This is a genomic window from Mucilaginibacter sp. GW821-FHT07H05 (assembly GCF_059418485.1).
Window position 1 is genome coordinate 1 of record NZ_JBWKPY010000003.1, and the last position, 230,686, is coordinate 230,686.

General features: G+C 43.8%; 188 protein-coding genes and 2 riboswitches (1 of these 190 cut by a window edge). Of the genes, 121 read left to right on the forward strand and 67 right to left on the reverse strand.

Annotation, left to right across the window (positions count from 1 at the left end; translation table 11 throughout):
• Nucleotides 1-76 precede the first annotated feature (76 nt).
• Complete coding sequence (locus tag AC07M6_RS07875) at nucleotides 77-1,003, reverse strand: DUF6263 family protein (RefSeq protein ID WP_494888455.1); 927 nt, start codon at nucleotides 1,001-1,003, stop codon at nucleotides 77-79.
• 387 nt (nucleotides 1,004-1,390) lie between these two features.
• On the opposite strand from AC07M6_RS07875, the gene AC07M6_RS07880 reads away from it, so the two are divergent.
• A complete protein-coding gene (locus AC07M6_RS07880; RefSeq protein ID WP_494888456.1) occupies nucleotides 1,391-3,241 on the forward strand; it encodes an SPFH domain-containing protein in 1,851 nt (616 codons plus the stop codon).
• 464 nt (nucleotides 3,242-3,705) lie between these two features.
• On the opposite strand, the gene AC07M6_RS07885 is transcribed toward AC07M6_RS07880, so the two are convergent.
• Nucleotides 3,706-3,996 (reverse strand): hypothetical protein, encoded by a 291-nt coding sequence (locus tag AC07M6_RS07885; RefSeq protein ID WP_494888457.1) that lies wholly within the window; start codon nucleotides 3,994-3,996, stop codon nucleotides 3,706-3,708.
• Between the two features lie 260 nt (nucleotides 3,997-4,256).
• Here AC07M6_RS07885 and AC07M6_RS07890 point away from each other — a divergent pair, with 260 nt between their 5' ends.
• A complete protein-coding gene (locus AC07M6_RS07890) occupies nucleotides 4,257-5,510 on the forward strand; it encodes a DUF2130 domain-containing protein (RefSeq protein WP_494888458.1) in 1,254 nt (417 codons plus the stop codon).
• Between the two features lie 82 nt (nucleotides 5,511-5,592).
• Here AC07M6_RS07890 and AC07M6_RS07895 read toward each other — a convergent pair whose 3' ends face one another.
• Nucleotides 5,593-6,732, reverse strand: coding sequence for a putative sensor domain DACNV-containing protein (locus tag AC07M6_RS07895; RefSeq protein WP_494888459.1), 1,140 nt, complete (start codon nucleotides 6,730-6,732; stop codon nucleotides 5,593-5,595).
• A gap of 315 nt (nucleotides 6,733-7,047) precedes the next feature.
• Between AC07M6_RS07895 and AC07M6_RS07900 the strand changes: the two genes are divergently transcribed.
• From AC07M6_RS07900 to AC07M6_RS07970, 15 genes are all read left to right on the forward strand, one after another.
• On the forward strand, nucleotides 7,048-7,446 hold the full coding sequence (locus AC07M6_RS07900) for a ribosomal maturation YjgA family protein (RefSeq protein ID WP_494888460.1): 399 nt from the start codon (nucleotides 7,048-7,050) through the stop codon (nucleotides 7,444-7,446).
• 11 nt (nucleotides 7,447-7,457) lie between these two features.
• Nucleotides 7,458-8,219: an oxygenase MpaB family protein gene (locus AC07M6_RS07905; RefSeq protein WP_494888461.1), complete on the forward strand. Its 762-nt coding sequence runs from the start codon at nucleotides 7,458-7,460 to the stop codon at nucleotides 8,217-8,219.
• Between the two features lie 778 nt (nucleotides 8,220-8,997).
• The gene (locus AC07M6_RS07910) at nucleotides 8,998-11,154 is read left to right on the forward strand and encodes a fasciclin domain-containing protein (RefSeq protein ID WP_494888462.1); all 2,157 of its coding nucleotides are present in this window, start codon (nucleotides 8,998-9,000) and stop codon (nucleotides 11,152-11,154) included.
• 77 nt (nucleotides 11,155-11,231) lie between these two features.
• Nucleotides 11,232-14,465, forward strand: a complete 3,234-nt coding sequence (locus AC07M6_RS07915) for a SusC/RagA family TonB-linked outer membrane protein (RefSeq protein ID WP_494888463.1) — start codon at nucleotides 11,232-11,234, stop codon at nucleotides 14,463-14,465.
• Nucleotides 14,466-14,483: 18 nt separating this feature from the next.
• Nucleotides 14,484-15,986 carry a RagB/SusD family nutrient uptake outer membrane protein gene (locus AC07M6_RS07920; RefSeq protein ID WP_494888464.1) on the forward strand — a complete coding sequence of 501 codons (1,503 nt, stop codon included), beginning with the start codon at nucleotides 14,484-14,486 and terminating at the stop codon, nucleotides 15,984-15,986.
• Between the two features lie 6 nt (nucleotides 15,987-15,992).
• The gene (locus AC07M6_RS07925; RefSeq protein ID WP_494888465.1) at nucleotides 15,993-17,741 is read left to right on the forward strand and encodes a fasciclin domain-containing protein; all 1,749 of its coding nucleotides are present in this window, start codon (nucleotides 15,993-15,995) and stop codon (nucleotides 17,739-17,741) included.
• Nucleotides 17,742-17,787: 46 nt separating this feature from the next.
• Complete coding sequence (locus tag AC07M6_RS07930) at nucleotides 17,788-19,356, forward strand: fasciclin domain-containing protein (RefSeq protein ID WP_494888466.1); 1,569 nt, start codon at nucleotides 17,788-17,790, stop codon at nucleotides 19,354-19,356.
• Nucleotides 19,357-19,373: 17 nt separating this feature from the next.
• Complete coding sequence (locus AC07M6_RS07935) at nucleotides 19,374-22,598, forward strand: SusC/RagA family TonB-linked outer membrane protein (protein WP_494888467.1); 3,225 nt, start codon at nucleotides 19,374-19,376, stop codon at nucleotides 22,596-22,598.
• A 22-nt stretch (nucleotides 22,599-22,620) separates the two neighbouring features.
• The gene (locus AC07M6_RS07940) at nucleotides 22,621-24,405 is read left to right on the forward strand and encodes a RagB/SusD family nutrient uptake outer membrane protein (protein WP_494888468.1); all 1,785 of its coding nucleotides are present in this window, start codon (nucleotides 22,621-22,623) and stop codon (nucleotides 24,403-24,405) included.
• Between the two features lie 297 nt (nucleotides 24,406-24,702).
• Complete coding sequence (locus AC07M6_RS07945) at nucleotides 24,703-27,393, forward strand: glycoside hydrolase family 2 protein (protein WP_494888469.1); 2,691 nt, start codon at nucleotides 24,703-24,705, stop codon at nucleotides 27,391-27,393.
• Between the two features lie 117 nt (nucleotides 27,394-27,510).
• Nucleotides 27,511-29,466 carry a rhamnogalacturonan lyase gene (locus AC07M6_RS07950; protein WP_494888470.1) on the forward strand — a complete coding sequence of 652 codons (1,956 nt, stop codon included), beginning with the start codon at nucleotides 27,511-27,513 and terminating at the stop codon, nucleotides 29,464-29,466.
• The gene (locus AC07M6_RS07955; protein ID WP_494888471.1) at nucleotides 29,466-31,373 is read left to right on the forward strand and encodes a rhamnogalacturonan lyase; all 1,908 of its coding nucleotides are present in this window, start codon (nucleotides 29,466-29,468) and stop codon (nucleotides 31,371-31,373) included. Before AC07M6_RS07950 ends, AC07M6_RS07955 begins: the two co-directional genes overlap by 1 nt.
• A 30-nt stretch (nucleotides 31,374-31,403) precedes the next feature.
• Nucleotides 31,404-32,468, forward strand: a complete 1,065-nt coding sequence (locus AC07M6_RS07960) for an arabinan endo-1,5-alpha-L-arabinosidase (RefSeq protein ID WP_494888472.1) — start codon at nucleotides 31,404-31,406, stop codon at nucleotides 32,466-32,468.
• A 173-nt stretch (nucleotides 32,469-32,641) separates the two neighbouring features.
• A complete protein-coding gene (locus tag AC07M6_RS07965) occupies nucleotides 32,642-33,124 on the forward strand; it encodes a hypothetical protein (protein ID WP_494888473.1) in 483 nt (160 codons plus the stop codon).
• Between the two features lie 26 nt (nucleotides 33,125-33,150).
• A complete protein-coding gene (locus tag AC07M6_RS07970; protein WP_494888474.1) occupies nucleotides 33,151-33,561 on the forward strand; it encodes a VOC family protein in 411 nt (136 codons plus the stop codon).
• 209 nt (nucleotides 33,562-33,770) lie between these two features.
• Here AC07M6_RS07970 and AC07M6_RS07975 read toward each other — a convergent pair whose 3' ends face one another.
• Nucleotides 33,771-35,672: an OmpA family protein gene (locus AC07M6_RS07975; RefSeq protein WP_494888475.1), complete on the reverse strand. Its 1,902-nt coding sequence runs from the start codon at nucleotides 35,670-35,672 to the stop codon at nucleotides 33,771-33,773.
• Nucleotides 35,673-35,714: 42 nt separating this feature from the next.
• Entirely contained in the window at nucleotides 35,715-36,338 is a 624-nt protein-coding gene (locus tag AC07M6_RS07980; RefSeq protein ID WP_494888476.1) for a 7-carboxy-7-deazaguanine synthase QueE, read from the reverse strand.
• Between the two features lie 136 nt (nucleotides 36,339-36,474).
• Between AC07M6_RS07980 and AC07M6_RS07985 the strand changes: the two genes are divergently transcribed.
• From AC07M6_RS07985 to AC07M6_RS08005, 5 genes are all read left to right on the forward strand, one after another.
• Nucleotides 36,475-36,735, forward strand: coding sequence for a hypothetical protein (locus AC07M6_RS07985; RefSeq protein WP_494888477.1), 261 nt, complete (start codon nucleotides 36,475-36,477; stop codon nucleotides 36,733-36,735).
• Nucleotides 36,736-36,985: 250 nt separating this feature from the next.
• The gene (locus AC07M6_RS07990; protein ID WP_494888478.1) at nucleotides 36,986-37,750 is read left to right on the forward strand and encodes a hypothetical protein; all 765 of its coding nucleotides are present in this window, start codon (nucleotides 36,986-36,988) and stop codon (nucleotides 37,748-37,750) included.
• Nucleotides 37,751-37,758: 8 nt separating this feature from the next.
• The gene (locus tag AC07M6_RS07995) at nucleotides 37,759-38,097 is read left to right on the forward strand and encodes a Rieske (2Fe-2S) protein (RefSeq protein ID WP_494888479.1); all 339 of its coding nucleotides are present in this window, start codon (nucleotides 37,759-37,761) and stop codon (nucleotides 38,095-38,097) included.
• Between the two features lie 123 nt (nucleotides 38,098-38,220).
• Nucleotides 38,221-39,759 carry an alpha-L-fucosidase gene (locus AC07M6_RS08000; RefSeq protein WP_494888480.1) on the forward strand — a complete coding sequence of 513 codons (1,539 nt, stop codon included), beginning with the start codon at nucleotides 38,221-38,223 and terminating at the stop codon, nucleotides 39,757-39,759.
• A gap of 4 nt (nucleotides 39,760-39,763) precedes the next feature.
• Nucleotides 39,764-40,660: an SMP-30/gluconolactonase/LRE family protein gene (locus tag AC07M6_RS08005; protein ID WP_494889365.1), complete on the forward strand. Its 897-nt coding sequence runs from the start codon at nucleotides 39,764-39,766 to the stop codon at nucleotides 40,658-40,660.
• Nucleotides 40,661-40,703: 43 nt separating this feature from the next.
• Here AC07M6_RS08005 and AC07M6_RS08010 read toward each other — a convergent pair whose 3' ends face one another.
• A complete protein-coding gene (locus AC07M6_RS08010; RefSeq protein ID WP_494888481.1) occupies nucleotides 40,704-42,680 on the reverse strand; it encodes a M1 family metallopeptidase in 1,977 nt (658 codons plus the stop codon).
• Between the two features lie 133 nt (nucleotides 42,681-42,813).
• Here AC07M6_RS08010 and AC07M6_RS08015 point away from each other — a divergent pair, with 133 nt between their 5' ends.
• From AC07M6_RS08015 to AC07M6_RS08035, 5 genes are all read left to right on the forward strand, one after another.
• Nucleotides 42,814-44,820 carry a thioredoxin domain-containing protein gene (locus tag AC07M6_RS08015; RefSeq protein ID WP_494888482.1) on the forward strand — a complete coding sequence of 669 codons (2,007 nt, stop codon included), beginning with the start codon at nucleotides 42,814-42,816 and terminating at the stop codon, nucleotides 44,818-44,820.
• A gap of 33 nt (nucleotides 44,821-44,853) precedes the next feature.
• Nucleotides 44,854-45,354, forward strand: coding sequence for an FKBP-type peptidyl-prolyl cis-trans isomerase (locus AC07M6_RS08020; protein ID WP_494888483.1), 501 nt, complete (start codon nucleotides 44,854-44,856; stop codon nucleotides 45,352-45,354).
• 585 nt (nucleotides 45,355-45,939) lie between these two features.
• Entirely contained in the window at nucleotides 45,940-46,692 is a 753-nt protein-coding gene (modA, locus tag AC07M6_RS08025) for a molybdate ABC transporter substrate-binding protein (protein WP_494888484.1), read from the forward strand.
• A 6-nt stretch (nucleotides 46,693-46,698) separates the two neighbouring features.
• Complete coding sequence (gene modB, locus AC07M6_RS08030; RefSeq protein WP_494888485.1) at nucleotides 46,699-47,370, forward strand: molybdate ABC transporter permease subunit; 672 nt, start codon at nucleotides 46,699-46,701, stop codon at nucleotides 47,368-47,370.
• Nucleotides 47,367-47,987 (forward strand): ATP-binding cassette domain-containing protein, encoded by a 621-nt coding sequence (locus tag AC07M6_RS08035; protein ID WP_494888486.1) that lies wholly within the window; start codon nucleotides 47,367-47,369, stop codon nucleotides 47,985-47,987. Before modB ends, AC07M6_RS08035 begins: the two co-directional genes overlap by 4 nt.
• Here AC07M6_RS08035 and AC07M6_RS08040 read toward each other — a convergent pair whose 3' ends face one another.
• Both AC07M6_RS08040 and htpG read right to left on the reverse strand, forming a co-directional pair.
• Nucleotides 47,988-48,497, reverse strand: coding sequence for a DUF4251 domain-containing protein (locus AC07M6_RS08040; RefSeq protein WP_494888487.1), 510 nt, complete (start codon nucleotides 48,495-48,497; stop codon nucleotides 47,988-47,990).
• A gap of 181 nt (nucleotides 48,498-48,678) precedes the next feature.
• Nucleotides 48,679-50,565 (reverse strand): molecular chaperone HtpG, encoded by a 1,887-nt coding sequence (gene htpG / locus AC07M6_RS08045; protein WP_494888488.1) that lies wholly within the window; start codon nucleotides 50,563-50,565, stop codon nucleotides 48,679-48,681.
• Between the two features lie 231 nt (nucleotides 50,566-50,796).
• On the opposite strand from htpG, the gene AC07M6_RS08050 reads away from it, so the two are divergent.
• Nucleotides 50,797-51,753, forward strand: coding sequence for a hypothetical protein (locus AC07M6_RS08050; protein ID WP_494888489.1), 957 nt, complete (start codon nucleotides 50,797-50,799; stop codon nucleotides 51,751-51,753).
• Between the two features lie 50 nt (nucleotides 51,754-51,803).
• Complete coding sequence (locus tag AC07M6_RS08055; RefSeq protein WP_494888490.1) at nucleotides 51,804-52,292, forward strand: hypothetical protein; 489 nt, start codon at nucleotides 51,804-51,806, stop codon at nucleotides 52,290-52,292.
• 29 nt (nucleotides 52,293-52,321) lie between these two features.
• Here the strand turns inward: AC07M6_RS08055 and AC07M6_RS08060 are convergent, their stop codons facing one another.
• Both AC07M6_RS08060 and AC07M6_RS08065 read right to left on the reverse strand, forming a co-directional pair.
• Nucleotides 52,322-52,537 carry a VF530 family protein gene (locus AC07M6_RS08060; protein WP_494888491.1) on the reverse strand — a complete coding sequence of 72 codons (216 nt, stop codon included), beginning with the start codon at nucleotides 52,535-52,537 and terminating at the stop codon, nucleotides 52,322-52,324.
• A gap of 9 nt (nucleotides 52,538-52,546) precedes the next feature.
• Nucleotides 52,547-53,077 carry an NADPH-dependent FMN reductase gene (locus AC07M6_RS08065; RefSeq protein ID WP_494888492.1) on the reverse strand — a complete coding sequence of 177 codons (531 nt, stop codon included), beginning with the start codon at nucleotides 53,075-53,077 and terminating at the stop codon, nucleotides 52,547-52,549.
• 188 nt (nucleotides 53,078-53,265) lie between these two features.
• On the opposite strand from AC07M6_RS08065, the gene mutS reads away from it, so the two are divergent.
• A complete protein-coding gene (gene mutS / locus AC07M6_RS08070; RefSeq protein ID WP_494888493.1) occupies nucleotides 53,266-55,875 on the forward strand; it encodes a DNA mismatch repair protein MutS in 2,610 nt (869 codons plus the stop codon).
• A 179-nt stretch (nucleotides 55,876-56,054) separates the two neighbouring features.
• Here mutS and AC07M6_RS08075 read toward each other — a convergent pair whose 3' ends face one another.
• The 4 genes from AC07M6_RS08075 to AC07M6_RS08090 all read right to left on the reverse strand — a co-directional run bounded on the left by AC07M6_RS08075 (nucleotide 56,055) and on the right by AC07M6_RS08090 (nucleotide 59,622).
• Complete coding sequence (locus AC07M6_RS08075; RefSeq protein ID WP_494888494.1) at nucleotides 56,055-56,861, reverse strand: helix-turn-helix domain-containing protein; 807 nt, start codon at nucleotides 56,859-56,861, stop codon at nucleotides 56,055-56,057.
• Between the two features lie 75 nt (nucleotides 56,862-56,936).
• Nucleotides 56,937-57,959, reverse strand: coding sequence for an SDR family NAD(P)-dependent oxidoreductase (locus AC07M6_RS08080; protein ID WP_494888495.1), 1,023 nt, complete (start codon nucleotides 57,957-57,959; stop codon nucleotides 56,937-56,939).
• A gap of 120 nt (nucleotides 57,960-58,079) precedes the next feature.
• Nucleotides 58,080-59,264 carry a DUF418 domain-containing protein gene (locus tag AC07M6_RS08085; protein WP_494888496.1) on the reverse strand — a complete coding sequence of 395 codons (1,185 nt, stop codon included), beginning with the start codon at nucleotides 59,262-59,264 and terminating at the stop codon, nucleotides 58,080-58,082.
• Nucleotides 59,265-59,406: 142 nt separating this feature from the next.
• Complete coding sequence (locus AC07M6_RS08090) at nucleotides 59,407-59,622, reverse strand: hypothetical protein (RefSeq protein WP_494888497.1); 216 nt, start codon at nucleotides 59,620-59,622, stop codon at nucleotides 59,407-59,409.
• Between the two features lie 358 nt (nucleotides 59,623-59,980).
• Here AC07M6_RS08090 and AC07M6_RS08095 point away from each other — a divergent pair, with 358 nt between their 5' ends.
• Nucleotides 59,981-60,190 (forward strand): hypothetical protein, encoded by a 210-nt coding sequence (locus AC07M6_RS08095; RefSeq protein ID WP_494888498.1) that lies wholly within the window; start codon nucleotides 59,981-59,983, stop codon nucleotides 60,188-60,190.
• A gap of 274 nt (nucleotides 60,191-60,464) precedes the next feature.
• Nucleotides 60,465-61,688: a multidrug effflux MFS transporter gene (locus AC07M6_RS08100; protein WP_494888499.1), complete on the forward strand. Its 1,224-nt coding sequence runs from the start codon at nucleotides 60,465-60,467 to the stop codon at nucleotides 61,686-61,688.
• Between the two features lie 82 nt (nucleotides 61,689-61,770).
• Here AC07M6_RS08100 and AC07M6_RS08105 read toward each other — a convergent pair whose 3' ends face one another.
• The 3 genes from AC07M6_RS08105 to AC07M6_RS08115 form a co-directional block, all read right to left on the reverse strand.
• Nucleotides 61,771-62,382, reverse strand: a complete 612-nt coding sequence (locus AC07M6_RS08105) for a thioredoxin family protein (RefSeq protein WP_494888500.1) — start codon at nucleotides 62,380-62,382, stop codon at nucleotides 61,771-61,773.
• Between the two features lie 8 nt (nucleotides 62,383-62,390).
• Entirely contained in the window at nucleotides 62,391-62,861 is a 471-nt protein-coding gene (locus tag AC07M6_RS08110) for a TlpA disulfide reductase family protein (RefSeq protein ID WP_494888501.1), read from the reverse strand.
• A gap of 72 nt (nucleotides 62,862-62,933) precedes the next feature.
• Entirely contained in the window at nucleotides 62,934-63,491 is a 558-nt protein-coding gene (locus AC07M6_RS08115; RefSeq protein WP_494888502.1) for a C40 family peptidase, read from the reverse strand.
• Between the two features lie 123 nt (nucleotides 63,492-63,614).
• On the opposite strand from AC07M6_RS08115, the gene AC07M6_RS08120 reads away from it, so the two are divergent.
• Both AC07M6_RS08120 and AC07M6_RS08125 read left to right on the forward strand, forming a co-directional pair.
• Entirely contained in the window at nucleotides 63,615-64,592 is a 978-nt protein-coding gene (locus AC07M6_RS08120; protein ID WP_494888503.1) for a TonB family protein, read from the forward strand.
• A gap of 19 nt (nucleotides 64,593-64,611) precedes the next feature.
• A complete protein-coding gene (locus AC07M6_RS08125; protein WP_494888504.1) occupies nucleotides 64,612-65,580 on the forward strand; it encodes a TonB family protein in 969 nt (322 codons plus the stop codon).
• Between the two features lie 10 nt (nucleotides 65,581-65,590).
• On the opposite strand, the gene AC07M6_RS08130 is transcribed toward AC07M6_RS08125, so the two are convergent.
• Nucleotides 65,591-67,084, reverse strand: coding sequence for a malate:quinone oxidoreductase (locus AC07M6_RS08130; RefSeq protein WP_494888505.1), 1,494 nt, complete (start codon nucleotides 67,082-67,084; stop codon nucleotides 65,591-65,593).
• 192 nt (nucleotides 67,085-67,276) lie between these two features.
• Nucleotides 67,277-68,326 (reverse strand): LacI family DNA-binding transcriptional regulator, encoded by a 1,050-nt coding sequence (locus tag AC07M6_RS08135; RefSeq protein ID WP_494888506.1) that lies wholly within the window; start codon nucleotides 68,324-68,326, stop codon nucleotides 67,277-67,279.
• Between the two features lie 288 nt (nucleotides 68,327-68,614).
• Between AC07M6_RS08135 and AC07M6_RS08140 the strand changes: the two genes are divergently transcribed.
• The 13 genes from AC07M6_RS08140 (at nucleotide 68,615) to AC07M6_RS08200 (ending at nucleotide 88,395) form a co-directional block, all read left to right on the forward strand.
• Nucleotides 68,615-71,890 (forward strand): SusC/RagA family TonB-linked outer membrane protein, encoded by a 3,276-nt coding sequence (locus AC07M6_RS08140; RefSeq protein ID WP_494888507.1) that lies wholly within the window; start codon nucleotides 68,615-68,617, stop codon nucleotides 71,888-71,890.
• A gap of 17 nt (nucleotides 71,891-71,907) precedes the next feature.
• A complete protein-coding gene (locus AC07M6_RS08145; RefSeq protein ID WP_494888508.1) occupies nucleotides 71,908-73,761 on the forward strand; it encodes a RagB/SusD family nutrient uptake outer membrane protein in 1,854 nt (617 codons plus the stop codon).
• A gap of 298 nt (nucleotides 73,762-74,059) precedes the next feature.
• Nucleotides 74,060-74,857: a rhamnogalacturonan acetylesterase gene (locus tag AC07M6_RS08150; RefSeq protein WP_494888509.1), complete on the forward strand. Its 798-nt coding sequence runs from the start codon at nucleotides 74,060-74,062 to the stop codon at nucleotides 74,855-74,857.
• Nucleotides 74,854-75,822 (forward strand): pectinesterase family protein, encoded by a 969-nt coding sequence (locus tag AC07M6_RS08155; protein ID WP_494888510.1) that lies wholly within the window; start codon nucleotides 74,854-74,856, stop codon nucleotides 75,820-75,822. The genes AC07M6_RS08150 and AC07M6_RS08155 overlap by 4 nt, the downstream gene beginning before the upstream one ends.
• 5 nt (nucleotides 75,823-75,827) lie before the next feature.
• On the forward strand, nucleotides 75,828-76,778 hold the full coding sequence (locus AC07M6_RS08160) for an alpha/beta hydrolase (RefSeq protein ID WP_494888511.1): 951 nt from the start codon (nucleotides 75,828-75,830) through the stop codon (nucleotides 76,776-76,778).
• Between the two features lie 15 nt (nucleotides 76,779-76,793).
• Entirely contained in the window at nucleotides 76,794-78,458 is a 1,665-nt protein-coding gene (locus AC07M6_RS08165) for a glycoside hydrolase family 28 protein (RefSeq protein WP_494888512.1), read from the forward strand.
• 4 nt (nucleotides 78,459-78,462) lie between these two features.
• On the forward strand, nucleotides 78,463-79,470 hold the full coding sequence (locus AC07M6_RS08170) for a pectinesterase family protein (RefSeq protein ID WP_494888513.1): 1,008 nt from the start codon (nucleotides 78,463-78,465) through the stop codon (nucleotides 79,468-79,470).
• Nucleotides 79,471-79,767: 297 nt separating this feature from the next.
• The gene (locus tag AC07M6_RS08175) at nucleotides 79,768-81,672 is read left to right on the forward strand and encodes a glycoside hydrolase family 88 protein (RefSeq protein WP_494888514.1); all 1,905 of its coding nucleotides are present in this window, start codon (nucleotides 79,768-79,770) and stop codon (nucleotides 81,670-81,672) included.
• Between the two features lies 1 nt (nucleotide 81,673).
• A complete protein-coding gene (locus AC07M6_RS08180) occupies nucleotides 81,674-82,711 on the forward strand; it encodes a pectinesterase family protein (protein ID WP_494888515.1) in 1,038 nt (345 codons plus the stop codon).
• Between the two features lie 5 nt (nucleotides 82,712-82,716).
• Nucleotides 82,717-83,760 (forward strand): pectate lyase, encoded by a 1,044-nt coding sequence (pelA, locus tag AC07M6_RS08185; protein WP_494888516.1) that lies wholly within the window; start codon nucleotides 82,717-82,719, stop codon nucleotides 83,758-83,760.
• Nucleotides 83,761-83,773: 13 nt separating this feature from the next.
• Nucleotides 83,774-85,288: a tagaturonate reductase gene (locus tag AC07M6_RS08190; RefSeq protein ID WP_494888517.1), complete on the forward strand. Its 1,515-nt coding sequence runs from the start codon at nucleotides 83,774-83,776 to the stop codon at nucleotides 85,286-85,288.
• Between the two features lie 3 nt (nucleotides 85,289-85,291).
• Nucleotides 85,292-86,944: a UxaA family hydrolase gene (locus AC07M6_RS08195; RefSeq protein ID WP_494888518.1), complete on the forward strand. Its 1,653-nt coding sequence runs from the start codon at nucleotides 85,292-85,294 to the stop codon at nucleotides 86,942-86,944.
• 443 nt (nucleotides 86,945-87,387) lie between these two features.
• Nucleotides 87,388-88,395: a glutamine synthetase beta-grasp domain-containing protein gene (locus AC07M6_RS08200; protein WP_494888519.1), complete on the forward strand. Its 1,008-nt coding sequence runs from the start codon at nucleotides 87,388-87,390 to the stop codon at nucleotides 88,393-88,395.
• Nucleotides 88,396-88,537: 142 nt separating this feature from the next.
• Here the strand turns inward: AC07M6_RS08200 and AC07M6_RS08205 are convergent, their stop codons facing one another.
• Nucleotides 88,538-88,954 (reverse strand): gamma-glutamylcyclotransferase family protein, encoded by a 417-nt coding sequence (locus tag AC07M6_RS08205; protein WP_494888520.1) that lies wholly within the window; start codon nucleotides 88,952-88,954, stop codon nucleotides 88,538-88,540.
• A gap of 99 nt (nucleotides 88,955-89,053) precedes the next feature.
• Here AC07M6_RS08205 and AC07M6_RS08210 point away from each other — a divergent pair, with 99 nt between their 5' ends.
• The 11 genes from AC07M6_RS08210 to AC07M6_RS08260 all read left to right on the forward strand — a co-directional run bounded on the left by AC07M6_RS08210 (nucleotide 89,054) and on the right by AC07M6_RS08260 (nucleotide 103,012).
• A complete protein-coding gene (locus AC07M6_RS08210) occupies nucleotides 89,054-90,412 on the forward strand; it encodes a glutamine synthetase family protein (RefSeq protein ID WP_494888521.1) in 1,359 nt (452 codons plus the stop codon).
• A 69-nt stretch (nucleotides 90,413-90,481) separates the two neighbouring features.
• On the forward strand, nucleotides 90,482-90,862 hold the full coding sequence (locus AC07M6_RS08215; RefSeq protein ID WP_494888522.1) for a GxxExxY protein: 381 nt from the start codon (nucleotides 90,482-90,484) through the stop codon (nucleotides 90,860-90,862).
• Between the two features lie 324 nt (nucleotides 90,863-91,186).
• Nucleotides 91,187-92,236, forward strand: a complete 1,050-nt coding sequence (locus AC07M6_RS08220; protein WP_494888523.1) for an IS110 family RNA-guided transposase — start codon at nucleotides 91,187-91,189, stop codon at nucleotides 92,234-92,236.
• A 146-nt stretch (nucleotides 92,237-92,382) separates the two neighbouring features.
• Entirely contained in the window at nucleotides 92,383-93,420 is a 1,038-nt protein-coding gene (locus AC07M6_RS08225) for a hypothetical protein (protein WP_494888524.1), read from the forward strand.
• 3 nt (nucleotides 93,421-93,423) lie between these two features.
• Nucleotides 93,424-94,269: a TIGR01459 family HAD-type hydrolase gene (locus AC07M6_RS08230; RefSeq protein ID WP_494888525.1), complete on the forward strand. Its 846-nt coding sequence runs from the start codon at nucleotides 93,424-93,426 to the stop codon at nucleotides 94,267-94,269.
• 354 nt (nucleotides 94,270-94,623) lie between these two features.
• Nucleotides 94,624-95,613, forward strand: a complete 990-nt coding sequence (locus AC07M6_RS08235; protein WP_494888526.1) for a fatty acid desaturase — start codon at nucleotides 94,624-94,626, stop codon at nucleotides 95,611-95,613.
• 36 nt (nucleotides 95,614-95,649) lie between these two features.
• Complete coding sequence (locus AC07M6_RS08240; protein WP_494888527.1) at nucleotides 95,650-96,069, forward strand: hypothetical protein; 420 nt, start codon at nucleotides 95,650-95,652, stop codon at nucleotides 96,067-96,069.
• 93 nt (nucleotides 96,070-96,162) lie between these two features.
• Nucleotides 96,163-99,600, forward strand: a complete 3,438-nt coding sequence (locus tag AC07M6_RS08245) for a response regulator (protein ID WP_494888528.1) — start codon at nucleotides 96,163-96,165, stop codon at nucleotides 99,598-99,600.
• A 1-nt stretch (nucleotide 99,601) separates the two neighbouring features.
• On the forward strand, nucleotides 99,602-100,438 hold the full coding sequence (locus AC07M6_RS08250) for a CheR family methyltransferase (RefSeq protein ID WP_494888529.1): 837 nt from the start codon (nucleotides 99,602-99,604) through the stop codon (nucleotides 100,436-100,438).
• Nucleotides 100,428-101,015 carry a chemotaxis protein CheB gene (locus AC07M6_RS08255; RefSeq protein WP_494888530.1) on the forward strand — a complete coding sequence of 196 codons (588 nt, stop codon included), beginning with the start codon at nucleotides 100,428-100,430 and terminating at the stop codon, nucleotides 101,013-101,015. The genes AC07M6_RS08250 and AC07M6_RS08255 overlap by 11 nt, the downstream gene beginning before the upstream one ends.
• 50 nt (nucleotides 101,016-101,065) lie before the next feature.
• Nucleotides 101,066-103,012, forward strand: a complete 1,947-nt coding sequence (locus AC07M6_RS08260) for a response regulator (RefSeq protein WP_494888531.1) — start codon at nucleotides 101,066-101,068, stop codon at nucleotides 103,010-103,012.
• A gap of 127 nt (nucleotides 103,013-103,139) precedes the next feature.
• Here the strand turns inward: AC07M6_RS08260 and AC07M6_RS08265 are convergent, their stop codons facing one another.
• Nucleotides 103,140-103,622 (reverse strand): methylated-DNA--[protein]-cysteine S-methyltransferase, encoded by a 483-nt coding sequence (locus AC07M6_RS08265; RefSeq protein WP_494888532.1) that lies wholly within the window; start codon nucleotides 103,620-103,622, stop codon nucleotides 103,140-103,142.
• 163 nt (nucleotides 103,623-103,785) lie between these two features.
• Between AC07M6_RS08265 and AC07M6_RS08270 the strand changes: the two genes are divergently transcribed.
• The 9 genes from AC07M6_RS08270 (at nucleotide 103,786) to AC07M6_RS08310 (ending at nucleotide 111,071) form a co-directional block, all read left to right on the forward strand.
• A complete protein-coding gene (locus tag AC07M6_RS08270; protein WP_494888533.1) occupies nucleotides 103,786-104,469 on the forward strand; it encodes a heme exporter protein CcmB in 684 nt (227 codons plus the stop codon).
• Nucleotides 104,470-104,551: 82 nt separating this feature from the next.
• A complete protein-coding gene (locus tag AC07M6_RS08275; RefSeq protein ID WP_494888534.1) occupies nucleotides 104,552-105,760 on the forward strand; it encodes a carboxypeptidase-like regulatory domain-containing protein in 1,209 nt (402 codons plus the stop codon).
• 104 nt (nucleotides 105,761-105,864) lie between these two features.
• Nucleotides 105,865-106,536, forward strand: coding sequence for a cytochrome c biogenesis protein CcsA (ccsA, locus tag AC07M6_RS08280; RefSeq protein ID WP_494888535.1), 672 nt, complete (start codon nucleotides 105,865-105,867; stop codon nucleotides 106,534-106,536).
• 4 nt (nucleotides 106,537-106,540) lie between these two features.
• Nucleotides 106,541-106,753, forward strand: coding sequence for a CcmD family protein (locus AC07M6_RS08285; RefSeq protein WP_494888536.1), 213 nt, complete (start codon nucleotides 106,541-106,543; stop codon nucleotides 106,751-106,753).
• A gap of 154 nt (nucleotides 106,754-106,907) precedes the next feature.
• Nucleotides 106,908-108,341: a Glu/Leu/Phe/Val family dehydrogenase gene (locus tag AC07M6_RS08290; RefSeq protein WP_494888537.1), complete on the forward strand. Its 1,434-nt coding sequence runs from the start codon at nucleotides 106,908-106,910 to the stop codon at nucleotides 108,339-108,341.
• Between the two features lie 190 nt (nucleotides 108,342-108,531).
• Entirely contained in the window at nucleotides 108,532-109,050 is a 519-nt protein-coding gene (locus AC07M6_RS08295; RefSeq protein WP_494888538.1) for a hypothetical protein, read from the forward strand.
• 202 nt (nucleotides 109,051-109,252) lie between these two features.
• Nucleotides 109,253-110,332, forward strand: coding sequence for a ligand-binding sensor domain-containing protein (locus AC07M6_RS08300; RefSeq protein ID WP_494888539.1), 1,080 nt, complete (start codon nucleotides 109,253-109,255; stop codon nucleotides 110,330-110,332).
• A gap of 160 nt (nucleotides 110,333-110,492) precedes the next feature.
• Nucleotides 110,493-110,741 (forward strand): hypothetical protein, encoded by a 249-nt coding sequence (locus AC07M6_RS08305; RefSeq protein ID WP_494888540.1) that lies wholly within the window; start codon nucleotides 110,493-110,495, stop codon nucleotides 110,739-110,741.
• 102 nt (nucleotides 110,742-110,843) lie between these two features.
• Nucleotides 110,844-111,071, forward strand: a complete 228-nt coding sequence (locus AC07M6_RS08310) for a hypothetical protein (RefSeq protein WP_494888541.1) — start codon at nucleotides 110,844-110,846, stop codon at nucleotides 111,069-111,071.
• A gap of 53 nt (nucleotides 111,072-111,124) precedes the next feature.
• Here the strand turns inward: AC07M6_RS08310 and AC07M6_RS08315 are convergent, their stop codons facing one another.
• Together AC07M6_RS08315 and AC07M6_RS08320 are read right to left on the reverse strand one after the other, a co-directional pair.
• A complete protein-coding gene (locus AC07M6_RS08315; RefSeq protein ID WP_494888542.1) occupies nucleotides 111,125-111,322 on the reverse strand; it encodes a hypothetical protein in 198 nt (65 codons plus the stop codon).
• 89 nt (nucleotides 111,323-111,411) lie between these two features.
• Complete coding sequence (locus tag AC07M6_RS08320; RefSeq protein ID WP_494888543.1) at nucleotides 111,412-111,804, reverse strand: hypothetical protein; 393 nt, start codon at nucleotides 111,802-111,804, stop codon at nucleotides 111,412-111,414.
• Nucleotides 111,805-111,941: 137 nt separating this feature from the next.
• Here AC07M6_RS08320 and AC07M6_RS08325 point away from each other — a divergent pair, with 137 nt between their 5' ends.
• Genes AC07M6_RS08325 through AC07M6_RS08335 form a run of 3 tightly spaced genes read left to right on the forward strand, consistent with a single transcriptional unit; the run spans nucleotide 111,942 to nucleotide 115,545 of the window.
• Nucleotides 111,942-112,352, forward strand: coding sequence for a cytochrome c maturation protein CcmE domain-containing protein (locus AC07M6_RS08325; protein ID WP_494888544.1), 411 nt, complete (start codon nucleotides 111,942-111,944; stop codon nucleotides 112,350-112,352).
• A gap of 7 nt (nucleotides 112,353-112,359) precedes the next feature.
• Entirely contained in the window at nucleotides 112,360-114,819 is a 2,460-nt protein-coding gene (gene ccsA, locus AC07M6_RS08330) for a cytochrome c biogenesis protein CcsA (RefSeq protein WP_494888545.1), read from the forward strand.
• A gap of 21 nt (nucleotides 114,820-114,840) precedes the next feature.
• The gene (locus AC07M6_RS08335) at nucleotides 114,841-115,545 is read left to right on the forward strand and encodes a phytanoyl-CoA dioxygenase family protein (protein ID WP_494888546.1); all 705 of its coding nucleotides are present in this window, start codon (nucleotides 114,841-114,843) and stop codon (nucleotides 115,543-115,545) included.
• A gap of 153 nt (nucleotides 115,546-115,698) precedes the next feature.
• Here the strand turns inward: AC07M6_RS08335 and AC07M6_RS08340 are convergent, their stop codons facing one another.
• A complete protein-coding gene (locus AC07M6_RS08340; protein WP_494888547.1) occupies nucleotides 115,699-116,619 on the reverse strand; it encodes an alpha/beta fold hydrolase in 921 nt (306 codons plus the stop codon).
• 87 nt (nucleotides 116,620-116,706) lie between these two features.
• Between AC07M6_RS08340 and AC07M6_RS08345 the strand changes: the two genes are divergently transcribed.
• From AC07M6_RS08345 to AC07M6_RS08365, 5 genes are all read left to right on the forward strand, one after another.
• Entirely contained in the window at nucleotides 116,707-117,489 is a 783-nt protein-coding gene (locus AC07M6_RS08345; protein ID WP_494888548.1) for a Rossmann-like and DUF2520 domain-containing protein, read from the forward strand.
• 19 nt (nucleotides 117,490-117,508) lie between these two features.
• The gene (locus tag AC07M6_RS08350) at nucleotides 117,509-117,841 is read left to right on the forward strand and encodes a 2Fe-2S iron-sulfur cluster-binding protein (protein ID WP_494889367.1); all 333 of its coding nucleotides are present in this window, start codon (nucleotides 117,509-117,511) and stop codon (nucleotides 117,839-117,841) included.
• A 39-nt stretch (nucleotides 117,842-117,880) separates the two neighbouring features.
• Nucleotides 117,881-118,123, forward strand: a complete 243-nt coding sequence (iscX, locus tag AC07M6_RS08355; RefSeq protein ID WP_494888549.1) for a Fe-S cluster assembly protein IscX — start codon at nucleotides 117,881-117,883, stop codon at nucleotides 118,121-118,123.
• 23 nt (nucleotides 118,124-118,146) lie between these two features.
• Entirely contained in the window at nucleotides 118,147-118,665 is a 519-nt protein-coding gene (locus AC07M6_RS08360; RefSeq protein ID WP_494888550.1) for a KdsC family phosphatase, read from the forward strand.
• Nucleotides 118,666-118,731: 66 nt separating this feature from the next.
• Nucleotides 118,732-119,298, forward strand: coding sequence for a Maf family nucleotide pyrophosphatase (locus tag AC07M6_RS08365; RefSeq protein ID WP_494888551.1), 567 nt, complete (start codon nucleotides 118,732-118,734; stop codon nucleotides 119,296-119,298).
• A 5-nt stretch (nucleotides 119,299-119,303) separates the two neighbouring features.
• Here AC07M6_RS08365 and AC07M6_RS08370 read toward each other — a convergent pair whose 3' ends face one another.
• Nucleotides 119,304-121,727 (reverse strand): TonB-dependent receptor, encoded by a 2,424-nt coding sequence (locus AC07M6_RS08370; RefSeq protein WP_494888552.1) that lies wholly within the window; start codon nucleotides 121,725-121,727, stop codon nucleotides 119,304-119,306.
• A 153-nt stretch (nucleotides 121,728-121,880) separates the two neighbouring features.
• Here AC07M6_RS08370 and AC07M6_RS08375 point away from each other — a divergent pair, with 153 nt between their 5' ends.
• From AC07M6_RS08375 to AC07M6_RS08390, 4 genes are read left to right on the forward strand one after another with little or no spacing between them, the layout of a single operon-like run.
• The gene (locus AC07M6_RS08375; RefSeq protein ID WP_494888553.1) at nucleotides 121,881-123,929 is read left to right on the forward strand and encodes a BatA domain-containing protein; all 2,049 of its coding nucleotides are present in this window, start codon (nucleotides 121,881-121,883) and stop codon (nucleotides 123,927-123,929) included.
• Between the two features lie 32 nt (nucleotides 123,930-123,961).
• Nucleotides 123,962-125,212, forward strand: coding sequence for a dihydroorotase (locus AC07M6_RS08380; RefSeq protein ID WP_494888554.1), 1,251 nt, complete (start codon nucleotides 123,962-123,964; stop codon nucleotides 125,210-125,212).
• Between the two features lie 5 nt (nucleotides 125,213-125,217).
• Nucleotides 125,218-125,886: a hypothetical protein gene (locus AC07M6_RS08385; RefSeq protein ID WP_494888555.1), complete on the forward strand. Its 669-nt coding sequence runs from the start codon at nucleotides 125,218-125,220 to the stop codon at nucleotides 125,884-125,886.
• Between the two features lie 29 nt (nucleotides 125,887-125,915).
• Nucleotides 125,916-126,509, forward strand: a complete 594-nt coding sequence (locus AC07M6_RS08390) for a DUF4199 domain-containing protein (RefSeq protein WP_494888556.1) — start codon at nucleotides 125,916-125,918, stop codon at nucleotides 126,507-126,509.
• A gap of 13 nt (nucleotides 126,510-126,522) precedes the next feature.
• Here the strand turns inward: AC07M6_RS08390 and AC07M6_RS08395 are convergent, their stop codons facing one another.
• Nucleotides 126,523-127,311 (reverse strand): TMEM175 family protein, encoded by a 789-nt coding sequence (locus AC07M6_RS08395; protein WP_494888557.1) that lies wholly within the window; start codon nucleotides 127,309-127,311, stop codon nucleotides 126,523-126,525.
• A 26-nt stretch (nucleotides 127,312-127,337) separates the two neighbouring features.
• Between AC07M6_RS08395 and AC07M6_RS08400 the strand changes: the two genes are divergently transcribed.
• Nucleotides 127,338-127,466: a hypothetical protein gene (locus AC07M6_RS08400; protein WP_494888558.1), complete on the forward strand. Its 129-nt coding sequence runs from the start codon at nucleotides 127,338-127,340 to the stop codon at nucleotides 127,464-127,466.
• On the opposite strand, the gene AC07M6_RS08405 is transcribed toward AC07M6_RS08400, so the two are convergent.
• On the reverse strand, nucleotides 127,453-129,363 hold the full coding sequence (locus tag AC07M6_RS08405) for a DUF3857 domain-containing protein (protein WP_494888559.1): 1,911 nt from the start codon (nucleotides 129,361-129,363) through the stop codon (nucleotides 127,453-127,455). The genes AC07M6_RS08400 and AC07M6_RS08405 overlap by 14 nt on opposite strands.
• The gene (locus AC07M6_RS08410; protein WP_494888560.1) at nucleotides 129,364-131,337 is read right to left on the reverse strand and encodes a DUF3858 domain-containing protein; all 1,974 of its coding nucleotides are present in this window, start codon (nucleotides 131,335-131,337) and stop codon (nucleotides 129,364-129,366) included.
• A 113-nt stretch (nucleotides 131,338-131,450) separates the two neighbouring features.
• Between AC07M6_RS08410 and AC07M6_RS08415 the strand changes: the two genes are divergently transcribed.
• Both AC07M6_RS08415 and AC07M6_RS08420 read left to right on the forward strand, forming a co-directional pair.
• On the forward strand, nucleotides 131,451-132,464 hold the full coding sequence (locus AC07M6_RS08415) for an exonuclease domain-containing protein (RefSeq protein WP_494888561.1): 1,014 nt from the start codon (nucleotides 131,451-131,453) through the stop codon (nucleotides 132,462-132,464).
• A 484-nt stretch (nucleotides 132,465-132,948) separates the two neighbouring features.
• On the forward strand, nucleotides 132,949-133,758 hold the full coding sequence (locus AC07M6_RS08420; RefSeq protein WP_494888562.1) for a hypothetical protein: 810 nt from the start codon (nucleotides 132,949-132,951) through the stop codon (nucleotides 133,756-133,758).
• 80 nt (nucleotides 133,759-133,838) lie between these two features.
• Here AC07M6_RS08420 and AC07M6_RS08425 read toward each other — a convergent pair whose 3' ends face one another.
• Together AC07M6_RS08425 and AC07M6_RS08430 are read right to left on the reverse strand one after the other, a co-directional pair.
• Nucleotides 133,839-134,789 carry an aldo/keto reductase gene (locus AC07M6_RS08425; protein ID WP_494888563.1) on the reverse strand — a complete coding sequence of 317 codons (951 nt, stop codon included), beginning with the start codon at nucleotides 134,787-134,789 and terminating at the stop codon, nucleotides 133,839-133,841.
• A gap of 18 nt (nucleotides 134,790-134,807) precedes the next feature.
• The gene (locus AC07M6_RS08430; protein WP_494888564.1) at nucleotides 134,808-135,044 is read right to left on the reverse strand and encodes a hypothetical protein; all 237 of its coding nucleotides are present in this window, start codon (nucleotides 135,042-135,044) and stop codon (nucleotides 134,808-134,810) included.
• A 176-nt stretch (nucleotides 135,045-135,220) separates the two neighbouring features.
• Between AC07M6_RS08430 and AC07M6_RS08435 the strand changes: the two genes are divergently transcribed.
• Both AC07M6_RS08435 and AC07M6_RS08440 read left to right on the forward strand, forming a co-directional pair.
• Complete coding sequence (locus AC07M6_RS08435; protein ID WP_494888565.1) at nucleotides 135,221-136,141, forward strand: MBL fold metallo-hydrolase; 921 nt, start codon at nucleotides 135,221-135,223, stop codon at nucleotides 136,139-136,141.
• Between the two features lie 62 nt (nucleotides 136,142-136,203).
• Nucleotides 136,204-137,463, forward strand: coding sequence for a cation:proton antiporter (locus AC07M6_RS08440; protein WP_494888566.1), 1,260 nt, complete (start codon nucleotides 136,204-136,206; stop codon nucleotides 137,461-137,463).
• A 15-nt stretch (nucleotides 137,464-137,478) separates the two neighbouring features.
• Here AC07M6_RS08440 and AC07M6_RS08445 read toward each other — a convergent pair whose 3' ends face one another.
• Together AC07M6_RS08445 and AC07M6_RS08450 are read right to left on the reverse strand one after the other, a co-directional pair.
• Nucleotides 137,479-138,087 carry an FMN-binding negative transcriptional regulator gene (locus tag AC07M6_RS08445; protein ID WP_494888567.1) on the reverse strand — a complete coding sequence of 203 codons (609 nt, stop codon included), beginning with the start codon at nucleotides 138,085-138,087 and terminating at the stop codon, nucleotides 137,479-137,481.
• Between the two features lie 13 nt (nucleotides 138,088-138,100).
• Nucleotides 138,101-139,768: an ArnT family glycosyltransferase gene (locus AC07M6_RS08450; protein ID WP_494888568.1), complete on the reverse strand. Its 1,668-nt coding sequence runs from the start codon at nucleotides 139,766-139,768 to the stop codon at nucleotides 138,101-138,103.
• A 150-nt stretch (nucleotides 139,769-139,918) separates the two neighbouring features.
• On the opposite strand from AC07M6_RS08450, the gene AC07M6_RS08455 reads away from it, so the two are divergent.
• Entirely contained in the window at nucleotides 139,919-140,437 is a 519-nt protein-coding gene (locus AC07M6_RS08455; RefSeq protein ID WP_494888569.1) for a GNAT family N-acetyltransferase, read from the forward strand.
• 57 nt (nucleotides 140,438-140,494) lie between these two features.
• A complete protein-coding gene (locus tag AC07M6_RS08460) occupies nucleotides 140,495-141,769 on the forward strand; it encodes an alkaline phosphatase family protein (RefSeq protein WP_494888570.1) in 1,275 nt (424 codons plus the stop codon).
• Between the two features lie 262 nt (nucleotides 141,770-142,031).
• Here AC07M6_RS08460 and AC07M6_RS08465 read toward each other — a convergent pair whose 3' ends face one another.
• Nucleotides 142,032-142,739: an SRPBCC family protein gene (locus AC07M6_RS08465; RefSeq protein ID WP_494888571.1), complete on the reverse strand. Its 708-nt coding sequence runs from the start codon at nucleotides 142,737-142,739 to the stop codon at nucleotides 142,032-142,034.
• Nucleotides 142,740-143,040: 301 nt separating this feature from the next.
• A riboswitch (cobalamin riboswitch) is annotated at nucleotides 143,041-143,244 on the forward strand.
• Between the two features lie 102 nt (nucleotides 143,245-143,346).
• Here AC07M6_RS08465 and AC07M6_RS08470 point away from each other — a divergent pair.
• From AC07M6_RS08470 to AC07M6_RS08490, 5 genes are all read left to right on the forward strand, one after another.
• Nucleotides 143,347-145,257 carry a TonB-dependent receptor plug domain-containing protein gene (locus AC07M6_RS08470; RefSeq protein ID WP_494888572.1) on the forward strand — a complete coding sequence of 637 codons (1,911 nt, stop codon included), beginning with the start codon at nucleotides 143,347-143,349 and terminating at the stop codon, nucleotides 145,255-145,257.
• Between the two features lie 32 nt (nucleotides 145,258-145,289).
• Entirely contained in the window at nucleotides 145,290-145,856 is a 567-nt protein-coding gene (locus AC07M6_RS08475; RefSeq protein ID WP_494888573.1) for a DUF6580 family putative transport protein, read from the forward strand.
• 78 nt (nucleotides 145,857-145,934) lie between these two features.
• A complete protein-coding gene (locus AC07M6_RS08480) occupies nucleotides 145,935-146,618 on the forward strand; it encodes an SIR2 family NAD-dependent protein deacylase (protein ID WP_494888574.1) in 684 nt (227 codons plus the stop codon).
• Between the two features lie 55 nt (nucleotides 146,619-146,673).
• On the forward strand, nucleotides 146,674-147,738 hold the full coding sequence (locus AC07M6_RS08485; RefSeq protein ID WP_494888575.1) for a hypothetical protein: 1,065 nt from the start codon (nucleotides 146,674-146,676) through the stop codon (nucleotides 147,736-147,738).
• A gap of 12 nt (nucleotides 147,739-147,750) precedes the next feature.
• On the forward strand, nucleotides 147,751-148,470 hold the full coding sequence (locus AC07M6_RS08490) for a Dph6-related ATP pyrophosphatase (protein WP_494888576.1): 720 nt from the start codon (nucleotides 147,751-147,753) through the stop codon (nucleotides 148,468-148,470).
• A gap of 487 nt (nucleotides 148,471-148,957) precedes the next feature.
• Here the strand turns inward: AC07M6_RS08490 and AC07M6_RS08495 are convergent, their stop codons facing one another.
• Nucleotides 148,958-149,206, reverse strand: a complete 249-nt coding sequence (locus tag AC07M6_RS08495; protein ID WP_494888577.1) for a hypothetical protein — start codon at nucleotides 149,204-149,206, stop codon at nucleotides 148,958-148,960.
• Between the two features lie 86 nt (nucleotides 149,207-149,292).
• Between AC07M6_RS08495 and AC07M6_RS08500 the strand changes: the two genes are divergently transcribed.
• From AC07M6_RS08500 to AC07M6_RS08520, 5 genes are all read left to right on the forward strand, one after another.
• Nucleotides 149,293-149,769, forward strand: a complete 477-nt coding sequence (locus AC07M6_RS08500; RefSeq protein WP_494888578.1) for a GAF domain-containing protein — start codon at nucleotides 149,293-149,295, stop codon at nucleotides 149,767-149,769.
• Nucleotides 149,769-150,416, forward strand: coding sequence for an alpha/beta hydrolase (locus tag AC07M6_RS08505; RefSeq protein ID WP_494888579.1), 648 nt, complete (start codon nucleotides 149,769-149,771; stop codon nucleotides 150,414-150,416). The genes AC07M6_RS08500 and AC07M6_RS08505 overlap by 1 nt, the downstream gene beginning before the upstream one ends.
• The gene (locus tag AC07M6_RS08510) at nucleotides 150,413-151,015 is read left to right on the forward strand and encodes a DNA-3-methyladenine glycosylase (protein WP_494888580.1); all 603 of its coding nucleotides are present in this window, start codon (nucleotides 150,413-150,415) and stop codon (nucleotides 151,013-151,015) included. Before AC07M6_RS08505 ends, AC07M6_RS08510 begins: the two co-directional genes overlap by 4 nt.
• 98 nt (nucleotides 151,016-151,113) lie before the next feature.
• Nucleotides 151,114-152,412, forward strand: coding sequence for a kynureninase (kynU, locus tag AC07M6_RS08515; RefSeq protein WP_494888581.1), 1,299 nt, complete (start codon nucleotides 151,114-151,116; stop codon nucleotides 152,410-152,412).
• Nucleotides 152,406-153,308 (forward strand): histone deacetylase family protein, encoded by a 903-nt coding sequence (locus tag AC07M6_RS08520; protein WP_494888582.1) that lies wholly within the window; start codon nucleotides 152,406-152,408, stop codon nucleotides 153,306-153,308. The genes kynU and AC07M6_RS08520 overlap by 7 nt, the downstream gene beginning before the upstream one ends.
• Before the next feature lie 120 nt (nucleotides 153,309-153,428).
• On the opposite strand, the gene AC07M6_RS08525 is transcribed toward AC07M6_RS08520, so the two are convergent.
• Nucleotides 153,429-154,808, reverse strand: coding sequence for an MATE family efflux transporter (locus tag AC07M6_RS08525; RefSeq protein WP_494888583.1), 1,380 nt, complete (start codon nucleotides 154,806-154,808; stop codon nucleotides 153,429-153,431).
• Between the two features lie 469 nt (nucleotides 154,809-155,277).
• Between AC07M6_RS08525 and purL the strand changes: the two genes are divergently transcribed.
• Entirely contained in the window at nucleotides 155,278-157,503 is a 2,226-nt protein-coding gene (gene purL / locus AC07M6_RS08530; protein ID WP_494888584.1) for a phosphoribosylformylglycinamidine synthase subunit PurL, read from the forward strand.
• A gap of 111 nt (nucleotides 157,504-157,614) precedes the next feature.
• Entirely contained in the window at nucleotides 157,615-158,001 is a 387-nt protein-coding gene (gloA2, locus tag AC07M6_RS08535) for an SMU1112c/YaeR family gloxylase I-like metalloprotein (RefSeq protein ID WP_494888585.1), read from the forward strand.
• A gap of 154 nt (nucleotides 158,002-158,155) precedes the next feature.
• Here gloA2 and AC07M6_RS08540 read toward each other — a convergent pair whose 3' ends face one another.
• The 12 genes from AC07M6_RS08540 to AC07M6_RS08595 form a co-directional block, all read right to left on the reverse strand.
• Entirely contained in the window at nucleotides 158,156-159,436 is a 1,281-nt protein-coding gene (locus AC07M6_RS08540; protein WP_494888586.1) for a hypothetical protein, read from the reverse strand.
• Between the two features lie 6 nt (nucleotides 159,437-159,442).
• Complete coding sequence (locus AC07M6_RS08545) at nucleotides 159,443-160,564, reverse strand: tetratricopeptide repeat protein (protein WP_494888587.1); 1,122 nt, start codon at nucleotides 160,562-160,564, stop codon at nucleotides 159,443-159,445.
• Nucleotides 160,565-160,570: 6 nt separating this feature from the next.
• Nucleotides 160,571-163,174, reverse strand: coding sequence for a DNA gyrase subunit A (gyrA, locus tag AC07M6_RS08550; RefSeq protein WP_494888588.1), 2,604 nt, complete (start codon nucleotides 163,172-163,174; stop codon nucleotides 160,571-160,573).
• Nucleotides 163,175-163,338: 164 nt separating this feature from the next.
• Nucleotides 163,339-163,740: a hypothetical protein gene (locus AC07M6_RS08555; protein ID WP_494888589.1), complete on the reverse strand. Its 402-nt coding sequence runs from the start codon at nucleotides 163,738-163,740 to the stop codon at nucleotides 163,339-163,341.
• A gap of 4 nt (nucleotides 163,741-163,744) precedes the next feature.
• On the reverse strand, nucleotides 163,745-164,656 hold the full coding sequence (gene hemF, locus AC07M6_RS08560) for an oxygen-dependent coproporphyrinogen oxidase (RefSeq protein WP_494888590.1): 912 nt from the start codon (nucleotides 164,654-164,656) through the stop codon (nucleotides 163,745-163,747).
• Nucleotides 164,657-164,788: 132 nt separating this feature from the next.
• Nucleotides 164,789-166,036: an MFS transporter gene (locus AC07M6_RS08565; RefSeq protein ID WP_494888591.1), complete on the reverse strand. Its 1,248-nt coding sequence runs from the start codon at nucleotides 166,034-166,036 to the stop codon at nucleotides 164,789-164,791.
• A gap of 126 nt (nucleotides 166,037-166,162) precedes the next feature.
• A complete protein-coding gene (locus AC07M6_RS08570; RefSeq protein ID WP_194105848.1) occupies nucleotides 166,163-166,360 on the reverse strand; it encodes a cold-shock protein in 198 nt (65 codons plus the stop codon).
• Between the two features lie 253 nt (nucleotides 166,361-166,613).
• The gene (locus AC07M6_RS08575) at nucleotides 166,614-167,120 is read right to left on the reverse strand and encodes a hypothetical protein (RefSeq protein WP_494888592.1); all 507 of its coding nucleotides are present in this window, start codon (nucleotides 167,118-167,120) and stop codon (nucleotides 166,614-166,616) included.
• Between the two features lie 225 nt (nucleotides 167,121-167,345).
• On the reverse strand, nucleotides 167,346-168,098 hold the full coding sequence (locus AC07M6_RS08580; RefSeq protein ID WP_494888593.1) for a menaquinone biosynthetic enzyme MqnA/MqnD family protein: 753 nt from the start codon (nucleotides 168,096-168,098) through the stop codon (nucleotides 167,346-167,348).
• 7 nt (nucleotides 168,099-168,105) lie between these two features.
• A complete protein-coding gene (locus AC07M6_RS08585; protein WP_494888594.1) occupies nucleotides 168,106-168,726 on the reverse strand; it encodes a histidine phosphatase family protein in 621 nt (206 codons plus the stop codon).
• A 117-nt stretch (nucleotides 168,727-168,843) separates the two neighbouring features.
• Entirely contained in the window at nucleotides 168,844-170,037 is a 1,194-nt protein-coding gene (mqnE, locus tag AC07M6_RS08590) for an aminofutalosine synthase MqnE (RefSeq protein ID WP_494888595.1), read from the reverse strand.
• Between the two features lie 168 nt (nucleotides 170,038-170,205).
• A complete protein-coding gene (locus AC07M6_RS08595) occupies nucleotides 170,206-170,715 on the reverse strand; it encodes a hypothetical protein (RefSeq protein WP_494888596.1) in 510 nt (169 codons plus the stop codon).
• 60 nt (nucleotides 170,716-170,775) lie between these two features.
• Here AC07M6_RS08595 and AC07M6_RS08600 point away from each other — a divergent pair, with 60 nt between their 5' ends.
• The 6 genes from AC07M6_RS08600 to AC07M6_RS08625 all read left to right on the forward strand — a co-directional run bounded on the left by AC07M6_RS08600 (nucleotide 170,776) and on the right by AC07M6_RS08625 (nucleotide 178,031).
• A complete protein-coding gene (locus AC07M6_RS08600; protein ID WP_494888597.1) occupies nucleotides 170,776-171,897 on the forward strand; it encodes a trans-sulfuration enzyme family protein in 1,122 nt (373 codons plus the stop codon).
• 184 nt (nucleotides 171,898-172,081) lie between these two features.
• Nucleotides 172,082-172,193, forward strand: a riboswitch (SAM riboswitch).
• Between the two features lie 382 nt (nucleotides 172,194-172,575).
• The gene (locus AC07M6_RS08605; RefSeq protein ID WP_494888598.1) at nucleotides 172,576-173,628 is read left to right on the forward strand and encodes a homoserine O-acetyltransferase family protein; all 1,053 of its coding nucleotides are present in this window, start codon (nucleotides 172,576-172,578) and stop codon (nucleotides 173,626-173,628) included.
• A 5-nt stretch (nucleotides 173,629-173,633) separates the two neighbouring features.
• Nucleotides 173,634-174,869 carry a homoserine dehydrogenase gene (locus tag AC07M6_RS08610; protein ID WP_494888599.1) on the forward strand — a complete coding sequence of 412 codons (1,236 nt, stop codon included), beginning with the start codon at nucleotides 173,634-173,636 and terminating at the stop codon, nucleotides 174,867-174,869.
• Nucleotides 174,870-175,129: 260 nt separating this feature from the next.
• Nucleotides 175,130-176,308, forward strand: a complete 1,179-nt coding sequence (locus tag AC07M6_RS08615) for a glycosyltransferase family 87 protein (protein WP_494888600.1) — start codon at nucleotides 175,130-175,132, stop codon at nucleotides 176,306-176,308.
• Nucleotides 176,305-177,243, forward strand: a complete 939-nt coding sequence (locus AC07M6_RS08620; protein WP_494888601.1) for a glycosyltransferase family 2 protein — start codon at nucleotides 176,305-176,307, stop codon at nucleotides 177,241-177,243. Before AC07M6_RS08615 ends, AC07M6_RS08620 begins: the two co-directional genes overlap by 4 nt.
• On the forward strand, nucleotides 177,240-178,031 hold the full coding sequence (locus tag AC07M6_RS08625) for a polysaccharide deacetylase family protein (RefSeq protein ID WP_494888602.1): 792 nt from the start codon (nucleotides 177,240-177,242) through the stop codon (nucleotides 178,029-178,031). The genes AC07M6_RS08620 and AC07M6_RS08625 overlap by 4 nt, the downstream gene beginning before the upstream one ends.
• Before the next feature lie 132 nt (nucleotides 178,032-178,163).
• Here the strand turns inward: AC07M6_RS08625 and AC07M6_RS08630 are convergent, their stop codons facing one another.
• The 4 genes from AC07M6_RS08630 to AC07M6_RS08645 all read right to left on the reverse strand — a co-directional run bounded on the left by AC07M6_RS08630 (nucleotide 178,164) and on the right by AC07M6_RS08645 (nucleotide 185,030).
• Entirely contained in the window at nucleotides 178,164-179,246 is a 1,083-nt protein-coding gene (locus AC07M6_RS08630; RefSeq protein WP_494888603.1) for an alpha/beta hydrolase family protein, read from the reverse strand.
• Between the two features lie 215 nt (nucleotides 179,247-179,461).
• Nucleotides 179,462-181,009, reverse strand: a complete 1,548-nt coding sequence (locus tag AC07M6_RS08635) for a dihydrolipoamide acetyltransferase family protein (RefSeq protein WP_494888604.1) — start codon at nucleotides 181,007-181,009, stop codon at nucleotides 179,462-179,464.
• Nucleotides 181,010-181,053: 44 nt separating this feature from the next.
• Entirely contained in the window at nucleotides 181,054-182,301 is a 1,248-nt protein-coding gene (locus AC07M6_RS08640) for a competence/damage-inducible protein A (protein ID WP_494888605.1), read from the reverse strand.
• Nucleotides 182,301-185,030, reverse strand: a complete 2,730-nt coding sequence (locus tag AC07M6_RS08645; RefSeq protein WP_494888606.1) for a putative LPS assembly protein LptD — start codon at nucleotides 185,028-185,030, stop codon at nucleotides 182,301-182,303. Before AC07M6_RS08645 ends, AC07M6_RS08640 begins: the two co-directional genes overlap by 1 nt.
• 52 nt (nucleotides 185,031-185,082) lie before the next feature.
• On the opposite strand from AC07M6_RS08645, the gene AC07M6_RS08650 reads away from it, so the two are divergent.
• On the forward strand, nucleotides 185,083-185,955 hold the full coding sequence (locus AC07M6_RS08650; protein ID WP_494888607.1) for an N-acetylmuramoyl-L-alanine amidase family protein: 873 nt from the start codon (nucleotides 185,083-185,085) through the stop codon (nucleotides 185,953-185,955).
• A 22-nt stretch (nucleotides 185,956-185,977) separates the two neighbouring features.
• Complete coding sequence (locus tag AC07M6_RS08655; RefSeq protein ID WP_494888608.1) at nucleotides 185,978-186,925, forward strand: MlaD family protein; 948 nt, start codon at nucleotides 185,978-185,980, stop codon at nucleotides 186,923-186,925.
• A 94-nt stretch (nucleotides 186,926-187,019) separates the two neighbouring features.
• Here AC07M6_RS08655 and AC07M6_RS08660 read toward each other — a convergent pair whose 3' ends face one another.
• From AC07M6_RS08660 to AC07M6_RS08675, 4 genes are all read right to left on the reverse strand, one after another.
• Nucleotides 187,020-187,931 carry a ribonuclease Z gene (locus AC07M6_RS08660; protein WP_494888609.1) on the reverse strand — a complete coding sequence of 304 codons (912 nt, stop codon included), beginning with the start codon at nucleotides 187,929-187,931 and terminating at the stop codon, nucleotides 187,020-187,022.
• A gap of 21 nt (nucleotides 187,932-187,952) precedes the next feature.
• Nucleotides 187,953-188,330, reverse strand: a complete 378-nt coding sequence (locus AC07M6_RS08665) for an STAS domain-containing protein (RefSeq protein WP_494888610.1) — start codon at nucleotides 188,328-188,330, stop codon at nucleotides 187,953-187,955.
• A 54-nt stretch (nucleotides 188,331-188,384) separates the two neighbouring features.
• Nucleotides 188,385-189,329, reverse strand: a complete 945-nt coding sequence (locus AC07M6_RS08670) for a phosphoribosylaminoimidazolesuccinocarboxamide synthase (protein ID WP_494888611.1) — start codon at nucleotides 189,327-189,329, stop codon at nucleotides 188,385-188,387.
• A gap of 97 nt (nucleotides 189,330-189,426) precedes the next feature.
• On the reverse strand, nucleotides 189,427-190,389 hold the full coding sequence (locus tag AC07M6_RS08675) for a PhoH family protein (protein WP_494888612.1): 963 nt from the start codon (nucleotides 190,387-190,389) through the stop codon (nucleotides 189,427-189,429).
• Nucleotides 190,390-190,491: 102 nt separating this feature from the next.
• Between AC07M6_RS08675 and AC07M6_RS08680 the strand changes: the two genes are divergently transcribed.
• The 4 genes from AC07M6_RS08680 to AC07M6_RS08695 all read left to right on the forward strand — a co-directional run bounded on the left by AC07M6_RS08680 (nucleotide 190,492) and on the right by AC07M6_RS08695 (nucleotide 195,172).
• Complete coding sequence (locus AC07M6_RS08680) at nucleotides 190,492-191,268, forward strand: SAM hydrolase/SAM-dependent halogenase family protein (protein WP_494888613.1); 777 nt, start codon at nucleotides 190,492-190,494, stop codon at nucleotides 191,266-191,268.
• Between the two features lie 10 nt (nucleotides 191,269-191,278).
• Nucleotides 191,279-191,803 carry a hypothetical protein gene (locus AC07M6_RS08685; RefSeq protein WP_494888614.1) on the forward strand — a complete coding sequence of 175 codons (525 nt, stop codon included), beginning with the start codon at nucleotides 191,279-191,281 and terminating at the stop codon, nucleotides 191,801-191,803.
• 36 nt (nucleotides 191,804-191,839) lie between these two features.
• The gene (locus AC07M6_RS08690; protein ID WP_494888615.1) at nucleotides 191,840-193,702 is read left to right on the forward strand and encodes an ABC transporter ATP-binding protein; all 1,863 of its coding nucleotides are present in this window, start codon (nucleotides 191,840-191,842) and stop codon (nucleotides 193,700-193,702) included.
• Between the two features lie 78 nt (nucleotides 193,703-193,780).
• A complete protein-coding gene (locus AC07M6_RS08695) occupies nucleotides 193,781-195,172 on the forward strand; it encodes an MBL fold metallo-hydrolase (RefSeq protein WP_494888616.1) in 1,392 nt (463 codons plus the stop codon).
• 75 nt (nucleotides 195,173-195,247) lie between these two features.
• Here the strand turns inward: AC07M6_RS08695 and AC07M6_RS08700 are convergent, their stop codons facing one another.
• A complete protein-coding gene (locus tag AC07M6_RS08700) occupies nucleotides 195,248-196,714 on the reverse strand; it encodes a RagB/SusD family nutrient uptake outer membrane protein (protein WP_494888617.1) in 1,467 nt (488 codons plus the stop codon).
• A 20-nt stretch (nucleotides 196,715-196,734) separates the two neighbouring features.
• Entirely contained in the window at nucleotides 196,735-199,833 is a 3,099-nt protein-coding gene (locus AC07M6_RS08705; protein ID WP_494888618.1) for a SusC/RagA family TonB-linked outer membrane protein, read from the reverse strand.
• Nucleotides 199,834-200,161: 328 nt separating this feature from the next.
• On the opposite strand from AC07M6_RS08705, the gene AC07M6_RS08710 reads away from it, so the two are divergent.
• The 3 genes from AC07M6_RS08710 to AC07M6_RS08720 all read left to right on the forward strand — a co-directional run bounded on the left by AC07M6_RS08710 (nucleotide 200,162) and on the right by AC07M6_RS08720 (nucleotide 202,924).
• Nucleotides 200,162-201,058, forward strand: a complete 897-nt coding sequence (locus tag AC07M6_RS08710; RefSeq protein ID WP_494888619.1) for a helix-turn-helix domain-containing protein — start codon at nucleotides 200,162-200,164, stop codon at nucleotides 201,056-201,058.
• 143 nt (nucleotides 201,059-201,201) lie between these two features.
• Nucleotides 201,202-202,044, forward strand: a complete 843-nt coding sequence (locus AC07M6_RS08715) for an SDR family NAD(P)-dependent oxidoreductase (RefSeq protein ID WP_494888620.1) — start codon at nucleotides 201,202-201,204, stop codon at nucleotides 202,042-202,044.
• Nucleotides 202,045-202,084: 40 nt separating this feature from the next.
• Nucleotides 202,085-202,924 (forward strand): oxidoreductase, encoded by an 840-nt coding sequence (locus AC07M6_RS08720; protein WP_494888621.1) that lies wholly within the window; start codon nucleotides 202,085-202,087, stop codon nucleotides 202,922-202,924.
• Nucleotides 202,925-203,041: 117 nt separating this feature from the next.
• On the opposite strand, the gene AC07M6_RS08725 is transcribed toward AC07M6_RS08720, so the two are convergent.
• Nucleotides 203,042-203,314, reverse strand: coding sequence for a hypothetical protein (locus AC07M6_RS08725; RefSeq protein ID WP_494888622.1), 273 nt, complete (start codon nucleotides 203,312-203,314; stop codon nucleotides 203,042-203,044).
• Between the two features lie 294 nt (nucleotides 203,315-203,608).
• On the opposite strand from AC07M6_RS08725, the gene AC07M6_RS08730 reads away from it, so the two are divergent.
• On the forward strand, nucleotides 203,609-205,711 hold the full coding sequence (locus AC07M6_RS08730; protein ID WP_494888623.1) for a glycoside hydrolase family 97 protein: 2,103 nt from the start codon (nucleotides 203,609-203,611) through the stop codon (nucleotides 205,709-205,711).
• 74 nt (nucleotides 205,712-205,785) lie between these two features.
• On the opposite strand, the gene AC07M6_RS08735 is transcribed toward AC07M6_RS08730, so the two are convergent.
• The 4 genes from AC07M6_RS08735 to AC07M6_RS08750 are packed head-to-tail and all read right to left on the reverse strand — an operon-like array spanning nucleotide 205,786 to nucleotide 213,707.
• A complete protein-coding gene (locus AC07M6_RS08735; RefSeq protein ID WP_494888624.1) occupies nucleotides 205,786-208,140 on the reverse strand; it encodes a GH92 family glycosyl hydrolase in 2,355 nt (784 codons plus the stop codon).
• 4 nt (nucleotides 208,141-208,144) lie between these two features.
• Nucleotides 208,145-209,548, reverse strand: a complete 1,404-nt coding sequence (locus tag AC07M6_RS08740; RefSeq protein ID WP_494888625.1) for a sugar porter family MFS transporter — start codon at nucleotides 209,546-209,548, stop codon at nucleotides 208,145-208,147.
• Between the two features lie 23 nt (nucleotides 209,549-209,571).
• Complete coding sequence (locus tag AC07M6_RS08745) at nucleotides 209,572-211,905, reverse strand: GH92 family glycosyl hydrolase (RefSeq protein WP_494888626.1); 2,334 nt, start codon at nucleotides 211,903-211,905, stop codon at nucleotides 209,572-209,574.
• Between the two features lie 5 nt (nucleotides 211,906-211,910).
• Nucleotides 211,911-213,707, reverse strand: coding sequence for a class I mannose-6-phosphate isomerase (locus AC07M6_RS08750; RefSeq protein WP_494888627.1), 1,797 nt, complete (start codon nucleotides 213,705-213,707; stop codon nucleotides 211,911-211,913).
• A 340-nt stretch (nucleotides 213,708-214,047) separates the two neighbouring features.
• On the opposite strand from AC07M6_RS08750, the gene AC07M6_RS08755 reads away from it, so the two are divergent.
• On the forward strand, nucleotides 214,048-214,779 hold the full coding sequence (locus AC07M6_RS08755; RefSeq protein ID WP_494888628.1) for a GntR family transcriptional regulator: 732 nt from the start codon (nucleotides 214,048-214,050) through the stop codon (nucleotides 214,777-214,779).
• A 43-nt stretch (nucleotides 214,780-214,822) separates the two neighbouring features.
• Here AC07M6_RS08755 and AC07M6_RS08760 read toward each other — a convergent pair whose 3' ends face one another.
• A complete protein-coding gene (locus tag AC07M6_RS08760) occupies nucleotides 214,823-216,382 on the reverse strand; it encodes a sulfatase family protein (RefSeq protein ID WP_494888629.1) in 1,560 nt (519 codons plus the stop codon).
• Between the two features lie 821 nt (nucleotides 216,383-217,203).
• On the opposite strand from AC07M6_RS08760, the gene AC07M6_RS08765 reads away from it, so the two are divergent.
• From AC07M6_RS08765 to AC07M6_RS08775, 3 genes are read left to right on the forward strand one after another with little or no spacing between them, the layout of a single operon-like run.
• Nucleotides 217,204-220,320: a SusC/RagA family TonB-linked outer membrane protein gene (locus AC07M6_RS08765; RefSeq protein ID WP_494888630.1), complete on the forward strand. Its 3,117-nt coding sequence runs from the start codon at nucleotides 217,204-217,206 to the stop codon at nucleotides 220,318-220,320.
• A gap of 11 nt (nucleotides 220,321-220,331) precedes the next feature.
• Nucleotides 220,332-222,251, forward strand: coding sequence for a RagB/SusD family nutrient uptake outer membrane protein (locus AC07M6_RS08770; RefSeq protein WP_494888631.1), 1,920 nt, complete (start codon nucleotides 220,332-220,334; stop codon nucleotides 222,249-222,251).
• Nucleotides 222,252-222,262: 11 nt separating this feature from the next.
• Nucleotides 222,263-223,018 (forward strand): DUF3823 domain-containing protein, encoded by a 756-nt coding sequence (locus AC07M6_RS08775; protein WP_494888632.1) that lies wholly within the window; start codon nucleotides 222,263-222,265, stop codon nucleotides 223,016-223,018.
• Nucleotides 223,019-223,094: 76 nt separating this feature from the next.
• Here AC07M6_RS08775 and AC07M6_RS08780 read toward each other — a convergent pair whose 3' ends face one another.
• On the reverse strand, nucleotides 223,095-223,355 hold the full coding sequence (locus AC07M6_RS08780; protein WP_494888633.1) for a hypothetical protein: 261 nt from the start codon (nucleotides 223,353-223,355) through the stop codon (nucleotides 223,095-223,097).
• A gap of 107 nt (nucleotides 223,356-223,462) precedes the next feature.
• On the opposite strand from AC07M6_RS08780, the gene queG reads away from it, so the two are divergent.
• Nucleotides 223,463-224,392 carry a tRNA epoxyqueuosine(34) reductase QueG gene (gene queG / locus AC07M6_RS08785; RefSeq protein WP_494888634.1) on the forward strand — a complete coding sequence of 310 codons (930 nt, stop codon included), beginning with the start codon at nucleotides 223,463-223,465 and terminating at the stop codon, nucleotides 224,390-224,392.
• Between the two features lie 75 nt (nucleotides 224,393-224,467).
• On the opposite strand, the gene AC07M6_RS08790 is transcribed toward queG, so the two are convergent.
• From AC07M6_RS08790 to AC07M6_RS08800, 3 genes are all read right to left on the reverse strand, one after another.
• Nucleotides 224,468-225,466, reverse strand: coding sequence for a Hint domain-containing protein (locus AC07M6_RS08790; RefSeq protein WP_494888635.1), 999 nt, complete (start codon nucleotides 225,464-225,466; stop codon nucleotides 224,468-224,470).
• An 88-nt stretch (nucleotides 225,467-225,554) separates the two neighbouring features.
• A complete protein-coding gene (locus AC07M6_RS08795) occupies nucleotides 225,555-226,736 on the reverse strand; it encodes a pyridoxal phosphate-dependent aminotransferase (protein WP_494888636.1) in 1,182 nt (393 codons plus the stop codon).
• 29 nt (nucleotides 226,737-226,765) lie between these two features.
• Entirely contained in the window at nucleotides 226,766-228,358 is a 1,593-nt protein-coding gene (locus AC07M6_RS08800) for a flavin monoamine oxidase family protein (protein ID WP_494888637.1), read from the reverse strand.
• A 216-nt stretch (nucleotides 228,359-228,574) separates the two neighbouring features.
• Here AC07M6_RS08800 and AC07M6_RS08805 point away from each other — a divergent pair, with 216 nt between their 5' ends.
• Both AC07M6_RS08805 and AC07M6_RS08810 read left to right on the forward strand, forming a co-directional pair.
• Nucleotides 228,575-228,937, forward strand: coding sequence for a BlaI/MecI/CopY family transcriptional regulator (locus AC07M6_RS08805; protein ID WP_494888638.1), 363 nt, complete (start codon nucleotides 228,575-228,577; stop codon nucleotides 228,935-228,937).
• A gap of 5 nt (nucleotides 228,938-228,942) precedes the next feature.
• Nucleotides 228,943-230,686 carry the 5' portion of a M56 family metallopeptidase gene (locus AC07M6_RS08810; protein ID WP_494888639.1) on the forward strand. It continues 77 nt past the right edge of the window, so only the first 1,744 of its 1,821 coding nucleotides appear in the window; it begins with the start codon at nucleotides 228,943-228,945; its stop codon lies off the right edge, out of view.

The following is a 230,686-nucleotide window of genomic DNA, read 5'->3' on the forward strand; positions in this document are numbered from 1 at the left end:
CCAATGACCCAATGACCCAATGACCCAATGACCCAATGACCCAATGACCCAATGACCCAATGACCCAATGACCCAATTAATGCACATCCGTAATTACCACATCACTTTTCATTACCGTTGGGATAATTAATCCGCCGGGCGTTTTGGGGTTATCTTTTATTTCGGTAGTGCCGCCAATGCTTTGTAAAATGCTGGCCTGTTTAACCCAGCCGGTTATGTTATCTACCACAATATCGGCCGATCGTGTACCTTCTAAATTGTATTTTAAGGGCACGCCATTGGTTACTATAAAATCATACCGGTTTAAATAAGTAATGGTGGAGTTTACATGGATCTGGTAAAAGGTTTCGGTAATGTCCCGCAGTTCGTAAATCGAATGTACATTGGCCGGCCTGGCGCTTTCCAGTTGGGTATTGCTGATCCAAAAAGCATTTTTCTTTACCGGTACTGATGGGAAAATAGCCGTCCCCATTTCAAAATTACTGCGGAACGCCCGCCCGCCGAACGACTGCTCCATCAGGCTTTTGATCTGTGCTTTTTGATCGGCGGGTAGTTTGGGGAAATTAACAAGTATCCTGTCGAAAACAGAACTGATGTTTCCTAACGCCTGTAAATTGCCGGTTTTGGTAAGTACTAAAGCTACAGGCTGATTTTTAAAGGCGGCAAATACGGCAGAAACCGGGTCGGCCGGGTTCACATTTTCCGAACTGTATTGCGTAGTACCGGTAGGTAATTCCATTTTAAGCGAGAGGCTTTGGTAACGCATCTCCATATCGTACAAACTATCGCGTATGTTAGTTACCTTAAAAGCTATGCGGCAGGTAATGGTAGTATTAAGGGTAGTTTTTTGATTTTTAACTGTTTGCATTACCGAGGCATTGGCCGTTGTAATATTATAATAGGTAACTCCCTTAACCAGGTTCAGGGCCAGTTTAACATATTGCGCCCGGCAGGCTATGGTTGATAGCAGTAGAAATAAGATTAACCCAATGCTTTTCTTCATGCGCAATTTTAACAATAATGTTTTGATGGTAAAACGCCGGGAATTGATTTAACGTACAAATTGTTTGGCTAAAGCTACTTGCCCGGTTTAGCATCCCGTCCCATAAATGGGACGGCAATGAATTAGGATGGGTATGTAGTTAATATAGCTCGTAATTATTCATTGCCGTTGGCTTCAGCCAACGGATAGCTGCCCACCAACCAGTGGGCTTTAGCCCAACAAATCCCGCAAAAAATAATTTCTGAAATTCTTGTAACATTCCTGTAACGCCATTATCATAATATCGATTTTATAGCCGAGGTACTCAAAATGCTATAATTCTCGTTCCCGATCCGCACCTTAAGGATCACGCATAAAAAAAATATCTAACAAAATTTCTTAAACAAAATGAATGATTTAATTATCCACCTGTGGTGGGCTGTGCCCGTTGTGGCCGCTGTGTTGCTTTACAAATCTGTATTGCGCGTATTTTTTGGTATGATCATCGTACCTGATGACCGTATTGGTTTGGTTGTTAAAAAGTTTACCCTTTATGGGGATAACCGTATGCCCGATGGCCGTATTATTGCCACCCATGGCGAGGCCGGTATGCAGGCTAAACCGCTGGCCCCGGGCCTGTACTGGCGTATGTGGCCATGGCAGTATAGTATTACCATGGAGGCTTTTACCATTATAGAACAAGGCAAGCTTGGACTGGTAAAAGCAAAGGACGGCGCGCCAATGGATACCGGCCGTGTGCTGGGTAAACCGGTTGATTGCGATAAGTTTCAGGATGCGCAGGCATTCCTCGAAAATAATGGACAAAGGGGCCCTCAGGCTGCTTTCTTAACCCCGGGTAGTTACCGTATCAACACCTTCCTGTTCGAGATTGTGATGGTGCCCATTACCCAGGTGCACGAAAACAAGGTAGGTATTATTACCACCCTTGATGGCGAACCTTTGGAAAAAGGCGAGATTGCCGGCGGACCGGTTGTTGGTCACCGTAACTACCAGGACCCGATGGCCTTTATACAGGCCGGCGGTAAAAAGGGTTTGCAGGAGGATGTGATCCTGGCCGGTACTTATTACCTTAACCCCTGGTTTGTACTGGTTGAACAGGTGGAGATGATGCACATCCCTATTGGCTTTGTGGGCGTGGTCAACTCGTTCGTTGGGCCGGAAGGTAAGGATACCAGCGGTATGGGTTTTAAACACGGTAACATTGTTGCCCGTAACGAAAAGGGTGTTTGGAACGATCCATTGGATCCGGGTAAACATCCGGTGAACATTTATACCCACACGGTGGAGATCGTCCCTACAACCAACATTGTGCTGAACTGGGCTAATAGTCGCACCGAATCGCACGAGTTGGATAAAAACCTGTGTACCATAAGCGTACGTTCGTCAGATGGTTTTACTTTCAATCTCGACGTATCGCAGATCATCCACATCCCGCATAACGAGGCGCCAAAGGTTATCGCCCGTTTTGGTAACATGAAGAACCTGGTATCGCAGGTATTGGAACCTACTATTGCCAACTACTTTCGTAACTCGGCCCAAAAAAGTGGTGTGATTGAGTTTTTAACCAACCGTTCGCAAAGGCAGGAGGATGCCAAGAACCAGATAGCTGCGGTATTGAGCGCTTATAACGTGGAAGGTGTGGATACGCTGATAGGTGACATTGTGCCGCCCGAAGCATTGATGAAAACGCTTACCGACCGTAAAATAGCCGAGGAGGAAAAGACAACCTACGAGATACAGCGTAACGCGCAGATAGAACGTAAGGAGTTTGAAAGCGCCAAAGCTGGTGCCGATATGCAGCCCGAGGTGGTAAAATCAACCCGCCAGGTTGAGATCAACACCCAGATGGCCGCTGCAAAGGTAGCCAGTGCAAAAGGTGATGCCGAATCCAAAACCATTAACGCCAAGGCCGATGCCGAAGTGCAAACCATTAACTCAAAGGCCAATGCCTTAGCCACCGAAGTTAACGGTAATGCCGATGCCGGTAAAATTAAAGCCATCGGTTTGGCCGAAGCCGAGGTAACCAAACAAAAGACCGAAGCCATGGGTACCGAACAATACGCTATAGTGCGTGTAGCTGAAGCCCTTGCCCAAAACGGCGTGAAACTGGTGCCCGAGATATTGGTAAGCGGTCAAAACGGCGGCGGCAACGGCCTGATAGATGCCCTGATAGGCAGCGAAATGCTGAAGAAGCTGAAGGAGGAGAATGGGAAGCGGGTAGCTGATAGGACTGAATAAACAGAAAGATGAGTAAGACTTACGAAGTTTTAAAACTTCGTAAGCCTGAAATTCCTACCCCCAACGTCATCTAAGGCCGTTGTTGGAGTTGTCTCCAACAACACAGGTGGTGGCCTCGTCGTTGAGGGTTGCCAAAAGTATAGTTGTTGGAGACAACTCCAACAACGGCGGAGGAGGGGTTTCATCAAGCGTAATAAACCCCTCCCTGCCATCGCACAATCAGCCGCACCCCTCCCCGTGGGAGGGAACTGAAAATCTTCCGAACACTTGTCGGCCAGAGCCGAGCGACTGCAAAGTTGCCTGTGGGGTGCTGAAACAAGTTCAGCATGACGATAATATAAAAGCGAAGCTTTTAAAGAACCCTCTCCTTTGGAGAGGGCAGGGTGAGGCCCTCTAAATAAAACGGTCCCCGGTTACCCCGGGGCCGTTTTCCATTAAACTAAACTAAAAATAACTATTTTTTATTAACTGATTAGTGCAGATCCTTTTGATGTGGGTTTATGCGAGCCCCAAAGTATGGTCAGTTGTACGGTACTGCAATACCTTTTGGCGGCTTCGATAAAGTTTTTGGTGGCAATTTCGCGGCAATCCTTTTCCAGCATCTGGCGGTTAAAGGTGCCATACCAAACGTTGTTTAACTCATCGTCAGAGCCAATTACGCGCGTCCAGTTGCGCTGGTTTAGTATAGCGTATATTTCGCTGGCCTGTTCTTCAGTAGTCCCCGGGAATTCGGCGCATACCATAATGTGGTTCATATTCTTGTTTTTATAGGTTAGATGCATTGCTTTTATTTAATCTTTTTTGCTCTGTTTTAATAAGGGCGTGCACATGGCACGCCTTATTATTTTCCAAAGGTTGATGCAGGGTCGGTAATTAATTCCAAATGTCGCTATCCGAATATTAACACCTTTTTATTATTTTGTAAAGTAAAAGCCTTTTGCATGCAAATTCCACCGTGTTTTAACGGTATTTTTGGGGAGTTTAGCGGTGCTGATTAAAACAGGATAACAACCAAATGGCAACAGAAGTAAAATGTCCATCGTGCGGTACGGCATTTCCTTTAGAGGAAGTAATGGCCGAGGAATATAAAAAAGACCTGCGCATAAAAATGCAGGAATATACCATTAAAAAGGAACAGGAATACAGTAACAAACTGCAGGAGTTTACCATAAAGGAACAGCAGCAGCAACAAGCCTTTGAGCAGCGCCTGCATAACGAAAAGAAAGCTTTGCAGCTTACCCTGGAAGAAAACCTGCGCAGATCCATCGCATCTGACTTTGAGAACCAGTTGCTGATGCTGCAAAAAAGTAAGGAAGAAACGGATGAAAAGCTGAAATTATCCCGCCAAAAAGAACTGGAGTTTCTGCAAAAAGAGCAGGCGCTGAAGCAAAAGGAAGAAGAACTGCAACTGGAAATGCAGCGTAAGCTGCAGGAACAGCGCGGCGAACTGGTAGAACAGATCCGTAAGCAGGAAGCCGAAAAATCGCAGCTGAAAGATACTGAACACCTGCTGCGCCAGCGCGAACTGGAAAAACAACTGGAAGACCAGAAAAAACTGGTGGATGAAATGAAACGCAAAGCCGAGCAAGGCTCCATGCAATTACAGGGCGAGGTGCAGGAACTGATACTGGAAGAACACCTGCGCAACTTTTTCCCTTTTGATTTGATAGGTGAGGTGGGCAAAGGTGTACGTGGTGCCGATTGTGTGCAAACCGTACGCAACCAGTTTGGGCAGGAGTGCGGTAAGATCATTTACGAAAGCAAGCGCACCAAAACGTTCAGCATGGAGTGGATAGAGAAGCTGAAGCGCGATATGCGCAGCATGGGTGTGGATGTAGCCGTAATAGTTACCCAATGTTATCCTAACGGTATGGATTGCTTCGGTCAGATGGACGGGGTTTGGATCTGCTCGTTTGATGAGGTGAAGGCGGTAGCCTATGTGTTGCGCGATGGGATCATCAAGCTATCTAACCAAAGTAAATCGCAGGAAAACAAGGGCGACAAAATGCACCTGCTGTACGATTACCTGACCGGTTCTGAATTTTCGGAACAATGGAAAGCCATCCGCGAAGGTTACCTCAGCATGAAAATGTCCATCCAGCGCGAACGCGATGCTATGGAAAAAATGTGGAAAGCCCGCGAAAAGCAACTGGAAAAGGTGTTGTTAAACGCCGCGCATATTAAAGGATCGATAGAAGGCATTGCCGGCAGTGATTCGATACAGTTGAGCTTGACTGATGATGCTGATGATGCGTTGTTGTTGGAGTAGACCGCTGATTTTAAATGATGGCGTTGATTTCGCTGATTTGATGATCATCAACGTCATCAGCGAAATCAAAAAATCAACGGTATTACATCAACAATATATCAATCCTGTGCGCGTGCACCATATTTAATTGCTGCGACCAGGCGAATAGCGTAAAATGCCCGTCCTGCGATGCTACCATGGCCTGGGCGCCGCGCTGATCGTACACAAACTGGGCAGCCGCTAAATGCCGGGTACCGCCGTTTTGGGCCGGGTGCATATATTGCGGGGTAGCGTCTGTAACGGGTTCGGTAACAATCATCCGGTCAACCGGCAAGCTTACTTCCGCCCGGGCCACTTTAGCGCCAAAGGCCAGCAATTCATTATCACGGTTAATAATAGTAGCGCCATCAACCGCCGTAAAGCCGCCAATAATATCTATCGCGTTACGCAAACTCTGTTTCCATTCAATTGTGCGTTTTTGTTTACTCTCTTTCAACAGATCGGCAATCACTGTATACGGCGGCCTAACCGGGTAGGAGATAGGGTGGATCACCGAGTTATGCCATTCGGTCGATCCGGTAGGGACGATCAATACCAGGCCGCCGCGGTTATGCGCGCGCATAGTGGTAGCCAGTTCAACCAATATATTAAACGATCCGCCAGGGGCCGATGGTAGCGGCATATCCAGCAATGATTCAATTAATTCGGGGCAATTATCCAGGCTGATGTTTTGCTCATCAATCATTTTTATTTCATCGCCACGCAAAACACAAATATTAACAAACTTGCCAAAGCCATCCGTGCGGCGGTGTTTGATGACCAACAGGCCCGGTTCAACCACTTCCAGCACAAAGCAGATACCGGGGATCTGATGGGTGGTGCCCCAAACATGCAAAGCATCGTTATCATACCAAACGCCCAGGTGTATGCCGGGTTGCTCAACAGCAGGCGCCAGTTTGGTAAGGTAATGCGGGGTAAGGCGTAGCTTATTCTCAAATATCAGGGGCTTAGCGGCTTGTTCGGGCGGTAAAAAAGCAAGGGATATTTTAGGCGGGTGGCCTTCCTCGCGGCGCAGGCTGGCCCAAAAAGCAATATCTATAACAGATTCGATAACTGAAACAGAAGGCACACAAGCCAGTTCCTCTTCGCCCAGTTGGCGGGCTACTTCCAGGTGCCTTAACAGGTGGGCCTCAATTTTAGTAGCCACCATTCGGGCGGCCAGGTACGATGGTTCAGATAACATGCCGGCAGAATTATACGTGCAAATTACTTATCCTGTTTGATATTAGAACAAGGCGTTTGCAAATTTGACAAAAGACTGTAGCGTCAAATGATGAGCTGTCTCCTAATACTGGCTTCAGTCTGCGACTGGAGCCTACAGATGAAAACAAGTCTGTGACTTGTTTAACTGAGTATAAATACTGTAAATCACCATGAAGTTGCAGACTTCATTCATCCAAAGCCTCAGTCGCAGACTGAAGCCAGTATATGTTGTAAAAAAATGGCTTGACAATCTCAATTCTTTAACTAACTTTGTAACTCAAAGTACTTTTAAAATATGTTTAAATTTTCAACGCGATATTTTATCCTTACCATCCTGCTATTACTTACAGAAATATTTATCGGCTTTTGCCTGCATGATGCTTTTGTGAGGCCTTATGTTGGCGATTATTTGGTGGTGATGCTGATCTATTGCTTTGTTAAAAGTTTTATGGATACACCGGTTATCCAAACAGCAATCGGTATGCTGCTTTTCTCGTATGTAGTAGAGATATCGCAGTATTTTCACCTGGTAGATTTGATAGGGCTGGGCAGTTCCCGGCTGGCGGTAACGCTGATGGGCAACTACTTTGCCTGGGCCGATTTATTTGCGTACACCTTAGGAATAGCCACAGTGATTTTGCTGGAAAGGATCAGGATTAAACGGAGTATTGAAAAAGTATATCAGGAAGCATAAAGGATTAAATTATGGCAACGTTTGTAGATCAGGATCATATAGTACGCAAGATATGGGGCAAGGCCGATACCATACTTTTTATATTTGCGGGTTCGGCGGCTGAGTTTGCCTTAAATAAGGCGGTAGACTGGCTGTACTTTACCGGTAAACTCCCTGCCGATCCGCTGGGCCGGTTGTTTTCGACCGTGGCTTATGCCCGGCAGATTATATTCTCGGACAATGACGATGCTATTCGTGCTATTGATAAAATTACCGCCATACACCAGGGGGTAGAGCAGGCGAGGGGCGCCCAAATACCCGATTGGGCTTACCGCGATGTGCTGTTTATGCTGATAGATTATTCCATACGCTCGTTCGAATTACTGGAACGCAAACTTACTATACAGGAAAAAGCTGATATTTTTGATGTTTTTAACCGCGTTGGCCTGCAAATGAAACTAAGTGGTTTGCCCGCCGGCTACCTGCAATGGCAGCAAATGCGCGAGCAGCATATGCTGCAAGATATGATCAGCAGTGAATTTACGGTTGATCTGTACCGGCAATATAAAAAGCATTTGGGCGTAATCCGCTATTTACTTTTAAAACAAGTGCAGATAATGGTTACACCGCGCAGGGTAAGCCGGTTACTTAACTTAGGCAGGATACCTTTTATGCTGCCTGTATTGGCTGTATACAAAGTTTTCAGGATGATAAAGCTGGAGGGCTTATTAAAGGACGCGTTGCTGCCGCTAAAATATAAATCGCAAATAAAGGCGCTTGATTTAGTCCTGTAATTCATTAAGCCAGGCTAATGATGTTTTTTAAACAGCTGTGATTAATATTAATGAACAGATAATAAGGCGATTCGGAAACTAATCATAAGGCGGTTATCCTGCATAACAGGATGGCCGGTTATCATGATACAATTTGATACAGCTACTGTATTATTTGATATAGGAAAGCTAAAAAAGGAAAAAAATAAGTGTTTTACACCAACAGAATTTAAATAAAATAAGCTAAATGGAAGGCTTTAACGTATAACGCCAACAATTTGTTTGTAAAAATTCGCGCTTTTTTTTGAGTATAAAATATCGCAGGGCATTATTTATTGCAAATTTCAAAATGATTAGAACACTAACTACCATGTTTTGAAATTCAGGATAGCACAGGATAGTTAATTAAGATACTTGTACCTATCTTTAGTTACATAAATCAGATAGGTATACCAATTACCAATTAATACACTATCTGATATTTTAAACCAATTAAAACCAAGACTAAATGAAGCAAATTTTACAAAACCAATTATTGGGATGCAATTCGCATATCCCCGGATGTACTTGTCAAAAATACATTTATTAACGCGTTTAATTTAGCAGTTAAAAACTCATATTGATCTGTAATGCCTGCCTGAGGCTTTATTGGTCTGACTGTATATTGTAAACCCATTTCTCTAAATATTTTAATATGTATAAATTTTTAAAAAATTTATCCTGTTTGCTTTGCCTTATAATAATTTTTGGTGGATGCCGTAAAAAAGCATTTGACGATTATTATGGACGCCCGTCAAATTTGCAGCCACCTATATACCAGGTACTGCAGGCGCGTAATAATTTTAGCACCTTATTAGCAGTTATAGACAAATCGGGATATAAGCAAACATTAAGTGCTGCCGGTTACTGGACGTTTTTTGCTCCGAATGACGCTGCTTTCCAAAAGTACTTTACCGCCAACAATACCAGTCTTGATAAAATAGACTCGGTAACTGCAGGCAAAATTGTAAGGTACTGCTTAGTATTTAACGCGTTTCAAACCAATCACCTGGCCGATTATCAATCATCCGCAGGTTATGTCCCTAATCAGGCATTTAAGCGGCGCACAGCTTATTATGATGGTTTTCAGTTTGGCCTGGGCCCTGATGGTGCTTCGGGTGTTTATGTTTCAGAAAACCGCAATGGCGGCAATTATCTATATGGGGATAATAATAATAAATACATACCCTATTTCTACTCTACCTTTATGACAGCCGCGGGCTTAACCGCAACCGATTATAACTACTTTTTCCCTTCATCTACTTACTCAGGCTTCAATGTAGCCAATGCATCGGTTGTTAATAAAGATATACTGGCCGAAAATGGCGTCATCCACGAAATAGACCAGGTAGTGCTTCCATTGCCAAGCGTGGAGCAAAAAATGAACTCCGGTTCGCAATACAGCGTATTTAAAAGCATCTACGATCAGTATTTGATTAGTTATGCGGCTGATGCTAACTATACCCGTCAATACAATACGGTAACCAATAAAACAAATACCGTTTATGTAAAAAAATATTCGCCTTTACTGATCTACGCTCCCGGTAATGAAAGCTACCTGAAGGTTGAAGATAACGACGGGCAGAGGGACGGCTATACCTTATTTGCACCTACCAACGCGGTGCTGACCACCTACTTAAATAACGTAATACTGGAATATTACGGATCGCTTGCAAACTTGCCAAGTAATATCATAGCCGATTTGATGAATGCGCACATGTTTCAAACTACAGTTTGGCCAAGTAAATTCGCTACTTCAAGCAACTCAACCGGCGAGCCGCCTCGTTTTGATCCGGCTACAAATGTTATCGACAAGCAGTTTTGCAGTAATGGTATATTTTATGGCGTAAACCAGGTACAGCAGGCCAATGTATTTAGCACAGTGTATGCCAGGGCTTATTTAGATCCGGCTTACTCTATCATGACCAGGTTGCTCGACCTTGTTGCAAAAGCACAGATAACCAGTCCCGGTTTAAAATATACCGTATTTATGTTATCAGATGCTACCCTGCGCTCATTAGGTTACGATTTTAACACCGCATCAGGGGCCTATACCTATACCGTTAATGGCTCTACCATCAGCGGAGGTACCCCACTATCCTTATTAACAAGGATCATCAATTTAAATATCGTACCTACACCTAACGGCGAATTAAACAACCTGTCGGGCAATGGGATAGCCGAAACGCTTGGCGGCGAATATATCAGGTGGCGTAACAATACGGTATCATCTGCCGCTACTGTTGAAACCAACCAAACACTTACCGTTACAGGTTCAAGGGATTACAGCAATGGCCGTATCTATTACCTGAGCGGCGGTATACTGGACGGCGCAACAAAAACCTTAGCCGCTGATATACAGGCTAATGCCGGTACAGCCACCGCGCAAGGCCCTTACTACGATTTTTATCAATATTTGATTAATTCGGCGGCGTATAACCCGGGCGCTGCAGAGATACTTGGCGCACAGTTAGGCGCTAACTACACCATATTTATACCAACCCAGGCTGCCATGAAACAGGCCGTTGTTGACGGCTACCTGCCGGGCACAACCACCGGTACCGGTGCTGCAAAAGTATGGGCGTCGTTTACCTACAACCCTTCGGCGCCTACAGATAAGGATTTGGTGAGCAGGTTTATACAATACCATATTTTAAACGGCATAGCAATAGCGCCCGATGGTAAAAAAGGTGTAAACGGTGTAAGCTTCCCTACCATGCTTAAAAATGTAACGGGTGATGCGTTAAATCTGATCACATTTAATCAGATAGGCAATTTAAGGATACAGGACAGCCAGGCACGTACGGCTAACCTGACCCCGCCTAATAATACCAGCTATTTTCCGGCAACCAGCAATTACCTGGGTAACCGTGCATTGCTGCACCAGATTGATAATTATTTAAGATACACATTCTAAACGCTTATATCTTACACATGAGAAGAATTTTTACTTCTGTTTTTTACACAGTTATTTGCTTATGCATGTGTGCTGTTATGCACGCACAAGCGCAAACTGCTGAAAAAATACTAATCAAAGGCAGGGTCGTTGATTCTAAAGACAAACTTCCGGTTATAGGTGCTACTATTACAGAGCAGGATAAGGATAAGCGTACTGTTAGCGCCCAGGCGGCTGATATTGACGGTAATTTTGCCCTAAAGATCAGCGATCCGGCTAACAAGCTGGTGATATCTATTATCGGTTACAAAACTGTTATACTGGATATTGGTACCCGCAGGCAATTTAATGTGAATATGGTAAGCAGTACTAACGATCTGTCTGAAGTAACCATTACCGCCCGTGCACAAACCAATAACGGTACCGGTTTAAATATTGATAAGCGCGACCAAACCACATCAACAGTTACTTTAAACGCCAGGGATGTGGAAACACTGCAGGCTACAACTATTGATCAGGCTATACAAGGCCGTTTACCAGGGGTAGATATCGTATCAAACTCCGGCGATCCGGGTGCGGGTATGTCTATCAAAATCAGGGGTACTTCATCAATCAATGGTATATCAAACCCGCTTATTGTGGTTGATGGTGTTCCGTTTGATACCCAGGTGCCCAGTGATTTTAACTTTGCGACGGCTAATAACACCCAGTATGCCGATCTGTTATCTATCGCGCCTTCAGATATTGAGGATATTTCTATCCTTAAGGATGCCGCCGCCACAGCAGTATGGGGAGCCCGTGCTGCAAATGGTGTACTGATCATTAAAACCAAAAGGGGTAAAAAAGGCCCGGCAAGTATCAGCTATACGTTTAAAGGCACAAGTACCCAGCAACCAACAGGTATCCCGCTTTTAACCGGCGATCAATACTCATCGTTTATACCTGAAGAGTATATGAACGTTAATGGTACACCATTAAATACTTTTAATAATAAAGAGTTTGCTTACGACCCGCTGGATAAGTATTACTATAACAACTATAGCCAAAATACCGACTGGATCAAAGCGATATCGCGCCGCGGTAGTGTTTATGATAATAACCTTTCAATATCGGGCGGTGGCGAGAAAGCGCGTTATTTTGCTTCGGTAGGTTATAATAACCAAACCGGGACAACCATAGGTACCGGGTTAACCCGTTTAAATACCAGGTTGAATTTGGATTATATCGTATCAGATAAAATACGCTTTACTACTTTCTTTGCTTACTCGCACACCAATACCGCGTTTAACTATGCAAACAGTAACAATGGTACCGGCTCCGACGGTGTGCGCGCCATTGCTTCTATCAAAATGCCTAACAGCAGCATATATGAGTATAACGAGTATGGCTTGTTAACGCCAAGTTATTTTTCACCGGCACAAAACGTACAGGGTGTATATAGTGTAACAAGCGGTACTAATTATAACCCTGTTGCCATGGCTAATGCAGCGCAAAACAACTTAGTTACCGACCGTATTACACCACACTTTAACCTGGTATATAATATATCAACCGTGTTTTCGGCAACCGGCGACGTAGTGTTTGATATTAATAACAACAGGCAATCGCGTTTTTTACCGCAAATTGCAACAGGAAGGCCATTTACAGAGAGTACGGTAAACCGTGCATCCAATTCGGATTACGATACCTATAGCGTATCTACAAAGGTGAATTTGCTGTATAACCCAAGAACAAGTGATAAGCATTCTTTCCAGGGTTTATTCTCTATTCAAACAGAAGATGATAAGACATTAAGCCAGGGACAACTGATCACTAATACGGCAACAAGCGAGTTAACCGATGCATCGTCGCCAGGCCGTACCAATACCGATCCTGGTATTACTTCCGGGATTGGCCAAACACGCTCGGTTGCCGCGTTATTAAACGGACAGTATAAATACCTTGATCGTTATATCATTAACGTAGCGCTTCGTGGTGATGGCAGCTCGCGTTTTGGTTCAAATAACCGTTACGGCTTATATCCATCAGTTTCTGCACGTTATCGCCTGTCTGCCGAGCCTTTTATGAAGAAATTCTCTGGCTGGTTAGATGAATTTAGTTTCCGTGGCGGTTATGGCGAGTCTGGTAATTCACCTGATAAGGATTATCTTTTTTATAGCATTTATACCAACACTGCTAATAACTACTTAGGCCTTTCGGGCTTATATCCTTCTAACATTCAATTAAATAACCTGAAATGGGAAACCCTGAAAGGTATTGACGCGGGTGTTAACATCATTTTGTTTAAAAACAAACTGAATATCGATTTAGGTTTTTATAAAAACCGTACCGAAAACCTGTTAAACAAAGATTTGTCGATAGCTTCCTATAACGGCTATAGTTCACTGGCCTATCTTAACGTAGGTACATTAGATAACCAGGGTTTTGAATTAAGCATTTTCAGCACGCCGTACAAATCAAAAAAACTGCAGGTTGATTTTAATTTTAATATCTCTAATAACATTAACACGCTGCGGTCAATATCTCCTTATTATGCAACCTCAAGCGGTAATGTTACCCAAAACGGCCAATATCTTTCGGTATTGCAACTTAACAATCCGTTAGGGTCTATTTACGGATACAAATTTAAGGGTGTTTACAAAGATGCCGATGCCACTATTGCACGTGATGCCAATGGCAACAAAATTGTGAGCCCCGATGGCTCGCCGGTACAAACCCGTTTTAATTATCCGCAATCGGTTTACGTATTCCAGGCAGGTGATTCCCAATACGAGGATATCAATCATGACGGTAATATTAATTATCAGGATGTAGTATACCTGGGCAACGGCAACCCTAAATTTACAGGTGGTTTTGGCCCAACGTTTACCTATAAAGGGCAGTTTACATTACAGGCCTTTTTTAATTACCGTTTAGGCGGCGATATTGTAAACGGTACCAAAATGACCACTACTAACATGTACAGCTTTAACAATCAAAGTACTGCTGTATTACGCAGGTGGCGTAACCCGGGTGATATAACCGATATACCACGCGCGGTTTACAATACCGGTTTTAACTGGTTAGGCTCAAGCCGCTATGTTGAATCGGGCACATTCCTGCGTTTCCGTTCGGTTACTGCCCGTTACAACTTTACTAAAGATATGGCCAGGAAGATCCGTGCTAAAAACGTAAGTATGTATGTTACGGCTGAAAACCTGTTAACACTTACGCACTATACCGGTCAGGATCCGGAAGTTGCCAACAGGGGTGGTATATACCAGCAGGTTATAGATAATTCAACTACACCGCCGTTACAACAATATACATTAGGTTTATCCATAGCATTTTAACATTTAATACAGATAACAATGTTTAAAAATATAATTTATAAAACAACATTCCTGGCCATCATAGCCATATCTGCGTGTTCGTGCAATAAGTTTTTAGAGCTTCGTCCGCAAAATGGTATTACTGCTGATAAATTTTGGCAAACAAAAGAGCAGCTGCAATCGGCCGTAATAGGTGTTTACAGTTCGTTACTTACAGGCAGCGGTGGTAAAGCGCCGGCCGAAGTGTTTTTCCTGTGGGGAGAACTGAGGGCCGATTTTATTAAACCAGGCCCCGGTATTACAAACGATGAGGTAAACATGATTAATACCAGTATCCTGCCTACCAGTTCGATAGTGAGCTGGCAGCCAATATACCGGGTTATTAACTTATGTAATACCGTACTTGATTTTGGCCCTGATGTAATTAATAAGGACAATACGCTCACTCAAACACAGTTGAACAATTACCTTGGCGAAGTACTGGCCATCCGCGCCCTGATGTATTTCTACATTGTCCGCTCGTTTGGAGATGCGCCGTTGAAGATAAAATCAACAGCTACGGATGATGACCTGACCCAGTTGGCCAAAACAAGCCAAAAAGATATTTTGGCACAAATAGTTGCCGATTTAAAATTAGCCGAAAGCTATGCACCGGCAAGCTATAACAACAACGCGTCCGACAGAGGGCGTATCACCAAATTTACGGTGAACGCCATACAGGCCGATGTTTATTTATGGATGGATAACTATGCTGATTGTTATGCTGCCTGTGATAAAATAATGACATCGGGTAAGTATGCTTTAGTACCGGGTGACGCCAGTTGGTTTAACAGGGTATTTGCAACAGGTAACTCGGTTGAGGGGATATTTGAACTTCAATATGATACCCAGGTGCTGAACCCATTTTTTATCATGTTTTCGCCTACTGCCGGCAGATATCGCTTTTTAGCCAATCCTAATATTATTGATAATGTTTACACCGTAGATTTGCTGGTGCCTACCAATTTTGATGTGCGGGGTTTAGATGTAGCTATCCACGCTGCCGATCAATCGATATACAAATTTGTTGCCCTTAACGCTAACACTTTACGTACAACAGATATTTCATATGCGCACTGGATAGTTTACCGCTATGCCGATGTTTTACTGATGAGGGCCGAAGCAGCTGCAAATATGCCGGGCAAGGGGCAGGAAGCTCTTGATCTGATCAACCAGATCCGTACACGGGCCAACGCCTTACCTGCAACTATACAAACTCCATCAATAACTGATGTGCAGGGGCTTACCACTTATATATTGGCCGAACGTGCCCGCGAATTTGCTTTTGAAGGCAAACGCTGGTATGATTTGTTAAGGGTTGCAAAAAGAAACAATTTTGCCCGCTTAGATGTACTTACAGCGGCCGCTATAGAAAGCGTGCCGGCCTTGTATCAGCAATCGGCTATCAGTAAACTAAAAGACCCTAACAGCCTTTATTTTCCTATACCGCAGGCAGATATTCAGAATGATCCGAACCTTATTCAAAATCCATTCTACAAATAATCAATAATGAAAATTGTATACGATATGAAAAAATTAATGAATAGGATTAAACCCGTTATGCTGATGATCGTATCAGGCATAATGTTAATGGCCGGTTTAAACAGTTGTAAGCAAGATCATCTTACCCTGACTACAACCAGCACTGTAAATATGTACAGCTATTTGCAGCAAAATCCCGATACGTATTCACTTTTTCAGCAAATTGTTGATAAGGCGGGATATGCCAGTTTTTTAAACACATACGGTACCTATACGCTGTTTGCGCCAACTAACGATGGTGTGAAAGCCTATCTGAAAACCACTGGTAAAGCGAGTGTAGATGCAATTGACGCGGCTACTGCCAAAGGCCTGGTTAGTATTGCGCTAATTGCCGATACCTTAAGTTCACAGTATTTTACCGATGGTAAACTGCGTACGCCAACCACTATCGGTCAGTATCTGATTACCGGTAATACCACAGTAGGGGGCGTATCAAGTACGGTTATTAATAAACAGGCTAACCTGGTAAAAGCTAATATAAAAGTAGGTAACGGGCTCATCCATTCTATTGACAATGTATTGGTGCCAGCTGTTTTAACCGTGGCACAAACTATCGAGGCTAATCCTAAGTTCAGCATATTTACAGCGGCATTAAAGGCTACCGGTTTTTATGATACATTAAATATAGCTGTAGCCAATAATCCAAATGTAAGCAGGAAATACCTAACCGTTATTGCCCAAACAGACAGCGTGTTTAAAGCGGCGGGCATTAATGATTATAATGCTTTAAAAACCAGGTATTCAACCAAAGGCGATCCAAAAAACCACGCCGATAGTTTATGGCTTTTTATGGGCTACCATATCTGGCCCGAATTGTCGTACCTGTCCGATATTGCTATTTTACCATCGCACAGCAGCCTTGCACCGCTTGAAATAACTACCAGCCAGTTAGTAGGGCAAAATGTATTGTTAAATAACGACACCTTTAATGGTGTTTTAGAACCAGGGCAACAAATATACAGGCCTACCAGTGATGTATCGGCGACTAACGGTGTTATCCATAACGTGTTAAAAAATTACACCATCAAAATCCGTTTCCCGGCGCCTGTTTACTTTGATGTATGTGTACAGCCCGAGATTTTAAAAACTCCCGGCTTGTACAGGGGCAGTGCCAAAAACCAACAGTTTAACCCAGGTACATTAGCTGGTGTTACCACAACAGGATCGGCAAATTACTATGTAAACTATATATCGCAAACCCTGCCGCTTAGTACAAGCACCAGTGATTATTTTTATAATGGAGACTATATGAACATTGGTGTTAGGTGGAGAACCGGCAGCAACGGCGCTAACACTCTTGAATATGTAACACCGGTTATTGTAAAAGGTACCTATAAAATATGGGTCGATTATAAAAGACAGGGTTCTGGCCAGGTTACCCCGGTATTCTTTGACGGCGTTTCGCTACCAAACACATTTAATAATGTGGATCCGTTAAACGGAAATGAAACAGACGCGCAGGCCGAATCGAGAGGTTTCAAAAGCTATTCAGATTCGCCGGTTACCACCAATCTTGGTAGTGCTTATAACGGGCATGTGGGCCGCTTATTGGGTATCGTGAATATTAAAACCACCGATCGTCACAAAATTAAATTTGTCGCAACCGCCGGATCAGGCGATGCCAGGGTTTTATTTTTAGATGTGATAGAATTTAGGCCGGTTGATATGGACCAGATCCATCCAAGGCTTGGGCGCGATGGTAGTTTGGTACCATAAATAATATAAGCACATATAAATTATTTAATAAACAAACCGATTTGAAATGACTCATTATAGAAATAAATATTTTTTAATGGTACTGCTGGCAACGCTGATTTTGGCGGCCTGTAAAAAACAGTGGGACCAACGCACCGCGGTAACCGATCAGCAACTGAACGTTAACCTGATGCAACAGATACAAGCTAACAGCAACCTGAGCGTGTTTGCCGGCTACCTAACCAAAATTGGTTTTGATAAGGTGCTTGCCGCATCAAAAACCTATACGGTTTGGGCGCCAACAAATGCTGCGCTGGCAGCAATAGACCCGGCTGTAGTGGCCGATACAGCTAAACTGCATGTATTTGTGGCAAACCATATTGCTAACCAGGTATACCTTACAACAGGTATACAGGGAGGCTCGGTACGCATTCGTAACCTTAATGGTAAAAACTTAACGTTTACGCCTACAACTGTTGAGGATGCAAATATTACCAGCGCTAATCAGTATGTAAGCAATGGCGTATTAAATGTTATTGATAAACAGCTTACACCACGATTAAATATATCGCAGTATATACGCAGTTTAACAACAGTTGGTTTATTGCATCAAGCGTACATCGTACGTAATGACAGTACTTATGTTGATACCAGTAAAGCCACGGTAGCCAGTATTAACCCAACAACAGGCAAGCCTGTATTGGTGCCAAATACAGGTGTTGTAACCATTAATAAATATTTTAACAGGGTTGCTGCATTAGCTAACGAGGATAGTACCTATACCTACATTGTATTAACCGATGCGGCCTACAACGCCGAGCGGGCTAAAGTAAATAAGTACTTTGTAACCAGTTCAACCGATACTACCCAAAATATCCTGTCGGCATTTAATGTGTTAAAGGATGTAGCTATCAGGGGTATTGTATTGCCTGCCAACTTGCCGTCCAGTCTTACTTCGGTTAACGGGGTACCCGTACCTATTGATAAAACTGCCATTGTGCAAACCTACAATGCCAGTAACGGCATAGTTTACGTAATGAGTGCCGTTAACTTTGATGTTGCCACTAAAATAACGCCTATCACTATCCAGGGCGAACAGCCGTCTTTTTACGCACGTACCGATAAGCAGGGAAATACCCAGCTACGTTCAAGGCTTGATAATAATGGTGTACCATATAAAGATCTGTTTATAACAGGTACCGGCCTTGCCAGTTACTTTGCAGCCTATAAGATCAGTAATTTGTACACCTGCCAATATAAAGTGGTGTTACGCGCTGTTAACGATACGGCAGTTACGCACATTCCCGGCGCATCGCCAACATTTGGTAATATCTCAGAAAAAATAACTTTTGGACAAATAACAGCTGTTACAAACCCTGCCGGAACAGTTATTCCGGTAACAGCGGTAAATTATCCATACCAAAACGTATCGCCATATTTTTATGGTGAGATAACGCAAACACCGGCAACAGCAGGTACAATAGCTGCAAATGCAACTATTAACGTGGCAAGCGGGAATCTGAATGTGGTGAAGTATAACTCGATAAACATGTATGTGACGGGAGCGAACGTAACAACCGGGAACCTGAACAATGTTTTAGTAGATTACATTAAACTGATACCTATATTACAATAACCTATTTAACCTAAAATATGCAAAATTTTACTAAATCAATTGGTTTGCTGCTTTTTTTATGCCTGTTTGGCGGCATAAAAGCTATGGCACAAACAGATGGTATATCGGTTCGGTTAGCTGATAGTATTGCCCGCTATAAACAAGATTCGGTTGCTAAAGCTAAAGGCGACAAGATAAGTGGTGTTGTAAAGGACGCGTCTACCGGCAAGCCAGTTTCAGGTATCAGCGTAGGTATACCACTATACTCAAATGCCATTACCGACGATCGTGGCCGTTTTACAGTTACCGTACCTAACTACGATGTAGTGCTTATGGTAACAGGGCAAGGTTATCAGCAAAAAGAAGTTCCGGTAAAGGGCCGAAAGGTGCTTCCTGATGTATTGCTTTTTGAAGAATCTTTCAATTCGATATACGATGAGGCAAAGATGCCGTTTAATAAAGTTGCTGTTACACGGCAATCAGGCTCTGTTTCTAATATCAATACCTTAGGGGCATGGGATGCAACCAGCCTGGAAACTCCCGATTCATATTTGCAGGGCAAAGTTGCCGGTTTAAAAGTTGTACGCCGCTCGGGTACCCCTAATATTGGCGCAAACTTGTTTTTACGCGGATATAATTCATTGTATGGCAGCAACGCGCCTTTACTGGTAGTTGATGGTATGATATATGATACTTATCACTACGGCAACTCCATTATTGCCGGGCATATCCATAACCCATACGGAAGCCTTGATATGCACGATGTTGATAATTACACCATCCTGAAAGATGCATCGGCTGGTATTTATGGTACTAAAGGTGCCAATGGCGTAATTTTAATAACAACCAATAATCACCCGGATCTGGCTACAAAAATTGACCTGGGCGTATATGGCGGCTATAATTATATGCCTCAAAGTAACCTGCTGCCCATGATGCAGTCGGCTGATTATCGTACCTATTTATCAGATGTATTGCGCACCAGCGGACAAACGTCCGATCAGATTGCCGCGCAACCTTATATGAACGATAATGTAAGTAACCCAACTTATTACAGCTACCACAACAATACAGACTGGCAAAAACAAACCTTTAAAAACGGATACAACAAAAATATCAATATGCGTGTATCTGGTGGTGATGATATTGCAACTTACGTATTGGCACTGGATTACGGCGGTAATAAAGGAATTACCCAGTTAACCGATTTAACTAAATACAGTACAAGGTTTAACGGTAACCTAAACGTAAGCAAGAACTTTACAATTAACACCAGCCTCTCTTTTGCTTATAACGAGCAGAATTTGAAAGACCAGGGTTTATCAAGCAAAACAAACCCTATTTATTTAGGATTGATCAAATCTCCGCTATTGCGTGTTCAGCAAGTTAACGCGCAGGGCATCGAATCGCCTAACCAGGCCGATGTGGATGTGTTTGGTTATAGTAACCCCGCTGTTGTTTCGCTTAAATCTCAGGAGTTTAATCAAAACTACCGTTTCTTTGGTAATTTCAATTTCAAATACCAGATCAACAAGTACCTGGCAGCCCAAACACTTATCGGTGTAACTGCTGATAAAATTCGCGAAAGCACATTTATCCCACGAACCGGTGTAACAGATGATACCTTATCTACAGGCGCTATTGCCGATAGCCGCTTAGGTAGCCAGGTGCAGCGTTTATTTAGTATATACAGCGATACCTATCTGTCATATAACCGTACTTTTAACCGTATACATACGCTAAGCGCATTTTTAGGGACCAGGTTTACACAATCAAACACCAACTACAATGTTAACTTAGGCTACAACTCGGCCATTGACCAGTTAGTGAGCGTTAACACCGGTAACCCGGCACTGCGTGTAACAGGCGGTGATGTTGGCTCGTCGCGATGGCTGAATAACTACTTTAATACCAGTTACCAATTATACAATAAATACATTTTTGGATTTAATTTAGCGGTTGATGCTTCGTCCCGCTTTGGTACTAATATTCCGGGCGCCTTAAAAGTAGGTGGTGTTAACTATGCGGTACTGCCTTCGGGATCAGCCGCGTGGGTAGTATCATCCGAAAAGTTTATGGCTAACGTTAAATTTATTGAGTTGCTGAAAGTAAGGGCAAGCTATGGCCTTACCGGAAACGATGATATTGGTAATTATACAGCCCGCCAGTACTATATCTCGCAAAACCTGCTTGGTTTACAAGGCTTGGTTAGGGCCAACTTTGGTAACCCTGCCCTGCAATGGGAAGTTAGCAAAAAACTGGATATTGGTATAGACGCGTCTTTCTTCCAGGAAAGGTTAAACATTACAGCTGATTATTATAAAAACAAAACCGACCATATGATCACGCAGTCGGCTGCACCAAGTTATTCAGGTATAGTTTATGCGATAACCAATAGCGGCGCCATGCAAACAAACGGTGTTGAATTAAGCATCAGCGGCCGTGTGATCAGTACGCCTAAGTTTAAATGGGATCTTGGTTTTAATATCGCATCGTACCATAATAAAATTACAACTTTGCCAGGCAGTCCGTTGTTAAACCAGTACGCCGGCGCAACCATCAGGACAGCCGAAGGCCGGCCGGCCGGTATATTTTATGGCTACCGTACAAACGGAGTGTATAGTTCAAATGCCGAAGCTGCATCAGCAGGGATAAGCGTAAGGAACGCCAGCGGTAACTTAGTTGCCCAGCAAGGCGGCGATATGCGCTTTGTAGATGTTAACGGCGATAAAATTATTGATGCAAATGACCGCCAGGAAATAGGCGACCCCAATCCTGATTATACAGGTGGCATAACAACAGGCTTTACCTATAAAAGGTTAAACCTGAATGCGTTGTTTACCTTTTCTAAAGGTAATAAAGTGTATAACTACACCCGCCGTCAGTTAGAGGCCGAAAATAGCCCGTACAACCAAACCCTGGCGATTAACAACAGGTGGCGTGCAGATGGGCAGATCACCAACATACCAAGGGCATCATACGGCGACCCAACGGGCAACTCCAGTTTCTCTGACCGCTGGATAGAAGACGGATCGTACATGCGCCTGCGCACCCTAACCATTAGTTATGATGTGCCTATGAAATACAAATACTTTAAATACATAAAAGTATATGCCACCGGTAATAACCTGTTAACCTTTACACGTTATTTAGGCTACGATCCGGAATTTGCTGCTAACGAGAACGTATTGTTACAAGGAATTGATAATACACTTGAGCCGCAGTTTAAAACAGTGCAGTTAGGGTTACGCATTGGTATATAATTATAAATTTGACTGATAGATTATGAAAAGAGTTTCATTTAAATTGATTTATAGAACTTGCCTGGTATGTTGCCTGGTAACCACTTTTTCGTGCAAAAAAGTGTTTGATATGCCTGCTAAAAACCAGGTTGATGCCGAGAATGCTTATCAGAACGTATTTGATGCCAATGCCGCTGTGGTAGGTATTTACGGGCAATTTTTAAGCCTGGCAGACCGATATATTGTATTGAATGAGTTGCGTGCTGATTTAATGAGCCCAACGGCCAATGCTGATATATATCTTAAACAGCTAAATACACATACCGAAACGGTAGATAACCCATGGGCCGATCCAAAACCATGGTACAAACTTATCCTGAATTGTAATGATGCTTTATATCATTTTGATGATATGCTGAAAACAGGTAAGCTTAAACCTATTGATTACCAACAGCGCTACTCGGATATCGGCGCATTGCGTTGCTGGTTATACTTGCAGGTTGGTATTCAGTACGGATCAGTACCATATGTAACCGACCCGATATCAAATATTACCGATTTGAATGATGCTACTAAGTTCCCCAAAATAACCTTTGATCAGCTTCTTGATAAACTGGCTGCTTTTATGAACGATCCGGTTCGTTATCTGAATACTTATTCTGCTACCGACCCTATTACCGGTTCTGCAAGTTCATCATTAAACGTAACTGTTGATGGTCAGGGTTCCAGCTTGTTCTTCATCAATAAATACGCGCTTAAAGGCGATATCAACTTATGGAAAGGAAACTATAATATAGCATCTACCGCTTATCGTACAATATCTGATATAGGGCCTATTACATCAAATAATAATCCCGCCGATTTTACCACGTACGAGCAGTTTAAAGCTTGTTATGATAACATGAACGTAAGTTATGGCAATCCAAGCGGTACGCCAAACCCCAATCAAACAGAAAGCCCGTTAAACGATAATAACGTTACCGGCTGGAGGCAAATGTTTGCCGATCCTACTGTAAGTACAAACTCACGGTCCGAATTAATATGGCGTTTACCTTTCAGCACAGCATTTGCACCGGTTAATCCATTTATTAGCCTGTTTTCAAACCAGGGTGGTAATTATCAGTTAACGGTATCACAAACCATGTTAGATAGCTGGAATTCACAAGTGCAAAATAACGGCTTCCCTTATGATGCCCGCGGCCGCATTGCTGTACGTACTGTTGCCGGTCAGCCTGTTATCATGAAGCAGCTTTACTACTATCTTGATAATAGCTCGTTTTTGCCGGTGAACGTATTGCAAAAGCCGGGTTACTGGTTGCTATACCGTACCGGTGTTCTGTCAAATCGCTTTGCCGAATCTGCTTGTAACGATAATCAGTTAAAACTGGGTTATGCCTTGCTTAACATAGGTGTAGGTAACGTGTTTGCCCCAAATCCATTACCTTCCGATCGTACTAATACCATGCAAACATTCCTGCCCGCGCCGTACGATATGGATGGCCGTTCAGGTGGCCCGCAAAACTATCATGGTATATGGTATCGCCAGGTGGGTACCCGTAGCAGGGCTAATTTGGTGCCACTGCCGGCTTCGACATATAATGATAAAATAACTTTAGAAAATGCTATTATTGATGAAGCCGCCCGCGAAACCTCTTTCGAAGGTTTCCGCTGGGGTGATCTGGTACGTATAGCACGCCGCCGTGGCGATCCAGCTTACCTGGCCGATAAAGTTTATAATAAATTACTAAAAGAAGGTAATCCTGCAGCTTCAAGCGTACGCGCTAAACTGATGGATCCTAATGGCTGGTATATGCCATTTAAGTTGTAATCATATCAATATTGCTAACAAAAAGCGGCCCCTGTTTAACATGGGCCGCTTTTTTGTTGATGGTGTATGATGAAACAACATTAACCTTGCAACACTATGTAACATGTGTATTACTTTTAATAGATAAAATAACCAAAAAGGCCCTTTAAATACTATTTTTGGCTGTTTTTTTAATACGGCAGCTCAAAATTGCGGGATGGTACGGGATAGTTTCCCCGCTTAGTTTTCTCATTTTTAATTCACCAATTAAAGCCATCATTTTTGGTTTTTCTTATATCCAAAACATCGATCATCAAAATGAAAAGATATCTTTTTGCCTTATTATTAATCATCACATCGGCTGTGTATCAAAATGCGGCCGCTCAAACTGTTGCTAAGCCGGCTGCATTTCAGCCACCCGCTTCGCCGCGTGCTACCTATAATTTCAATTCGGGCTGGCGCTTTACTTTTGGCGATGCAACCGGGGCCGACCAATCCGGTTTTGACGATGCCGCGTGGACTGGTGTCAGCCTGCCGCATACATGGAACGAGACCGATACTTACCGTGCCTATATCAGTCATGGTGGGGGCGACCAAAGCGAAAAAATGCTGGGCATTGGCTGGTATCGCAAACACTTTAAATTACCCAAAAGCGCCGACGGGCAAAAAATATTCCTGCAGTTTGATGGCATGCGCCAGGCAGGCCGTTTCTTTTTAAATGGTAAACCAATTGGTAAATACGAAAATGGCGTTACCGCTGTTGGCCTGGATATTACCGCGGCTGTAAACTTTGGCGGGCAGGATAACGTGATTGCTGTAAAAGTAGATAACAGTACCAATTATAAAGAGGAAGAAACAGGTACTGCTTTTCAATGGAATTCAAAAGATTTTAACCCCAATTTTGGCGGCCTTAACCGCGATGCATTCCTGATAGTTACCGGCAAGGTATATCAAACTTTGCCATTATTTAATAACCTGAAAACTACCGGCGTATACGTTTATCCCGAAGATATCGACCTGAAGAAAAAAACAGCCACCATAAAAGTAGAAGCCGAAGTATCAAACGAAATGGTAGGCGATTATGCCTCTATCACCTTATCGGCTATTGTGGTTGATGCCGATGGGGTAGTCCGCGCCAAACTGGAAGGTAATACATCCGATCTGGTAGCCGGGCAAAAAGAAGTATTTACCGCTGAAGGTACCCTTACCGATGCCCGTTTTTGGGATGTAAAAGATCCTTACCTGTACAACGTATATTCCATATTAAGCGTAAATGGCAAGGTGGTAGATGTTTGCAACACCAAAACAGGTTTCCGTAAAGTGGAATTTAAGGGTGGTGTAGGCACAGGGGGCGTATGGTTAAATGGCCGTTTTGTTTGGCTTACAGGTTATGCGCAGCGTTCGGCTGATGATTGGGCTGGTCTCGGCGGCGGATATCCCGACTGGATGCACGATTATACCATATCCATGATGCGCGAAAGTAATGCAAATTATCTGCGCTGGATGCACGTTGCACCCCAAAGGGCCGATGTTTCGGCATGCGACCGTTTTGGCATTGTGCAGGTTTGCCCTGCCGGGGATAAAGAGCGCATGGTAACCGGCCGCCAATGGGAGCAGCGGGTAGAAGTAATGCGTGCCACTATGATATTTTATCGCAATAGCCCAAGTATATTTTTCTGGGAAGCAGGCAATACCATTGTAGCGCCCGAACAAATGGTGCAGATGGTAGCCCTGCGTAAAGAGCTTGACCCGCACGGCGACCGTGTAATGGGTACCCGTGACAATGATTTATCCGAAGCCAACAAAGCTTTAACACCGATGTCCGAGTTTTATGGAGTAATGATAGGGCAGGCCCCGCAAACCGATAGGGTGTCTGGCGATGATATCTTCAGGGGTTATAGTATATCGCGCCGCGATAAGGCCCCGCTAATAGAAACCGAGGATTTCCGAGACGAGGCTGGTCGTAACGTTTGGGACGATTACTCGCCGCCTCATTTTGGGTTTAAACCCAAAGCGGGTACAGGTTCAGATGGGCGTGCTGTGGATACCTGGCACTGGAATTCGGAAACATTTGCATTGGCTGGCGCTACACGGTACAATAGCTATATCACTAATAAGATCAGTAATACCGATCCGGCGCATTCCAAATGGGCTGCTTACTGCTCTATCTATTTCTCCGATTCAAACGCCGATGGGCGTCAGCAGGGCAGTTATGTGCTGCGTGTAAGCGGTAAGGTTGATGGGGTACGTATCCCAAAATCCATGTACTACGTATCGCGGGTAATGCAAAACGAGCAGCCTGACCTGCATATTATCGGCCATTGGAACTATCCGGCCGGTACTAAAAAAGCCATGTATGTGGCCGCGTCAAATTGTGATAAGGTAGAGTTGTTTGTCAACGGCAAATCGTTAGGCGTACAAACCAAACCAACCGTGTTTAAAGATACCATTAACCGTACAGGTGCACCTGTGATGGAGCGCCCGTCTGACGATAACACGGGTTGCATTTATGCTTTCCCTAATGTGGCATTTGTACCGGGCACCATTAAAGCTGTAGCTACTAAAGCCGGGAAAGTGGTTGCACAGCAGGAAATACAAACAGCAGGCGAGGCTAAATCCATTAAGTTAACACTGCACACCGGGCCGCAAGGCTTAATGGCCGACGGCAGCGATGTAGCCCTGATAGATTTTGAAGTGGTTGATGCCAAAGGCCGCCGTTGCCCAACCGATGAAGCTAAAGTGGATTTTACCGTAAACGGACCGGTTATATGGCGCGGCGGGTTTAATGCTGGTAAACTAAATACCACCAATAACCTTTACCTGGATACCGAATGCGGCATTAACCGTGTGGCTATCCGTTCAACGCAAAAAGCGGGTACAATTACCATAACCGCTTCAAGGCCGGGGCTTGCCAGCGCTACGCTTAAAGTTGATTCGAAAGCGGTGAACATTAGTGATGGCTTATCGCTTACGCAAGCGCAGCAGTTAGCGGGCCCTGTAAGTAAATAATTAGCACAGGCTGAAAAGTCCTGTGGTATATCGTACTTAAAATTAAACTCTTGCCTTTAATTAGGCAGGAGTTATACCGATATAAACCAATCCCGCGCCCTGCGCGATAAGAAACTTATGAGAAAATTTTACTTTTTACCATCGAAAGTAATGAAAGCCGGTGTGCTTTCATTTATCGGCCTCTCTGCTTGTTTTGCAGCTTATGCACAAGGGCCCGGGCCAGCGGTGCTTAATCTGCCGGCAAAAAAGGTAACAAAAGTAACCGCCCCCCGCCAGATGGAAAACCTTGGTCGCGGAATGATAGCTGTACATAAAGGTGCCGATTCTGTTTACGTTGGCTGGCGTATGCTGGGTACCGAACCGCAGAATATCGCCTTCAATCTTTATCGTAAAACCGGAAGCTCCACACCGGTAAAGCTGAATAAAAAACCAATTACCGAAAGCACCAACTATGTAGATACCAAGGTTGATTTTACTCAGCCGAACGCTTATTTTGTAAAAGTGGTTGCCGGTGGTGTTGAGCAGGCGGCCAGCAAACCATTTACACTTGCCGCAAATGCACCGGTACAACAATACCTCAATATACCCTTAAAAACACCGACTGGTTACACACCTAATGATGTATCGGTAGGGGATTTGGATGGTGACGGCGAATATGATATTGTATTGCATCAAACAGGCCGCGGCCGCGATACGCCATCGCCGGGCTTAACAGATGCCCCCATCTTCCAGGCCTATAAAATGGATGGCACATTGTTATGGCAGATTAACCTGGGCCAAAATATCCGCGAAGGCGCGCATTATACGCAGTTTATTGTTTTTGACCAGGATGGCGACGGCATAGCCGAATTTGCCTGTAAAACCGCTGATGGCACAATAGATGGCAAGGGTAAAGTAATTGGCGATTCGACCAAACACTGGCGCCGTACCAATGTTGAACCCCGGAATACTTTTTACGGTAAAATACTGGACGGCCCCGAGTACTTCACCATCTTCAGCGGCAAAACCGGCGAGGCTTTGGCTACTACCGATTATATCCCTAACCGTTACCCAACCGATGGCTGGAGCGGGCATGGCGGCAATGGCGGTAGCGATAATACCGGTAACCGTGTAGATCGTTTCAACGCCTGTGTAGCTTATTTGGATGGTATCCACCCAAGTGTGGTGATGTGCCGCGGCTATTATGGCCGTAGTGTGTTGGCCGCCTGGGATTGGCGTGGTGGTAAGCTTACCTCGCGCTGGGTATTTGACAGTAAGGATAGCGAGAACCCGTACTCGGGCCAGGGCTATCATACGGTAAGCGTTGCTGATGTAGACGGAGACGGCAAGGATGAAATTGTATATGGATCGATGGTGGTGGATGATGATGGAAAGGGCTTATTTGCAACCGGCTATCGCCATGGCGATGCCCTGCATGTATCCGATCTTGATCCCAATCATCCCGGGCTGGAGGTGTTTGGTATCCACGAGATAGAAGATAATACCAAAGGCCCCGGCGCTACTGTTTATGCCGCCCAAACCGGTGAAACACTGTTTAAAGGGCACATGGACGAAGATTTGGGCAGGGGAGTTGCTGAAAATATTGACACTACCCGCGTAGGCGCACAAATGTGGTGGAATGGTTCCGATCTGATGGATCTGCAGGGCAATAAGATAGGCGGCAGACCGGCCTCTGTCAATTTTCTTTGTTGGTGGGATGCCGACCTGAGCCGTGAACTGCTGGATGGTAACCATATTGATAAATACGGCAAAGGCCGCATTTTCACCGCTACGGGCGCTGTATCTAACAATGGTTCAAAATCAACCCCGGCTTTAAGCGCCGACCTGTTTGGCGACTGGCGCGAAGAAGTGATACTGCGCAGCGCCGATAACCAAAGTCTGCGCATTTATACTACCGTTATCCCAACCACACATAAGATCTATACCCTCATGCACGATCCGCAATACCGCGATGCCATAGCCTGGCAAAATTCGGGCTATAACCAGCCGCCGCATGTGGGTTTTTATTTGGGATTCGGCATGAAAACTTTGCCCAAACCAAACATTGTTTTAGTAAAACCAACTAAAAAGTAATGAAGCCGATTAGCCGTTTGATGATTGTGATTGCCCTGTTGATAACAGGCAAATCACTTATGGCCCAGCGCCAGATGGAATACCTGGGCAGGGGTGTGGTAGCTATTCATCAGCCCGGTGATAGTGTATTTGTCAGTTGGCGGGTACTGGGCACCGACCCAGATGATATGGCCTTTAACCTTTACCGTAAAACAGGGAGCGCAGCGCCGGTAAAGCTCAATAAAACACCGGTAACAGGCGCAACCATTTTTTCGGATGCTAAGGTTGATTTTACCCAGGCAAACGCCTATTACGTAAAACCGGTGCTAAAAGGCAAGGAGCAGGCTCAAAGCGAGGCATTTACCTTAGCTGCAAATGCACCTGTGCAACCTTATTTGTCGGTACCGCTGCAAACACCGGCGGGCTACGCGCCAAACGATATTTCGGTGGCCGACCTGGATGGTGATGGCGAATACGAAATTATACTGCACCAGGTGGGCCGGGCGCACGATAACTCGCAGGCTGGCTTTACAGATAAACCCATATTGCAGGCTTATAAGTTAGACGGCACACTACTATGGACGATCAATTTGGGCATTAATATCCGTGAAGGGGCGCATTATACCCAGTTTATGGTATACGATTTTGATGGCGACGGCCGGGCCGAACTGGCCTGCAAAACTGCCGACGGTACCGTTGACGGTCTTGGTAAAGTAATTGGCGACAGCACCAAAGATTGGCGTAACAGCCAGGGCTATATCCTTTCGGGCCCTGAGTACCTGACTATATTTAATGGTATGACAGGTGCTGCAATGTCTACTATCGATTTTGTGCCGCAACGCTATCCTGATAATCTGAACCCCACCACCCAACAATTGAAAGATATGTGGGGCGATGGTTATGGTAATCGTATGGACAGGTTTTTGGCCGCGGTAGCCTATTTAGATGGTGTGCATCCCAGCCTGATCATGAGTCGTGGGTATTATACCCGCACCTTTATAACCGCCTTCGATTGGAAAGGCGGCAAACTGACCAAACGCTGGGCCTTTGATAGTAAGGACCGGTCGAACCCATACTCGGGCCAGGGAAACCATAACCTGAGTATTGCCGATGTGGATGGTGATGGCAAGGATGAGATTATTTTTGGCGCCATGACACTGGACGATAATGGCGAAGGATTATATTCAACCCGTATTGGCCATGCTGATGCGCTGCACGTTGGCGACCTTGACCCCGACAGGCCCGGTCTGGAAGTTTTTGATACGCAGGAACGTTTTTCGGACGCGGGAGCCAATTTCAGAGATGCACGTACCGGCGAGGTGCTTTGGAAAAAGGCATCTATAAAAGCAGGCGGAGATGGGGAAGGCCCGGGCCGGGCATTAGCTTTGAACGTTGATCCAAGATACCGTGGATCGGAATGCTGGGTTGCCGGCGCGGGATTAACAGGTATGTGGGATGCCAAAGGCAATAAAATATCCGAAAGGAACCCATCTGTAAACTTTGGAATTTTTTGGGATGGCGATTTGCAAAGTGAACTGTTGAACGGCACCAGTATTGATAAATGGGATTTTCTGAACGAACGACCGGTTAACCTGATCAATACGAGGCAATACAATTGCTTGTCCAATAACGGAACAAAATCTACACCCGGTTTATCAGCCGATATTTTGGGTGACTGGCGTGAAGAAGCTATTTACCGCACCGCCGACGGCAAGGAATTACGCATATTTACCACAACTATACCCACTACCCACAGGCTATATACCTTTATGCACGACCCGCAATACCGTTTAAGCATAGCCTGGCAAAACGTAGCTTACAACCAACCGCCGCATACCGGTTTTTACATGGGCGATGATATGCAACCACCGCCAAAACCAAATATCACATTGATAAAATATAAAGGCAAACAAACCGCTAAGAAATAAATCACTGAAAGCATAACAAGGAATGCAGCGATGAAAAGATATTTTAAGATACAGTTGGTTATGGCGCTTTCAGCGATGGTTACTATGGCGCAAACCACGCCGCCTGCTGCTGCGCCGCAAAACCGGGGCCCCCGACCGGACAGGATCATCACCAATAATGGCTTAACCGGTAACCTTGCCGCGCATGATCCGGGGATGATAAAGGCCGGTGATACCTATTATGTGTTAACCACCGGCATGAGCATGAAAACATCGAAAGATATGATCAATTGGACAAGCGCCGGCAGCGTGTTCGATCGGGATGCTAAGTTTAGCTGGTGGAATAATGATATCCCCGGTAAGGTAGGCCTGTGGGCACCGGATATTCATTATGCCAATGGCAAGTATCATTTATACTATTCCGTATCTGCCTGGATGAATTTTAATTCGAGTGTGGGTTATGCAACCAACGTTACATTAGACCGTAATAACCCCAACTATAAATGGGTAGATGAAGGTAAAGTAGTAGATTTTAGAAACGGCGGCGACAGCGTAAATGTGATAGACCCAAATTTTTTCGCTGATAAGGATGGCAAGGAGTACCTGGCCTATGGATCGTACAAAGGGGGATTGCGCTTGCTGGAGCTTAACCCTAAAACCGGTAAACCATTTACCGATAAACCCGAATTAACCATTCTCACCACCAAATTGGGCGAGGGTACTTTTATTATTAAAGGTCCGGACTACTATTACATTTTCGCTTCGCGCGGGAAATGTTGCGCCGGTTTGCAAAGCACTTACCAAATTGTTGTAGGCCGCGCAAAAACGATTAAAGGCCCTTACCTGACAAAAGAAGGTAAAAAGTGGACAGATAACGATTACACCGTATTTTTAGCCGGCGATTATGACGAACCGGGCCGTGGCCATAACGGTTTTTTTGCACAGGGCGATACCACTTATTTGGTTTATCATGCCTATACCCGCACCTTCGAGGGGCAATCGCTTTTAAACATTAAGCCGCTGTATATGGATAAAGATGGCTGGCCAAGTTTAAACCCCAATGATGCCCTGTTTAAAATGCCGGCTTTCGAAAAGAAATTGTTTATTGGTAAGTAATTGCAGAAAAACTGCTCGTTTTTTCATGATGCTTATTCTTGCGCATCTGCGCTAAGTGTAAACAGGCTTAATTAAAATTATTAATCTGATAGTGGAGGTGGCACAAACTAAATAACAGTAAATGAAGTAATTAATTATTACATTTATTTATTATTCATCTAAACGCCTTCGTCATGCTAAAAAGATTTTTGTTCTTCATGTTCATTGTAGTTGCGGTTAATGCCGCCGCGCAAACTTCAAAACGGATCCTTGTAGTTCCGGCAAACGGCGGCACGGTGGAGCCAAACGAGCGAATGATATTTAACTGGAAGCCGCCCATTACAGCCACAAGCGGGCAAACCTATAAAATCAAAATAGTGGAAATCATTGGCGATCAGTCGCCTGAACAGGCGCTCAGATCAAATAAACCCTTCTTCGAAAAGGACAGTGCCAGCTTTGTCCGTACCAATAAACCCTTTTTTGAGAAAGACAGTACAATATATCTAACCGTAAATACTCCGTTCGCCGCCGGAAAAAAATATGCCTGGAGCGTACAGGTGCTGAACCGGGATGGAAAACCGGTTACCGGTAATAACGGTACAAATGAAGTCCTTACTTTCCGGACTGCAAACCCTGTTCGCCCGGTGCGTAATGCTGTACCAACGCGACAAAAGTAGTATTTGGTTGCTGTTTAAATAAAGCTATGCCCAAAACAGACATTACCGGTATTGCGCCATTCTTTATAGTAAAGGATGTTCCCGTAGCGCTGTCGTTTTACCGTGACCGTTTTGGTTTCGACATTACGTTTCAGGGGCCAGGTGAGGACGATATCTTCTTCGGTATTGTTCAGCGTGGTGCAGCGATGATCATGCTGAAGTCCATTGGTGTCGATCCTGTGCCGAATTACACACGGGATATCAAAAAAGGGATTGCCCGCTGGGATGCCTACCTGCATGTTCCCGATCCTGACGCGCTGGCGGCCGAATTCGCGTCACGCGATGTCGAGTTTTTCCTACCGCTTAAAGAGGGATATGATGAAGATGGCCTGCGGGGATTTGAGGTAAAGGACGCGGATGGATACCTGTTGTTTTTTGGACGTACTGAGAATGAGTGATACTCATAATGGCAAGTCAGAGTACGCCTCCCTCTGCTGGTTAGGTGGCTAATTCAATCTGCTGGCGCAAGTTTAAGGGTGGGGATGAGTTGTGGATTAACTTGTGCCTGGAATGTCTGAAGTCTGAGACTTCAGTTTAATGCAAACCACAAGTTACGCTACGCTAAACTTGCGGTAGCTGGGGCCCGCAGCAACTAAGCACCAAAGCTTTACTTCGCAATAATCTTAAACTCCGTCCTTCTGTTCTGCGCACGGCTTTCATCGTTAGTATTAGGGATCATGGGTTGGGTTTTACCATATCCTTTAAACACTAACCGGCCCGCGGTAACGCCATGATCTACCAGGTATTGGTAAACAGATTTAGCCCGGTTTTCGGATAGGGTTTGGTTAATCTGGTCGTTACCTACATCATCGGTATGGCCCGATATTTCAATTTTCACGGTTGGGTTAATAGCTAAAAAGTCGATCAGTTTTTTTAACTCGGCCATTGATTCTGGTTGCAGGTCGAAGCGGTTGGTATCAAAGAAGATATTTTTTAGCACCACCTTACTGCCAACGGCTATCGGTTCAAGAAATACAGTAATGTTAAAAGGATTTTTAGCCTGGTGCCCCACCAGCGAAAAATTATCCGAATAAAACAGGTATCCGTTTTTAGAGATATTCAATCCGTAATTTTTGCCCGATGTAAGGGTAGCTAAAAAATCGCCCGCCGTTACCGAACTATAATCCTGGTAAACCGGCAGGTCTTTTTCCAGGTCGATGATCTCTACGGCGGCTTCCAGCGGCTGTTTGCTTACCGCATCTTTAATAATGCCTTTTACATAAGTTACCATGTGCGGGCGCACAGCTACCGGCAATTCAAACGTATAAATATCATATCCGCCAAAGCCGTTGAGGTTATTGGAGGCAAAGAACGCGTAGCTGCCGCTTGCGGTGATGGTCAAGCCGTTTTCGTCGCCGTTTGAGTTGATAGGATAGCCCAGGTTTTGCGGTTTATCCCAGTCGCCATTTTTTTTAAGCCGGCTGATAAACAAGTCTTTATTGCCCATACCCGGCCAGCCGTTCGAGCAAAAGTAGAGCGTACTATCATCCGGATGGATAAAGGGCGATTGCTCATCAAACGTAGTGTTAATGTTTGGCCCCATATTAACCGGTTCGCCCCAGCCCTTCGGCGTAAGGGTCGATTTCCAGATATCATAGCCACCATAGCCACCCTTCCGGTTACTTACAAAATACAGCGTACGCCCGTCGGCACTGATGGATGGCTGCGATTCCCAGCCTGGCGTATTGATGGGGGGGCTCAGGTCAAAAGGTTTGGCCCAATCGTTCCCTTTTTTTTGCGCGATGTAAATATCGCAACGGCCTAAACCATCCGGGCGGTTACAGCCTGTAAAAAACAGGTATTTGCCATCCTGCGATATAGATTGCGCCCCCTCGTTAAAATTAGGCGTATTGATTTGGGAGCTGAGATAGGTAGCTGTTTGCCATTTGGCATCCTGTTTCATGCTTTTATAAAAATCCTCGTTATTGTCTATTTTGCGGGTAAATATCAGCATGCTTTCATCGGCGGTGGCTACAGGCAGGTATTCATCGCCGGCGGTGTTGATCTCGGGACCCATATTAACCGGTTTAAAAGGTACGGCGTGTTGCATCGCGTTGATGCTGAACTCGCAATCGGCAATTAGCTTGCGGGCGTAAAAACGGTTGGTTTCGGTAATATAAGGGTAGGACAAGTACTTATCCAGATCGGGCTTGGCCGCGCTGTATTCGGCATTGTTTACTTCAGCTTCACCCAATCTCAGGTAAACAGCCCGGTTATATTCGGGGTTAAGTTTAATCACGGTACGGTAGTGGGGGATAGCCTCCTTGTATTGCCGCTTTAAACGTAATACATCTGCCAATTGCGAGTAGGCTTCAATAAACTTAGCATCTTTTTTTACAGCCAGGTATAATTGTTGTATGGCCACATCATAATCATTTTCATCAATAGCCTGATTGGCTAAGGAAAAGAATTTTATGGCTTCTTTATCAGTAGTGGAATATTGTCTTTGCTGGGCAAGTATCAGTACCGGTAAAAAGAATAGCAATATCAGAGTAATTGAAATTCTCATTTAGAATTATAACGGTGTGTATATAATTCTAAGTTACACTTTTTAAGGAATATTCAAATATTTATGCGTTTGCAGCGATATTTCCCATTTGGGGTTGTTCATTACGTAATCAACAATCAGCGGGATCATTTCCTTTGATTTAGACCACTCGGGCTGCAAATACAGCTTGCAATCGGGGCCTACCATACCGGCATGTTCTTCGGCCCACAAAAAATCCGATTTGTTAAACACGATCACTTTTAACTCGTGCGCCTGCTCGGCAACATTTTTTACGGGTGCCTTAAACTTTTTAGGCGACAGGCAGATCCAGTCCCACGTACCCGAAAGCGGGTAGGCGCCTGATGTTTCGATAAACGTTTTGATCCCTTTTTGCTGTAATTGCGCGGTCAGGTAATCCAGGTTATAGATTAGCGGTTCGCCGCCGGTTACCACTACGGCTTTGGCGGGGTGTGCCGAGGCATGCGTAACAATCTGGTCGGCAGCGGTAAGCGCGTGTAGTTCTGCGTCCCAGCTCTCCTTTACATCGCACCAATGGCAACCCACATCACAGCCACCCAGGCGAATAAAGTATGCGGCCTTTCCGGTATTAAATCCCTCGCCCTGTATGGTATAAAACTCTTCCATTAATGGAAGCAATGTGCCGTCTTCCGGAATTACGTGTGCCATAATATTTTGCAAAGGTAGTTTTTTGAGGGGAAAGCTGAAAGGCTAAGGGCGAAAGTGAGATTGGGGTGAAGATTGAACCAGATGCAATACTGGAATTCCTGTTACTTTTGTTTACACTACATCTGATTATTCCTGTATGAAAAAAGATAAGCTGATTGATGAGTTAACCTTATTAGGGGTAAACCCGGAATATTACTCGTTGGATGGTAAAGTAATTGAAGGCACAATACTGGAACATTATGACAACTATTATAATAATAGTAATCGTTATACTGAATGGCGTGTATTTGAACAAGAGCGCGGTAGCCGGTATAACGAAAATATTTTTTATACTGAAGAAGAGGCATACCAGGAAATATATGAACGGTTTAAAAGCTATAAGCGTTCAGGCTTATGAAGCTTTTAAACTTAGTAAGTCTTGTAAGGCAACGTTCATCCATAAACCCGATTGCAGCGTAAACCCCGCAGCCTGTGTGAGGTGAGGGTATGAGTAAGGGAAGGCGAGGAGTTGCAGCGGAAAGCGGGAGCAAACTTTAATAGTAGCACAGCTTTTGCTTTTAAAAACTTCAAAATTTTAACTGTTTTTTTAGTTGATCATATCCGCATTTAATTATTATTTAGTATTATTACTTTAAATTAAAGGGGATATGAAAAAGCTTTACTTCCCAATCATATTACTGCTGGTATTTTGCCTCTCATCCTGCGTGGATATCGAGGAGCATTATGATTTTAAGGCAGACGGATCATGCAGCGTTGTGTACGATTTTGATATGAGTAAAGCCGTATCGGTGCTGATGAACCTGATGACCGATTCGGTACAGTCAACCCCTGAATTTAAGATGGTGAAAGACACCTCACTCAATTTTTACAGCGCCCTGCCCGATAGTACCGTAGCTAAAATGTCCGCTGAAGAGATCAATATGGCGCGGTCGAGCAAGCTGAATGTGCAAATGAACCTGAACAACAGCCTGATGAAGGTAAGCCTTAATCACGATGCTAAAAACATTGCCGACCTGCAATACTACCTGGAACATATCTCTAAACTGAGCGGTATTGGCGGCGTTAACGCTATTACTAAAAATACTAAGAAAAGCAAAGCCTTCGATCCGCAGCAATTGATATCGGGCGAGGATTATTATATCTACGAGATCACCGATAAAAAATTCTATCGCATCATCGACCTGTCTAAGTTTAACGCTTTCCTGAAACGCACTTCTTCTACATTTGCCATGGCTAAGGCTATGCTGATTGAAACTCCCTATAAACTGGTGCTTAACTTTGCCAGGCCGGTAAAAAAGATAGACAATCCCAAAGCTGTATTATCTGCCGACAGGCGCCGCGTTATCCTGCAAACCAATATGGATGATATCATTAAAAACCCATCATCCATGAACCTTAAAATTGATTTTTAGGCCTGTAAATGAAGTGGTATAAAGTTCCCGGGCTTCCTTATACAAATCAGCCTTTTATTAAAAGAATAGCCATAGGCGGGCACACCCTTTGCCTTGTGGGTTACGAGGGGAAGGTCTATGCTTTAGCCAATAAATGCCCTCATGCCGGCGAAGACCTGTCGCGCGGCTGGTGCGATGATGGTAAAGTAGTTTGCCCGTATCATCGTTTTTCGTACAATTTAGCAACCGGCCGGGGTAGTCCGGGCCAAAACGACTACGTAAATACTTACGCGGTTAAAATAGAAGGCAGTGATATCTATGTGGGCTTTGAGACTTTTAAAGAGAAGTTTAAAAACTTGTTTAAGTGATCTTTACGCTACGGCCTAAAAGCCGGCGATGTCCCGGATTAACCTGTGTCTTGGATATTTAAAAGTTGCGACTTTAGTAAATAACACCGACAACAACTAAATTAGCCTGATATTAACCCAAAAATGAGAAGATCGATCCTATCCCTTTTGTTTGCTGTTTTATGCATGCAAGGTTTTACCCAGGCACCGCCTAAACCTTACGGCCCTTTACCAACTAAAGCGCAGCTAAACTGGCACGAAACCGAAATGTACTGCCTCATCCATTTTGGCCCTGATACCTTTACCGATAAGGAGTGGGGTTATGGCGATGAGGATCCAGCTATTTTTAACCCCAGCAATTTTAACGCCATGCAAATTGTAGGGGCTGCCAAAGCAGGCGGTTTTAAGGGAATTATAGTAGTGGCCAAGCACCACGATGGCTTTTGCCTGTGGCCAACCAAAACTACCGAACACAATATTAGCAAAAGCCCTTATAAAAACGGCAAGGGCGATATCTTAAAAGAATACCGCCAGGCTTGCGATAAACTGGGCATGAAGATGGGCGTATACTGCTCGCCGTGGGACAGAAACAGTCCGCTTTACGGCAAACCTGAGTATGTAAATGATGTGTACCGCAAGCAACTGGAAGAGCTTTATACCAATTATGGGAAACTATTTATGGTTTGGCACGATGGCGCCAACGGTGGCGATGGCTATTATGGCGGTGCAAAGGAAGTGCGTAAAATAGACCGGTCTACCTATTACGGTTGGGATATTACCTGGGGGATTGCCCGTAAATTACAGCCCGGCGCTACCATATTTGGCGATGTTGGCCCCGATGTGCGCTGGGTAGGTAACGAGCGGGGCGAAGCAGGCGAAACCAGCTGGGCCACTTACACGCCACACGCGCCCGAGGCAGGTAAAAAGCCCGGTAATGGCTTTGTGTTGGATAAGGAAGGCACAGAAGGCCATCGTGACGGGCAATTTTGGATGCCTGCCGAATGTGACGTACCGCTAAGACCGGGTTGGTTTTATCATTTATATAAGAAAGACAATGGAGTTGCTATGTCTCCAATAACCGAAACTTACGTGCCAAAATCAGCAAGTACTTTATTCGATCTGTATTTTAAAAGTGTAGGCCGGGGGGCCGACCTTGATCTGGGCTTAGCGCCTGATAAACGCGGGATGATCTGTGATGAGGATGTAGCTGCTTTGCAGGAGTTTGGTTTATTGTTAAAATCAACCTTTGTGGTTAATTTAGCTAAAGGGGCTACATTAACTGCAAGCAATGTGCGCGGAAATAACAAAGTAAAGTTTGGCCCGGCGTTTTTGCTGGATAATGACCGCTACAGTTATTGGGCTACCGATGATGGTGTTAAAAACCCATCATTAGTTGTTGATCTGCACCAAAAAAGGACCTTTAATATTATCCGGCTTAGGGAAAACATAAAGCTTGGCCAGCGGATAGACAGCGTGGCTGTGGATATGATGGTAGGTAAACAATGGCAACAGATTGCTACTGCGACAAGCATTGGCGCAAACAGGTTGATCCGTTTAGATAAATTTGTGAGCACAAGTAAAGTAAGATTAAGAGTCACCGGTGCTGCTGCTTGCATTGCTTTAAGCGATTTTGGTTTATATAAAGAAATACGTTTCCCGCCGCCCATAGTAAAGCCCAACTAACGTGATGCTATTCAAAACAACAATAATAAGCTGCCTTATCTCTGCCTGTGCAGTTACGGTTGGATACGCCCAGGGTAAGCCTTTGTTTGATACCCTGCAAAAACCGCAGCTCATTTCCAAACAGTTTAAGTTTACCGAAGGCCCGGCGGTTGATAAAAAAGGCAACATCTTTTTTACCGATCAGCCTAATAATAAGATCTGGAAGTATGATACTGATGGACAATTATCAGTATTTATGGATAATGCCGGCCGCAGTAACGGGATGTTCTTTGATAAAAAAGGAAACCTGATCAGTTGCGCGGATGAGAATGATCAGCTATGGTCGATTGATAAAAAAGGTAAAGTAACCGTACTGGTGAAAGACCTTGACGGGCGCCTGTTAAACGGGCCTAACGATGTTTGGGTAAACAATAAAACAGGCGGCATCTACTTTACAGATCCCTATTACCAGCGTACTTATTGGACACGTAAAAAAAGCGACCTGGACGGGCAAAAAGTATATTACCTGCCAAAAAACGGTTTGCCTGTAGCGGTGGAAGATCAGCTGAAAAGGCCTAATGGCATAGTTGGTACACCCGATGGGAAGGTTTTATATGTGGCAGATATACAGGACAATAAGATATATAAGTATAGTATTGATATAGGTGGTAGCCTGAGAGATAAGCAATTGTTTATTAACCAGGGAGCGGATGGAATGACGCTGGATGAACAGGGAAATATCTACCTCTGTGGCAAAGGGGTAACCATTTATAATCCGGCCGGAAAGAAATTAGCCCACATTGATATCCCCGAACCATGGACAGCCAATATCTGTTTTGGTGGTAAGGACATGAAGCTGTTATTTATGACGGCTTCTACCGCGGTTTATACTTTAAAAATGAACGTAAAAGGGGTAAAATAAGAAAGCCCGGACATTGCCCGGGCTTTCTTATAGCTAATTTCAATTACTTCTTCCAAACACTATTATTCCTGTTCAGATCAGGTAATTGGTGATCAGGGTCCAATTCTACGCTCTTAATATCCGAAGAGGCGGTATATTTAAACGTCCATACGCCGCCGCCACGCTGCCAGATGTTAACCGGCAGGTGTACTATTTCGGTTTTACCGTTAGTCTGCACAATTTTCAAATCGACCGGCATGGCCATTTTATCCTTGTTAACCAGTGTGATCCGGAAAACATTTTCAGGATCTTTTTTATTGTGTTCAACCGAGCGGATAGACTGATCTAAACTCCAGGTGGTGAAGAACCATTCTTTAAAAAACCAGTTCAGGTCCTCGCCGGATGCATCATTCATAGCGCGGAAGAAATCGTAGGGGGTAGGGTGCTTCATGGCCCAGTTTTTAATATACTGGTGAAATGCGTAATCAAAAATATCATGCCCTAATACTACATTACGCAGGATATCCAACCCTAAGGATGTTTTTACATAATACATGCCGTAATCCGCATCAATGCCCATCGCTTCCGATGGTGTCATCAACGGGTCTTTCATCGCCGCCATTGGGCGGGTTAAGCCCATTGCCGGGCGTGCAGTGCTATCGTTATACTCGCCATGATTAAAGTATTTGGTAGAGTACTGGTTAATAAAGGTATTAAAACCCTCATCCTGCCACATGTATTTACGCTCGTTAGATCCTACGATCATGGGGAACCAGTTGTGGCCTATCTCGTGCGTAACATCGCCCCACAGGCCGCCATTTTTTAAGTTATCCAGGCAAAATATAATACCTGGATACTCCATACCCAAAGCAACGCCGGCTACGTTAACTGCCGAATTCCATGGATATTCATAATACAAACGGGAGTAGATCTCCATGCTGCCTTTCAGGTATTCGGTTGAGCGGCCCCACGAATTGTTGCCCGAACTTTCAACCGGGTAAGCCGACATGGCGATACCCTTGCGGCCTGATGGGAAATTCACCCTTGCGCCATCCCATATAAACGCCTTAGAGGCCGCCCATGATACATCGCGCGTGTTCAGCATTTTAAAGTGCCATGTTAACGCATTTTTAGCTAAATGGGCTGATGCCAGTCCAACTTCCTCCGGCTTGATAATGCTCACCGTTTTATCACTGGTACGCATCTGTGCTATGCGGGCTTGCTGGGTTGCGGTTAATACTTCGGCCGGGTTCTGCAAGTCGCCCGAGCCAACCACGGTCATATTACCCGGCGCGGTGATGTAGTAATCAAAATCGCCATATTCGCAGTAAAACTCGCCTAAACCCATGTAGGGCAGCGTATTCCAGCCTTCCACATCGTCGTAAACGCACATGCGCGGGTACCATTGGGCAATTTCATAAACCATGCCCTGTTTAAACTGCTTGCGGCCCATACGGTCGGCGCCATAATGGGGGATCGAGAAATCGTAATTTACTTTAACCTGTATCTTATCGCCTTTGGCGCCAAGCGGCGCTTTTAAGCGCACCAGCATACGGGCATCGCTGATAACGGGCTTAACCGTATAGCTTTGTCCTTTATAGATAATAGTTACCGAACCAATGTGGTAGCCACCGCGGTTAAATCCCTTCACATCAAACCTGTCGCCACTGATAGGTGTGGTTGCCGCTCCGCGCGAATCGGGCCTAAACAGGTTCTGATCCAGCTGCAGCCAAAGGTAGTCCAGGTTATCGGGACTGTTGTTGGTATAGCTGATACTTACCTGCCCGCTAATGGTGGTGTCTTTAGCTAATTCGTTTAGGGTAACGTGGATATTGTAATCGGCACGGTTTTGCCAGTATTTGGGGCCGGGCTTGCCGCTGGCCGAACGTACCTCCGAACCGGTAATAGGCCAGGTAATCGGGCTAAAAAGTTCAAGGTGATCGTATTTAATAGAGTCGGTTGTGGTTTGAGCCTGTATATTTGTTGCAGATAACAACAAACAACAAGCACCAATTAAAGTGTTTAGTTGATAGAAACGCATGTCAGTTAATTTTGCTGGGCAAGTTAATGAATAAATATTATCATTTTAATAACCCCTGCGCTTTGCTAATTGTTTAATTATCATACAAAACATTTCTTATACTCCTTTTTTTATTAATAGCTAAATTTCGTATATGAACCGCCTCGCAAATTCTTCTTCGCCATATTTACTACAACATGCCAATAACCCGGTCGACTGGTATCCCTGGGGCGCCGAAGCCCTGCAAAGGGCAAAGGACGAGAACAAACTGATATTGGTCAGCATTGGTTACTCGGCTTGCCACTGGTGCCATGTAATGGAGCATGAAAGCTTTGAAGATGCCAGCGTAGCCGCCGTAATGAACGAATATTTTGTTTGTATTAAGGTAGACAGAGAGGAACGCCCCGATGTTGACCAGATCTATATGAGCGCGGTGCAACTGATGACCGGTCGAGGCGGCTGGCCTTTAAACTGTATCTGCCTGCCTGACCAGCGGCCGATTTATGGCGGTACGTATTTCCGTAAAAACGACTGGACAAGCCTGCTGTTTAACCTGGCAGATTTTTATAAAACCAAACCCGATGAAGCCGCTGAGTATGCCGATAAACTGACCGCCGGCATTAAACAATATGAATCGGTAACGTTTGTAAAAGAGCAGGCAGCCTATAATAAACTCGATTTGGAGAAAATCGTGGGTAACTGGACCCGGTATTTTGATCAGGAAGAGGGCGGTATGGGCGATTCACCAAAATTCCCGCTCCCCAACAACTGGCAATTTTTAATGCGATATGCCTATTTAATGCAGGATGAGTCTATTGCAAACACCGTAAAGCTTACGCTTAAAAAAATGGCTTACGGTGGTATATACGATCATATAGGCGGTGGGTTTGCACGCTACTCGGTAGACAAACGCTGGCACATTCCGCACTTTGAAAAGATGCTGTATGATAACGCGCAATTAGTAAGCATTTATTCCGAAGCCTATACCTGGCAGCCGGATAAATTGTATCAAAACGTGGTTGACGAAACCATTACCTTTGTACAGCGCGAGCTCATGTCGCCCGATTATGGCTTTTACTCGGCTTTAGATGCCGATAGTGAAGGGGTAGAGGGAAAGTTTTACAGCTTTACCAGGGCCGAAGTAGAGGAGGTTTTAGGCGATGATGCGCAACTGTTCTGCATTTATTATAATGTAGTTGACGAGGGTAACTGGGAGGAGGAGCACACTAATGTTTTCTTCCGTTGGGATGATGATGCATCACTTGCAGCCCAGATTGGTATCAGTGTGGATGAATTGCGCTCGGTCATCCACAAATCAAAAGCTAAGATCTTAGCCGAAAGGGCCAAACGCATCCGCCCGGGGTTAGACAATAAAATACTGGCATCGTGGAACGGATTGATGTTGAAAGGATTATGCGAGGCTTACAGGTCTTTTGATAAACCGGGATATTTAGAACTGGCATTGAAGAACGCGGCATTCATCACACAAAACCTGATTACTCCCAATGGCAAGCTTAACAGGATCTTTAAGTCTGCGCCTCCGGTCGAGGCAATTGCTTTTTTAGATGACTATGCCAATGTGATTGATGCTTTCATTGCACTTTACGAAGTTACCTTCGATGTGGACTGGCTAAACCATGCGAAAAAGCTGACCAATATTACCATCGAACATTATTATGATCCGGCTAACGGGATCTTTTTTTATACCGGCGATGATGATGAACAATTGATCGCTCGTAAATCAGAAATTATGGACGGGGTGATCCCCTCATCTAATTCGGTTATGGCGCGTAATTTAAAAAAACTGGGTTTATTGTTTGATGATGAGGGGTATACCGAAATATCCGCGCAATTGCTGCGCAACATATTCCCGATGATAGCCAGGTACGGTTCATCATATTCTAATTGGGCTACCTTATTGCAGGAAGAGGTATTTGGTGTGAATGAGATTGCTATAACCGGTGCCAATGCATCACTACTGCGTAAAGAATTGGCGCAAAAGTATATTCCCAATAAAATAATGTTGGGCGGTATTACAGAAAACTTACCTTTGCTGCAAGGCAGGGTAGGTACGCAAACACGTATCTATATCTGTAAGGATAAAACTTGCGGGCTACCGGTTGATAATGTGGAAGATGCCTTAAAACAAATCGGCATATAAATTAGTATATCATAAAAAACGAAGTATAAAATAATGAAGATTGAACCACAACACGTAGTGTCATTAACCTACGATCTGTATGTTAATAATGCCGAAGGTAACGAGGAACTGGTAGAAAGTGCCACGCTTGAACAGCCGCTTACCTTTTTATTTGGCGCCGGGCAAATGCTGCCAAAATTTGAAGAAAACCTGGATACCCTTTCAACAGGCGATGCTTACGATTTTAAATTAACCGCCGCCGACGCTTATGGCGAATACAATGAAGAAGCTGTAGCTAACCTGCCAAAAGAAATGTTTCAGGGACAAGACCTGCCCGAAATTGGCAGCGTATTACCTTTGCAGGATAACCAGGGCAACCATTTTCAGGGCCAGGTAGTATCTATAGCCGAAGACGCGGTTTTAGTTGACCTAAACCATCCGATGGCCGGCCAGGCACTGCATTTTAAAGGCAATATTGTAAATGTACGCCCCGCAACCCCCGAAGAATTATCGCATGGCCATGCACACGGGCCGGATGGTCATCACCATCATTAATAAAATAAGGTGACCGGTGTGTGTTAGGTTTAACCACAGCGTTCGCAGAGATTTTTACAGAGACACAGAGCGTTAATTAGCCCTGTGTTTTTTGTGCCCGGCCCCCGTCGTTTGTGCCCTACACAAACAACCTTAGGAAGATAGTTCCCTCCCACTGGGAGGAGTGCGGCTGACTGTGTGGTGGCAGGGAGGAGTTTCTTACGTTTGATGAAACGGGGCTACTGTGTATGCACAAATCGTAACGCGATTCATACCCCGTCAGGGGTTCAAGGTTTGTAGTAGCGATAAATGCCCCCTTATCAGCTCCCCGTAGGGGCGCAAGGTTTTATTTCGGGCATTTAACAAACCTTAAACCCCTGACGGGGTTGTTAATACACTTGTTTCATAGCTACAAACCTTGAACCCCTGACGGGGTATACAAATAAGAAAAGATGTATACACACAGTAGCCCGGTGGGAAGGAATCGCACAATCCGCGCTTTCACTCATCTTCAAAACACATGTGGCCTGGGCACAAACAAAAGACAACCTTATTTTAATTCTCCTGTTTTAAACCTACCTTAGTTCCAATATCTGCATGCAAATAATGAACTACAAAAAACCACTGATCTTAATACTCGGCACACTATTTATCAGTATAAATACATTTGCCCAAACCATTAAAGTAGCGGTGGCCGCCAATCTGCAATCGGTGATCAAAGTATTGGGTAATGATTTTAAAAAGCGGACAGGTATCACTATCCAGCCTATTGTAGGCTCATCTGGCAAACTGGTTGCGCAGATCAGCAATGGGGCGCCTTACGATGTATTTCTGTCGGCCGATATGGAGTTTCCTCAAAAACTGGCAAAAGATGGTTTTGTGGAAGGGCAACCCGCAGTTTACGCTTTAGGCAGCCTGATTATCTGCACCACACAAAACGTTAATTTGAAAAACTGGACACAATATATCTTATCCGATAAGGTTGAAAAAATAGCTATTGCCAATTCCGCCATTGCGCCCTACGGGCGCGCTGCCGAAGAAAGCCTGGCCAAACTAAACCTGCTGGACAAAGTAAAACCAAAGCTGGTTTACGGCGAAAGCATATCGCAGGTAAATACTTATATTACAACTGGCGTGGCTTCAGTTGGCTTTACTACGCAATCTTTAGTGATGGATCCGGCTAATACTACCAAGCTATACTGGCAAGCCATCGATCGTAAAACTTATGCGCCGATAGAGCAGGGGATGGTGGTGTTAAAGCAATCGGCTAATATGGCCGATGCTAAAAAATTCTATGCTTATATGAGCACCACATCCGCCAAGAATATCCTGAAAAAATATGGTTATATCATACCTTAAACATTAATGGACTGGTCGCCAATCTGGTTATCTGTAAAACTGGCAACAATTACTACGTTGCTTTTATTGCTGATCGGTTTGCCCTTAGCCTACTGGTTAAGCAGGGGCCGGTCGGTGCTAAGGGTGATACTGGAGGCATTGATTACCATGCCATTGGTACTGCCGCCATCGGTATTAGGTTTTTATTTACTGATAGCCTTTAGTCCGCAGCATGGGATAGGCCATTGGCTGCGCGATACCTTTAATGTACAGTTTGTTTTTTCGTTCCCGGGATTGATTTTAGCCTCGGTGATTTATAGTTTGCCGTTTATGATTGGGCCTATTAAATCGGCCTTGCAGCAGTTACCGGCTTCGCTGGCACAGGCATCATACACACTCGGTAAATCCGAAAGGGAAACTTTTACACATGTTTTACTGCCTAATATCAAATCATCCGTATTAACTGCCATGGTGATGACGTTTGCCCATACCCTTGGCGAGTTTGGCGTGGTGCTGATGATTGGCGGTAATATCCCGGGCGTAACTAAAGTAGCGTCTATCGCTATTTACGATTCGGTTGAAAGTATGGATTACCGCACCGCCAATAATTACTCGTTGCTGCTATTCGCGTTCACCTTTATTATGGTAACGGCTGTATTTATTTTTAACCGCCATAAAGCCAAAAGTCCGCTGGAATGATAGTTATCGATATCCATAAAAAGCTAAGGGCAGGGCATGGGCAAACTAATTTGCAGGTGAAATTACAGGCAGATAAAGGCAGTATTACGGTTATCCACGGTCCATCAGGTGCAGGGAAAACCACCCTGTTAAAGATCATTGCAGGATTAACTACGCCCGAACAGGGACAGGTAATGGTTGACGGACAACTTTGGCTGGATACCGCGACGGGCATTAGTTTAACACCCCAAAAACGCAAAGCCGGCTTTGTGTTTCAAAACTACGCTTTGTTTCCAAATATGACCGTTCGGCAGCATTTAGCGTATGCTACCAATGATATTCCCTGGATAAATCGGCTACTGAAACTGGGTGGATTAGATGGCTTAGCCGATCGCAAGCCTGACTATCTTTCCGGCGGGCAACAGCAACGTTTGGCTATATTAAGGGCCATGGCCAATAAACCGGCCGTACTGTTGATGGATGAACCCTTTTCGGCACTGGATCAAAAAACAAAGGCCGGACTTATTGCCGGCCTGAAAAGCTTATGGGATGAGTTGCAAACCACGGTAATTATGGTAAGCCATTACCCGCAGGAATTGGCGGAGATAGCTACGCGGGAATTATATATCGAAAGCTAATTACTTCTGCTTCGGCTTTTTGTTCTCCTCCACGTAACCGTAAAACGATATCGGGTCGCGGTTGGTATTGCTTACGTTCAGTGTGCCGTAGCCACTAAGCGATACGGTTAAGGTCATTTGTCTAACATCCTTGGTGTCGGTTGGTTTGATAACGATCTGATACCCGAATTTTTTTGGCGTACTTACATAACTAAACTTGGTCGATGTAAATTTCATACCATCCTCGTTAGGGTTCATGGGCGCAACAAAGGCACGGCCAAAATACGGCAGGTAAGATATAATACTATCCTGAACCACCCGTACATCATACTCCGAAGTTAAGTTGATAGTGCCGCCCCGCATCGGACTTACAGATTGCGCCGTGAAGGTGAAGTTTTTACTTTCCAGTATTTTCTTCATCTCGGCCTCCTTAGCTGCATTTTTATCCTTCCTGGTATTTTGTGCCTGGCCCATAAAAGCGGTGGTTATTACCATAATCAACGCTAATAATGTTTTAGTTAATATTTTCATGATGATGATCTGTTTTTATTGTATGATGGATATGATCCCGGTTTTCCATAAACAGAAAACAAATATTTTCAGATATATATGATCTAATTTACCTGTAAAAGTTTAAACAAACAAAAAGCCACCCGGTTTACACAGGTGGCTTTTTGAAAGCCCTCCCTTTAGGGAGGGTTGGGGAGGGCTCTTATATCATACTTACACTACGGTTCACAAACTCGGTCAGTTCGGCACCGGTTAATAAACCTTGCGATAACAAGGCCAAATCAAATGCCTGCTTAGCCAGTCTGCTTTGCTCTGTAGCGTCTTCGGTTTGCAATATGCGGGTAATTAGCTTGTGATTACCGTTAACCACTACCTTGTAATTATCGGGCATGTTTCCGTAAAAACCCATACCGCCGCCCATGGCCGCCATATCTTTCATGCGGCGCATAAACTCGTCCATGGTTACGGTTACAGGCAGTTCTTCGGGGTTCAGGCTTTCTAATTCTACTTTAAAGGCAGGTTTGTTAATAGCGCTGTCGAAAATGGTTTTCACCTGTCCGCTTTGTTCTTCAGTCAGGATATGTGCCGGGGCATCGTCTTTTTTGATCAGTTTATCGGCTACATCGGCATCCACGCGTTTCAGCGATGTTTTTTCTAATTTCTGCTCCAGGTGACTGATAAAATGGTTATCAATCGGCGAGTTCATCAGCAATACATCATAACCCTTTTTATTAGCCGATTGGATAAAGGCATCCTGCTTGGCCGGGTCGTTAGTGTAAATGTAAACCAGCTGACCGTCTTTATCGGTTTGCTCTGCCGTTACCTTCTCTTTATACTCGTTAAGGGTATAGTTCTTTTTATCTTCGGTGCTGGTCAGCAAAACAAAATCTTTGGCCTTATCATAAAATTTATCTTCGCTGATAATGCCATATTTTACAAACAGGCCGATATCGCTCCATTTTTCTTCGTAGCCGGTGCGGTCGGTTTTAAATAAATCAGCCAGCTTGTCAGCTACTTTTTTGGTGATATAGCTGTTGATCTTCTTCACATTGCTATCGGCCTGCAGGAAACTGCGCGATACGTTCAACGGGATATCCGGCGAATCGATCACCCCATGCAGTAACATCAGGAATTCAGGAACGATATCTTTTACTTCATCGGTGATAAATACCTGGCGCGAGAACAGCTTGATCTTGTTTTTGGTTATCTCAAAATCGTTCTTCACCTTAGGGAAGTACAATACGCCGGTCAGGTTAAACGGATAATCCACATTCAGGTGGATCCAGAACAGCGGATCTTCCGAGAAAGGGTATAGTTCTCTATAAAAGTTCAGGTAATCCTCGTCCTTTAATTCCGAAGGCTGTTTTGTCCAGATAGGGTTAGTGGTATTGATGATGTTATCCACCTCAACCGCTTTGGTTTTTGGTTTACCTTCCTCATCCTCGCCATCGGGCTCCTGCTCGGTAGTGGTGCCAAACTTAATAGGCACAGGCAAAAACTTAGCATACTTATCCAGGATGCCCTGCAGCTTGTATTTATCCAGAAACTCTTCGCTTTCGGCATTAATATGCAGGATAATATCGGTACCGCGTGTAGTACGGGTGCCTTCGCCAATCTCAAATTCGGTACTGCCATCGCAGGTCCAGTAAGCCGGCTCGGCGCCCTCCTGGTACGACAGTGTTTGGATCTCTACCTGGTCGGCAACCATAAAGGCCGAGTAAAAACCTAAACCAAAGCGGCCGATGATCTCGTTTGCATCTTTGGCTTCCTTAAATTTCTCCATAAACTCGGTAGCGCCCGAGAAGGCGATCTGGTTGATGTACTTCTTGATCTCGTCGGCCGTCATGCCCAAACCGTTGTCGGATATGGTGATGGTTTTGGCATCCTTGTCAAAAGCAACCTCCACCTGCAGGGTGCCTAGCTCGCCGTTGTACTGGCCTAATGAAGCCAGGCGCTTTACCTTTTGGGTAGCGTCTACAGCGTTTGATACCAGTTCGCGCAGAAAGATCTCGTTATCAGAATACAGGAATTTTTTAATGATAGGGAAGATGTTTTCGGTGTGGATCGAAATGGTGCCTTTTTCTTGCATAGTATTAATGTTTTATTTGGGTTGTACAATTTATACAGGCGGTATATCAATGCCCGTTCCAAAGGGTGGTGGGTTGTCAAATTGGCAGATGGGAGTTGTCGAAAGCTTCTAAAATTAAAATTAGCATTTTATATAGTGTTATTATGACTACGACAGGATTTTAATATATTTGGTATCAAACTAAATATATCACAAAACTTCCATTTTTATAATTAGGAATTTAAACTTATTATGGAACAATCTCCAGATAAACTAAGATGCGGTATTATTATGCCGATTTCTAAAACAGAAAATTATCCTGAAACACACTGGGAAGATGTTAGATCCATGCTTGAAGAAATTATTACGGATACAGGGTTTAAACCAAACCTTGTTAGCGATTCAAACGATGTTGGTGTTATTCATGCTCGAATTGTTCAAAATATTTTTAGTAATCCAATAATTATATGTGACGTGAGTTCTAAAAATCCCAACGTTATGTTTGAGTTGGGATTAAGATTAGCGTTTGATAAACCAACAATATTAATTAAAGATGACATAACTCCATTCATTTTTGATATTGGTAATATTGAGCATTTGACATATCCCCAAAATTTGTTTTATGGTTCGGTGCTAAAGGATTTTAAAATTAAATTAAAGGAAAAAATGCTTGCATCTCAACGTGTTATTAATGATTTTAATTACTCCCCTTTTCTAAAGAACTTTTTAGGTAATTCATATAATCAATATGAATCGCAAATTATGTCTTTGGAAAAGGAAAAACGAGGAATCGAACAAAAAATTGATGAGTTGGAAAACAAATTAGAAATTGAAAGAAAGCATTTCTCGGTAGCAACACAAAACTTTGAGTCAGTAACAATACAGCAACGGAGTATTATTGTTAATCGTTTTACCGATCTCTTTATCGCTCGAAATATAGAAAGTGAAATAGTTCAATCTAACTATAGAATGTATAAAGAATTAACATCTAATTTCATTGAATATTTTTTATATAATCCCGAAAACATAAACTTCGATTTATTGGATTCAAAAGCAATATCCAAAAAATATCAGGATTATCTTAAAAATAAAAAAATAATACTTTATTCAGAACACAGTTTAGAAACATATTATCGAATTTGTGATGAAATCGTCTATAGTGGCATTCCAGCATTAGGGCCTTCAAAGGTCAATGAAATTACATCTTAAAATATAAGTTGACCCTTGGATATTTAAAACTAATTATTTAGTTTTAAATCGTGAAAAACGCACTATACCTTTTAGCCATTGCAGGTTTATTCTTTGTAAGCTGTAACCAGGGCCAACAGGCCACCACTAAGATAAATATGAGCAACTTCAAACCCGGTAAGCATTGCTATGCAGCCATATTTGAAGGGGATAGCGCCAGCTTAAGCTTTGATGTGGCAACAAACGGCAAGATCAGTGGGGATTTAGCTATTAATTATCATCATACCGACACGGTAATAGCCTCGCGCCAACCGACCACAGGTAACTTTACGGGTGAATTTAGAGGGGATACCCTATTTGCAGATTATCATTTTATAAGCGGTACAAATGGTAAAGAACAGTATATCAATCCAATTGCATTATTGCATAAAAGCGATACCCTGATTATGGGTAAAGGGAGGATCTATAGCTATCTGGGCCGGACGTATTTTGATGACAAAACGCCGATTGAGTTTTATAAAAGCAAATTTCGATTTGTGCCGGTTAATTGCGGAAAATAAGCAAAGCCCCACGCAATGACGGTGGGTTTTCATATACTCTCCAAATACAATTCTTCCACCTTTTTCCTTGCCCAATCCGTCTTCCGTAAAAATTTAAGGCTCGATTTAATGCTGGGGTCGCTCAAAAAACAATTGATGCGGATACGGTAACCCAGTTCGGCCCAGCCATATTTTTCTACCAGGTGGGTGAGTATGGCTTCCAGTGTTTTGCCGTGGAGCGGGTTATTGGCTTGTTGTTCGGGCATGGGGCAAATTTACGTAATTGATTGTAACAGGTTACCAAAAACCGCGCGTAATTCTCTTTCGGTTGTTTCGTCGGTGATATTACCATCTTTATCCATCTTTGCACGGATAAATGGAATGAGCAAGGTGCCGCCCTCAATTATTTTAGCCGATAAGGCGCCAAGCGTGGTCAGCAACGATGCGTGCGCGTAGCTTCCCGATGATGAGGCGGTAATAACTGCCACCGGCTTATCTACAAAATTGCCGGTAGCCACTGTCCAGTCGAGCAGGTTTTTTAAAGAACCGGGCAGGCCGAAGGCGTATTCTGGCGTGCAGATGATCACGGCATCGGCTTTATCAAGCTGCTGGTGCAACTTAATCACAAGTTGGGGGAAAGGTTCATCCTCCCCAGGCGGACTAAAATGAGGCAATGCGCCCAGATCATGATAAATAGTATAATTAATATATCCGGGTACCCAGGCACCTATTAGCTTTAAGATTTGAGTATTGGATGAACCCTTACGCAGGCTGCCTGAAATAGCTAATATGGTTTGAGGTTGCATTGTAGCGTTTGGTGTATGTTTTTAGCAAAACTATAAATTCAATACCTGACTTTAATGCTTCTTTCCCTGCTATTATCATTTTTTAGCTCATGAAATTCGGGCAATTTCCACATCTGCTTAACTTTTCCACAATCCCGTTAATCCATCGCTAATCCATTAACTTTACGGGTTAAATAAAAGGAGCACGCTTGGCCAAGACCGATACCAAAGAAACGCCGTTAATGCAGCAGTATAACCAGATAAAGGTGAAGTACCCCGGTGCTTTGCTGCTGTTCCGCGTTGGCGATTTTTACGAGACTTTTGGCGAGGATGCCGTTAAAGCATCCGGCATTTTGGGCATTGTGCTCACCCGCCGGGCTAACGGATCGGCAACATATATTGAGTTAGCCGGTTTCCCGCACCATTCGCTGGAAACCTATCTGCCTAAACTGGTAAGGGCAGGGCAAAGGGTAGCCATCTGCGATCAGCTGGAAGACCCTAAAACCACCAAAACTATTGTTAAGCGCGGCGTTACCGAACTGGTTACGCCAGGGGTAGCTATCAGCGATAATATCCTGCAGCAAAAAAGTAACAACTACCTGGCTTCGCTGCATTTCGAAAAGAATACCATTGGCATAGCCCTGATAGATATCTCTACCGGTGAATTCCTGACTGCCCAGGGCAATAGCGATTATATCGACAAACTGCTGCAGGGCTTTAACCCCAGCGAGATTATTTATCCTAAAAGCCGCCATAAGGATTTTAAGGAGTTGTACGGCGACCGCTTTTATACCTACATGCTGGACGATTGGCCTTATAGCGGCGATTATGCCCAGGAAACCCTGCTAAAGCATTTCGAGGTAAAATCGTTAAAAGGTTTTGGTATTGATAAGCTGAATTTGGGCATTGTAGCCGCCGGTGTGGCACTGCATTACCTGAACGAGACCGAACACCGCAACCTGCAGCATATCTCGTCTATCAGCCGCTTAGAGGAAGACCGCCATCTGTGGCTCGACCGTTTTAGCATCCGTAACCTGGAACTGATCGGCTCGCACAACGAGAACGCCATGACTTTGGTGGATGTGCTTGACCATACCTGCTCGCCCATGGGGGCAAGGATGCTGCGCCGGTGGATTGTAATGCCATTGAAGGAGATTAAACCGATAAACGACCGTTTAGGTGTGGTGGAATATTTGATAGCCAATGATGATCTGCGCGAGGAATTACAGCAATATATCCGCCAGATAGGGGATTTGGAAAGGCTTATCAGTAAAATAGGCCTGCAACGCGCCAACCCACGCGAAGTTTGCCAGTTGAAAAAAGCCCTGAAAGCCATTGAGCAGATCAAGACTATTGCCGAAGGGACCGAAAGCGCGCCACTAAAATCTATCGGCAGCCAGCTAAACCCATGCAGCTTTATCAGCGACAGGATAGAACGCGAACTGAATCCCGAGCCGCCGGTAATGCTGGTAAAGGGAAGTGTAATTGCCGATGGCATTAGCGAAGAGTTAGACCGCCTGCGTAAGATTGCCTTTGGTGGTAAGGGTTATTTGCTGGAAATTCAAAAGCGCGAGGCGGAATCGACCGGTATCCCATCGCTTAAAGTGGCTTTCAATAATGTTTTTGGTTATTATCTGGAAGTAACGCATAGTCACAGGGATAAAGTACCTGCCGAATGGATCCGCAAGCAAACGCTGGTAAATGCCGAGCGTTACATCACACCCGAACTGAAGGAATACGAAGACCAGATATTGGGTGCTGAAGAAAAGATCCTGGCGCTGGAAACTAAGCTGTATAATGATCTGCTTTACTCGCTGGCCGAATATATTAAGCCGATACAGTTAAACGCCAACCTGATAGCCCGGCTGGATGTGCTGCTTAACTTCGCGCATATCGCTATTAAAAACTATTACGTTAAGCCACAGATAAACGAAAGCCGCATCATTGATATCAAGGGCGGCCGCCACCCGGTAATCGAGAAGAATTTGCCTTTGGGCGAAAGCTATATTACCAACGATGTTTTCCTTGATTCTGACAGTCAGCAGATTATCATTATTACCGGCCCCAACATGGCGGGTAAATCGGCCCTGTTAAGACAAACAGGTTTGATTGTGCTGATGGCGCAGATGGGCTGCTTTGTGCCTGCTAAAGAAGCCGCGATAGGCCTGGTAGACAAGATCTTCACCAGGGTAGGGGCATCTGACAATTTATCGTCGGGCGAATCAACCTTTATGGTGGAGATGAACGAGACGGCCAGCATCCTGAATAATTTATCCGACAGGAGCCTGATCTTGCTGGATGAGATTGGTCGCGGTACTTCTACTTACGACGGCATCTCCATTGCCTGGGCCATTGCCGAATACCTGCACAATCATCCGAACTATAAAGCCAAAACGCTGTTTGCCACCCATTATCACGAGTTAAACGAGCTAAGTAATACTTTCCCGCGGATTAAAAATTTTAATGTAACGGTAAAAGAGGTTGGCCACCAGATCATTTTCCTGCGTAAGCTGGTGCCCGGTGGCAGCGAGCACAGTTTTGGTATCCACGTGGCCAAGTTAGCCGGTATGCCAGGCAAGGTATTAAGTCGCGCAAACGAGATCCTAAAAAAGCTGGAGAACGAGCGTACCGGCGGCGAGAGCATTAAAGAAAGCATGAAAAAGGTGCAGAAGCAGGCCCTGCAACTACAAATGTTCTCGATAGATGACCCCATATTGGTGAAGATCCGCGATACGCTGAATAACCTCGATGTAAACACCCTGACCCCAGTAGAAGCCATGATGAAGCTGGACGAGATACAGCGGATGATAAAGAGTTAACCCCCCAGCCCCCTAAAGGGGGAGTTTCTGTCTTCGCAGGGTCTCTCGAAGAGGCCCCTGCATGATGATGTAGGTCTGAAATGCATATCCGTTTTGCAACCGTGCGCAGGGTCCTCTCCGAGAGACCCTGCGAGGACAAAAAGCTTTTTGCTTTGCGCTTTAAACTTTCTGCCTCTGCACTACAAAAGCAAAGTATTTGGCGGATAACCGAAATGACTTTTAAACGCGTACGAGAAATGGGAGAGGTTCTCAAAACCAACTTCCATATATACATCTGTCGGCTTCCGCTGTTTTTCGGTGATTTGATAATGTGCCAGTTGTAACCTTTTTTCGGTCAGCCATTTTTGTGGCGTGGTGTGATAAATGGTTTTAAAATCACGCCTGAAGGTAGCCAGGCTGCGGCCGGTAAGGTAGCCAAAGCGGTCTAAAGGCATGTTAAACATATAATTGCGCTCCATAAAATCGCACAGGTTTATTTTACCGGGCTCTTCAAAATTGGATAATACGCCATCTATACTCGCGTCTGTTGATCTTAATATACTAATCGCTTCCTCAATTTTGATATTGGCTATAGCCGGCGGCAGGTTTTCGCCAAGGTCAAAATAATGGATCAGCGATGCCAGGCAGCTTTCCAGTAACGGATGTTTGTTAAAATGGTATACCTTTTGCAGCGGTTTTGATTTGCCCGTAGCTTTATTCCTCGAATAAAAATCCTTCAACCGTTCCTTGGTAAGGTGCATAGCCACGGCTTTATGCGGCAGGCCATATTTTGGGTAATTAATTATAGTAGCCAGCTGGTTACGCGGGATCAGGAAAATATCGCCGGCTTTAAATATAGAGATAGCATCGGCCTGGATAATTTTGGTTTCGCCCGAGATAAACCAAACCAGGATATGATGTTCAAACATCACCTCCGTTTTAAAGCACTTCCCTGTAAACAGTGAAAGCTTTATATCGGGGTTTATATATTGGGTTTCAAACTCCATAGTAGTAATGGTAAATTTATAAAAATAAAGCAAGCTGAACCTAAAGGCACGGCTTGCTTTATTGTTTACAGCACATTATTGAGCCGGGAACGATATGCCCAGCATTTCCTCGGTCAGCGCCCACAATCGTTGCGCATTCTCAGCATTTAACGAGTATGGTTGCACACCCCTTAACGATAAAGGATCATCATAACGGTGTTCTATATTTCCCTCATTAAGTTCGGCCACGTCGGCGTTTTCGCAATATACGCCGCCTATGCCATCAAGTTGCTGGCTGGTGGCGCACCAAACCGATGTTGCTGCACCCTGCTTCACGTTTTTAAGTTTAGCGGCAACTTCGGGCTTCAGGTTGCCATCTTCATCATGCGTACCCATTTGTATAAATAAGTTCACTGGTGCAACACGCCCCAAATCTGTACCAATTACCGCCCCCGGGTGTACCGAAAATGCCCGCACGTTGGAAGTTTTCCCGCGATGGTCAAGCTCTACCGTAAACAGGTTGTTGGCTGTTTTTGATTGGCCATAAGCCTGCAAAGTTTCGTAATCCCGGTTTATGAAATTTGGATCATCAAAGTTAAAAGGGGCAATTTGGTGGCCGTATGATGATAGGTTGACCACCCGGGCATCGCCACTTGCTTTTAAAGCCGGCCAAAGCCTGGCCGTAAGCTGAAAATGCCCTAAATGATTGGTGGCAAGCTGCGATTCGAAACCACGTGCATCACGCTCAAGCGGTACCCACATAATGCCGGCATTATTAATAAGGATATCTAACCGGCTGTTATTTGACAGGAATTCATCGGCAAAGGTGTTGATAGATCCCGGGTCGGTTAATTCCATTGGCATAATAGTGATATTATTTATGCCCATTAAGTTAGATGTTGCCTTGTGCGTATTACGGGCAGGCACTATTACTCTTGCGCCTGCAGCAGCCAAAGTTTTCACCGTTTCAAGGCCGATGCCAGCATATCCGCCGGTAACAATAGCCGTTTTGCCGGTAAGGTCAATCCCTGTAATAACATCGCTTACAGTAGATGCGGGGCCGAAGCCTGATTGAATGGGTTTTTGTAAAACCCCATTATAATTATCGTTTACTTTCATGATATTTATTTTTTAATACCACAAAAGTAGCGGCAATGTAAGCCGGGCGTTTTGTTTAAAACGTCAAAAAACTTTGTTTAAAACGTCAATTTATAATTGATTAATAATCGGCCGGGGGTATTAAACCTTTTCTTCAACTTTTAACTTTTGCAAGGGCAAACGCTTGCCATAACTCAATTGCCGCCAAATCCATTCTACCAAACCGTAGTTATAGCGCGATAGCCACCATTTGCTAAAGAACACTTGAACTATATAAATAGCTAATGCCAGGGCCAAATAAAACCAATATGGCATAGTACTGCTGAGGTGCAGGCCAACACCGCCGAAAACAAAGAAAGCGATAATGTTTTGCACCATGTAATTGGTCAGTGTCATCCGGCCGATATTCTCCATCGCGCGGAAAAATGCCTTCAGTTTATTGCTGATGTACAGCCAGCATAGCGCCGATGCAATACACACCATGGTAATAATAATGTACTGGTAACGGATATTATAGTATTTGTAAAAACTCCATTTCATTTTTTGGGCAATAGGGAAAAACGCCGATAATAAAATAAAGCCGATAAGCGTACACCAAAAAATCCTTTTTACCCATTTCTTATTATCAGGCAGGTTTTCGAAAAAGTTAATGCGTTGCGCGGCGAAACCCAACATAAAACACATTAATTGCACCAGGTGCACCATGTAAAGATATCCGGGCGATATCATTTCGCGGTACCATGTACCCAGCAGGTTAAATTTTACATTATCAAAAAAGTTTTTGCTATGATAAAGGGGTATCAGTTGGCTAAAATGTTTTTCGCCATCACTTTTAATTTTATAAACCCATGGCGTTAAAGCCGGAAGTGTTAAAAATAAAACAATAAAAATAACAAAGGCCGGTTTAGGTTTTATTTTATAAAACAGCATCATCACTAAACCCATAAAGGCATAATCCTTTAAAATATCGCCCCACCAAAAGCAGCAGTTTACAAAGGCTATTACAAATAACCAAAACATCCGCACCGTGAAAAACTTTACCGGGTTGTACCCCTTATCGGCAATATTGCGAATCAGCACCGCGAAGCCATAACCAAACAGCATGCTTAACATGGTCCATGATTTTGCCGCAAAAACTATCCAGCCTGTGTATTGTAAAACTGTGGTAAGTGTATCGGGCGTATAATTTTTAGGTGCTGTCCAGCCTACATCATGGTAATCAACATAATTCATCAGGCAAACGCCCAGCAGTGCCCAGCCACGCAGCATATCTATAATGGCAGTACGTTTTGATGGGGCTATAGGTTGTATTTGTTCGGCTGTCATTAAGTAAAAGTTAAATTGTGATGATTAAAGCTACTATTAATTATTCAAAATCAAAACGTTACAAAGCCGGTACTATAAAATAAGAAACCCGTTTACGGATTAACCATAAACGGGTTTTAAACATTAAAGTAAAAAAAGCCGACTACCAGCCTGAACCTTTTTTAGCGTTACCTGCTGCAATATGTGCCTCAGCAGAAGCTTTGCCTAAGATGGCGGCCATTTTGTTGCCTGCTGCGTCCATACCGGTTGCAATGTAGCGTCCTGATTTCACATCGATAACAGGATCAATCATTGGAACATTTTTAGTTTTGGTTTTTACTGAATAAGCGGTAATGCCGCCTGATGCTGCTGTTGCCATTGAATAATTTGTTTAGTTTTTAAGTGTTAACCGATTTATAGGTGATTTTGTTTATAAGCGATTTATAATTGGCTGTAAACAGCCACAATAATAACATATTGAAAAGAAATTAGCGTTTAGTTAAGTACAATACTTATCCACATTTTTAAGTTAATACACACTTTACATTGTAACTGGCATATATTCACCATTATGTGTAAAAAAACAAGGGTGTTTAAAGGGCATTTAATTGGGTTTTTATAGCGTAAATTAAAAGTTTATGTGTGTAACAGTTGCATAATTGGATAGTCTTAATTTTCAGTAAAGCTTATTTAAGCAGTATTTATATATTTTATAAACACATTTAAACCAAAAATTTATGGGATTTTTTAGCGCGGATGAACCTAAGAGCTATGAGATTGACGGCAAAAAGCTGTCGTGCCAGTTTTGTGCTCATACCACCTTCCACACCCGTAATGAACAATTACATACCCCAACAACTACTTTTTTAAACCTGGAGTGGACTGATAAAACAGCCACATGTTTTGTTTGCAGCAGTTGTGGCTACATCCATTGGTTTTTACGGTAGCATTAAACTATAACCCCAATTCAGGCGTAGTTAGCTAACGCTAATAAACAAAGGCTAATCAGACAAAAACCGATAAATAACTTGATCATAATATTTAGTTTGATATCCATATTGTAAATGCTTGATACAAATTTAAGGTAAGGCGGGGAACAATAAAATACGTAAACCACGTATTTTACTCCGTGAAAACACCCTAAAATCAAATCTGTGCAATTAAAGACATTCAAATTTAATTGTAAGCTGCACAAAGTTATCTTTGCAGCACATCACCTTTATGACAAAACAGCGGTATTTTTTCCTTGTCCTTATCCTGGGCTCGCTTACAGCGCTTAGCCCTTTTAGCATTGATATGTACCTGCCGGCCTTTGCCCAGATAGCAGGTGCCATGCATACCACGGTTGAGCAGGTGGGCCTGTCGCTCTCCAGTTATTTTATCGGCCTGGCGGCAGGGCAATTGTTATACGGCCCCCTGCTGGACAAGTATGGGCGTAAAAAACCTTTATATATTGGTTTATCGGTATATATACTGGCTTCGTTTGGTTGTTTATCGGCACAAAGTATAGATATGTTAATTGGTTTACGGTTTGTACAGGCCGTAGGCGGTTGTGCCGCGGGTGTAGCATCGGTAGCCATGGTGCGCGATTTGTTCCCGGTTAACGAGAACGCTAAAGTGTTTTCCCTGTTAATACTGGTGCTTGGCGCATCGCCTATGCTGGCGCCAACCATTGGCGGTTTTGTAACCGACGCGTTTAGCTGGCGCATCATATTCCTGATACTGGCTGTTATAGCAACGTTGATCACTGTGACTATAATATTTGCATTGCCCAGTAATTACGTCCCCGATAAAGACCTTTCCCTTAAGCCATTGCCTATTGTGATGGGTTTTTGGGATGTTTTAAAAGAACCGCAGTTTTACACCTACGCTTTTTCGGGCGCAATATCCTTTGCGGGCCTGTTCACCTATGTATCGGGCGCACCGGTAGTGTTTATGAAGATATATCATTTAAACGCTAAAGATTTTGGTTTGATATTCGCTGGTCTTTCAATTGGTTTTATCGGCTTCAGCCAGCTCAACAGTGTGCTGCTGAAAAAATTCAGCAGTGAGCAGATCGTCCCGGTGGCATTTGTGAGCCAGTTTATTTTTGCCACTCTGTTTTTAATTGGGGCGGCCGGCAACTGGCTGGGTTTACCCGCTGTTATTGCCATGATATTTTTGCAGCTATGCTGTATCGGGTTGATCAGTCCTAACGCATCAGCTTTGTCAATCGCGCCATTCTCAAAAAACGCGGGGACAGCCTCATCTTTATTAGGTGCCACCCAGTTAGGCTTAGGGTCGGTGGCTACTATCGGTATGAGTTCGTTCAACGTGGTAAATATGATACCGCTTTCCGCGGTAATGTGCGTGTCAGGGTTTTTAGCTTGCTCGGTCTATTTTATCGCGCGCAGGAATATTAAAAAGGCGGTAAGCTCCAGCGGGGGTGTTGTTGCCGGTCACTAAAACAGAAAAGCCGCATTTTGTGCGGCTTTTCTGTTTATAAACAACTTTCTAAATTGTCATTGCTGATGATATAAATCTTGAATCAGGCACCCTTCTTTAATTTTATACCACAGCCAATAGCCTTAGTTTTTGTCAGGCCTGGTTCGGTACCGGTAAGCAAAGCGTTAACCGCGTTTTGTACATATGGCGTACGGTTGGCATTGCTGCCTTCAGTGTCATCATCAATAGCGCCGATATATTTCACCACATTCCCCTTTGCTGTTTTTTGAAGGATGTACACAGTTGGCGTTGCCATGGCGCCGTAAGCCATAGTAATATCCTGGGTTTCATCTATTACATAGGGGAAAGTATACTGCTTTTCGGCAGCACGTTTTTGCATATTGGTGTACGAGTCACGCGGTTCCACAGCCGGGTCAGTAGGGCTGATGGCGATTACCGGATAACCTTTACCGGCATACATTTTATCCAGTTCCTTAATGCGGGCCTCGTAGGCCTGTGCGTAGGGGCAATGGTTGCAGGTAAAAACCACAATAAATCCTTTGGCATCCTTATAACCCGATAATGATACCATTTTGCCGTCCACATTTTTTAGTTTAAAATCGGTTGCCACATCACCCACCTTGTAGCCGTTGTCGGCCGTCCTGAAAGCTACTCCCGCAGCAGCTATCAGCAATAATGCAATTAACTTTTTCATGTTTGCTATTATTTATTGGTTTGATATAATTTGTTTAGTTCGGCGTAAGTAAATTCCTTTTCGTAAAAATGCTTAATTCCTCTTTTAGCGTTCACTATCAACGTAGCCGGCAGCGCGCCGCTCCAATTTTTATCTATGGCATCAATCCATTCCTGGTCGTTTTTGCGGCTGGCCAGGCAGGCTTCGGCAGTATACCGGTGTTTTTTAATAAAGGGGATCACCTCTGCTTTTAGCTTCGACGGAAAATCCATGCTGATCAACAGTACTTTCAGGGGTTGGTTTTGATAGGTTTTTTGCAGCTTTTCAAAGTTGGGTAACTCGGCTACACAGGGGCCGCACCAGGTTGCCCAAAAATTAACAACATATACGGTATCCCTATTGTTTAAACGTTTTTGCAGCTGCTGCATATCCATGGTTTTTACCTGGGCAAAACCGTTGGTCATCATCAATATTAAGCATACTGAAAGGATAGTGCGCATAAAATCAAGCCTTTAGCAGGGCCTATTCAAATTTAACGCTAAATTTCCGAAAAGTGTATCACCCTAAAGGGGTTAAGGTGCAATTTGCGAACTCACCGTAGCTATAACCGAGCCCGCCCTGGAGAAGTACTTATATAACGACGGATCTTTCAGCCTCACTACAATAACCCCGCGCTTGCTGCTGGCATGTACCACATAGCCGTTTTGGAGGTATACACCAACGTGACTGAATTTTTTTCCATCGAAATCAAAAAATACAAGGTCGCCTTCCTGCAGCTCGTCCTCGTATTTGCGCTTAATGGCGTTTACCTGCTGACTGGTCATGCGGGGGATATTCACATTATACACCTCCTGCTCCAACAATTGCACCAGGCCCGAGCAATCTACACCATCCTTATCCTGCCCGCCAAATTTGTAAGGGACACCCATCCACTGATCAATAAAAGCATAAAGCCGGCCGTTTTGGATATCGCCTTTATCTACATTCATCATCACTGCATACTTGTCGGCAATAAAACCTTGTGGTTTCACCACATCGCCGGGTGAGCCTTTTAATACGGCTTTTTTAGAGTGGCAGGCGGATATAATAGTAGCGGCAGATAACAACAAGAGGAATACGCGTAGCTTCATGCCATAAAAATAATGGAAGGAGGGGATGGGTGTAGGGGGATGTTTTTAACATATTAACAATACCTGTTAATTATATCATAGATTTGTATATTAGGATTGATTATCTGACCTTATATCATATTAATGCCAAAGAAATATTACTTTTTATTACTGTTGTGCTTTATATATTTTGACAGTAATGCGCAAAAAGACACCTTATTTGTCTACTTAACCAAAAGTGGCCGGTATATTAACAGTAAGGATTCTGCAGATATTGTGCGCAAGATTGTAAGGCCAAGAGGAGGGGATTCACTGTATTCAGTTTATGATTTTTATCCCAGCGGAAAAAATAAACTCATTAGTCATGCAAGTAAACCTGATGGTTCGGTATTACAAGGTTATACTGTAGAGTTTTACGAGAATGGAAACAAAAAAGGAGATGAGTTTTTTAAAGATGATGCCCTTATTGGCCAGTTAACGGCATATTACCCTAATGGGAAACTATATATTTCAGGTAGTTTTAATAACATGGGCATGCTCATTGTTAATCAGTGCAGAGATTCAATCGGAAATGTTTTAGCTACTGATGGCAATGGGGAAACATTGGAGTATGATGATGCTTATAAAAATATTATAAGTAGGGGGCGTGTAGAAAAAGGTATAAAAACTGGCAAATGGATTTATTTCCGGGGTATGTCATTATGGTATGCTTTATATTATAACCGGGGAGTTGCAACGTCTGGTATTGGTTATGATAGTATTGGTGTTGAGCACCCTTTTGTGGAGGCTGAAGAATCTGTAGGATATAAAGGAAATTCTGAAAGTGTTTTTAGCTTTATGCAAAGGAAAGTTAAGTACACAGATGAGGCTAAAAAAGCGAATATCAGAGGAAGTGTACACGTATCAATTACTATCGAAAAGAATGGCGCCCTTTCTAATGTTAAAGTAATTGAAGGGCTTGGATATGGGCTTGATGAGGAAGCGGTACGCGTTATTATGTTAACTTCAAAGTCGTGGCAGCCAGCAAAGCAATATGGCCTGCCTATACAAAAACAATTGACTTTGCCTGTGAATTTTGGATTAACAACATCACACAGCGCGTTTAAACTCAAACCCCAATAAACATTCATTAATATAAGCCATGGCAAAAAGTATAACTTATAGTATGATGAAATTAAAAGCAGCAGCATTTGCACTATGCTTGTTTATATCATTAACATCACACGCCCAAACCGATACCTTGGTATATTATCTCGATAATAATTTGCAATATCTGAATAGTAAAGAAGGAGCAGAGATTATCCGTATGGTGATTAAACCTCAAAAACCTGAAAAGTATTATACCGTTCATGATTTCTACGCAAATGGAAAAACAAGGTTAGTTACAAAATCGAGTAAGGATGATGGCTCTGTTTTTCAAGGATCATGTATATGGTATAATATTGAGGGTAAAAGGACGTTCATAGGCAATTTTAAAGACAATGTATTTATTGGTGCATTTACCAATTATCACATTAATGGAAGTATAAAAATAATTGGAAAATTTGAAGTAGGAAAAAGGCTATACATAGAAGAGTATAGAGACTCCGCAGGAGTTGTTTTAGCTAAAAACGGAAAAGGAAAAGGAATAGAATATTACGGGGCTCCACTATTATATGTAGATAGAGGACCAATTGAAAATGGGACCCAGGAAGGTGAATGGCATAGGACAAGAAACGACACATTGAAATGCACTTTCTTCTATCACAACGGAGATATCCAATCGGGTATTGGTTATGATGACAAGGGAAATGGATATCCGTTTACTTCTGTTAATGAAATGGCACGCTATAAGGGGGACTATATGGCTTTGTACGAATATATCAGGAATAAAGTGCTTATACCCAAAGAAGCTAAAAAAAATAATATAAGGGGAACCGTACAATTAAGTTTTATGGTTAAAACTGATGGTTCAGTTTCAGATATAGAAATTGTAAAAGGACTGGGCTATGGAATTGATGAGCAGGTTTTAACCCTTTTTAAACAAGCGGATCAACAATGGATCCCTGCTAAAAACTATGGTATACCTATTAACAATATCACTCAGTTCAGTATTGGGATAGGTAGGTGATCTAATTAACCTACACCAGCCCCAACGCCTTACTTGTCCTATCCCGCGTTTCATTACTTAGCGCAGCATCCTTAGCTAAAGATTCCCCGTACGATGGGATCATTTCTTTAAGTTTAGACTGCCATTCGGGCGTTTTAGCCTGTGCTTTAAAGCAACGCTCGATGAGCTGGATCATGATAGGGACGGAGGTTGAGGCACCCGGCGATGCGCCCAACAGCGCGGCAATGCTGCCATCGGCGGCGGTAACTACTTCGGTGCCAAACTCTAACACGCCGCCGCGTTTGGCGTCTTTCTTAATCACCTGTACACGCTGACCGGCTATTTCCAGGTGCCAGTCTGCTTTATTGGCGTTAGGGTAATAATCGCGTAAAGCATTCAGGCGATCGTCAGGCGATTGCATTACCTGGCTGATGAGGTAACGGGTAAGCGGAATATTATCGATGCCGGCAGCCATCAGCGCGCGGATATTGTTCAGTTTAATAGAGCCAAATAAATCCCAAAGTGAGCCTTGTTTCAGGAAACGGGTGCTGAAGCCCGCGTATGGCCCGAATAATAGCGAACGCTTGCCATTAATAATACGTGTATCCAAATGCGGAACCGACATAGGCGGCGAACCAACCGATGCTTTGCCGTAAACCTTGGCCTGGTGCTGTTTAATAATATCGGGGTTGTTGCAAACCAGCCATTGCCCGCTTACCGGGAAACCGCCGAAGCCCTTACTTTCGGGTATACCCGATTTTTGCAGCAGGGGCAAAGCGCCGCCGCCGGCGCCGACAAATACAAATTTGGCGTTCAGTTTACGCTTGTTGCCGCTTGTTTTATCCTTTACGGTTACCCGCCAGCCTCCGTTTTTTGTACGTTTAATATCGGTTACATCATGATTAAGATGGACATTATAACCAGAGTTAGCTTTCGCTATGTTGATCAGGTCTTTAGTCAGCGCGCCAAAGTTTACATCGGTGCCGATATCCATTTTATTGGCCGATACCTTTTCGTTTGCATCACGGCCCTGCATTACCAACGGCATCCATTTGTTCAATACTGCCGGGTCTTCCGAATACTCCATGCCACTAAAAAAGTGGTTTTTACTTAATGCTTCGTACCGTTTTTTAAGGTAAGATACATTATCATCTCCCCAAACAAAACTAATGTGCGGAACGGTGGTAATAAAGGTTTTAGGATCTTTAATATATTGTTTATCAATTAAATATGCCCACAACTGTTTGGAAATTTCAAACTGGTCGGCAATTTTAATGGCCTTGCTGATGTCAACAGAACCGTCGGGCAATTGGGGGGTATAATTCAGTTCGCAAAAAGCCGAGTGCCCGGTACCCGCGTTATTCATGGCGTCGCTACTTTCGGCAGCCATTACATCAAGCCTTTCAAAAAGCTCAATCTTCAGGTCGGGCTGCAATTCTTTCAGCATAAACCCTAAGGTGGCGCTCATAATGCCCGCACCAATTAAAACAACGTCAACATCTGTATTCAGGCCGCTAGTACTCATCTTATTATTATAGTGGTAACACGTATTTAGCGTGCAATTTTTACGGTTTCAGCAAAGGTAATCATCCGGCGAATGCCGTGCGATCATATTCCGCGAATTATCGGCAAGTTTAAGGATTTTTTTTGTAAAGGCAATTTGGATATTGTCAAAACACTAAGCCCTGCATTCATCCCAGCCTATATTTTACAAAATTTAATGTGCAGGCGTCTCTTTGTTTGCTTTGCGGATGGATGCGCGGGCAATTAACTGTGTTTCCAGGGTCTCGGTCACAAATTCGGTAACAGGTCTTTTGCTTTCTATCAGATTGATCAGCATTTCTGTCGCTATCTGCCCAATCTGGAAAGCCGGCTGGCGCACCACCGTCAGCGGCGGATCAAATAACTCGGCTACGTCGCTATTCGTAAAACCGGCAATAGCGATATCATCCGGTACACGTAAGCCCAGTTTTTTAAGGATATACAGGCAATTAGTGGTTAGCCTGTCGCTGGTAATAAACAGGGCTTCGGGCTTATCGCTCAAGTTCAGCAGTTCCTGTATCGTTGCTTCCACTTCGTGCTGTATCATGCCGCCATGATTACAATGTTTCAGGTATTCGGGGTTAAATTGGATGCCATGTTTTTCTAATGCAGCTTTATAACCATTTAGCCGCTCCTTGCTGATGAGCAGGTTGTACGAATTGGTTAAATGGGCAATTTTAGTATAGCCGGTTTCAATCAGCAGTTCGGTAGCCTCAAATGCCCCCTTAAAATTATCTACGGTTACTTTGTGGGTCTCGATACCGGGCGCTACGCGGTCGAAAAACACAATAGGGAAGCCCTTATCATGCAAATACTGGTAATGGCTCAGGTCGGTAGTCTCGGCTGATAAGGAAACCAGCAAGCCATCCACATGCCTGGAGATCAGGTGCTGCACATTGGCCGTTTCGCGCGCGTAGCTTTCGTGTGTTTGGGTAATAATAACGTGATAACCGCGGTTGTAGGCGATGGATTCGATACCGTTAATAGCCTGCGAAAAGTAATTGTTGGCCACTTCGGCAACTACTACGCCAAGGGAATGGCTTTTTTGCTCCTTTAAGCTTAACGCGATAGGGTTGGGGCGGTAGTTTATTTTTTCGGCATATTCCAGCACCAGTTTTTTGGTTTCGGCGCCAATTTCATAACTGCCATTTAAAGCCCTTGATACGGTGGATGTAGATAATCCAAGCGCTTTAGCAATATCCTTTATAGTATACGATTCGAACATTTGTACCGCTAAAGTAGCATTTTAATCATAAATATCGGTCCGTAAATTTTATGCAAACGTTTCCGGGAACGATTGCATGAATTTAATCAGCGATAAACTTTTTTTATTTAGCAGGAGTCCTTAACCTTGTCTTGTAATCTATTAATATAACGCACAATCGATTACAGAGCCAATTTATAATTAACAAATAAAGTTTTTCCAGAATTATATGCTGTTTGCCCGCATGCGCTGGTTTGTGGTATGTATTAAATTTTTACAAGAGCTTAATGTTATAAACCAATTTAAATTATGAATAAATTTTTACTTCAATTATGCTTATTGCTGTTTCTATGCGGAACGGCATCGGCGCAAACCCGGCAAATTACCGGCCAGGTAACGGAGAAAGGGAGCAAGGATCCGATCCCGGCTGCTACCGTACAGATCAAAGGAACATCAGGCGGCACACAAACCGACCTGAGCGGTAATTTTAAAATGAATGTACCGGCAAGTGGTACAGTTGTGCTGGTTATCCGGTCTGTTGGTTATAAATCAATAGAGGTAGCGGTACCTGCCGGGCAAACAAGTGTATCTGCAACGCTTACTATAGAGGCACAGCAATTGAGCGAAGTTGTAGCCATTGGTTACGGTACTGTAAAAAGGGGCGACCTGGCAGGTTCAGTAACTTCAATAGGGGCTAAAGACTTAAGAGATAACCCCAGCAACTCGTTAGCTGAAGCTATGGAAGGTAAACTGGCGGGCGTACAGATCACCGTATCGCAAGGAGCGCCGGGTTCAGACGCTGATATTAACATTCGCGGGCGTAACTCTATTACCCAAAGCGGATCGCCATTATTTATTGTTGACGGTGTACAGGTTGAAAACGCCTTAAATGTTTTAGCACCGCAGGATATCGCATCTATCGACGTTTTAAAGGATGCCGCATCAACAGCAATTTATGGTGCGCGTGGTTCAAATGGTGTAGTATTAATTACTACCAAAGGCGGCAAAAATACCAACGGAAAATTCACGGTTACTTATAATGCTAACGCGGGTATTCAAAAACTGGCTAATAAATTATCGGTAATGAACCCGTATGATTTTGTTGAATACCAGTACGAGCGTTTCCGTTTAACCGGCGACTCGGCTTCGTTATCCAGGTTTACCCGCTTAGGCAGCAACTTTGATACCATTAAAAACTATCGTAACGTCCCCTTTGTCGATTGGCAACAAGTGATGTTTGGCCGTAAAGCTGTGCAGCAAACACATAACTTAAGTTTAAGCGGCGGTACCGATAAAACGCAGTATAATTTAAGCCTTACCGAGGATGCGCAACAGGGCATTTTAATCGGGTCTGATTTTAACAGGCAGGTATTAAACTTCCGTTTAGATCAAACCGTTTCTAATAAATTTAAAATAGGCTTTAACGCCCGTTATAATAACAGGGTTATCAATGGCGCCGGTACATCGGATGTTGGTGGTTCGGGTTCAAACAACCTTCGCCAGATCGTCCGTTATACCCCATTTTTACAGCCCGGCAAGGATCTGGATGATTATGATGCTTTCCAAACGCTTACGCTAAACCCGGGCAATGGTTTGGCATTAACTAATCCATTAGCCTTAATCCCAGCTATTTACCGCAGAAACGCAACCAACGTTTTAAACCTAAATGGTAACGTTACTTATAATGTGGTAAAAAACCTGTCTATCAAATCGTTAATATCGTACGATGTCAGCAATGCACAGAACAAGGCTTTTGATGACACGATTACTTCAAACGCGCGGGCTTATAATACCATGCCTGTGTTAAGTATAACAACCGGGCAAACTGTTACTATTAATAATTCTAATACGATTAGTTATAATAATGGCGCTTTCCTTAAGTCAAAAGGCGCGCTGAACGTTTTAGTAGGCCAGGAAACTTATCAAACCAATGCCAAGGCCAGTTATTTAGAATTAAGGTATTTCCCGGCAGGTATTACACAGGAGCAGGCATTTGCCAACTTAAACCTGGCAGCTGCCCCGGCGGGTGCAAGCGAACCGCCACCTACTTCATCTGAAGTACCTGTGCATAATCTTTCTGTTTTTTCGAGGCTTAACTTTACCTGGGATAACAAATACATCGTATCGGGTACTTTTCGTGCAGATGCCAGTTCGATATTTGGCCCTGCAAAAAAATGGGGTTACTTCCCATCAGGTTCATTTGCCTGGAAGGTTACCGAAGAAAGTTTCATGAAGAAACAGCAATTATTATCCGAGTTAAAACTAAGGGTAAGTTATGGTACCGCGGGTAATAACCGTATCACACCATTCTCGTACCTGCAAACGTTAACCACCGGCAAGCCATATTATTTAAATGATGTGCTGGTTGGCGGCGTGGGCCCAACAACTTTATTAGGTAACCCGCTGCTGCAATGGGAAACGTTAATTTCAAAAAACTTGGGTGTTGATATGGGCTTTTTAAATGGCCGTATCCAGGCATCTATCGATGTTTATGATAATGTAACCAGCAAACTGCTGATCAGCAATAAGATCCCGACTAATACCGGTGAAACCGACCAATTTCAAAACGTAGGTTCAACCGAAAATAAAGGTTTGGAGTTCCAGATATCTGCAGCTGTGATCAGGAGCAAGAAATTTACATGGAATGCTAACTGGAATATCTCATTTAACCGTAATACTATTAAAAGCTTAGGCCAGGTAAACTCATTTACCCAAAACTCAGGTTGGTTTAGCGCCTCAAACGCAAACCCCGACTTTTTAGTTAAAGTTGGCGAGCAGGTTGGTACCATGTACGGCTTGGTAAACGATGGCTATTACAAAACATCCGATTTTAATACAACCGCTTATAGCAATGCTGCCCTTCCGTTTGCAACAACGCAATATACTTTAAAAGCTGGCATCCCAACCAGCCTTACGCTGGCCCAGCCGGGGAGTATGAAGTTTGTTGACCAGAATGGTGATTTAAAAATTGACGCGAGCGACTACGTAGTTATCGGCCATGCATTACCTAAGTTTATTGGCGGCTTAAACCAAAGCTTTACCTACGGTAACTTTGATATGAGCGTTACCATGAACTACTCGTATGGTGGCAATGTATTTAATGATAACAAAATGGAGTTCACCAGCGGTTACTCAAACGGAGCTAACTTATTATCCATTTTTAACGATCGCTGGCACTATGCCAATCCAACAACCGGCGCACGTACACAGGCCACAGTTGGTACAGTTGTAGTAGGTGCAGCGCCCGATGTATTGAATGCGATTAACCCTGACCCCAAATACTGGTACCCCGGCACTGGTGTTGAGTATAATCAGCCACAATCATTTGCTGTTGAAAGCTCTTCATACCTGAGATTAAATACACTAACTGTAGGTTACAGCCTGCCAAAAAGTGTAACCAGTAAATTAAAAATAGCTAACTTGCGTGTATACGCCACAGGCACCAATATAGCTACCATTACAGGTTATTCAGGTTACGATCCGGAAGTTAGCGTAAGGCGCTCATCACCATTAACCCCAAATGTTGATTACTCCGCTTATCCTAAAAGTCGTACCTATTTCTTAGGTCTTAATGTTACATTTTAACAGTAAACTATATTAAAATGAAAAATATAATTTTAAAAACAAGGATCCTGATAGCTGTTATAGCAGTAGCTATTGGTTTTGTGTCCTGCAAAAAATATTTGTCGCCGGCACCACTATCCTCTTTTGATAATAGCCTGGTTTTTGGCAATAGTGTGTTTTTTGCTAAAAGCGCGGTAATGGGGGCTTATAATAACCTTGCCGGCGATTATGGATATGGTATCCGTATCAGCATGTACTATCCATACGATAGCGACGAAATGATGGGTGCCGGCGGTACTACTGATGACGGCGAACGCCGGAATATTTCACGTTATTATTTATTTCCATCCAATACACAATTAGCGCCGGTTTACAACCAATCTTATTCAGGTATCGAAAGGGCTAATATCTGCATTGATAATATCCCCAAAATGGATTTGTATACAACAGGGTCTACCCAGGTAAAAGGTCAGCTAAAACGCTTGTATGGCGAAGCTTTAACCCTGAGGGCCCAGTATTATTTTGAACTGGTACGTAACTTTGGCGATGTGCCCGAGCAGCGTGTACCATCGGCCCAGCTAACAAACTTATATTTACCTAAAACAGATCGCGACACGATTTACAATCATATCCTGGCCGATTTGCTGCAGGCCGAAAGCCTGGTGCCATGGAGAACAGAATTAGGTGCTATTGGCGATGTGGCCGATGAGCGGATCACAAAAGGAACTGTTAAAGGTTTAAGGGCGCGTATCGCGATGTTCAGAGGTGGTTATTCTTTAAGGAGAGCTACAACTACCATGGAACGCCGTGCTGATTATAAAACTTATTATCAGATAGCTTTGCAGGAATGTACCGAATTGATGGCAAGGAGAGATCAGCATACCCTAAACCCAAGCTATAAATCGGTTTGGAAAGATTACGTATGCGGGCATAACGCCAACGACCCAAGCGGCGAACTGATGTTCCAGGTAGCAATGGGCGGTTCAACTGCATCAACCGATAGTAAATTAGGTACGTATAATGGCACCAAGTTTGGTTCGGTTGGCGGTGGTGCCCTAACCATTTTGCCTACTTATTTCTACATGTTCGATTCAACCGACGTAAGGCGTGATGTAGTATCGGTACCTTATGAAACCAATACCGACCTGCTAACCCGTAAAGGCCACGCGATAAATGCGATAACTGATGGTAAATGGCGCAAGGAATGGTTAACCAACCCCACATTTACAGCCGGTTCATCCGCCGCTAACCTGGGCTTAAACTGGGTGATCCAGCGCTTTTCAGACATACTACTGATGTATGCCGAAGCTGATAATGAACTAAATAATGGCCCGTCCGCTGCAGATATTGCCGCTGTTAAAGAAGTAAGTCAGCGTGGGCATGGTGGTAACGCGGCATTGGTGCCAACCATTCCAACTGATAAAGACGGTTTCTTTAAATTTATTGTAAGGGAGCGTATGCTGGAGTTTGGCAGCGAGGCTGTACGTAAGTACGACCTGATCCGGTGGAACCTGTTAACTACAGCCATTAACGAAACAAAAGCTAACCTGGCTAATATGGGGGCAACAACTCCGGTTGCTATAACCCCGCCAAGTTATATGGCTCCGCCACCGGCATATTGCCTGGTAGCCACCCTGCCTAAGTTTATGTACTCTATCAATACATCAACAGCCGATGATTCAAAAATATTTTTGAATTCGTTATACAAGCCGGCTACAACAACGGCGCCAACCGGTACCACTAAACTCAACTGGTTAGGTTCATCGGGTATTAACTCCACATTTACAACGGTTTTCGCTTATGCTTACAAGCAAAACCACAGCGAGTTGCTGCCATTAGCTACAGCCACCTTAACAGCTAATTACGCGCTGACACAAGATTATGGCTATTAATTTAAACTAAGGATAAAAAAGGGGCTGCCGTTTGGCGGCCCCTTTTTTTATCTATGATAATATATTTAACAGGGACGGGTAATTGTTTATAAATTTAAACATGCCTTATTGAAAATATACGATGTTTATACCCTTGTTGGCGGGAACGATTGCATAGATTTTGTTGGCGATATCCTTTTTTAATCTGTTAGTAGTGCTTAATCTTGCTAAACAAACATGACGGACAAGGAGAGCGATATGCTTTACAATAGTCTAATTTGCATCGATAAACCCAAATGCTTATAAAATTTTGAATACCATGAAGAAGCTTTTAAACAGGAAATATTTGTTATGCTGTATTTTAAGTATCAGTATCATTGGCCTTTTTGCTTTTACATTACAACCACCCAACATTACTGTTTACCTGGCCGGCGATTCTACCATGGCCGATAAGGAAGTTAAAGCCTATCCCGAAACAGGTTGGGGAATGCCGTTCAAAGCTTTTTTTAATAATACAGTTACGGTAGCCAATATTGCCAAAAACGGGCGCAGCACCAAAAGCTTTATCAACGAAGGTTTGTGGCAATCCATCACCGATAAATTAAAACAGGGCGATTATGTACTGATCCAGTTTGGCCATAATGATGAGGTGCCTACCAAGGCATCGGCCACTACCGAAGTACAATTTCATGATAACCTGCTGCGCTTTGTAAATGAAACCCGTGCTAAACAAGCCGTACCCGTACTGATCACTCCCGTAGCACGCCGTAAATTTGATGCTGCGGGCAATATCGTGGGCACACATGAGGTATATTCCGAGATCATCCGCAAGCTGGCTGCCGATCAAAAGGTACCATTGATAGATTTAGATAAGGAAAGCAAGGCCTTGCTGCAAACCATGGGAGTGGAAAACTCAAAATTCCTGTATAACTATTTGCAACCCGGCGAAAACCCTAATTACCCTGACGGACGGGGAGACGATACCCACTTTAGCGAGTTTGGCGCCCGTAAAATGGCACAGATTGTATTGGCTGATATCCGGGCTTTAAAACTGGAATTAGCCGATCGTATCGTTATCGGCACCAATAAACCAAACGTACCACCTGCTGCAAAATGAAGAAGCTGCTGATATACCTGTTTGCTTTAATTAGCTGCGCAAATGTATACCCTCAAAAGCGTGTAATTGTAGCTTTAGATGGCAGCGGCGATTTTAAAACGGTGCAGGCTGCTTTCGACGCCGTAACCGCCGGGAAGAATAAACCTGTTGAGATATTTGTAAAGAAAGGGATCTATAAAGAACGCCTGGTATTAGATTCTACCAAAACCTTTGTTACACTTACTGGCGAAGATAAAGATCAAACCATATTAACTTACAATAACCATGTAGGGATGCCGCCGGTTAACGGGCAGAATACGAGTACCCCCGGTTCGGCCTCATTTTTTATTTATGCCGCTAATTTTACAGCCCGCAATATTACGTTTCAAAATGATGCGGGGTTTACTGCCGGGCAAGCCGTGGCTGTAAATGCTAATGGCGATCAGTTAATATTTGACAATTGTCGTTTTATTGGTTTCCAGGATGTTTTATTAACCTCGGGCCAAAATAGCCGGCAATACTATAACAAATGCTATATCGAGGGCACTACCGACTTTATCTTTGGCCCTGCAACCTGTGTTTTTCAGGATTGTGTTATCTACAGTAAAAAAAACTCGCACGTAACTGCCGCCAGCACTCCGCAGGACAAGCCATACGGTTATGTGTTTTTTGATTGCAGGTTAACAGGAGATACAGCCCTGCATATGGTATCATTAGGCAGGCCCTGGCGGCCTTATGCTGCTGTAGCTTATATCCGCTGTAATATAGGCAGCCATATTAAACCTGAAGGTTGGGCTAACTGGAACCAGACCGAAAGCTATAAAACCGCGCGATACAGCGAATATAAAAATACAGGCGCGGGTGCAAACCCGGCTGGCCGGGTAACCTGGGCACGTCAGTTAACCGATGAAGAAGTAAAAGCATATACATTGAAAAATATACTGGGCGGTAATGATAACTGGGACCCCAGGAAAGCGTTAAAATGAGGGAAATGATGAAAGCGGGGTTTAGTAAAATATTGCTGATGGTTTGTTTTTGCCTGTTGATTACGGCAGGTGCCCGCGCTCAGGACTTTATCCCGATATGGCCCGAAAATAATATCCCTAATTCCAATCACCTTAAATTAACGGACAGCATAGCTAACGAGCGCATTTACCGGGTAATGCTGCCGGGCATGTACGCCTTTTTTCCGGGTAAGCAAGAGAATAAAGGGGTGGCCGTGGTTATTTGCCCGGGCGGCGGGTACGAGCGGCTGGCTTATGTAGTAAGCGGCTTGCAATTAGCCAAATGGTTTAATACCATGGGCATTACGGCATTTGTGCTTAACTATCGCCTGCCAAACTCGCCTGATTTAAAACAGCGCGAGACAGGCCCATTAATGGATGCCCAGCGCGCTATCAGGTATATCAGGGCAAACGCTGCGCGGTGGGGTATAGATCCCGCTAAAATTGGCATCATGGGCTCGTCATCAGGCGGCCATCTGGCAGCATCGGCAGGTACCATCGATGATGATGTATCGGCCCTTAAAGATAGCCTTGATAAGATATCCTTTAAACCCAACTTCCTGATACTGGTATCGCCGGTAATTGATCTGAGCACAGCCTATGCCCATACCGGCAGCCGTAAAAACCTGTTGGGGCCAAATGTTACTGATAAACTGGCTAAAAAATATTCCCTGCAACTGCAGGTAACTCCCACCACACCGCCTTGCTTTATAGTGGATGCCATCAATGATAAAACGGTTAACCCGATGAATAGCCTGCTGTTTTACCAGGCCCTGCTGCAAAATAATGTACCGGTCAGCTTTCATGCTTTTCCGCAAGGGGCGCATGCCATTGCCTTGCGCAATAATCCGGGCTCAACGGGTTTGTGGACTACCCTGTGCGAGGCCTGGCTGAACGAGATGGGTTTTATAAAAGACATTGTACCTGACAAAAGATAATACTAAACACTAACCATGAAGATAAACATCAAAACACAAATTTGCCTCGGCCTTTTATTAGGTGCCTGCGGCTTAACTGCATCCGCTCAGCAAAAGGAATACTCGTGGACCAACCTGCCTAAAATTGCGCAGCCGGTATTTAAAAAAGATACTTTCAATATTTTAAAATATGGCGCTAAGCCCGATGGTATTACGCTGAACACTAAAAGCATCAACAACGCTATTAATGCCTGCAGCGCCAAAGGCGGCGGTGTGGTACTAATTCCGCAGGGATTGTGGATAACAGGGCCCATTGTATTAAAGAGCAATGTAAACCTGCATGTAAGCCGCGCTGCCATGCTGCAGTTTACCGATGATAAAAGCCAGTATCCGCTGGTAGAAGGTAATTATGAAGGCCACCCTTCGCCGCGCAACCAGTCGCCTATATCAGGTACTAACCTGGTCAATATCGGCGTTACCGGCGATGGGGTTATTGATGGGGCAGGCGAAGTATGGCGTGCTATTGGTAAAGACAGGCTAACCGAAAGCGAATGGAAGGCAAAAGTTGCATCTGGCGGCGTGGTGAGCGAGAACGGCAAAACCTGGTACCCGTCTGCAAGCTTTGTGAAAGGGATGAATGATAAGGAAGCCATTTATCTTAAACCGGGCAAATCATTGTCCGATTATCAGGATATGAAAGATTTCTTTCGCCCTAACATGGTGGTACTGACGAATTGTAAGAAAGTATTGCTGCAAAGTGTTACGGTACAAAACTCACCGGCCTGGTGCCTGCATACCTTATTATGCGAAGACCTGACCGTGCGCAATGTACGGGTACGTAATCCGTGGAACGCCCAAAATGGCGATGCGCTGGATGCAGAATCGTGCAGGAACGTACTGATAGAAGGTAATACTTTTGATGCGGGCGATGATGGCATCTGCATTAAATCTGGCCGCGACGCGGAAGGCCGTAAACGCGGCAAACCAACCGAAAATGTAATAGCGCGTAACAACATAGTTTACCGTGCGCATGGCGGCTTTGTTATTGGCAGCGAAATGAGCGGCGGGGCTAAAAATATCTTTGTAAGTGATTGTACTTTCATCGGTACCGATATCGGCCTGCGTTTTAAAACAACCCGTGGCCGTGGTGGTGTGGTAGAGAAGATCTACGTGAAAAACATCAGCATGAAAGATATTTTGGGCAGCGCCATATTGTTTGATATGTACTACGGTGGTAAATCTGTTGCCGAAGGTGAAGGTGGTAAAACGATAGCGGTTAAAACCTATGCAGCCGATGTTACCACGCCACAGTTTAAAGATTTTTATGTAAGCAACGTGGTTTGCAATGGCGCGGGTAGCGGTTTACTGATCAGGGGTTTACCCGAAATGGCCATTAAAGGGATCCATCTTGAAAATGTGGTGCTGAAAACTACCAAAGGTGCCGAAATATCTGAAGCCAGCGATATCACCCTTAAAAATGTAACTTTTGAATGTAAGGATACCAAACCGGTAATTATAGTAGAGAACAGCAGCAATGTTAAATTGGATGGCATCAGGTATACCAATAATGCCGATGTACTGTTCAGCGTTACCGGCGACCGCAACAAGGACATTATGGTAACCAATACCGATGCGTCTAAAGCGAAAAACAAAGTAGAATTTAAAGCGGGTGCCGATAGTAAAGCCATCATTATAAAATAAGCAGATGAAGAAATTGATGCTATTGTTTTCCGGATTAGTATTGGCGGCTGCAATACAGGCGCAGCCAATTACTAAGGTATTTACAAAGATCACGGTGGCACAGGATGGCAGCGGCGATTTTAAAACCATCCAGGAGGCTATTAATAACGTGCGCGATTTGGGAAAGGAGCAGGTGCCTATCTATATCAAAAATGGGATCTATCACGAAAAACTGGTTATCCCGTCATGGAAAACGCATATCTCGTTAATAGGCGAGGATAAGGATAAAACCATCATCACCAATAATGATTATTCGGGGAAGCCGGTGCCGGGTGGCAAGGATGCTTTCGGCCGCGATAAAATGTCTACCTACACTTCCTACACTGTACTGGTAGCCGGTGACAATTTTGTAGCCGAAAACCTGACCATTGAAAATACAGCCGGCAGAGTAGGCCAGGCGGTAGCATTGCACGTGGAGGGCGACCGTTGCATGATTAAAAACTGTAAACTTTTGGGTAATCAGGATACACTTTACACGGCCACGGGTAGTTCGCGCCAGTTATATCAGGATTGCTATATTGAAGGTACAACCGATTTTCTGTTTGGTGAGGCTACCGTTGTTTTTCAGCGCTGTACGATAAAAAGTTTGGCCGATTCTTACATCACAGCGGCGGCTACAACTCAATTGCAAACCTACGGATATGTACTGTTGGATTGCAAGCTGATAGCCGATGATGTAGTAAAAAAAGAGTTTTTGGGGCGTCCGTGGCGGTCGTATGCCAAAACGGTTTATATCCGTACCGAAATGGGCAGCCATATCCTGCCCGAAGGCTGGAACCCCTGGAAAGGTGATAACATGTTTCCCGATAAGGAAAAGACAGCTTACTATGCCGAGTACAAAAGCACAGGGCCGGGAGCCAACCCTAAAGCAAGGGTGGCCTGGTCGCACCAGTTGACGGCGCAGGAAGCTAAAAAATATACGGTTAAAAATATTTTAAGCGGCCAGGATCATTGGGATCCGGAGGGTAAATAGGGTAGAGGTATTGTAACAGGAAAATAACTATGTTGATGAATTTAATCAGGATACAACAGGACGGTTAGCTTATGGATAAATATAACCTTTGAAATATATTGATATAATTATTCCGGCAACGTTGCCGGGAACGATTGCACAGTTATTTACCGTCCAAACCTGATTTAAGAATAAAAAACTTATTAAAATTGCTTCAAATTAGCGTTTTAAAACAACCAATTATTTAATAAAATAAGAGCGCTCATGCCGAAAGCCAGAGTGCCGGATAAAGTTTATCGGAACAAAAAACATTTATAAATGAGAAAGATATTTTTGTTATGCCTGTTAACCAGTCTTGTTATACAAGCAGCTACAGCCCAGGAAAAACCCTACTCGCAGCGTATGGCCGCTACCGCCATGAAGTTATGGAGCGATACCTCGTCAAAAGTTAAATGGACTTATGACCAGGGGGTGATTATGAGAGGTATTGAAGGCGTTTGGAAGCAAACCGGCGACCGCATGTATTTTGCATATATTCAAAACTATTTAGATCATCTGATTGCAGCCGATGGGACTATCAAAGGCTATAAAAAAGAGGATTATAATATTGATAATGTATTGAGCGGCCGTTCGGTGCTGCTGCTTTATAATGTATTAGGATCTGAAAAGTACTATAAGGCTGTTAATATCCTGCGCGATCAGCTCAAATCGCAACCGCGTGTACCCGAAGGTGGTTTTTGGCACAAGCAAAGGTATCCAAACCAAATGTGGCTGGATGGCCTGTACATGGGCGAACCCTTTTATGCCGAATACGCCAACGCTTTTGGCGAAACCGCCGATTTTGATGATATCACCAGCCAGTTTATCCTGATGGAGAGCCGCGCGCGCGATGCCAAAACCGGCTTGCTGTACCATGCCTGGGATCAAAGCAAAAAAGAAAGATGGTCTAACCCTAAAACCGGTCTTTCGCCTCATTTTTGGGGCCGCGCTATGGGTTGGTATGCTATGGCTATTGTTGATGTGCTGGATCAGTTACCGGCTAACCATCCTAAGCGCCCTGCACTGTTGGCCATTGTTAACCGCCTGGCAGCCGCTATCCAAAAATACCAGGACCCAAAATCGGGGGTGTGGTACCAGATATTGAATATGCCTACCGGGAAGGGTAACTACCTCGAAGCATCAGCATCGTGCATGTTTGTTTACGCGTTGGCTAAAGGTGTAAGGCAGGGTTATATTCCTGCAACTTACAAGGCGGTAACTCAAAAGGCCTACCAGGGCATTATCAAACAATTTATCAGCGTTGATGCCGATGGTCAAACTAACCTGAACGGTACGGTAAGCGTAGCCGGCTTAGGCGGCAACCCATACCGCGATGGCAGCTACGAGTATTATCTGAGCGAGAAGGTAATTACCAATGATCCTAAAGGTGTCGGCGCTTTTATACAGGCTTCGGTTGAGATGGAGCGTTTGGCTAACCTGTCGGCTGCTAAAGGCAAAACGGTATTGCTGGATAGCTATTTTAATGATGAGCATCTGAAAGAAAAATTAACCGGCCGTACCGTATCCTTCCATTACAAATGGGAAGAAATGGATAATAACGGTTTCTCCCTGTTCGGTCATATTTTTAATAACTACGGCTTCAAAACACAAACACTATATACCGCGCCTACGGCTGATAATTTAAAGAAAGCATCGGTATATATCATTGTTGATCCTGATATTCCTAAAGAAAACCCCGATGCCAAATACATTGAAGCACCGCATATTAAAGCAATCAGCGATTGGGTAAAAGCGGGCGGCGTGCTGCTGGTATTTAATAACGATACCGGCAATGCCGAGTTTAAACACCTGAATAACTTGATGGCCAAATTTGGCATGCAGTTTAACCTGGATAGCCGTAACCATGTAACTACGCCGCATTTTGAAACCGGGGCTATAGCGATACAGCCCGGTAACCCTATTTTTAAAACGGCCAAAAAGATCTATATCAAAGAGATCAGCACATTTAAAATTAAACACCCGGCTGTTTCGGCATTAACGGATAACGGTGATATTATTATCACTACGGCCAAATATGGTAAGGGCACCGTGTTTGCCGTTGGCGACCCATGGTTTTACAATGAATATACCGACGGACGCAAACTACCGGCTGATTATGATAACTACAAAGCAGCCGATGACCTGGTGAAATGGGTGGCTAAACAATTGGCTGTAAAAAAATAAAGTGAAAAAACTGTTTGCCATAGCTGTAACTGTATTTTGCCTGGTTGGCGCCGCGTTAGTTTACGCGCGTGTTGTGCCGCAAAAGCAAATAGTAGTGGATGCCGGCGGTAAAGGAGATTTTAAAACCATACAGGAGGCGTTGAACAGTTTGCCGGACTCGGCATTGGCCGATAGGGTGATCTTTATAAAAAAAGGCACCTATCGCGAAAAGGTTTTTATGACTAAAAGCCACGTGGTACTGCAGGGCGAGGATGAAAAGAATACCACCATTACCCAGGCTATTGCCCGCGATATTTGGCGTTGCGATGGTAACAGTACCGACTGGGGGGGAGCCACCCTTAACCTGCGCGGCAATGATATTACGCTAAAAAACCTGAGCATTATTAATAGCTATGGTTTTGATCATATGGCCGATACTACAATTGGCTGTATGGTTGATGGCAAAATGACCCAAAAGAAAGTGGCCCGCAATGGCCATCAAATGGCTTTACGGTCGTTTGAAACTACCCGGTTAAAGGTGATTAACTGTACGCTGCGCGCTTATGGCGGGGATACGGTTAGTCCCTGGAACACCCAGGCCGGGATGTTTTATTTTAAGGATTGCACGATGGAAGGCGGCGTTGATTTTTATTGCCCCCGCGGATGGGCCTATGCCGAAGGGTGTAAGTTTATTTGCCATAATAGGGAAGCGGCCATCTGGCATGATGGATCGGGCAATAAGGAACAGAAAACAGTACTAAAGGACTGCAGTTTTAGTGGCGACGACGGCTTTAAACTGGGGCGCTATCACAAGGATTCGCAGTTTTACCTGCTCAACTGCACATTTGCAAAAAACATGGCCGATGCACCTGTTTATCAGGCGGCAAGTTCGGCAGGTGTGCAATACGGTAAGCGGGTGTATTTTTATAATTGTCACCGCCAGGGTGGTAATTATGCCTGGTTAAAAGATAATTTGAAGGAAGCAGCGGGGATGCCCACCGCTAACAGTATTGATGCTGTATGGGCCATGGATAAAAAATGGAACCCTTTAACAAATTAAAAAAGATGAGAAGTGCAGGCAGATTAATATGGATGGTAGTAATAGCAATGGCTGTAGTAAGTATAAGCTACGCACAGACCAAAACAGATTCTATTGCCGAAAATATGCTGGTTTACCAGCGTGCGGTAGGGGGCTGGCCTAAAGCAGTGAAAGAGGTAAAGGTAGATTATACTAAAAAACTATCTGCTGCAGAAAAACAGGCAACACTGGCCGACATCAATAAAATTGATGCGACCATTGATAATGAAGCTACTTTTAAAGAGATCAATTACCTGGTTAAAGCTTATAAACAAACCAGTAATAAAACCTACCTGCAATCTGCCGAAAAAGGGATCCGGTATTTATTAAAGGCCCAAAATGCCAAAGGCGGCTGGCCGCAATATTATCCTGATTCGAGCCTCTATCGTGCCGCTATTACTTTTAACGATAACGCCATGATGCATGTAATGCAAATACTGGATAATGTGGCTAACAAAAAGAACGGCTTTGATGTGGTTGACCCAACGCTGGTTGAACCATCCGCGAAAGCGATTAAAAAAGGGATTGACTGTATTTTAAAAACACAAATTGTTGTAAACGGCAAACTTACCGGCTGGAACCAGCAGTACGATAGAAATACACTGAAGCCTATCATGGCCCGAAAGTTTGAACTGGTGGGTATCACCCCGGCGGAATCAACCGAGATTGTAAAGTTTTTGATGAAGGTGCCCAATCCATCACCCGAAATAAAGCTCGCTGTTAAAAGCGCTATAGAATGGTTTGACGCGGTGAAGATTACAGGCTACCGTTTTGAACATATTAAAGACGCTAACCAGCCCGGCGGTAAAGATGCTGTGCTGGTAGCCGATCCCAATTCGACCATTTGGGCCCGTTATTATGAAATTGGTACCAATAAGCCCTTCTTTTCGGGCCGTACCAGCGAGAAGAAATATAACGTGACCGAGATAGAAGTTGAACGCCGTGCAGGTTATGCCTGGTATGGTACATGGCCAAAGCAATTACTGGATAAGGATTATCCGCTTTGGGCCAAAAAATATTTACAGAATTAATTTAAAAGAGATCATGATTTTATCCAGATATAATATAAAGAAGATCAACGTTCCGGGCTTGATCGTTCCTGACGAACAATTGTTTAACCTGCCCGAAAAAGTACTGCAGTTTGGTACCGGTGTTTTGCTGCGCGGCCTGCCCGATTACTTTATTGATAAAGCCAATCGCAACGGTATTTTTAATGGCCGTGTGGTAGTTGTAAAATCAACCGATACCGGTTCGGCTGATGAATTTGATAAACAGGATGGTTTGTATACCTTATATATTAAGGGAATTGAAGAGGGTAAAGAGGTTGACGAACAAATGGTTTGCTCGGCTATTAGCCGGGTATTATCAGCCGGTAAGGATTGGGAAGCAATACTGAAGGTAGCCCACAGTCCGCATTTGCAGGTGGTAATATCTAATACTACCGAAGTTGGGATCCAACTGGTGCAGGACGATATTCGCAAACACCCGCCGGTATCTTTCCCGGGTAAGTTATTAGCTGTATTGTACGAGCGTTACAAGGCCTTTAACGGCAGCGATAAGTGCGGATTGGTGATCGTGCCAACCGAATTGATTGTTGATAACGGCAAAAAGCTGGAGTCGATCATCCTGGAGCTGGCCCATTTAAATAAACTGGAGCCCGCCTTTATGGACTGGCTGGAAGGCTGCAATCATTTTTGCAATTCGTTGGTAGATCGTATTGTGCCGGGTAAACCCGATGCCGCTACTACTAAGGAATTGGCTGCGGAGTGTGGTTACGAAGACGACCTGCGCATCGTATCCGAAGTTTACAGCCTGTGGGCAATAGAGGGGGACGAGAAAATAGCATCGGTATTAACCTTTGCCCAAACAGATAAAGGCGTGGTGATTACGCCGGATATTGAAAAGTTTCGTGAATTGAAACTGCGTTTATTGAATGCCACACATACTTTAAGCTGCGCGGTAGCTTTCCTTTCGGGATTTAAAACCGTTAAGCTGGCTATGGATAGCGAGCCATTTTCGCAGTTTATTAAACAGTTGATGCGTAGCGATATTGCCCCGGCTATACCATACAAAGTAACTACCGAAGAAACCGACGATTTTACCTATAAGGTGCTGGACAGGTTCCGCAACCCTAATATCGAGCATCAGTGGATCAGTATATCGGCACAATATTCGTCTAAAATTAAGATGCGGGTATTGCCGTTATTGCTTAATCACTATAAAAAATCGCAAACCGTGCCCGAACTGATAGCCCTTGGTTTTGCCGCTTTTATCCGTTTTATGAAAGTGAACAAAATAGATGGTAAATTTGTGGGCGAAGTGAACGGTAACGAATATGTGGTGACCGACAGCCAGGCCGAATATTTTTACAAAGCATGGACAAACGCCGATACACAACAGGTAGTTAAAAACGTTTTAAGTAATAAAACCCTTTGGGATACCGACCTGACCGCTTTACCCGGTTTTGAAGCCGCCGTTGCAAAGCAACTGGAAGCAATTGCAAATCAGGGCGCGCTGGAGGTTTTGGAGCATATCGAATTAAAAAGTTTGGCTAAATAACAAATGAAACAAAGCATATTAAAAGTACACCCCAATGATAATGTATTGGTAGCCCTGCGCGATTTGCAGGCAGATGAACAAGTACAGTACGAGGGTGTAATCTATACCGTAACCGAATTTATCCCGGCTAAACATAAGTTTGCCATTAATACCCTGCCGCAGGGTGCCGATGTAATTATGTATGGCGTACTGGTGGGCAAAACCCAAAGCGAAATACCTGCCGGTGGTTTATTATCTACTAAAAATATTAAACACGCGGCCAATAGTTTTTTATCCGAAAGCAATCATCACCAATGGCAAAGCCCGGATGTGAGTGAATGGCAGGGTAGGACTTTCAACGGTTTTCATCGTGCCGATGGCAGCGTGGGTACAGCCAATTACTGGTTGGTCATACCAATGGTGTTTTGCGAGAACCGCAACGTGCAGGTTTTGGAAGAAGCCCTGGTTAAACCCTTAGGCTATGGCCGTAAACAGGTTTACGAGGTGAAGGCCCAGCAACTGATCAATATGGTGCAAAATGGCGTTAGTATTGATGAAGTTTTATATACCGAAATAGAAGGCGGGCAGGGCAGCGGGAAAACACCAAAAGTGTTCCCGAATGTTGATGGCATCAAATTTTTAACTCACGAGGGTGGCTGTGGCGGTATCCGTCAGGATTCGGTTACGCTGTGCGGTTTATTGGCCGGATACATTACACACCCTAACGTGGCCGGCGCTACGGTGTTAAGCTTAGGTTGCCAAAACGCGCAGGTAAGTATATTGACGGAAGAAATTGCTAAACGCGATCCTAACTTCAGCAAACCGCTGTATGTGATCGATCAGCAAAAAACAGGTAAAGAATCGGTAATGATTGAGCAGGCCCTGCGCCAAACCCTGGCCGGCCTGATACAAGCCAACCAAAACGAACGCAAACCGGCGCCATTAAACAAACTGACCATCGGGTTGGAGTGTGGTGGCTCGGACGGTTTTTCAGGACTATCGGCTAATCCGGCTATCGGTTATACCTCCGATCTGCTGGTTGCCTTAGGTGGTTCAGTAATTTTAGCTGAGTTCCCTGAACTGTGCGGTGTGGAGCAAAATATTGTAGACCGCTGTGTAGACAGCGCCAAAGCCGAGCGCTTTACCAGCCTGATCCGCACCTATGCTCAGCGTGCTGAAGAAGCAGGTTCGGGTTTTGATATGAACCCATCGCCGGGTAATATTAAGGATGGTTTAATCACCGATGCCATCAAATCGGCAGGTGCAGCCAAAAAAGGCGGTACATCGCCGGTGGTTGACGTATTGGATTATCCTGAAAAAGTAACTAAACCCGGCCTGAACTTATTGTGTACCCCGGGTAACGATGTGGAATCAACCACGGCCGAGGTAGGATCGGGCGCTAATATTGTATTGTTTACTACCGGCTTAGGTACGCCTACCGGTAACCCCATTGTACCCGTAGTTAAAATAGCTACCAACACCAGCCTTTATAACAGGATGAGTGATATTATGGACGTAAATACCGGCAGCATTATTGAAGGCGACGAAACCATACAGCAAGCAGGCGCGCGTATTTTAGATTACGTAATAAAGGTGGCCAGCGGCGAGGTAGAAGTAAGCGCGGTAACCCACGGGCAGGATGATTTTATTCCGTGGAAGCGGGGGGTGTCTTTATAAGTCGGAAGTCTCAAGTCAAAAGTTCGAAGTCTAAGCTGAAATTACTTGGCGACTTAAGACTTCGAACTTTTGACTTAAGACTCAATGGCTCTTCACACTTTCTTCATAAAGAAAGCCCATTTTTACATCGATTAGGTTTTGGTTAGTATGTTTTTGTGCAAGAAAACATGCTATGTATCCCCCGCCGCCCGGTGGGGGATTTTTTTTGTCCCGGTTTTAACGGTTTTACTTTGGTTTTTTAGGGAAATATAATTTGGTGTTTTGCTGATTTTGGCTCATTGTGTTGTTTATTTTCCACATTTTTAATAATTACTTCACATATCCTGATTTTTTTTAAAAAAAATAAGATAAATAATAAAAAATTTATAATTTAGTCGAAAATATTAGATTTGTTCATTAAATAATCTATATAAACTTAAATAACCCAAGAAATACGTTCAAAAATGGCAAAATTAGAGTACATCTGGCTGGATGGCTACAAACCGACACAAAGCCTGCGCAGCAAAACAAAAATTGAGAAAGATTTTAGCGGCAAATTAGAAGATTGCCCAAATTGGAGCTTTGACGGTTCATCAACCGAACAAGCACCGGGTGGTTCATCAGATTGTATACTAAAACCAGTGTTTATTTGCCCTGATCCGCAAAGAAAAGAAGGCTACCTGGTAATGTGTGAAGTTTTAGATTCAACAGGTAAGGCACACGAGTCTAACGGCCGTGCTTTAATTATGGACGACGATAACGATTTTTGGTTTGGTTTTGAGCAGGAGTATTTCCTGTGGGATCCTAAAACCGATAAACCTCTTGGTTTCCCGGCAGGTGGCTACCCAGGTCCGCAAGGCCCTTACTACTGTTCTGTTGGTGCTAACAACGCTTTTGGCCGCGAAATTATTGAAGAGCACTTAGACGTTTGTTTAGAGGCTGGTTTAAATGTTGAAGGTATTAACGCTGAAGTTGCTGCCGGACAATGGGAATTCCAGATCTTCTCTAAAGGCGCTAAAGATGCAGGCGACCAAATTTGGGTAGCCCGTTATTTATTAGAGCGTATTGGCGAAAGCTATGGCGTTGCCATCAACTGGCATTGTAAACCATTAGGTACATTAGACTGGAATGGTTCGGGCATGCACGCTAACTTCTCAAACACTACTTTACGTACTGCAAACAGCAAAGAAACATTCACCAAAATTTGTGAAGCTTTCCGCCCTGCGGTTGCTGAGTGCGTAGCTGTATACGGTGCCGATAACGACAAACGTTTAACCGGTAAACACGAAACTGCTTCTATCAACGATTTTAGCTATGGTGTATCTGACCGTGGTGCTTCTATCCGTATCCCGCTTTACACTGTTGAGCATAACTGGAGTGGTTACCTGGAAGATCGTCGCCCTAACTCGGCTGCCGATCCATACAAAGTTGCAGCTGTGATTATCAAAACTGTAAAATCAGCAAAATTGTAATTACATATTATAACTAATAAAAAATGCCCCTCTGATCTATCGGAGGGGCATTTTTTATTGAATTGGGTGTCATGCTGAGCTTGTCGAAGGGTGCGCGGCCGGCCCTGCCCACCATGCTTCGACAAGCTCAGCATGACACCATTTAAAGGTTTTGTTTATACTTGCCGGATCGGATTTGTTTAAATCCATCAACCGGTAAATTATACAGATACACCCAGCAATCCACAATACCTGATGTGGTATCCACAGGCACCAAAAACCTTACAAACAAGTTGGGCTGCTCTTCTTCTTCACCATAGCCTTCATACTCATCAATCGTTTGCAGTACACTCGGATTATCGTTTAATAAAACAATATCCCCATAAACCCGGTCGGTAATTTCAGCTTTGTAAACAGCGCCGGGATATTCGCCCAGATCATATAAAAGTCCGGGGAAACTGCCTTTAGTAAAAAATGAGCTATTGTTTTTTAAATACGCGCCAAACTGGTTATCGCTATCTAACAAGGATCCGTATACAAACAAATATTTACAATCGCTTTCCATTACGTACTTTTGCATCAAATTATAACCCTAAGCAAAATAAGTAATAAGGCCCGGTGGAACAATATTAAGCCTTTATTTTTATCTTGCCGGTACACATATATACGCTGATTTAATATGGATACGCAACAAATTGCCGCTTACATAAAAGATAAGGATATACAAAAAATAAAGTTTGCCTTTGCCGATATAGATGGCGTACTGAGGGGCAAGCTGATTCATCGCGATAAGTTTTTAGACGGGCTGAAAGATGGTTACGGTTTTTGCGATGTGGTTTTTGGCTGGGACAGCAGCGATGCCTGTTATGATAATGTTGAAGTTACCGGCTGGCATTCGGGTTATCCGGATAAGTATGCCCGTATAGATCTGTCTACCCTCCGCAATATCCCCTGGCAGGATGGGCAAACGTTTTTCCTGGCCGATTTTACCCAGCCCGATGGCAGCAGTGTGGCCGCATGTTCGCGTAGTTTACTGAAACGTGTTGCAGCCGAGTGTCAAAGCATGGGCTATCACCCCGAATTTGCGCAGGAGTTTGAATGGTTCAACTTTAGCGAAACGCCACAAAGCCTGCAGGATAAAGAGTTTACTAAACTTAAGCCTATTACGCCGGGTATGTTTGGGTATTCCATTTTACGCCCATCGCAGTATAGTGGTTTTTATTATGATCTGTTTAACCTGCTAACCGATTTTGGCGTACCCATTGAAGGCCTGCATACCGAAACGGGGCCGGGCGTGTATGAGGCCGCCATTATTCATGACCATGTTTTAGCTGCTGCAGATAAAGCGACGTTGTTTAAAACCGCTGTTAAGGAAATTGCTTCGAGGCATGGTATTATGGCTACTTTTATGGCTAAATGGAATGCCGAATTGCCGGGCTGCAGCGGCCACATTCACCAAAGTTTATGGAATAAAGATAAAACTGAAAACCTGTTTTACAGCGCGGCTGATGCCAACAAAATGAGCGATTTGCATAAGCATTATCTTGCAGGCCAGCTTCATTGCATGCCACATATATTGCCCATGTACGCCCCAACCATTAACAGTTATAAGCGTTTAGTTGAAGGCGCCTGGGCGCCAACCACCATAACCTGGGGCATAGATAACCGCACTACAGCTATCCGTATTATTAACGACACCGTTAAGCACACCCGGCTGGAAACCCGTATCCCGGGATCGGATACTAATCCTTATCTGGCCATGTCGGCAGCGCTGGCTTCGGGTTTGTATGGTATCAAATATAAACTGGAACTGAATATTAAACCAACCGTTGGCAATGGCTATCAGGATATTACCAACGGCAAATTACATACTAACCTGGAGGATGCTGCTAATGCCATGCAGCAATCAGCAATTGCTAAAGAACTATTCGGCGATGATTTTGTGCAGCACTTTACCAATACCCGCCTGTGGGAGTGGAGGCAGTTTAGCAAGCAAGTAACCGATTGGGAATTGAAGCGGTATTTCGAGATAATTTAGTAATTATGGGTGTTTGCGGCAATTTAACCACAAAGGACACGAAGTTTACACAAAGAGCACAAAGCTTTTATGACTGAACAAGAGATTTCTAATGTTGTTATTGGGTTAGGTATAGAGGTACACAAAGTTTTGGGGCCAGGATTGTTGGAGAGCGCTTATAAGGAATGCTTGTACTACAAAATAGTAAAATCGGGCTTATATGTTGAAAAAGAAAAACAGATGCCCTTAATTTTTGAAGAAATGAGGTTAGATGTTGGTTACCGGCTTGACCTTTTAGTGGAAAACAAATTGCTAATTGAAATTAAAAGCGTAGAAGCTTTGAACGATGTACATTCGGCGCAAACATTAACTTATATGAGATTAGGTAATTATAAGTTAGGTTTACTAATGAATTTTAATGTAATTAAACTCAAAGACGGTATTAAAAGGATTATAAATGGCTCTTTATAAACTTAGCTTTGTGTCCTAAAACAAACCAATTAAACACATAGAATATCTTTGTGAACTTTGTGAAAAAATCTTTGTGTCCTCCTATGTTTGTTATCGACCCTCAAAAGGGGTAAATTAGGTTACTTAAGTGAAAAAGGGTGAGAGCTGATTCGTGTCCAAACAACTTATAAGGCATGTTCGCACAGAGATATTGCCTCATTCTTTTTTACCTTTTAGAGTCTGAACAGAATGTAAGGAATATTGCGCAGCGATATATCCAGAATATCCAACCAGGAGACAAGACGAAGGAAGGTTATTCACTTAGGTTAATTAAACTCAATATTGATGACAAACATCTTAAAACAAGTTGCCGGTATCGACGTGGCACAAAATGAACTGGTGGTATCCCTTGGCCGGGTTAACCAGATGCTGGAGAAAGAGGTTTATGCTTTTAAGACATTCGCCAATAAACCCTCCGGGTTTGCAGCATTGTTGGTTTGGGTAAGCAAACATACAGAGAAGCAGGTACCGGCAGGTTATGTAATGGAAGCCACAGGTGTTTATCACGAAAAACTTGCTTATCACCTGTCTGACCTTGCTCATCATATCAGTATTGTCCTTCCCAACAAGATCAGTAATTACTTCAGGACACTGGAGGTAAAGACCATAACTGATAAGACCGCCTCACAGGCCATATGCAGGTTTGGGCTGGAAAGGAAACTGGATGCCTGGCAAAAGCCAAAGAAGGTATTCAGGGACCTCAGGCAGCTAACCCGTGAAAGGGATCAACTGATTGCCGACCGTACGGTATTGAAAAACCAGCTGCATGCTGAAAAAGCCGAAGCATTCCCTAATGGAAGCAGTATTCAGCGGATGACTAAACGTATGGCCCTGATCAACAAACAGGAACTGGAGATCAGGGCAGAGATAGCCGCAATAGTCAAAAAGGACACCGATCTGGTCAAAAAGATAAATACCGTCACCACTATACCCGGCGTAGGCAAACTGACAGCGGTTACCGTACTGGCAGAAACAAATGGGTTTGAACTGATCAAAAACAAAAGGCAACTGGTCAGTTACAGCGGGCTGGATATCCGGTTAAAGGATTCAGGCACATCTGTAAAAGGCAAGCCAAGAATATCCAAAAGGGGGAACAGGCATTTACGCAAAGCAATGTACATGCCTGCACTGGCCGCCATGAGGTTCAATGAACAGCATAAAGCAGTGTTTGTGCGCCTGGTATCAAAGCATGGGATAAAAATGAAGGCAGCCGTAGCTGTACAAAGAAAATTACTGGAACTGATTTATATGATTTATAAAACAGATAAACCTTTTGATAAAGACTATATAAAAAACACAGTTCAAAAAAAGATTGAAGAGGTGCAAAATAGTTAGAGCGGTAACATCACAAAGATGAACCGCCCTAAACAGGCTGGCTTAAAGCCGCCTTGAATAAAACAAATGTAAATTATATTTGGTAACTAACACAGAATCTTTGTGGTTAAATTGCCACCATTGCACAAACACCCAACAAGATCTAAATGAACTACAATTTAATTATAAAAAAAGCCTGGGAAGGTTATGATGCTTCAAAGACGATCAGTACCATTGAAGATATCAGCGCGCAGGTTTCAACCAATCATGTTTTCAAAATTACTTTTGATGACGATGATATTATTATTGCCAAGCTATCTAACTTTGGTAAGTACGAGTATTTTAAGGAAGATCACCGGATTATCCACAGTCTATCAAACAACCTGCTTTACCCGTTTGAAAACCTGCTGGCAAAGTCTCTGTTAAAAAATAACCGGGTTTATATTTACAAGTACAAACAGGGCGGCAAGGACGCCTGGGTGGTTTTTTACAATCCAACCCGTATACTGGAAAGGCTGCCACGCCGTTTGTCCGACGATCATATTAAAAAATTCGGCCAGCAGATCGGTAAATTCCATAAGGCCTGTTCCAGGCTGAGGCACGTACTGCCAAAATCATCTAAAACCCTCCGGACTGATATTAATGCCCTGTTACAGCAAATTGAGCAGAACGAAAAGAGTTTTGGCACACGCATGCAGGCCGATTTTCTGAAATACCACTGCGATCAGTTTCTGAAAAACCGGTCGAAGTACAATGTAAATACTTTCGAGATCATTCCGGTTTTTATCGATTGGAACATTGGCAATTTTTCGGTCACTGATAAGCTGGAACTGTATTCGCGCTGGGATTACGATTGGTTTAGGATGAGCTACCGCATGCTCGATTTTTACTTCTTCAGCCGGGTGGTATCAGATGTAGGCGACCGTACTGTTTTTAGCTATGGTATCAACACCATGAACGAGCCGCGGTTTATCCTGTTTTTGCAGGAATATCATAAAGTAAACCCAATAAAAGCCGATGAATTGCGGTTTTTAAAGGAAGTTTACCGCTTTTTTATCCTTAATTATGTGATAAAAGACGGCAAATACTTTTTTAACGAGCAATATGCTGCCAAACTACAGGCCGAGGCCTTTGATATTTACCTGCCATCGGTTGAGCGGGATTTTAATGCCGATATATTGATTGATGCTTTAAAACTTAAATAAACGATGCAAACCCGTGATTTTAAATCGATAATTGACCAATACGATATTATATTTTTCGACGCGTTTGGCGTTGTGAAAAACTATAAGGGTTTAGTCCCGGGCATCGAACGTACCTTTGCTTACCTGGAAGCGCAAAACAAAGAGTACTATATTGTTACCAATGATGCATCGCGCAGTCCGTTCCAGTTGGCCGAATCGTACCATAGTAAAGGGCTTACGGCTATTACCCACGATAAAATTATTTCGTCGGGTATGCTGGCTAAAGAGTACCTGGATCTGAAAGTACCCAAAGGGATTGTTGCCTACCTGGGTACGCCCGATTCGGCCCATTATATCGAAAGCTCGGGTTTGCATACCTTGCCTATCAGTCAGGTTGATGCTACCAATGTAGACGAAGTAAGCGCGCTGGTTTTTTTAGATGATGAGGGTTTCGATTGGTTTAGCGATTTGAATATGTGCGTTAATATATTACGTAAACGCAATATCCCGGCTATTGTAGCCAATACAGACAGGGCATATCCGCTTAATTTGCACGATGTATCCATAGCCATAGGTGGTTTGGCCAATATGATAGAAAGCATTGTAGGCAAAAAGTTCATCCGTTTTGGTAAACCCGATTCGCAGATGTTCATGTTTGCTTTCGACCTGATCCGCGACAGACGGCCGGTTGATAAAAAAAATATCCTGATGGTAGGGGATACCCTGCAAACCGACATTATGGGCGGTAATAAATTCGGGCTGGATACGGTGCTGGTATTATCGGGCAATACACAGCCCCTTGATGCCGAAACCCGCATAAATGCCACCGGCATAGTACCCACATATATTTGCGAATCGGCGGTGATTTGACAGATAAATAAAAAAAATTCATTGTGCAGGAAACCAAAATACAAAATACACCGTTATGTTAGTGTGATAAGGTTTAGGTTGGTTACAACTTGAGGAAGTTGTAACCGGATCCCCTGCCGCCAGGCGGGGGATTTTTTTTATATCTGTCCCTGTCCTAACTTTTTATTGATACCCCTGTATTAGGATGAAAAATAACCAACTGATAATTAGTGATTTGATAGAAAGTTTAACTGTGTTTTAATTATTTTTCTTACCTTCCAAACCAGAACCTGCAATTATTAATCATTTCGTAACGTTATATTATTAATAAATTAATAAAATTTAAGCATTGCACTGCTGCTACCAATCCTGATTATGGCAAAAAAGACAGATTTCACCTATTCACAATACTCCGAACCACACAAAATCCGTACTAAACAAATTTTAAAGGAATACCCTCATCTGCGTAACCTGATCGGGAAAAATCCATATACAATTTTTGCTATATTGGGTTTAGTGGCTTTCCAGGTTGTTGCAGCATGGTTTGTGGCAGACCAATCGTGGTGGGTGGTTTTCGCTGTGGCTTATTTTTTAGGTGCCTTTGCCGACCATTCCCTGTTTGTAATGATACACGAGTGTACGCATCAGCTATTATTTAAAAAACGGTCGTTTAACCGCTGGGCCAGTATGATAGCCAATATGCCGCAGATATTTCCAAGCGCTATATCGTTCGAGCATTTTCACCTGAAACATCATTCGTTCCAGGGTATTCACGAGTTAGATGCCGATTTACCAAGTAAATGGGAAGCCAAGTTAATCAATAACAGTTTTTTTGGCAAAGCGCTTTGGCTGCTGTTCTTTCCACTTTTTCAATTTTTCAGGTTATCGCGCTTAAAAGAAATTAAAAGCGTTGATGGCTGGGTAATCACCAACTTTTTTATACAGGTTGCGTTTACCGCGGCTATGTATTACTTTTTCGGCTGGCATGGGGTAGCTTATTTGTTGTTAAGCTTCTCGTTCTCGGTAGGGTTACATCCGCTGGGTGCGCGCTGGGTACAGGAGCATTATTTAACACATAACGAAGAGCAGGAAACTTACAGCTATTACGGTCCGTTAAATACGGTATCGTTTAACGTAGGTTATCATAACGAGCATCATGATTTTCCATCGATCCCGTGGAATAAACTACCCGAGATAAAATCAACCGCGCCAAATTATTATGATACGCTGTTGTCTCACAAATCGTGGACTAAGCTTTGGCTCCGGTTTTTGTTCGACAGGGAGATCTCATTGTTTAACCGGATACTAAGAAAAGACAGGGGGACGATATCGCCACAGGCGCCTTATAACGGTTTGCCGCAATAAGCTATTTGTTTTTATATTTGGCATATCAACTTAACTATGCCAAAAAAATCACTGCTTTCTTTTATCGGTTTTTTGCTGCTTATCGTAGCAACCTATTGTCCCTTACTTAAACCGTTTGGGATATTTCCAAATATGGATGTTTATGATATTAAACAACCCTTTGGTATCACCTTATTGCTTATTGGTGTCATTGGTATTTTAGGTGTGGTTTTACGCCAAAACGTAATTGTTAAATTTTCCGCGTGGATATCCTTACTGTTGGTCATCGCATTCTATGCCGGGGCAATGTTCCAGGTACATCACTTCTTTAACTTTATTCCATTCAAGTCTTTTGCGGGTTTCCTTACCAGGCAAATCAAGTTTAAATGGGGCTGGTATTTATTATTTGCCGGGCCGCTATTGGCTGTTATTGGTGCTTATACAACCAAAAAAACTACAATAGTTAATAGTAAATAAAACAATGCGCATTTGATAGCGTTAAGGATAATCCTTATTTTGCGTTAATGCGTTTATGCCATTTTAAAATATTATATCAACACCCCTTGTTAAATGTTTAAATTTTCTTTTCGCCAGCAGGTATTTACAGGTTTCATAGTTTCGTTAGGCTTAGTTTTCGCTGTATTTTATTTCTCATATACAAGCATAGGTAAACTAAAGGAAGACCAAAATTTGGTTGCACATACCGAAGATGTAATTGAAACTGCAAACAAGGTACAAGCCTTGTTGCTGGACGGAGAAACCGGGCAGCGCGGGTATGTAGCCACCGCTAAAGAAAATTTTCTGGAGCCCTATAACAAATCGGTTTTTCAGGTTCCAAATGTGATCCAAAAACTGGCATCGCTGACCGGCGACAATCCTGCTCAGCAGAATAATATTGATTCCCTTAATAAATACGCGTCGTTAAAAAGGGCCGAACTGGCGGCTATTATTGAAGATGCCAAGGCGTCGGGGTTTGAAAGCGCCCGTATCAGGATGCAGGATGGCCGTGGTAAATATTACATGGACCAGGTTAGGGCATTTGTGCAAAAAATAGTAAAGGAAGAGAACCGTTTACTGGTTATCCGTAAAGCTTCGACAGAAAGCGCGGCAGGCCAGGCCATATTAGCCATATTTGCAGGCGGCCTTATTGTTGTTTGTGTGGTGTTGGTATTGTTCTTCTATATTCAGAAAACATTCGCGCAGCAAAAGAAAGCCGAGGAAGAGATCAGGGTCACCAATATTGAACTGGAAAAAGTATTAGCCGAAAATGAAGCTAAAAACTGGCTGCTTACCGGCACCGGTATTCTTAACGAAAAAATGCAGGGCCAGCAAAGCGAAAAGGAACTTGCGCATAGCATATTATCCGAGGTATGTAAATACACCAACGCGGTAACAGGTACCTTGTATTTATTTAACGAGCAGGAGGAGGTACTGGAACTTTATGCGTATTACGCTTTCCATGATCTGGGTGTAATTAAAAAAACGGTAAAATTATCCGAAGGATGGCTGGGGCAGGTAGCTAAAGACAAAAAAGCCGCGATAATAAAAGGCACCCTGAATGATAAGCTGGAACTGGAAACATCCATCATCAGCCAGGAACTGGTAGAGATCATGATTGTACCTTTCTTTTTTGATAACAAACTGAAGGGGGTTATTGAAATGGCTTACCAGGATAAATTATCAGACAACGTCAACGATTACGTTTTAGCCACCGCCAACGATATCGGCATAGCTATTAATACCGCCCAGGCCCGTACTATTATGCACGATTTGTTTGAGGAAACCCAGCAGCAGGCCGAAGAACTGGAAGCACAGCAGGAAGAAATGCGTGTAACCAACGAAGAACTGGTGAACAAAACCGAAATGCTGCAGGCATCCGAAGAGGAATTGCGTGTGCAGCAGGAAGAATTGCGTACAATTAACGCCGAATTGGAAGAAAAAGCCAGTCTGCTGGAAGAAAAGAACCAGGCAATTGAAGAGGCACGGGCCAGTATCAATATCAAAGTACAGGAACTGGAAACTACCGGCAGGTACAAATCAGAGTTTTTGGCCAATATGAGCCACGAACTGCGTACCCCGCTGAATAGTATTTTAGTACTTGCACGCATACTTAAAGACAACAAAGGCGATAACCTGTCTGAAGATCAGATCAAATATGCCAGTGTGATCTTTAATGCCGGTAACGATTTGCTTACGCTGATCAATGACATTCTTGATCTATCGAAAATAGAATCGGGCAAGCTGGAAATGATGAACGAGCAGGTTAAAGTACAAAGCATTATTGGCGATATGGAAATGCTTTTTGCCGAGATGGCTGCGAGTAAAAAGATCAAATTCACCTCGGCAATAAACGATGTTCCCGAAACGATCTATACCGATAGGATGCGTGTGGAGCAGGTGATCAAGAACTTGCTGTCTAACGCGTTTAAGTTTACCCCCGAGGGTGGTTCTATAGCTATTAATGTAAATCAGGGAGATAAACCTAAAACCATCAATTTTACGATTAAGGATACCGGCATCGGTATCTCGCCCGAAAAACAAAAACTGATATTTGAAGCCTTTCAGCAAGCCGACGGCTCAACTAGCCGCAAGTATGGCGGTACAGGTTTAGGCCTATCCATCAGCCGCGAACTGGCTAATTTATTAGGCGGTAAAATATCGGTAAAGAGCGAGCAGGGGCAAGGCAGCGAGTTTACCCTGACCATCCCTTATGAAGCTGAAGTGAACCTGAACCAGGAAGAAAACATACAAACTGCCGAAACATTTACGCCTGCAAAAGAGTTTTTAAAACCAGCATCGCAATTGGTACGGAAAGACCCGGAAGAACAGCCGTTGGTAGTGATTGTGGAGGATGATAAAAACTTTGCCGATATACTGAAGGATTACGCGCGCGACCATGGCTACCGGGCATTAGTGATACACGAGGGTACATTTGCTTTTGAAACCATTAAGGAAAACCAGCCCGATGCCGTAATCCTGGATATCATGTTGCCGGGCAAGGATGGATGGGCGATATTAAAAGAGCTGAAAAAATCGGCTGAAACAAGCAGTATACCGGTACACCTGATGTCGGCCGGTGAAGCTGCGGCAAACCGGGTGCGGCGCGAAGGTGCTATTAGTTTTATGAAAAAGCCGATAGATACAGGAACGTTGGATAAACTATTTGGAGAAATGACCAAACAGAGCGGGGTTGAATTTAAGCAGATACTATTAGTGGAAGATCACCATGCGCAAAGCGAAGCCCTGAAGGAAATGATGGAGAAGCAGGGGATAACGGTTGATCAGGCTTTTGACGGTGCATCGGCATTTGATAAATTACAGGATAATGAATACCAGTGCGTGATATTGGATTTGAACCTGCCCGATATTTCAGGACTCGACCTGCTGGATAAAATAAAAGGTGTTGAGCGTTTTGCCAGTCTGCCCGTAATTGTTAATACGGCAATGGAACTGGATAAAGCATCGGTAAACCGCCTGATGCAATATGCTAACGCGATGGTTATAAAAACCAGCAAATCATCGGACAGGCTGATAGATGAGGTGAACTTGTTTCTGCATAAAATAAGCAGTACACCGCAGGCCGCGGCTAACCCGGCTGGCAAGCTTAGCCCTGTTTCGCAAGGGAAAGAGAAGCTGAAAGGTAAAAAAGTTTTGGTTGTAGATGATGATATGCGCAATATCTTCGCGCTTACCAGCGCGTTGCAATCGTATGATTTTGTGGTGGAGATTGCTAACGATGGGGAAGAGGCGATAGCCAAATTAGAGCAGCATGGCGACATTGATATTGTGCTGATGGATATCATGATGCCCAAAATGGACGGCTATGAAGCCACAAGGTATATCCGTAAACAAAACAAATGGGCAAAGTTGCCTGTAATAGCATTAACCGCCAAAGCAATGAGAGACGACCGGGAAAAATGTATAGCAGCCGGCGCCAGTGATTATATTACCAAACCTGTTGATATTGACAGGCTGATCTCGTTAATGCAGCTGTGGCTGGAAAAATAATATGGATGATGCTACTGCTTATGGGAATTTAACAACCGCGCAAGTACTCGAACTGATCGATCTGGTTAAGCGGGTTCATGGGTTTGATTTTTCTGAGTATACAAAAGCTTCGTTAAAGCGCCGTCTTATACGTATTATGCAGTTTAAAAAACTGAGTTTTTACGATTTGAAGCATGTGCTGGTAAATGATCAGGAAATTTTTCAGGAGTTTTTGGAAGAAATAACGGTGAACGTGACAGAGATGTTTCGCGACCCGGTATTTTATAAAGCCTTAAATAGCCAGGTATTACCCTATCTGTCGTCGTATCAGCACATTAAGATATGGAGTGCCGGCTGCTCATCGGGCGAGGAAGTTTACTCTTTAGCCATATTGTTAAAGGAATCAAACCTGCGGCAAAAATCTTTTATATACGGCACGGATATTAATACCGAAGTGCTGAAGGAAGCCCGTATGGGTATATACAGCCTGCGTAAAATAAAAACATACGCTGAAAACTATTCGTTTACAGGTTTGCCCGGTACAATTACCGATCATTTTACCATTATGTATGATGCAGCCACTATACATAGCGAGTACAAACAAAACACCTTGTTTTCTGTGCATAATTTAGTTTCGGATACGGTGTTTAACGAGTTTCAGCTGATCAGTTGCCGGAATGTATTTATTTACTTTGAAGCCGAATTGCAGGAAAAAATACTCGACCTGTTTTACAACAGCCTGTGCCCGCTGGGGTTTTTATGTTTAGGCAGTAAGGAAACTATCCGGTCTGATTTTTTCAGGAGAAGGTTTAAGGTGATCAATCAAAAAGAAAACATATACCAAAAAATTGGCGCTTAATAACGATATCTTACAGCGGTGGGGCACCTCAGAAATAGTATTGATTGGCGGATCGGCCGGATCCTTCAAACCTATTTTTCGTGCCGTAAAAAACTTCACAGCCGACCTGAATAAGGCTGTTATTATAGTTATCCACAGAAAAAAGAACTTTTTTAGCGAAATAGAGAAGCTATTTGCCGATAATAGCCGTATTTTTATACGGGAAATAGCAGATAAAGATGTGATTATGAATAATGCCATCTATATTGCCCCTGCAAACTACCATGTTTTGATCGAAAAGGAAAAAACATTCAGTTTAGATGTTTCTGAAGCGGTTTGGTATTCAAAACCATCCATAGACGTAACATTTGAAAGCGCTGCTGATGTATACGGGCAGTACTGCACAGCCATACTATTTTCGGGGGCCAACCAGGATGGGGCACAGGGTTTGTTAAAGTTAAAACAAGCCGGAGCGTTAACCATTGCGCAAGACCCGCAAGAGGCTGATATGGCCGAAATGCCGCTCGCGGCTGTCAACTTAGGCGCGGCAAACTACATTCTATCAAACAACGATATATCTGAACTTTTAAAAACCTGAACCAAAGGAATAAATGATTTAATTAACATCACACCATAGCGATAGTATAAATGACCCCTATTAATATTTTAATTGTAGATGACCGTGAAGAGAACATCATTGCCCTTGAGGCATTGCTGAACCGCAACGATATCCGCACATTCTCTACTACCTCACCAAACGATGCCTTAAAAATTGCCTGGGACAACCAGATCGCTATTGCCCTTGTTGATGTTCAGATGCCCGGGATGGATGGCTTTGAACTGGTGGAAATGCTGAAAGCAAATCCTAAAACAAAGGATATCCTGGTTATATTTGTTACCGCCATATCTAAAGAAACCAAATATGCTGTAAAAGGCTTTGGTGCCGGCGCTGTTGATTATTTGTACAAACCGCTGGATCCTTATATTACATCGGCTAAGGTTGATGCCTTTATACAACTGGCCCGGAGCCAGGCAGAAATCAAGGAAAAGAATATCGAATTACAAAATTATGCCGTGGTTGTAAAAAACTCGGCCGATATTATATGTGCCGTAGATGCGCAAACATTGCGCATATTAACTATTAACCCCGCTGTTGAAAAAATAATGGGCTTTAGGCCCGATGAAGTGATAGGACGGGGTGTTGTTGACTTTGCCATTGACGAAGACCGCAGCCAGTTAAGAAAAAAACTGGGCGAGATCATTAAAGATAACCTGCAGTTTGCTGTTTTTGAATACCGTTTTGAAACATTTGATAAGCGGGTGATCTGGGCCGAATGCCGTGTATCTTATCGTAATAAGATCATCTTTATGAATATCAGTGATATATCTCCTCAAAAAAGTTTTCAGGAGCAACTGATCAAATCAAAAGAAGCAGCCGAATATGGTAAAAAAGTAAAGGAAACTTTCCTGGCAAACATGAGCCACGAGTTGCGCACACCTGTAAACGGCATTATTGGTTTAACTAACCTGATGCGCAAAACCCAGATGAACGATCAGCAAAAGGGTATGCTCGACCTGCTGGAAACGTCGTCACAATCGCTATTGGCTGTTATAAACGATGTGCTGGATATATCAAAGATAGAGGCCGGTAAATTTAGCATAGTGCGCACGGTAAATAATCTGCGCAATGTTGTAAAATCTGTTTATGACCTGTTAAAGTTTAAGGCTGATGAAAAAAACATTGAGTTTTTATTAGAGATAGCCGATGATGTGCCCGAATATGTAATGATAGACTCGTTAAGGCTTAATCAAATATTGATGAACCTGCTGAGTAACGCCATTAAGTTTACCGATAGGGGGAATGTTAAATTAAAAGTGATTGCACTGAATAGGCATGCCGATAAAGTAAAGCTAAAATTTAGTGTTGAAGACACTGGAATAGGCATCCCATCGGACAGGCTAAGCACTGTATTTGATTCCTTTGAACAAGCTGAGAATGATACCACAGCCAAATATGGCGGTACGGGCTTAGGTTTAACAATAGTGAAAAAACTAATTGAATTAAAAGATGGCGAACTAACCGTAAGCAGCCAGATAGGTAAAGGAAGCGTGTTTAATTTTACCAACTGGTATGATGTGGTTGACAAACCCCAAGAGAAACCACAGCCGCGTGATTATGGCCGGGTATTGGCCCCTTTTAGTGAAAGTGTTTCAGTTTTAGTGGCCGAGGATAACCTGGTGAACCAGTTTATGTTATCAAAAATATTAAAGGAGTGGAATGTAAAGGTTGATATGGTGGATAACGGCCGCAAAGCGCTGGAAAAGCTGCAGGACAACCACTACGATATTGTTTTAATGGATACCCATATGCCCGAAATGAGCGGCTATCAAACAGCCAAAACGATCAGGGTTGATTTTGAAGAGCCTAAAAGAAGCGTACCTATTATTTCCCTGTCGGCAGCCTCTTATGATCATGAACAACAGCAAGCTATATCTGCCGGTATGAACGATGTGCTGGCAAAGCCGTTTTTACCTTACGAACTGCACGAAAAAATGCTGAAGTTGCTAAGTGGGAAAGCAGTGGTTGGAGATTAGTTAATTGGAGATTAGAGATTAGTTAATCAGAGATTAGAGGTTAAAGATTAGTTAATTGGAGATTAGAGGTTAGTCCTTGTATTCGATCACTACTAATCTCTAATTAACTAACCTCTAATCTTTAACCTCAAAACAAGCTGGTTTGTCCAACACCTTGTACGCGCGCTTCCAGTTCCAGCAGCCATTGTTTGCGCCATAAACCGCCGGCATAACCGGTAAGGCTGCCATCCGAACCGATAACCCGGTGGCAGGGAACAACTATCCACATGTTGTTTTTACCATTAGCCGATGCAATGGCCCTGATAGCCAAAGGATTTTTCATTCGTTTGGATAAGGTAGCATAGCTGATGGTTTCGGCATAATTAATCTCCGATAGGTTCTTCCAAACTTCCTGCTGAAAATCTGTGCCCTTTTGTTGAAAGGGGAAATCAAAAACTTTACGTTCGCCAGCGAAGTACTCGTCCAATTGTTTGGCTGCCAGGTTGATAACAGGAGAAAAGCCGTCGGCATCTTCACCAATATCTTCATGCACGGTCACCGAGAGGATGTGATCATCTTCATCTTCAATACGGGCAAAGCCAATGGGGGTAGGGTGGTAGATAACGGACATTTTCAAAGATAGTGATTGGATATTAGTTGATTAGAGATTAGGTTCGGAAAATAATATAGTGATTAGAGGTTCGGCCCGAAAAAAGCAGAATATATCGATCGAAACCAGTTTATTTTAAACTAATCTCTAACCTCTAATTAACTAATCACTAAATTCGCCCCGAATGGAAATGTTTAAGCAAACCCGTTACCTGCTGCAAAAGGAGATACTGATAGAATGGCGGTCTAAATACGCGTTTAATGGTGTTTTGCTTTATGTGGTTTCTACGGTGTTTGTTTGTTATATCGCGTTTCAGTTAAGTCCGGGTTTTAAGGAAAGCAAAGGTTACCCCATTGTGTGGAATGTGCTGTTTTGGATCATTATGCTGTTTGCCGCGGTTAATGCCATTGCCAAAAGCTTTTTAACCGAAAATAAAGGCCGTTTACTGTATTATTATTCCATTACCGACGCACGGGCTATTATCCTTTCTAAAACGATTTACAACGGACTACTGATGCTGATATTAAGCATCCTGACCCTTATTATTTACCTGCTTTTTTTTAACAATACTATTGGTAACCCGCTTTATTACTTTATAGCGGTATTGCTGGGCAGTATCAGTTTTTCTACCGTGTTTACGATGGTATCGGCCATTGCATCAAAGGCGGGCAGCAACAGCGGGTTGATGGCGATATTAAGCTTCCCAGTTATTATTCCGGTGATACTGGTACTGATCAAGCTCAGCAAAAATGCCATGGATGGTATTGATAACAGCTTCAGTTTTGATCACATCATTTTATTGATTGCCATTAATATCATTGTACTGGCTACATCGCTGCTATTGTTCCCATATCTGTGGCGCGACTAACCTTTAATGAAGAAATAATTAAGATTTCCCCAAAATATCTGTTACAAGTATCAGGAAGTAAAAAATACCGTTATTTTTAGCCATGCGTTTTTATTTATACCTGCTGCTGTTATGTACCCCAGTTGTATCGCTTGCCCAAAGCGGAAGCATAACCGGTAAAGTAGTGCGTATGGATAATAAAAGCGCGCTGAGTAAGGCCAGTGTGTTTTTAAGCAATTCATCATACGGCACCATTAGTAACGACGACGGCACATTTACCATCAGCGGTATAAAACCGGGGCAGTATGAACTGGTAGTAAGTAGTGTGGGTTTCGAGGATTATAATCAAACGGTTATGATACCCAAAGATGCCAAAGAGCCGGTGAGGGTAAACGCCGAAATGCTGGTTAAAGTAACCCAACTGCACGAGGTAGTGATCACCACGCCCGAAAACTGGAAAAAGAACTACGAAATGTTTTTGAAGCAATTTATGGGCGAATCGGCCAATGCTAAAAAATGCAAGATACTTAACCCGCACGATATCAGTTTTATATATCGGAAAGCTAAACAATCGCTGGAGGCCTGGTCTGATGATTTTATTGAGATAGAAAACAAGGCGCTGGGATATAAGGTAAAATTCCTGCTCAAATCTTTTAATTACGATGGTATTAACAACATTATCTCCTGGCAGGGAAAAATACTGTATACCGAGATGCCGGGCAGCGCCTCGCAAAAAAAAGCCTGGGAGGCTAAACGCAACGATATTTACTATGGATCGAGCATGCACTTTTTCAGGTCGCTGCAAAATGGTAAGCTGAGCGAGGATGGATTTGTGCCCATGATATTGCAACGCAAGCCAAATGTAGACCGCCCGCCACAGGAAATTATTGTGAGAAAGATAAACCAGTGGGATAACAAAAATATGGATTCGGCCAATCGTTGGAAACGGCTGTATAATTTGCCCAAATACAACGAGACTTTGTTGAGGCAGCCTTTAAAAGAAACCGACATAGCCAGGGCCACCGAACAGCCAGGCGTATTTATAATTACCTTTCCCGATTACCTGTATGTGGTATACACCAAAAAACGCGAGGAGGAAGAAATGAAAGATATTTACCGCCCGCTGGATATGCCCAACTACCAGGTAAGCATTATTACCCTTTATAAGCCTTATGCCGTATTTGATATGAATGGGTCTATCATATCGGCGCAAAGCACCTTGATTGAGGGTACATGGTCAAAAAGTAAAACACCCGAACTGCTACCGGTTGATTACGTACCGGGCGAACTGGTGATCAAGGATGATTTGTAGCTTAGATGTGAGTATCAAGATATGTGATTTGAGACCTGGATATGGTTATCTCAAATCTCACATCTAACATCTCAAATCTAATACATAACTTTGCCGCATAAAGTATGAAGATAATTTATAAAACGTGGTGGAAGGTGCTGGCCGTTGTGCTGGTATTATACACCCTGATAGCCGGGATATTGATAACCGTACCCGCCAAGTATATCCTGAACGAGACCATCCGTAACCTGTATTTCCACGTACCTATGTGGATGGCTATGCTATCGGTATTTGTAATTTCGGTTTTCTACAGCATTAAGTATCTCAATTCGGGCAAACAGGAAGACGATTTGGCCGCTGTTGAATGTGTAAATACCGGCATTATGTTTTATGTATTGGGTTTACTAACCGGCATGCTTTGGGCCAAGTACACCTGGGGCGAATACTGGAGCGGCGACCCTAAGCAAAACAGCGCTGCTATCGCTTTCCTGCTGTATTGCGCTTACCTGGTGTTGCGCAACTCGATAGACGAGGAGCAAAAGCGGGCTAAGATCTCGGCCATATATAACATCTTCGCTTTTCCTATTATGATTGTGCTGTTGTTTGTGCTGCCCCGTATGACGGATTCCCTGCATCCCGGAAACGGTGGAAACCCGGGCTTTAACAGCTACGACCTGGACAGGAATATGCGCTTTGTGTTGTACCCCGCCTTTATTGGCTGGAGCTTGTTAGGCGTGTGGATAGCCTCGCTGCGTTATCGCATACGTTTAATCGAATATAAAAACGAAACTATCTGATCTCATGAAGAAACTTGCATTGTTATTCGTCCTTTTGTTCAACTGCATGGCTGTGTTTGCGCAAAGCAGCACGCCCGAGATGGACAACCTGTTCCGCAGCTCGGGTAAAATATATGTGGTAATTACAATTATCGTAATAATCTTCCTTGGATTGGCTGTTTTTTTATTTTCAATGGACAGAAGACTAAGGAAAATTGAGAAATTTGAAAAAAATTAGATAGTCGAAAATATAGCCCTATTGTGTTTAAACATTGATTATGGCAGTTTGTTAAAAAGTGTAATTAAAACACCATCCCTTAAACGATTTGCAATTATGGAACAAAATACCGCACATTTGCACACTTTTTTAAACCAATTATTCATTTAATATTATGGCTAATAATAATAAAGCTGCCATGGAGGATATGCATTTCTTTGCTGATGTGTGTAAAAACTTCGACTATGCAGCTAAATTTACCAACCACGATGCCGGCCTGCTGGATCAGATCAAATCATGTAACAGCGTTTACCGTTTCCGTTTCCCTATCCGCAGGGGCAATGGTTTCGAGGTGATCGATGCATGGCGTATCGAGCACTCGCACCACCAATCGCCAACTAAAGGCGGTATCCGCTACAGCGAAATGGTGAACGAGGACGAAGTAATGGCCCTTGCCGCGCTGATGACCTACAAATGCGCTATTGTTAACGTTCCCTTTGGCGGTGCCAAGGGCGGTATCAAAATCAATCCTAAAAGCTATACGGTGCAGGAGTTGGAGAACATTACCCGCCGCTATACGGTAGAATTAACCAAGAAAAACTTTATAGGCCCCAGTATTGACGTGCCAGCACCGGACTACGGAAGCGGCGAGCGCGAAATGAGTTGGATAGCGGACACCTATGCCACCATGAACCCCGGTCAACTGGATGCTATGGGCGTGGTTACCGGCAAGCCATTGGCTTTACATGGCATTGCAGGCCGTCGCGAGGCTACCGGCCGTGGCGTGGCTATTGCTGCCCGCGAGTGTGTAAGCTTTGGCGAGGATATGCAAAAGATTGGCTTAACAGCTGGTTTGGCCGGCAAAAAGGTAATTGTGCAAGGCCTGGGTAATGTAGGCTACTATTCGGCTAAATACCTGGCCGAGTTTGGCGCTACCATAGTTGGCCTGTGCGAATATGAAGGCGCTGTTTACAATGCCGATGGTTTAGATTTTGACGCTGTTTTCCAGCACCGCAAGGCAACGGGCTCTATCCTGAATTACCCGGGTGCCAAATCATTCACCAACTCAGGCGAGGGTTTGGAGCAGCCATGCGATATCCTGGTACCGGCAGCGCTGGAAAACCAGATCACCATTGATAATATCCGTAATATTAAAGCTAAAATCATCGTAGAAGGCGCCAACGGCCCGACTACTCCCGAGGCTGAATCTGTATTTTATCAAAACGGTGGCCTGATTGTTCCGGATATGTATGCTAACGCCGGCGGTGTAACCGTATCTTATTTTGAGTGGCTGAAAAACCTCTCGCACGTGGCCTTTGGCCGTATGAACCGCAGGTTTGAAGAAAACTCTAACCTTAACCTGGTCAACATGGTAGAAGGCATTACCGGCGTATCATTAAACGCGCTGCAACGCTCAACCATTATCAAAGGTGCATCCGAACTGGAACTGGTTAATTCCGGACTGGAAGATACCATGATCCGCTCGTACCACGAGATCAGGGAAACCTTTAAAAATACCAAAGGTATCGATACCCTGCGTACCGCCGCTTTTGTTGGCGCTATCAACAAAATAGCGGTATCGTACCAAAATTTGGGTATTTGGCCGTAATTTAAGGTTAAAGCTGAAAGGCGAAAGCTAAAAGGTTTATAAAAAATGTCATCCCGGGAGGGGTGGCATTTTTTGTTTGTCCCGGATTAACTCCGGTGCTGAGTGCTATTATAATAAGTAGCCAACTTTATTGACTCTCTTTTTATGGAATAAATCTAAGTAGTATGTTTGCAATAAGCAATTTGAAGTTATGAAATTAAAGATTACTGATGATGATGGGTTTATAGCGCTTGTAAATAGCGCGAATTATCAAGGCTTTGTCGATGATGATTGGCAATTTGATCAGTTGATGCAACATTTTGCAGACCAAATGAATATCGGTAATATCATTGTTTGGCAAACCAATAATGATGGAGGCGGGAATTGGATTGTATCAATTCAACAACAGCCATCCTCAATGAGAGCCTTCAGACAATTTGAACAACTTATTAATGTAACCGAGGGAAAATTATTTTTAACCAATTATAGTGATTTAACAATGGCTGCTCAGTTTTCTGATGTGTCTATTCCGGCAGCCCATAATGCCAAACTTAAAATTAACCTTGAAAACGGTTGGTACAAGCTAACTGTACGGCAATTGTTTGATCCGAATAACTATACGGAACATTCTGATATAGGAAGTGATAATAATATTTCATTTGAAGTTATCATTACACCCCCCTCTCAACTCATCCAGCAGCCGGTAAATGGTGTTTACTGGTATGAATGACCAAAGTGTTTATGTCCTAAGCTTATTCATGTGTGACGTTTAAACCTATTTACATTCAAGCGGCACACTTGAATAGGCGAGATTTCAGCTATCACCCATAATGTCAACTTATTATTTTACAAACTTTACATTTTAATTTACAATCCTGATGCTTCAGACGAAAGCTATCAAAGTAGCTTCGCTGAATCAATTTTAAAAGGATATGAAAAATAAAAGAAACGTTTTGCAAAGTCTGCTGATGGTATTGGCAGTATTAATTTATTTCCCTGTACTCGCCCAGCAAAATGGCAGTCAGGATGCAGTTGAAACCAAAGAGGGAACCACTCCCTACGGACCCAATAGCATCGTCCGTACAGTCAGGCAAGATAAAGAGGGCAACATTTGGATGGCTTCATGGCAGGGGATTTTTAAATATGATGGAAAGTCGTTTACCAATATTACCGGTAAAGCGAGTAAGTCCCGCTTTTTTTCTGTTTTAGAAGATAGAAAAGGAAATTTTTGGTTCGCTTCTGTTGGCTCAGGTGTTTACTATTACGATGGGAAATCTATTCAGCATTTTACAACTAAGGAGGGACTTGCCAATAACCGGGTTACGGTTATTTATGAAGATAAAACCGGGAATATCTGGTTCGGTACTGAATACGGGGCAAGCCGTTACGATGGCAAGTCTTTTCAAAACATGAGAATGAAAGAAGGGCCACCCCCAAGTAGTTCTGATTCTTCCCATGTATCAGAAGTTGATTGGAAACATAACGATGTTAATGCTATTATTGAGGATAAAACAGGGAAATTTTGGTTTGCCACAAGGGGCGATGCCCGCGTTTATGATGGAAAGACATTTACAACGATAACCAGTCCGGATGGCAAACCTTTTACAAATGTGCGTTCGATCATCAAGGATAAAAAAGGCAATATTTGGCTCGGCGGCAGTGATGGCCTTTGGCGCTATGACGGCAGTACATTTACTAATTTTACCCAGAAGTTTGTTGGTTATATCTACGAAGACAAAAAGGGCAATATCTGGACCAGTTCAGAAAGTGCTAATGACCCTGGCAGGGTATTTCTCGGCAGTGCTAAAAACTCAGCCTGGGCGCTTTCACGATATGACGAAAAGTCCTTATCTGCTAAAAAACCAACGGTAACTGAAATAGCAAACAAACCAATGATCTTCGGGATTTTAGAAGATGATAAAGGAAATATTTGGTTTGGCTCTGTAGATGGCGTGTATCGTTATGACGGAAAAACTGTGACCAGCTTTAACAGTAAAGAGGGGCAGAAGTAATGTGTTGCAATTCTTGACCTCATCCAGCTTTGGGTGCCTTCGACATGATTGCGCATCCAGGAATGTCGCTTCGACACATAGAAGTTTAAGCGACACTTAGGGGCCAGGAGTGTGTCCATTGCGTATATTTGAGAACTTACTATTTTCAAAACAAAGAACAATGCAACAAAAAGAATTAGCGGAGTTAACAGACCAGGAGTTACTGCAAGAAGCAAAAAAAATTAAATCTACTAACCTTACCGATGGTGTAATTATTGGTGTATTGATTGGCATTGCAATTTACAGTACCGTTAAAAATGGTTTCGGCCTGCTAAGTTTTCTTCCCTTAATCTATGCACCAATAGCAGCTAAGAACAGGACAAAAAATAAAGCGGTAAACGATCTTTTAAAAGAAAGAAATTTGAAATAAAAGAGCGGCTAATTATCAAATAACTGTGGGTAGTTTAGATTGTTTTTTGGAAATAATAAGAACTAAAACCCGTATGGCGTGTTAAATAATAAAAGACAAGCCATGAAAAATCCATTTATAAAACACGAAAACAACGGTGCATGGATTGCTGCCCTTGCACTGGGAGTAATTACAGTTGGAACTACTACCTATCTTTATTTCAAAAGAAGAAATGAATTGGCAGATGCCGAAAATGAAAGAAAGGAACATGCAGACGATTATCTGAAAACGCCTAAAAAGAAGAAACAAAAAGCAGATGCACAGGATCTTCGGAACCTGGTAGAAAACTAAAGAATGTAAGAGATGATAAGGAATTAAGGGGCGCAATATACGCCCCTTTTTTATTATCGCTGTTTATTGAACTGGCCAATCTCTTTGGTGTTGCGCTCAGTGTCGGGTAATTCGACTTTGAGTTCTATGCTATCTTCTTTTTTGCGGGGCGGTGGGATAGGGGCGCCGCCTGCAATGCCAATGCCAAAACAGGCCAAAATTATTAAAATAGAAAGGCCAAACAGCCTCCATATCTTCCTGAAACGTTTCATTTTTTTTGAAAAGAATAAAGAGCTACCGTATAGGTAACATGATTATTATGTGAATAATGAGTAATGCCCGTAAGGCCAGCAGGAAAGAATTATCCTGCAATAGTTTCAAGAATATCCCCGTCGGTGTTTGGAGAGATTGTTTTGAGGGGTAAATAGTGCCGGCGTAATTTGCAAAGGCATTTTTGTTTTGCAATTGCTTTCAGCCTTACCTTAACTAATTTGTTATAGCTGAACAGTTGGTTTGCACTATTTTTATAAAGACTAATAGACGAAACCCAAACCTTTATCGGGTTAGGTGAAATTTTAGCAGTGGTTATTCCCCTGGTAATGGTAGAGATAACCAATTCGGTTTGTACCGGCTTTAGTTGTACCGATGAAACAGAACTGCTATAGCCCGAAAAAGTAATGATGCTTAAGAACAGGGTTGCCAGTAGCAACCATTGCCTTAACCTATTTGTGCAGGAGATAAACAGCATGTTCATTATTTCAAAGATAGTTCTTTTTAGCTAATGAGTATTTCATCAATAATGATTCTAAATAACAAACACAGCGTGTAATAAACATTATTCGCTCCACGTTTTGTATTTTTGTGAACTTTTTAATATTACAAAGAGTCAAAATGAAAAAAAGCTCGATTTTTGGTTTAGTGATTATTGCCATCGCTATCGCGGTAATTATCAGTACCTATTCAAGTTCAAGCACTTATGGTTCATTTAACGATGCCCGTAAAAGCGAAAGTACCTTACAGGTTGTTGGTCATTTAAATAAGCAAAAGGAATTGTATTACGATGCCACCAAGGATGCCAACTATTTCTCCTTTTTTATGAATGATAATAAGGGGCAGGAGTGCAAAGTAGTTTTCACCGGAACTAAACCGCAAGACTTTGAACGGTCGGAGCAGGTAGTATTAACCGGGAAAATGGTAGGTAACGAATTTCACGCATCAAAGATCCTGATGAAATGCCCGTCTAAATATACCCAGGATAAATTGGAAGTAACAGAGGTCACTGCAAAACAGGCCAGCATATAATTATTTAATGGATACAGCTTTTAAAGGTGAACACCTTCTGCCCGGTCATTTGGGCCAGTTCTTTATTATCCTGGCGTTTGGCGCCGCTTTATTATCAACCATCAGTTATTACTTTGCTGCCACCAGTACCGATAAGCTGGACAAATCATGGCTGCGCTTAGGCCGTATCGGTTACTATATCAACACCGTTTCGGTAGTGGGCATTGGTACCTGCCTGTTCTATATCATTTACAATCACCTTTTTGAATATCATTATGCCTGGGCGCATTCATCGCGCACGCTGCCGGTATATTATATCATTTCCAGTTTTTGGGAAGGGCAGGAGGGCGCGTTTTGGCTTTGGACATTCTGGCAGGCCGTATTAGGTAACATCCTGATCTGGAAGGCCAAATCGTGGGAAAAACCGGTAATGACCATCGTTGCCCTTTCTCAGCTGATCTTGTCGTCCATGCTCATCGGTGTAGAAGTATTTGGCGCCCGCATCGGCAGTTCGCCGTTTATTTTGCTGCGCGAGGCAATTGAAGGCCCGATATTTAAACGCCCCGATTACATGAGTTATGTAAAGGACGGCAACGGCTTAAATCCCTTATTACAAAACTACTGGATGGTGATCCATCCGCCAACGCTGTTTTTGGGCTTTGCATCTATGATAGTCCCTTTTGCTTACGGCATAGCTGGTTTATGGCAAAAACGTTATAAAGAATGGGTACAACCTGCTATATCATACGCCTTGTTCGCGGTAATGGTATTAGGTACAGGCGTTATCATGGGCTCGTTTTGGGCCTATGAGTCGTTAAACTTTGGGGGCTTTTGGGCCTGGGACCCGGTAGAGAACGCCGCGGTAATACCCTGGTTGACGCTGATAGGCGCGGTACACGTAATGATCGTTTATAAAAACACCGGTCACGCTTACTTTACCGCTTTGTTTTTAACGCTGATCAGCTTTGTGCTGGTGCTGTATGCTTCATTCCTTACCCGCAGCGGGATCCTGGGCGAAACATCGGTACACGCCTTTACCGATCTGGGAATGTTTTGGCATTTGGTTATTGATGTGCTCATCTTCCTGGTATTAGCCGTTGTGTTGATAGTTATCCGCTGGAAAGAATTGCCCATCAGTAAAAAAGAGGAGGAAACCTATTCGCGCGAGTTTTGGATGTTCGTTGGCTCGGTATTCCTGGCGCTGTCTTGTTTGCAATTGACGGTGGTTACCTCTATTCCGGTTTGGAACGAGATGTTCGGTACGCACATCGCACCGCCGAATGATAAGGTAACCTTGTATAATATCTTCCAGGGTGCCTTCGCGGTAGTGATCGCCTTGTTTATGGGCTTTAGCCAGTTTTTAAAATATAAAAAGACAGATACTACACGTTTCTTTATCACAGCCGTATTATACCTCATTTCGGCTGCTTTAATTAGCGGTATTGTTATTTATTTAACCGGCATTTATAAGCTGCACGTTGTTTATATGCTGGTGATGTTCACCGCTATATATTCAGTGCTCTCTAACGGAAAAGTACTGGCCGATGCCATAAAAGGCAAGTTTAAACTGGCCGGATCGGCAGTAGCGCATATTGGGTTTGGTTTGCTGCTGATAGGGGCATTAATTTCGGCCGGTACGCAAAAAGTAGTATCCGAAAACACTACCGGCGAGCAGTATAGCACCGAGTTTGCCAAAGCAAACGACCCGCGCGAGAATATTATGCTGTATAAGAACGAGCCCGTAAAAATGGGCGATTATATGGTTACCTATATCGGCGATTCTATTGCATTGCCTAACCATTATTTTAAGGTTGATTATAAAAAATACGACGCAGCCGGTAAAATAAAAGAAGAGTTTGTGCTGAAACCAAATTCGCAGGCTAACCGCAAAATGGGTTTAGTTTCATCGCCTGATACAAAGCATTACCTGTTTCATGACTTATATACCCACGTAAGCATGGCCCCCATAAAATATGACGACGAACTGCGCGGCGAAACTGCAGGGCACGAAGGGGAGACTGATGATGATAAAAACTATGATCCGCCGGTAGCGCACCAGGTAGCCGTTGGCGATACCATCCGTTTCAGGGAAGGCTTTATGGTGCTGAAAGGCCTGAATAAAAACGCCCGCGTAGCTGATATTAAACTAAGCGGCAACGATATTGCCATAGGCGCCGACCTGGAAATAACTTCGCACGGTAAAACCTATACCGCCGAACCTGTTTATATGATAAAAGGCAGCAATGGCTACGATTTTGCCCGTAAAGTAGATGATGCAGGCCTGAAGCTGCGCCTGTCGCAAATTATCCCCAAAGAGGGTAAGGTAGAAATTACCGTTTACCAGCAGCCCGAAAGCAAAAAGCCGTACATTGTAATGCGCGCCATTGTGTTCCCTTATATCAATTTCTTTTGGTCGGGTACCATTATTATGGTTATCGGCTTCCTGATGTCGATTTTCAGGAGGAACAAGGAGTTGAAGACGGTTTAAATTACAGGTTTAGTGGAAACTATGGCCAGCCGGGAAATAGCTCAAAATGGTTTTACCATTATTGATGATATTTATACCAGGCAGGAGTTGGATGGCATGATCAGGTTGATTGGAGGTGTAAACACCGATAGTCCAACTTTCCGTGTAAGTACTGATCTGTTTGCTATCAGGCAGTTTTTAAAAGAAGTGCCGGGCATTTGTACTTTGATTTTTAACGGGAAATTGAAGCAGATCATCAATAATCTTTATGGCGCCGGTTATTTCGCCGTAAAATCCATTTACTTTGATAAACCTGGCTTGTCTAATTGGTTTGTAGCCTATCACCAGGACCTGACTATTTCTGTTGATCATAAAACCGACACACCCGGTTACGGCCCGTGGACGGTTAAGCATAACCAGTTTGCCGTGCAGCCGCCTTTAGATATATTAAAGCGTAACTTCACGATCAGGATACACCTCGACGATACAAATGGAGATAATGGCGCATTAAAGGTAGTCCCCGGTTCGCATGTAAAAGGTGTTTACCGCCCCGAAAACATTGATTGGACCATAGAACAGGAGCACATCTGCGAAGTGAAAGCAGGCGGGATAATGCTTATGTCGCCTTTATTATTACATGCCTCCAATCGTACCTTAAATAATAAAAAACGCCGGGTTATTCATATTGAATTTAGCAATGCTGAACTGGCGAACGGATTAAATTGGTCTGAAAAGATTAATTTTTGATATTCTGATATAGTCTTTAATATTAGAAATTTAACCACAAAGTACACAAAGAACTTAGTAGCGAAAGAATTTTTAACACAAAGGGCACGAAGATTATCTTTGTGCCCTTTGTGTTTCTTAATCTTCGCGCCCTTTGTGGTTAAATCACCACTATCACTTCTTCAAAAACTCCAACATCCTTGCATTTACCTTATCTGCATGTTCAATATAAGGCAGGTGCCCTGCGTCGTCCACCGGGAAAAATTCAGTTTGTAATACACTTCTTATCGAATCGCTGTAGGTGAAAGGCACGGTTTTATCTTCACGGCCCCATATCAGCAAAATGGGTTTGTGTTTTGTATTAAGCAGCGTATTGCTTTTACGGCCGTTATAAGTATAGTTATATAAGGTTGATACCAGCGAATTAATGAAGCCTTTATACTGCATTTGCACTTTGTATTTGTTCACCCAGTCAGGGTAGCGTTCAGGGTATTTAAAATCCGTCAGCTGGCTTTCGGCGCGCTCACGCGGGTGAATAGCTTCATAATATCTAACAATAACTTCTGGCTTATCAGGTTGCAGGCTTTCGTATCCCGGATCTATCAATATTACTTTATTTACCAGTTCAGGATATTCTGTAGTGAAATTGGTAGCCAGCATGCCACCAAAAGAGATCCCGGCTAAATTAACGGGGGTTTTTAAATGCAATGCTGCCAATAACTGCCTCAGCTGGTTAAAATAAAAGGCGTGATTATAAACACTATCCGGTTTATCCGAATAGCCCCGGCCGTACTGATCATATCGTAAAACGCGGAAGCCATGGTTAACCAGGTATTCAAAAGTACCATCCCAAATATAATAAGGTACACTAAAACCGTGCAGTAAAACCACTACCTGGCCGGTATCTGGGCCCGCAAGCTGATAATGCGTAATGCCTGATTTTAGCTGAATAAAACTGCCAGGCGCATTTTTTCTATCGGTATCGGTTAAAGTTTTTTTCTCAGCATCACGATAAAGATACAAGCCTCCAAGTATAATGGTGGTGATGCTGACCAAAAATATAATGGCAGCGAACAGCAGCTTGAAAGGTTTCATTAGTTTATAATTTGGTGCTATAAATATATATTATATATCCCGATTATTTAATTCAATTTATCCGAAATTTGAGGACTACTAACTACTATGCGTATTACACTGATAGGATCGGGCAATGTTGCCACACATATAGGGGCCGCGTTTAAAAACGCCGGGCACTATATCGTCCAGGTTTACAGCCCTAATTTGCAGCATGCGGCTTTGCTGGCTTACCATATTAAAGCAGAAGCGATAGATGATCTGCATCAAATAAATATCGAAACAGATGTGTTTATTATTTCGGTAAAAGATGATGCCATTGAGGGTATTGCAAAAAAGTTAGCGGTGCATAATAAGCTCATCCTGCATACATCGGGCAGTACCGATATAAAGGTATTGTTGAAATATACCGGTATGGCAGGCGTATTTTATCCCTTACAAACTTTTAGCAGGAGCAAGGAGCTTAACTTCAGGAACGTGCCGCTTTGTTTGGAAGCAGCTAATAATGAGATATTATCCCAAATAAAAGAGCTGGCCCAAACGGTAAGTAACCAGGTGTACGAGGTAAACTCCCATCAGCGCCGGGTGCTGCACCTTGCCGCGGTATTTGCCTGTAATTTCCCTAATTATCTGTATCATATAGCTCAGCAGTTATTATCAGACCACCAGCTTGATTTTGATATGCTGAAGCCGCTGATCACCGAAACGGCCGACAAAGTACAACAAAGGCTGCCGGCAGATGTACAAACCGGACCGGCAGTGCGTAAGGATACGATTACGATGGATAAACACCTTGAAATGCTGCAAAATGAACCTTTAATGGCACAAATTTATAGCTTACTTAGTCAGGGTATTATCAAAATGGATAAAGGCACTAACGGCAATAAGTAATTTTGTTACTTTTGCCATGATGAATATTTTTAAAGTTAAAATAAACTTTGAGGAAAAAGGACTGGAACCAGTTGAACTGCCTGCCGCCGAAGGAGAATCTGTATTAGATATTTGCCTGGAGAATGGCATAGAACTGCAACATAACTGCGGCGGCGTATGCGGCTGCAGCACCTGCCACGTATATGTAAACAAGGGCGAAGACCATATCCAGGAGATATCAGACAAAGAAGAGGATTTTATTGACCGGGCAGTTAATCCGCGCATTAACTCAAGATTGGGTTGCCAGTGCGTGCTGATTGACGGCGATATAGAGATCACGATACCCGATCAGTCGGATTTTATGGGGCATTAATCCCCGCTTAAATTTAACCATAACACTTATACCTCAATAATGATACAAGACAAATTCTCGTTACCGATCCACTGGAATGACTATGAAGACATTGCCATGGGACTTTATGAAAAGTTTGGCGACGATTTTGGCGAATCACAAATATACCGTATCCGCTTTACCGACCTGTTGGAATGGGTATTATCCCTACCTGATTTTAAAGGTACGCGCGAAGAATCAAACGAAGGCCATCTGGAGCAGATTCAAAGCGCCTGGGTATACGAGTGGCGCGATAATCAATAGTTTTAATCGGTGAAACCCCCAAAATGAATCTATTCGATCAGTTAAAAACCATAACCACCTTCATTTTTGATGTAGATGGTGTGCTGACCGATGGCGGTGTATTTGTAACAGACAAGGGCGATCATTTCCGGCAATTTAATATTAAGGATGGGTATGCCCTGCAATTAGCTGTAAAGTGCGGCTATCATGTTTGTGCTATCTCGGGTGCCAATGCCGAGAGTATCCGCATCCGTATGAATGGGCTGGGAGTGAAGGACATCTATATTGGCTGTAAGGATAAGGTAGAAACATTTAATACTTATCTATCGGCTAACCACATCGATCCTAAAACAGTGATCTATATGGGCGATGATATTCCCGATTTAAAGGTAATGCAACTGGCCGGTTTGCCCGTTTGCCCGGCCGACGCTGTGGAAGAAATAAAAGCTATCAGCACCTATATTTCGCCTGTTGCCGGCGGTAAAGGCTGCGCCAGGGATATCATTGAGAAAGTACTGAAGATACAAGGCAAATGGCTGGACGCCGAGGCGTATAGCTGGTAGATCAGTTAATTAGAGGTTAGTGATTAGAGATTAGTAACCCAACATCCAACCAATGACCATTGACCAATGACTAAAATCATTCTCGCATCAAAATCACCACGCCGGCAGGAACTGCTGCGGCTGATGGATATGGACTTCCGTATTGTACTGAAGGAAGTAGACGAAAGCTATCCGGATGGACTAACACCGGCCGAAATAGCCGTTTACATAGCCGAAAAGAAAGCGCTGGCCTTTGATGAAGAAGCTGGCGACGAGATTATCCTTACAGCCGATACCATAGTTGAAATTAACGGCCAGATATTGGGTAAGCCCGATAATGCCGCGCACGCGGTTGAAATGCTAAAACTATTATCGGGCAATGTGCACCGTGTTGTAACAGGTGTTTGTTTGATGTACAAAGGGCATATAAACAAGTTTTATGATGTATCCGAGGTGTTCTTCCGCAAACTGACTGATGAGGAAATAACCAGCTATGTCAATAAATATCAGCCATTAGATAAAGCCGGCGCCTATGGCATACAGGAGTGGGTAGGCCTTACAGGCATTGAGCGTATTAATGGCTCATACACCAATGTGGTGGGCCTGCCAACCGAAAAGCTATATCAGCAGTTGCTGAAGATGGCGAAGCTGTAGAACTGCTACGACCCATTTCCCACCCGTTGAATCACATCTCCCGCGCTGCCATCAGACCTTTTAGCAGCTTTGTATGCCTTACCAAAACGATAGGTGAACGACAATGTAGCTACTCTGGTATCGCGTGTTAGCTTAAAGTATTCGGTAGCGTTTGGGAATTGCGTCAGGCCCTCGTAGGCTACTGTATAAAAAACATCGCGGTAGGTGAGTTTAAGTGTGCCTTTTTTGCTCAATACCTGCCGGGCTATGCCTAAGGATAATTGCCCTGATGGATAAACCAGTTCCTGCAGATCGATCCGTGAGCGGGTAGTGTACAAGCCTGATATTTCGGCCGTGTATTTTTTAGATAAGGTGAACTGGTTGCTCACATTCATGTTCAGCTGATCTATAGTTGAAGTGTAGTTATTACCATTAAACCCTCTCATCTGCTTGTGATTATAAATGGCCTGCGCAGTAAGCGACCACCAGTTTGCCGGCGAAACTATAGCCATGCTGGAGAGCCCGATATTAAAGGTATGGCCAACATTGCCCTGGGTATACAACAATATCCCTTTGCTGGCATCTTCTAAAAATATCTGCGAAAAATAGTTTTGGATGTTACTGTACGATACCGTATTGGTTAGCCAGCTTTTGTATTGATGGCTCAACTCAAAATTTAAGCTGTATTGGGGTAAAATGTAAACGTTACCCGTCATATAGGTATACTTATTAATGATGAAGTAGAACGGGTTTAATTTTTGAAATGCCGGTCTGTCAATACGCCTGCCAATAGTGAGGGTAAAACTGTTGGCGGTATCGGCCTGGTAACTGACATAACCACTGGGGAACAGATTGCCATAATTACGCGAAAATGCCGAATCCTTTTGAATGGCATTGCCTAACTGGTGGGCATGGTAGCTGGTATACTCGTACCTTAAACCTGCCTGGGCGCTAAACTTGCCAAACTTTTTATCCAGCGAACTGTAAACCGCGCTGATGGTTTCATCGTAAATAAAATGGTTGCTTTTAGTATTGTCAACCACCCAATTGCTGCCCTTCAGGTTTTCATAAAAGGCGGTATTGTCGGTACTGCTGTGTGACGACTTTATGCCCAGTTGCAACACCTCGTTGCTTTTGCTTTTCCATGTATAATCGGCCTTGCCCGATATAATGTTGATGGTTGTTGGGATATCCGAACGGGATAACTCGTTGTACCCACCGGCTGCAAGCAGGTGGTTGTTATAATCCTGGTTGGCATTAATACCGTAGTGTAACCAGTCAAAATCGGCGGACAGATCCTGCGATGCTGATAGGATATGTTTAACATTAAGGTTGATCAGCCCGTTTTTAAAATGATTATTGCTTTGATTTGCTGTAGCAACAGCCGAATCAATCCCGCCGCTGTTATTTAGCCAGGTAGCGGTAGAATTGTTATCGCCTTTGCGTGGGGTAATGGTACCGCTCAGAGCAATGCCGATGGTGGTTTTTGGACTGACATAATAATCCAGCCCTGTTTTAACGGTATTATTAAAAAGTGAACCTTTAAAGTAGGAGGGTTGATCTAATATAGCGGTGATGGCATTATTGTTATTATAGTATTTCCGGTAAGCGTAAATATCGGTGAGATATTGTATATAGCTTACGTTATAATTAAAAAAGGTGTTGATTTTGCCTACCCGGTAATTCATCACCAGGCTGTTATTACTTTTAGGATAAATGCCTTGCCCGGCCGATGTAGTGAACGAGCCATTAAAACCCACCATCTTTGTTTTCTTAGTTTTGATATTGATAATGCCTGCATTGCCGGCTGCATCATATTTAGCTGTAGGATTGGCAATCAATTCTATTTGTGCCACCTGAGACGAATTCATACTGCTTAACATGTCGTTCAGGTCCTGGCCCGACAGGTAGGTTGGTTTATCATCTATCATCACCAGCACGCCCGATTTGCCCTGCAAGCTAATGCCGCCATTCTTATCTACTATTACCCCCGGCGATTTTTCCAGTACCTCCAGCACGGTTAAACCTGTATTGGTAACAGATGCCTCCATATCCAGTATCACCTTGCCCTGCTTATGCTGAATAGGCGGGGTACGGGTTACAATGCTCACTTCCTGCAAAACAGTATTTTGGGGCTGCAGCCTTATCGTATCCCTTTCTATTGCCGATGGCAGGTTATAAACCTTAGTAGTTTGTGGTTTATAGGCGGTATAGCTAACTAAAAACTGGTAGGCTCCCGGTTGTAGCTTTTCAAACAAGGCTATTCCTTTAGCATTAGTGGCAAGCCCCTTTACCAACTGGTTAGCTTTTAGCAGCTTTACGGTAGCGCCCTCAATGGGTTGCGCTTTTTCGTTAACTACAATCAGGGAAAAATCTGCCGGGGTTTGGCCATAGCTGAGCATGGAAAACAGCAACAGGGTGATCAGGGAAAGGGATTTTATAACACGCATGGTTACTGCTAATATAATTAAATATTCAGCGCTTGCTGAGGTACTTCTTAATAAGTGGTTTTCGCATATTTTTATTCCGGATATCAATTGTAATAATTTAATACGTTATGTAAATTAAATTTTAGTCCTAAACTAATATTTACATATTTGTATATGCACTTTTTATATCCGGGTTTCCTGTTTGCGTTGGCTGCTCTGGCCATCCCTGTAATTGTGCATCTGTTCAATTTCAGGCGTTATCAAAAAGTGTATTTCAGCAATGTGCAATTCCTGAAAGAATTGCAGGAGCAGCAGGCATCGCGCCGTAATTTGAAAGAACGGTTAATACTGGCCGCGCGTTTATTGGCGGTGCTATTTTTAGTGCTGGCTTTTGCCAAGCCATTTATCCCGGCAAACCAGTCGGTAACGGTGGGTAAGCAGCAGGTGGTGAGTGTTTTTGTAGATAATTCCTATTCTATGCAAACGCTAAGTAAGGAAGGATCGCTGCTGGACGAAGCCAAGCATCACGCCAAGGAAATTGCGGCCACTTATGGTATAAACGACCGGTTTCAGCTGCTTACGCAGGATTTTGAAGGTAAGCATCAGCGATTACTAAGTCGCGATGAGTTTAACGATGCGGTAGACGCCGTAAAGATCAGTCCGCAAAGCCGTGCCTTACAACAGATCATCAACCGCCAGCAAAGTTTACTTAAAGCCCAATCGGGTACTGCCTCGATATATATATTATCTGATTTTCAGACTAACATGAGCAAGCAACGGGTGGTTAATTCTGATTCAACCATCGCGCTGAACCTGGTTCAGCTGAAAGCAAATAAATTGCCCAATGTGGCTATCGATTCGGTATGGCTATTAAGCGCCGTGCACCGCCCGGATGAGAACGAAAAACTGGTGGTACGCCTGCATAACTACGCCGATGAAAAGGTGGATAAAGTACCCCTGAAACTAAGTATCAATAAAACGCAAAAGGCCCTGGGCAGCTTTAGCTTAGGCCCCCGCGCGGTGCAGAACGATACTTTATCCTTTTCGGGATTACAGCCAGGCTGGCAATTGGGCGAACTGACTTTACAGGATAATCCGGTCACCTACGATAATCAATTCTATTTTACGTTTAATGTAAAAAACCAGATGCCGGTATTACTGATCAACGGCGGGATCAGCAACCCGTTCCTGAAAGCAGCTTTTGCTACCGATAACTTTTTTGTGGTAAGCAATGTGCAGGATGGCAATGTAGATTACGCCGGTTTAAGCACTTACCCCATGATCGTGATCAGCGATATTAAAGCGATATCAGCTGGTTTAGCTCAGCAATTAAAGGTTTACGTAGATAAGGGCGGGTCGCTGGTGGTATTCCAATCGGCAGATGAGGATGTGAAGACCTACCAGGCGCTGTTACAACCATTAAACGCTGCCTATCCGGAGAAATTAATTACCGGGGATACCAAAGTATCGGCCATTAATGTGCAGAGTAAAGTATTTAAGAATGTATTTGAGCAATTGCCGGATAATCCCGACCTGCCGGTTGTGAAAAAGTACTACCAGCTAAGCTCCGCCGCACGTAGTATCAGCGAAAACCTGATGCAGTTGCCGGGTAATCAACCCTTCTTCGCGGCTTATAAAAGCGGACGGGGACAGGTGTATGTATCTGCAGTACCTTTAGATGAAGAATTCAGCAACCTGCCGCGCCATGCCATGCTGTTGCCCATGTTGTTTAGGATTGGCCTGTTGAGCGGGCACGACCAGCCGCTGTTTTATACCTTAGGTCAGGATGAAACTATTGAAGCGCCCAGTATCCAACTGAACGAAAAACAAGTGCCCAAACTGGTAAAAGGCAGTACCAGCATTATTCCGGATGCACGCCAGCAGGAGGGAAGCACCTTGCTGTTTATATCCGACCAGTTAAAGGAAACGGGTAATTATGAGTTGAAGAAACAGGATAGTGTATTGAGCGTAATAGCGTTTAACGATAATCGGAAAGAATCGGACCTAAGCTATCTAAGCGAATCTGACTTGAAAAAACTGGCCCCTAAGGGGAACTTTATTAACGCCGCTACGCCATCTTTAAAATCAGAACTAAACAGCATTAATATAGGCCTGCAATTATGGAAACTTTGTATAATTTTGGCCTTAATATTTATCGCTGCCGAAATATTATTGGTCAGGTATTATAAAGTTGACCAGCAACGCGCCGCAGTGACGGTATAAATGATTACCTTTGTCAGCATAAAGCAACCACTATGAATTTGCTTATCACATCTGCAACTATTATCGACCCCAACTCCCCGTTCCATCAACAAAAAGCCGACATTTTAATTGAAAAAGGCGTTATCACCAAAATAGCCGCGGGCATTACCAGCGATTATGACGTGTTTGATGCCAGCGGGAAATATGTTTCGCCCGGCTTTTTTGATCTGAATTGCAACATTGGCGAGTTGGGACTGGAGACTAAGGAAGACCTGCAAACCGGTACAAAAGCGGCGGCGGCGGGAGGTTTTACCGGCTTGGCCCTGATGCCGAACTCGAACCCAGTCCATTCAAAAACCGAAGTGGAGTACCTGGTAAACAAAGCCAAAAACAATTTGGTTGATGTTTATCCGTTAGGCACCATATCGCAAAAACGCGAAGGCAAGGATCTGGCCGAGATGTACGATATGTACCTGAGCGGCGCCAAAGCTTTTACAGATGGTAACCGCCCCGTGCAGGACGCCGGGCTAATGGAACGGGCGCTGTTATACGCGCAGGGCTTCAACGGCCTGGTTTTTTCGTATCCGGAAGATACCGCTATAGCCGGCAAAGCCAAAGTGCATGAAGGGGAGGTGAGCACCATATTAGGCATGAAAGGCATCCCCTCGCTGGCCGAAGAGCTGATGATAGCCCGCGATCTTTACCTGGCAGAATACACGGGTTCGCCTATCCATTTCAGTACGGTATCTACCAAACGTTCGGTCGAACTGATCAGCGAAGCGAAAAAGAGGGGCCTTAACGTCACCTGTGATGTAGCCGCTCATCATTTAAGCCTCACTGATGAGGCCCTGATGGGGTTTGACAGCCAATACAAAGTAAAGCCACCGCTGCGCACCCAAAGCGATGTGGACGCGCTGATAGCCGGACTGAACGACAATACCATCGACGCCATTGTATCCCAGCACACGCCGCACGAAGTGGAGTTTAAGGATGTGGAATTTGAGATAGCCGAGTACGGAATGATCGCGATGCAAACCGCGCTGCCTATCGTATTAAGATCGGGCTTAACGGCTGATCAGGTGGTGCAAAAAATGGCGATCAATCCGCGTAAGATATTGAATATCGATGTACCTGTTGTTGCGGAAGGCGCCAGGGCTAATATCATTGTGTTTGATACCAAAGCCGGATGGACGTTTACTAAACAAAATAACCAGTCTAAATCGTACAACTCACCGTTTATGGGGCAAACCTTAACCGGGAAAGTGCTGTTAACTTGTAACAATAACCAGGTATTTAAATCATAACAAAAATGATCGATCCAAAGATACAGACAGCCATTGGCGAGTCGTTAAGTGCATTTTCAAAGTATGGCAGTTTTAACGCTGTGCCGATGATTGATAAGCTGATTGGCGTTTTTTCTACAGACAAGCCGTTCCTGGATAAAGTGGATGACCTTGACGCTGCATTTGACAGCGAACCGGGAATTGAAGCTTTACGCGAGATTTTCTTTGATCTGCTAATGATCAATTTTTTCAGCGCCGACGCCATTAAGCTGGAAGATGATTACCTGGAAAGCGCCGAATGGGAATCGATAGAAGAGGATACGCTTGACCGTGGCACCGAACTGCTTAACCTGCTATTGTATCTTACCGAATGTATTGACGAAGATATTGAACCCGAACTGGAAGATTACCTGAAAGAATTCCTTTTGGTTGATGATGACGAGTTTCAGGACGAATACAGCATTTATGAGCCGGTGATAGAGAACCAGATACTGATGGAAAGCCCGCTGGCCGAAATAGCCAAGGTGGCCAAAAACCTGCCTGCCGATACCGAATTGAAAGACCTGTTTTATCCCATGATGGCCTTTTTCCAAAATCCGGAAGCATTTGGCGAAACGGAGAAACTGGTTGCAGATAACGCGGTTGAAAAAGATTTTGATATGGCCGTATATAAAATATTAATTAACTTTAAATAGAATATACACACTAAACAAAAAACCTTATTATGGCAGAAGAAGAAAAAAAAGCGGTAATTAATAAACTATCGGTTAAAAATGGACTAATTGTGGGCGCTGTTTCCGTAGCGTTAACTATTGTTTTTTACCTGATAGATCCGTTAATGTATTACACCAATTTGATTGTTCAATTTGGAACCTTTGCTATTATCATCGCCCTGATTGTAGTTTTGGCTATAGACGTACGGAAAAAAGTTGGAGGCTACTGGACTTTCGGGGAGGCTTTTCGCAGTTTGATTATTAGCGCGTTGTTTATTACGCTCATTACCACTGCATGCAGTTTTGTATTATTTAAGTTTGTTGACCCATCATTGCCAACTAAAATTAAGGATGCTACAGTAGAGAAACTGAACGAGCGCCTTACCAAAATGGGCATGGAACAAAGCAAAATTGATAAGATGACCGAGCAGTTTGAAAATGGTGAATTTGAAGCTAAACTTCAACCAACATTTAAAAATGAGCTGACAGGGATTGGTTTTGGCTTATTATTTTATGCAGTTATCGACCTGATCATTGCGGCTATTATTAAAAAGAACCCGCCAATGTTTGCGCCGGTGCCTGATGAATTAGACACAACGGCTTAACACTGAAAAAATATTATTCATCTCCCGGGGGCACTTGTGCTACCCGGGATTTTTTTTGCCTTCCGGCGAACATTCTTAATAAAAAAGGCTTGTTATTTCCAACCTCATCCGGGTAAAGCCTCCTGGCCACTATACCGTTCGCAATCCCAAACAATACAATGATATAAATAAATAACTGGGCTTCAAGGTCCAAATAGTTAGCTAATATCAATACCACAAAAAAGAACGCAATGGATGCCAGCATGAATTTTGTAGACTTCCATTTTAATACCGTTTCGATGCGATCAGGCGAAAAGCATAAGGTTTCCTTGTATTTCACCAGGTAACGGATTAATAAAGATTGGGCTAAACTGCTCAGGAAAAATATAGTGATATAAATACTCATTCCCCAGGCATAAGCCCTGGAACCCTGCGGAAAGGTGCCTGTAATTAAGGTTACGCCAAAAGGGAAAATGGATACGCTAAACAAAAAGAACAGGTTTAATCCCAATAGTTTAGTGTTGTAATCTTTCAAAAAGCTGAAGATCTTTAAATGATTTAGCCAGAAACGGGCAACCAGAAAAAATGTAACCAAATAACCCGTAAACTTAAGTATCACATCCTTTAAAGCATGTTTTAATATTTCATCCTTCGCGTGTTCTGTCAATTCAGATGATTTTGAAAAAATCTCCCGGATGTTTTCCGGTAATTTTAATTCAATTACCATAATGGTAATAATGATGGCAAATACGGCATCGCTGAAAAGGATCACCCGCTCTAACTGAAACTCTTTTTTTATTTCCTGCTCTTCGTTCGCGTTCATACTGTGTAATTTAATACTTTTGTTAAATGGATAATAAGAAACAAGATTATTCCTTCTGGACCAAATACAAGCGCTACGCCCAAAACGAGCTGTTGTTATATATCGTAATGATAGTAGGCATTATATTGGGTATTGTTATATTTAGTTACGTTTAACAAGGGCCATGGTATAGCTATCCGCATCGGCCATAGCCTGGTAAAAATCTACCAGGTCCTGATAGCTATCTTTGTTATAAGTACCGTCATTCAATTGAAAACGCCTTTTGTAAACCAATTGCTGCCCGTTTAAATGCATGCTTACGGTAAACTTGCCAAATGGTTTAGCGATGGATTCATTTAATAACAGCTTATCGGGCTGGTAACCGGCCGGCAACTGGTAGCTGATCTCATCCTCCTCTACATAACCGCGGTTAATATAAACATTGGTGCTTCGGTTCCGTATTTCATCGGGTATGCGGTTACCGCGGTTGGCCAGGTTAACCTTAAAGTAATACTTATCCGAATTAAGGGAAGCAAATTCCCGGGCCCTCATTTTTATATTTTCGGTGGTTACGGCATCTGCATTTTTCGCCTTAACAAATTCCAGCTTTTCAATATCCATATTACTGATAGGGTAGGCCTCTCTAATCGATTTAAGCTGTTCGGTATAAGCCTCATCAATAAACCGGTCGCGCGTATCATAATCAGTACCGCAAAAAGCGGTGACCATGGTGCCCGATAATTCACCTTTATCATCAATAACAAAATCGGCTTTGCGGCGGGTAATATTAGTAGCGGCAGGATAATGTGGCGTATGCATTAATTTACCACCCTGAGGTGTGCAGGCCAGTACCCAGCGGTCATCCGTAAAATCGCCAAGGAAACCAAAGGGTATGGTTTGGCTGGTACACTCCAGCCAGGTAGTGTCATTTTTAAACGGCAGGCATAAAATCACATGATCGCCCTGATCCATGCTGGCAAAATCGGTCATAAAGCTTTCCTTCCGCGATCCCGATTTTACAACGGTATACCATGATTCTATCCCGGCGGTTTTTAATAAAGCGTGTGTGTAATTAACCAGGGCCTTACAATCGCCATAGCTTGATCTATCCACATCCGAAGCTAAAAAAGGCTGATACCCGCCTATGCCAACCTGTATGCTTACATAGCGGGTTTTTTGCTGCATGTATTCGTATATCTTTTTTGCCTTTAGTTTAGGATCGTTTATACCGGCGGTCAGTTCTTTAATATGTTCGGCTGTTTCGGCAGATATCGCGTCCCGGTTTAGCAATAGTTTATCGTAGATCCATTTCCCAAGCTCATTCCAATTGCTGAACGCTCCGCTGATGCCTTCGTACATAAATTTTTCGGGCGCTATTTTAACCATGGTTAAGTATTGCTCGGGGTTGGGGCTAAAGGGCTCGTATTTAACCGATTTTAGATTTTCCATGTGCCACGAATAAGTTTTCAGGCCTTTTGCATCTGTACTGATCTCGGCTTTGGCAGGTGTGTTGATCTCTTTATAATTGATCTTAAAATCGGGCTTGCTGGTGAACGAGAACAGGCTTTTTTCTACCGATACGCCTGTACCCGGGTTAGGTTCCCAATCGTAAAAATTGAGGGTTTGTTTAGAGCGCACCTCGTATTCATATTCTATCGTATAAGGATATTCAATAATGGCCGGCTGATAATGCTTAACCCTCGAATCTTCAAACAACGAAGAGTTGCTTGCCGCGCTGGCATCTTCAAAATCCTTTTCGGCAAACTTGCTCACCGGTTTACCATCGGCATTGTATACGCTGCCCTTAACATATCTGATGACATTGCTTTTATTATGCCAGATTGATATGGCGGCATGCTTATCGCCATTTTTGTTTAAGATGGTGACTGCTTCTTTAATATGATAGATGGTATTATCAAAGTCCTTTACCTCAATTTCTTCATCGCTATAACGCACTACCGCGCTGGAATAAGCCAGCAACGGTTTGGGTATCAGGGCGGCATCGTAGTTTTGCTGGGCTTTACCCATTATACTCAGCAGGCAAATACCCGCTGTTAAAATCAAGGCTTTCATCTAATTCTTCTTCAAAACAATTTCTGCACTTCCGGCCTGTATAATTTTATTAAACATTTCTTTCAGGTATGGATATTCTTCGGGCGTATAAACCGATCGGTTGAACTGTGTCATACTCGAAACGGTTAGTCCGTCTTCAATACGCGCATAAGTCACCAGGAAACGGCCCCCTTCTAAAGGCATCGCCAAAGCAACATTTTGCGGCATCGTTTCTACAGCGTACTCCTTAGGCAAGTGCAGGGTTAAAATATATTTATCATTGTACATAGCCCCCCGGTCAACCGGGTAATTGCGTTCCTGTAATTTAAATGGGTTTTCAGTTATCCTGTCCATAAAGAACGGGCTGAATGGGATGCGGTTACTGCTCATATTAGTTGGCGCATCAAATTCAATCTCATACTTCTCTGACAAGGGTTTTTCCAGGCTATCCAGGTTAAGTATGTCCGATTTTAATATTTTTATTTTTTTCAACCTGTTGTCCAGATCCTCCACATATTCATCAACCGAGTTGAATTTTTTAATGGCCTTACGTTTATCCAGTGCCGCGTACCCGAACGAGTAGTTCATTAGAGTGCCCTTTATCTTACCATTATCCTGTAAAGTAAGGTCGAGCGCAAATGTCCTCGATTTTTTTTCGGTCGCAACCATATCTATCCAGTAGGATGGTTTATCCATATTCATTACCCGGCCCTGATCGTTTATACATTGCAAAGGCAACATACCAAACGGCAGCAGCGGATCGGTGGCATCCAGTAGATAGCTTTTATCGCCAATATTAGCTTTGGCAACTACATAATTAAAATCGGTTACAATGGGATATAGCTTGTTGATCAGTCCATGCTCGCGGGTTGATAGGAGTACGGCTTCTGTACTGATACCGGCCGCGTTTAAAGCCGCCACCAGCGATAAATTGATATCGGCTATACTGCCCGAATGGTTGTCCAGCGCTTTTTTAATGCCGTCTTCGCTGTAAATGCTAAAAAAACCATTCCACTTATAGGTTTTTTGAATAAAACTGTATATGGCATTCGCTTTTGAAAGTTCGTCGGTTTTACTGGCAATTACTGTTTGGATGCGGTCTTTCATTAAGCCGCTTTTTTTAATCTGGCCACCAAAAGAGTCATCATGTTTCATGTCATAATCAATATCCTTCCATTCCTTGGTCACTTTCATTTTAGCTCCGGTATTGAGATCGGTATACTCGGACAGCTCAAAGTAAATAGCAGACATGAAGTTTTTTTGCGCCGTCATATAGTCCTCGGGAATAAACGCGGGGATATCGGCCATAATATAGCTTATTTTAGAGCAATCGCACTTGATACCACCACCTGGCGAAAAGCACTCCGGCTCTAATACAGCGGGGTTTTTAGTTAGCTTATAGGGCCCCCGAAGCGCTACATTATAGATGTATATAGCAGGTATATGCGCTTCATACTCCGAATATATTTTGGGGATATCCGATTGAAAAACCCATGTTTTGAAATTGAAGCGCAGCGGGGTTTCCAGGTGATATTTATACTCAATAACACAACCTTTATGCAGGTTTGGCAGGGTGAATTTTACGATATCCCAGTACTTATTTTTCTTTTCATGAAATATGTTTTTAGGATCAAGCTCGGCTTTTTGCACCAGGCCGTTATCATCTTTATAATAAGTAACCGCTTCAATCTGCGTTACTTCTTCATACCGGTTATTATCCAGTTTATAAATAGGGATTTCAATGGTGCCTTGCCCGAATGCCTGGTTATCGAAGATCTTTATTTTAGCATGATATTCATGTACCAGGGGGATGTTATCGCCGCTGCTAAGCCATGTTTTGCCAAACTCTTTTAACACAACCGCGTGGGCAGAGGTGTCTTTATCGTACTTCAGCATGTTCATTTCATCTAAACTGTATTGGCCAAATGCAAAATCCTGTGCCCAAAGTATTGCAGGTGAGATAGAAAGCGTGAATAATAGGAGAATTTTTTTCATTAAAAGTAAATTGTGATATTGGGCATTAAGTTATCAATTGTTAGTCAAATAAAAAAAATATCGAAAAATAACAGTCCGTATTGTGCATACTTTTGCAGACCTTTGTACTGCTGATGAAATTAAAATTAAAAAGACCTCTCGCATTTTTTGATATTGAAGCTACCGGGATCAATATCGGCGCCGACCGAATTGTTGAACTATCTGTTATTAAACTTCACCCTGATGGGAGCGAAGAGGTAAAAACATGGCGGGTACACCCCGGAATGCCGATCCCGTTCGAATCGTCGCTGATACATGGCATTTATGACGAGCATATCCAGAACGAACCTTTATTTAAAGCCATAGGAGCAGAAATAGCGGCGTTTATAGGCGAAAGCGACCTTGCCGGATATAATTCCAATAAGTTTGATATCCCTATGCTGATGGAAGAGTTTATGCGCGCCGGTGTTGACTTTAGCCTGGAAAACCGCCATTTTGTTGACGTACAGAATATCTTTCACCAGATGGAGCAGCGTACCCTTAAGGCAGCGTACCAGTTTTATTGCCAAAAAGATATTATTAACGCGCACTCTGCCGAAGCGGATACCCGGGCAACTATGGAGGTATTGCTGGCCCAGATAGCCAAATACGAACTAACCGAATGGGAAGATAAACAAGGCAAGCGCAGCATCCCTGTTGTGGGAGACGTAGAAGCCTTGCATAAATTCACTAACCTTAACCGCACGGTTGATTTTGCCGGCCGCATGGTTTATAATGACGAGGGTGAAGAACTGTTTAATTTTGGCAAGCACAAGGGTAAAAAGGTTGAGGATGTATTTAATATCGAACCCAGCTATTATTCGTGGATGATGCAGGGTGATTTTCCTTTGTATACCAAACGCCAGCTGGAAGCCATATACAACCGCTGGAATGCCAAACGTCAGGCCGAAAGGCAGGCGCGCCCTGCACAGTCAAAGCCGGCTGTTGAAGCAACTAAAAATGAGAGCCCGGTTATACCGCCGAAAAAAGATTTTAAAAACAATAATAACTACCAGCAAAAACCCTTTAAGCGCGAGGATAAAGAACCAGCCAAGCCTGTTAACGACGACATGCTGAAGCAGTTAGCCGACAAGTTTAAAAAAGGCTAAGGAAGGGTGTTGCTGAGATACCAGCAGGCGCTTCCTTAATTTAGATTACTATTGGATTACTTCTTTAATAGTAGGTTCTCCGCCATCTTTATATCATTTTGCCCTGTGGATATAACCTGCCCGGTTATTTAAGCATACAGGTGCATTGTTTTATACCACTCAGTTTACATAGCTATATGTTGATGTGATTGTTGCATAGTATGCTTTGCGGCAATTCCGTGCTTACCCTGCCGGTAATAATCAATGCAAAGAATCATCGATATATCCCCAAAAAAATTTAATTCTGCTTAGCCTGCCTTAAACCGTATTTTATAAAATATTCACGTGCGATAGTCATAAATTTAAATATATTATTTCGATTAATTTAAATAATACAGAATATAGTTTTATGAAATTTAGATGAAACAGAACTAATAGTAATAATCGATTAAACCATTAGGTACACCTGCCGTCTATTAATGTATAAAAACTAAAACTTAAAAAAATGAAAAAGTTCATATTAATGTCGGCCTTGGTGATGGGTGGTTTAGGTTTAAAAACCGCTGACGCACAACTTGGTATCCGTATAAATTTACACTTAGGTAATCCTCAGCCTGTAATAGTGAACCAACCGGTATATGATGATTACTATTATCTGCCTGAAGTAGAAGCTTATTATAGCGTAGGCGAACAATGTTATTATTATCAGGATGGCGACCGCTGGATCTCGGCTGCTTACTTACCCGGCAGGTACCATGATTTTAACTGGAGAAGTGCAAGGCGTTACGAGATACGCGGTAACCGCCCATATATGCAACACAATGTTTACCGCGGAAAATTTGGCGGATACAGCAACCGTAACGATTACTATGCAAGGGCATACCCAAACAGGGACCGTAATTATAACGACCGTGGCCAATATGGTAACCGCGACTGGAACCAAAACCGTGGAAACGACAGACGTGATGACCGTAACCAGGGTGGTTACAACCAATCAACCCCAGGCCGTAACCAGGGAGGCTATAACCAACCCGGTCAAAACCAAGGGGATCGTAACCAGCAAAACCCGGGCCGTAACCAGGGAGGCTATAACCAACCCGGTCAAAATCAAGGGGACCGTAACCAGCAAAACCCGAGCAGAAACCAGGGGGACCGTGATAACGGGCAAAACAGGGGAGGCGACAATAACAGTCAGCCCAGCAATCGCCAGGGCGGCCAGGACCGCGGTAACAATAACAGCGGCGAACGTTATACTGCCAACAAAATGGCTGTAGTGCAGGACAGGGGGAATTTTGGAAGGCCCGTACGTAACTAATATTACCAACCCAACATATATGATAAATGCCGCCTGGTTTATGGGCGGCATTTTTTGTTTATAATAAAAATGTTTATTGCTTAATAGTTGCTTGCTTCATTTAATACTCCAATCGCTTCTGCGCTCAAATTCAATTCCGTGGCACTGATCAATTCATTCAATTGATCAATATTGGTGGCACTGGCAATAGGGGCTGTAATGCCCGGTCGTGCCATTAACCAGGCTAAGGCAACGCTGGCTTGGGTGGTATGGTATTGGTCGGCTACCTGATCCAGCGCGGCCAGTATCTTAAAACCACGCTCGTTCAGGTATTTGGCTATACCACCGCCACGCTTGCTTTTGCTAAAGTCGGCTTCCGAACGGTATTTACCGGTTAAAAAGCCGCTCGCCAGGGAATAAAAGGGGACAACTCCCAAGCCGCGTTCCAGGCAAAGCGGTTCCAGGTTGGTTTCGTAATCCTGGCGCTGATACAGGTTATATTCGGGTTGCAGGGTTTGGTAAGCCGCCAAATTATTACTGGCGCTTACCTGTAATGCCTCGGCCAAGCGGCCGGCCTTATAATTGGATGCGCCGATCACCCGTACCTTGCCTTCTTTTATCAACTGGCTATAGGCTTCCATCGTTTCTATAAAAGGGGTATTCGGGTCGTCATCGTGCGATTGGTACAGATCAATATAATCCGTTTGCAATCGCTTCAGCGAATCTTCCACAGCCTGTTTAATATAAGCTGCTGCCAGGCCTTTTTTACCGTCGCCCATATCCTTGCCCACTTTTGTAGCCAATACTACCTTATCGCGCTTACCGCTTTGTTTAAACCATTTGCCGATGATCATTTCAGAATCGCCGCCATTATTGCCCGGTACCCAGCGGGAATACACATCGGCGGTATCAATAAAATTAAGACCAGCATCGGTAAACGCGTCCAATAATTTAAACGATGCGGCCTCGTCAACTGTCCAGCCAAAAACATTGCCGCCAAACATCAGCGGACTAACCCCGATCCCGGTTTTGCCTAATTCACGTTTTTCCATGGGCTAAATATAAATCTATCATCGTAAAACAGAAACCTGTTCGGCCAGTTCATCAACCCAGCCTCCCAAATAAGGCTCGGTACCGGCCACCCGGTGCCACTGCCCATCGTTATCCTGCACTATTACTAAATGCAGCGTTTCATCGGTCGATAAAAACTCATAAGCGTTACGATATCCTGTGTGATCAATAGGGGAGGCAATGCCTTCAATAGGGCTGTCCGAACCGGTTAGGGTAACATCAATAGGTGTTTTCATAATATGTTATTTGTACAGGGATAACACCATAACCCGGTTTGTGTTTAAAGCATTTACCATGTTGATGTTAATTAAATACTTATTGTTAATTGTTTTTTAAGGTGATGTTGATATTGTATTAAAACTATACTGCTGTAATCCTGTTGGTTAACAATAAGTTAAAATATAAAAGAACTATGAAATATTTTCAGGTAGCCCAGGGTGTATGGGGCATGAAATTATTTTTCGCGAATGTGTACATGATCGCCAACCGTAAAGGGATCTCAACAGGCTGGGTTTTGGTTGATACAGGGCCGCAAGGATATGGCGAGCAGATTATTGCCATGGCAGAAAGTATTTTTGGGAAAGGTGCGCAGCCAAATGCCATTATACTTACACATGGCCATTCAGATCATGCTGGATCGGTAGAAGAGTTGCTGAAACATTGGGATGTGCCCGTATACGCGCATCAGCTGGAATTGCCCTATTTGACTAAACAGTCGGCTTATCCGCCTGCCGATCCAAGCGTTGGGCATGGTTTGTTTAGCTTATTGTCTGTGTTTTTTAATAAAAGGCCAATCGATCTTGGCGACCAGGTAAAAGCCATTGATATGGAAGAAGGTATTGCCGAACTGCCCGAATGGCGGCCAATATTTACCCCGGGCCATTCGCCGGGCCATATTTCTTTGTTTTTTCCATTAAATACCACATTAATAGCCGGCGATGCCCTGGCTACTACCCATGCCGAATCGGCCATTGCGATACTGGGCGGAGTGAAGAAACTATCGGGACCACCCATGTATTCAACTACCGATTGGGAAGCCGCCGAGCAATCAGTCGGTAAACTAACTGAATTACAGCCCCGTATCATAGCGGCCGGGCATGGGCCGGTTATACGCGGATCTGAAGCTATTGAAGCGCTTAAAGACCTGAACGCTAATTTTAAAACTGTAGCAGTACCAACAACCGGCAGGTATGTAAATAAACCTGCCGCGGCAGATGAAACAGGTACCTATTATGTGCCGCCATTTGCAGTCAGCAATAAATTTAAAGCCGGAGCAGTATTGGTAGGGGCCATTGCCGGGCTGATGATAGTAAGGCAAATGAGCAAACGGTAGTTGGCACAACACGTGCTTGCTTTACTCTATATTATTTATACTTTGCAGCGATTTTTTTAAGCATGGATCTTTTTTTTATTATTGCCTTACTGGTTATTATCAGCGCTACTTATTCCTATATCAATGCGCGGTTTTTTAAGCTGCCGGGCACCATCGGCATTATTTCCCTGGCTATCGGGGTTTCAATTATTGTACTCATTGTCGACCAGCTGAACCCGCACGCCGCAAAATACCTTACGGTATTAGCTAAGAATATCAATTTTTCGCGCACGGTATTAAATATTATGCTGGGCTTTTTGCTTTTTGCCGGTTCGTTTAACCTCAATGTAAAAAGGCTGAAAAAAGAAATGCGCCCTGTGTTGTTGTTAAGTACCATAGGCGTAATTGTATCTACCGCCATATTCGGCACGCTGTTCTACTATATCGCGCCGCTATTCCATATTTACGTACCATTAATTTACTGCTTGTTATTTGGCGCCCTTGTTTCGCCGACAGACCCGGTAGCGATAGGCGCCATTATAAAAAATTCCCGCTTACCAACCCATCTGGAAACAATTATATCGGGCGAGTCTTTGTTTAACGACGGTGTGGGACTGGTGCTGTTTATCACCTTGCTGGAGATCACCGAGTCGGGGGTGAACCATATTGATTTTGGGAATGCCGTTGTATTATTTATACGCGAGGTTTTTGGGGGTATAGCCTTAGGGGTTATCTTCGGTTATCTAGCATTCAGGCTGATGCGCTCTATTAAAGATTTTCAAACCATTGTACTGGTATCCTTATCGCTGGTAATGGGTATATCATTAGTGGCTACCTATTTTCATTTATCTATCCCGCTGGCGGTTGTATCGGCGGGTTTGTTTGCCGGTAACAGATCTATTAACCTGGACGATAACGAGCACTCGCACCAGGCGCTGGAGCGCTTTTGGCAATTGGTTGATGAATTGATGAATACCATCCTGTTTGTAATGATAGGCCTGCAAATGGTAAACTTCCCCTTCCTGAATAATTACTGGATGACAGGCACCCTGGCCATCGTGTTAATACTGGCGGCACGCTGGGCCAGCATAGCTATACCGCTCAGCTTTTTAAAACGGACCTTAAACCTAAATTACAGCAACGTAAAGATCCTTACCTGGGCGGGGTTGCGTGGTGGTATTTCCATTGCACTGGCTTTATCCTTACCCCATACCAAATACCGCGAGCTGATACTGGCCGGCACTTATTTTATCGTGATATTCTCTATCATCATACAAGGCCTTACACTCAACCGCGTCATCAATTCGGCTTACAAGGCCGAGCATCCGGATGTTAAAAAGTAAGTTCGCTCAATGGGATCAACAATTGGCCTGCATATAAGCCGCAATTTCCTGTTCATTAGCATCAGGACTGTTTTTTAAACTACTGATGATATGTTCTTTCTCCTGATCGGTCCTGTTTTGGCTTAACTTCTTTTTGGCTTGCAGATCGGTTATGGTGATATCAAACGCTACAATGCCTTTAATCATTTTTAGCTTATAATCCATGGGCAGGTTTTCCCATTGTTGGATATAGGCCTGATCATAAAAGCGCACCATTTTTTCCAGCACCGCCAATTGCTGGTCTTCATTGTGCACAATTTTTGCTTTTCCGTAGGCATGTACAGCTATATAATTCCAGGTTGGTACATTTAATTCGCGTTCGTAATTGGTGGGGGAGATGTAGGCATGTGGTTCGGTAAATATCACTAACGCTGTACCGGCCTCAATATCCGCGGCCTGTGGGTTAGCCCTGGCAAAATGCGAGGAGAGGATCAGGCTATCACCTTGTTGTTCAATTAAAAAAGGCAGATGGGTAGCTTCAGGATAGTTGTTTTGCGATGTAACCAGCGTGGCAAAGCTATACCGCTGCATAAAGCTGACGATTTCTGCATGATCATTAGCCTGGAAATGTTTAGGGATATACATACTATATTACAGGTTATGGTTTGCTAATTAAATATACCATTTGCAAGGTACCGGCCCTGGTGTTACTGTTAATATAAGCCGGCAAAATATTTTCCTGCGGATAATCCAACCCATACCATACGATATTGAACGGGATCCGCTGCTGCGCGAAGTAATTAATGATCTCCTGATCGGCATAAAAAACAGCCTTTTTTTCTGATGACGTAGTCGCGAAGTTTTGAAACGGGATCAGCTTAACCGGCCGGTTGCAGTAAAACTGGAAAACGTTGTTCTGATCCCTTAACGAATACACGGCAGTATCCGGCGGGATAGTAGCGTTTACTTTTTCGGCGGCTTTTATTTGCCCTTTATCCGCAACAATAACTGGATATAGCGTACTGTTTACATAAAAACCGGTGAACAGCATTACCGCGCAGGTGAGCATAAAAATACGGACCTGTGGCGTATGGCCTGTTCTGAATATCAGCACAATTGCAATTACAAAAGCGATAGCATCTATCACTAAAAGATAGTTGATACCCGGTTGCAGAAAGTAGTGCAGGGCGATAATAACCAACGGGAACGCGATAATATAAACCCATTGCGCTATTGAACGGAAAATCTGTTCTGCTTTATTAGTCAGTTCCTGCCGGCAAAAGTTGGCTGTCACTATGGCGAACAGAGGGAATATGATATTGGTGTAAAAAGGCAGCTGGAAACCTGATACCGAGAAAAGGATCAATAAGATCAATCCCCCGCTAATGCTATAATATTCGGGCTGTTTAACGCCCTGAAAGATCTTTTTAACCGATTTAAATGCCGCGTAATAAAACAACAGGCACCAGGGGGCAAAGGCCCAAAGCAGGGTATGGATAAAAAAGAAAACATCGCCGGCCGGCCGGGTGATTGGCCCGTCATTAGCGAAACGCCCAAACTGGCTGTCCCACAAAAACCATTTAATGCCCGATACATGCTGTTTATTAAATACCACCTTTTCGGGATGCAGATCAAACTGGATATACAGCGCATACAATTCGGGCGCGGTAAAAACAATGGTGAGCAGCACCAGCGCTATCCACTTTAACTGAAATATCTCCTTATATCTTTTTTGAAGCAGTAATTGCCCGCCCAAAGCGCCGTAAATAGGGACAATAACAAATATGCCCTTAGTCATAATGGCAAATGCCGTTAACAGGGCTGCCAAAACAAACTGGACGATGCTAAATCTATCCTGCAGGTTGGCGATATGGTAAATAGCGCCGATGATAAAGGCCATTAAATAAGGCTCGGCGCGCACATCCGTGTTAGACATCATGATATGCAGCGAGGTACTCACCATTAATATGGCCATCACAGCGGTTAACTGTCCGTAATACTTCCGGGTAAACAGCCAGGTATACAACAGGCTCAGTAAAAAACAAAGCAGGGCCGGCAGTTTATACGTCCAGGTATGGATGCCGAATAGTTTAAAGCTGCCAAGGATGAACCAAAAGGGGAGATGCGGCTTATCCAGCCAATCGTGCCCGTAAGTATAAAGCCCGAAGAAACTGTGTTTATAGATTAGTTGCTTGGCTATGGATGCATAAAGCCCGGGGTCATCCGTAAAGAACGCGATATTAATAGTATACAGGTTCACAAAAACGGCCAATAAAAACAGGAACAGCAAGCCTGTTGGTGTTTTATGATTTGTGTTATTTAACATAAGCCGGTTAATGATGCGATGATCGCCTTTGCCTGCAATATTAATAAATATAATTTTAGTCCACAGATGGCATTGCCCATATCGCTGCTTTTGATTTAGATGTTTGAGTTTAGTTTTAAAACCGCTACGTTTGCGTTCATTTTATAAAGCATGCCCGTTACTAAAGCTACACTTGCAGATACTGCAGCATTAAATGTATTGGTTAATTCCGCTTATCGCGGAGAGCATTCTAAAAAAGGCTGGACAACCGAGGCCGATTTATTAGCCGGCAACCGTATAGATGAAGAAACGATTGCCGGGTACCTGAATACACCCGGCGTAGCCATATTAAAGTATACCGACGATAATGGCGAGATTAAAGGATCGGTATATTTAGAGAACAAAGGCAATAAACTGTACCTGGGCATGCTCTCTGTCGACCCTGAAATGCAGGCGGGTGGCATTGGCCGTTTACTGTTGCACGAGGCTGAAGTTTTTGCAAAAGGGCTCAATCTGCCCGTCATCAGCATTACGGTAATTTCTACCCGGGCCGAGTTGATTGCCTGGTACCAGCGCAGGGGGTATAAAGCAACCGGAGAGGTACAGCCTTTTCATGCGGAAGAGAAATTTGGTATCCCGCATAACCCAATCGAACTGATCGTGATGGAAAAAAACCTGATTGATCAATAAAAACATATCGTCTTTAACGGCTTAATTTGTAAATTGGGGCAAGTGAAAGATTTGTTTATGAAAGCTGTTGTTAGCGTACTGTTTTGTTTATTCGTCGGTACTTGTTTTGCCCAGATTGATACCGCCCAGCAAATAGATCATACCCGGAACAATAGTAAGCAACAGCAGCAAAAGCCCTACGTGATCCTGATATCGGCGGATGGTTTCAGATATGATTATGCACAAAAGTATCATACCGAACACCTGCTTCAACTCAGTAAAAAGGGCGTAAGCGCCGTATCACTAATCCCATCTTTCCCATCCATTACCTTTCCTAATCATTATACCTTGGTTACGGGTTTATACCCATCGCATCACGGCCTGGTAAGTAACCGGTTTTATGATCCCGGGCAGGGAAGAATCTATTATTCCAAAAGTAATACCAGTACCGAGGCGGTTTGGTATGGCGGCACCCCTTTATGGACTTTAGCCGGGCAGCAGCAAATGTTAACCGCCAGTTTTTATTGGGTAGGTTCTGAAGCGGGGCAGAAGGGTATTTTACCAACTTATTATTATCATTATAATGAAAAGATCAGTATCCACAATCGTATACAGGATGTTCAAAACTGGTTAAGCCTGCCTGCTGAAAAGCGCCCTCACCTGATCACCATATACTTTCCCGAAATTGATAAGGTCAGCCATAAAAAAGGCCCTGATGCCCCTGAAACGATCAAGGCTATCCGTTTTATTGATTCGGCGGTGTACGAGCTGACAAAAGCTGTTAATAAAACCGGACTGAATGTGAATTTTATTTTTCTGTCCGATCATGGGATGTCGCTGATCCCAACTACAAACCCGATCGAAACCCCGGCAGCGCTGGATACCGGCAACTTTGTAATTACATCCGGCGAGGGCATCCTGGTAAACGTATATGCCAAAAAAGGACATGAGGCCGCTATTACTACAGCTTACGGACAGTTGTTAAAGGAAGCTAAAGATTATGACGTGTATTTAAAAAGCAATGTACCGGCCAGGTGGCATTACGGCGAAAATGACGACTGGCATAAACATATCGGCGATATGGTGATGGTGCCGCATTACCCGCACATCTTCAAACTTAACAGCGCCTATGTTGATCCCGGCGCGCATGGTTATGATCCGGGTGAAATTATAGATATGCACGCCGTTTTTTATGCCTGGGGGCCAAACTTTAAAAGGAATTTAGTAATCCCATCGTTTGAGAACGTGAATGTTTATCCCATTATCACCAAAATACTGGGGTTAACGTATAACGAAAAAATAGACGGAACGCCTGCCGTGGCTGATAAGATACTGAGCCCCCCAACCCCCTGAAGGGAGTAATAGTCCCGAAATAGACAGATTCACCAGACGTTCCTATGGAACGAAAGAAATTACCCTGTTTGCTATGCTACCAACCAAACGTTCCTACGGAACGCGTTGTATTGCTCATCCCGTAGGGATGTCTGGTTGGTAGAAAGTAAAGCAAAACCGTTACGTTCCATTGGAACGTTTGGTGGAAATCTCCACCCTGTTTATTCATAAGCCATTATTCTTGAGGGGAAATGAGTTGCTAATTTGCTCTCCCTTCAGGGGGTTAGGGGGTATCTTCAATCACATTACTCAGATCCATATAGCGCTTAAAATTCTGAACATCATCGGCCACCATTTTTTGGAACAGGGGGTTTAGTACATGCGCAATCCCGGCCCCGATAACGCCTGCGGGGGGCTGGTAAGTAATGGCAACATGCAGCAATGTGGTATCGGGTTCGGGGGTATCTACAAAACGTACTTTGCCCGATGTATACAAATTAGCGCCCGGTAACGATTCCCAGGCGATCAGGTCGCCGGGCTCATCATGGGTTATTTCTGCATCCCAGGATATGGCTGCAATATCTGCCGGCAGCTTTAACGACCAGCGCGACCGGTTATAATCCAATAATTCTACACTTTTCAGGTGCGACATAAATAGCGGCAGGTTATCCAGCTTACGCCAAAACTCATAAACTTCCAGTTTGGGTTTACCTACCAGCACAGATGTCCGAATAAACACTTGTACCGGGTCGGTAGTTATACGGCCAACCTTTTCATATAATTCGCAATGCCCGGTAATACCGCGGTTAAGCAGGTAGCCGCCGGCGCCAATTTTTAAAATACTGGTAAATGGTCGCGAGAATAAATGCCTGAACCCCGACAGTCCAACTTTAACGCCGCTGATAACGGATACGTAACGTTCGGGCCATTTTAAATTGATATGATTGTTAGGCAGCGTATCGTTGTCCATATTTTGAATAAGTACTTCCATAGTAAAATAACAATGCAGTAGTGTAAAGGTTTCAATCCATCATCAGATATTAATCTGTACGTAATGTTTTTAAACCACGAAGAAAAACAGGAAGATGTATTTTATGGAGCGGTACTCATTTGCAAACCAAAAAGGGGGTTAACACAACTTAACACAATTCAAGGGTTTTTCGACATAAATAATTGATAATAAATTATTTAATTTTTTATAGTGTTAACCCAAAAAATATGATTTTTGCTCTGTTAAACGCATCTATATGCGCTTGTGCCATAGCGGCATTTGCTATTGTTGATCTCTTTGCTATTTTTGCAGCGCTTTAGGTTGGCGGTGCATTTGTACGTACCGCCATTAAAAGGGAATCCGGTGTAAATCCGGAGCTGTCCCGCAGCTGTAAACTCCAATACCAATGTCCATTCTGTTGGTCACTGTCCCCATTTTAACCGGGGGCGGGAAGACCGGGCAAAGGGGAGTGAGCCAGAAGACCTGCCCATAGCGCATATTATTCATAGCTTTCGGGGATTGAAGCTTGAGTGTGAATGCCTTCTACAGTGTATTTCCATTCCGGATTTCTCATTTCTGTATGCTGTGGGTTAAAACTCACAACAACATGAAAAAAAATTATGTTTACGTTGCTGCAGGCCTGGGGCTTGTACAACTGGCGCTGTTGAGTACAGCAGCGCGCGCTCAGGACACATCGCGTGTACTGAAGGATGTAGTGATAACCGCTACAAAAGCCGATCAGAAACAATCGCAAACGGGTAAAGTAGTCACCATTATCAGCCGGCAGGAACTGGAACGCAGTTCGGGTAAATCGGTTGCCCAATTATTGGGCGAGCAGGCCGGCATCATGATCAATGGCGGTAACAGCAATCCGGGACTTAACAAAAGCGTTTATTTGCGCGGCGCCGATACCAAACACACCCTTATTTTACTGGATGGCGTGCTGATATTTGATCCGTCGGGCGTAGGCGGCGCGTTCGATCTGCGTTTGTTATCGGTTGATCAGATAGACCATATCGAGATCCTGAAGGGCGGGCAATCTACCCTGTACGGTTCGGACGCGGTGGCCGGAGTGATCAACATTATTACCAAAAAAGACGGAACAGCTACACCGGGCATCAACGGCGTAGCAAGCGCAGGCAGCTATGGTACCGTTAAAGGCAATTTAGGCTTAACAGCACAGATTAAAGACCTGAGCTATAATATTAATTACAGTCACGAACGCAGCGACGGCGTATCTGAAGCGGCACAACCGGCAACAGCTACCAGTTTTTATGATAAGGACGGTTATAACCAGGATGCCGTTAACGCCCAATTTGGTATTAAGGTGACCGATAAGTTTAAAGTAAACCCCTTTGTGCGCTTTTTACAAGGGAAATACAATTATGATAATGGTGGTTTTGCCGATGGCGGCAGCTACTTTACCAGCAAGCATTTAAATGTGGGTACCAACGCGGCCTATAAAACAACTAAAGGCTTGTTCAATTTTAATTACAGCTATGAGAATACCGATCGTAGTTATGTATCACCGCAATATGGCGCTTCGCCGTATACAGGGCGGCTTAACTTTACCGAATTATATTATAATCATCAAATTACCGATCATATTAAAATTCTGGGTGGTATTGATGACCGTCAATCGAGCATGAATGCCAGTGGTAAAACCAAGGTAGATTCATCTGCTAATTTATTAGGTGCCTATGCTTCTGTATTTTTGAATAACATCGCTTCGGTATTTAACCTGGAGGCCGGTGGCAGGTATAGCCATCATACCAAATTTGGCAACAACTGGACCTATTCTGTAACACCATCATTTAATTTGCTTGAAGGCGACCAGTTAAAGGTTTTCGGTACTATTTCAACCTCATTTAAAGCGCCCGATCTGAATGCCCTGTATGGACAGTTTGGCCCCAATCCGGCTTTAAAGCCCGAAAAAGCGCAGGAGTACGAAGCCGGCGCAAGCACCGCTTTATTTAAACTGTTTAATTTAAGGGTTGATGTTTATCAGCGTAAAATTACCAATGCCATTATTTATCTGTATCCACAGGGATACCTCAACCAGGATAAACAAAATGCTAAGGGGATTGAGGTTGAGCCATCAGCCACTATAGGTAAATTAACGCTGAAAGGATACTATACCTATTTTAAAGCCAGCAGCATTACCAAAAATACTAACGGCAGCGACAAGCAATTAGACTATCTGTACCGCAGGCCGGCCCACACTATCGGCCTTTTTGCAGGTTTGCAGGCTACCAGTAAACTGTATGTTAGCTTAAACTATCGCCATTACGGCCAAACTTACGATCTGTTTTACAATTCGGCCACCTTCGGTAACGAGTTGCAAAGCCTTAAAGCTTACGGTTTATTAAACGGTTATGCCGAATATAGTCTTATTGGCAAGCGCCTTAAGATTTTTGCCGACGTGAAAAACATTTTGGATGCCAAATATGCCGAGCTATACGGTTACACCGCTTTGGGTACAAACTTTAATGCCGGTTTGAGTTTCAATATTCGTTAAAAATTTGATAGTTTTGCTTTATATCCATTAATATGTCATCACAACAAAAAATAAACACACGCAACGCGGTACTGATCCTGATGATCGTATTTGCTGTGGCTATGCGCCTGGTAAACACACAGTTTCTGTTTTTAAGCAATTTCACCCCGGTAGGTGCAATAGCGCTGTTTGGCGGTGCTTATTTTACCGATAAGTGGAAAGCCTTTTTAATACCTGTGCTGGCCCTTTTTGTGAGTGATATAGCCATCAACTCTATCTATCACATTAACCCTTTTGCTATTAGCTACTGGATGTACCTGTGCTTTATTTTGATGGTATTTATTGGTACGCTGATTAAAAAAGTGAATGTAGTTAATGTGTTGTTAGCTTCGGTAGCATCGGTAGCCATCCACTGGTTAATTATGGATATGCCGTTTTTATACGGTGCACAATATCCGCATACCTGGGCTGGTTATGGTCAATCGCTGGTTGCAGCTATTCCGTTTGAAAAGAATATGCTGATTGCCGATGCGATTTATGGCGCTATCTTATTCGGCGGCTTTGAATTAGCCAAAACTAAGTACACCCTGTTACGCGGCAAAGCGGAACTGGCGGTATAATATAAAAGAAACCCAAATTAAAACGCCCGTCCCGATGAACTCAGGATGGGCGTTTTAATTTCCTTATTTCAATCTACGATGAAAAAGATAGTGATACTCACCGGCGCGGGAATAAGCGCTGAGAGCGGCTTAAAAACGTTCAGGGACAGCGATGGACTGTGGGAGGGGTACAACATTGAAGATGTAGCCACACCGCAGGCCTGGGCGCGTAACCCGGCACTGGTACAGGAATTTTATAACGAGCGCCGCAAAACGGTATTGGAAGCCCGGCCCAATGCAGCCCACCTGGCTTTGGCCGAACTGGAAAAGCAATACGATGTAACCATTATCACGCAAAACATTGACGACCTGCACGAACGGGCCGGATCAACCAATGTTTTGCATCTGCACGGCATCATTACCCGTTCGCAATCCAGCATCAATCCACAATTAACTTATCCTATCGAAGGCTGGGAGATAAAAATGGGCGACCTGTGCGAATTAGGCTCGCAGTTACGCGCCCATGTGGTATGGTTTGGCGAAGATGTGCCCATGATTAGCAAAGCGGCCGAGATTTGTATGCGGGCGGATATCTTTATTCTGGTCGGCTCCTCACTGGCCGTATATCCCGCAGCCGGACTGGTTAACTATGTACGCCCCGAAGTGCCTAAATACATTATTGACCCGGTGATCCCCGAAATAGAGGGCCGGCGGGTGTATAATAAGATAGAGGCAAAGGCATCGGTGGGAGTACCGGAACTGGTAAAAGAATTATTGTTGTAACGCATTTATAATTGGTGATAATATTTGTAAATTCAAGCACCATATCATACTTGCCATGCGCCGCCTTTTGTACTTGCTTTTAACTTTCACGCTTGCGGTATCAGCCTGCAAACATGCAGACAAAAACATCCACCTCAACAAACGCAAGCCCGACGATTACCAGGTTAAAATTAAGATCCCGGCTGAGTGGATTGAAAAAGTGCGCGGTTTTGATTACAGCCGGAATACGAAACCACTGTTGCGGGAGTTTGAAAGTTTTATAAAACCAGATACACTTATCAATGAGAATGCAGACCACGTTGATTCCGATTACGGCCGTATGTTCGACCCTCTGTTTGTGGATTTGGATAGTGAACCAGGTGATGAATTGATCTGCTTATTGGGCTGGGATATTAGCTGTCCAAGCTTGGTTGTTTTTAAAGAACAGCTAGGCGATTGGTACCTGATCTATTTAGAGCAAGTAAACACATTTTATAGCGCACCGGTATTATCTGTGGCTAATAATTTCTCTCCAAATAAAACTTTCTATTACCGGCAAGTAGATGGTCATGGTTCTGACGTGTATTTTGATAGCTACAATTTTTATAAATTGATAGATGGTAAAGTTTATAAGTGTCTTAATTTGACAGGTGAAAACCATAGTTACGGGGGCGGGAGTTACAGGCTATACATGAATCAAGAAATAAGATCGCGCTTTGAATTTAGTGGCGATGATAGCGATTATATTAATGTTGGTTTTAGCTACAATTTTTTTATCGGTAAAGTAGATCCATTGATAATAAATGCAGGGAATAGCGTAGGCTACAAATGGGATGGAAAAAGCCGTACATATAAATTAGACATACTTCCTTATCAAAATAAAGCAGATGGTTTAATTGCTCAGAAAATTGACTGCTTTGCTAATTTTAGCGACAGCCTATTTGTAAAGGCTTTCAAAGGCGAGATAGATGAAGTGCTTAAAACCGGCACCCACCAGCAAAAGAAAATACTGCGCCAATATCTCGATCAGGTAAAAAAAGATAAGAAAACAAAGACAGAGATGGAATTGATAACTCTGCCCGGCGGGGCTACTTATTACGCACCAAAGAACGAAAATAAGACAGTATCATTTGCTATCTGATAATTTACTAAAATGAAAGCCATCTTCAACTGGAGCGGCGGAAAAGACAGCGCATTAGCCCTGTACTACTGCCTGCAAAACCCCGATATAGAAATTAAATACCTGCTTACTACCGTTAACGATGCTGTAAACCGTATCTCCATGCATGGTGTGCGCGAGAGCCTGCTGCTGCGGCAGGCCGAAGAAATAGGTATCCCGCTTTACCAGGTGCGCCTGCCCGAAATGCCGGGGATGAAGGAGTATGATGATATGATGCGTTATCATTTAGGCATCTTAAAAGCCGAAGGTATTACCCATTCCATTTTTGGCGATATTTTTTTAGAAGATCTGAAAGCTTATCGCGACCAACGCCTGGCCGAAGTGGGACTGACCGGCATTTACCCTTTATGGAAACGGGATACGCATGAATTGATCAATGAGTTTATGTCGCTCGGGTTTGGTACCGTCATCGCCTGTACGCAGGAACGTTTGGGCGACCTGGCAGGGCAGGAGATCACGCCTGACCTGATTGCAGCTTTGCCCGATGATGTGGATGTCTGTGGTGAAAACGGCGAGTTCCACACCTTCGCCTTTAAAGGCCCGATCTTTAAAAACGAGATAAAATATCGAACAGGAGAACGAGTTTTTAAGGCCTACAATGCACCTAAAAATGCGGATGATACTTGCGGAAGTCCGACCACCGGCAAACCGGCGATAAGCGGCTTTTGGTACTGCGATTTGCTGCCGGGATAACCACCCTGTCATTGCGAGGAGCGAGGTGGCCTTGCGTACTGGGCGACGCGGCAATCTCGTCGCTTGCAGAACCATACTACGAGATTGCCACGCTATCGCTCGCAATGACAGATTTAGCGTAGGGGGTGTCATGGTGAGCTTGTCGAACCATGGTGGGCAGGCCTACGCGCACACCCTTCGACAAGCTCAGGGTGACAGTCTTCTCCCGGTCATCAACATCTTTATAACCCCGCCAGGATTTGATAACCCGTAATGACAAAGTGGTAGCACTTTGTCAAAACCTCCCATATATTTGGCATATCCACCCACAAAATATAATTTTTTAAGTTTTCATAACTAATTATAAATCAATGCATAATAATGACAATTAGAAAAAATAACTTTAGATAGGGGATTACGAAAGGGGCCAATACAAGTCATTCTGCCAAATATAATTCTGAATCGCTATGTTTTTAATTTTAACTATCTATAATATAGGTAGTTACGATTAATAATTATACCTTCCGTAAGCATCGCGGTAGTCCCTGTGCATCTCTTTAAAACGTTCGCCAGCTTTGGCTAAAAACTGTTCGTCCAGTAATTCAAATACGCTGTTCACGCCGTCGGTGAGGTCCATTTCGGCCACTTTAAAAATCTGTTCATATACCCCCTTCTCCATCTTTACGATAAACTTTTGGTTCATGCTCATAATGGTGATCTTAAAATCGGGGTGCGGTAGTTCGGCGATAATTCTCATATACGGTATTCTTTAAAAGCTAAATAAAAGATTAAATATGATATTTCGCTTATTTAATTCAGGCCATTGTATTGTAACTTTGAACCATGGCAGAAGATTTAACCATCACCACATCAACCAACAAGGCCGAGCAATATCAATCCCTGATCCCGCAAATAGAGGCCCTGCTTTACGGCGAACCCGACCTGGTAGCTAATTTGGCTAATGTATGCGCCGCTTTAAAGGAGCAGTTTAAATGGTTTTGGGTGGGGTTTTATCTGGTAAAGAACGGCGAATTGGTTTTGGGGCCCTTCCAGGGGCCGGTAGCCTGCACACGGATTGCCAAAGGTAAAGGTGTTTGCGGCGCGGCATGGGAGCAGGCCAAAACACTGATCGTGCCCGATGTGGATGCCTTCCCCGGGCATATTGCCTGCAGTTCGTTATCTAAATCTGAAATTGTAGTGCCGCTGTTTGGCGACCTTGGCGTGATAGCCGTGCTGGATGTGGACGCCGCGGAACTGGATCAGTTTGATGAAACCGATGCCCAATACCTGGAGCAAATAGTAAAGCTGATTAACTTTTGATGGCCCGCGTTTTCCTGATCCCCGGCCTGGGCGCCGATAAGCGCATCTACAAAAATATTAAGCTGGGCGATTATGAATCTATAGGGATAGACTGGATCGAACCTAACCGAAAGGATACTTTAAGTAGCTATGCGCAAAAAATTATAGATCAATATCATATCACACCCGGGTCTATCGTTATCGGCAACTCTTTAGGCGGGATGCTGGCTGTGGAAATAGCTAACCGGATTGAACTGAAAAAGGTGATCCTGATCTCCAGTATCAAAACCATTGATGAGGCGCCGCTTTATTTTAAAGTGTTTAAATACCTGCCTGTTCATAGCCTGATCCCCGGTAATTTGTTTGCTAAAATGGGAGGATTGATCTCACCATTGTTCGGCAAAATGTATTCGGTAGATGCTTACCTGTTTAACAGTATGCTGCAAAATACATCGCCGGTATTTATCAAGTGGGCCATGGGCGCGGTGCTGCGCTGGCAAAACAAAACTATCCCGCCCAATCTTTATCATATCATTGGGGATAAGGACCTGATCTTTAATTATAAAAAGATCAAAAACGCAATCATTGTGAAAGGGGGCACGCATATTATGATCTTTGACCGTGCCCGGGAAATAAACCAAATACTGGCCAAAATACTAAACGATTGAAACTACCCGAATCATACTACACCCATAATGATGTGGTCGGCATAGCCCGAGATCTCATCGGCAAATACTTATTTACCCGTATCGATGGTTTAATTAGTGGAGGATATATTGTTGAAACAGAAGCTTATAATGGCATCATCGATAAAGCTTCCCATGCCTATGGTAACCGGCAAACCCCGCGTACCAGTACCATGTTTCAGCAAGGCGGAATTGCCTATGTTTACCTGTGCTATGGTATCCACGAGATGCTGAATGTAGTCACCTCGGTTGAAGGGCAGCCACACGCGGTATTGATACGCGCTATTAATCCTACCATCGGGTTGGATATCATGCAGGCCCGGCGCAATATGGCGGTTATAAAACCAACCATTACCATGGGACCGGGCTCGGTAGCTAAAGCTCTGGGGATCTCACGCAAAATAAACGCCATCAGTTTCCAGAGCGATACCCTGTGGATAGAAGACCAGGGCCTGACTTTCCCAGATGAAACCATTGCCGTTGTGCCGCGCGTAGGGGTAGATTACGCTAAGGAGGATGCCTTGCTGCCCTATCGCTTTTATGTAAAGGGCAACCCTTATGTGAGTAAGCCGCGTAGTTAGTGATTAGAGATTAGTTAATTAGAGATTAGTCTGCTATACCTAAAAGCTTTCCGCTTTGGTCTTTTAGCTTTCAGCTAAAAACCCGTAATATTGGCCCGATGAATTTCCAAAACACACCAGAATTTGCGCAGCAGCTTGACGGGCAGGATCCCTTAAAACACCTGCGCAATGAATTTATTATACCTCAACACAACGGCCAGGATGCGATTTACCTTTGCGGTAACTCGTTGGGATTGCAGCCGCGTAAAGCCGAAGCGGTGCTGGCAAAACAAATGCAAAGCTGGGCGGACAAAGGTGTAGAGGGCTGGTTTGATGGCGATGAACCCTGGCTGGATTATCATCAATCTTTAAAAGGTACCCTTGGCGGGATTTTGGGTGCCAATGCGCAGGAGATCACTGTGATGAATTCACTTACAGTAAACCTGCATTTGTTGTTGGTAAGTTTCTATCAGCCAGGTAGTAAAAAGTATAAGATCATCATGGAAGGGGGCGCTTTCCCATCCGATCAATACGCTTTAGAGAGCCAGGTGCGTTTCCACGGATATGATCCGGATGACGCGATTATCGAAGTTTTTCCACGGGATGGCGAGCATACTTTGCGTACAGAAGACATCATCAAAACCATCAACGATCATGCCGATGAACTGGCGCTGGTGCTGTTCGCCGGCATCAATTACTATACCGGGCAGTTTTTTGATATGCCGGCCATTACCAAAGCCGCGCATGCGGTTGGTGTATATGCCGGGTTCGATCTGGCCCATGCGGCCGGGAATGTACCCCTGCAATTACATAACTGGGAGGTAGATTTTGCCTGCTGGTGCTCATACAAATACATGAACTCGGGTCCGGGTGGTATCAGTGGCATTTTTGTGCATGAAAAACACTTTGAGAATAAAGACCTGAACCGCTTTGCCGGCTGGTGGGGTAACCGAAAGGATACCCAGTTTAAAATGGCAAAAGGCTTCGATGCGGAGCGCGGTGCGGAAGGTTGGCAGGTAAGCACCAGTCCAATTTTACTTATGGCTGTACATAAGGCCGCCTTAGGCGTTTTTGAGCAGGCGGCGGGCATAGACAGCCTCCGCGAAAAAAGCTTGCTCCTGACGGCTTATTTGGAGTTTTTGATTACAGAGATCAGCCATAGGAAGGGTGAAGAGGTATTCAGGATCATTACACCGGCCGATCCGGCTATACGCGGTTGCCAGTTATCCGTCATCTGCACTAAAAACGGCAAAGCCATGTTTAATTATCTGACCGAGCATGGCGTAATAGGCGATTGGCGCGAACCGGATGTGATCCGGTTAAGCCCGGTGCCATTGTATAATACTTTTATGGATGTTTATCAAACCGGGCAATTACTTTCTGTAGCGGTTGATCAGCTTTTTAAACCGCCATGTTGAAGATCGCATACGATCCCATTTACGCGCACCCGCTGCCGGAAGGCCACCGCTTCCCGATGCTGAAGTATGAACTAATACCCGAACAATTGTTGCACGAGGGTGTTATTGGCAGGGAAAACCTGTTTTCGCCGGATGAGGCAGATGATGAAACCATACTGCGTACCCACGATGCCAGCTACTATCAGCAATTAATTAATCTGACTTTACCGCCTAAGGAACAGCGCCGTATCGGTTTTCCGCTATCGGCCCGATTAATAGAACGTGAGCGCCGTATTGTACAGGGCACTATTGACGCTTGCAGGTATGCCCGGCAATATGGCATAGCCTTTAACGTAGCCGGCGGCACCCACCATGCCGGTACCAATTGGGGCGAAGGTTTCTGTTTACTGAATGATCAGTCTGTTGCAGCTAATTATTTGTTAAATAACAAATTAGCCTCCCTTATTTTAATCATTGATTTAGATGTGCACCAGGGGAACGGCACGGCGCAAATTTTTGAAAATGAGCCGAGGGTGTTCACCTTTTCGATGCACGGCGCCAATAACTTTCCTTACCGGAAAGAACTATCCGACCTGGATATTCCTTTAACTGATGGCACAAGGGGAGACGAATATCTAAGCATCCTGAAAGAAACCTTGCCCAAACTCATCGCACGGCATCAGCCCGATTTTATCTTCTACCTGTCGGGTGTTGATGTATTAGCCACAGATAAACTGGGCAAATTATCGTTAACGATTGAGGAATGTAAGCAACGGGACAGGCTGGTTTTTGAGGCCTGTATTAAACATCAGATCCCGGTGCAGGTAAGTATGGGTGGTGGATATTCGCCACAGATCAGGGATATTGTGGAGGCGCACTGCAATACGTTCAGGTTGGCGGATGAGATGTATTTCTAAACGCGATTGTCATTGCGAAGAGCGGCGAGGCCTGAGAAATGGGGCGACGCGGCAATCTCGTAGCTATGCGATTGTAAACATACTACGAGATTGCCACGCTATCGCTCGCAATGACATAGATTACCCCTGCCCCATAATAGCCGTCTCTGTATACTTAAATTTTTTGCTGATGATCTGAAAGCGGATAAACAGGAGCAGGGAAGCTACCATTAGTCCCAATGTAAGCCCGTACCAAATGCCGCTTGCGCCCATTTTATAGTGGATGCCTAACAAATAACCAATGGGCAAACCCAATACCCAATAGGCTAAAAAGGTAATGAAGGTGGGGATATTCACATCGCCCATGCCGCGTAGTATACCCAGGCCTATAACCTGTGTGCCATCAAATAACTGGAACGCGGCTGCAATGATAAGTAGCTGTGCTGCAATGAGTATAACTCCCTTATCTGTAGTATAAGCTAAAGGTAATATATGATTGCATACCGTGAATATCACCGCGGTTAAAGCCATAAAGGCAATAACGATATGATAGCTTGATATGGCTGATAAGCGTAAGCCAAAATAGTTTTTAGCGCCAAAGTTATTACCGGCCTTAATAGCCGCAGCAGCTGATACGCCGCTGGACATCATATAAGTCATTGAAGCCAGGTTGATGGCCACCTGGTGCGCGGCTTGCGCAACCGGACTAATCGTACCAATCAGTATCGCAGCCCCGCTAAAGGCGCTTACTTCAAAGGTGTATTGCAAGCCTACTGGTAAGCCTATCTTTAAAATCTGCATGCTGCGGATGCGATCGATCTGCATCAGGGCAAAATCTTTCAGGTACTTTTTAAAATTCGCCGATCTGAAAACATAAAAGCCCATTACTATGGCCATGGTACAGCGGTCGGCCAGCGTAGCGTAGCCTACGCCTTTAATGCCCATGGGCTGGATGCCAAACAAACCTTTTACAAAGGTGATCCCTAAAACAATATTTAAAATATTGCCCCAGATAGAGATATACATGGCCTGTTTAGTAAAACCCAATCCCTCGGCAAACTGCTTGAAGGTATTAAAGACCAGCATGGGGATAAGCGAAATGCCCAGTAGTAAAAGGAATGGCCGGGCCTGTTCAACAACCTCGGGCGATTGATCCAGATGATCTAACAGTAACTCAAACCCAAAACAAATGAGCAGGCAAAGCGCGATACCGCAAATAATGTTGATGAATAAACTATTTGATAATAGCCGGCCGCACTCGGCGTAGTTTTCGCGGCCGTTTTCCTGTGCAATCAGCGGGGTAATACCATAACTGATGCCGATACCAATAACCAATGCGATTACAAAAATACTGGTCACCAATGATACCGCCGCCAAAGCGATAGTACCCGAAAAATGCCCGATAATAATACTGTCGCTGGTTTGCACCAATACATGCCCCAATTGCGATATCACAACCGGGATAGCCAGTTTAAGGTTCTCCTGGTAGTGTGGCTTATATTTTTGGTATAGGGCTTTCATAATTTGGCAGGGGAGGACGCAAAAGTAGGCTTTTGATGTGCAAATATGCAAATGTGTTGAGAATGTGCAGATATGCAGATGTGTTGAGAATGTGCAGATATGCAGATGTGCGAATGTGCAGATAATAAATTCTGTTAATTTTTAAATCCTATAAATTCGGGTTCAGACAAACCGCACATCATAAACCCGATAGGACGGAAAGCTTTTGCGCGGGCGGCATAGCGCGCAAGAGCAAAACTTGAAGGGATAGCGGGGCTACCGGGAGCGATGAAATGCTGGCTTTCATTTTCAACATATAATTAGATATTGGCACTAAGTCGAGTTCTTACTTTTATCCTTACAAGTTGAATTGAAAAAATTCTGTAGTTTCTGTGTTTTTGGTTGAATTTTTGTGTATTATTTACACAATACTGCACAATACTACACAATTTTTCTACTTTTGCGCTGTCTTACCAAATCAACACATACATTGGACAATCAACAATTGACCACCGTCGAAACCGCTAAAGATCTGGGCCTTTTACCCGCCGAATACGACCGCATTATTGAAATATTAGGCCGTGTGCCAAACTTTACCGAACTATCTATCTTTTCGGTAATGTGGAGCGAGCACTGTTCATACAAAAACTCTATTACCTGGTTAAAAACCCTGCCTAAGGATGGCCCGCGCATGCTGGCTAAAGCAGGAGAGGAGAACGCCGGTTTAGTTGACCTGGGCGATGGCATTGGCTGCGCCTTCAAAATTGAATCACATAACCATCCATCTGCATTAGAGCCTTATCAGGGCGCTGCTACAGGCGTGGGTGGTATCAACCGCGATATTTTTACCATGGGTGCACGCCCGATTGCGCAGTTAAATTCCCTGCGTTTTGGCGATTTAAGTTTGGATAAAACCAAATGGCTGGTTAAAGGTGTGGTTAAAGGGATCAGTCATTATGGCAACGCTTTTGGGATCCCAACCGTGGGCGGCGAATTGTTTTTTGACGAATGCTATAACATCAACCCGCTGGTCAACGCGTTTTCGGCCGGGATTGTTAAGGCTGGCGAGACTGTTTCCGCTACATCTTATGGTGTGGGCAACCCGGTTTATATTGTGGGTTCGGCTACGGGTAAGGATGGTATCCATGGCGCGGCTTTCGCATCAAAGGATATTACAGAGGATTCGGTGAACGATTTGCCGGCCGTACAGGTTGGTGATCCTTTCCAGGAAAAACTACTGTTAGAGGCCACTTTAGAGGTAATTAAGACCGGCGCCGTGGTAGGTATGCAGGATATGGGCGCTGCCGGTATCATCTGCTCTAACTCCGAAATGAGCGCCAAGGGCGAACATGGTATGCGTATAGACTTGGATAAGGTACCAACCCGCCAGGAAAACATGAAACCGTTTGAGATCCTGCTGTCCGAATCGCAGGAGCGGATGCTGATTGTGGTGCATAAAGGCCGCGAAGCAGAAGTGGAAGCCGTATTTGATAAATGGGACCTGAACTGCGCTATTATTGGCGAGGTGACCGATACCCAACGCCTGCATTACTATATGAATGGCGAATTGGTGGCCGATGTGCCTGCCGATGACCTGGTATTAGGCGGCGGCGCCCCGGTTTACGAACGCGAGTATCGCGAACCGGCTTATTTTGCCGAAAATCAAAAATTCAATATTAACGATGTGCCCCAACCGAAAAACTTAGTTGACGTGGCAGAGCACCTGATATCGCACCCCAATATCGCGTCGAAACGCTGGGTGACTGATCAGTACGATTCGATGATCGGTACATCAACCATGACCACCAATCGCCCAAGCGATGCAGCCGTGGTAGCGGTTAAGGATACTAATAAAGCTATTGTAATTACAGTTGATTGTAACTCGCGCTATGTATATGCCGACCCGCAAAAAGGTACGGCGATTGCTGTTGCCGAGGCAGCCCGTAACATTACCTGCGCCGGCGGCGAGCCTGTGGCTATTACCAATTGCTTAAACTTTGGCAACCCGTACAAACCCGAGGTTTACTGGCAGTTTGTTGGCGCTATTAAAGGTATGGGCGAAGCTTGTACCAAGTTTGAAACCCCGGTAACGGGCGGTAACGTAAGTTTCTATAATCAATCGAGCGATGAGGGCCCGGTATTCCCAACGCCAACTATTGGGATGTTAGGGGTGATGGACGATATCGGTAATATCATGGGTTCGGACTTTAAACAGCCGGATGATTTGGTGTACCTGATCGGCGAATCGGTTAATGATATCGCGTCATCGCAATACCTGGCCTCGTACCATAAAATCACCAAAGCGCCTGCTCCGTATTTTGATATTGATAAAGAGTATGATACCCATCAGGTGATTAAGCAATTAATTACCAGCAAAATCATCCAGTCGGCACATGATGTGGCCGACGGCGGTTTATTTATTACACTGGTAGAATCGGCCATGCCTAACGGCTTAGGTTTTGATATCGCTACCGATAGCAGCATCCGTAAAGATGCCTTTTTGTTTGGTGAAGCGCAGGGTAGGATAGTGGTGAGTGTGGCACCCGCCGATCAGGAACGTTTTGTTGAGCTGATGGCTACCAGTGAGGTGGAATTTAGCATGTTAGGTACCGTATCGCACGAAGGTAACCTGGTAATTGACGAAGAACTGTTTGGTAATATCCAGGATGTAAAACTGGTTTACGATAACGTATTACACGTGATATTGGGTGAATAAAGTTGTAAGGTTAAAGGCGAAAGGTAAAAGGTTTTAGCTTTTTTTAAGTTAAGCTATTTTTTCATAGAACACCTTTAACCTTTCGCCTTTAACCTTTTACCTCAAGAAGAAATGAAACTCAATCGCATTCACCACATTGCCATCATCTGTTCGGACTATGCGGTATCTAAAAAGTTTTATACCGAAATATTAGGTCTTAAAATTATACAGGAAGTTTATCGCGCTGAACGCGATTCCTACAAACTCGATCTGGCTGTCGGCGGACAATACCAGATCGAACTTTTTTCGTTTCCAAATCCGCCTAAAAGAATATCGCGACCGGAAGCCGCAGGATTAAGGCATTTAGCTTTCGAGACAGATGATATTGAAGCGGCTATTAATCATTTAAGCAATCATGGCGTTACAGCCGAACCAATCCGCACAGACGAACACACCGGCAAACGTTTTACTTTTTTTGCCGACCCCGACGGTTTACCGATAGAGTTTTACGAGAAGTAGAACTATTAGTACATCAAAATCCGCTCGACAAAACAGATTTATGAAGTATTATTATCCTCATAACTTACCTGCATTTAATTATCCCATAATTAATATTATGTTAAATAGTATATTCAAAAGAGAAGGCTGCTTAGCGCAACCTTCTGCTTTAAAATTATTGCTTTGCAGGCGCCGCTCCCCCTGCTTGTATATCATCTATCTGTTTTTTAATCAGGTTGGCGTTGGTCATATCTTTTTTACCCAGGTAATAGGTTCTTAAGTTAGTTAACGCGTCAACATTTTTTGGTTGTAATTCAACCGCTTTTAATAAATATGGTTTAGCGGCATCAAACATACCATTGGCTTTAGTCATAGCCGCATCGTATTCTTTTTGTTTGTTTACGGGATAATTCCTGGCAGCGTTAAACAGATCGATAGCCGGGTTAATCATTACGTACCCTAAATTCAGGTTAGCTTCAAAGTAGTTTGGATCAATGGCCAGCGCTTTCCTGTACATGTCTTCTGCTTTTGCAAAATTTTCGTCCCTGGTTTTGGTTAACGTAGCTACAGCAGCCGCATCTTTATTTTTAGCTAATTTTTTATTCGCCTGATCTGCAACCTGGGTATAAGTTATACCGGCATAATAATACAAAGTTTTGTTTTTAGGATCGGTGGCAATAGTGCTTTCAATTTTGCTTAAAACTTCGGCTTGTTTACCTGTTTGCAGGTTCATTTCAAGCACACGTTTAGCCAAATATGCATCGTTAGGATATTTTGCCGATGCATCACTCATTATTTTAATAGCGTTGGTAGTATCCTTCTTTTGCAGATAAAAGCCAGACATATCCTGGTAAAGGCTTATCTTTTTTGAGTAATTTGTAGTTAGCAATTTGCTGTAATTTGTTAACGCTGCATCCCAGTTACCTGCATTAGCGGCTGCTAAACCTGTATAGTATATCGCATTGGTATCTTCAGGCAGTACAGAGCGGTAGTAATCAAATGATTTGTAAGCAAGATCGTATTTCTTTTCACCATACTCCTTCACTCCTTTGTTTAACTGATATTGGGCTAAAGTAAGGTCGGCGCTGGTTATCAAGGCCTTGTTTTCGCCTTTAGTATCTAATTCCTTAGCTTTTTTAATCGCTTCTTCAGCTGTTGTAAACAAAGGTGTCGATGTAGTTGCCGAGGTATCATTTAAAGCCATTGAAGCGTAAATAGATCCTTTTAAAGCATAAGTAAGCGGTAAAGCAGCCGTTTTATCGTTGGCGGCGGCTTTATCAATTGATACCCTTGCTGTTTTAAGGCTATTTAAAGCCAATGTACCCATTGATTTATTCCCCTTCAGGGATTCGTATTTTGTGTATTCTGTTTGCGCGGTGGTTAATTCACCTTTTTGCGCAAAGGCCGTTACTGTAATTAAGCCTAACAGGCCCGTCATCAAAAAACTGATTTTCATGATTTATTAGTTGGTTAACTGTTTTAATTTATTATTTACCTTATTTAACTGATCCTGGTCCCCTCTTCTGGTGTAAACTAATTGCAATAAATGTAAGCACTTTACATCATTTGGCGATATTTCATTTGCTTTTTCCAGCCATTGCGTAGCCCTTATTAAATCCTTATCAGCGTTTGCATCTTTTTTTACCGCGCTAACCTTAAAGTAAAGTAAGCCAAGGTTAAAAACCGGATCGTAAAATGTACTGTTTAATTCAATAGTTCGCAAATAAAGAGATTCGGCCTTGTCGTATTGGTCTAAATGATCGTAGCAATTTGCGGCTATAAACGCAATATCAGCATTATTTGAATTATCGTCAAGCAATTGGGGCAATAAAGGCGCTAATGCATTATAATCTTTACGATTGTTATAGATATTGGCCTCTTCCAATAAAAAGGACCTGTCGTTTGGCAACAGCTTCCTGCCCTTTTGCAGTACCTGCAATGCTTTGAGGGTATCCCCTATAGCTTTATAGGTATTGACAGCCGCGTCGATATATTCACTGCGGATGGTATCGGTATTGAGCAGTATATTATAGCATTTGGCAGCTTCCTGGATGTTGCCGGTTTTGTTGTAGGCATAAGCAATATAAGCGTTTATCTGCCTGAACGACGGCGCATAATTTTGCGCCTTTTTAAATAATTGCAGGGCATTATGATAGTTTGATAAACGCATTTGCCTGAAACCATAACGCAGGTAAGCGTTGGCCAGGCAACGCTTAGAGAAACTCATTTCGGCCGGATACTTGTAAATTTTCTTTTTTGTTAAAAGGTCATCAACAAGTTGAGTGGTTTGGGTAAAAAACGATGGCGGCTGGTTCAGTTTGTTTAACGAGTCGGTATAAACAATGCTGGTGTAAACTAATGCTTTAAAAACATTTTTCTCCAGATCGGCCGAGTCGGCTTTGGTCCTGATCAGGCTATCAACCGTTTTTTTGGCGTTACTAAGGTATTTAAGATCGTTTTGCTTTTTATAATATGCCAAACTGTTTACCACACCTTTCAGCGCTTCCGACTGGCAGAAGGCAAAAGATGAAGTAAACAGTAATAACACAACTACCGGAAAAATGACTTTACGGCTGTTCATCATATTTTTTTATTCTTGCTCATCAGCAGGTGGCTCGGTTGGCTTAGCCTCCGGGGTTTCCTCTGTGGTGCTGCTATTTTCAGGAGCCTCTCCATCTGCTATATCACCTTCCGGGCTTTCACCTTCTGGTTTTTCCTCTTCCTCCTCTTCGTGCTCAATTTTAGCTACCGATGCAATTTCATCATCACCTTTCAATGTAATCAAACGTACACCCTGGGTAGCGCGGCCCATTGTCCTTAATTCGCTTATCGCGATGCGGATAATAATGCCCGATTTATTGATGATCATCAGGTCCTCATCATCAGTAACACCTTTTATGGCAACAAGTTTGCCGGTTTTTTCGGTTACGTTGATGGTTTTAACACCTTTACCACCACGGTTAGTAACGCGGTAATCATCAATATCAGTACGTTTGCCATAACCTTTTTCTGAAACTACCAGTACGGTTGTATCGGGGTTATCAATACTGATCATACCTACAACTTCGTCCTGATCGTTCTCTAAGGTAATACCACGCACACCAGTTGCGGTACGCCCCATCGGCCTAACGGTCGATTCGTTAAAGCGAATTGCACGGCCCGATTTAAGCGCCATTACAATTTCACTTGTTCCGCTGGTTAGGTTAGCCTCCAGCAGTGTATCGCCATCGTTAATATTAATGGCGTTGATACCGTTAGTACGCGGACGGGAATATGCCTCGAGCGATGTTTTCTTGATGGTACCTTTGGTGGTACACATAATGATAAAGTTATTTTCCAGGTATTCCTGGTCTTTTAACGATGTCAGCTTGATGTACGCTTTAATTTTCTCTTCCTTAGGTACGTTAATGATATTTTGGATGGCACGGCCTTTAGATGTACGTGATCCTTCCGGAATTTCAAATACCCTTAACCAGAAACAACGGCCGGCCTCGGTAAAGAACAGCATGTAGTTATGGTTTGATGCGATGAACAAGTGCTCGATAAAGTCCTCATCGCGGCTATTACTGCCTAATGATCCTTTGCCGCCCCTGCCCTGCCTGCGGTATTCGGTTAACGAAGTACGTTTGATATAACCTTCGCGGGATATGGTAATTACTACGTTTTCGTCCTCGATAAAGTCTTCGGTATTCATTTCGGCTGATGAATGCACCATTTCGGTTTTGCGTTCATCACCGTATTTATCCCGCATTTCGGTCAGCTCGGTTTTAATGATCTGGTAACGCAGGCCTTCATCATTTAAAATTGATTTCAGGTAATTGATCGTCTCCATTAAAGCGGCATACTCATCCTTAATTTTATCACGTTCCAGTCCGGTTAAACGGCGCAGTGTCATATCAAGGATAGCGCGTGCCTGAATTTCGGATAAACCGAATTGCGTCATCAAGCCATCGCGGGCTTCCTCGGGCGTATTTGAACCGCGGATCAGTTTAATTACCTCGTCCAGATGGTCTAAAGCTATCAGTAAGCCTTCCAGTATATGCGCGCGTTTTTCGGCTTCAGCCAGTTCGTACTTGGTACGGCGTACCACAACCTCGTGCCTGTGCTCTACAAAATGGTGGATCAGATCGCGCAGGTTCAGCAACATTGGGCGGCCATGTACCAGCGCGATGTTATTGATACTGAATGATGTTTGCAGCGCGGTATATTTGTACAGGTTATTGAGTACAATCAGCGCGTTAGCATCACGTTTTATCTCGTATACCACCCGGATACCTTCCCGGTTAGATTCATCCCGGATAGAGGTGATACCTTCAATTTTCTTATCGTTCACCAGCTCAGCCGTCCGTTCAATCATGATCGACTTATTGATCTGGTACGGGATCTCGCTCACAATGATCCGCTCGCGGTCGCCGTTATATACTTCAATTTCGGCGCGGGCGCGGATGACGATACGGCCACGGCCGGTCATAAAGGCCTCCTTAGCGCCCTCATAGCCGTAAATAATACCGCCAGTTGGGAAATCGGGGCCTTTAATATGTTTCATTAGCTCGGTAACCTCAATATTGCGGTCATCAATTAAAGCTAATGTGGCATTAATTACTTCGGTTAAATTGTGGGGCGCCATGTTAGTGGCCATACCCACCGCAATACCCGATGCTCCGTTTACCAGCAGGTTAGGGATTTTTGCCGGCAGCACGGTTGGCTCCTCCAGCGAGTCGTCAAAGTTTAGCTGGAAATCAATCGTATCCTTATTAATATCGGCCAGCATGTCCTCGGCAATCTTTTGCAGCCTTGCTTCGGTATACCGCATAGCCGCCGGCTCATCACCGTCAATAGATCCGTAGTTACCCTGGCCTTCAACAAATGGATAGCGTAAGCTCCACTCCTGGGCCATACGCACCATGGCATCGTAAACCGATTTATCACCATGCGGGTGGTACTTACCCAACACCTCACCCACAATACGGGCCGATTTTTTATAAGGTTTGTTGTTGCTCAGGCCCAAATCAAGCATGCCGTAAAGCACGCGCCTGTGAACCGGTTTTAAACCGTCGCGCACATCAGGAAGCGCCCTTGATACGATAACCGACATTGAATAATCAATGTAGGCTGATCGCATTTCTTCATCAATATTTATCGGAATTATTCTGTCTTCTGTATGCGAATTTTCGTTTTCGTTATCTTCAGCCATCTTATTTAGTTAATAGAATACTGCGCCGCGAAAGGTTTATATTTTTTATTTTTCAAAGCGACCTGCGAAGATAGGAATTTTAAGCTTAGCGCCACATTTTTTTACTAACATATTACCTGTTTTACACATAAAATGCCCATTTTCAGAGCTATATTTATCCACAATTATTTTGCCCTTTTCCAATACTCTTCCACCTTCATTCCGGTAGGTAAAATACCCTGCAAAATCAGCGTGTCCCGGCGGATGGTGTAATGATATTTCATCATTTTCCCGGTCATTTTTGATGGCTGCGCGCTGTAGGTCTCCGTCTCTGCGCAAGTATCCTTTTTAAGGCTGTAATTGCCCGATTGATATTTTTGCGGCTTCTCCCCTTTCTCTAATAAAAACGCGTCGAATTTATCGGACTGGTATTTGCGCTGGAGTGTATAGTCGGTTGGCGCTCCCTCCTTTTTACCATTATAAATACCGCCTTTAAATGTCCAGGTGCCTTTAAGCGTTGGCGCGGCCTGGAATGCCGAGCAGCAGGTAATGATCAATAAGGAAGCAACGGTTAGTTTACGGATCATAGTTTTACCAGTTAATACCTTTTTTCAGGAGTGATAACGTACGGGCCTCTTCAGTATTGTCTTCGGCCTGGTAATTATACAACCATTTGGCGGTTGGCGGCAGGCTCATTAATATCGATTCGATACGGCCATTTGTTTCCAGCCCGAATTTAGTGCCGGCATCATATACCAGGTTAAACTCTGCATAGCGGCTGCGGCGCTGGTATTGCCACTCCTGCTGTTGTTCGGTATAAGTTTTGTTGCGATTCCGGTTCACCAGTTCGGTATAAACCGGGATGAACGAGCGGCCTAATGCTTTGGAAAATTCAAAGATATCCGTCCAGCTTAAATCATCAGTAGCAACCAGCTTATCGTAAAATATACCGCCTATGCCACGGGTTTCCTGGCGGTGTTTGATATAGAAGTAATCATCGGCCCAGGCTTTGAATTTGGGGTAAAAGCCTGTATTGAATTGACCGCATACATCCTTTAAATGCTGGTGGAAATATGTGGCGTCTTCATCAAAAATATAGTGTGGGGTTAAATCGATACCGCCGCCAAACCAGCGCACCGGTTGCTGGTCATCGCCAAAAGATGAAGGCATCTCAAAATAGCGGATATTCATGTGGATGATAGGCACCATGGGATGATTGGGGTGCATAACGATGGAGATCCCCGTCGCGAAGAAATCATTCTGCTCCACCTTTAAGGATTTTTTTACCACATCGGGCAAATCCCCGTAAACGGCCGAAAAGTTGACACCGCCTTTCTCCAGAATGTTACCGTTTTGGATAACCCGGGTACGGCCGCCGCCGCCGCCTTCGCGCTCCCAAATCTCTTCTTCAAACCCTGCTGTGCCGTCTAAATGCTCCAGCGCGGCACAAATTTCATCCTGTATGGTTTTATAATCGGCAGTTATTTGTTCTTTGGTGATCATCAGCGCAAAGGTGGGTATTTTTCAGTCATTTGTTATTACGCGTCAGTCATTCCGGTTTCAAATTTTATTGTAATAATCTGATTGAAGATCAAAACAAAGTATCTAAAACGAAATTTGACTAATGACTAATGACTATATCGGCGTAACGTCGCCCTCCACATAATTCAAATCTTTCCCAAATGTTTCTTTTAGCTGGCTAAGGGAGAACAAAGCGACGACGGTAAGCAAGGCCATCATGATATACCCTGCCTGCAACATACCATAATGCGCGCTAAATAGGGCAAACAGGGCGTTTATGGGAATCAGCGCGCCACGTACAAAGTTGGGGACCGTGGTTGTTACCGTAGCGCGTAAATTGGTGCCGAATTGCTCGGAGGCTATCGTTACAAATGTAGCCCAATAGCCCACGCTGCATCCCATAAAAAAGCAGATCCAGGTAAACTGGGTGGCGGTTAATCCTTTTGAGCTAAGATAAACCACTACGCTTACTACCGATAATAAAAGGAAAACCAGCATGGTTAACCTGCGCGATTTGGTAATCTGGGCCAGTAAGCCGGCAAAAAGATCGCCGACCGATATACCGATATAGGTATACAATACACCATCGCCAGCGCTTAAAACTTCTTTTGCGCCCATGGCCTTGCCAAACTCGGGAGAAAGCGTTACCAGCACCCCTACCACATACCATAGCGGCGCACCTATTAAAATGCAATACAGGTATTTAAAAAAACGTTTACGATCAGAAAACAGCATCAGAAAATTACCGCGCGATACATTTGATTTCTCCGCATCCTTAAACATGCCCGATTCAAAGGTCCCCATACGGAGTGCTAACAGGATGATCCCTAAAGCGCCCCCTACCCGGTAGGCATTTTGCCAGCCAAAATCCTTAGCTACTATGTTGGCCAATACCGCGCCAAACAAGCCAACTACGGCTATGATCATGGTGCCGTAGCCGCGCTTTTCCTTACTCATGGTTTCGCTAACAAGGGTTATGCCTGCACCTAATTCGCCCGCCAGGCCAACGCCGGCAACAAAACGGACAATAGCATATGTATTAACATCGGTAACATAGCTGTTTAAAAAATTAGCGATCGAATATAAAAGGATGGAACCAAACAGCACTTTTATGCGGCCAAGCTTATCACCTATTATTCCCCATAAAATGCCGCCCAACAACAGGCCAAACATTTGCACATTGATAATAAACGTTCCGGTTGCTTTGATATCGGCAGCGGCAACGCCAATGTCCGTAAGGCTTTTTATCCGTACTATCGAAAAAATAAGCAGGTCGTAAATATCAACAAAGTAACCAAGGGAGGCAACCAGTACTAAAAAGATCATATTAATATTGGCCCGCTGGGTGGTAATGTTAGTCATATATATGTTATGGTAATAGGGATGTAATTGGTAGCCTAAAATAAAAGATTAAAGGCACTATGGAAAATTTTTGCATAAAAAAACCTCTGGCTTATGCCAAAGGTTTAGCTCTATCAGAATTATAGATTATACCTTTTTCACTTTTACTGCCTGTAATCCTTTTCTGCCTTCTTCCACCTCATACTCAACGTTATCATTATCCTTGATAGCGTTTACTCCACCCAGTACATCTTTAAAATGTACAAAAAGGTCTTTTCCTTCTTCGGTAATGATAAATCCGAAGCCCTTTTGTGTGTTAAACCATTTTACTTTTCCAGTTTTCATAATATAATTAGCGTATTAAAATTGTTCTTTTTAGATTATTACAAAACCAGACTGAAAAATAAACCGATTAATTATCAGAAAGGAATTAAATTAAAATCCTGTTATCCAAATATATAAATTTATTGTAAAAAAAAACAAATATTTTGTTTTACTAATAATGAGGTATAAAAACCAATGTAAAACACGCAATATTCCAAATAAAAAAAGCCCCCGGTAAAAAAACCGGGGGCTTGCATTTTATAAGAGAGTTTAATTATTTTATCTGTTTGAAGAAATAAACACCACCCTGGGCAGATACTCTTACTAAGATTTCGCTATCAGCTTTTTTCAGATCAACAAAGTAGTCGATAGTTTCTGGCTGAGAGATAGCTAAGTTTACATAAAAAGATGCATCCGGCTCGGCAGATTGAAATTTGATCACCTGGCCTACAGTGTAATCTTTGTAAGTATCAGCCAATTCTTTTTTAGCTGATGATGGAATTTGTTTGAAGGCAACTTCTTCGGTTACACCAAGGTAAGTACCTACCAGGCTGTAAAAAGCGGTCTTTTTAACACCTTCAACTGTAAAATCAGCTTTTTGAGTAGTTGGGGTAATAGTCCATACCACATTTTCAGCACTGTTGAAATCGGCATTGAACTGGTTTAATACGAAGTATGATATGTTTTTAGAATCATCACCGTACTTTTTGCCACCATCTGCAGCTACTGCAGTTAGGCTAAACGTTGCTGCAAAGGCAGCTGCTAATATTAATTTTTTCATTGTCTTAAATTTTAAATCCGAAACAAAAATACATTGTAATTGATGTTTTCGCAAATAAAATTTAATTTTTATGAAAATTTCATAATATGTGTATGTTTTTGTTGGGATATTGAAATTATATCAATTTACTTAGTGTGTTTTTTACAATATCCTAATGGCTTTTTTACCTTGTTAGCTCAATGTCATTAACAATAATTTATCAAAAACAATAAATCATTAACATATTTATAACAAATTAAGCTTTTTTATGTAATCTATAAATAAATGCAATGCTTTGATCTTATCAGCAGTAAGCGAAAAATCTAACTTATGCATTAAATAATCATCCAAATCAAAATCCGTACGTGCAGGTAACTGACTGATAACTGTTTGGCGGTTATCCAGTCCGTATTTTAAAGATCTGTTAAACTCGGTTATAAACTCCTGCGGGATATTTTTGTTGGCTATCCAGGCGGCAAATACAAAAGGCAAACCGGTAAAGGCTTTCCATTCTTCGGCCAAATCATAGTTGTAGGCGTATTTACCCTTCTTTCCAAAAGTGCGGTCGCCTATTTGCACAAAGGCGGTGTTTTGCTCATCAGATTGCCCGTAATCTGTAGCGTTAACTACCATTTGCGGCGTTAATTGCCAATAATTTTGCAATAAAACACGGGCCAGGTTGTTAGACGAACGAGATTCGGGATCGAGTTGCAGGGTTGTTACCTGGTGTATTTCACAATTACTGAATATAAAAACCGAATTAACGGGGCCATCGGCACCAATGCAATAATCGGATACAATTTCCCAGTGCGGTAAATTGATTACGGCGGCTACGGGGATCAGGCCAATATCAACTTTATTATCAATTAACTTTTGGGCGCAATCTGCCGGGATATCCAGGCTCAGGTTTATTTTATTAATAATATCTGTATGGCGCAGGCCATATATAAAAGGTTGCGTGTTAGTATAACTAACCGCCGATATTTTTATTTGATCCACAGGGTGGTTAATGATTTTTTAAATGTATGGAATTATTAAAATCAACGATCTCAAACTGCTGCCCATCGTAAGCTACTTTATAAAGTACCAGGTTTTGGTGCGGAAATTCTTCCATTTTAGTTAATGGCTGCCCGGTTAATAAGCATAGAAATAAGCGCATGGCCCGTCCGTGCATGCAGATCAGCACATTCTTCTCTTCGGGGTGGTTCATTATTGTAGCCAGGGCTTCCTTTTGGCGGGCTTGTACCTCGTTAGGGCTTTCGCCATTCTCAAACTTTATATCAAGTTCACCAGCTGTCCATTTGCGCATTACCTGTAAAAAGGCGGCTTTAGTTTCGGGGGTACTCGCTTTACCCTCGTATATTCCCCAGGCCAGCTCATCCAGCCCTGATAGTTTTTGGTATGGGATGCCCGCATCAATAAACTGCTGTATACTTTGCTGGGTGCGCCTTAGTTCGGATATGTAGATCTTATCAAAAGGTATATTTTTATACATGCCGTAAAACAAATCGGCCTGTAACCTGCCTTCAGCATTTAATTCGGTATCCATACCCCTGCCCTGCACAATCCCCTGTTTGTTTAAGTCTGTTTGGCCGTGGCGTACGATGTATAGTGTCTTTTTAGTCATTTCGCTTCGCTGTCATTTACTTCGTTGTCATTGAGTCATTACGCTTCGCTGTCATTGGCGCATTGGAAATAATAATGCATAATGACCTAATGACTCAATGACCGCGCAGCAAATGACCTAATTTATTACGGGTAATTTATAAAACTGCGGCTTTGCCTGCTCGGGGAACTGGTATTCCATATAATCTGTCACCACATTATATAGGGTATCCCTTTCTACCGGGTACCGGCCCGCTTGTTTAATCAGCTCCACCAACTCGCGTGTGCTCATGCCGGGATGTTGCTCTTCGGCGCCTGCCATGCTGTATATTTTGGTGGTATCATCAAGCGTACCATCTATATCATCAACACCAAAATTTAAAGAAAGTTGCGCTGTAGTGCGACTGATCATAGCCCAATAGGCTTTAATATGATCAAAATTATCCAGGTAGATGCGTGCTATGGCATAGTTGCGCAGGTCCTCTATTACAGATACTTCGGCAATGTGCGACATCTGATTGTCCTTATTACGGAATTTCAGCGGAATAAAGGTTTGGAAACCGCCGGTTTTATCCTGCAACTGGCGCAGGCGTTCCATATGGTCAACCCGGTGCTTGTATGCCTCTATATGGCCATAAAGCATGGTAGCGTTAGACCGTTGACCCAGTTTGTGCCATTCCTCGTGAATTTGCAGCCATTGGTCGGCGGTACATTTATCCTTAGCTATCTGATCACGTATTTCCGGGTGAAAAATCTCGGCGCCACCGCCAGGCATACTTTCCAGTCCGGCTTCTTTCATCATGCGCATGCCGGTAGCGTAATCCAGCTTGGCCTTTTTAAAGATATAGTGATATTCAACCGGCGTTAAGGCCTTAACATGTAATTCGGGCCTATGTTCTTTAATCCGCCTGAACAGTTCCATATAGAAAGGCACATCATACTGCGGCAATACACCGCCAACAATATGCACTTCGGTAACCGGCTCGTTATCATATTTTTTTACGATGTTGAGCATATCGTCCATGGTATACTCCCACCCTTCAGACCGTTCTTTGATCAGGCGTGAGTATGAACAGAATTTGCAATCGTATACGCAAAGGTTGGTAGGCTCGATATGGAAGTTGCGGTTAAAAAAGGTTTTATCACCATGTTTTTGCTCGCGTATATAGTTAGCCAATACGCCTAAATAACCCAGCTCACCTTTTTCGTATAGCAAAACACCCTCATCAAATGTAACGCGTTGATTATTTAATACCTTTTCGGCTATGCTTTTTAGTTCGGCAGGTAAATGCGGATCGTGCAGTAATAGTTGTAGATTTTGCTCAGTTTGCATTCAATAGTACGTTTGATGCAAAAGTACGGATTTGCCGTTTCAGAATATCATTTTGGTGTAAGTATTTGCAACAGAACCGGCCGGCTATTGTATTTCTTTCAAGTATACTCCGGTAAAGCTTAATCTAAACAATCGTTGGGGCTGTAGCCACAGGTAAGCAGGTTTAATTTATAAACCGGTAATAGACTTAATGTGTACACCGCTAAAGCAATCGTCCATGCAGCCGTTAGGTACGTAGCCACAGCTTGATATAAGGCTCCGTGCATCGGCTTCAAATATCACATCGTTTTTGTTTTTGTCTGCCGATAGCCATTCACTTTTGCACTTTGCATAAATATCATCAAGCGTAAGTAATGGAGCCCCCTGCTGGTGAGTACCTAAAGTTGTCGCGTCCTCTGTCCAGTTGTCTTTTATATCAAGCACATGGCTGTTAGCCGCATACATGCCTACCAGGAAAGCCCTGCCGGTTACTTTGCCGTTTTGTACGGTTATTTTTGTTTCGTGATAACCGCCAAATACCGAACCATTATAGGTGACGTACGAGTAGTTATTATTTACGGAGGCCTTAAATAAGTTCCAGGCTTTCTGGCTGTTCGTAAATTCGGTAATATATGGTGTAGTATCTTTTTTACAGGCTATAAAAAACAGGGCTATAAAAATGCAAAACAGTTTTTTCATGAAATGAGGTTTTTAAATACCATTACGTAATTTTGCTGCCGAACGCTACTATATACAAATATGAAAATTGAAACCATTGCCATACACGCCGGAAACAAAATTGATGATGCTACTAAAGCGGTAATTCAACCTATCGTCATGTCTACCACATTCGAGCGGGAAGTTGACGGCAGCTATGCAAAAGGCTATATCTACAGTCGCTCGGCTAACCCTAACCGGCATTTGCTGGAAAATGTTTTGGCCCAATTAGAGGGCGGTGTTGAGGCCGCGGCCTTTTCATCAGGCAACGCGGCGGGTATGGCGGTTTTTCAATCCTTAAAACCAGGTACACATATTATCGCCCCTGATGATATGTATCATGGCCTGCGTAATCAGATTAAAACCCTGTTTGCGGGGATCCTGGAGTTTGATTTTATTGATGTGAACAACGAAGCCATTTTAAACGCGCATATTAAACCCAACACCGGCTTAATTTGGATAGAAACCCCATCAAACCCCTTATTAAAGGTAACCGATATAAAAAAGGTAATAGCCATTGCCAAACAGCATGGAGATATTAAAGTAGTGTGCGATAATACTTTTGCTACTCCTGTTTTTCAGCAGCCTTTAGCTTTAGGGGCCGATCTGGTGATGCACTCCAGCACCAAATACTTTGGCGGCCATAGCGATTTGATGGGCGGCGCACTGATCACACCAGAAAAAAGCGACTGGTGGTTAAAAATACTCGGGGTACAGGAAATGGGTGGCGCCATCCCCTCGCCTATGGACTGCTACTACTTAGTACGCAGCCTTAAAACATTGCCTTACCGTATGAAAGGGCATGCCAGCAACGCCACGTTACTGACTGCATATTTAGAAAAACATCCTAAAGTAGAAACCGTAATGTACCCCGGGCTTCAATCGCACCCGCAACATCAGATAGCAAAAGACCAAATGCTGGGCTTTGGCGCTATGTTTTCGTTTTGTGTTAAAGGCGGCGCCGATGAAGCTAAACAGGTGTTATCCAAACTCAACCTGTTCACCATAGCCACCAGCTTAGGCGGTGTAGAAAGTTTGATAGAGCATCGTGCATCTGTAGAGGGGCCGGATACTAAAACGCCGCAAAATTTACTGCGTGTATCGGTCGGGTTAGAGCATATTGATGATTTGATTGCGGATATGGAGCAGGCTTTGGCAAGCTAAAAGCACAAGGCATAAAGCTGAAAGCTACTTTTTTGTCCGGTTTTTATGGCTGCTTTATGCTTTCGCCTTTCAGCTTTATGCTTAAAATGAAATTTAATTTGGAGAGATACGTCTTTTCAACCTATATTTGGAACATTATTTGGTAGCGATACTAAAAAAAATCAATTCCCTTCAAAAAGGTTTTGGTTTATAAAGAAGTGGCGAGAGATCAGGCTCAGAGACCCACTGGCAACCCTCCAAAATGGAGAAGGTGCCAAAACCTGGCCCGGTGAATGGATCATCGGGGGTTATAAATTAACAACCATGAAAATTAAAATTTACATCCAGCAACAACCCGCTCCTACGCAAACGCGTATGCCTTCAACCTGTAATATCGCTCATGGCGATATGCCGATCTGTTGTAGCTGCTGTTGCTAACATACACGTTCCCTTTTCCAAATTTACCGAAAATACGTGTATAGCCAGGGATAGCTTATATCCTTACCTATCAATCAATTACACAATTTATTTATTAAAAAATTATACCATGTCAACCATAGTTTTAAAATGTAAAACTCAGCATAACAGCAAAGCGATAATCAGTTTAACATTTTTTAGTTTTTTATAAGTGATATAACCGGTTATAGAGGCTGCCGCCGGATTGAATGCCCGGCCGCAGCCCGAATAACCCATTTGAACATGAATACACAAATATTTAAATATCAGCAGGCATTTGAATTGGAATCGGGTAAGCAGCTGCTTAATCTCGAGATCGGTTTTCATACGTACGGCACCCTCAATAAACAACGCAATAACGTGGTATGGGTTTGCCACGCGCTTACGGCCAACTCGGATGTGCTGGACTGGTGGAAAGGCCTTTTTGGCGATGGTTTTTACTTTAACCCCGACGAGCATTTTATTGTATGCGCCAATATATTAGGATCGGCTTATGGTACTACCAATCCGTTAAGCATTAATCCGGCCACTAACCTACCCTATTATCTTACCTTCCCCGAGTTTACTATTCGCGATATTGTAAAGGCGCACCAGTTATTAGCCGCTCATTTAGGTATCGATCAGATAGAAGTATTACTTGGCGGTTCATTAGGCGGGCAACAGGCATTGGAATGGAGCATAATGGAACCCGAACGCATCAAAAATCAAATATTGATAGCTACTAACGCGCGCCATTCGCCCTGGGGCATTGCTTTTAACGAATCGCAGCGCCTGGCTTTAAGCGCTGATAGCACTTTTTACGATAATACGCCCGATGGCGGCAGCAAAGGTTTAAAAGCGGCCCGCACCATAGCCCTGCTCTCCTACCGTAATTATAAAACTTATCATATTACCCAACAGGAACAAACCGACGAACTGCATAATTACCGGGCGGCCAGTTATCAAAACTACCAGGGGCAAAAACTGGTTAACCGTTTTAATGCCTATAGTTATTGGTACCTTACCAAGGTAATGGATTCGCACAATGCCGGGCGTAACCGTGGCGGCGTTGAAAAGGCCTTAAGTACTGTTATCGCTAAAACACTGGTTATCGGTATTAAATCCGACGTGTTATTCCCTATTGAAGAACAGCAATACCTTTTCAGGCATATCCCAAAAGCGGCTTTGGCCGAGATAGATTCACTATATGGTCACGACGGATTTTTAATAGATACCGAGATCCTGACCAACGTTATTTCATCATTTTTTAAAACAGACGTAAAAGGCAAGATCATCGACTTGCAGCAAACAGCATAAACATAATGAGTAAGAAACTTAAAATTGGACTTTTTGGCTTTGGCGTGGTTGGCCAGGGCTTATATGATATCATCCGAACCAAAAACCTGAACATCGAGATTGTTAAAATAGCTATTAAAGACGCGTCAAAAAAACGCTCGCTCCCATCCGAACTATTTACTACCGATAAGGACGAACTACTGAACAACCCCGAGATCAATACGATTGTAGAACTGATTAACGATACCGAAGCGGCTTATGATATCGTTTCTACCGCTTTAAGTACAGGCAAAAATGTGGTGTCGTCCAGCAAAAAAATGGTGGCCCTTTATTTACAGGAATTAATAGACCTGCAGCATCAGTATGGCACATCTTTGCTGTATGAGGGCGCGGTTTGCGGCAGTATCCCCATTATCCGTAACCTGGAGGAGTATTATGATAACGAGTTACTGCACTCTATCAGCGGTATTTTTAACGGCTCATCTAATTATATTCTCTCTAAAGGATATAACGAAAACATGGATTATGATACCGCGCTTAAACTGGCGCAGGATTTAGGTTTTGCAGAAACCGACCCGACGATGGACGTTGGCGGATTTGATGCCAAATTTAAGCTGGTGATTGCCGCGGCCCATGCCTATGGCGTAATTATAAAACCAGAGGAAGTGCTGAACGTTGGCATCCAAAACCTGTCGGCTTATGATCTGCAATATGCCCGCGAAAAGAAATTAAAGATAAAGCTGGTACCTGTAGCAAAAGAACTGGACGACCAGCATGTTACCATGTTTGTATTACCCAAACTGGTTAACGAAAACGAGTTTTTATACAATGTAGATTACGAGTACAATTGCGTAACCGTGCAAGCGGCATTTGCCGATCAGCAATTTTTTTATGGCAAGGGGGCCGGCGGCCACCCTACCGGTTCGGCGGTATTATCGGATATCGCTGCCTTGCGTTACGATTATCAGTACGAATACAAAAAAGCGCATCAAAAAAAGGACCTGAAGTTTACGAATAATATCGAGCTGAATATTTACCTGCGTTACGAAGATGAGGACCTGGTAGAAGCGTTACAGTTTGAATATATCCACGAACGCTTTTATTCTGGCAATTATAAATTTGTTACCGGCAAGATCAATCTGCAAAACCTGATCGATAATCAATACCGTATCCTGAACAGCAAGGCATTTGTTGCTTTTGCCGATCAGTTAACGGGGGTTAATTTGGCCCTGGCAGCAAAACAATCGGCCGAAGTTTTTTAGTGGATTTCTCAGTCGAATAAGTTTAAAAGGCTTTCTTCACGGAAGGCCTTTTTTGTTTTTTTTTGATGTGCAGCCATAGATTTAACCACGGAGGTCACGGAGGGAGAAGCACAACGAACACAGAGCTTATAATCAATTCTCTGTGCCCTCTGTGAAAAACTCCGTGACCTCCGTGGTTAAATTACCCTACAAGTATAATTTTTAGGGCAAAATTTAAACATATCTTTATATTTGGTCAATATTTGACTGTCCCTGATTAAATGTCAAAACTTTATAAGCTATCAAGCAATAAAATATTTATTACTTTCCTGTGGTTTGGGCTAAGTTTTTTCGCCGCCTTTAAAATGGTTATGGGGCATGCCATTAACAATTACCTCATTTATAAATATACTTTTATCAACCTGCTGCATCAGCACAATTTATACACGCCCCAGCCCCATTTCTTTTTAGATACTAATCATTACGGCCCGCTGTTCGGCATATTGATTGCCCCCTTTGCATTGCTGCCCGATGGCATTGGCGCCATATTGTGGACCATGTTTAATGCCATGGTTTTGTACAAAGCCATCCTGCTACTGCCGCTAAAAACCGAGTATAAATACTTTATGCTTTTAATCTGCGCGCACGAATTGATGACCGCGGCTTATAGCGTACAGTTTAACCCGATAATGACGGCCATTATCATTTTTAGTTTTATTTTTATTCGGAATAAAAAAGATTTTTGGGCGGCCTTTTTCATCATAGCCGGTACCTATATTAAACTATATGGGATAGTAGGACTGGCATTTTTCTTCTTCTCTGATCATAAGATCAAGCTGATCATTTCCCTGATGTTTTGGTCGGTAGTTTTATTTGCACTGCCCATGCTGTTTTCTTCACCATCGTTTATCGTACAATCCTATCACGATTGGTATACCAGTCTGAGCGAAAAAAACCAGTATAATACGTTTTCTGATATGCAGGATATCTCGGTTATGGGAATGATCAGGCGGATATTTAATTACCCTGCCTTATCCAACACATTGGTTATTTTACCGGGTATGCTGTTGTTTGCCACCTCCTATCTGCGTATTAAAAGTTTTAAAAACCTGCATTATCAGTTATTGATCCTGGCCTCTGCCCTGTTATTTACGGTAATATTCAGCACCGGTTCAGAGTCGCCGACTTATATTATAGCTTTTGCCGGAGTAGCTACCTGGTTTATGAACTTAGACAGGCCAGTTAAGCCATTTGAGATTTTTTTACTGATATTTGCTTTGATCATAACCAGTTTGTCGCCTTCAGACCTTTTTCCGAAGTTTATCAACAAACAGTATATCAAACCATACGCATTAAAGGCGCTGCCCTGTTTTGTAATATGGCTTAAAATAATTTACGAAATCTTAACCAGGGAGTTTAAACAGCAAGTACCTGAAACAACACCCGGATTGGCCACATGAGCAAGAAAATATCGGTAGTTATTCCATCTTTTAACGAAGCCAGCAACGTCAGCGAACTGGTGATGCGCTTAACCGCGGTGCTAAAAAAATTACCTTATGCTTACGAGGTGATTTTTATTGATGACGGCAGTTCGGATAATACTTTAGCGATTTTAAAATCGCTAAACAGCATCAACAGCAACCTTTACTACCTGGAGCTTTCCCGCAATTTTGGCCACCAAAACGCGCTGAAAGCCGGGTATGATTATGCTGAAGGCGATTGCATCATCAGCATGGATGGCGATTTGCAACACCCGCCCGAACTGATCCCCCAATTCCTCGCCAAATGGGAAGAAGGCTTTGATGTGGTGTACTCCACCCGCGAATACCAGGATGACGCCACGTTTTTCAAGACCAAAACATCGGATATTTTCTACAATATGATCAACTCCTTATCGGACACCAAACTGGAAAAAGGCACTGCCGATTTCCGGCTGATAGACCGTAAGGTAGCCAATGTACTGGTACAGTTAAACGAGAATGGCCTGTTTATGCGCGGCCTGATCAAATGGCTGGGCTTTAGGCAGTTTGCCATTAATTACCAGGCCGATCCGCGTTTTTCGGGTAAAAGCAAGTATACCTTTAAACGCATGATCAGGTTTGCCGTAGAGGGGATTACCGCGTTTAGTGTGCGCCCGTTGAATATCGCCATTGGTATCGGCGCGTTCTTCTCATTTATGTCGTTATTATACATCCCTTACATAGCCTGGACTTTTAAATATGGGCATGAAGTGGCGGGCTGGGCATCGGTTTTGGCATCGGTTGTGTTTTTTGGCGGTATGCAGCTCATGGTATTAGGTATCATTGGCTTGTATTTGGGTAAAATGTTTATGCAGTCTAAAAACCGGCCTAATTATATTGTACGGTCAACCAATTTAGTAAAAGTGAACCAATGATATTGTTAAGCTTTGATATAGAAGAATTTGACATGCCCTTTGAGTATGGCAAAACGCTGGACTTTGACGAACAGTTAGCGGTATCAACCGAGGGCACGGTTACTATACTTAACCTGTTGAAGAATGCCGGAATTAAGGCTACGTTTTACTGCACAGCCAATTATGCCAAACATAAAACCGATATTATTTTGCGCATTGTTGAAGAAGGGCACGAACTGGCATCGCACGGTTATTTCCATTCGGAGTTTATACCCGAGCATTTAGCATCATCAAAACGGGTGCTCGAAACCATTGCCGATACACCGGTTAAAGGTTACCGCATGGCCCGTATGATGCCTGTTGATGAAGTAGAAATACAAAAAGCGGGCTATAAATACAATTCGTCTATTAACCCCACCTGGCTCCCCGGCCGCTATAATAATTTCAACCGGCCGCGTAAATGGTTTTGGCAGGATAGTGTTTTACAGATCCCTTCTTCGGTTTCGCCTTTTATGCGGTTCCCGTTGTTCTGGCTGAGTTTTCATAACCTGCCTATGTTTATCCTGAAATGGTTGTGCGATATTACTCACCGTAAGGATGGTTATCTGAACTTATACTTTCACCCCTGGGAGTTTACCGATTTGGATAAGCCCGAAAAGTACGGCTTCCCCGGTTATGTAACCAGGAATACCGGCGATGATTTTACCGCCCGCATGCGTTATTTTATTAAATGGGCGCAGGAAAAAGGTTACCAGTTTAAACGCACCGGCGATTTTGCTGCCGATATTATACAAAAAAGCCGGAAATAAAAACTCATAACTAAGCAAAGTATTATTATCTAATGCCCCACCGACTGATATTCCTTTATCATTGTAAATCGACAAGGTTGAATCCGGAGCTAAATATTCTTTAATATATTGATTTTAGCATTTAGTGAACTGTCATTCCAACAAATATTTTGCAAAGAACGCTATTGTTAAATCGGCATCCTTCGCGTTAAAAACATGGGCCAGGTTGGGTTGTACAACTATATCCAGTTTGTCGGTGGCGTTCCTGGCCTTGTAGGCGTCGGTTACCGTAACGAAACCGATCTGTGCGCCGGGGTATGGGTTGTTAGAGTCCTTGTCCTTACTTAATATCAGTAAAGGCCGCGGCGCGAAAAGCCGTATCATTGACGGGCAATCAAACTCGCCGGTTATGCCGGGCAGTATCTTGTCCCATACGGCTTTTACATTGACCTGATTAACGGTGCTATCGCCCAGGTCATGGGCGGCTTTTTTATGGGCGTCGCCAATAGTGCCGGCACGGCCTTGCCATTGGTTATTCTCCAGGCTCCATTTAAAGCTTTGTACGGCAATGCCCAGCACCGCCGCGTGTATCCTTGTATCTACCGATGCCGCCATCCAGGTCTCCATCCCACCCATGGATATGCCGCCCATACCAATACGGTCGGCTTTAACGTCAGGGCGGGTGACCAGGTAATCCACCAATCGCCAAAGATCATAAGCGGTATCATACAAAAAAGGATAGGCATGGTGTGTTTGGTCGTTGGTTTTAAAGGCCTGGTAAGCGGCCTCGGTATATTCTTTACTGCCGTGAGCGCCGCCGGGTATGCGCTGGCCATGGTAACGCGCGTCAATAGCCACACCCATAATGCCCAATTTGGCCAGTTTGATAAATATTGCCTTAATGTCGCCCCGATCCTTAGTGCCGCCGGTGCCGTGCAGGAATATCGCCACCGGGAACCTGGTTTGCCCGGCTATTACCGGTTTGTAAATAAGCACCGGCATGCGTTCGTTGGCTTCGGTATAGATACTCCCAGTATCTACCTGTATCGAATCCATGCTTACGTTGCCGAACCGGGGCTTCGGGTCCACCATCGGGCGGTTCAATAGATCTTTAAAATCTCGGGCTACTTTGTCCGGCAATGGGTAGTTCTCTGCCTGGCCAAATGCGACCGCGGCATTCATCATCAATAAAAATAAAAACGCAGTGAACTTTGTATCTGGTTTGGTCTTCGGCATGATGTGGGAACTAATTGATAACTAAATGTAGAAAGTCTCCATATAACGCACAACTTTTTATTCCATTTTATATCACTTTCCAATCGCACAACACGTTTTTAGCAATAAATATCTATGCCAAAACACTACATCGCTGCCGATATTATACAAAAAAGCCGGAAATAAATTTCCGGCAATTTTGCATAAGGTATTTAACTGATCTTCTTTAATCTAAACTATATTTCCCGGTTCATATCCCAGTTCTCCAGGTAATCGGCTACACGGCGTACAAATGATCCGCCTAAGGCGCCATCAACTACACGGTGATCATACGATAGCGATAAAAACATCATATGCCTGATCGCTATTACATCACCCTCTTTCGTTTCTAATACGGCCGGTTTCTTTTTGATGATACCAACAGCCAGTATAGCCACCTGCGGTTGATTAATAATTGGCGTGCCCATTACATTCCCAAACGAACCTACGTTAGTAATGGTAAAAGTGCCGTTCTTTACTTCATCTGGTTGCAGTTTATTGTTACGTGCGCGGTTAGCCAGGTCATTAACCGATTTGGTAACACCGGTCAGGTTTAGGCCATCAGCTTTATGGATAACCGGCACAATGAGGTTGCCGCTTGGCAAAGCCGTAGCCATACCTATATTGATATCCTTCTTTTTAATGATCTGGGTACCCGATATCGAACTATTGATCAGCGGGAAATCCTTGATCGCCTTTACCACCGCTTCAATAAAGATGGGTGTAAAAGTGATGCGTTCGCCTGTTCTTCCTTCAAAATCCTTTTTAATTTTTTCGCGCCATTTTACCAGGTTGGTTACATCGGCCTCAACAAATGAGGTTACGTGCGGCGATGTATGCTTGCTCATCACCATATGATCGGCAATAAGCCGGCGCATCCTGTCCATCTCAATAATCTCGTCACCGCCTGAAACCACATAAGCTGGCTTCGGCTGAGCCGGGGCTTGCGGCGCGGCTGCCGGTTTAGGCGCTTGCGCGGCTTGTGGCTGAGGTATTGGTTGTGCCGGTTTGGGCGCTTGTGCTGGCTCTTGTTGTGGCTGTGCAGGTGTTGCCTGTGGGGCCTGTTGTGCTTGAGCTGCAGGGCGTGCGGCTTGTTGTGCAACCGGTTGAGGCGCTTGCTGCGGCTGTGGCCTTGGTGCTTGTTGTGTAGCGGCAGGCGACGGCCTGTTGGCCTGGGCAGCTGTACGTTTGCTGAGATAGTTCAGTAAATCGTCTTTAGTCAGGCGGCCATCGGCGCCTGTGCCGGGGATCTTATCCAGTTCGGCTATGCTGATATTTTCCTGCGCCGCTATATTTTTAACCAGGGGCGAATAAAAACGGTCGGTATTGGTAAACGACGGAACCTGTATAATCGGTTCCTCCGGTTTAAGCTGATTAATGCCCGGTATGGGTTCTTCTTCAAATTCAACGGCATCATTTGCCGGGAATGATTCCTTATAAACAGGCGCAGATGGTGCCGCCGGTTCGGCAGCAGGTGCAGGTGTGGTTTTATCCTCTGGCGTTGCGCCGGTTTCTATTTCAGCTATCACCGCACCTACCTGTACAACATCGTTTTCATTACATAATTGCTGGGCAAGTATCCCGCTCACGGGTGAAGGTACTTCGGAGTCGACCTTGTCAGTCGCTATTTCCATTATTGCCTCGTCCGCTTCGATATGATCTCCAGGAGATTTCAGCCACCTGATGATCGTCGCTTCTGCAACACTCTCACCCATCTTTGGCAGCAACAATTGGTATTTGGCCATATTAAAATTCAGTATAGATGGGTCAAAAATAACGATTCCAACCGTTAGTTTTCCACTTCCGACAGTAAAGTATTCAACATTCCTAACGCCGATATAGCGCTCCTTTCGATGTTTTGGAGCCTTTTGCTGCCAAATGTGAATTTCTTTGCCACTGTTTTGTTAACAGAAGCTACTGCTATCCAAACAGTTCCGACGGGTTTATCCGGAGTGCCGCCTCCCGGGCCGGCAATGCCTGTAACCGCTATAGAATAGTCTGATTTAAAATTAAAAATCGCGCCTTCTGCCATTTCCCTAACTGTTTCTTCGCTAACAGCGCCATGTTGCCATAAAGTTTCGTTCTTTACGCCCAGTACGCTTTCCTTTAATTCGTACGAATAGCATACCGTCCCGCCAAAAAACACGCTTGATGAGCCCGGATGCTGTGTAAACAAATGTGAAATATAACCACCTGTGCAACTTTCGGCAACCGACAGGGTTAAACCCCTTGCTTCCATCTTATTTAAAATGGCTTTTTCAAGCGGGATATCTTCTTCGGTAACTAACACGTTAGCTACCCGGGTAGCTAATAATTTTGCGTAATGATCTACTTCTGCGGTTAAAGTGGCCTCGTTTTCTCCGTATCCGCTTAAGCGCAAACGCACCTGCCCTAATTTGGGCAAATAGGCCAGTTTAATATGCGCCGGCAGGCTGTCTTCAATATCTTCTATCCGCGTAGCCAGGAAGGATTCTCCCTCTCCCACCGTCAGCAAGGTTTTGTGTACAATGGCCTGTAGCTTAAAAGTAGCTTTTAGCTTAGGCAGCACGGTATCTTCCATCATGTACATCATTTCAAACGGCACTCCCGGCATCGACATATAGACCCGTCCATCTACATTAAACCACATACCGGGCGCTGTGCCATTGTTATTAATAACAACTTCGCAATTGGCCGGTACCTGTGCCTGCAGGCGGTTCACTTCCAGTAAGGGGCGGTTATATTTTTTAAATATCCGTTCTACATTATCCAGGGTTTCCTGGTTGTCAACCATGCCAACGTTAAAGTATTCGGCTAATGTTTTTTTGGTGATATCATCCTTGGTAGGGCCTAATCCGCCGGTAATGATGATGATCTTTGCGCGGTTATGCGCCTCGGCTAAGGCGGTCAGTATGTGTTCACGGTCGTCAGATACCGATGAGATTTGTTTTACCCTGATGCCTATTTTATTTAGTTCCTGAGCTATCCAGGCCGAATTGGTATCAACAATCTGGCCAATCAGTATTTCGTCTCCTATGGTTATAATTTCAGCAAGCATTACAGGTTGTTATAATAGTCTTTACGTTTACTTAGTTTCAGATCCTGTAAAATAGAGGCCTTAACTTTCAGCGTTACATTGTATGATTTATAATAGCCAAACGGGATCCAGCTCATAGACAGGTCCCAGCAATGGAGGTCCCTGTAAATAGAGAACGATGTAGCGTCGCTAAACTTCTGCACCTTTAAATCGTAGTTGGTTGAAAACTGCACTTTCCACTTAGGGGTGATACTTAAATCGCCGCTTATTTGCATGGTGTTTGAAATGACCGAGGTAAGCCGGTCGTTATTGTAATTAAAACTGTAATTGAGCGAGAGGTTCCATGGAACATTAAAATCTACATACGCGTTCGGATCACTGTTTAACAAAGCCAATTTATTAGCTTGTTCGGCCGACATATTTTGTATGGTATTGGGTTGCCCAACCGGTCGCTGCCTTTGTTCGGGCTTAAAAGCAGCGGGGTTTAAGCTGGCCCCCATAGATACGTTGAAGGATGTTAAAAATGGAAATGCCCCATCCTGGAAAGTATACCTGTTAACCCTTTGAGTATAACGCACCCTTGTATTATTAGCTACAGAATCGCGTACGTTTACAACATAAGGATCAAACACACCACCAAAACTGATGGATACCTTTTGGTTTAAGATAGATGTGTGCCCACTGAAATTGATCGGCGAAAGCCTAAACGAATCTGCCGCGAAATTATAAAACGTGCCGAAAGATAAGCCTTGTAATATGGGTACGTTCCTGTCTTTACCCGATGTATCGGTACTTTTTGCCCGCACCTTGGCCTCAATGGTATTATCAACAGATAAACTTAAACCTGCCGATTTCCCGCCGGATGGGCCGCCATAAATGGCCTGGTCGAAAATTGAATATCGCTGTATGGAGGCTGGATATGGCACGGTAGCGTTACTAACCGCTATCTGGTTAAAGCCATAGCTCAGGCTCGAATAATCGGGCCGGTAGCTGAAACTGATAGACGGGGTGATCACATCGCGGATCTTCCGTATTTTACTATTTTTAAAGCTGATAATACCATATATCTTGGTCGACATACCAGCGCTAAGGCTATACTCCCCTACACGTTTAAAGCCGGGGATGGTATCAACGATCATCGAATCCAGACCGCTTAAGCTGCCCCGGTTAAATCTTTTCCGGGTGGTTTGAAAATACCATTTGTCGCTATAATTTACGCTGGTATTAAACTGGAAGTATTTAAAAACATTAAGGTTAAGCCCAATAGGTATTTGATGCTGTAAGCCATTTTGCAAACGTTTTTGGAAAGTGGTGCTTTTAAACAATTCGCCTTCGGGTATGGCATTTAGCTTATTAGTCCCTTGCAGGCTATAACCTATGGTTAGTTTTTGATACCATTTCTGCTCGCCAACCCTATCCTTGGGATCAAACGGACTAATGGTTGACATGTTGAAGCTGAAACTGGGTAATTCCAGCGTTACTATTTTACGCGTAAGATCCTGGCTGTGCGAAAGGTTAGCGGTAAAGTTAAACGGCGTCCCTTCCCACGTTTTGCCATAAGCAATACTGGAGTGCAGGTTGTTTTGGGTTAATTGCTGCAAACTGTAGTTGGTTGTAGCCGGGTTATTTTGATAATAGCTGGATGTACCGGCATTTACCGATGCGCTGAAGGTAGTACCCGGATGCGCGTTGGGACTTGTACTGTGCGACCACTGCACGTTAAAATCCTTTTGCGCGGGGTCTCCTTCCAATCCATAATTATGCGACCCGTAAGCCAGGGTGAGCGATCCCTGGTATTTATACAGCTTAGTGTACCGGGCATTGGTGTTTACCTCGTACGATCCTTTTGCATAAATGGTAGCTTGGGTGGTTAAATCCACATAATCGTTTATACCCAGGTAATAACCAAAGTTACGCAGGTAAAAACCCAGTTTCTGATCTTCGCCAAAAGTAGGCAGGATAAACCCGGATGAACGGGAATCGGGCTTAGGGAAAAATCCGAATGGTAAGCCAATCGGCAATGGTACACCTTGTATTTCCAGGTAAAAAAGTGATGATATGATCCTTTTCTTTTCGGCAATACCCTTGGTTATTACAATACCAAAGTGCGTGTAGGGATACGGCAGATCGCAGGTGCTTAGCAAGGAATTTTCATAAGCCACTTCATCGCCCTTTAGCTTTTTAGCGCGGCCGCCGGAGATAAAATTTCCATCCTGCTCAATGGCGCCATTGTGTATAATGCCGCCTTTGGTATTATAATCAAATAAGAGAGAGTCGGATGTCATGGGCTTTTCTTCCTTGCCCATTTTAGAGATGGGCCTGCCTCTGTATCGTTTGGTTTTGGGATCAATCAACCCGCTCGCAAAGATCAGGTGTTTCTTTTCGTCTATCCTGATATAGTCGGCCGTAAGTTCAAACTCGCCATAGGTTACATGCGCGTCGCCATAATAATAGCTAAGCCCGCGTTCACGGTCGAAATAAGAGGAATCTTTAGATGTGGCGATAACCGTTTCGGTCAGTTGATCGGTATCCCGGGGCGCTGTATCCTTTTTTTTTCTGGTGGTATCGGTTAGTTTAGGATTGGCTTTTGGCTTCTTAATACGTAATAATTTCGCGTCACGTACCGAATCAAGCTGAATAATCGTATCTTTAGCTAAAGCATAATTGTGATATGCGCCTTTATTCGCAGCAGCAATCTCATTTAATACCAGTACAATTGCGAGCAGAAAAAAAAGTCGTATAAATTTCAAAATCGATTATGAATACTAATTTTGCATATTTGGTTAACAGCGCTCAAAAATAATGAAAAATAAAGCATTAGAAAGATTGATTTGTGGTTTATCATTATCATTAGTTTCGCTTACGCTTTTCTCTTTTAAAAGTACCCGTGATACTGTCATTGCCCCTGCCTTTAAGCTAAAAACTGTTGTTGTTGATGCTGGCCATGGCCGCATGAGCAACGGGAACTGGAGAGGTGCATCGGGTGATTATTCTCAGGAAAGTAAAGTAACGCTTGCGGTGGCATTTAAATTGCAGGCCGCCATACAAAAAGAATTACCCAGCATTAACGTAGTGATGACACGCACCGATGATAACGATGTGTTATGGCAAAAACGGGCGGATATAGCTAATCAAAACAAGGGGCAATTGTTTATTTCCCTGCACTGTAATTCGCTATCAGACAGGATAGTAAAAGGCGCCAGGGGTAGAAAAATACGGGTTCCGGACAGATCGGGCAAGGGTGTTTTGCTATTGGTGTATATTTACCGCAGGGTTGGCGAGCAGGAAGCAGCCATCAGGGAAAATGAGTTTGAAGACAAGAATTATAAAGATAATACCGAACTGAACCCCACCGATCCGGCTTCGATTATCCTTTTAAACGCGTTTAAAGATAAATATCGAAAACAAAGTTTGCGTTTTGCGAATTTAGTGAATGATGAATTTGTAAATACCGACAACCGTAAAAGTGAGGGTGTGCGCGAGCAAAGCGTACTGGTACTTGCACGCAGCGGAATGCCATCGGTGCTGGTAGAGATGGGTTATATTAACAACCCCGATGACGAACGGTACATGAACTCGGAAGAAGGGCAAAATGAAATTGTAGCAACGCTGATACGGGCGTTAAAAGCATATAAAAGGGAGGTTGAACAAACCGCGACACCCGAAGGGAATTGATTAATTATAATATACATCTATTTTGAAAATATCTAACGAAACCAAAATCGGCGCCTTAACTGCCATCAGTATAGCGATACTAATTATAGGCTATAGCTACCTGCGCGGAAACGACGTTTTTTCACGGTCGAATAAATTTTATGCTATATATAAAAGCGTTGAAGGGCTATCAATATCAAAACCGGTATTGGTAAACGGTTTCCAGATAGGCCGGGTATCGCGCATGCAATTGCAGCCCGATGGGCGCACCATAGTTGAATTTAAAATAGAACCCGATTATAACATCCCTAATAATACTTTGGCCAAGCTGGAAAGCACCGATCTTTTAGGCAGTAAGGCTATTGTGTTTGAATTGGGTAACAGTAAAGAATACGCCGAAAATAAAGACACGTTACGCGCCGATATACAAGGCAGTTTGGCCGAAAGCCTGCAGCCGATACAGCGCAAAGCCGAATTACTGATAGGTAAAGTAGATTCATCATTAGCGGCTATTAATAAGATCCTTAATCCCGAATTTCAAAGGAATGTTGACCGTAGTTTTGCCAGTATTGCCAACTCATTGCAAACACTGGAAGGCACTACCAAAAAAATTGATAACCTGGTTGGGTCGCAAACCACCCACATCAACAATATTTTGGCTAACGCCGAAACCGCATCGGGGGGCTTGAAAACTACGGTTGATAACATGAACAATGTTACCGGCGACTTAAAAAAGGTAAGTACCGACCTGTCTAATTCTAAGATCAAAGAAACGCTGGATAACGCCAACAAAGCCGTGGCCGATTTGCAAGCGGTACTGGCTAAGGTTAATAGTAACAATGGCTCGTTAGGTTTACTGTTAAATGATACCAAGCTATATGAAAACCTGAACAGCGCATCAAAAAACCTGGATGACCTGTTTATCGACCTGAAAGCGCATCCAAAACGTTATGTAAGCTTCTCGGTTTTCGGCGGTAAGAAGAAGGATTAGTGCTAAGTCCTGAGTCAGAAGTCGTGAGTTTTAAGCAAAGGAAAAGACCTTTGCAAGTTTTCGGACTGAAGACTTCCTGCTTAAAACTTTAGACTTAAACAGTGAACGTCTTCCCCTCAATAGCTAACTCGGTTTCGGGGAAAACGCTGCGGGCTTCGTCCAATAATTCGTTAAGGGTTTTATAGCGGGCCGAAAAATGGCCGATCACTAATTTCCGGGCGTTTGTTTTTGCGGCTACCTCTCCTGCTTGCAGCGCTGTGGTATGGTGAGTTTGCAGCGCGCGGTCATGCATATCATGTAAAAAAGTAGCCTCGTGGTATAACAGATCGGCACCGGCTATTTGCTTAAAATATCCTTCACCATAAAGTGTATCCGAGCAATAGGCATAAGTTTTTGGTCTGTCCGAATCGATGGTGAGTTCATCGTTTTTATACATCTTACCGGCTGCATCGGTATAATCCTCCCCTTTTTTAAGCTTAGAATAATATTCAACCGGTATGTTCATATTTTCTATCTTCTCTTTCTGCAGTTTTCGTAAGCGTTTTTTCTCCCTGAATAAGAAACCGGTGCAGGGTATCCGATGATCAAGCGGGATGCTCTCAATAATTACATCCTGGTTCTCTACCAGTTTTGCCGGTGCGCTTGCATCAATAAAAGTATACTCTATGGGATACTGAATGGTGGTTTCAGAATATTTAAACTGCAGGTCTATAATTTCCTTTAACGGTGCGGGACAAAAAATATGGAGTGTTTTAATACGGCCGTTAAGATGAAGCGAGGATAACAGGCCAACCAGGCCAAGGTAATGGTCGCCATGTAAATGGCTGATGAAGATATAATCTATACGGCTGGCTTTTACATCAAAGCGGAGCATTTGCTGTTGTGTGCCTTCGCCACAATCAACTAAGTACAGGCGCTCGTTAATGTTTAACGCCTGTGCTGTAGGGTTTCTGTTAAAAATAGGTGTTGCTGAACTGCTTCCAAGTATAGTTACTTCGAATTTCATGAACGGTTAACAATCATCAGCCTATTTTGCTTCTTTTTTTAATTCTTTTTCTATCTCTTCCATAAAAATCAGGTCGATAGCTTCGTCTACTGTTTTTACAATAGTTAATACAGAATCTAATTGTGAGATAGTAACCAGGCGGGAAACCGCTTCGTTTAAGCCTACCATTATAAAAACACCCTCGGCATTTTTGCATAAACGGTGGCCTACCAACAAGCTGCTTAAGCCCGATGAATCGGCAAACTTAACCTGCGACAAGTCAAGCACGATATTTCTTTGCCCTTCGGCATTTATCAGTATCAGTTCAGATTTTAATTGCGGTGTGATCAATGAATTTATTTTAGATTCATTAAGCTTCACCAGCACATATTTCTCGTGTTTATCAACAGCAAATTTCATGTTGTATTCGTGATAAATTAAAAAGCTAAGATATAATTAATTTATTTATAAAACCTATAGCTTCAGTAGCGCTTTGTTCACAGCTTGTTCTACCCTGTTTAGCACATTGCCCAGCTCGGGTTTTACAAAAGGCTCCCCTGTTATCTGTTCAAAAAGCTCAATATACCTTTCAGAAATTGATTCAACAATCTCCGGTGTCATTTGCGGGATCACCTGTCCATCTTTACCCTGAAAGCCGTTTTCTATCAGCCATTTCCGCACAAATTCTTTGGATAACTGTTTTTGCGGCTCGCCTTTTTGTTGTCTTTCTTCGTAACCCTCGCTGTAAAAATAACGGGATGAATCGGGCGTATGGATCTCATCTATCAGGTAAATGGTGCCGTCGGCTTTGCCAAATTCGTATTTGGTATCTACTAATATCAATCCGCGTTTGGCGGCTATTTCGGTACCACGCGCAAAAATGGCACGGGTATATTGCTCCAGCATCACATAATCGGCTTCGGATACGATGCCTTTGGCCAGTATATCCTCGCGCGAAATATCCTCATCGTGCCCTACCGAAGCTTTGGTGGTTGGGGTGATGATGGGTTCGGGCAGTTTGTCGTTCTCTTTCAAACCATCAGGTAAAGCCACACCGCAAACCTGGCGTTTACCGGCGCTATATTCGCGCCAGGCATGGCCGGCCAAATAACCACGGATCACCATCTCTACCTTAAACGGGTCGCAAATGCGGCCTATGGTTACGCTGGGATCGGGTACGGTTACTACCCAGTTAGGTACAATATCGGCAGTGGCCTTTAAAAATGTAGCGGCAATTTGGTTTAATACTTGCCCTTTATAAGGTATCGCTTCGGGCAAAACTACATCAAATGCCGAGATCCGGTCGGATACCACCATTACCAGGTATTTATCCTGTATGGTATAAACATCGCGCACCTTGCCTTTATAAAATCCGGTTTGCCCGGGAAAATTAAAGTTTGTTTCTTTTATTGAGTTCATGTTAGTTAATTAGAGATCAGTTAATTAGAGATTAGTACTTGTTGTGTTTGATCAGGTCTTAACCTAATCACTAATTAACTAATCTCTAATCACCAACCTACTGAATATCCCCGTAAGCTTCTAAAATCTTACGTACCAGTTTGTGGCGCACAACGTCCTCGCCGGTCAGGTAAATAATGTCTATTCCTTTAATATCGGTTAAAATGCGTAAGGCGGTAAATAAACCCGATTGTTGTTTTTTAGGCAAATCTATCTGGGTAACGTCGCCTGTAACAATAAACTTAGCCGACGGGCCCATACGGGTCAGGAACATTTTCAGCTGCATATCAGTGGCGTTTTGGGCCTCATCCAGTATCACAAAGCAGTTATCCAGCGTACGGCCGCGCATAAATGCCAGCGGGGCAATTTCTATAGTGCGGTTCTCCAGGTATAGCTTCAGTTTTTCAGCCGGGATCATATCATCCAGCGCGTCATATAAAGGGCGCAGGTACGGGTCAATCTTCTCCTTCAAATCGCCCGGCAAAAAGCCCAGGTTCTCCCCTGCCTCAACGGCCGGACGGGTTAATATGATGCGCTTGATCTCTTTATTTTTCAAGGCCCTTACCGCCAGGGCTACAGCAGTATAGGTTTTGCCTGTACCCGCGGGGCCAATGGCAAACAGGATATCGTTTTTGGAGATGGTATCTACCATGCGGCGTTGGTTGGCCGTGCGGGCTTTTACCATTATTCCGTTTGGCCCAAACACAATTACCTCGCCCGTTGTTGATTTGTCCAAACCGGCATCTGTTGTTGCGGATGACGGACTTGATTTTGCCCCGAATATGCGCTCCACATCAATACTGGTTAACGATTCAAACTTATCTACATGGTCAACCAGTTGTGTAAATTTGTCGTTGAACGCGTTTAGTTCCTGCTCGTCACCCAGTATTTTTACATCGCTGCCGCGGGCTACGATCTTCAGTTTGGGATATTGTTTCTTAATGATCTCGAAATGGTCATTATTTGGCCCCCACAAAACAGCGGGATTAATATGGTCTATTGATAATTTTAGTTCGTTCAAACTTAATTGATTTTTATAGTTACAGATTATTTCTGATTAAAAAATTGAATATTTGTAGCGCCTAACGCTTGTACAAGATTAGCAATAAATATTATTATATTAATGGGAATAATTACATTAACTACAGACCTTGGCGACAAAGATATTTACCAGGCTGCCCTGAAAGGGAGCATCCTGAAAGTATTGCCAACGGTTAATATAGTTGATATCACCCACAATATCACCGCATTCAATATACAACAAGCAGCCTTCATTTTAAAAAATAGTTACTACTATTTTCCCGAGCAAACCGTTCACCTGATAGGGATTGACACCGTTTATAATAAAAACGTTAAATACCTGGCTGTAAAATACCGTAACCACTACTTTGTAGGCGCCGATAACGGCATATTTTGCCTGATGTTTGGCCGCGACCCGGATGAAATGGTGGAGATAAGCCTGATGCAGGACCTCAAATTTTTACATTTCCCGCTTACCGATATATTTGTAAAAGCGGCCTGTATTTTGGCTAAGGGCGGCAAACTGACCGATATTGGCGAACCTGTTGATACGGTTGAAAAGAAAATGAACCTGCAGCCCGTGATCGAGAAAAACCTGATCAAGGGCATGGTGATCTATATCGATTCGTTCCAGAATGTGATCACCAATATCACTAAAGATCTTTTTATGAAGATACAGGAAGGCCGCCGCTTTGTGCTGTATTTTAAACGTAATGAAGTGATCACCCAACTTAGCTGGTATTATAACGAGGTTGATGAAGGCGAAAAGCTTTGCCTGTTCGGTATCAGCGATCATTTAGAGATTGCGATAAACAAAGGCAACGCCAGCGGGTTATTAGGATTGAAGATCGACGATAGCGTTATTATCGATTTTCAATAACACATCAACAATGAAACAGCTTCTTGTCTATTTGTTATTGCTGTGCTGTTTTAGCGCGGCACAAGCCCAGGCTAATTTTAAATCTGATTCGCTGGCCTACCAGGTGCAGCGCAAAAAGATTAACGCTATGCTGGATATACGCAAGCAAAAGTTTGGACAGTATGAAGAGAGCCTGAGCCAGCATAGCGGCATTTTCGGGCTGCAAACCAAAAAAGATATCCGCCGGTCAAACGATATTTTAATGGATATCATTAAAACCGATGAAGAGATCTTTGCCCAGCTAAAGATATTGCTTGATTACCGGGCCTTTGAACAAAGCCAGGTACAAACCCGCACCAAACAGGTTGAAAGCCATGCACTGGCCTATATGGGCACCATCAACAAACTGCGCAACCAACTGGATATGTTAAAAAAAGGCACCAGTGAGATGATGGATCATCAACGCACTATACAGAAAATTATGTTTGGGATCATTGTGCTCATGTTTTTGTCAATTTTATATCTCATCAGCCGTAAAAGCAGCGTAAAAGCTTAGCTTTGGGCTTGAACGATAATTTGATCATATATATAAATGGCCCGGGGACGATTAAACAGTGGTAGCAAGGCAGGTGTTGAACTGCCAAAGGCAAAATTAAATAAACAGGGGTTGCAACACATGTTGCGGCTGCTCTCCTATCTAAAACCATATCGTGGCAAATTTATGGCAGCCATGTTTTTCCTGTTCATATCCAGTTTAACAGGCTTAACATTTCCCAAGTTTTTAGGTTCGCTTATCGATGCCTCGCATGGCAAGCAGAGTTATACATTTTTACCCGCTACTATTAATGGTATAGGTATACTGGCATTCGCTATGTTGTTTGCGCAGGCCTTTGTATCTTTTTTTAGGGTGGTTTGGTTTGTGCAGGTGGCCGAGCGGTCGCTGGCTGACATACGCCGCGATACCTATTTTAAACTGATCACCCTGCCCATGAACTTCTTCTCGAACCGCAGAGTTGGGGAACTGAACAGCCGCATATCGGCCGATCTTTCGCAGATACAGGACGCTATTACCACTACCCTGGCCGAGATGATCCGCCAAATTATTTTACTAACCGGTGGGATCACTTTCCTGGTTATCGTATCACCCAAGCTAACTTTATTACTGTTAAGCATGTTGCCGTTCCTCATCGTTTTCGCGGTGGTGTTCGGGCGTTTTATCCGTAAAATATCAAGGCAGGCACAGGATAAACTCGCCGAATCGAACACAGTGGTTGAAGAAACGCTGCAAGGTATTGCCAACGTAAAGGCATTTGTAAACGAGGCTTACGAAGCCGGTCGCTATAATAAATCCCTGCGCGAAGTGGTGGCTATAGCCGTAAGGGGCGCCAAATTCCGTGGGGTATTTGCATCGTTTATTGTGTTTTGCATTTTTGGTTCAGTAATAGGTATTATATGGTTTGGTTCGGTATTGGTTAGCCATGGCGAATTATCCAGCGGGCAATTAACCGAATTTGTGATATACGGTATATTTGTAGCTGCATCAATGGGTAGCTTTCCCGAGTTATATGCCAATATGCAAAAGGCCGTAGGCGCCAGCGAACGTGTGCTGGAAATTTTAGTCGAACACGGCGAACCCATCTCCATGGTTGATACCAACAACGCGGTTGTTGAAACCATTAACGGTAACCTGGAGTTTAAAAACGTAGTATTCGCCTACCCATCCCGTCCGGAGATCACGGTTTTAAATGATATCTCGTTCGAGGCAAAAGCCGGGCAAAAGGTGGCTATTGTAGGGCCAAGCGGATCGGGAAAATCAACCATGGCCTCGCTTGTTTTGCAGTTTTACCATCCGCAGCAAGGTACTATCCAGTTTGATGGCCGCGATGCCGGCACCTATTCATTAACCGATATTCGTAACCAGGTAGCCATTGTACCACAAGATGTACTACTGTTTGGCGGATCGATATTGGAGAATATCGCCTACGGTAAACTATCTGCAACAAAAGAAGAAATTATGCAAGCCGCGCAACGCGCTAATGCCCACCAATTTATTAGTGGTTTCCCCGAAGGCTATGAAACCATTGTGGGCGAGCGCGGCGTAAAACTATCCGGCGGACAAAGGCAGCGCATTGCTATTGCAAGGGCTTTGTTAAAAAACCCATCTATCCTGATCCTGGATGAAGCCACTTCATCGCTCGATTCGGAATCAGAACGCCTGGTACAGGAAGCCTTAGAAGAATTAATGAAGAACCGTACTTCTATCATCATAGCCCACCGTTTATCTACCATTCGCGAAGCTGATGTGATTGTAGTTGTAGAGAAAGGCCTGATACTGGAAACCGGCAGTCATGATGATTTAATGAAAAATAAGGAAGGGCTGTATCGATACCTAAGTCAACTTCAATATGAAACGAAGGAGTCTATAGAACCGGTAGAACCAGGTCAACAGGCATAGTTTCATAACAATTTACTATTTTACGAAAGAAAAAATACAGACATGGTCGTTCTACCATGAACCATGAACTAACGAAGAATGAACTTAACTATACACGGCGCTGCACAGCAGGTTACAGGAAGTATGCACCTGCTGCAGGTTGGCCAATATAAAATACTGGTAGATTGCGGATTGGATTACGAAAAAGAACGCAGCCTGCAATCGAACGAAGATTTTCCATTTAACCCGGCTGATATTGATGTGGTGATACTGACCCACGCGCATATCGACCATTCGGGCAACCTGCCAACTTTAGTACGCATGGGCTATGAAGGGCAAATCCTTTGCACCCCACCTACTGCCGATCTGACCGAACTGCTGTTGTTCGACTCGGTAAATATTTTCATGAGCAAGCAGGAGAAAAGCCGTAAACACAGCAGGGGGAAACATGGTGCAAGCCGGCAGCCGCTGTACCTGCATAAGCATGTGATGGATACAGTAGAGCGCTTTGTTACTATTGGCTTTAACAAACCATTTCAACTAAATGGTGATATCCAACTCACCTTTATCCCTGTTGGTCACCTGTTGGGTGCCGCAGCGGCGGTATTAAAGATCAATGATGCGGGCGTAGAGAAAACAATTGCCTTTACAGGCGATATCGGCCGACAGGACTACCCTGTTTTGAACGATCCGGAACCGCTCCCTCCTGTCGACTATTTAGTCACCGAATCAACCTACGGCGGCCGGATGCATACCAAAGGCAAAACGGTTGAGGAAACTTTGGCAGAGGTAATTGAAAAATCCTGTATTAAAGAACCGGGGCGATTAATTATTCCCGCGTTTAGTATCGGCCGCACACAATCATTGGTTTTTACTTTAAATAAGATCTTCAGCAGCGGTTTACTGCCACCTGTACAGGTATTTGTTGATAGCCCTATGGCTACCCGGTCTACCACTATCTACCGCAAGCATCACCATTTGGTTAATGACGAGGCTAAAGATTTTTACAACCAGCAAGGTGATGAATTTGAGTTTGAAAACCTGACCTATATTGAGAATATCAAGGAAAGCAAACAGATTAGCAATTACTTTGAACCCTGCATCATCATCTCATCAGCCGGTATGCTGGAGGGCGGGCGCATCCAGGATCATTTATTCTACAATATCCAGAATTACTATTGTACTATCCTGTTCATTGGCTACTGCGCCAAAGGCACGCTCGGCCACCGCCTGTTGCGTGGCGATCCTATAGTGCATATTAAAGACCGTGAACTGGCCGTATATGCCACCATTAAACAAACAGATGTATTGAGCGCCCACGGCGATCATGATGACCTGCTAAATAATATTAAAGCTTTAGATAAAACCAAACTGAAAAACATCTTCCTGGTGCATGGCGAAACGGTTAGCATGCAAGCCATGGCCGACGCTTTAACAGCAGATGATTACCAGGTTACGATACCAGAAAAGGATATCGTGTATCAATTATAAAAAGCCTCTGTAAAAGCCTGCAATAATCATTACAGGCTTCTACAAATGTTTACCAGCATTCATGCCGGTAAGAGCTTATAGGCCATACCCCGGGTTTTGTGTGATTTTTGCCGGGTTGGCTTGTATTTGTGATAGTGGTACAGGTTGTATCAGTTGAAAATCTTTTACCTGCACCTGTACACCGCCAAGCTTAATGCCGTATTTAATAAAATAAGCATTCATTACCGTTATGGCCCTGCCTGTGCGGAGCAGATCAAACCAGCGATGGCCTTCAAAGCAAAGTTCTACGCGACGCTCCTGTTCAATAGCTAACCGCATATCGGCCTGGGTTAAACTGACTCTTGCGCTTAGGTTTGCCCTTACGCGTACCATGTTCAGGTAGGTGTGCGCCTGTGTGGTTTGCCCTGTTTCATTCAACGCTTCAGCATACATCAGTAAAGCATCAGAGTAACGATGTATATACCAATCGTTATCACCATCCTTATCGGTGGGTGGGGTATCCATATACTTGCGGGTGAAATAAACGCTTACCGTTTTACCTGTACCATCAATAAATGAATCGTTAATGGAGATGGGTTTACGGGTATCGCCGGCTTCAAAGGCATCAAAAAGGTCCTTACCTCCTGTCATCCGGTTACCGGTTGTGCCAATTGTTACCAATGTTGGTATGCCGCCTGTGGGTAAAAAGGCATTCACAAACGGACTGCCCTCTCCTATGCCTCCCTTTTTATAGTTCACCGCGAAAATTATTTCGGCATTATTACCGTTGGCCGGGTTAAATACATCATTGTAAACCGGCAATAGCTTGTACACGTTTGATGTAATTACCTGAGCCAGTTCGGTTACGGCCCCCGCGTAATTTTTTTGGGTAAGATAAACTTCGCCTAAAAGCGTTTGCACGGCGCCCTTGGTAACGCGACCAATATCAGCGCCTGTATAAGAAAGCGGCATAGCAGACTCGGCATCGGTCAGGTCCTTTACAATCTGTTTATAAATATCCGCCACCGGTGCACGGCCATAGGTGTACGATTCTTCAATACTGGCTATAGGTTCGGTTACCAGCGGTACATCTCCAAATACCCGTACCAGGTTAAAGTACATCAGTGCCCGCAGGTATTTAGCCTCGCCCACATAACGCTTTTTAAGAGTTTCATCCATGGGGATGTTAGGCGCCTGGGTAATTACGTTATTACAACGCACAATGCCCTTATAGCCATCTGTCCAAAAGGGGGCTAAATAGATATTTGCCGAGTTAACATAAAAGCGGTCAAACTGGTCAAAATCATTAGACGCACCGGAGAGGGCGCTTTCAATGTTATCTGAAGGGTAGTCGGCCACAAAATAATAATCTTCGGTATATTGCCCGTTCAGCTGCAAGGCCGCATAGGCGCCGGTTACCGCGTTCAGCAGGTCGCTTTGTGTTTTATAAAAAGTTGTTGCACCGATCTGCGAAACCGGGTTAAGTTCCAGAAAGCTTTTTTTACATGATCCCAACAGGCAGGCTATTGAGATGGTAAAATATATGATCAAGGTCTTTTTCATGTTCGTTAGTTTTGGACGGTTTAGAAACCAATGTTTGCACCTATAGTATAAACCCTGCTAATGGGATACGCGCCATAATCCACCCCGGGCTGGGTAGCGTTATCGCCCGCGCTGCCTACTTCGGGGTTAAAGCCTGTGTATTTGGTAATAGTGACCAGGTTTTCGCCCGACAGGTAAAAACGGGCCGATTTAAAGCCGATCTTTTTCATAATATTGCCCGGTAAGGTATAGCCAATGGTAACATTGCGTAAACGGCCGTATGATCCGTTTTCTATAAAGCGGGAAGAGAACAGGTTATTGTTGCCGGTTACCGTGGCATTATAACGCGGGTGTTTCCCATCGCCGGGTTGATCGGGCGACTGCCAGGCATTTAAAATAGTTCTCTTTTGATTTCTTCCGCCACCTGATCCATCTTCGATAACGGTAGAGAAGGCGTTGGCTATCTGGTTGCCCTGTACACCCTGGATAACAAAGCTCAAATCAAAATTGCGGTACTGGAAGGTATTGGTTATGCCATAATTAAAATCGGCCTGGTTATTACCTATCATGGTCATATCCCGGGCATCAATTATTCCATCGTTGTTTACATCCCGGTATTGTACGTCGCCCGGTCGCGAGGTAGCAAAGTGCGGATAAGCGTTTACCGCGGCCTGGTCTTTAAACACGCCTATGGCATCATACCCATAAAAACTACCAATAACACTGCCTACCTGGGTTATACTGGCATTAGCAATAAACGACCCGGTAAATATTGGCGAGCCCGAAGGGCCGGTACTCAGCACTTTGTTACGATTAAAGCTGATATTGAAGTTAGTGCCCCATTTAACAGCCCCGGTTAAATTACGGCTGTTAACTGTAAACTCAATACCTTTATTTTCAACTTTGCCAATATTAACCAATGCAGTTGTGAAGCCAAGGATGCTGGGTACCTGCAGGTTCAGCAACAGATCTGATGATACCCGGCGATAAAGATCGGCGGTGAACTGGATACGATCATTAAACAAACTGGTTTCCAGGCCAAAATCTGTTTGCAGGTTTTTCTCCCATTTTAAATTAGGGTTGGATACGTTGATGGGCGATAAGCCGCTGATTAACGTACCTGTCCCGGTACCTAACACATAATTATCCTGCGAAAGCAAACCGATAGAACCGTAGTTGGCAATGTTGTTATTACCGGTTAAACCATAGCTGCCCCGTATTTTTAAATCGTTAAGCCAGGATACATCTTTCAAAAAGCTTTCCTCGCTTAAGCGCCAGCCCACCGATGCCGACGGAAAACTCCCCCAGCGCGTGTTCGCGCCAAACCGCGAAGAACCATCGCGGCGGAAATTGGCGGTAAGCAAGTACCGGTCTTTAAAGCTATAGTTCAACCTGGCTAATACAGAAGCTAAAGCCCATTGCTCAATTGATTCGGTACCGATGCGGGTGGTAGCGGCATTTACCGTAGTTACCAGGTCGTTTGGATATCCCGAACCTACAATGTTATTGGTTTCAAAATCGTTCCATTGTATGGTGTAGCCGCCCAGTATTTCCAGCTTATGATCTTTATCCAGCACAGTTTTATAAGTAGCCGTATTTTCCCATAGCAGGTTAATGTTTTGAGCGGTTGAATTAAAGCCATTGGCTACAGCCACGCCCGATGAAGGCACAGTTGTGGGCCTGAAATAATCCCGGCGACTGGCAATAATATCGCCACCTCCCGATGTGCGCAACGTTAAGCCCTTTACCGGCGCCCATTCCGCATATAAATTACCTAAACCTCTGAATGTTTTCTGCCGGTCAGTGATCTCTTTTAGCAATGCCAGCGGGTTACGGCTGGATGCGTTATTGGTTAGCACCGGGCGGGTATAGCTGCCATCGGGCTGATACGGGCCGATAAATGGCTGAGTGAGTACGGCCAGCATCACAATACCTTCGTTTGTTGCCGATGCATAACTGCCTTCGGTATTTGCCTGGCGTTCATTTGAAAAAGATGGCGAAAAGTTTAAACCGATCTTTAGTGCCGGGTTTACACTTATTTCCAGGTTAGACCGTACGCTGTATCTTTTAAAACTGGTGGCCTGTAAAATACCATCCTGCTGCAGGTAATTTCCGGACAGGTAGTACTTCGTCCCGTTGTTACCGCCTGATACCGAGAACTGGTAATTACTGAAAGGCGCGGTTCTTAATACTACTTTTTGCCAGTCGGTATCGTTCCATAAATTGGGGGTAAAAAACAAACCGGCAATATTATAATTACGGTTAGCAACGGGGACGGTTGGATCGCCGCCGCGATCGATATAGGCATTGTTATAAGCTTTAAATGTCAGATCGGCAAATTGACTGGCATTCATCATGTCCAACATTTTTGCCGCTTTTGACGCGCCTGTGTAAAAATTAAACGTAAACTGCGGCTTGTCGTCCGCCCCTTTTTTAGTGGTGATCAACACTACCCCATTTCCCCCGCGCGAACCGTAAATGGCTGCGGCCGACGCGTCTTTCAATACTTCTATAGAGGCTATGTCATCATTGCTGATCAAATTCAGGCTCCCGGCATCTGCCAGCGGATAGCCGTCAACCACATACAATGGCTGATTACCGGCTGAGATAGACCCCGCGCCGCGGATACGAACGGTTAATGCGGCACCAGGCTTACCCGTGGTTTGCTGCACGTCTACTCCCGCTATTTTAGCTGCCATGGCTTCACCAAAAGTAGATACCGGCTGATCTTTAATGCTTTTGGCAGATATTGAGCCTACCGAACCGGTGATATCCCTGGTGCGTTGGGTACCATAACCCACTACAACAACCTCGCCCAATGATTTGGCAGATGGCTCCAATTCCACATCAATCATCTTGCGGTTTTGTACCGGTGTTTCTTTGGATTGATAGCCGACGGATGAAAAAACTAATGTACCCGTGCCATCGGGAATGGTTAATTGATAGTTGCCATCTTTATCTGTACTGGTAACCGTGGCTGTACCTTTAAGGGTAACCGTTACACCTGGCAGGCCAAGTTGCTTTTCATCAAGCACCCGCCCCTGCAGGGTGTATTTGTTTTGTGCATAAACGCACGAAAGTACCAGCAGCAACCCAAAGGCCAGCAAGTACCTTGCGGAGTAGTGAAATGATCTCATCATAGGGTTTAATGTTTGGTTTATTGGTGCTCATTCATGTGTGGAAAATGTAATGAACGGGACAATTATAAATCATTTAGCCTATACAAAGCGCTCGCTTTTAAGCCCTGGATATACCGGGAACGCTCCCAAATATTGGGAATGTTCCCGAAATATGCGCTTGCAGTTAAACGGCTTATTGAACCTGTGTTGCTGCTGACCTGAGGTATTTAAATACTTTTTAAAAGCGCAGCAGCCGGCACCTGTTTGAATTTTGCAATAAGGTGTTTGAATTTTGTAATTAAATTAACACCATTGGGCTTATCTTTGATTTTCATTTTAGATAAACCCCATGGCAAAGGCAGAAACACTGGAAGATTTTTACAGGCACAAACCAAATTTCCTGCCTGTAGATATGCAAAATAATATCGGCCACTTCAATGTTTTCAGAATAGAGGATTGCGTTAATAAACCGGTAACTTACAGCAGGCGAGACTATTATAAGATTACGCTGATCCGCGGGCATAACAGGTATCATTATGCCGATAAAAGCATAGAGATTGACGGTTCCACACTGATGTTTTTCAACCCGCAGGTACCTTATACCTGGGAGCCCTTAACCAATGAGCCGCGTACCGGTTTTTTCTGCATTTTCTCCAAATCATTTTTTACCGATAAAATTGGCAGCAGCCTGGGCGATTTGCCGATGTATCAGCCCGGTGGTAAACCCGCCTACATCCTTAACTCAAAGGAAGATGAGCAGGTGAGTAATATATTTATTAAAATGCTGGAAGAGATCGGGTCGGATTATGCTTTTAAATACGACCTGCTCAGGAATTACGTAACCGAACTAACCCACACGGCCTTAAAATCAAGACCGTCGGAAAGTTTGTACCAGCACCCTGATGCCAAATCGCGCATTACAGCTGTTTTTACAGAATTGCTGGAGCGGCAGTTCCCTATTGAGGATCCATCGCAGCGTTTTAATATGCGATCGGCCAGGGATTTTGCCGTACAATTGGCCGTACACGTAAACCACCTGAACAGGGCCATTAAGGAAACCACCGGAAAAACCACTACAGATGTTATTGCCGAAAGGTTGGTAAGTGAAGCTAAATCGTTGCTTAAACATACCGATTGGAATATATCCGAGATTGGTTACTGCCTGGGGTTTGAAGAACCATCGCATTTTAATAACTTCTTTAAAAAGCAAACGCAGTATACGCCCTCGCGGTATCGGGCCGCTTAATCGCACTTATATATAACAAAAAAGGAGCAGCTATTAGCTGCTCCTTTTTTGTTGTTGTTTGAATTTTGTAATTATTGGGTTGAATTATGCAAACGGTAGCCCTATGGGCCAATGTACCTTTGAATATCAAAAACAAAAAACAGATGAACAACAAACAAAAAGTATGGTACATTACCGGGGCTTCAAAAGGATTTGGGCTTAGCCTGGTAAAACAATTATTAAACGCGGGGCAGCAGGTAGCCGCCACTTCACGCAATAAAGATGAATTAATAAAGGCCGTTGGTTATTCGGGGCCTGATTTTTTACCCTTACAGGTTAATTTGCCTGACGAGGCAAGCGTAGGTGCATCCATACAGGCCACAGTTGCCGCCTTTACAAAAATAGACGTGATCATTAATAATGCGGGCTATGGCATTGGCGGCAGTATCGAAGAACTAAGTGATAAAGAAACCCGTGATAGCTTCGACGTAAATGTATTCGGCACTTTAAACGTCATCCGTAAAGCGATGCCGTATTTAAGGGAGCAGCGCTCGGGCCATATCATCAACATTGCCTCTATAGCAGGTATTACCGGGGTTACAGGCTGGGCCATATATGCCGCCACCAAATTCTCGGTAGTGGGCTTAACCGAAGTTTTAGCCGATGATGTACGCTCCATGGGTATTAAAGTAACTGTGGTAGCGCCGGGCGCCTTCAGAACCAGTTTCCTGACACCTGAATCACTGTTTATTGCTAAAGAGTTGATTGATGATTACCAGGATGTACGCACATCGCACAGCAGATACCTGAAAATGGATGGCAGCCAGCCCGGCGATCCTGAAAAAGCAGCTGCAGCCATTATCGGCGTAGCGCAGGAGGAAAACCCGCCACTGTACCTTTTATTAGGCGGAGATGCCTTTAACAGGGCCATGAACAAACTCAATTTGCTGGATAAGGAATTCAGGATGAATGAGGAATTAAGCAAATCAATGGATTATCAGGGTTAATATTTAAAAACAAAACCAGATCAATTAAAAAACAATAATCATGCAAAATCAAAAAGTATGGCTTGTTACCGGAGCTTCAAAAGGCCTGGGACTAAGCCTTGTAAAACAACTATTAGCAAGTGACTATAAAGTAGCGGCTACCTCCCGGAACGCGGAAAGCCTTAAACAGGCCGTTGGCAGTACAAGTGATAATTTTTTGCCGCTGGCTGTCAGTCTTACAGATGAAGGAAGTGTTGCTGAGGCAATAAATGCAACCATTAATAAATTTGGCCGGATAGATGTAGTGGTAAACAATGCCGGCTATGGCCTAACCGGCAGTCTGGAAGAACTAAGCGACGAGGAAACAAGGGCTAACTTTGATATCAACGTTTTCGGTTCCTTAAATGTCATTCGCCAGGTATTACCTTATCTGCGGGAGCAGCAGTCGGGTCATATCTTTAATATTTCTTCCATCGGCGGCTTCACCGGCTTATTTCCCGGTTTCGGTATTTATTGTGCCACTAAATTTGCGGTACAGGGATTTACCGAATCATTGGCTGCCGAAGTTAAAGCATTCGGGATCCATGCAACCATCGTTTCTCCGGGTTATTTCCGCACTAATTTTCTGGAACCTGATTCTTTAAGCGTGGCAAAAAATCCTATTCAGGCTTATCAGGCCGTACGCGATATCGAGGCACTACATCAAAACAGTATTAATGGCAATCAGCAGGGCGACCCTGAAAAGGGAGCTGCAGTTATTATCAATGCCGCCGAAGCAGCCCAACCTCCCCTGCATTTATTTTTAGGTCAGGACGCTTACGATCTGGCTTTCCAAAAAATAGACCGGGTTAAACAGGATCTGGACAACTGGCGTGAATTGGCAACAGCCACATCATTTTAATATCCACCGATAAAATGCCGGATCTATACGTTGTTTTAAGATAGGTTGGAATGGCTTTCCCAATGTCGGCTAATGGCATTGGGAAAGCCATATGTACTATTCGGCCCCTCTGCCCTGCTATAATACCTCCACGTAATTAATAATAAACCGGGCAACTTGTTCCTGCTCGGCAATGGTTAGTACCTCGCCATCGTAGATCCAGTAACCCTGCGCATCAAACAAGATCTGCCCCAGGTAATCCGGATGATCATCATAAGCAGTATACAAGCGGTAGCACAATATCTGGCTGCCGTCTTCAATATCCGGTACCACGCGCAGTACCTCGTCGGGGCCCTTCCTGCGTTTTAACCAGGCTTTGGCCTCGGTTACTAAATAAGTACGATTGCTCATCTCTCTACTCAAATATTTTTCAAATATAAACATTTACTAATAATTTTAGCATTTGTTTATTTGTAAAACAATAATATCCAAAACCGCAGATCATTTTTTGGCTATTTTTAGCTTAATCTATCATCAATTATATTTAAATTTTTTCATGCACCTTAAAACATAACTGTCTTATAAATAATTATTTACATAATTTATAGCTACAAATAATTTATATTTTGGATAAATTATTAGGACGCTCTTTACAGGTTTGCAAATTTTGACGTTAACCAATGTTTCATAAACCTGTATAAAGCCATGCGTAAAACTTTCCTATGTATTTTACTTGTTATTAATAGCCTGCTGATAGGCCGGGCGCAAACCATCACTTCACCTGATAAAAACCTCACGCTTACATTTGCACTCCGGGAAAACGGTGTCCCTGCTTACCAATTGACCTATAAGAACAAGCCGGTTATTAAAAACAGCAAATTGGGGATAGAGACCAAAGATGTCCCTTCGTTTATGGATGGCTTTACCATTACCAAATCAGAACAAAGCACTTTCGACGAAACCTGGAGCCCGGTATGGGGTGAACAAAAGAACATCCGTAACCACTACAACGAGTTATTAGTAACCCTGGCCCAAAAAGCGGTTAAAGATCGTTTCATTCGTATCCGCTTCCGCTTATTTAATGATGGCTTAGGTTTCAGGTACGAGTTTCCATCCCAGCCTAACCTCAATTATTTTATCATTAAAGAAGAACATACGCAGTTTGCCTTAGCCGGCGATCATAAAGCGTTTTGGCTGCCGGGCGATTTTGATACGCAGGAATACGAAACGGTTACTTCAAACCTGTCGGAAGTAAGGGCTAAGATGAAGGCCGCCGTTACGCCCAATGTTAGTCAAACCACCTTTTCGCCAACCGGTTTGCAAACGCCTTTGATGATGAAAAGTAAGGATGGTTTGTATATTAATATTCACGAAGCCGCTTTGGTAGATTACTCCTGCATGTCGCTCAACCTGGATGATAAAAACTTTGTGCTGGAGTCGTTTTTAACGCCCGATGCTATTGGCGACAAGGGTTATATGCAAGCCCCAACGCAAAGCCCGTGGCGCACGGTTATTGTGAGCAATAAGGCCGGGGATATCCTGATATCGAAACTGGTGCTGAACCTGAACGAGCCGACCAAATACAAGGATGTATCCTGGATTAAACCGGTTAAATATATTGGTGTATGGTGGGAAATGATAACCGGCAAAAGCACCTGGGCCTATAGCGATCTGGACAATGTGCAATTAGGTGTGACAGATTATACAAAAGTTAAACCCAATGGCAAACATGCTGCCAATACCCAACATGTAAAAGAGTATATTGATTTTGCTGCTAAAAACGGGTTTGATGCCGTTTTGGTAGAAGGCTGGAACCAGGGCTGGGAAGACTGGTTTGGCAAAACCAAAGACTATGTTTTTGATTTTGTAACCCCCTACCCCGATTTTGATGTAAAAGAATTGCACCGTTATGCGGCATCAAAAGGTGTAAAGATCATTATGCATCACGAAACATCCGGCTCGGTACGCAACTATGAACGCCATTTGGATACTGCGTACAAGTTTATGGTAGAAAATGGCTACAATGCCGTTAAAAGCGGCTATGTGGGGCAGATCATCCCGCGGGGCGAACATCATTACGGTCAATGGCTGGTGAACCACTACCTGTACACCATTACCAAAGCCGCCGAATACAAAATTATGGTGAACGCCCACGAAGCCATCAGGCCAACCGGGTTGAGCCGCACTTATCCTAACCTGATTGGTAATGAAGCGGCCCGCGGTACCGAATATGAATCCTTTGGCGGTAACAGTCCCGACCATACTACCATTTTGCCTTTTACCCGTTTAATGGGTGGCCCGATGGATTATACGCCGGGCATTTTTCAAACACGCATCAGCGCTTATAATCCCGATAATAAATCGTTTGTGCATACCACGCTGGCCAAGCAATTGGCGCTGTATGTAACTATGTACAGCCCTTTGCAAATGGCTGCCGACCTGCCCGAAACCTACAATAAATTCGCGGATGCGTTTCAGTTTATTAAAGATGTAGCTATTGATTGGGATGACAGCTATGTTTTAGAGGCCGAACCGGGAGATTATATTTCCATAGCCAGAAAAGCCAAAAACAAAGATCAATGGTATATCGGGAGTGTTACCGACGAAAATGCGCGCATAGCCACAATTACATTTGATTATCTGCCGAAAGGCAAAACTTACGAGGCTATTATTTATGCTGATGGAAAGGATGCCAGTTACGATAAAAATCCGCAGAGTTATACAATTCGTAAAATGAAGGTTAATTCAAAAACCGTTATCAAGCAAGCCGTTGCCCCGGGCGGAGGATTTGCCATCAGTGTGAAGTAATGATTAACTGTTATCAAGCAAAAAACCACCTGTTATTGATTTACAGGTGGTTTTTTGCTTGATTATTGACCGGTTTAATACATATCAGTTGGTTTCGGACTCATTTGCAAACTCAATTTGCCACCCTTAACCACATCGGCAAATGATATAAACGGACGATGCAAATACTGACCATTGAGTTTAAAGCTCTTTACATAAATGTTAGTACCGCTATTGTTCTTTGTTTCAATGATAAACTGTTTCCCCTTATAGTATTTGTTGTTTAGTTTGATGGTCACCTTATCAAACAGCGGACTGCCTATTCCAAATGTGGGTTTGATATCTGTTAAGCCTTTTACATCAAACAAGCCGATGCTTGATATCACATACCAGGCGCCCAATTGCCCCTGATCTTCATCCTGACCGTAACCGTAGCCATGTATGCCATCGGCACCATAAAACACATTACAAATGCTGCGTACCCATTTTTGCGTTAATGATGGCTTGCCAGAATAATTAAACAACCACGAGATGTGCAAGTTGGGCTGGTTGCCGTGATTATAAGGCGCTTCCAAGCCCGAAAATGCATCCAGCGTAGTACCGCCGCCAAAGGCGTTCTTTTGCGAGAAGGTAAACACGCTATCGAGGCGTTTGTTAAACTCGGCCTTGCCTACTTTTGCTACAAGGCCTTGCGGATCCTGCGGTACGTAAAAGGTATACTGCAATGCGTTACCCTCCTGGAAACCGCGCCACACCTCGCTGGGTTTAAAATTGTCGATAAGCTGTCCGTTAGCCAGCTTTGGGCGAACCAGTTTTAGTGATGGGTCATAAATATTCTCCCATCCTTTCGCCAGGCGCGAGAGCAGGTTATAATCAGCGGTTTTACCCAAAGCCTTAGCCCACTGCCCTACGGCATACGAACTGAAAGCATATTCGAGCGTATGTGAGGCCGAGAACTGCCACAATTCGCCGCCACCTTTGCCTTTGTCTAAATGATCTACATAGCCGTTTTTTACAAAACGGGCCACATCAAGTTTACCCGCACCGTGCGGCCGGTTTTCGCCGTCTATCTCGTTTTTGAGGGAAGCGGCATAAGCCTCTTTAACATCAAAATCGCGGATACCGCACATATAAGCGCTGGCGATAGCCAAACTCACAAAGTTGGTGCCCACGCCCGATACATAAGCGCTGTTGGCAATCCCATCAGCCAGCCAGCCCGAATCTTTGTAGATCAATAACTGGCTCTTAATAAAATCTGAATAATACTCCGGATAAGCAATGGCCCAAAGCTGGGTAAGGTTCCAAAAACCGCCCCAAATGGCATCGGTATTATAATGATTATACTGCGGGCGCTGGTTTTTATCCAACGGGATTTGCCCTATGCTGCCATCATTTTTGGGGTAAGCGCCGTTTACATCGCTTGCCAGTCCGCGGCCAAGCAGGGCATGGTACAAGCCGGTATAAAACTTAATTTTATTTTCGCGATCAGCGGTTTCCACCTCAATCCGGTGCAGGTAATTATTCCAGATGGTATTCGCTTTTTTCTTAGCCGCGTCAAAAGTTAAACCGGTGGCTTCCTGTTGTAAGTTTAAGCGCGCGTTTTCAATGGAGGTATAAGATAAGCCCGCTTTTATGGTAATGCTCTCCTGCTCTTTGGTATTAAAGCTAAGATATAAACCCGCACCCTTACCATTGGTTTCATTTTGACCAGCTACAATTTCCGCGCCTTTAAATGTGCCGTAAGCATCCGGCTTTTTATCCAGCACCGCCGAAAAATACATGGCTACCTGCGCCCCGGGCTGATATTTAAGTACGTAAACGGGTTTGGTGATCACATAACCTTCAACCCTTCCGTCGGGAGTAATGTATACTTTGGCATCTTTTACTTCGCCGCTTTCGCCCTGTTTATTGCCGATATCAAACAGGATATGCGACTCCTTCCCTGCCGGGAAAGTATAGCGATGATAGGCTACCCGGCGGGTAGATGTTAACTCGGCTTTAATGCCGTAATCTTTTAACAGTACCGAATAATAACCGGCGGTAGCATGTTCATCCTTCCGGTCAAACTCCGACCGGTAACCTTCGTCCGCATGTTCCAACCTTCCGGGTGTAGTTTGTAGCTTGCCGGTAATTGGCGCAAATACTACGCCTCCTACCTGGAACTCGTGAAAGTTAGCGAACCCTTCTATCGAAGTATGCCGGTAATCGTAACCAACCGCATCCCAGCCATGTGCATTGCCATAATGCCCGTTGGTTGACGGTGCGGGCTTTGCCATACCAAATGGCGATGCCCCGGGTGTAAAGAAAAACCAGCGGGAATGTGCCGTACCGATCAGGGGATCAACGTATGTTGTCAGATCGCTTTGCTGAGCGTAAACTATCATCGGAAAACCCATAGCCGTAATAGCAAACACCATCCGTAAAAACGGGCTTTTGAAAATCTTTAACATCGTATTAATGAATTGGTATATGTTGATCATCAGCCTGGCGCCCTGCAGTGTCAACACCTTTTTCCTTCCAGTAGTTTTCAATATGCTCCAGCGATTGGCCTTTGGTTTCGGGCAGCAGCTTGTATACGGTAATAAAGGCTACCACGCAAAAGAAAGCGAAGAACCAGAATGTGCCGGCGCTGCCGAAATCCTTCAGTAAAATTGGGGTAAGCTGGCCTACTATCGTATCGGCTACCCACATGGTCATGATACTGATAGCCAGCGCCCGGCCACGTATGGCGTTCGGGAAGATCTCGGATGCTACTACAAATTTCAGCGGACCGATAGAGAAAGCAAAGCAGGCCAAAAATGCCAATACGCATACTAATAACCAGATACTGGCTGTGGCACCATAATAAAAACAGAGCCCGGTAGCCAGTAAAGTAATAGCAGCCCCGGCGGTGCCCCATAAATACAAGGGCCGCCTGCCCCAGCTATCTACTTTCCATATCGCGATCAGGGTGAACAGCATATTGGCTACGCCAAAAATCACCTGACTGATTAACGAATTACTTAACGAAATACCGGCATTGCTTAAAATACTCGGCCCGTAATAAATAATGGCGTTAATCCCGCTGAATTGCGAGAATAATGGCAGCAGAATACCAATCAGCAAGGCCTTGCGCATACCCGGGGCAAATAGTTCTTTATAGGAACCCTCGCGATGCACCGCATGTTCTGTTGACGTGCTGCGGGCCTCATGCCCTGAAATACGGCTGATGATATCCAGTCCCTCCGCTTTTCGGCCTTTTTGGATCAGCCATCTCGGGCTTTCGGGAACAACGAACAGGCCCACTAAAAATAGTATGGCAGGTATAGCGCCTAAGCCAAACATCGCACGCCATATTTCGGCTTTAAACATACTGCCGTCGGCCGCCCCGTTTGCATAACTAACCAGCCAGGCATTACTTAAATAAGCCACTAATATGCCCAATGTAAGCGCAAACTGATAATAAGTAACCAGTCGCCCGCGTATTTTGGCAGGTGCAATTTCGGATATGTAAAGCGGTACCACGTTAGATGCAATACCAATGCCTATACCACCCAAAACTCGCGACGCGATAACCCAAAATAGCGATGGCATAAGAGCACAGCCGATAGCGGATAGTAAAAACAAGGTAGCTGATAGCAATAGCGGTTTCTTCCGGCCTAAGCGGTCGCTCAATTCGCCCGAAAAAGCTACGCCGATAATACAGCCTACCAGCGCCGCCGATACAAACCACCCCTCCTGCACCGCGCTTAAACTGAATTGTTTTTCCACAAAGGGCAGCACGCCCGAAATAACCGCCATATCAAAACCAAACAGAAAGCCGCCAAGCGAGGCCACAATGGTAATGGTACTTAAGCTGATGCTTTTATCTTTCATCATTATTGGTTTAAATTGGTTAAATGTTATTTTATCGGTGCCGACATGGATGGCGGCGCATCGCCGGGCTTGCTGCCCCAATTTACGTTTGGTTTGGGTCCCATCACCAATACCAAACTGCCGCCGTTTACCACATCCTGGTGATAGATCCAGGGCCTGGTTAAAGGCTTACCATTAAACGTGGCCGATTGTACATACCTGTTCACATCCGAAGTGTTTTTGGCTTCGATAGTGAATGTTTTTCCTTTATAGTATTTGTTATCCAGCGTGATGGTTGTTTTGGGAAACAGCGGACTGCCAATCTCATAAAAAGGTTTGGTGGATGCACCGCCATCCGTTTCAAATAAGCCCATAGCCGACATAACGAACCACGCCCCCATTTGCCCTTCATCCTCATCGCCTAACCAGCCGTGATATGGGGTTGAACCATAATACTTGTTCATGATCTCGCGCGTCCAGTTCTGCGTTAACCAGGGCTTGCCCGAATAGTTGAACAACCATGCTGCCTGCATATTGGGTTGGTTACCGTGGTTAATAGGCACCAGATCGTACATATCTCCATCCGCGTTAAAGCTGAATTTGGACGATTTGATAAAGCCCTGGTCCAGGCGGTTATTAAATTCATCCTTACCCATCAGGTTAATAATGCCCTGCACATCATGCGGGTTAAAAAAGCTGTATTGCCAGGCATTACCCTCCAAATAACCAGGTCCGTTAAAAGAGGTACAGCATAAAGGGTTCCAATCCTTCACCCAACTGCCATCACGGTTTTTCATGCGGATGTATTTTACTGAAGGGTCCCAAACGTTTTTATAGTTATCGGCACGCTTCATAAACATTTCGTATTCCTTTGTTTTGCCCAGGGCCTTGCAAAATTGCGCCACGCACCAATCATCATAAGCATATTCTAATGTGTTGGATACCTGCCCTTCTTCGTTAGGTACATAGCCCAGTTTCAGATACGATTCGTAATACTTATTGCCTGCAAAACCACCTTCAGGCGTTTTAACACCCGGCGTTGTTTGCTGGTGCATCATCGCCTCGAAAGCCAGGTTCGCGTCAAAATCGCGGATACCTTTCTGGTAGGTACTGGTAATCAGCGCTATCTCGTGAGATGCCTCCATAATACCCGAATATTCGATACCGGCCGGGCCTTTGGGCAGCCAACCGCCTGCTTTGTAGATCTCCAGGAACGAGCGCGTCCATTTGCTGGCAACATCAGGGTTAACCAATGTCCACAACTGGTTTAAATTCCAAAAAGTATTCCAAAACGCATCCGAACCTAATATCGGCGAATTGGGGTCTGATTGCCTTTCCTTTTCATTAGGATCTATCCATTTACCGTTTACATCGCTCCACGTAGTACGCGCTACGTAAGAGCGGTACAGGTTGCTGTAAAATTTCTTTTTATTGACTTCGGTACTGCCTTCAACTTTAATTTTGCTGAGCAAAGCGTTCCAGGTGTTCCTGGCATTGTTATGTACGGCAGCAAAGCTCCATTTAAACGGATCCATCTCTGTTTTCAGGTTCAGGCGTGCCTGATCTATACTAACCAGCGATATAGCAGTTTGCATTTGCCTTACCTCGCCTTTTTTAGCTTTAAAATCAACATAAGCGCCCATTTTGCCCTTACCCGAAATCTCCTTTACATCTTTGGTGATCTTGTTACCCACCCATCCGCCAAAGGCTTCAAAGGGTTTATCAAAACGTATCACAAAGTGCACGGTATACTCCTGCCAGCCCCATTTTTGGTGCGAATAGCCTTCAATTTCGGTATCGCTCACTTTGGTAAATTTGGCATCCAATATTTCAGCCGTGTTTTCAAAAGGCACATCCAGATTTAACAAAACGTGGGCATCCTCATCAGTCGGGTAGCTAAATTTAAAGAAACCCGCGCGGGTTGTGCTGGTTAGTTCGGTTGTGATATCGCCGTTCATCAGCTTAACGCCATAATAACCCGGACTGGCCTTCTCGGTTTCTTTATAGATCCTTGAACGGTAACCGGTTGTCCAGCCAGTAGTTGGATTATCGGCCGATCCGCGCTTGATATTTAAAACACCCACCGTTGGCATAACCGATAACCCGGCCATCGTCCACGAATGGATATGACTGAACCCGCCGATGTTATTTATGGAATACTCATACCCCGATTTCCAAACAGCCTCCTGATTATCAGGCGATAATTGCACCATCCCGAAAGGCATTGTTGCACATGGTGTTAGCATCCAGCGCGATTCGGATGTCCCCAGCAAGGGGTCGGCATAGTCAACCGGCTGCTTTTTTTGCTGCGCGTTAACCGATAACAGCGCGGCGCAGATAAGGCCGGAAGCAAGCAGGGATTTTTTTATTGTTGATATCATGATAGTTATGATTTAAGGAATGCTTTGATCACCTTGGCGCATTGAGGGCCATTGTTGTATAAAGTATAAGTTTGGGCCGCGGCCGGGATTACAAAAGTTTCGGCATAGTGGTAGGTGGTTTTTCGGCCATCTGCTGTTACTACGTTAATTGATGTACCCTCTACCAACATTAATACATGGCACACGTTTTCGGTTTGGATGGTCACCTCCGAATTAAATTCCACACGGTGCACATCATAAAAATGATCTTTATGGGTAGGCAGGTGTACCAGTTGCCAATCCGTACCGCTATCAATAACCGATTGTTTGGATATTAATTCCTGTACAACCTTCTCTCCCTTACGGTCGAACTGAAGATTGTTAAAAGCATGTTCAATATTAATAGCCCGGGGTTCACCATTTAAATCAAGCCGCAGCCAATCGTACATTTTAAAGGTAAAAATATAGGGTGTAGCGCTAATCTCTAATACCATATTACCCGCACCGGCGCTATGTACAGTGCCGTTAGGAATCAGAAAAAGATCATGCTTGTGTGCGTGATGCGATTGTACATATTTGGTGATCTCTACTTCGGTGCCATTATCACGACTGTCTTCCAATTTTTCCCTGAACTTATCCGGGTCGATATTTTCCTGAAAGCCTAAATATACGTTGGCTTTTTCCTGGCAATCCAATATATAATAGGTTTCGTCCTGCGTAATGGTTTCGCCAAAATGCTTTTGGATATAGGGTACCGAAGGGTGGCATTGGATAGACAGGTTGCCCCCATCCCAGGTATCCAGGAAATCAAACCGGATGGGAAACTCATAACCAAATTTTTCGGCATGTTTACCCAAAACTGCGTTATGCTGACTGAACATCAGAAAATCAAAAGATACCTCCAGCAAATTGCCGTCGCTTTCAAACACCATACCGTTTTCCGGTACGATCAGCTCAAACGACCATGCGTAATTCACCTCGTTTTTATTAATGCCTTCAATACGGTCTTTCATCCAATGGCCGCCCCAGGCGCCCGGCTCAAACCAGGGCCGTACACGGAATGCTGTTTTACTTAACTGTTGTAAAGCTGCTCTAAAATCAAACGCTTTCATCCAATTCAGGTCTTCTTTCCACTGCGCATCAGCAATGATCTCAATCCTGTCAAGAATATCCTTTTTGTATTCGTTTAATACCACCCAATCTACAAAGTAAAAACGCTTGTACATTTCGGATGGACTTTCGGCGATGTTATTACCTAAGTTAGTGACCGAACCGGCGCGCATCCGCAATTGCAATTCATTTTTTGGCAGGTCGAAATATACCAGGCGCGCATCAGTGGCCAGCATGCCTGCGGCTGTACCCATAACTATGGTTAGTTTGTAATTTGTATCCGGAGTAATTTGTCCGTTAAAATTATAAAAATCACTTAACTGTAACTGTGCCTTTGTGCCCCAAACAGTATTAGGTGCACCCCAATAAGGGGCAACCATTTTTTGGATCACATCGGGGGCTTTAAGATAATCAGCGGTATCAATCCAATGTACCGTCAGGCCTTGTTTATCAAACTCTTCATCCAGGCATTGCTTAATATCATTCCAAAAAACGCCGGCGTAACCATCCAGGGCAACAAAACTGTATTGTGCTATCCACTGGGCCAGCGAACGATAACCATTAAATATTTGATTAGCCCCAACCGTGTGCCATGGAAAAATATCGTATCCATCAGGCTTATCAGCACCGGCCTTTACAGGCATTAATGGCTGCATACCCGTCCTCCAATCTGTCGTGGTTTTATTTTTTGGTATGTTTAAGCTTATATCCATATAGAATTTGTAATTTACAGTAAAAAGTCACACGCATTTGTATACCATTGTTTAACCCGGTGAAGTGCCCGTATGTATGCATATAGCAGTCCTGATTTCTTTTCCCGATTGTGAAAAATGCATTTGCAACAGGTTCAAGTTTTGTAATTGGTTTTATAAATGGATAGATATCATCATGCAGTTAATATGTACAAACATATAAACATGTAGATAATTAACAAAATATTTTTTTAAATTTGTTTTTAATATGGTATTCCCGAATAAAACATACGGCATACAAACGGAACAACCTGAATTTTGAAGCACGGGCTTAGCCCAAACAACCGATAAACTACATTAAATGAAGTTCTCTATTAATCATAAAAGCCCGGTGCCCCTGCACTTGCAAGCCGAAGAGCTTTTGCGCAATATTATCAAAGACCCGCAATATGCCGATGGCAAATTTTTACCTAACGAGGTTGACCTGGCCAAACAATTAGCCATTTCGCGCACAACCTTAAGGCAGGCGCTTAATAAGTTAGTTTACGAAGGCTTATTGCTCCGTAAAAAGGGCGTGGGGACAAAAGTCGCCGGGGCCTCGGTGAGTTCAAAATCAAATAACTGGCTTAGTTTTTCGCAGGAAATGCAGGCCCGGGGCATACCTATTAAAAACTTTGAGCTGCATATTAGCTGGGTAAACCCGGATGACCAGATAGCCAACTTTTTTGAGATCAGCACTGATAAAAAGATCCTGAAACTGGAAAGGCTAAGGGGCCGCATTGAAGGCCCATTTGTATATTTCGTCTCCTATTTTCATCCACGCGTGGGCCTAACCGGCGACGAGGATTTTAAACGCCCGTTATACGAGATCCTGGAAAAGGATTACTCGGCTATAGCCAACCTGTCTAAAGAGGAGATCAGCGCTAAGGCGGCCGATAAATTTATTGCCGCCAAGCTGGAAATTGAGCATGGCAGCCCTATACTTTTCCGTAAAAGGTTTGTTTACGACCAGGGCGACCGCCCTATTGAGTTTAACCTGGGTTATTACCGTGCCGATAGTTTTATATACACCATAGAAAGCAGAAGGGAGTAGCCTGTGGCTACCCCCTATCATACTCCAACTTACTGAACCAAACTTATTTTTTCTTCAGGAAATCCTGCTCCTCGTCTTTATACTTTACCTGCAATGCCTTTAACCGCGCTTTTAAGCCGGTAACTATGGCCTGATATTGAGGTTTATTGTAAACATTTGTAGTTTCATAGGGATCCTTTTTCAGATCGTAAAGCTCCCAGCCATCAACAGGATCGTAAAAGTGCATTAACTTATATTGCCGCGTACGTATGCCATAGTGAGCCGTAAGGTTAAACGACTTTTCATAATAATGATAATAGATCTCGTCCCGCCATTTTTTAAGCAACGGCTGCCGGGTCAATAAGGGCTTCATCGATTCGCCCTGCATATCTGCAGGAGGCTTAATCCCGGCCAGATCAAGCAGCGTAGGCGCGATATCCAGGTTTAATACAAACTGACTGAGCTTGTTACCGGCCTTAATAGCTTGCGGATAACGGATCATCATGGGCGTACGGAACGATTCTTCGTACATAAAGCGTTTATCATACAAACCATGTTCGCCCAAATAAAAACCCTGATCAGACATATAAACTACGATCGTATTTTTCGCCAGGCCTGCTTTATCCAGGTATTTCAGTACCCGGCCTACATTATCATCAAGCGACATAACACAGCGCAGATAATCCTCCATTAAACGCTGATACTGGAACCGGGTTACCTCGGCCCTGGTATGCAATGTTTTAAATAGCTCATATTTCTGTTGATAAGCTTTGTCCCATATCCGGCGTTCTTCGGGTGTCAGGCCGGCAAGCTCCTTCTGGTATTCACCAGGCGCCCAGTTATTAATGACGTTAACCGGGCAGGTATCACAGGGGATCTTACTATCATAGCGGATATCCAAATCGTTTTTAATAGTAATACTCTGGCGTTGCAGGGCCGGCTTATTTACATAATCATCGTAAAAAGTATGAGGCAGCGGGAACTGAATATGGTTAAATTGATCCAGGTACTTAATGGGCGGCATGGCATTGCGGTGCGGCGCCTTGTGATGCAGCATCAAAAAGAAGGGCTTGTTTTTGTGGCCACCTATCCAATTAATGGCCAAATCGGTGATTATATCGGTTACATAGCCGCTATACGCGGTATCCTTACCCATCTTAATAAATTTAGGATGGTAGTAATTACCCTGATCGGGCAGGATATTCCAGTAATCAAACCCTGTAGGGGTACTGAATAAGTGCCATTTGCCCACAATTGCTGTTTGATAACCATATTGCTGAAGTATTTTAGGCAGCGTTTGCTGGGCGCCATTAAAATAGGTACCGTTATCCTTCATACCATTTATATGTGAATATTTCCCCGTCAAAATTACAGCGCGACTGGGGCTGCATACCGAATTGGTTACATAAGCGCGCTGCATTAATGCACCTTCTTTGGCAATACGATCGATATTGGGGGTTTTTACAAGTTTTGATCCGTATGCACCAATGGCCCGCAGCGCATGATCATCAGCCATAATAAATAAAATATTGGGTTTGGTTAAACTTTTTCCCTTTTGCTGGGAAAATCCACTAAAATGTAAGGACAATATGGCAAGCAGCAACAAGTATTTTTTAAATTTCATAGTGCATGAATTTATTGCGCAATTATAAATAAAATTCATGTATGTACATTATAGTGATATTCTTAAAATTTCACCGGATAAGCTGACCTCGGGCTAAACTAATAGCGAATACTTGTGTTTTTCACTTCAATAAAGGCCATTAAAGTCCTGCAGGCCTCTATTTATAGTTTATAAATAAGTATTTACTGTACTTCTGCATCTGCTTAATACACAGGTATAAATAGCTTAACACAAAAATATTATCAAATTAATTTGGAATAATAAAATAATTTATATGTTTGTACATTATAACATATATAAACCTGCAATTATCATGAAAACATACGTGCCGACAATTAAAGTGTTGCTGATCATGATGATGGTGTCCATAAATTATTGATATAAGAATATCATGAATGCTCGCATCCGAAACTGTGATCATAGAAATGATAAACTGACTGATTAGTGTTGCATATACAGCTGCAATATTAATCAGCTATCGCTTACTGGGAAACTCTAAATTAAAACCAATGATAAACTACGTACAAACCGCTCAAATCAAGTTAAAAAAGGCGCACCGCTGCCTGAAACATCCTACCTAAATCATAACATCATACTGTTAATCAATTAATTATAACCACGTAACATGATTTAAAATTTTACTTTTTATGAGATCTTTTTCACATAATTACATTACAAAACTAAGGCAAAAACCTCCCGGTGCCTCAGTTTTGCAGCACATAGCTTCCCGAAACAGGGCTTTACCATTATCGCGATATCACATTGGAGGCCTCCTGAAACCGGTGTGCAGACTGTCGCTTGTTTTATTAATGGGGCTATTGATGTCGCTTTCTGCTTACCCGCAGTCTGCCGCGAGAGTTCAAGGGACAGTAACGGATGAAAAAGGAACAACCTTACCGGGAGTAAGCATAGCCATTAAGGGCACAACCACGGGCACCTTAACCGATGCCGCCGGCCATTACAACATCAGTGTTTCCACGGGCCAAACACTGGTGTTCTCTATGGTAGGTTACAATACTGTAGAGGTAGCGGTAAATAATCAAACTACTATCAACGCTAAGCTTATGCCTGCTACATCGGCACTGAACGAGGTAGTGGTAGTGGGTTATGGGCAGCAGAAAAGGCTTTCGCTGACCAGCGCTGTATCGTCTGTAAGCGCCTCGGATATAGTGACCACTAAGAACGAGAACCTGCTGAACACCTTAGCAGGTAAAGTACCGGGCCTGCGCATTGTACAAAACACAGCAGAGCCGGGCGCATTTGCCAACAACTACGATATACGTGGTATGGGCAGTCCGCTGATCGTTATTGACGGTATCCCCCGTACAGACATTGCCCGTGTTGACCCTAACGATGTTGAAAGTATTTCGGTATTAAAAGATGCGTCGGCTGCGGTATACGGTGTGCGCGCTGCCAATGGCGTTATTCTTGTCACCACTAAAAAGGGTAAGGCCGGCACGATAGAGCTTAATTATACCGGCAATTTTGGCTACCAGGTGCCTGTAAATTTCTCAAAATCCACCAATGCTGTAGAGTATATGATCCTGGCTAATGAGCAGGCGGTGCACAACAGGGCGAACGCGACAAGGGGAGCCCGATTATATACCGATGCTAATATTGCCGATTATCAGAACGGCACCAAACAAAGCACCGATTGGAACGACGCGGTTATAAAAAGAAGTGCCGCGCAAACACAGCATAACCTAAGCGCCAGCGGCGGTAGCGACAAATCGCAATATTATGTAAGTTTGGGCTACACCGGCCAGGATGGTATTTTAAGAACAGGTGATCAAACTTATCGCAAGTATAACCTGCGATCTAACCTAAGTTCAAAGATCGCTAAAAACCTTACGTTCGGCCTTAACCTGTCGGGTACCATGGATGTTACCAATGCGCCTTACCAGCCAACCTGGTGGATTATCCGCAGCACATGGTACCAGTTACCTACGCTACCGCTGTATGCTAACAATACCCCGCCGTATTATAACGCGGTACCTAACCCTCCGCTACAGGCACTTGCGCAATCAAGCATCGAAACAAGCGGTTACCGCAACTTTAATAACAAATGGTTCCAAAGCGCGGCTAACCTTACTTATGATGTCCCTTTTGTTAAGGGCTTAAGCTTAAAAGGTGTTTACAGCTTTGACTACATTTTGAATAACAACAAAACCTTCCAAAAAGCATATAACGAATATAACTACGATGCTGCCACAGGTAACTATCTGGTAGGTAACGTACAACAATCGCCAAGCACTATACGCCGCGAAATGTTTGAGTACCCTACACGCCTTGCCCAGTTCTGGTTAACCTATAATCACAGTTTCAACAATGTGCACAATGTGTCAGCATCGTTGATTTATGAAGAAAGTACCCGGAGCGGCGATAACTTTTACGCACAGCGCGAACTGGCTATCCCAATAGATCAGCTGTTTGCAGGTAACAGTACTAACCAGCAGGGCAGCCAAAGTTCATCGCAGTCAAACGCTTTCACATATAAGAACGCGGCTTATGTTGGCAACTTCACTTACGATTATAAATCGCGCTACTTTGCTAAGTTCGGCTTCAGGTACGATGGCTCATCGCGTTTTGCCACAGCACGCCAATGGGGTTTCTTCCCCGCAGCTGAGGCGGGCTGGCGTATATCTGAAGAGCCTTTTTTCAAATCGATAAAAGCGCTGGCGTTTATTACCAGTTTAAAATTCCGCGGAAGTTACGGTGTACTGGGTGATGATTCGGCTTCATCGTACCAGTTCCTTACCGGTTATACTTATCCAGCAAGCGGTTCGGCTACAGGCCAGCCGGCAGGTTCGGTGTTCGACGGTACATTCATCAACGGTGTGCAGAATAAAGGTATAGCTAACCCTGCAATCAGCTGGTACACCTCAAAAACGTTTGACGCAGGCGTTGATCTGGAAGCATGGGATGGTAAGCTGAGTATTACTTTCGATTATTTCCGCCGTAACCGTACCGGCCTGTTAGGCACACAATCAGGTTCACTGGCCGATGTTGTGGGCGCTTCCCTTCCGCAGCAGAACCTTAACTCCGACCGTAACGAAGGTTTTGATTTTGAATTGGGTACCCGCAACCGCATTGGCAAGGTGAATTATAACGTGAGGGGTACTTTTGGTTTCACCCGCATCATGAACGTTGTATCAACCGCGGCGCGCTTAGGCAACTCTTACCTTAACTGGAGCCAGAAAAACGGCTCGAATATAGCTACCGGCGCTAACAGGTATACCAATGTTTATATGGGTTATACATCTACCGGGCAGTTCCAAAACTATAGCGCAATCCAAAATAGCCCTTATTTTGTACCAAGAAATACAGTTGTGGGCGACTACGCTTATGAGGATTGGAACGGCGACGGCCAGATCAACGGTGATGACATCCACCCTATCGGTAATTTCGGTTTACCATTAATAACCTTTGGCTTTAACATAGGCGCAGCGTACAAAGGCTTTGATATTAATGCCTTGTTCCAGGGTGCGGCCATGGTTAATGCCAGCTATGTTGAGCAGGCACAGCAGCCGCTTTGGGCTGGTGGTAACGCGCTTACCCAATTTTTGGACAGGTGGCACCCAACCGATCCTAATGCCGACCCTTACAGCCCATCTACCCAATGGACACCCGGTTACTACTCCTATACTGGCACATACCCTATCACCAACAGTACCGGTAATACACACAGCGCTGCATATGTACGTATGAAAAGCCTTGAAGTTGGTTACAGCTTATCTAATAAATTACTGGGCCGTTCAGGTATCAGGGGCGTAAGGATCTTCTTTAACGGGTATAACCTGCTAACCTTTACCTCGCTTAAATATATGGACCCTGAGCACCCGTCGGGCACATCGCAATTTAATGCAAGCAGTCAGCAATATGACTATGCTTATCCTCTTGATAAAGTATACTCATTAGGAGTAAATGTGAAATTTTAAAACATAAGATAATGAGAACAAAGATATTAATACTGTTTCTTGCATTGATAGCCGTAACACCGGCATGTAAGAAAAACCTTGACGTTCCGCCGCTTAATATCATTGCTGATAAGGATGTATTTGGCAGCACAGCAGGTATTACCGCCTACATGGCACGTATTTACAGCGAAGTGCCAATGGAAGATTTTAAATACCAGGCAGCCAGCGGTTTCAAAACTTTCTTTTACGGCTCGGCTTATGCCAATGCCGGCGAGGCCATTAGCCGCGATATAGCCAATACTACCGAAACCTTTGGGTATTGGGCCGATGGTTACTCGCTGATACGCGAATGCAACTATTTTATGGAAACTTTACCGCAGTATGCAAGCACTTATACCGCCATCCAGGTGAACAACTGGATGGGCGAAGCACGTTTCATCCGCGCGTTCACCTACTTCGCGCTTGTAAAACGGTATGGCGGTGTGCCGCTGGTTGATAAAGTGCTGACCAAACTAGGCGAATCTATTGATGATATAGTGGCTGAGATGGAAAGTTTTAAAATACCCCGCGCATCTGAGCAAGCCATTTACGATTTTATCGCATCGGACCTGGATTATGCCTACACCAACCTGCCCGAAACGAACAGTAAAGGCCGTGTGAGCAGATACGCCGCAGCCGCTTTCAAATCAAGAGTGATGCTGTTCGCGGGCTGTATTGCCAGGTACAATAACATTAACCTAACCAGCGGCGGCGTACAAGTTTGCGGTATACCGGCAACTAAGGCTAACGATTATTTTAAAGCCGCTTATGATGCGGCCACCTTAACCAACGGTAAATACAGCTTGTATAAGGCATCATGGTCTGCTACAGACAAGGCCGCGCAGGCCTTAAACTATGCTAACGCTTTTCTTGACGCGGCAAGTACCGAGAATATCTACATCAGGCAATATAAAGTGCCCGATGCGGCGCATTGGTATGATGCCAACCAAATACCTCACCAAATGTGGGGTAACGGTTACTCGGCCGAGACCAATCCTACGCTTGACTTTGTAGAAATGTTTGAAGGCATGCCCAAAAATACCGATGGCACCTTCCAAACTTTGGATGCCGCAAGCCACTATTTATTGTACGATAATGCCAGTGACCCTTTCGCAAACGTTGAACCACGTTTAAAAGGTATGGTACTGTTCCCCGGCGACCAGTTTAAAGGGCAAACTATAGACATCCGCCGCGGTATTTACACCGGTCCATCTGCCGGCGGCATCAATAAGCTGGTGCCTGCCAATAGTACAGCCTTGTACCCTACAACCAACCTGGTTGTTTCCGCAAGTGATGCGCAAACCCCTTATGATATAGGCGGCGGCAAAAAACTGACACCGGCCGGTAGTAGTGGTTTCTTTACCAACATCAGTGGTGTGGCCGGTTGTATATCAGGCTTTACCATCCGTAAATACCTCGACCCTAATAAAGCTGCCGCAGATCTTGCCACCAACAAATCAGACCAAAGCTGGATAGAGATACGGTATGCCGAAGTACTGCTTAACCGTGCGGAAGCCGCGATGGAATTATTCAATGCCGGTCAGGGTGCTGCTTATCAAACCCAGGCGTTGACCGATATTAACGCGATCCGTGACAGGGCCGGCGCTACACTGGCTACTGTTGCCACATTAAACCTCAATGCCGTACGCACCGAAAGAAGAAAAGAACTTGCTTTTGAAAACAAAGCGTGGTTTGACCTGCGCAGGTGGCGCATAGCTGATACCGAAATGAACAACCGCGTATACCGCATACTTAACGGTTTTTATTCAACAACTGCCGCCAAATATTTTTATGACGACCGTTGGGATGAACGCGCAAGCCGTTATACTTTCGATACAAGGTGGTATTATGAATCGATACCTACCGCGGTAATTGGCAGAAGCACCAACTTAGTTCAAAACCCAGGATATTAATTTAGTTAGTGATGAAACGAATATTTAATTATATAGCATTAGGTTTGTTAGTTATTTCGGCAGCCTCATGCACCAAAACAGACAATTACGACGGTCCTGATCAAACTTTGCAGGGTAGTATTACCGATGTTGCGACCGGCCAGCGTGTACAGGGCGAGATTGGGGATAATGCAAATTCCAATCGTATCAAGCTATTGGAAATTAGCTGGAGCGCTAACCCTACCCCGCAGTACCTGGGTGTTAAACAGGATGGCAGCTATGTAAATACCAAAGTATTTAAAGGCACTTACAAAATAACTGCCGAGGGCCCGTTTGTGCCAATGGTTCAAACATCACCTGTGGTAGACCAAACCCAAACTGTAGAAGTACAAGGCGGTACTACTAATGTTGATTTTAAGGTAGAACCTATGCTGCGTGTAGAATGGGTTGGCACACCGGTGCTGAACGCCAATGGCACTATCACCGTTCAGGCTAAGTTTAGCAGGGGAACAGCCAACGCCTTGTTCCAAAACAACATTACTGATATTGCGGTATTTGTTAATACCAGCCAATATGTAGGCAATAATATTAACGATGGTGCCCGCACTACCAGGGTAAGCTATTCTGGTAACACGGCCAATGCCGCTATTGGAACAACCATTACACTGACAACTTCGGGTGGAGCGCTGCTAACCGGCCGCGATTACTATGTGCGTGTAGGCGCAAGGACCGATTATGGCCTTAAACAATACAACTATAACGAACCCAAAATGGTAACTGTACCATAGTAAAAAAGAGGCCGTCTTTTTGAGAAGACGGCCTTTTTTCTTGGTCAGATGTGTTTATTTAATATTCCAATATTAATCATTTAACAGTAGGCGTGGCGTTATTTTCGCCCTTATCTACAGCCGGATCTTCCTCTGGCGGGCCCGGATCGCCGCTGTCATTATCCGGTGTTACGGTGGGCACGCGCACATCATCTGGCTTGGTTTGTTCGTTTTCCTGCTTGCCTTTTTCGGTACCGGTATCCGGATCGGCATTTGTTACCGAATTATCCTGATTAGTGATCCGCTCATCTTTCGGGTTATGCACATCACCGCTTTCTGTTTGCAATATATTATTCATCGTTTTGTATTTAGTCTCCCTGTTTAAACAGCTAATACCCGAACATGTTTCAACCGTATCATACCAAAGACACTATTTAAGTTCAGATGCCTTATCTTTGCGTTTAGATGGCGCAAAAAAATTCGGCATACAGTCAACTCATTAAAACTGAGGCTAAACGCCTGGGTTTTATGTTTTGCGGTATTGCCAAAGCCGGTTTCCTGGAAGAAGAGGCGCCGCGACTGGAAGCTTGGTTAAAAGCTGGTATGCATGGCGAAATGCAATACATGGAAAACCATTTTGATAAACGCCTCGACCCCCGCTTATTAGTAGATGGCGCAAAATCGGTTATCTCACTGGCCCTTAACTACTATACCGAAGATAAGCAGCTTGACCCCTTAGCTCCTAAGATATCCAAATACGCTTATGGCGCTGATTATCATTTTGTTATTAAAGATAAACTGAAGCAATTATTAAACTTTATACACACCCATATTGGCGAGGTAAATGGACGTGCTTTTGTAGATTCGGCGCCGGTGCTGGATAAGGCATGGGCAAAAAAAGCCGGACTGGGTTGGGTAGGTAAAAACAGTAATTTGATTAACCAGCGATCGGGCTCCTTTTTCTTTTTGGCAGAGTTGATCGTAGATCTGGAACTGGAGTATGATATAGCGCCCACGGCCGACCATTGCGGCACCTGCACCCGCTGCATTGATGCCTGCCCTACCGAGGCCATTGTGGGCCCTTACGTGGTTGACGGCAGCCGCTGTATCTCCTACCTCACTATTGAGCTAAAGAACGAGCTCCCACAGGAATTTAAAGGAAAAACCGACGACTGGATGTTTGGCTGCGATATTTGCCAGGATGTGTGCCCATGGAATAAATTTTCGGTACTGCATACCGAGCCCGCTTTTAACCCTCATCCCGAATTATTAGGTATCAGCAAAAAGGATTGGGAGGATATTACCGAAGAAACTTTCCAAAAGGTATTCAAAGGATCGGCGGTTAAGCGCACCAAATATGCTGGCCTAAAACGCAATATAGATTTTATTAAATAAGCTTACGCTTGTGCAAATAAAAGCCCCCCATTCAGGTTGTAAATGGAGGGCCTTTTCATCTGTTTAATGATGTTTTTATTTTTGCAATACCATTACCCCGTTCATTAGCAATGTACTGCCGCCATCGGCTACTATATTATATACCTTCTGTACCCCTCCGCCCTTTTCTGTTTTTTGCAGAACTGTAAAGGTTTCATATTTGCCGGTTTGCTCATTTAAACAAAGCACCTCCTGCCCCTGGGCTATCTGGCCAATTTTGATGTTACCATCTTTTGTCATCATCGGGTGATTAGGGGTTGCCTGTAACACTTTACTGTTCAGGTTAATCATTTGTCCGGCTTTGGTGTTTTGCGTACGGGCAGCTACCAGTACCAAACGTGTTAAAGCATAGTTTTTGGCATCGTGCGTGGTCAGTTCCTTTACCTTCACTACGCTTGCAGTTTTAGTTGCCGGGTCTATGGTAATTATCTCATCGCCGCGTTTAATCGTATTCAGCAGTTTTTTACCGCCGTTAGCCATCGTCACTTCCTCATCACCCGGGAAACAGATATCGTTGCCATAGGTAGCATTCTCCTCCTTCATATCCTTCCCGCCGTTAATCACTTTATATTGCTGAAAGGCCATTTCTTTGGAAAGGATATAAGATAACTTCAGGATGAAATTAGTTTCTTCTTTATTAATGTTATCAATATCGTTAAAGTACTTATCCCAAACTTTGGCATCAGCAGTAAAATCGGGCACAACGGCTTTATATACTTTACCTTTCTCGTTGGTATAAAATACCATCAGGCCTATTTCCTGCATGCCTTCCTTAGCTATCAGTTTATACAGGTCAATACGCTTTTTAAGGCCATCGCTGCCAGTGATGAAATAAGGTTTGCGGCCTTCGTATCTGTCCAGCACATAAGCATTCTCAAATTTCACATAAGTATCCTTATCCAGGTCAGCAATGGCGAAGGTTTGAGCTTTAGTGTATTCGTCCATGGTTAATGGCCGCGGATTTGGCGTTTTAGTTTGCGCCTGTGCAAATGATACGATCAGTGCTAAAAGAAATGTAGAAATGAAATTACGCATACGTTTTTTGTGTAAAAACCTATGGGCCTTTCGGCGCCATAGGTCTGTTTTTTAGATCAGCAATATATATGTTCGTCCCGGTAGTAGCTTAAGATAGTTGTTTAAAAGCGTCGGCAAAAGCCTGCATCTCTTCCATGGTGCCAATACTTACACGACAATAGTTTTTATTGTTGTAAGTCCACGTGCGTATGCTTACCCCTCTTTTGCTCATTTCCGAATTAAACTGCATGGTTGGCATTTTAATCGGGAATAATACAAAGTTAGCCGATGAAGGAATATAATCATACCCCTCTTTTTTCAAAGTAGCATACAGAAAATCCTTCGAAGCCATTGTTTTTTTCAAGGCATCTTTTAAAAAGTCGGTTTCCTGGTAAGCTGCTATAGCCGCCGCAATAGTAGTTGCAGAAATAGACATACCGCTTGATGTGTAATTACTGATAGCACGCAAAGTATCAGGCTGGCCTACAAAATAGCCGCAGCGTAAACCCGCAAAACCATATAGTTTGGAGAAGGTACGCGCAACTATTACATTCTGCCCTGCTTTTACAGCGCCCATCAGGCTTACTTCTTGCGGATTTGGCAGATAGTCGATATAAGCTTCATCAACCATAACGGTGGTTTTTTTAGAAACACGTTCACAAAATGCTTTCAGTTTAGCCGTATCTAAGGTGGTAGCTGTAGGGTTATTAGGATTGCAGATGTAGACGATGCCGGTATTAGCATCAACTTTTGCGTCCATTGCATCCAGATCAAGCTTCATATCAGCTGTCATAGGTACCTTTATCCAACTGCCGCCATATCTTTCAGCAGAGCCGGGCAGGTCATTGTATGACAGATCGCCGCTGATCACGCTTTTGCCTCCTTTGGTAAAGTGCATAGCGGCCGCCTGTAATAATGGCGATGAACCTGAGCTTAATAATATATTAGACGTTGTAAGGCCTTCGTGTTCGGCAATTTTTGCAGAAAGCTGGCGCTGCGAACCCATTGGGTAACGGAAACTGCCGTCGATAGCCTCCTGTAAAGCCTTTTTAGCAGCAGGCGAAGGTCCGAAAGGGTTTTCGTTGGCGCTTAATCTGGCCTTCATCTCTCCCGGCGGCAATTGCCTTAAAAACTCCTGTTCAGATAAAAATTCGGCGCCTGATGAAATCCCTGCATTGCCATGCAGCGGGGCTGCCGCTAAAGAGTTAATAGTGCCCGACGCTACTGCCAGTCCCCCGGCCATTAATGCGCTTGTTTTGATCCAGCTTCTGCGATTGATTGTGTTTGCCATGTGCTTAAGTTTTTAGTATGCTTTAAAATTTATCCCTTTACACCCTGTGCAGGGTAACTAACCCGTTGTTCGGTAACACGCCCGTGCAATGCCGCAACCACACTCCTCGCCGACTCAAAGGCACCTGCCATCCAGGCATTTAAATAAGTTAAATGTTCGCCCGCGAAGTATACCTGTCCGTCGGGTTTTAATAAGGCCGGGTATTGGTTTTTGCGCGTATCGATGGTATACTCGCCCCAGCCGCCTAAACTGTACTTGGTTTTATGCCAGCTTACTGAGAATGACTTTTCAAACTCGGTATCATACTGCGGATGTACCAACCGGCCTTTTGTAAGCGCCAGTTTTTCACGTTCGGCATAGCTTAGCTCGCCTGTACGTTTGGCTTTATCGTTAAAATTATAGTAACCGATCAGAATGCCCTTTTTACCCAGGTAATCGTACGACGGATAAAAGATCTGCGTCAAATCGTTATTAGTATGAGTAATGCCACCATAAATATGATCATCCTCTTCCCAAAAACGGCGTTTAAATTGCAGGCCTATTTTACCGGTTTTCATATAATCGATATAATCGATAGCCCGGCTCACATCTGATGAAAAATTATGGCTGATATTGCTTAGCACCGGTAAGGGCAATGTGCAGATACATAGATCGCCGTTCAGGCTGTGTTCGCCAAGCGCGTCCTTATAGATAATATTTACCCCCTTAGGTGTGTTGGTGATCTTAGTTACCTCGGCGCCGAGCTTTATGTTTTGCGCTACCTTTTTCTCCAGCGCCTTAGCTATCTGGTCCATCCCGCCAACGGCCTGAAACATGGTCATCTGCAACTCGTAGGTATATTCGGCTACATTATAAAAATCAGGATCCATCAGCCCCGAATTGATCAGATCCGCCAGTTTATGCGGATCGCCAATTTTACCCGGCTTATCCCCTGCCCCCGGTGCCTCGGTATATCCCCTGCGGGCCGATGCCTTGTACAGTTTATCAATATTTAAGCCACCCTCTGCAGCCAGGTAAGATATTACCTTTTCGGTATCCTCTTTGGTTAGGGCAGCATCAATATTGCCGTGATCCATGGTTTTGGCCAGCATTTCGGTCATATACCCGCGTATATCGTTATGCACTTCGCGTACGCGGATCTTTTTGTTGGATAAGGGGCCTTTGCCTTCGGCAAAATAATAGGCGCCTTCGTTTACATTATTATAAACCTGTATGGGGACATTTAGTTCTTTGCAGTAATGCAGTGTAAGCTGGTGGTGGTGCGGGATGCGCGACGGGCCGGCGTTAAAATACAGGCCATCGTCAAAAGATGCTGTTGCGGTGGGTTTATCAGTTTCGGTATTGGTACTGCCATTACGGATGCTCCAACATCGCCCTCCGGTTCTTTTCCGGGCTTCCAGTATGGTACAGGTATAGCCTAATTTATTCAGCTCGTAAGCGCTGGCCATCCCGGCTAAACCCGCGCCTAATATAATTACATGTTTGCCGCCGGCATTTCCTTCTAAATTAAAGGCGTGTGCAGGCGCCGCTTTAAGCATACCCAGGGCCATCATAGCCGGATAAGCGCCGCCGGCCAGCATTGCTCCCTTATTTAAAAAATCGCGCCTGGATATCGTCTTCAAAGGAAATAAGTTTTAGTACTGCTAAAGATAATCTTTTATGCCGATTATTATCAATCGTAACATATTTTTTAGACAAACCTTACGAAAATTCATTATCGACACTAAAATAATTACAAAATTGAGCATACAAGCCCAATAAATAAATAATTGTTAAAATTTGTTAAATACTTTTGTTAGTTACGAAACTTTCGTAGATTTACTGAACAATAATAGAAAATGGAAAAATTAACCATACAAGAAGAAGAAGCCATGCAGGTAATATGGCAAAGCGGTGGCGGTATTATCAAGGATTTTTTAGACCTGATGAACGAGCCCAAACCACCCTACACTACCCTGGCATCAACCGTTAAAAATTTAGAACGTAAGGGATTTTTAGACAGCACCAAGCTGGGCAATACCTACCGCTACCACCCTACCATTGCTGAAGCAGATTATAAAAAGCGCTTTATGAATGGTTTTGTAAGCGATTACTTTCAAAATTCATATAAAGAACTGGTTACTTTTTTTGCTAAGGAAAAAAAGATCAGCGCCAGCGAATTGCAGGACATTATTAAACTGATTGAAAACAATAAAAAATAAACGCCATGCCAGACTTGTTTATTTACCTGATAAAAGTGAATATAGCCCTGCTGATATTTTGCGCGGGTTATTACGCGGTACTGCGCCACCTTACTTTTTATAACCTGAACAGGGTATACCTGGTAACAGCCATTATATTTTCGACCCTGTACCCCAAAATAAACCTGGCAGATTTTTTAAACCGGCACGAGGAAATAGCCCGGCCAATGCAGGTAGTTATTGTAAACTGGCAGGAACCCGTTAAAACCATCGCTAAAACCTTTTTAGGGCACGACATTTGGTTTTGGCTACTGGTTACTTTTTGGGCTGGTGTTACCCTGTTTGCCGTACGCTTATTTATGCAGTTGTTATCTTTATACCACCTGCACAAGCGGTCGGAGCCCGCGCAGCTTCACCACTATATGATCCGGGTGATCAAAGGGAATATCAACCCATTCTCTTTCTGGCGTAGTATCTATATCAACCCCGAAAATCATGAACCACAGGAGCTTAACGCGATATTAGCGCACGAGCACATCCACGTAAGTGAATGGCATACCCTGGATATTTTATTGGGCGAACTGAGCGCCATATTCTATTGGTTTAACCCGGGGGTATGGCTGATGAAACGCGCTATCCGCGAAAACATTGAGTTTATAACCGATAATAAAATATTAAAAAAAGGGGTAGACTGTAAAGCCTACCAATATAGCCTGCTTAACGTAAACTTTGGGGCGCAGGGCAATGCTATTGTTAACCATTTTAACATTTCCACCATTAAAAAACGCATTATTATGATGAACGCAAAAAGATCTTCCACCGTAAATATCACCCGGTATCTATTTTTAATACCGGCAGTGATGGTGTTATTGCTTATATTTTCGGTATCGAAAGCCGAATTAAACAAAGCTGTTAAAAGCAGCGCGCACATAATCAGCACGTTTAAAACCGTGATGACCAAAATTGATTTGATGCCTTCTGAAGCACCGGCAATACCGCTGCGTAAAAAAGGCCCCTTACTCACTGCAGTAAGCAGCACCCGTATTGAAATGGATACCGTACCGGCAAAAGCGGCCGGCAGAACATTACTGATTGATACCGGTAAAAGGTTAACAATAAGACTAAGAGGTATTGCTGCAGGTAACGAACCAGACATTTACATTAATGGTGTAAAAACAGATGCCGGCTTAAACACCATTAATCCTGATAATATAGCAACCATTGACATCAGAAAAGATGCTGCCGCCGGAAGTAATGGCAGTATATATATTGTAACAAAAGGGCACGAGGATAAATCATCAATGAACAGGATCTCTTTTGATACCGTAATTGTAAAAAACGTGCAACCCTTATCAGCACATACCGTTAATGGTATACTTGTTGACGAGAAGAGTAACCGGGAGGTAGTAGTAACCGGGTATCCTTCTAAAATTACAACAATAAAGTTAAACGGTAAACTGGTACCATCATCAAAATTACAGCATATAGTAGTGCGCGGCGATAGTATCAATTCTGTCATGTTAGCCACAAAAGCCGGTGTGGCCGTGCGCAAAAATGGTAATAATGTGATATATGTTACTAAAGATTCTCTCCCTGTTCAAGTTGGTGAGCCGGTAAATTTACAGGAGCGTGTAGTAATTGGCTATGGCAGTTCTTCAGCTAAAATAGATCATATGTCGGATAAACTAATTATCCTGAACGGTAAGGAAACCAGCCAAAAGGATTTTAAAAAGGTATCAGCCGCTGATATTGAAAGCGTAAGCATTTTAA

Coding starts and splice junctions, on each gene's coding strand:
- AC07M6_RS08545 (WP_494888587.1), bottom strand. CDS start 160,564: ATGATGAACAGCCGTAAAGTCATTTTTCCGGTAGTTGTGTTATTACTG.
- modA (WP_494888484.1), top strand. CDS start 45,940: ATGAACTACAAAAAACCACTGATCTTAATACTCGGCACACTATTTATC.
- ccsA (WP_494888545.1), top strand. CDS start 112,360: ATGGATACAGCTTTTAAAGGTGAACACCTTCTGCCCGGTCATTTGGGC.
- AC07M6_RS07930 (WP_494888466.1), top strand. CDS start 17,788: ATGACTCATTATAGAAATAAATATTTTTTAATGGTACTGCTGGCAACG.
- AC07M6_RS07920 (WP_494888464.1), top strand. CDS start 14,484: ATGTTTAAAAATATAATTTATAAAACAACATTCCTGGCCATCATAGCC.
- AC07M6_RS08140 (WP_494888507.1), top strand. CDS start 68,615: ATGAATAAATTTTTACTTCAATTATGCTTATTGCTGTTTCTATGCGGA.
- AC07M6_RS08000 (WP_494888480.1), top strand. CDS start 38,221: ATGAGAAGATCGATCCTATCCCTTTTGTTTGCTGTTTTATGCATGCAA.
- AC07M6_RS08215 (WP_494888522.1), top strand. CDS start 90,482: ATGACTGAACAAGAGATTTCTAATGTTGTTATTGGGTTAGGTATAGAG.
- AC07M6_RS08395 (WP_494888557.1), bottom strand. CDS start 127,311: ATGAACGCGAACGAAGAGCAGGAAATAAAAAAAGAGTTTCAGTTAGAG.
- AC07M6_RS08705 (WP_494888618.1), bottom strand. CDS start 199,833: ATGATGAGATCATTTCACTACTCCGCAAGGTACTTGCTGGCCTTTGGG.
- AC07M6_RS08345 (WP_494888548.1), top strand. CDS start 116,707: ATGCGTATTACACTGATAGGATCGGGCAATGTTGCCACACATATAGGG.
- AC07M6_RS08335 (WP_494888546.1), top strand. CDS start 114,841: ATGGCCAGCCGGGAAATAGCTCAAAATGGTTTTACCATTATTGATGAT.
- AC07M6_RS08120 (WP_494888503.1), top strand. CDS start 63,615: ATGCCAAAGAAATATTACTTTTTATTACTGTTGTGCTTTATATATTTT.
- AC07M6_RS08635 (WP_494888604.1), bottom strand. CDS start 181,009: ATGGCCAAATACCAATTGTTGCTGCCAAAGATGGGTGAGAGTGTTGCA.
- AC07M6_RS08495 (WP_494888577.1), bottom strand. CDS start 149,206: ATGAGAATTATCGCCGAACTACCGCACCCCGATTTTAAGATCACCATT.
- AC07M6_RS07995 (WP_494888479.1), top strand. CDS start 37,759: ATGAAGTGGTATAAAGTTCCCGGGCTTCCTTATACAAATCAGCCTTTT.
- AC07M6_RS08210 (WP_494888521.1), top strand. CDS start 89,054: ATGGATACGCAACAAATTGCCGCTTACATAAAAGATAAGGATATACAA.
- AC07M6_RS08525 (WP_494888583.1), bottom strand. CDS start 154,808: ATGAAAGCCCTATACCAAAAATATAAGCCACACTACCAGGAGAACCTT.
- AC07M6_RS07935 (WP_494888467.1), top strand. CDS start 19,374: ATGCAAAATTTTACTAAATCAATTGGTTTGCTGCTTTTTTTATGCCTG.
- AC07M6_RS08610 (WP_494888599.1), top strand. CDS start 173,634: ATGAGTAAGAAACTTAAAATTGGACTTTTTGGCTTTGGCGTGGTTGGC.
- AC07M6_RS08715 (WP_494888620.1), top strand. CDS start 201,202: ATGAACAACAAACAAAAAGTATGGTACATTACCGGGGCTTCAAAAGGA.
- AC07M6_RS08245 (WP_494888528.1), top strand. CDS start 96,163: ATGTTTAAATTTTCTTTTCGCCAGCAGGTATTTACAGGTTTCATAGTT.
- AC07M6_RS08315 (WP_494888542.1), bottom strand. CDS start 111,322: ATGAAACGTTTCAGGAAGATATGGAGGCTGTTTGGCCTTTCTATTTTA.
- AC07M6_RS08135 (WP_494888506.1), bottom strand. CDS start 68,326: ATGTTCGAATCGTATACTATAAAGGATATTGCTAAAGCGCTTGGATTA.
- AC07M6_RS08475 (WP_494888573.1), top strand. CDS start 145,290: ATGTCATCACAACAAAAAATAAACACACGCAACGCGGTACTGATCCTG.
- AC07M6_RS08075 (WP_494888494.1), bottom strand. CDS start 56,861: ATGGAGTTTGAAACCCAATATATAAACCCCGATATAAAGCTTTCACTG.
- AC07M6_RS08485 (WP_494888575.1), top strand. CDS start 146,674: ATGCGCCGCCTTTTGTACTTGCTTTTAACTTTCACGCTTGCGGTATCA.
- AC07M6_RS08050 (WP_494888489.1), top strand. CDS start 50,797: ATGGAACAATCTCCAGATAAACTAAGATGCGGTATTATTATGCCGATT.
- AC07M6_RS08625 (WP_494888602.1), top strand. CDS start 177,240: ATGATATTGTTAAGCTTTGATATAGAAGAATTTGACATGCCCTTTGAG.
- AC07M6_RS08105 (WP_494888500.1), bottom strand. CDS start 62,382: ATGAAAAAGTTAATTGCATTATTGCTGATAGCTGCTGCGGGAGTAGCT.
- AC07M6_RS08505 (WP_494888579.1), top strand. CDS start 149,769: ATGGCCCGCGTTTTCCTGATCCCCGGCCTGGGCGCCGATAAGCGCATC.
- gloA2 (WP_494888585.1), top strand. CDS start 157,615: ATGAAACTCAATCGCATTCACCACATTGCCATCATCTGTTCGGACTAT.
- ccsA (WP_494888535.1), top strand. CDS start 105,865: ATGAAGATAATTTATAAAACGTGGTGGAAGGTGCTGGCCGTTGTGCTG.
- AC07M6_RS08370 (WP_494888552.1), bottom strand. CDS start 121,727: ATGCGTGTTATAAAATCCCTTTCCCTGATCACCCTGTTGCTGTTTTCC.
- AC07M6_RS08795 (WP_494888636.1), bottom strand. CDS start 226,736: ATGGCAAACACAATCAATCGCAGAAGCTGGATCAAAACAAGCGCATTA.
- AC07M6_RS07915 (WP_494888463.1), top strand. CDS start 11,232: ATGCACGCACAAGCGCAAACTGCTGAAAAAATACTAATCAAAGGCAGG.
- AC07M6_RS08780 (WP_494888633.1), bottom strand. CDS start 223,355: ATGAATAATATATTGCAAACAGAAAGCGGTGATGTGCATAACCCGAAA.
- AC07M6_RS08390 (WP_494888556.1), top strand. CDS start 125,916: ATGGCAGAAGAAGAAAAAAAAGCGGTAATTAATAAACTATCGGTTAAA.
- AC07M6_RS08595 (WP_494888596.1), bottom strand. CDS start 170,715: ATGAAAAAACTGTTTTGCATTTTTATAGCCCTGTTTTTTATAGCCTGT.
- AC07M6_RS08650 (WP_494888607.1), top strand. CDS start 185,083: ATGAAAAATAAAGCATTAGAAAGATTGATTTGTGGTTTATCATTATCA.
- AC07M6_RS08365 (WP_494888551.1), top strand. CDS start 118,732: ATGACTAAAATCATTCTCGCATCAAAATCACCACGCCGGCAGGAACTG.
- AC07M6_RS08540 (WP_494888586.1), bottom strand. CDS start 159,436: ATGAAAATCAGTTTTTTGATGACGGGCCTGTTAGGCTTAATTACAGTA.
- AC07M6_RS08685 (WP_494888614.1), top strand. CDS start 191,279: ATGAAACAGCTTCTTGTCTATTTGTTATTGCTGTGCTGTTTTAGCGCG.
- AC07M6_RS08790 (WP_494888635.1), bottom strand. CDS start 225,466: ATGCGTAATTTCATTTCTACATTTCTTTTAGCACTGATCGTATCATTT.
- AC07M6_RS07925 (WP_494888465.1), top strand. CDS start 15,993: ATGAAAATTGTATACGATATGAAAAAATTAATGAATAGGATTAAACCC.
- AC07M6_RS08380 (WP_494888554.1), top strand. CDS start 123,962: ATGAATTTGCTTATCACATCTGCAACTATTATCGACCCCAACTCCCCG.
- AC07M6_RS08145 (WP_494888508.1), top strand. CDS start 71,908: ATGAAAAATATAATTTTAAAAACAAGGATCCTGATAGCTGTTATAGCA.
- AC07M6_RS08440 (WP_494888566.1), top strand. CDS start 136,204: ATGGATCTTTTTTTTATTATTGCCTTACTGGTTATTATCAGCGCTACT.
- AC07M6_RS08425 (WP_494888563.1), bottom strand. CDS start 134,789: ATGGAAAAACGTGAATTAGGCAAAACCGGGATCGGGGTTAGTCCGCTG.
- AC07M6_RS08400 (WP_494888558.1), top strand. CDS start 127,338: ATGGATAATAAGAAACAAGATTATTCCTTCTGGACCAAATACAAGCGC.
- AC07M6_RS08575 (WP_494888592.1), bottom strand. CDS start 167,120: ATGAAAAAATTAATATTAGCAGCTGCCTTTGCAGCAACGTTTAGCCTA.
- AC07M6_RS08775 (WP_494888632.1), top strand. CDS start 222,263: ATGAAACGAATATTTAATTATATAGCATTAGGTTTGTTAGTTATTTCG.
- AC07M6_RS08260 (WP_494888531.1), top strand. CDS start 101,066: ATGACCCCTATTAATATTTTAATTGTAGATGACCGTGAAGAGAACATC.
- AC07M6_RS08410 (WP_494888560.1), bottom strand. CDS start 131,337: ATGAAAAAAATTCTCCTATTATTCACGCTTTCTATCTCACCTGCAATA.
- AC07M6_RS08285 (WP_494888536.1), top strand. CDS start 106,541: ATGAAGAAACTTGCATTGTTATTCGTCCTTTTGTTCAACTGCATGGCT.
- AC07M6_RS08100 (WP_494888499.1), top strand. CDS start 60,465: ATGACAAAACAGCGGTATTTTTTCCTTGTCCTTATCCTGGGCTCGCTT.
- AC07M6_RS08490 (WP_494888576.1), top strand. CDS start 147,751: ATGAAAGCCATCTTCAACTGGAGCGGCGGAAAAGACAGCGCATTAGCC.
- AC07M6_RS08765 (WP_494888630.1), top strand. CDS start 217,204: ATGTCGCTTTCTGCTTACCCGCAGTCTGCCGCGAGAGTTCAAGGGACA.
- AC07M6_RS08350 (WP_494889367.1), top strand. CDS start 117,509: ATGAATATTTTTAAAGTTAAAATAAACTTTGAGGAAAAAGGACTGGAA.
- AC07M6_RS08080 (WP_494888495.1), bottom strand. CDS start 57,959: ATGAAAGTAAACGATAATTATAATGGGGTTTTACAAAAACCCATTCAA.
- AC07M6_RS07945 (WP_494888469.1), top strand. CDS start 24,703: ATGAAAAGATATCTTTTTGCCTTATTATTAATCATCACATCGGCTGTG.
- AC07M6_RS07975 (WP_494888475.1), bottom strand. CDS start 35,672: ATGAGAATTTCAATTACTCTGATATTGCTATTCTTTTTACCGGTACTG.
- AC07M6_RS08310 (WP_494888541.1), top strand. CDS start 110,844: ATGAAAAATCCATTTATAAAACACGAAAACAACGGTGCATGGATTGCT.
- AC07M6_RS08760 (WP_494888629.1), bottom strand. CDS start 216,382: ATGAAATTTAAAAAATACTTGTTGCTGCTTGCCATATTGTCCTTACAT.
- AC07M6_RS08035 (WP_494888486.1), top strand. CDS start 47,367: ATGATAGTTATCGATATCCATAAAAAGCTAAGGGCAGGGCATGGGCAA.
- iscX (WP_494888549.1), top strand. CDS start 117,881: ATGATACAAGACAAATTCTCGTTACCGATCCACTGGAATGACTATGAA.
- AC07M6_RS08175 (WP_494888514.1), top strand. CDS start 79,768: ATGAGAAAGATATTTTTGTTATGCCTGTTAACCAGTCTTGTTATACAA.
- AC07M6_RS08360 (WP_494888550.1), top strand. CDS start 118,147: ATGAATCTATTCGATCAGTTAAAAACCATAACCACCTTCATTTTTGAT.
- AC07M6_RS08470 (WP_494888572.1), top strand. CDS start 143,347: ATGAAAAAAAATTATGTTTACGTTGCTGCAGGCCTGGGGCTTGTACAA.
- AC07M6_RS07885 (WP_494888457.1), bottom strand. CDS start 3,996: ATGAACCACATTATGGTATGCGCCGAATTCCCGGGGACTACTGAAGAA.
- pelA (WP_494888516.1), top strand. CDS start 82,717: ATGAGAAGTGCAGGCAGATTAATATGGATGGTAGTAATAGCAATGGCT.
- AC07M6_RS08150 (WP_494888509.1), top strand. CDS start 74,060: ATGAAGAAGCTTTTAAACAGGAAATATTTGTTATGCTGTATTTTAAGT.
- AC07M6_RS07880 (WP_494888456.1), top strand. CDS start 1,391: ATGAATGATTTAATTATCCACCTGTGGTGGGCTGTGCCCGTTGTGGCC.
- AC07M6_RS08690 (WP_494888615.1), top strand. CDS start 191,840: ATGGCCCGGGGACGATTAAACAGTGGTAGCAAGGCAGGTGTTGAACTG.
- AC07M6_RS08565 (WP_494888591.1), bottom strand. CDS start 166,036: ATGACTAACATTACCACCCAGCGGGCCAATATTAATATGATCTTTTTA.
- AC07M6_RS08265 (WP_494888532.1), bottom strand. CDS start 103,622: ATGTCCGTTATCTACCACCCTACCCCCATTGGCTTTGCCCGTATTGAA.
- AC07M6_RS08165 (WP_494888512.1), top strand. CDS start 76,794: ATGAAGATAAACATCAAAACACAAATTTGCCTCGGCCTTTTATTAGGT.
- AC07M6_RS07970 (WP_494888474.1), top strand. CDS start 33,151: ATGCCCAAAACAGACATTACCGGTATTGCGCCATTCTTTATAGTAAAG.
- AC07M6_RS08095 (WP_494888498.1), top strand. CDS start 59,981: ATGGGATTTTTTAGCGCGGATGAACCTAAGAGCTATGAGATTGACGGC.
- AC07M6_RS08585 (WP_494888594.1), bottom strand. CDS start 168,726: ATGACTAAAAAGACACTATACATCGTACGCCACGGCCAAACAGACTTA.
- AC07M6_RS08160 (WP_494888511.1), top strand. CDS start 75,828: ATGATGAAAGCGGGGTTTAGTAAAATATTGCTGATGGTTTGTTTTTGC.
- AC07M6_RS07965 (WP_494888473.1), top strand. CDS start 32,642: ATGCTAAAAAGATTTTTGTTCTTCATGTTCATTGTAGTTGCGGTTAAT.
- AC07M6_RS08325 (WP_494888544.1), top strand. CDS start 111,942: ATGAAAAAAAGCTCGATTTTTGGTTTAGTGATTATTGCCATCGCTATC.
- AC07M6_RS08110 (WP_494888501.1), bottom strand. CDS start 62,861: ATGCGCACTATCCTTTCAGTATGCTTAATATTGATGATGACCAACGGT.
- modB (WP_494888485.1), top strand. CDS start 46,699: ATGGACTGGTCGCCAATCTGGTTATCTGTAAAACTGGCAACAATTACT.
- AC07M6_RS08275 (WP_494888534.1), top strand. CDS start 104,552: ATGCGTTTTTATTTATACCTGCTGCTGTTATGTACCCCAGTTGTATCG.
- AC07M6_RS08680 (WP_494888613.1), top strand. CDS start 190,492: ATGGGAATAATTACATTAACTACAGACCTTGGCGACAAAGATATTTAC.
- AC07M6_RS07960 (WP_494888472.1), top strand. CDS start 31,404: ATGAAAAGATATTTTAAGATACAGTTGGTTATGGCGCTTTCAGCGATG.
- AC07M6_RS07905 (WP_494888461.1), top strand. CDS start 7,458: ATGGCAACGTTTGTAGATCAGGATCATATAGTACGCAAGATATGGGGC.
- AC07M6_RS08735 (WP_494888624.1), bottom strand. CDS start 208,140: ATGTTAAAGATTTTCAAAAGCCCGTTTTTACGGATGGTGTTTGCTATT.
- AC07M6_RS08225 (WP_494888524.1), top strand. CDS start 92,383: ATGAACTACAATTTAATTATAAAAAAAGCCTGGGAAGGTTATGATGCT.
- AC07M6_RS08005 (WP_494889365.1), top strand. CDS start 39,764: ATGCTATTCAAAACAACAATAATAAGCTGCCTTATCTCTGCCTGTGCA.
- AC07M6_RS08630 (WP_494888603.1), bottom strand. CDS start 179,246: ATGCCGAAGACCAAACCAGATACAAAGTTCACTGCGTTTTTATTTTTA.
- AC07M6_RS08750 (WP_494888627.1), bottom strand. CDS start 213,707: ATGGATATAAGCTTAAACATACCAAAAAATAAAACCACGACAGATTGG.
- AC07M6_RS08740 (WP_494888625.1), bottom strand. CDS start 209,548: ATGATGAAAGATAAAAGCATCAGCTTAAGTACCATTACCATTGTGGCC.
- AC07M6_RS08060 (WP_494888491.1), bottom strand. CDS start 52,537: ATGCCCGAACAACAAGCCAATAACCCGCTCCACGGCAAAACACTGGAA.
- kynU (WP_494888581.1), top strand. CDS start 151,114: ATGAATTTCCAAAACACACCAGAATTTGCGCAGCAGCTTGACGGGCAG.
- AC07M6_RS08155 (WP_494888510.1), top strand. CDS start 74,854: ATGAAGAAGCTGCTGATATACCTGTTTGCTTTAATTAGCTGCGCAAAT.
- AC07M6_RS08480 (WP_494888574.1), top strand. CDS start 145,935: ATGAAAAAGATAGTGATACTCACCGGCGCGGGAATAAGCGCTGAGAGC.
- AC07M6_RS08435 (WP_494888565.1), top strand. CDS start 135,221: ATGAAATATTTTCAGGTAGCCCAGGGTGTATGGGGCATGAAATTATTT.
- AC07M6_RS08520 (WP_494888582.1), top strand. CDS start 152,406: ATGTTGAAGATCGCATACGATCCCATTTACGCGCACCCGCTGCCGGAA.
- AC07M6_RS08450 (WP_494888568.1), bottom strand. CDS start 139,768: ATGTTAAATAACACAAATCATAAAACACCAACAGGCTTGCTGTTCCTG.
- AC07M6_RS08230 (WP_494888525.1), top strand. CDS start 93,424: ATGCAAACCCGTGATTTTAAATCGATAATTGACCAATACGATATTATA.
- AC07M6_RS08730 (WP_494888623.1), top strand. CDS start 203,609: ATGCGTAAAACTTTCCTATGTATTTTACTTGTTATTAATAGCCTGCTG.
- AC07M6_RS08500 (WP_494888578.1), top strand. CDS start 149,293: ATGGCAGAAGATTTAACCATCACCACATCAACCAACAAGGCCGAGCAA.
- AC07M6_RS08420 (WP_494888562.1), top strand. CDS start 132,949: ATGAAAAAGTTCATATTAATGTCGGCCTTGGTGATGGGTGGTTTAGGT.
- AC07M6_RS08295 (WP_494888538.1), top strand. CDS start 108,532: ATGAAATTAAAGATTACTGATGATGATGGGTTTATAGCGCTTGTAAAT.
- AC07M6_RS08600 (WP_494888597.1), top strand. CDS start 170,776: ATGAAAATTGAAACCATTGCCATACACGCCGGAAACAAAATTGATGAT.
- AC07M6_RS08320 (WP_494888543.1), bottom strand. CDS start 111,804: ATGAACATGCTGTTTATCTCCTGCACAAATAGGTTAAGGCAATGGTTG.
- AC07M6_RS08710 (WP_494888619.1), top strand. CDS start 200,162: ATGGCAAAGGCAGAAACACTGGAAGATTTTTACAGGCACAAACCAAAT.
- AC07M6_RS08010 (WP_494888481.1), bottom strand. CDS start 42,680: ATGCGTTTCTATCAACTAAACACTTTAATTGGTGCTTGTTGTTTGTTG.
- AC07M6_RS07900 (WP_494888460.1), top strand. CDS start 7,048: ATGTTTAAATTTTCAACGCGATATTTTATCCTTACCATCCTGCTATTA.
- AC07M6_RS08415 (WP_494888561.1), top strand. CDS start 131,451: ATGAAATTAAAATTAAAAAGACCTCTCGCATTTTTTGATATTGAAGCT.
- AC07M6_RS08660 (WP_494888609.1), bottom strand. CDS start 187,931: ATGAAATTCGAAGTAACTATACTTGGAAGCAGTTCAGCAACACCTATT.
- AC07M6_RS08190 (WP_494888517.1), top strand. CDS start 83,774: ATGATTTTATCCAGATATAATATAAAGAAGATCAACGTTCCGGGCTTG.
- AC07M6_RS07875 (WP_494888455.1), bottom strand. CDS start 1,003: ATGAAGAAAAGCATTGGGTTAATCTTATTTCTACTGCTATCAACCATA.
- AC07M6_RS08455 (WP_494888569.1), top strand. CDS start 139,919: ATGCCCGTTACTAAAGCTACACTTGCAGATACTGCAGCATTAAATGTA.
- AC07M6_RS08670 (WP_494888611.1), bottom strand. CDS start 189,329: ATGAACTCAATAAAAGAAACAAACTTTAATTTTCCCGGGCAAACCGGA.
- AC07M6_RS08665 (WP_494888610.1), bottom strand. CDS start 188,330: ATGAAATTTGCTGTTGATAAACACGAGAAATATGTGCTGGTGAAGCTT.
- AC07M6_RS08290 (WP_494888537.1), top strand. CDS start 106,908: ATGGCTAATAATAATAAAGCTGCCATGGAGGATATGCATTTCTTTGCT.
- AC07M6_RS08720 (WP_494888621.1), top strand. CDS start 202,085: ATGCAAAATCAAAAAGTATGGCTTGTTACCGGAGCTTCAAAAGGCCTG.
- AC07M6_RS08770 (WP_494888631.1), top strand. CDS start 220,332: ATGAGAACAAAGATATTAATACTGTTTCTTGCATTGATAGCCGTAACA.
- AC07M6_RS08240 (WP_494888527.1), top strand. CDS start 95,650: ATGCCAAAAAAATCACTGCTTTCTTTTATCGGTTTTTTGCTGCTTATC.
- AC07M6_RS08300 (WP_494888539.1), top strand. CDS start 109,253: ATGAAAAATAAAAGAAACGTTTTGCAAAGTCTGCTGATGGTATTGGCA.
- AC07M6_RS08700 (WP_494888617.1), bottom strand. CDS start 196,714: ATGAAAAAGACCTTGATCATATATTTTACCATCTCAATAGCCTGCCTG.
- AC07M6_RS07950 (WP_494888470.1), top strand. CDS start 27,511: ATGAGAAAATTTTACTTTTTACCATCGAAAGTAATGAAAGCCGGTGTG.
- AC07M6_RS08125 (WP_494888504.1), top strand. CDS start 64,612: ATGGCAAAAAGTATAACTTATAGTATGATGAAATTAAAAGCAGCAGCA.
- AC07M6_RS08020 (WP_494888483.1), top strand. CDS start 44,854: ATGAAGATTGAACCACAACACGTAGTGTCATTAACCTACGATCTGTAT.
- AC07M6_RS08040 (WP_494888487.1), bottom strand. CDS start 48,497: ATGAAAATATTAACTAAAACATTATTAGCGTTGATTATGGTAATAACC.
- hemF (WP_494888590.1), bottom strand. CDS start 164,656: ATGATCACCAAAGAACAAATAACTGCCGATTATAAAACCATACAGGAT.
- AC07M6_RS08115 (WP_494888502.1), bottom strand. CDS start 63,491: ATGAAGCTACGCGTATTCCTCTTGTTGTTATCTGCCGCTACTATTATA.
- AC07M6_RS08615 (WP_494888600.1), top strand. CDS start 175,130: ATGTCAAAACTTTATAAGCTATCAAGCAATAAAATATTTATTACTTTC.
- AC07M6_RS08205 (WP_494888520.1), bottom strand. CDS start 88,954: ATGCAAAAGTACGTAATGGAAAGCGATTGTAAATATTTGTTTGTATAC.
- AC07M6_RS08220 (WP_494888523.1), top strand. CDS start 91,187: ATGACAAACATCTTAAAACAAGTTGCCGGTATCGACGTGGCACAAAAT.
- AC07M6_RS08270 (WP_494888533.1), top strand. CDS start 103,786: ATGGAAATGTTTAAGCAAACCCGTTACCTGCTGCAAAAGGAGATACTG.
- AC07M6_RS08605 (WP_494888598.1), top strand. CDS start 172,576: ATGAATACACAAATATTTAAATATCAGCAGGCATTTGAATTGGAATCG.
- AC07M6_RS08755 (WP_494888628.1), top strand. CDS start 214,048: ATGAAGTTCTCTATTAATCATAAAAGCCCGGTGCCCCTGCACTTGCAA.
- queG (WP_494888634.1), top strand. CDS start 223,463: ATGGCGCAAAAAAATTCGGCATACAGTCAACTCATTAAAACTGAGGCT.
- AC07M6_RS07940 (WP_494888468.1), top strand. CDS start 22,621: ATGAAAAGAGTTTCATTTAAATTGATTTATAGAACTTGCCTGGTATGT.
- AC07M6_RS08725 (WP_494888622.1), bottom strand. CDS start 203,314: ATGAGCAATCGTACTTATTTAGTAACCGAGGCCAAAGCCTGGTTAAAA.
- AC07M6_RS08015 (WP_494888482.1), top strand. CDS start 42,814: ATGAACCGCCTCGCAAATTCTTCTTCGCCATATTTACTACAACATGCC.
- AC07M6_RS08745 (WP_494888626.1), bottom strand. CDS start 211,905: ATGATATCAACAATAAAAAAATCCCTGCTTGCTTCCGGCCTTATCTGC.
- AC07M6_RS08170 (WP_494888513.1), top strand. CDS start 78,463: ATGAAGAAATTGATGCTATTGTTTTCCGGATTAGTATTGGCGGCTGCA.
- AC07M6_RS07890 (WP_494888458.1), top strand. CDS start 4,257: ATGGCAACAGAAGTAAAATGTCCATCGTGCGGTACGGCATTTCCTTTA.
- gyrA (WP_494888588.1), bottom strand. CDS start 163,174: ATGGCTGAAGATAACGAAAACGAAAATTCGCATACAGAAGACAGAATA.
- AC07M6_RS08065 (WP_494888492.1), bottom strand. CDS start 53,077: ATGCAACCTCAAACCATATTAGCTATTTCAGGCAGCCTGCGTAAGGGT.
- AC07M6_RS08405 (WP_494888559.1), bottom strand. CDS start 129,363: ATGAAAGCCTTGATTTTAACAGCGGGTATTTGCCTGCTGAGTATAATG.
- AC07M6_RS08695 (WP_494888616.1), top strand. CDS start 193,781: ATGAACTTAACTATACACGGCGCTGCACAGCAGGTTACAGGAAGTATG.
- AC07M6_RS08640 (WP_494888605.1), bottom strand. CDS start 182,301: ATGCTTGCTGAAATTATAACCATAGGAGACGAAATACTGATTGGCCAG.
- AC07M6_RS08090 (WP_494888497.1), bottom strand. CDS start 59,622: ATGGCAACAGCAGCATCAGGCGGCATTACCGCTTATTCAGTAAAAACC.
- AC07M6_RS08305 (WP_494888540.1), top strand. CDS start 110,493: ATGCAACAAAAAGAATTAGCGGAGTTAACAGACCAGGAGTTACTGCAA.
- AC07M6_RS08130 (WP_494888505.1), bottom strand. CDS start 67,084: ATGAGTACTAGCGGCCTGAATACAGATGTTGACGTTGTTTTAATTGGT.
- AC07M6_RS08375 (WP_494888553.1), top strand. CDS start 121,881: ATGCACTTTTTATATCCGGGTTTCCTGTTTGCGTTGGCTGCTCTGGCC.
- AC07M6_RS08805 (WP_494888638.1), top strand. CDS start 228,575: ATGGAAAAATTAACCATACAAGAAGAAGAAGCCATGCAGGTAATATGG.
- AC07M6_RS07985 (WP_494888477.1), top strand. CDS start 36,475: ATGAAAAAAGATAAGCTGATTGATGAGTTAACCTTATTAGGGGTAAAC.
- AC07M6_RS08195 (WP_494888518.1), top strand. CDS start 85,292: ATGAAACAAAGCATATTAAAAGTACACCCCAATGATAATGTATTGGTA.
- AC07M6_RS07955 (WP_494888471.1), top strand. CDS start 29,466: ATGAAGCCGATTAGCCGTTTGATGATTGTGATTGCCCTGTTGATAACA.
- AC07M6_RS08200 (WP_494888519.1), top strand. CDS start 87,388: ATGGCAAAATTAGAGTACATCTGGCTGGATGGCTACAAACCGACACAA.
- AC07M6_RS07990 (WP_494888478.1), top strand. CDS start 36,986: ATGAAAAAGCTTTACTTCCCAATCATATTACTGCTGGTATTTTGCCTC.
- mqnE (WP_494888595.1), bottom strand. CDS start 170,037: ATGCAAACTGAGCAAAATCTACAACTATTACTGCACGATCCGCATTTA.
- AC07M6_RS08340 (WP_494888547.1), bottom strand. CDS start 116,619: ATGAAACCTTTCAAGCTGCTGTTCGCTGCCATTATATTTTTGGTCAGC.
- AC07M6_RS08465 (WP_494888571.1), bottom strand. CDS start 142,739: ATGGAAGTACTTATTCAAAATATGGACAACGATACGCTGCCTAACAAT.
- AC07M6_RS08235 (WP_494888526.1), top strand. CDS start 94,624: ATGGCAAAAAAGACAGATTTCACCTATTCACAATACTCCGAACCACAC.
- AC07M6_RS08570 (WP_194105848.1), bottom strand. CDS start 166,360: ATGAAAACTGGAAAAGTAAAATGGTTTAACACACAAAAGGGCTTCGGA.
- AC07M6_RS08620 (WP_494888601.1), top strand. CDS start 176,305: ATGAGCAAGAAAATATCGGTAGTTATTCCATCTTTTAACGAAGCCAGC.
- AC07M6_RS08460 (WP_494888570.1), top strand. CDS start 140,495: ATGAAAGCTGTTGTTAGCGTACTGTTTTGTTTATTCGTCGGTACTTGT.
- htpG (WP_494888488.1), bottom strand. CDS start 50,565: ATGCAAGAAAAAGGCACCATTTCGATCCACACCGAAAACATCTTCCCT.
- AC07M6_RS08250 (WP_494888529.1), top strand. CDS start 99,602: ATGGATGATGCTACTGCTTATGGGAATTTAACAACCGCGCAAGTACTC.
- AC07M6_RS08385 (WP_494888555.1), top strand. CDS start 125,218: ATGATCGATCCAAAGATACAGACAGCCATTGGCGAGTCGTTAAGTGCA.
- AC07M6_RS08085 (WP_494888496.1), bottom strand. CDS start 59,264: ATGACAGCCGAACAAATACAACCTATAGCCCCATCAAAACGTACTGCC.
- AC07M6_RS07895 (WP_494888459.1), bottom strand. CDS start 6,732: ATGTTATCTGAACCATCGTACCTGGCCGCCCGAATGGTGGCTACTAAA.
- AC07M6_RS08555 (WP_494888589.1), bottom strand. CDS start 163,740: ATGATCCGTAAACTAACCGTTGCTTCCTTATTGATCATTACCTGCTGC.
- AC07M6_RS07980 (WP_494888476.1), bottom strand. CDS start 36,338: ATGGCACACGTAATTCCGGAAGACGGCACATTGCTTCCATTAATGGAA.
- AC07M6_RS08430 (WP_494888564.1), bottom strand. CDS start 135,044: ATGAAAACACCTATTGATGTTACCCTAACCGGTTCGGACAGCCCTATT.
- AC07M6_RS08445 (WP_494888567.1), bottom strand. CDS start 138,087: ATGTATATCCCTAAACATTTCCAGGCTAATGATCATGCAGAAATCGTC.